This is a genomic window from Micrococcus sp. FDAARGOS_333 (assembly GCF_002206575.2).
Classification (GTDB): domain Bacteria; phylum Actinomycetota; class Actinomycetes; order Actinomycetales; family Micrococcaceae; genus Micrococcus; species Micrococcus lylae.
Genome location: NZ_NJFJ02000001.1, coordinates 2,335,292 through 2,560,380 on the forward strand (window position 1 = coordinate 2,335,292; position 225,089 = coordinate 2,560,380).

Sequence of the window (225,089 nt, forward strand, 5' to 3'; positions counted from 1 at the left end):
CGGCTCGGCCACCCCGTGCAGGCCCGGTTGGAGGTGCAGCTCGGCGCCGCCCTGCTGCACGAGCCGGACGCCTTCGAGGCGACGGTGCTCGCCGGCGTGGTGGAGGACGAGCGCGCCCGCCTCCGCAGTGCGGGGGCCACCGCCGACACGGTGCTTCCCGAGGCGCTCACGGCCCTGGCGGTGGCACGCACCCAGGACGGCGACCACGCCGGCGCCCTGCAGCTCGTGGACGAGGCCATCGCTCACATGCGCCGCATCAAGGTGGCCGGCGACGTGCTGCCCTGGGGCTCGCTGGCCTCCGCCCAGCTGCTGCGCGGCCGCCTCTGCCTCTGGACCTCGGACCCGGACGGGGCACAGGACGCCGCCTGCGATGTGCTGGCCCGCCCCTGCGGCCGTGCTGTGCGGGCCTCCGCGCTGCTGGTCCGGGCCCTGGCCTGCCACGCCCTGCAGAAACTGGACGATGCGGCGGACTGGGGCATCGCGGCCCTGGAGCTGATGCAGCGGGCCGGCCTGCGCCGCGGCGCCGCCTCCGCCGCGGCCCTGGTGGCCCGGGTGCTGGGGGCCTCCGCCGCCCCGAGCCGCGCGGCGCTGCTGGCGTGGGAGATCGCCGCGGTGAACGCCGAGCGCGCCGAGTCCCCCGACGCCGCGACGCTGACCTACTGGTGGGGCCACCAGCTGATCATGCACGGCCGTGCCGAAGATGCCGTGGACGTGCTGGGCCCCGTGGTCCGCCGGGCCCGGACCACCGGAACGGCGGCGGACGAGGCGCGCGCCCTCGTCGACCTCGGCCACGCCCACCATGAGCTGGACCGCACCGATTCCGCCCTCGAGGCCTGGGGGCGCGCCGCAGACCTGTTCGAAGACTGTGGCCGCGCCGACGACGCCGCCCGCACCCTGCTCGCCGCCGGCGCCCTGCTCAACCGCCAGGACGAGGCGCAGCGGCCCCGAGCACAGGCCCTGTTCGAGCGCGCCGTGCAGCTGGCCCGGCAGGTCCGGGATGAGGACCCCACGGTCCTGCCGATCGCCCTGCACTCGTTGGGCTACGTCACCTGCGAGCTCGGAGACCCCTCCGGCCTGACGATGCTGGACGAGGCCCTCGCCCTGGTCCGCGAATCGGCCGCCCGTTGGCAGGAGGCCGACTACCTGGACACCCGTGCCCGCTCTCTCTGGGCCCTGCGCCGCGGCGACGAGGCCGTCTCCACCGCCCTGCAGGCCGCCGACCTGTTCGTGGACGCCGACGACCCCGGCGGAGCACGGCAGGCGGAGCTGTTCGCCGCCTTCGTGGCCGCCGAGGACGGTGCCCCGGACACCGGGGTCACGCTGTTCTCCCTGCTGGCCGACGACGCACAGGCCCCGCACCTGGTGCGCCTGGCCGCCCTGACCGGCCTCGAGCAGTGCCACGTGCGGCTCGGGGACGAGACCTCGGCCGCCCGCGTCCACGCGCGGCTGCTTCAGCTGCAGGAGGAGGCGGACGCCCCGGCCGGGCACCGGGCGGTCGGGAACCGGGCGGCGGAGGACGACGTCCCCTGAGGTGAGGCCTCTCATCATGGCCTCATCCCGGACCCGGAGCATGGAGCCATGTTCACGAAGAGAGCCATCGGCGTCGGGCTGGCCGTGCTCATCGCCCTGATCGCCGTCGTCGCCGCCGTCGCCATCGCGATGCCGTCCCTGCGTCCGTCGGAGACGGAGCTGGGCCCTCAGATCCACCTCGGCACGTCGAGCCAAGACGCCTCGCACACCGCGTCCGAGCGCGGGCGCGACGGCGACGACGATGCCCCGTCGGCAGCCGACGCCTCCCGCTCGGCCGCCTCCTCGAACGCCTCGTCGTCGGCCGCCTCGATCTCACGGACACCCGGGCGTCCCGACGCCCCGGCCGCCTCTGCGAAGACCTCGTCCGCCCCGGGCCAGGAGCCGACCTCCGCCTCGGCGCCTGCCCCGAACCCGAAGCCGGTCACACCGCCGGCCCCGAGACCGAAGCCGACCACGCCTTCGGCCGCTGCGCCCACCTTCTCCCGCGTTCCCGCCGCTCCGCCGACCGTCCTCGACGACGAAGACGACGATGACGACGAATGGGAAGATGACGACGACGAAGACGACGAGGACGAAGACGAGGACGACGATGACGACGACTGGGACGACGACTGACCGGTCACCCCGCCGCCACTTGTGGTCCGGCGCGCCCGTCCGCGTCCGCCTGACCGTCCTGTTCGTCCTGATGACGATCGCGGCGCTCATCCTCTCCGGCGTCACGGCCTACCTGCTGCAGCGGGCCTCGGTGCACGAGCGCATCGAGAACGCCCTGGGCCGCACGGTCACGGAGCTGAACCTGCTGTCCCAGAACGGCGTCGTCCCGGACACCGGCAAGCCGATCTCCTCGGCGTCCGAGCTCATCGAGGTCGCCATGGTCCGCACCCTCCCCGTCCGCAACGAGGGCCTGCTCGGCCTGGAGAACGGCCGAGCCACCCTCGGCGCGGCCGACGCGGTCGAGCTGCGTCTCGAGGACGATCCCGAGCTCGTCGCCTGGGCCCTGGAGCGCGAGGACTCGGACGTCGTGCGCATCTCCACACTGACCACCCGTCAGACGACCTACCGGGCCGCCGTCGTCCCGGTGGGCGGCACCGCCGCCGAGGACCGCGGTGCACTGCTGGTGGCCTTCGACGTGGAGGCCGAGATCGACGAACTGCAGGAGACGTACTCCGGCTATGCGCTCGCCGCCCTGCTGTCCACCCTGGTGGTCGTCCTGCTGGCCTGGATCCTCCTACGCCGGGTCTTCACCCCCCTGGACCAGCTCAGCGCCACGGTCCGCACGATCACCGAGCGCGACCTCGCCCGCCGTGTGCCGGTGACCGGACACGACGACGTCGCCAAACTCAGCACGGGCTTCAACGAGATGCTGGAGCGACTCGAGGCGGCGTTCTCCTCGCAGCGCCAGCTCCTGGACGACGTGGGCCACGAGCTGCGCACCCCCATCACCATCGTGCAGGGCAACCTCGAGGTGATGGACCCCGAGGACCCCGAGGACGTCCGCGAGTCCATGGACATCTCCCTGGACGAGCTGCAGCGCATGCGCCGGCTCGTCGACGACCTGGTCCTGCTCGCCAAGACCGCACGCCCGGACTTCGTGACCCCCGAGGCCGTGGACGTGGCCGCCCTGACCTCCGCCGTGCTGGAGAAGGCCGCGCAGCTGGGCGAGCGGGAGTGGCTCCTGGAGTCGGCTGCCGAGACCACCGCGATGCTGGACGTGCAGCGCATCACCCAGGCGTGGCTCCAGCTCGCCTCCAACGCCGTCCGCTACTCGGAGGACGGGACGCGCGTGCAGCTCGGCACGGCCGTCGCCGGGGACACCCTGCGCCTGTGGGTCCGTGACCAGGGCATCGGCGTGGCGCAGGAGGACCGTGAGCGCATCTTCGAGCGCTTCGGACGCGGCGCCAGCACCCGGCAGGAGGGCTCCGGCCTGGGCCTGACCATCGTCTCCGCGATCGCCGCCGCGCACGGCGGTCACGTGAGCCTCGAGTCCGTGGAGGGCACCGGGTCGGTGTTCGCCATGGAGATCCCCCTGCGCACTCCACCGAAGGACCGAGCCCCGGAGGCACCGACACCATGACGCCGATCCTGCTCATCGAAGACGAGGAGCGCATCGCCCGCTTCGTCACCAAGGGCCTGAAGGCGGAGGGCTTCTCCGTCACCGTCGCGGACACCGGTCAGGAGGGGCTCGGCCTCGCCCTGACGGGCTCGTTCGCACTCATCATCCTCGACCTGGGGCTGCCGGACATCGACGGCTTCGACGTCCTGCGCCGGCTGCGGGTCCATGACGAGGACGTCCCCGTGATCATCCTGACCGCGCGCTCTTCCGCCCAGGACACGGTCTCCGGGCTCACCGGCGGCGCAGACGACTACATGCCGAAGCCCTTCCGTTTCGCCGAGCTGGTCGCCCGTGTCCGGCTGCGCCTGCGCGTCACCGGCGGCGGTGCCCCGGCGGCACCGGAGGACCCGGTCCTGCGCCACGCCGACCTCGAGCTCGACCCGGTGGCCCATGACGTGCGCATCGGCGGCAGGAGCGTAGACCTGTCCGCCCGCGAGTTCGCCCTGGCGGAGGAGTTCCTGCGCCATCCGGGCCAGGCCCTCAGCCGTGAGCAGCTGCTGGACAGCGTCTGGGGCTACGACTTCGACCCGGGCTCCAACGTGGTGGACGTGTACGTGCGCTACCTGCGCGGCAAGATCGGCGCCGAGCGCATCGTCACCGTCCGCGGCGTCGGATATCGCCTCGCCCATGAGGACGACTACCCGCCGGCCTCCTGACGGACTGGGCCCGGGCGCAGACGCGGAACGGCCCGCCTCCTCGGCGATGAGGAGGCGGGCCGTTCTGCGTCAGGTGCGGTGACGGGTGCCGGAGGCCGTGAGCGGCCTGCGGACGATCAGGAGGCGCGGCGGCGGGCCAGCACCGAGTCGAGGTCGAGTGCCGGGGTGGCCTGGTCCCGCAGGCGACGGCGCTGCAGCTCGGAGACGCCTTCGGCCAGGCGCACGTCGCCGGAGGGCACCTTCTCGGCGGTCTCGATGCGAGCAGGGGCGGAGCGCTGCATCTCCGGAGCGTCGAGGTAGGTCGGGCGGGGCACGGTCGGCAGCACCACGGTGCGGGGCTTCTGTGCCTCCTCCACCCGGACCGGCAGCGCCTGCTCCGCGACCGAGGCCTCGGTCTGTGCCGCCTGCGCGGCGGCAGGACGGACGTCCACGGACGGTGCAGCCTTCTCCGCCGGCGCCGCAGCAACCGGTGCGGCGGTCCCGGTCCTCTCCACCGCCGGCTCGGCGGTGCGGCCGGCGGACCGAGCGACGTGCACGCCGCGGGCGATGTGGGCCGGTGCCCGGTGGGCCTCGGCCCGGGCGGCGCGGGCGGCACGACGGGCCTTCCGCTCGCGGACGGCCAGGACGCGCAGGGTGGCGACGGCGGCGAGGGCTCCGAGCAGGGACCATCCCGCGACGGTCACGGTCTCCGCGCCGAAGGCGGCGGCGACACCGGTCACGAGGAAGGTCACGGCCAGCGCGACCGCAGCCAGGAACAGGGCCGTGCGGCCCCAACGCACACGGAAGCCGCCGGCCGGAGCCGCGCGGCGGGTGTCGAAGGAGGGGCGGCGGACGGCGGGAAGGCGGAAGGTGCGGCGCTTGGGCGCCGGCGCGGACGCGCTGGTCATGGGTGTCCCCTCCTGAGGCGAGGTCGTCGAAGCGGAGTCTACGGCCGCGTCAGCGGCAGGGGAAGCAGCGGCCTCGGCGGCGTGTGCCTCACGGGCGTCGGCGCGTCTGCGCTCGGCCGTGACCACATTCCATCCGAGCCAGAGGATGAGGGCGAGGATCACCAACGACGCGCTGACGCGCAGGTCGGAGAACACGCCGAGGACGGCGTTGAGCTCCGCCGCAAGGGTGTTGATCTCATCCATGCCTCCAGCGTAGCGGCTGGAATCACACGGTTGTCATTCACCGCGGCGTGTCGTCTCGAACACGCCGGCAGTCGCCGGATTCAGGCCGCGGTCAGCCCCCCGGCGAGTCCTGTCCGGCGGCTCTCCAACCACCCGGCGAGCACCCCGTCCGGGACCTCCTCGACGGTGAGGGCGTAGCTGATGTGGTCGCACCAACGGCCCGCCACGTGCAGGTAGCGCTCACGCAGCCCCTCCCGACGGAAGCCGAGCTTCTCCGGCACGCGCAGGCTGCGGGCGTTCTCCGGGCGGACGTTGATCTCCACCCGGTGCAGGCCGAGCCCGTGGAAGGCCCAATCCGTCACCATGGCCACCGCGGTGGGAGTCAGCCCGCGGCCGGCCTGGCGACGGTCGATCCAGTAGCCGACCGCACCGGAACGCACCGAACCGCCCTGGATGCCTCCGAGGCTGATCAGCCCCACCAGGCGGTCTCGACCCGGAGCGTCCTCGTCCAGCGCCATCGCCCAGGTGTAGGACAGCCCCTGCCGCGCCGAGCGGCGGTACCACCGCACCATCTGCGCAAAGGTCGTCGGACCGCTCCCCGGCTCCGGGCTGGTGGCATCCCAGGGAGTCAGCCACTCCTCGTTGGCGGAGCGCTGCTCCTCCCAGTCCCGCCGGTCGCCGCGCACCAGGGGGCGCACGGTCAGAGTGTCGTGCCGCAGCACGGCGGGCCAGGGGTCGGTCAGCCAGGACATGCCCCCGATCCTAGGTGTACTCGGCCATCACGTTGATGACACTCGTTGAGCGGGAGTCTTGCCTCCAAGCGCGGTGTGGCCACGCTCAGTGTTGTACTCATGGAGCCACCGGGCAAGGGCATCCGTGCGTTCAGTATTCGAGGCCCAGACCTGGCTGTAGGCCCATTCCTGCGCCAGCGTCCGGTTGTACCGCTCGACCTTGCCGTTCTGCCACGGGCAGTGCGGCCGGATGAACTTCTGCCGTGCACCCAAAGCTGAGACCGCTTCCTTGAACGCCTGCGAGTTCTTGTACGCCAAGGCGTTGTCCGTCATGACCCGTTCGATCCTGTCGATGCCGTGCTCAGCGAAGTACACCGCGGCCCGGGCCAGGAACCCGGCGCACGTGGGCCCGGTCTCATCCGGCAAGGCCTCGCTGTACGAGAGCCGGGAGCAGTCGTCGACCATCGAGTGCACATAGTCGTACCCGATCTTGGGTCGACGTCCTTTGAGCGGAGCGGTAGCCGCCCTGCCATGCGCACGCCACCCGCCCCCGTCCGGGATCTTCCCGATCTTCTTCACGTCTACGTGCACCAACTGGCCAGGACGGTCTTTCTCATACCGGTGAGTGGTGGCCTTCGAAGAACGGATCACTTCCCCGGTCACCGGATCAAGACAGGCCAGGGCAGGCATCTGGTGACGGGCCAGGATCCGGTTCACCGTCCTGGCCGGGACCCCGACTCTGGTGCTGATCCAGTCCTGACCCCGCCGGTGCGTGCTGCGGGCCTGAAGGACTTGCTGTTCGGTCTGGGCGCTGGTTCTGCTCGGACAGTGGTGAGGCCTGCTGGAACGATCCTGCAGCCCGTGTTCGCCCTCGGTGCGGTAACGGGAGACCCACCGGTGCGCGCACTGACGCGAGATGCCCATCAAGGCCGCGGCGTGGGCCACGGGCATGCCCTCTTCCAGAACCCGGTGGACCAGTAGCGTCCTTCCATACAGGGTCAACCGGGCGTTAGCGTGGGACATGAGAACCTCCGTGGTGATTGGGATGCCGTTGACAAGCCCCACTTCACCCGGAGGTTCTCTTCATCGTCAACGGACTATCTGTCACCAACGTCATGGCCGAGTACACCTAGGCGGCACAATGAGGGACATGGACACCCCTGATACCTGCGCCGAGGCCAAGGCGCGGCTGCGCACTCAGGTGCGCAGCCGCCGTCGGGCACGGGACGCCGCCGAGCGCGCCCGACTGTCCGAGGCGGCGGTGGGACACCTGTGGTCCTGGCTCGGGCCGCGGATCGCCGAGCGTGCCGCGGCCGGCGCGGACACCACGGTCGCGACCGTCCTGCCGATGCCCACGGAGCCGGACACCGCGTCCCTGCGCACCCGCCTCCACGCCGCCGACGCCCGGGTCCTCGTCCCCGTCACGGCCGAGGGTAGGCGGATGCACTGGACGGCGTGGACACCCGGCGTGGCCACGGCCCGGTCCGCCCATGCCCCGGTGGAGGAGCCGGTCGGCGAGCGCCTGCCGACGTCGGCGCTGCACACGGCCGCGGCGCTGATCATGCCCGGTCTCGCGGTGGACTCGGCGGGCATGCGGCTGGGCCAGGGCGGCGGCTACTACGACCGTGCCCTCGCCGCGTTGCCGGACCGGCTGCCCCGGGTCGCGCTCCTGTTCCCGGACGAGGTGCTGCCGGCCGGTCAGGTGCCGACCGAGGCGACCGACCGGCCCGTGCACGGCGTCGCCACCGCGGGCGGACTCGTGTGGTTCTGCCCGCCTTTCGCCGACGCGGACCCCACCGACGCAGGCCGTGCCGGGGAGCGGGACTAGGATTCTGCATCGAGCCGGGCCCGCACGGGCGCGACCGGCACCGATGCGCCGCTCCCCCACGGAGGAACCCATGCCCACCTATGCCTACCGCTGCAAGGACTGCGACCACGCCTTCGACATCGTCCAGTCCTTCACCGACGACTCCCTCACCGAGTGCCCCGAGTGCGGCGGCACGCTGCGCAAGCAGTACGGCTCCGTGGGTGTGACGTTCAAGGGCGGTGGGTTCTACCGGACCGATTCGCGGAGCTCGGGCGGGTCGTCCTCCCCCTCGGAGCCCTCGGGCTCGGGATCGGGATCGGGATCGCGATCTTCCTCGTCGTCGTCCTCGTCCTCGTCGTCTTCGGACTGAGCCGAGGCTTGCGGAAGCCCTCGTTCCGCTCTAGAGCATGCCTCTCATGCTCCGGATCGGAACGAGGGCATCGTCGTCGGGTGCCGACGCCCGGTTCGGCGCCCCGTTCAGCCCCAGTGCCGCCCCGTTCAGCCCCAGTGGGGCGGACGCTGGTCGAGGATCCACCGTCCGCGCGCGTCCGTCTCGGCGGGGCCACCGGTCCCCGGGACGACGGCGTCGCTCGCCTCCGCGTTGAGCCCCACGATGCGCGGCTCGGCACCGTCCGCTCCCGCCGGTCCCGTGCCGGGCGCCGAGGCGCGGCGCGGGCCACGGCGAGGCTCGGCCGGCTGCGCCACCGCAGGCCGGCGGTCCGCACCGGTCATCGCGCTGTCCCTCTCAGCGCCGACCGACCCCGACCGCTCCGGCCCCTCCGGCGCCGGGTCCCCGCTCACTGCTGTGCGTCCCCGTCCTCACCGGTCCAGCCCGGGTGCGCGGCGTCGGCGTCCACGCCGAGACGGTCGGCGTAGCGGTCCGCCAGCACCTCCGGGTCCGCGAACACGTCGATGGTCCACTGGGTGACCGGGTCCCAGCCACGGGCCTCGAGGGCCTCCGGCAGCAGGCGGGACCGTTCGCGCACGGTCAACGCCGTGTAGGTGTCCGCGCCGTCCGAGGCGAGTGCCAGCGGCGCGGACTCGCCCTGCGGGTCCCACACGGCCATGTCCATGACGGACCCGAACAGCGGCCACACCTTCGCCCCGTGTTCGCCGAGGCGCCGGATGAGGTCCTGGTTGAGCGGGTTCGGCACGCCGACGCCCGGCGCCTGCTGCTCCTTGCCGAAGTAGGCCTGGAGGATCCGGTAGAAGTCCAGGGCGCCGCCGGAGAGGCGGTCCTCCTCGAGGTCCTCGGCACGCAGGGCGGAGACGAGGTGCATGCGCTCCCGGGCGCGGGTGAAGGCGAGGGCCACCATGCGGGCGCCGTCCGGGTCGGAGAAGGCACCGAAGTGGTGGACCACGCGGCCGTGCGGGGTGCGGCCGTAGCCGTGGGTGAACACGACCTCGTCGCGGACGATGCCGGCGGCGCGCACGACCGGGGCGATCACGAACGGCTCGCGGGCGTCGTCGTCACCGCGGCCGCGGGACAGGAAGTCCAGGGCCCACTGGTTCTTCGCGGCGGTGGCGCGCACCGCGGCGGCGACCTTCCGGGCGTGCTGCTCGGAGACCGTGATGACGGCCAGGGACTTCTCCGGGCGGGTGCGGATGTGCTCGAACACCAGCTCGACCGTGCGGGTCACGTCCGCGACGGTGGATACGACGGCGTCACCGCCGGTCAGCGGGATGCCGGTGCCGTCCTCGAGATAGTGGGCCACCACGGGGCGGTCGCGGCCGGTGAGCTCGCCGGCGTGCGGGACGGCGTCCAGGGCGCCCTCGTAATCCGCGGCGGACAGGATGCGCACGAGGGTGCGTTCAAGGCCGCGGTGCATGGTGCGCAGCGGCACGCTCGGCAGGACCTGCTCGAGGGCGCTGTGCGCGGAGGTGAGCGGACGCAGCGGGCCGGCGGTGGCCGTGGGGTCCACCGAGACCTGGAACGGCTGCGGGCGGCCGAGCACCGGGTCTCCGAAGGCGATGACCTGCTTCGCACGGGTCAGGGCGCCCATGGCGGAGGCCAGCGAGGTCGCCGCGGACTCGAGCAGGATCACCGCGTCAGCCTCCCACTCGTCGCCGAACTCCGTGAGGGCCATCGGCGAGGTGGTGACCACCGGCACCAGCGGCTGAAGCAGCTCGGGGGCGAGGGTGGTCAGCCCGGAAACGGTGACGCTGCCCTGCTTGAGCATGGTGCGCAGCACGGAGGCGTCGGCGCGGAAGCGGCCGAGGGCCTCCTTCCACTGCGTGCCGAGGTGATGGCGCAGGCGGGCGGCGCCGGAATCCAGGTGGGCCCGGTCCAGCTCGCGGTAGCGGCGCTCGACGCCGGTGAGGGCCGGGCCGTCCATCATGGCCAGGAAGTCGTCGCCGGAGATCATCGCCTCAAGGGCGGACTGCCACCAGGCGAGCTCGAGCTCGCTGGTGAGGCCGGCCGTCGGCACCTCGCGACGGTGCAGGTCCTGGAGCAGCTCGTCCAGGCCGTGGTCCCGGAGCTGGTCCAGCACGAGGGTGCGCTCCGGCAGGGAGGCGAGGGTGTCGCGGTCTGCGACGAGGCCGTCCACCAGCGCGGCGAGCTCGTCCACGTCCCGGTCCACGAGCTGCACGTCCTCGGTCTGCTCGGCGGCGAGGACCTCCTGCAGGCGGTCGAGACGGTCCACGACGTCCGCGACGGCGTCCAGGGCGCGGTCGGTGATGCCCGGAGCGGTGGGGGTGGACGGCCCTCCGGCGAAGCGGGCCCAGACGGCCTGCTGCTCCTCGACCTGGACGAGGGCGGCGTGCAGGTCCTCCGGGTGGATGCCCGGACGCACGACGTCCTTGGCGGCGCGGCGCAGGCGGGCGCGGGTCACCGAGGACATCTCCACCATGTGGCCGCGGCGCCACGAGCTCGAGGCGGTGGCGGCCACCATGGCGGGCACATCCTGCGCGTAGACCTCCGGGGTGAAGGTCTGCAGGGACCGGCGGACGGCGTGGTAGAGCTCGACCTGCTCAGCCCAGCCGGCCACGGTGTCCGCCGGGCGCAGGCCGGCCTCGCCGGCGGCGGACTCGACGGCGCGGCGGGCGATCGCCAGGCGCGCGGCCAGCTCCTCCGCCAGCTCGGTGGCCGCCTCGGTCTCCTGGACGTTGCGCACGCGCGCACCGAACCAGCGGGACTGCGTGGAGGCGGCGGAGAACGCGCCGAGTTCGCCGGCGCGGACCAGCTGTTCGGCCACGGCCTGGCGGTTCACGGTGGAGTCCAGCACGGAGCGGTTCAGGCGCACAGTGGTGGACGGGGAGGTCGGCAGGGAGGTCAGCGCGGCGAGGGCCTGCATGGCCTGGTACGGCGAGCAGCCCCACCGCGGACGCACGTGGTGCAGCGAGGAGACGTGCTCGGACAGGCGGGCATGGTGCGCGGCGAGCTCCTGCTGGAGCGGGCCGGTCTCCGGGTCCGGCGCCCGCTCGGCCCGCAGCACGGCCTGGACGAGCTGCCGACGCAGCGGCTCGGCCTCCGGGTGGGCCGGTACGTCCAGCACGATGTCCCGCAGTCCCACGGAGTCCAGGCGGTCCTGGAAGTCCTCGAGGGCCGCGGAGCGCTCGGCCACCACGAGCACGCGCTTGCCGTCCCACGCCAGCTGGGCGGCCAGGTTCGCGGCGGTCTGGGTCTGGCCGGTGCCGGGGGCGGCCTGGACGAGGAACGACTCCCCCGCGAGCGCATGGTCCAGCACACGCTGCTGGGACGGGTCCGCGTCCAGCACGTGGCGCTCGTCCGCGGCGCGGCGCTGGGCCACCGGGAGCAGGCCGGTGTCCTCGAGGCTCCGGCGGCGCGGGACCATGCCGGTGCCGGCGTCGTACAGGGCCTGCACCACGGGGCGGTGCTCCAGGGACTCGGGCACACGGGCCGTGTCCCCCAGGTCCGCGAACGTGGAGATGAGCAGGCGGTGCTCGACCTCGAAGTCGGTGAGGTGGCCGGCCTTCTCCTGCAGCAGGTGCAGCGCCGGGGCCGGCTCGAGGCGGGCCATGGCGTAGGCGGCGTGCCGGAACTGCTCCGGGTCCAGCTCGATGCCGTGGTGACGGCGCAGATTGCGCACGAGCGCCGGGTTGAGCTCGGCGTGCTCGATGATCTGCACCTCCATCTCGTCCCGGCCACGGGCACCACGGCGCATGGCGGTGGCCACCCGGGCGAGCAGCACGGGGGCGGAGCGTCGCTCCCGGCGACCGTCCTCCACCGCGGTCCAGGACGCGACGCCCACGGCGAGGGCGCCGACGTCGATGCCGCGCTCCTCGGACAGCTCCCGGACCTTGGCGCGCAGGGCCAGGGAGACGCTGCGGGCCTGCTCGCGCTCCTCCTCGGACCGCAGCAGCGTGGACAGGCGGGTGCGGCGGCCGAGCATCAGCTGGGACAGGCCGGAGCTGTTGCCCTGCGTGACGTCGATGCTGTTCTGCGCCGACGGGGCGAACCGCAGCATCGTGTCATTCTCGGCCCCGGAGCCCAGCGAGGAGACCCAGGTGGCCGGGTCCGGGCGCTGCTCGTCGCCCGCGGTCTCGCCGGAGGCGGCGGCGCGGGCCCGGTTCAGGCGCGGGAACTGGTGCTCGGTCACGGTCGGTGCGGTCCTTCCTGGTCCACGCGGGGACGGTGCGCGGGATGCGAGGTCGTCGGGCGGTGTCGGACGGGGCGGGAACGGCGGTGCGACCGCCGCGGGCAAGGACCCTCAGGGCCCGAGTCCATGGCGGTCGCCCCGGCCGCTCACTCCCACTCGATGGTGCCCGGCGGCTTGCTGGTGATGTCGAGGACCACGCGGTTGACCCCGTCGACCTCGTTGGTGATGCGGTTGGAGATCCGAGCGAGCACGTCCTCGGGGATGCGCGCCCAGTCCGCGGTCATGGCGTCCTCGGAGGTGACCGGGCGCAGCACGATCGGGTGGCCGTAGGTGCGGCCGTCGCCCTGGACGCCCACGGACCGGACGTCCGCCAGGAGTACCACCGGGCACTGCCAGATGTGACGGTCCAGGCCGGCGGCGGTCATCTCGGTGCGCACGATCGCGTCCGCGGCGCGCAGCAGGTCCAGGCGCTCGGCGGTGACCTCGCCGATGATGCGGATGCCCAGGCCCGGGCCCGGGAACGGCTGGCGCCAGACGATCTCGTCCGGCAGGCCCAGCTCGGAGCCGACGGCACGGACCTCGTCCTTGAACAGGGCGCGCAGCGGCTCGCAGAGCTCGAACTCGATGTCCTCCGGCAGGCCGCCCACGTTGTGGTGCGACTTGATGTTCGCCGTGCCGTCGCCGCCGCCCGACTCGACGACGTCCGGGTACAGGGTGCCCTGCACCAGGAACTTCACGTCCGGGGCGTGCGGGTCGTCCGCGGACTCCCGGACGATGTCCGCCTGGGCCTTCTCGAAGGTGCGGATGAACCGCTCGCCGATGATCTTGCGCTTCTGCTCGGGATCCGTGACGCCGGCGAGGGCGCTCAGGAAGTCCTCGCGGGCATCGACCATGATCAGGCGGGCGCCGCCGGTGGACTCGCCGAAGGCCTTCTCGATCTGTGCGGACTCGTCCTGTCGCATGAGGCCGTGGTCCACGTAGACACAGGTGAGGCGGTCGCCGATGGCGCGCTGCACCAGGGCGGCGGCCACGGCGGAGTCCACGCCGCCGGAGAGGGCGCAGATCGCGCGGGCGTCGCCGATCTGCTCCTGGATCAGGGCGACCTGCTCGTCGATCACGTTCGTGGCGGTCCAGTCCGAGCCCAGGCCGGCGCCCTCGTGCAGGAAGCGGGAGATGACCTCCTGGCCGCGCGAGGAGTGGCCGACCTCCGGGTGCCACTGCACGCCGAAGATGCGGCGCTCGCGGTCCTCGAACGCCGCGACCGGCGCACCGGAGGTGGTGGCGGTGACGGCGAAGCCCTCCGGGGCCGCGGTGACGGCGTCGCCGTGGGACATCCAGACCACCTGGTCGTCGTCCTGGCCGGCGAAGAGCACGGAGTCGGACTCCACGGTCTCCAGGCGCGTCGAGCCGTACTCGCGGGTGCCGGTCCTCGCCACGGTGCCGCCCAGCGCATGCGCGATGGACTGGAAGCCGTAGCAGAGGCCGAGCACGGGCACGCCGGCCTCCAGCAGCGCCGGATCGAGCTGGGGGGCGCCCTCCTCGTAGACCGAGGACGGGCCGCCCGAGAGCACCAGCGCCGCAGGCTTGCGGGCCAGGATCTGCTCGGCGGGGGTCGAGGCCGGGACGACCTCGGAGTAGACGTTGGCCTCGCGTACGCGGCGGGCGATCAGCTGGGCGTACTGTGCGCCGAAGTCCAGCACCAGGACGGTCGGCATCACCTCGGCCAGCTCGGTGGCGTTCTCCTCAAGGGGTGCGTTCTCAGTCACCCGTCCAGGATAGTCGAGCCACCGGAGGCGGGGGGACGACGACGGCCGCGCGCCCGGCTCTGGTGAGCCGACGCCGTCGTGGGCAAGTCTCGGGCGCCCCGCCGGGGCGCCGGGGGCGGGTCAGTAGCGGAGGGCGGCGTCCGGGAAGCGGTGCAGCTCGGCCTCGACGTCCCGGTCGATCTTCTTCTCCACGATGAAGGACAGGAACGGGACCACGCCGCCGCCGGCCATGAGGAACAGCCGCAGCGGGTTCCAGCGCATGAAGTTCCACACGCGGAAGCCGGCGAACAGGTAGACCACGTACATCCAGCCGTGGGCGATCAGGATGGCGCTGGAGAGGTTCACTCCCCCGGTGACCGAGTCCTCCGGGTGGAAGCCGACGGTGTTCTCCACGCCGTCCGCGGTGACCCCGCCGGCGAAGATCTCGTTGCCGAAGCCGTACTTCGCGATCATCTCCGCCACGAGCAGCAGCAGCATGACGCCGGTGATCCACGCACAGACCTTGTAGAAGGTCTTGGCCCCACGGATCTCCTGGCGGGTGCCGGCGAAGCGGCGGCGCGTCTGGGGGCGGGCGGGGGCGGGGCCGAGGTCGTCCTCGGTGATGTCCTCCGGGTCCGGCAGGGTGTCCGGGTCGATCGGCTCGTGGCGGGGGTCCGGGGTCGGGTGGTCCTGGCTCATGCTCACTCCTGGGGTGCGTCGGGGCGTCCGGCCCCGGGGCTGCGGTCTGCGGGGGTCTGGTCTGCGGGGGTCGCCGCGTCGAGGCCGTGGTAGGCGGCGTAGGCGCGGCGGGCCTCCTCCTTGGCCCGGGCCGCCTCGGAACGGCGTCGCTCGAGCTCCTCGGCGCGCCAGGTCCGTTCCCACTCGGCGTCGAGCTCGGCCTCGCGCAGTTCGCGGGCGTGGTCGTCACGGACGAAGCGCCACCACAGGTACAGGGCGAAGCCGGCGAAGATGATCCACTCGACGGCGTAGAAGACGTTGAGCCACACGATGGTGGTCTCGTCCGGCTGCGGCGCGACCCACACCGGCTCCAGGCCGCCCTCGGCGGCGCCGACGCCCACGTCCGCGCCGGCGGCGTCCACGACCTCGAAGGCCGCGACGAACGCGGCGTAGGAGGGCACGTCCCAGAAGTTCGTCAGCTGGGCCGCCGAGAGGCTGTCCACGAGGATGCGGCCGCCGGTGTCCGGCCCGTCCTTCACCCGCGGCAGCGGCCCCTCGGGCGGCAGCAGGCGGCCGGTGACGGTCACCTCGCCCTCCGGGGCGGGGTCGGCCGCGGTGGGGTCCGCGGACCAGCCGCGCACGACCGGCATGACGATGCCCTCGGGGGCGCCCTCCGGCGCCTCGTCCGGGCGGAAGGCGGAGACCACCCAGTAGCCGTCCTCTCCCCGCAGGAGGCGGTTGTCCACCACGACGTCCGTGTCCGGCAGGAAGGTGCCGGAGAACTCGAGCACCTGGTCCGCCTGGGAGGCCAGCAGCGGCTCGGCGGGGCTGATGTGGCCCACGAGCGGGACCGCGTTCTCCGTCTGCTCGCGCGGCGGCGGCGCAGCGGTCTCGGCGCTCTCGAACTGCCACTTGGACAGGTAGACGAACACGCCGGACACCACGATCGTCAGCACGAGCATCAGCAGCCAGAACGGCTTCAGGGCGGTGCGCAGCACGCGGTTCAGCTCCGAAAGGGGGTCGGGGACGGTGGCGGGTGCCGGAGGGGCGGCTCCGGAGGCCCCTGCCGGGCAGGGGCCGGTGCGGGGCTCAGGCGCCGACGGCCGGGTTCACGATGACCTCGACCTTCTGGAAATCCTTGAGCTCGGTGTAGCCGGAGGTCGCCATGGCCGCCTTGAGGGCGCCCATGAGGTTCGTGGTGCCGTCGGTCTGGCGCCCCGGGCCCCAGAGCAGCTCCTCGAGCGGAGCCGCCTGGCCGACGCGGGTGCGGTGGCCGCGCGGAAGCACCGGGTGGGCTGCCTCGCCGCCCCAGTGCCATCCGCCGCCCGGGGCGTCCGTGGCGCGGGCCAGGGTGGCGCCGAGCATGACGGCGTCGGCGCCCATGGCGATCGCCTTGACGATGTCGCCGGAGGTGCCCAGACCGCCGTCGGCGATCACGTGTACGTAGCGGCCGCCGGACTCGTCCATGTAGTCGCGGCGGGCCTCGGCGATGTCCGAGACGGCGGTGGCCATCGGCACGCGGATGCCCAGTGCGCGGCGGGTCGTGGAGGACGCGCCGCCGCCGAAGCCGACGAGCACGCCGGCCGCGCCGGTGCGCATCAGGTGCAGCGCCGGTGTGTAGCCGGCGGCGCCGCCGACGATCACCGGGACGTCGAGCTCGTAGATGAACTTCTTCAGATCCAGCGGCTCCTTGGCGGTCGAGACGTGCTCGGCCGAGACGGTGGTGCCGCGGATGACGAACAGGTCGACGCCGGCCTCGACGACCGTGCGGTAGAACTCCTGCGTGCGCTGCGGGGTGAGCGAGCCGGCCACGACGACGCCGGACTCGCGGATCCGGTTCAGACGCTCGGTGATCAGCTCGGCACGGATCGGCGCGGAGTAGATCTCCTGGAGGCGGCGGGTGACCTCCGGGCTGCCCGGCTCGTCCGGCAGGGAGGCGATCTCCTCCAGCAGGGAGGTCGGGTCCTCGTGACGGGTCCACAGCCCCTCGAGGTTGAGGACGCCGAGGCCGCCGAGCCGGCCCAGGGCGATGGCCGTGTCCGGGGACATCACGGAGTCCATCGGGGCGCCGATCACCGGCATGTCGAACGTGAAGGCGTCGATCTGCCAGGACAGGTTCACGTCCTCGGGGTCACGCGTGCGACGCGCCGGGACCACCGACACGTCGTCCAGGGAGAAGGCCCGACGGCCACGCTTGCCACGTCCGATCTCGATCTCGTTGCTCACCCCTCCAGGGTAGTCGAGAGCCGCGCCGGTGCAGACATGCGACGAGGGGCGGGACCGGTGCGGTCCCACCCCTCGCGGCGGCGCTTTCGGCCGGTGCGGCCGGCCGGTGTCAGTGGCCTCGGTAGTTCGGCGCCTCGACGGTCATCATGATGTCGTGCGGGTGGGACTCCTTCAGCCCCGCGGCGGTGATGCGCACGAAGCGGCCCTGCTCCTTGAGCTGGGGCACGGTCTCCGAGCCGGTGTAGAACATGGTCTGGCGCAGGCCGCCCACCAGCTGGTGGACCACGGCGCCCACCGGGCCGCGGTAGGGAACCTGGCCCTCGATGCCCTCGGGGATCAGCTTGTCCTCGCTCGGCACGTCGGCCTGGAAGTAGCGGTCCTTGGAGAAGGAGCGCTGGCCGTTGCGGGTCTGCATGGCGCCCAGGGAGCCCATGCCGCGGTAGGCCTTGAACTGCTTGCCCTGGTAGAAGACCAGGTCGCCCGGGGACTCTGCGGTGCCGGCGAGCAGGGAGCCGAGCATCACGGAGTCGGCGCCGGCCACGAGGGCCTTGCCGATGTCCCCGGAGTGCTGCAGGCCGCCGTCGGCGATCAGCGGCACGCCGGCCGGGATCGCGGCCTTGGCGGCCTCGTAGATGGCGGTGATCTGCGGGACGCCGACGCCGGCGACCACGCGGGTGGTGCAGATGGAGCCCGGGCCCACGCCGACCTTCACGGCGTCCGCCCCGGCGTCCACGATGGCCTTGGCCCCGGCGTAGGTCGCGGCCTGGCCGCCGATGACGTCCACGTGCCGGGCGGACTTCTCCTTCTTCAGGCGGGCGATCATGTCCAGCACACCGTGGGTGTGGCCGTTCGCGGTGTCCACCACGAGCACGTCCACGCCCGCCTCGACGAGCGCCATGGCGCGCTCCCAGCCGTCGCCGAAGAAGCCGACGGCGCCGCCGACGCGCAGGCGGCCCTCCTCGTCCTTCGCGGCGTCCGGGTACTTCAGTGCCTTGTCGAAGTCCTTGATGGTGATCAGGCCGGTGAGGCGGTCCTTGCGGTCCACCAGCGGCAGCTTCTCCACCCGGTTGTGCGAGAAGAGCTCGAGCACCTCCTCGCGGGAGATGCCCTCACGGGCCGTGACCAGCGGCATGCGGGTCATGGCGGTCTCGACCGTGCGGGTCTGCCACTCTTCCTGCGGGATGAAGCGGGTGTCCCGGTTGGTGATGATGCCCAGCAGGGTGCGGTCCTCGGCCACCACCGGCAGGCCGGAGACGCGGTACCGGGCGCACAGCTCGTCCAGCTCGGCGAGGGAGGCGTCCGGGCCGATGGTCACCGGGTCGGTGATCATGCCGGACTCGGAGCGCTTCACGCGGTCCACGTGGGAGGCCTGGTCCTCGATGGACAGGTTGCGGTGGATGATGCCCATGCCGCCCTGGCGCGCCATGGCGATGGCCAGCGGCGCCTCGGTCACGGTGTCCATCGCCGCAGAGATGATGGGGATGTTGAGGCTGATCCGCCGGGTCAGGCGCGTCGAGGTGTCGGCGTCGGCCGGGATGACGTCCGTGGCGTTCGGCAGCAGCAGGACGTCGTCGTAGGTGAGGCCGAAGAACCCGAACGGGTCGGCGGCGGTGGCGACGGGATCCGGCGACGGACCAGAGGACGTGACGTTCACGGGCGCAGAACCTTTCGAGCGGGAGACGGCATCAGGCATCGGCGCGCAGCACCGGTGCCTGACAGTCTACGACCGCGCACACACGGGGCGGCCGCGGGGTGGGGAAGCTCACCTGCCGCCGTCGGCCCGCCCGACGGCCCGAGCACGTCGCCTGGTGTCCACGATCACGACTGTTGCCCTGGATGACCCCCGGGCCGCCCCCTGCCCCGCACCCGGCCTATCGTCGCCCGATGACTTCGCAGAACGCCTCCCCCACGCCCCCGCGCTCGGACGCCGCCGAGCAGACGGCCGCGCGTGCCTCCGACCGCCCCCGACCCTCCGCCTGGTACACGCGCTTCGGCCCGCAGATCCTCATCGCCTTGGTGGTGGGCCTGGCCCTGGGCCTGCTCGCCCGCGCCACCGGCCACACCGAGGACACCCCCACGTGGCTGGGCGAGGGCCTGGCCACCCTGGGCTCGTCCTACATCTCCCTGCTGCGCGCCACCGTGGTGCCGCTCGTGTTCTTCGCGGTGGTCGCCTCGATCGCCAACCTGGCGCAGGTGACCAACGCCGCCCGCCTGGCGGCGAAGACCCTGCTCTGGTTCGCCCTGACCTCGCTGGTCTCCGTGCTGATCGGCATCGCCGTCGGCGCCGTGGTGCAGCCGGGCGTCGGCACCGGACAGCAGGCCCCCACCGACTACACCGCCCGCGAGGTCGGCTGGCTCGACTTCCTCAAGGGCCTGATCCCGGCGAACTTCCTCGGTCTGGAGGCCTCCGCGTCCGTGGCCGAGTCCGGTGCCGTCTCCGTCTCGCCGAGCTTCAACGTGCTGCAGGTGCTGGTCGTCTCCATCGCCGTCGGCGTGGCAGCGCTCAAGGTCGGCGCGCAGGCCGAGCCGTTCCTGTCCTTCTCCCGCTCCGTGCTGGCCGTGATCCAGAAGGTCCTGTGGTGGATCATCCGTCTGGCCCCGTTGGGGACCGTGGGCCTGCTCGGCAACGCGGTGGCCTCCTACGGCTGGACCACCATGGGCACGCTGGTGAAGTTCGTGGTCGCGATCTACCTCGGCCTCGCCCTGGTGCTCTTCGTGCTCTACCCGGCCCTGGCGAAGCTGCACGGCCTCTCGGTGCGCCAGTACTTCTCCGGCGTGTGGCCGGCGGTGCAGCTCGGGTTCGTGTCCCGCTCCTCCATCGGCACCCTGCCGGTGACCCAGCGCGTGGCCGAGCGGAACTTCGGCGTCCCCACCGGCTACGCCTCCTTCGCCGTGCCGCTGGGCGCCACCACCAAGATGGACGGCTGCGCCTCGATCTACCCGGCGATCGCCGCCCTGTTCGTGGCGCAGTTCTTCGGCATCGACCTCTCGCTGGGCCAGTACGCGCTGATCGTCCTGGTCTCCGTCCTGGGCTCGGCCGCCACCGCGGGCACCACCGGCGCCACCGTGATGCTCACGCTGACCCTGTCCACCGCGGGGCTGCCGCTCGAGGGCATGGCCCTGCTGCTGGCCGTGGACCCGATCGTGGACATGGGCCGCACCGCCACCAACGTGGCCGGCCAGGCGCTCATCCCGGCACTCGTGGCCAAGCAGGAGCACATCCTCGACCTGGACCGCTACAACGCCGAGCGCGCGGACATCATGGAGGACGAGGAGGAGATCGTGGACGCCCGCCGCCACGATGACACTCGTCCCACTGAGCACTCGCGACCGCTGAGCACTCGCGCCCGCTGAGCATCCACCTCGACGGCGACGCCCCCGCACCCTCTGCCGAGGGTGCGGGGGCGTCGCCATGCCTGACGGAAGGGGCGTCAGTGCTGGTGGTCGTCCTCGTCGTCCTCCGGCTTGTCCGCCACGAGGGTCTCGGTGGTGAGCACCAGGGCGGCGATGGAGGCGGCGTTGGCCAGGGCCGAACGGGTCACCTTCACCGGGTCGATCACGCCGTCGGCGATCAGGTCTCCGTACCCGCCGGTCTTGGCGTTGAAGCCCTGGTTGGGCTCCATCTCCGCGACCTTGGAGACGACCACGTAGCCGTCCTCACCGGCGTTCTGGGCGATCCAGCGCAGCGGCTGCTTCAGGGCCTTGCGGACGATGTCCACACCCACGAGCCCGTCGTCGGTCAGGCTCTGGACAGCTTCGTCCTCGTCCAGGACAGCCAGGGCGTTGATGAGGGCGGTGCCGCCGCCGGCGACGATGCCCTCCTCCAGGGCCGCACGGGTGGAGGACACGGCGTCCTCGATGCGGTGCTTGCGCTCCTTGAGCTCCACCTCGGTGGCGGCGCCCACGCGGATCACGCCGACGCCGCCGGCGAGCTTGGCCAGGCGCTCCTGGAGCTTCTCCCGGTCCCAGTCGGAGTCGGTGGCGGCGGCCTCGGCCTTGATCTGGGCCACACGGGCCTCCACCTCGTCGGCGGCACCGCCGCCGTCCACGATGGTGGTGGAGTCCTTGGTGACGGTGACGCGGCGGGCGGTGCCCAGCACGTCCAGGTCGGCCTGCTCCAGCTTCATGCCCAGGTCCGGGGAGACCACCTGGGCGCCGGTGAGGATCGCGATGTCCTGCATCATGGCCTTGCGGCGGTCGCCGAAGCCCGGAGCCTTCACAGCCACCACGTTCAGGGTGCCGCGGATCTTGTTGACCACCAGGGTGGACAGGGCCTCGCCCTCCACGTCCTCGGCGATCACGAACAGCGGCTTGTTGGACTGCAGGACCTTCTCCAGCAGGGGCAGCAGCTCCTGCACATTGGAGATCTTGCCGGAGTTGATGAGCACGTAGGCGTCCTCGAGGACGGCCTCCTGGCGCTCGGCGTCGGTCACCATGTACGGGGACAGGAAGCCCTTGTCGAACTGCATGCCCTCGGTCACGTCCAGCTCGGTGGAGGTCGTGGAGGACTCCTCGATGGTGATGACGCCGTCGGTGCCGACGGTGTCGAAGGCCTGCGCCAGCAGCTCGCCGACCTCGTCGTTCTGGGCGGAGATGGCGGCCACGTGGGCCACCTCCTTGCCCTCGACCGGACGGGCGTTCTCGAGCAGGCGGCGCTCGACGGCGTCCACGGCGGCCGCGATGCCCTTCTTGACCTCGTTCGGGGCGGCACCGGCGGCCACCTGGCGCATGCCCTCGTTGACCAGGGCCTGGGCCAGGACGGTGGCGGTGGTGGTGCCGTCGCCGGCGATGTCGTTGGTCTTGGTCGCGACCTCCTTGGCGAGCTGGGCGCCCATGTTCTCGTAGGGGTCGTCCAGCTCCACCTCACGGGCGATGGTCACGCCGTCGTTGGTGATGGTGGGCGCGCCCCAGGCCTTGTCCAGGACGACGTTGCGGCCCTTGGGGCCGAGGGTGACCTTGACGGTGTCGGCGAGCTTGTCGATGCCGGCCTGGAGGGCGCGGCGTGCGTCGTCGTTGAAAGCCAGCTGCTTGGCCATGACGGACGCTCCTTTCATTCAGGGAGTCAGAGGGTGCGAAGACGCGAGGGGCCCGGGGCGCGCGCACCGGTGCGGTGCGCGCCGCTCGCCGGGCCCGTCGCGGCGGGTCACTTGGTGACGACAGCCAGCACGTCACGGGCGGAGAGCACCAGGTACTCCTCGCCGTTCACCTTCACCTCGGTGCCGCCGTACTTGGAGTACAGGACGACGTCGCCCTCGGCGACGTCCACCGGCACGCGGTTGCCGTTCTCGGCGACGCGGCCCGGGCCGACCGCCACGACCTGGCCCTCCTGCGGCTTCTCCTTGGCGGTGTCCGGGATCACGAGGCCGGACGCGGTGGTCTGCTCGGCCTCGAGCGGGCGGACAACGATGCGGTCCTCGAGGGGCTTGATGGAGACAGACATGCTGCACACTCCTTCTTCTTCGACTCGTCACTGCCGAACCGTCGTCGCGGGTGCCGGATGGCAGAGGTGTTCTGGATTCTTGGCACCCGGAGGGCCCGAGTGCCAACATCCATGACTCTAGGAACCCGCCTGGCACTCGGTCAAGGCGAGTGCCAGCTGTCCGCTGTGGGCGTGCACGCGCGTCTGCCTGCGGCCTCGCCGGGGCACGACGACGACCCCTCAGCTCCGCCCGTCCCCGCGCCGGGGCGGGGGCACCGGAGGGGAGGGGGCCGTCGTCGCCGACGCAGTGCTCAATAGTAGACGGCGAGCGGACCGGCGGGGCCGTCCACGACCTCGAAGGGCGTGTGGAAGATGCCCTGGAGCACATCCGGGCGCATGATCTCGGCCGGGGTGCCGACCGTGGAGACACGACCGTCGTTCATGGCGACGATCTGGTCCGCGTAGGCGGCGGCGAAGTTGATGTCGTGCATGACGATCACCACGGTGCGGCCAAGGACGTCCGCCGTGCGGCGCAGCTGCTTCATCATCTGCACCGAGTGCTGCATGTCCAGGTTGTTCAACGGCTCGTCCAACAGCACGTAGTCCGTGTCCTGTGCCAGCACCATGGCCACGTAGGCACGCTGGCGCTGACCGCCGGAGAGCTGGTCCAGGTATCGATTCTCATACGCGGTGAGGTTGAGGAAGTCGATGGCCTCGGAGATGTACTTCTCATCCTCAACCGTGATGCGGCCCCTGGAGTACGGATAGCGGCCGAAGCCCACCAGCTGGCGGACCGTGAGGCGGGTGATGAAGTGATTCTCCTGGCGCAGGATCGCCAGGGTCTTCGCCAGCTCCCGGGACGGGGTGCCGGTGATGTCCCTGCCGTTCACCGTGATGGTGCCGGAGTCCGCCTCCTGGAGACGACCCATCATGGTGAGCACGGTGGACTTGCCGGCGCCGTTGGGGCCGACCAGGGCGGTCACGCCGCCGGCGGGGATCTCGAAGGACACCGGGCCGATGGTCGTCTCGGCGCCGTAGGTCTTGGAGACGTTCTCGAGGGTGATCACAGACGGCCCTTCCGCATGATGACGAACAGGAAGACGAGTCCGCCCACGAGCTCGATGATCACCGTCACCGCGCCCTGGGCGTAGAAGACGTGCCGCAGCACGAAGTAGGCGGTGGAAAGGATCGCATAGCCGATGAGGAACGCGACCGGCAGCACCAGCCGATGGTCGTAGGTGTCCGTGGCCGAGTAGGCCAGGGTGGCCACGAGGAACCCGAGGAAGGTCATCGGACCGATCAGGGACGTGGTCATGGACATGAGCACGGACACCAGGAAGAGCGAGACCATGACCTCCCGCTTGTGGTTCAGCCCCAGGTTGTTGGTCACGTCTGCACCGAGCGCCACCAGGTTCATGCGGCGTGCCCGCAGCCAGATCACCAGGCCGGTCACCGCGACGATCGGGATGACGTACTTCAAGTTGGCCGTGTCCGCGTTGCCGATGTTGCCGAACAGCCGGGCGGTGAGCAGGTCGAACTCGTTGGGGTCCATGATGCGCTGCATGAAGGAGGACAGCGAGCCGAGGCCGCCGCCGATCACGACGCCCACCAGCAGCATGATGTGGATCGATCCGAGCCGGCCGGAGAGCAGCCACGTGTAGAGCGCCGTGGCGAACAGGACCATGGCGCCGGCCTGGAGGAAGAACTGCGATCCCCCGGCGAAGAGCGTCAGGCCCGCGGCACCCAGGAAGAAGACGGTGGCGGTCTGGATGACCGTGTACAGGGCCTCGAAGCCCATGATCGAGGGCGTGATGATCCGGTTGCCCGTGGCGGTCTGGAAGGAGACCGTGGCGAAGGCCTGGCAGAACGCGACGACGGCGATCACCACCAGCGCGTCCATGCGCATGCCGACGATCAGCTCGAAGGCACGGGTGCCCGGGGCGGCCTTGTTGTCCCAGAGCAGGATGCCGAGGGTGGAGCCGGCCGAGACCAGAACGAGCACCGCGACCAGCAGGATGTACCGGGTGCGGTGGCGGGAGTCGGTGAACGGCCCGGACTGGCGCGGCCTGTCCGCCGAGGTGGCGGGGGCCTGCGCGGAGTCCGGTCCGGCACTGGTGGTCTTGAGCACGTCAGGCACCGCGGCGCCTCCTCACGAGCAGGAACACGAACACGCCGGCGCCGACGATGCCCAGGATGAGGGACACGGGCACCTCGAACGGGGCGATGACCACGCGGGCGAGGATGTCGCAGACGCCCACGATCCACACGCCGACCATGCACACCCACGGCAGGTTCGACCGCAGGTCGTCGCCGCGGACCATGGACACCAGGTTCGGCACCACGAGCCCGAGGAACGGCAGGGAGCCGATGACCACGGTGGTCACACCGGTCACCAGCGCCACCATGGTGACGCCGGTGAAGACCACCGCCGTGTAATTGAGGCCGACGTTCGTGGCGATGTCCTTGCCGAGGCCCGCCACGGTGAAGCGGTCGGCGATCACGAACACGGCCACGAGGACCACGAGGGTGGCCCACATCGGCAGGTAGCGGCTGCCGACGATGGACGTGAAGGAACCGTTGAACCACTGCCCCACCTGCTGGAGCATGTCCGTCTCCAGGGCCAGGAACGTGGAGGCCGCCCCCACGACGGCGCCGAGCATGATGCCCACGATCGGCACGATCAGCGAGGACTTCAGGGTCACCCGCCGCAGGAAGAGGAAGAACACGAGCGTGCCCGCCAGCGCGAACACGATGGCGCCGACCATGCGGACCATCAGCGGGGCACCCGGGAACAGGATCAGCGTGACGAGCAGGCCCAGCCCGGCCCATTCGGTGGTGCCCGTGGTGGTGGGCTCCACGAACCTGTTCTGCGTCATCAACTGCATCACCAGGCCGGCCATCGCCATCGCGGACCCGGCGAGCACCAGGGAGACCGTGCGCGGCACGCGGGTGGTCTGGAACATCGCCCAGCCGCCCTCGGCGTTGACCACGTCATAGACGCCCACGAAGAGGGACGTCAGCACCACCGCCAGGGTGATCAGTCCACCGACCAGTAGGGGCCATGTCCGCTGCCACCGGGTCTTCGGCTGCCGTGCCGGCACCGGGGGGACCCAGCAGAAGCGGTCGTCACCGTCCGCGGCGCGGGCCATGGGGTCACGGCGAAGCGCCGGGTCCGTGGCCCGACCCGGCGCCTGCGTGCTCGTGTGAGCGGAAGTCATGCCTTGTTCTCGAACGCGTCGGCGATCTCGTTCATGAGGATCGTGTAGTTCTGGATGTCCTCAGTGAGGTAGAAGTTGTTCGGCAGGTAGATGATCTGATCCTTCTTCACTGCCGTGACGTCCTTCAGGGCCGGGGACTGCTTGATGAGCTCCTCCGCGGTGGAGTAGTCGGCCTCCTTCGAGGCGCTCGTGGCCGCGTCGCGATCCATCACGATGATCCAGTCCGGGTTCGACTGTGCAATGGCCTCGACCGAGATGTCGTCTCCCATGTGGTTGGTCGAGCCGTCCTGCTCCAGGGACGGGGTCAGGCCGAGGATGTCGAACACCGGGCCGACCGCACGACCGGTGCTGGGAGCCGCGTAGGCGAGGTTGCCGCCGGAGGCGATCAGGCCCATGACGGTATCGTCCTTGTCATAGGCGTCCTTGGCGCGCTCGATGGAGGAGTCGAAGTCCTCGATCAGCTTCTTCGCGTCGTCCTGGTGGCCGAAGACGTCGCCGAGCAGGGTGGTGTGCTGCTTCAGGGCCTCGTCCGTCTGGAAGTCCTCGGCCTCGGTGTCGATGTCGGTGTCCACGAGGGCGGCCTCCGGAGCCAGGCCCTTGATGTCCTCCTTCATGCCGGAGAACCGCTGGCCGTTGATGATCAGGTCCGGCTCGGCGGTGACGAAGCCCTCCATGTCCGGCTCGCGATGGGAGCCGAGGTCGTAGACGTCGTCGTCTTCCTCATAGGAGACCCCCGTGCCGTTCATCAACGCACGGGGCGCGGCGGAGAGCTCGATGCCCCAGTCGTCCAGGGTGCGGAAGGAACGGTTGTCCGTGGCGATGACGCTCTGAGGGTCCTCGGGCAGCGTGATCTCCTCACCGGCCATGTCCGTGACGGTGGCGGCGGGGGTGCCCTGCTCTGCCTGCGAGGCGGAGGCGGAGGAGCCGGTGCTCGTGGAGGAGGAGGAGGAGGAGGAGGAGTCGCCTCCTGCACAGGCGGACAGCACCAGGAGGGCGGCGGCGGAGAGGGCGAGAGCGCCGGTGGCGCGCTGGCGGAAGAAGGCCATGGAAGTGGTCCCTTTGCATGACAGGCCGGATTCAAGGTCCGGCGGTCGGTGTGTGTGATGGCGAGGCCCTTAGGTCAGGCATGCCTTACCTCGCCCGATTAGCGTACATGACTGTTTCGTATTGACCCAAGTGCTTTGCTGCAGATCACAGCAGCCCCTTCTGACCTGGCCCTTCTCTGAGGCAACAGCGCTCGACGGCTCAGCGCGGCACGCCTCATTTCAGAGCGGCGTCACCTCGAGGGCCACCTTGGCCTCGCCCACTCGGGCCAGCACCAGCGTCGCGTGCCGCCCCTCGGCCCGTCCCGACGACGGCCCCGCCGCTGTCCTGGACCGGGCCGCCTTCTTCTTTCCCCCGCCTCCCAGCAGCTGGGCGCGCAGCTGCTCCGGGGTGACCGAGACGCCGCGCTTCTTCACGTCCAGACGGGTCACTGCGGTCTCTCGGGCCCACCGCTTGAGGTACTTGATGTTCAGCGGGTGGACGGCCTCGATGCGGTAGCCGTCGGCGAGGTCGGTCCGCAGCGCGTCGTCGGCGACGAGGTACGCGAGGTGGGCGTCGAGCATCCGAGTGCGGTGACCGCCGTCGTGCCAGCGGGCGCCGAGGTCCGAGACGAGCCCGGCACGGATGACCGCACCGTCCGGTTCGTAGAGGACGGCATCGGGCAGCGCGGCCAGCCCCGCCTCGCCGACCTCGTCGAGCGAAGGCGAGCCGTCCCGGTCCACGGCGCTGACGATCTCCGCCGAGGTGCCGGCGCGCTCTCCGCGCGTGCGCAGCACCAGGGCGGCCCGGCGGACGCCGGGGCGTGCCAGCGAGCCGGTGTAGAGGCAGACCTCGGTGACCTCGCCGTCCGCGGAGACCCACTGCGCCTCCGCACCGGCGGGAATGGCCCCGTGGGGCAGGCCGGGGCCGAGCTTCACGGCCAGACGGTGACCGGCCTCCGCGAGCACGAAGACGTCGGTCAGAGTCGGCGAGAAGGCCTCCGGATCGAACACACGCACGGCGGATGCGGCGCCGGTGACCTGACGCCGGGCCGGGTCGAGCCAGAGGGCGTCGACCTGCTCGGCATGGGCCGCGGCCCAGGCGATGCCGTCGGCGTGGAGGACCTCGGCTCGGGGGCTGCCCGCGAGGTTCGCGGCGGCGGCCGCGGCCACCGTGGCGTCCCGTTCCACAGCGGTGACGCGCAGGCCTACGCGGGCGAAGGCGAGGGCGTCCGCCCCGATGCCGCAGCCCAGGTCCGCCACATGCTGCACCCCTGCTGCGGCCAGGCGGGCGGCGTGGTGCTCTGCCACGACCAGGCGGGTGGCCTGCTCGAGTCCGTCACGGGTGAGCAGCAGCTCCCATGCGTGCGGGCCCAACTTGGCGGCGGCCTTCGCCCGCAGGGACAGCTGAGTGAGCACGGCGGCCACCGTCTCGGCGGAGTGGCCGGCCGCCCGCAGGCGGGAGGAGGTCGCCAGCGGGTCCGCGGCGTCCTCGGCCCGCAGCGAGTCCAGCAGAGCCCGCCCGTCCGGGGCGAGGACGGGGGCGAGCGCCGTGACGTCCGGGACCGAGTCCGCGGCGGCGGCGCGAGAGGTCGACACGCTCATGGAACCCACTCTACGGACCCGTTCGGCAAGGGCCGACGGCGGGCCGAACCCGGCGCACCGACGCCTCAACCGCCACCCGTGTGGCCGCCCTCCAGGCACAGGCCCCGCTGTCCCCCCAGGTCACAGGCGCCACCGGGGCGGCCGGGCCGACCGTAGGATGTCCGCATGACTCTGGACTTCGCACACTCCGACCAGTCCACCCTCGGCATCGAGTGGGAACTGGCCCTCGTGGACGCGGCCGCCGGAGACCTGCGCGCCGAGGCGCCCCAGGTGATCGAGGCCATGGCCCGGGCCGCCGGCCTCGCGGACGCAGAGGACAACCCGCATGTCACCGCCGAGCTGTTGGAGAACACGGTGGAGCTCGTGACCGGCGTGCACCGCACCGTGGGCTCGGCCGTCACAGAGCTCGGCGCGATCGCCGGGGACGTGTTGTCCGCCGCCGAGGCCCGCGGCCTGCACCTGTACTGCCAGGGCTCGCATCCTTTCGCTGAGCCCTACATGCAGAAGGTGACGGACAAGGAGCGCTACGGGCGCATGGTCGAACTGACGCAGTACTGGGGTCGGCAGATGCTCATCTTCGGCGTGCACGTGCACGTCGGCCTGGACGACGTCTCCAAGGCCATGCCCGTCGTCAACGGCCTGGTGAACCGCTTCCCGCACCTTCTGGCACTGTCCGCCTCCTCCCCCTTCTGGGCCGGCCTGGACACCGGCTACCAGTCCCAGCGCACGCTGGTGTTCCAGCAGCTGCCCACCGCGGGCCTGCCGTTCCAGTTCGAGGAGTACGACGAGTTCGTCGCGTGCGTGGAGGACATGGTCTCCTCCGGGATGATCGAGGACCCCACGGAATGCCGCTGGGACGTCCGCGCGGTGCCGCGCCTGGGCACCGTGGAGATGCGTGTCTGCGACGGCATGGCGACCCTCGAGGAGATCGGCGCGGTCACCGCCCTGACCCAGTGCCTGGTCCACGACCTCGCAGCGTCCCTGGACAAGGGGGCGACCGTTCCGGTGCTGCCCCCGTGGTACTCGCAGGAGAACAAGTGGCGCGCCGCCCGGTACGGCATGGATGCGAAGGTCATCATCGCCCCTGACGGCACCAAGGCGCCGGTGGGCGAACACCTGTCCGACGAGCTGGACCGCCTGGCCCCGGTGGCCCGTGAGCTCGGCTGTGAAGAACAGCTCGCCCATGTGCACACCATGATGGCGGAGAACGCCGCCCACCGGCAGCGCCGCATCGAGCAGGAGGCCGGCGCCGTCCCGCCGGTCGAGGGACAGGACCAGGACGATCACGTCGCCCCGCTGCGCGCCGTGGTACGCGACGCCGCGGCCCGTACCCGCCGGTCACTGCACGCCGCGCAGGGCCGGGCAGACTGAGCCTCAGACGCTGACGACCTGGACCGGAAGCCCCGGGTCCGCGCCGAGGTCGGCCGGGGACGGCTCCACGCCGTCCATGACCAGCCGGGCACCGAGCGCCGCGACCATGGCGCCGTTGTCCGTGCAGAGGTTCACCGGCGGGACGGTCAGCTCGATGCCGGCGGAGCGGCAGCGGTCCCCCAGCAGTCCGCGCAGGCGGGAGTTGGCGGCCACGCCGCCGCCGAGCAGCAGGTGCCGGATGCCGTGCTCGCGGCAGGCACGCACCGCCTTGGCGGTGATGACGTCCGCCACGGCCTCCTGGAAGGACGCGGCGATGTCCGCGGCGGGCACCTCCATGCCCCGGGCCTCGAACTGCTCCACTGCGCGGGAGACGGCGGTCTTCAGGCCGGAGAAGGACCAGTCGTGCCGGTGCTTCCCCGGCTCCTGTGCCGAGCCGACGAACTTGCCGGCGGTGAGCCCGCGCGGGAAGCGGAAGGACGTGGGATCGCCCTCCTTCGCCATCCGATCGATGACCGGGCCGCCGGGGTAGCCGGCCCCGATGAGTCGGGCGACCTTGTCATAGGCCTCGCCGGCGGCGTCGTCGATGGTGGAGCCCAGCAGGGTGACGTCCGTGCTGAGGGAGTCCACCTTGAGGATCTCGGTGTGACCGCCGGAGACCAGCAGCGCGCCGAGGTCCTCGGGCAGGGCATCGCCCCACGCCTCGGGGCGGACCCCGTCGATCAGGCCGACGCCCACGTGGGCCACGAGGTGGTTGATGCCGTAGAGCGGCTTGCCGGCGGCGGCGGCCAGGGCCTTGGCACCGGAGACGCCGACCATGAGGGCGCCGGCCAGGCCCGGCCCGGCGGTCACGGCGATCGCGTCCAGCTCGTCCAGGGTGACGTCGGCGGCCTCGAGGGCACGGCGGATGGTCGGGATGAGCGCCTGCAGGTGCGCGCGGGCCGCGATCTCCGGGATGACGCCACCGAAGCGGACGTGCTCCTCTACAGAGGAGGCGACCTCATGGGCCAGCAGCTGCGTGCCGCGCACGATGCCCACGCCGGTCTCGTCGCAGGAGGTCTCGATGCCGAGCACGAGCGGGGAGCAGGAGGTGGTGGACATGGCTGTCATCCTACGTCCGTCCCCTCTGCGGTCCTGTGCGCATGCGCGGCCGCCGCCCGGTCCTCGGAAGTGAGCTCCCGGCGCATGATCAGGGCGTCCTCGCCGCCCGGGTAGTACCGCCTGCGCGTGTGGATGTGAGCGAACCGGTGCCGCTGGTAGAGACGGCGGGCAGGCTCGTTGGAGGCACGGACCTCGAGCATGAGCGCCTCGGCGCCCCGGTGGGCGGCCTCGGCGACCATCCAGGCCAGCTGTGCGGTGCCCAGGCCGCGGCCCTGTGCCTCGGGGACGGTGCCGATGGTCTGCACATCCGCGATGTCCCCGGCGACCATGATGCCGCCGTAGCCGACGATGTCCCCAGGATGCTGGCCGGCCTCTGTGTCCGCGGTCTCGTCCCGGACGACCACACGGTAGTCACGGGTGGTGGGGCGCCCGGCCAGGTCCTCCGCCCCGTGGGGTCCGGACTGCGCGAGCTCAGCCTGGTAGAACTCCGGCGGCCAGGCGTCCAGCGGGAAGAGGACCTGCTCGTGCTGCAGCACCTCGGGGACGTCCCAGACGGTCATCGGGCGGATCAGGAAACCGGAGGGCACGACGGCGGCCGCCTCGCCGCCGTCGTGCGAGCGGCCCAGGAGCGCCGTCGGCGGCGGCGCGGGCGACGGATCCTCTGGCCCTTGCCCGACGCGGCGGACGTTCTCGCCTGCAAGCTGCTTCTCCCCCGTCACGCGGTGGCCCGCTTGCGGGGACCGGGGACCTTCGCATCCGACTCGCGCAGGTAGAGCGGGGTGAGCGGGCGCAGGCCGCGGCCGCGGCGCAGGGCCAACGCGGCGACCTCGCCGACGGCGGCTGCCTCAGGGACGGCATCCTCCCAGCCGGGGACGGCACGCACCTGGTCCGGGTAGAGGCCGGCGCCGGCGCCGTAGACGGGCAGGTCCGTGACCTCGGCGGCGCCGGTGACGAAGGGCCCGTGCAGGGTGGTGGCCTGGCCGCCGACCTGCACGTGGTGGGACCAGTAGATCTCCCGGCGGCGGGCGTCGATGGCCACCACGTACTCCTCCAGCCCCACGGAGAAGGCGTGGACGGCCGCGCGGTGGGCCAGGGCGTCCAGGCTGCAGACGCCGTGGACGGGCACGTCCCAGCCGAAGCCGAGGGCCTCGGCCGTGGCCAGGCCGGCGCGCAGACCGGTGAAGGGGCCGGGCCCCACCCCCACGGCGATGCCGTCCAGGTCCTTGCCGTCCACACCGGCCTCGGCGAGGACCTGCTGCACGGCCGGCGTCAGGGCCTCGGCGTGGGAGGTGGTGTCCGCCGCCGTCCAGCAGGAGCGGGTCTGACCGTCGGCCACGAGGGCGACCGAGGCGGCGGCGGAGGTGTCCAGGGCGAGCAGGGTGGGCATGCCGGCCAGTCTATGCCGGTCCCCTGCCGCCGGCTCCGCCGGCCAGGGCGGCGAGGTCCGCGTCGGCCCAGCGGGGGCCGTAGGCGCGGAGCACCACGGTGCGGGTCTCGTCGTCCCCGTCGCCGTCCTCGTCCGAGAAGTCGGTGACGATGCCGCCGGAGGCGAGCGGGCCGTCGTCGTGGTCCTCTTCCAGGTCCGAGCCGGTGGCGCGGAGAAGGTGCAGGTCCAGCCAGGAGGCGTCCGGGTCCGCGGGGAACCCGGCGAGGGACTCGGCCAGGCCGCGGCCCCACTCGACCACAGTGACCGAGTGCGGCACGGACTCCTCCAGGTCCAGGTCCGTCAGCTCGGCGGCCGAGCGCAGGCGGTAGGCGTCCACATGGACCAGATCCGGGCCCCCGTGCTCGGCCGGGTGGATGCGGGAGAGCACGAAGGTCGGCGAGATGATCCCCTCGCGCACACCGAGTCCGCGGCCCAGGCCCTGGGTGAACGTCGTCTTGCCGGCCCCGAGGTCGCCGGTGAGGACGAGGACGTCTCCGGCACGCAGCAGGCCGGCCAGCGCGGCCGCCACGTCCCGGGTGGCCTCCGCACCGGGCAGCGGCAGCTCCACAGTCTGCACCGGCTCCGGGGCGCCGCGCAGCAGCGAGTCCACCTCGGCCGAGGGGTGCGCCGGTGCCGGGTGGGAGGCGGCGGTGGGCTTGTGCGGGTGCTCGGTCACGGACGGCCCTCCGTGACGGCGGGCAGGTCGGCGGCGAGGGCCGGCGTGCCGTGGACGTGGATGCGCGTCAGGCGGGCTCCGAGACGGGTGACGAGCTCGTAGTTGATGGAGCCGGCGGCCGCGGCCCAGGCGTCGGCGGGGATGCCGGAGGCAGGGCCGAACAGCTCGACCGGGGTCCCGACGCGTTCACCGGTCCGGGAGGCGTCCGCCGCGGGGCCGAGGTCCACGACCATCTGGTCCATGGCCACGCGGCCGACGACCTCGAGACGGCGTCCGCCCACCTGCACGGGGGCGTGCGTCGCCACGCGGGGGACGCCGTCCGCGTAGCCCAGCGGGATCAGGCCGAGGCGGGTGGGACCGGCGGTGCGGTAGAGGTAGCCGTAGGAGACGCCCTGGTCCGCGGGGACCTCCTTGAGGTTGGCCAGGGACGTGCGCACGGACATGGCCGGACGCAGGCCGAGCTGCTCGGCCGAGGTGCCCTCGAACGGGGAGAGCCCGTAGAGCCCGAGGCCGATGCGGACCATGTCCAGGTGGACGTCGTCTCGAGTCAGCGCCGCCGGGGTGTTCGCCAGGTGCCGGATCACGGGTCGGTCCTCGCCGAGGCCGGCGGCCAGCAGCCGCTGGAACCCGGCGTGGAAGGCGGCCAGCTGGGCGTCGGTCTCGGCGGCCCGTGCAGGCTCGTCCGCCACGGCCAGGTGAGAGAACATGCCCTCCACGGACAGCACGCCCTCGGCCTGCAGGGCGGCGGCCCGGTCCACGAGCTGCGGCCACTGCGCAGCGGTGGCGCCGTTGCGGCCCAGGCCGGTGTCCAGCTTCAGATGCACGCGAGCGGTGCGGCCGACCGTGCGGGCGGCGTCTGCGACGGCCTCCAGGTCCCAGCCGGAGACGCCCAGGGTGACGTCCGCGGCCACGGCGGCGGCGAAGTCCGTGTGGACGGTGTGCAACCAGGCGAGGATCTCGCCGTCCACCCCGGCGGCGCGCAGGGCCAGGGCCTCGGAGACGTGGGCCACGCCGAGCCGGTCCGCCCCGGCGGCGAGCGCGGCCCGGGCCACCGGGGTGGCGCCGTGGCCGTAGGCGTCGGCCTTCACCACGGCCGTGAGCAGGGCACGGGTGCCGTCCGGGCGGGTGAGACGCTCGCGCAGGGTGCGCACGTTGTGGGCGATCGCGTCCAGGTCCACCAGCGCGGCGCGCTCGGCGGGGAGCCCGGCGGAGCCCTCCGCTGTGGGCGCGGTGACGGCGCCGACAGGGTCGGCGGCGGTGGGGTTCTCGCTCATGGAGGCCTTCCAGGTGGTCACGGGCGCAGCGCCGGCGGACGGCCGGGGCGCTGCGCGGCGGTGTCGATGCGGGTCGATGTCGATTCAAACAGGCCGGCGGCGGGCGGCCCGGTGCGCCGCGCGGTGAGGGCCGGACGCCACATCCGGCCCAGGAGAGCGGCGACGGCCTCGTGCAGCTGGCAGGCGCGCACCAGGGTCTGCTGCTGCAGACCGGCGGCGCCGGCGGCGTGCAGCCAGGCGCCGGCGGCGGCGAGGGCGGCGGCCCGGTCCCCGTCCACCGGGGCGGTGTCCGGCCCCGAGGCGCCCTCGGAGCTCGGCCCGGACGATGTCTCGGCGGCCCGTTCCGCCCGTGCCACGGCCGCCGCCAGCACGGCGCCGAGGATGCCGGAGAGCACGTCCCCGCTGCCGGCGACGGCCAGCTCCGGCCCGCCCTCGCGCACGCACCACAGCGCACCGGACGGGGAGGCCACCAGCGTCTGCGGACCCTTGAGCAGGACCACCGCGCCGGTGGCCTCGGCGAAGTCCCGCAGGTCCAGCCCCGGACCCCGACGACGGCCGCTCGCCTCCGCTGCGCAGGACGCCTGGGTCTGCCGGCCCAGACGGCTGCTCAGGCGCGCCCACTCCCCCGCGTGCGGAGTCAGGACGGCCTGCACGCCGGCCGCACGCAGGCGGCGCAGGTCCTCGGCGGTGACGAGCTCGAGGGCGGAGGCGTCCAGGACCACGGCGCCCCCGCAGCGCTGCACGGCCGCATCGAGGACCGCGTCGAGGCGCGAACCGGCGGCGGCGTCCGTGTCCAGGCCGGGGCCGACGACCCAGGCATGGGTGCGCTCGGCGGCCGAGGGCTCAGTCCCGCCGACGGCCTCGGGCCAGACGGTGAGGCACGCGGCGCGGACGGCGTCCGGGGCGGCCAGGTGCACCATCCCGGCGCCGGCGGCCAGGGCGCCGCCGACGCACAGCAGCGCGGCCCCCGGGTAGCGCGGGGAGCCTGCGGCCACGCAGGCCAGGCCACGGCGGTACTTGTGGGCGTCCGCCGCCGGGGCCGGCACCAGGGCGGCGGCCCGCGGGGCGTCCATGAGCTCCAGCCGTTCGCGGGGCCCGGTGGGCAGGTGCGGGCCGAGGCCGATGTCCGTGACGTGCACGTCCCCGGAGGCGGCGGCACCAGGCCCGACGAGCAGGCCGTTCTTCAGGGCGCCGAAGGTGACGGTGGAGGAGGCGGCGAGGACCTCGCCGGCCACGTCGCCGGTGTCCGCGTCCACCCCCGTGGGCACGTCGCAGGCGACGACGGCGGCGCCGGCCGGGACGGCGCGGGCCGGACCCGGAAGGACGACCTCGCCGGTGGCACCGGTGCCGAGGATGCCGTCGACCACCACGTCCGCGTCGGCGGGCAGGGCGTCGGCGAACCGGCCGCCTGCCGCGCGCAGGGCCGCCGCACCGGCCGCGTGGAGCCGCGGGGATCCGTGCTCGTCCCGGGACGTGGGGACCGCCGTGCAGGCCACCCCGCGGCGGCGCAGGAAGGCCAGGGCCCACAGGGCGTCGCCGCCGTTGTTGCCCGAGCCGACCAGGGCGGCGGCCACCGTGCCGGCCACCCGCCCCGTACGCTCGCGCAGCACGTCGAGCACATGCCCGGCCAGCGCCCAGGCGGCGCGGCGCATCAGCTCGTCGCCGCGGCCGGCCTCCAGCAGCGGGCGCTCGGCCGCGCGCACGGCGGCACCGGAGACGGCGAAGGAGTCGAGAGCGGTCATGGGCGGGCCTCGGCGATGCAGTAGGCGACGGCCACCGGACCGTCGTGGCTGAGGGTCAGGTGCCAGTCGGTCACGCCGAGCCGGTCCGCGCACTCCTGCACGGTGCCGGACAGGCGCACCTCCGGGCGGCCGTCCCCATGTTTCGGGCGCGGGACCTCACAGTGCCGCCACTGCATCCCGGCGGGGGCACCGAGGGCCTTGGCGATCGCCTCCTTGGCCGCGAAGCGCGCGGCGAGGGAGGCCGTCGGAAGGTCACGCTCGGCCGGGGTGAACAGGCGCTCGCGCAGGGCCGGTGCGCGCTCCAGCTGGCGCTCGAAGCGGGCCACGTCCACGACGTCCACCCCGATGCCCACGATCATCCGTCAGTCCTTCCGCGTCGCGACGCCCGGGACGGACGTCTGTGCCGCCCAGTCTGCCGGATCGACCGTCCTGGCCGCCGGAGACGACGCACCGACCTGCTTGAGCCGGTCCACCGACCACTGGAGCCAGTCCGAGTGCTGGTCGCAGCCCGGGGTGACCGCCACCTTCAGGAACGCGCCGGTCCCGTAGAGCGTCTGCTGCACCTGTGTGCCCAGGCCCTCCTGCCGGTGGTACTGGTACATGGCCACGGACTCGCCGGGACCGGACCAGCAGCGTTCGGCCAGGATGCGCGAGCGCTCAAGGTGCCGGCCATGGGTGAGCACGCCGAGCCTGTGCAGCCCCAGGGCCTCCATGCGCTCGGTGGCGAAGACGACCTCTCCCTGGGTGGTCACCGGGTCCGGGGAGAAGCACTCCACCGTCACACCGTCCAGGCGGGGATCCTCCTCTGCGGGCGGGCCGCAGAGCCTCTCGGACCCGTCCGGGCGCAGGTACCCGGAGACGAACAGGCGGTCCGTGACCCCCTCGCCCGCAAGCTCGAGGGCGGCGTCGTAGACGGCCGGGTCCGTGTAGAGCACCAGCACGGCGTCCACGTGCGCCGGCTCGTCCGGGGACGGGTTCGTGGTCAGCCAGAACCCCCATCCGAGGACCGTCGCCACCGCCAGGGCGAGGACCGCCGCCACGGCGGCCACCGCCCGCCTCAGGATGCGGTGCCGGCGCACCCCGTCCAGGTCCAGCGCGCCCATGAGTCAGACCTGACGCAGGACCACGGTCGAGCGGGGCGGCAGGTCCAGGACCTGGCCTGCGGTCACATGCGGGCCGTGCTCCGCGCCGCCGCGCAGGCCCTCCGGGTCGAAGGCTCCGGAGGTGTCCACCACGACTTCCCACTCCCCCGGGAAGAACGGACCGGGCAGGGTATACGGCACCGGCTCCCACCACGCGTTCATGAGGATGTAGAAGTCCTTCTCCGCCACGCTCGGCTCCTGGTCCGCCTCCGGCACAGCGTGGCCGTTGAGGTAGAACGCGATCGAGCGGGCGCCTTCCTCCCAGTCGTCCTCGGTCTTGGCGGCGGCGTCCGGTTGCAGCCACACGATGTCCGGCAGCGGAGCGTGGACGTCACGGGAGGCGGGGCGTCCGTCGAAGTGGCGGTGGCGGCGGAACACCGTGTGGTCCTTGCGCAGGCGCACCACCGCGGCGGTGAAGTCCAGCAGGTCCTCGTCCACCTCGTCCCAGTGGATCCAGGACAGCTCCGAGTCCTGGCAGTAGACGTTGTTGTTGCCGTGCTGGGTGCGGCCGAGCTCGTCGCCGTGGGAGATCATCGGGACCCCCTGGGACACCATGAGCGTGGCCAAGAAGTTACGCTGCTGGCGTGCGCGCAGGGCGTTGACCTCCGCGTCGTCCGTCTCCCCTTCGACGCCGCAGTTCCAGGAACGGTTGTGGGAGTCGCCGTCGTTGTTGTCCTCACCGTTGGCGTGGTTGTGTTTCTCGTTGTAGGAGACCAGGTCCCGCAGCGTGAAGCCGTCGTGGGCGGTCACGAAGTTGACCGAGGCGCCCGGAGTGCGGCCGTCGCCCTCGTAGAGGTCCGCCGAGCCGGTCAGGCGGGTGGCGAACTCGGAGAGGGTGCCCGGCTCGCCACGCCAGAAGTCGCGCACGGTGTCCCGGTACATGCCGTTCCACTCGGACCAGATGCCCGGGAAGTTGCCGACCTGGTAGCCGCCCCAGCCCACGTCCCACGGCTCGGCGATCAGCTTCACCGTCCGCAGCACCGGGTCCTGGCGGACCACGTCGAAGAAGCCGGAGAGCATGTCCGGCCCCTGTTCGCCCTCCACCCGGGTGAGCGTGGTGGCCAGGTCGAAGCGGAACCCGTCCACGTGCATCTCGGTGACCCAGTGGCGCAACGAGTCCATGACCAGCTGCAGCGACTTCGGGGAAGACAGGTCCACCGAGTTCCCGGTGCCCGTGTAGTCCATGTAGTGGCGCTCGTCGCCCTCGACGAGGTGGTAGTAGCCCTGGTTGTCGACGCCTCGGAAGGACAGGGTCGGCCCCCTATGGTTGCCCTCGGCGGTGTGGTTGTAGACCACGTCCAGGATGACCTCGAGCCCGGCGGCGTGCAGGTCCTTCACCATCTGCTTGAACTCGCGGACCTGACCGCCGAGCTCGTCTGTGGCGGCGTACGCGCGGTGCGGGGCGAAATAGCCCAGCGTGTTGTAGCCCCAGTAGTTGGACAGCCCCTTGTCCTGGAGCGTGGAGTCGTTGACGAACTGGTGCACCGGCATCAGCTCGACGGCAGTCACACCGAGGCGGTGGAAGTGCTCGATCACCGACGGGTGCGCCATGCCGGCATAGGTGCCGCGCAGCTGTTCCGGCAGGTCCGGGTGCAGGGCGGTCATGCCCTTCACATGGGTCTCGTAGACGACGGTGTCCGAGAGCTCGGTCTCCGGGCGCGCGTCGTCGCCCCAGTCGAAGTCGTCCTCCACCACCACTCCGAGCATGACGGCGCCCAGCCCGTCCGTGGTGTCCATGGCGTCCTCGTCCCCGAAGACGTAGGCGAACTGCTCCTGGCCCCAGCGGTGCTCGCCGTCCAACGCCTGGGCATAGGGGTCCACGAGCAGCTTGTGCGGGTTGAACCAGAGTCCCTGCGCCGGAGCCCAAGGGCCGTGGACCCGGTAGCCGTAACGCTGACCGTGGCCGACGTCGGAGACATAGGCGTGCCAGGTGGTGTCGTGGCGGTGGGTGACCTCGAGGCGTTCCTCGGAGCCGTCGTCGTGGACGAGGCACAGCTCGACGCGCTCGGCCTCACGGCCGACGGCGAGCGCGAAGTTGGTGCCCTGCTCGTCCGGGGTGGCGCCGAGGGGGTAGGGGCGGCCGGGCTCGATGGTGCGCATGGGTCTCCGTGGGGACGGTGGGCTGGGGTCTCGCGGACGGTCCGAGATCTGTGACGGACACGACCGGGTCCGGGCGCCTCGGCGCTCGGACGGGACTCATCGTAGTGCGCGCTGCCCGAGGTTCCCTGGACGGCAGGCGGCTGAGTCGCCCGGCGACGGGCGGCAGGACGGACACGCAGAGTTCAGGCGGCGTTGCCCCCTGGTCCACCTCTCATCACCGTCCTCTCATCCGGTGTTCTTAGCGTGTGTGCCGTCGCCGGGGATCCCGGCGGAATGCAGATGGACAGGACACTGCCGCCAGCAGGCAGAGGAAGGCGGAGGCATCGTGCGCATCTCCGTGATCGGCACCGGCTACCTGGGCGCCACGCACGCCGCGTGCATGGCCGAGCTCGGCTTCGACGTGATCGGCGTGGACATCGACCCCGCCAAGATCGAGCGCCTGGCCCGCGGTGAGCTCCCTTTCCACGAGCCCGGTCTGCCGGAGCTGATCGTCAAGCACGTGGACTCCGGCCGGCTGCGCTTCACCACGGACTATGCGGAGGTCGGCGGCTGGGCGGACGTACACTTCATCGGCGTCGGCACCCCACAGCGCAGCGGCGAGCACGCCGCGGACATGCGCTACGTGGACGCGGCCGTGACTTCCCTGGCCGAGTCGATCTCCAAGGATGCCCTGATCGTGGGCAAGTCCACCGTGCCCGTGGGCACCGCGGACCGCCTCGCCGGACTGCTGGCACAGCTGCGTGCGGCCAACGGCCTGCCCGGCACCGTGGAGCTGGCCTGGAATCCGGAGTTCCTGCGCGAGGGCTTCGCGGTGAAGGACACCCTGACCCCGGACCGGATCGTGGTGGGGGTGGCTTCCGAGCACGCCGAGCAGGTGCTGCGCGAGGTCTACGCAGCTCCCCTGGCGGCAGACACCCCGTGGATCTCCACCGACTTCCCCACCGCCGAGCTGGTGAAGGTCGCCGCCAACGCCTTCCTGGCCACGAAGATCAGCTTCATCAACGCCTTCTCCGAGATCACCGAGGCGGTGGGCGGCGACATCCGCACCCTCGCCGACGCCATCGGCCATGACGCCCGCATCGGCCGCCGCTTCCTCAACGCCGGCGTGGGCTTCGGGGGCGGCTGCCTGCCGAAGGACATCCGCGCCCTGCAGGCGCGGGCGGCCGAGCTGGGCCTGACCTCCACCATGCGCTTCTTGTCCGAGATGGACGCCATCAACCTGCGCCGCCGCGAGCGCGTGGTGGACCTCGCCGTGGACGTGCTCGCCGCGGACGCCGGCCACCGCAGGGCCGCCCCGGTCCAGGCGCTGCAGGGTGCCCGCATCGCGATCCTCGGCGTCGCCTTCAAGCCGGACTCGGACGACGTGCGCGACTCCCCCGCCCTGGACGTCGCCAACCGCCTCTACACGCTCGGCGCGGACACCGCTGTCTACGACCCTGAGGCCAATGCCAACGCCGCCGCCCGCTTCCCGCGCCTGGACTACGTGGACTCGGTCGAGGAGGCCCTGCGGGACGCCGACCTGGCGATCCTGCTCACCGAGTGGCGCGAGTTCCGGGAGCTGGACCCCGCCCGCGTGACCGAGCTCATGGCCACCCCTCGCCTGATCGACGGCCGCAACGTCCTCGACCGGGACGCCTGGGCGGCGGCCGGCGTCCCGGTGGTGGGCATGGGGCAGAAGGTGGTGCACGGCGCCTCCGCCTGAGCCTGACCGAAGCCCACGGCGAGGGTCCTTCCCGACGACGGCGGCCCGGGCGGCCGTCCCGCCGGACGCTGCCGCAGACAGCGCACAACGACGACGCCCCGCCCTGTCACCCGGATAGGGTGCCCTCGCACTGTGCCTGCGGTGCGTTCAGACGAGGCGGGCGCCGCGGGCACCGATCTCGGCCACGGCGCGGCGACCGGCCGCTGCGTTGCCGCGCACCAGGCGGTCGCGGGACGCCGGCGCCCCGGCGGCGTTGACGACGAACGCGGTGCGCATCAGGTCCAACTCCTTGGCGAACACCTGGTCCCAGCCGGCCTGCCAGTACGGGCGGCCGATGTAGGTGAACGCGAAGGCGCGCTCGCCGTCACGCGAACACAGTGCGAGGGAGACGGAGCCGAAGCCTGCGCCGTCGTGGCCGACGAGGACCTCGTCGGCGTACTCCGGGGCTGGGTCCGGCACGAGGAACAGCCCGTAGCCGTAGCCGGCCTGGACGGCCGGGCCGACGGGGGTGACCATGAGGTCCACGGTCTGCTGCGAGACCAGCTCGCCCCGCATGAGGGCCTGATAGAAGCGGGTGACGTCCGCGGCGGTGGTGTTCACCGCGGCGGCGGAGGCGAAGATCGACTGATCGATGGTCTCGAGGGCCTTGGCCTCGTGCGGACGCACGGCGGCGTCCTGCATCTCGGCGCCGCGGACGAGGGTGCCGTGCTCGAGGCGGGTGCGGTGCATGCCGGCCGGGCGGAAGACGCGGTCCCGGATGAGCTCAGGCATCCGGCGGCCGGTGACGGCCTCGACCATCATCTCCACCACCACGTAGCCCGTGTTGGAGTAGCCGTAGTCGGCGCCGGGCTCGAACCACCAGTCGGCCTGCTTCGCCAACTCGACGAGCTCACGCTGGCCGTAGTGGCGGGAGACGACCTCAGCGAGCTCGTCGAGATCCAGGTCGAAGAGGGACTGGCCGCGCATGATCACCCAGATGGCGTCCGGCATGCCGGAGGTGTGGTTCAGGAGCATCGAGAGGGTGACCTCATCCTCGTGCTCCGGCCACAGGCCGGGCAGGACCTCGCCGAGCGTGGAGTCCAGGGACAGGGTGCCGCGCTCGACCTCCTGCATGGCGACGGTGGCGACCATCCCCTTGGTGACCGAGGCGATGCGTGCCACCGAGTTCGCCCGCGCCGGGGCGTTGGCGTGCAGGCCGCGGGTGCCGGAGGCGGTGTCGAAGCGGCCCGCCGGACCCACCACGGAGCAGACGGCGCCGACGGCAGGCCACTGCACCACCGCGTCGAGGGCGTCCTGGATCGCCCGTTCATCCAGGCCGCGTCCGGAGTTCGGGTTCGGGCCCTTCGGAACGGCGGAGGCAGAGGAGGAAACGGTGGCAGGCAGCACCAGTCCGGCGAGGCCGGCGGTCATCCCCTGGGCGAACTGACGGCGGGTGGGGCTCATAGATGCGTCCTTTCACGGCGTGTGATCCCGATCACTCTGGCGGGTCCGGTCACACTCTACCCCTGCCCTCCCTTCAGCCCGGGGCTGCGCTGTGCGCGGCCCACGCCGAGGACACCATCTGAGCGAGCGAGTGGCGCATGGCCCAGCCCAGGTCGGCCGCGGCCGCCGAGCCGTCCGCCACGATGCGCGCGGGGTCGCCGGGACGCCGCGGATGGACCTCCGGGAGCACGTCCGCACCGGTCTGGGCCACGATCGCCTCGACGATCTGCCGCACGGAGGTGCCCGTGCCGGAGCCGAGGTTGTAGACGGGCCGCAGCCTTCGGCCCGCGGCCAGCCGACGTGCGGCCGTCACGTGGGCGGCGGCAAGGTCTGCCACGTGCACGTAGTCGCGCACGCACGTGCCGTCCTCGGTCGGGTAGTCGTCGCCGTTGATGCGCGGGACGCGACCCTCGGCGAGCGCGGTGAACACCAGCGGGAAGAGGTTGTGCGGGCTGGTGTCCGGCAGTTCGGGCGCACCGGAGCCCACGACGTTGAAGTAGCGCAGGGACGTGTGCCGGATGCCGCGGGCCCTGCCCTGGTCCGCGAGCAGCCACTCGCCGATGAGCTTGGACTCGCCGTAGGGCGACTCGGGTGCGGTGGGCGTGTCCTCGGTGACCGTGTCCACGTCCGGGGTGCCGTAGACCGCGGCCGAGGAGGAGAAGACGATCGCCTCCACCCCGGCGACCTCCATGGCCTGAAGCACCGCTGCGGTGCCCGCCACGTTGGTGCGGTAGGTCCGCAGCGGCTCGGAGACGGAGACCCCCGCATACTTGAATCCGGCCACATGGACCACGCCGGCCACGGACTGCTCGGCCATGAAGGCGGCGAGCGCCTCGACGTCGTTGACGTCGGCCTCCAGGAAGGGGACGCGCTCCGGGACGAACCTCCGGTGCCCGGTGGAGAGGTCGTCCACCACGGCGACGTCCATCCCCTCCGCCAGGAACGCGCGCACCACGTGCGCGCCGATGTAGCCGGCGCCTCCGGTGACGAGCCAGGTCATGGTTCCCTCCTCCCGTCCCGGCCTCGGTGCGGGAGCGGGCGCTCCCCGGCGGGACGACACCACCCTGCCTGCCGGGGATGAGGCCGCGGTGAGAGCGTCCGCGAGCTCGGCGCTCGGCGCGGCCGCGACGGCGGCGGGGAGCAGCCGACCCGGCGGTCACGAGCCCGTGGCACAGGCCCCGGAACGGCGACGGCGCCCGACCCCACGGAGGGGACGGACGCCGTCGTTCTCAGGCCGGGGGCGTCACTCGACGGTGACGGACTTGGCGAGGTTGCGCGGCTGGTCCACGTCGTAGCCCTTGGCGGAGGAGAGCTCCAGCGCGAAGATCTGCAGCGGGACGGTGGTCAGCAGTGGCATGAGCATCGGCTGGGTCTCCGGAACCTCGAACACGTTCTCGGCGTAGGCCTCCACGGCGGTGTCGCCGCGCTCGGCCACCACGAAGGTGCGGGCGCCGCGGGCGCGGACCTCCTGGATGTTGGAGACGACCTTGGCGTGCAGCGAGTGACGGTCCATCGGGGACGGCATCACCACGAACACCGGCTGGCCATCGTCGATCAGGGCGATCGGGCCGTGCTTGAGCTCGCCGGCCGCGAAGCCCTCGGCGTGGATGTAGGCCAGCTCCTTGAGCTTGAGCGCGCCCTCCATGGCCACCGGGTAGCCGACGTTGCGGCCGAGGAACAGCACCGAGGTGTCGTCCTTCATGGCGCGCGCGAGCTGCTTCACCTGGTCCTTGCGCTCGAGGATGTCCTCGATCTTGGCCGGGATGGCGGCGAGGTCGGCCAGGATGTCCTTGATCTGTCCGCTGAACAGGTTCTTGTTCAGCTGCGCCAGGTACAGGCCCAGCACGTAGGCGGCGGTGATCTGCGCCAGGAAGGCCTTGGTGGAGGCCACGGCGATCTCCGGGCCGGCGTGGGTGTAGAGCACGGCGTCCGACTCGCGCGGGATGGTGGAGCCGTTGGTGTTGCAGATGGACACCGTGCGGGCGCCCTGCTCCTTGGCGTAGCGCACCGCCATGAGGGTGTCCATGGTCTCGCCGGACTGGGAGATGGACACTACGAGGGTCGTGTCGTCGATGATCGGGTCCCGGTAGCGGAACTCGTGCGAGAGCTCGACCTCCACCGGGATGCGGCACCAGTGCTCGATCGCGTACTTCGCCACCGTGCCGGCGTAGGCGGAGGTGCCGCAGGCCAGGACGATGATCTTGTTGACGGCCTTGAGCTCCTCTTCGTCGATGCGCAGCTCGTCCAGCACCATGCGGCCGGCGGCGTCGGTGCGGCCCAGGAGGGTGTCCGCGACGGCCTGCGGCTGATCGTGGATCTCCTTCTCCATGAAGGTCTCGAAGCCGCCCTTCTCGGCCGCCGAGGCGTCCCAGTCGACGGTGAACTCCTTGCCCTGGGCCGGCTCGCCCTGGAAGTCGGTGATCTCCACGCCGTCTGCGGTGATGGTCACGACCTGGTCCTGATCCAGCTCGATGGCCCGCTTGGTGAAGTCGATGAAGCCGGAGACGTCCGAGCCCAGGAAGTTCTCTCCCTCGCCGAGGCCCACCACGAGCGGGGAGTTGCGGCGGGAGGCCACCACGCGGTCCGGGGAGTTAGTGTGCACGGCCAGCAGGGTGAAGGCGCCCTCGAAGCGGCGGGAGGCCAGCTGCATGGACTTCGTGAGGTCCTGCTCGCCCTCGTGGCGGTAGATGTGGCCGAGGACGGCGGCGGCGACCTCGGTGTCCGTCTCGGAGAGGAACTCGACGCCGGCGGCGACCATCTCCTCCTTGAGCTCCGCGAAGTTCTCGATGATGCCGTTGTGGATCATGGCGAGGCGTCCCCCGTCCGCGAGTTGCGGGTGGGCGTTCTCGTCGCTGGGGCCACCGTGGGTGGCCCAGCGGGTGTGCCCGATCCCGACCAGCGCCTCCGGCACCGGACGCTCCTCGAGCTCGGCCGCGAGGTTGGCCAGCTTGCCGGCCTTCTTGCGGTGGTACAGCTCGCCGTCGGCCACCAGGGCCACGCCGGCCGAGTCGTAGCCGCGGTATTCCAGACGACGCAGGCCCTCCATCAGGACGTCGAGAGCCGAGTGCTCACGCTCCTGCGAGGGGCTGCCGATGTATCCGACGATTCCACACATGGTCGGAACTCTACCGTGACTGCGCCGTCCGTCACCCCTCCGCCGGGCGCGTCTGCATGCCGGGTGCCCAGGGTCACATGCGGTGCCGCGCACCCCGTCGCGGACGACGGGCCGTGACCGCACCGGCTCCGTGGCAGGATGGACAGGTGGACACCGACAACACCGACGACCATCCGGCGCCGCGCTCGTCGCGCCCGCAGGAGCATCACAGCTCCCCGTTCGTGGAGTTGGAACGTCAGACCTGGGCCCGCCTGGCCTCCGAGATGGCGCAGCCGTTCGACCAGGACGACGTCGAGCGCCTGCGCGGCCTCGGCGACGCCCTCTCCCTGAAGGAGGTCGCAGAGGTCTACCTCCCGCTGTCCCGCCTGCTGAGCATCAAGGTGGAGGCCGCCGCCTCCCTGCGCCGCGCCACGGACGAGTTCCTCGGCGAACACACCCGCCGCACCCCTTTCGTGATCGGTGTGGCCGGCTCGGTGGCCGTCGGCAAGTCCACCACAGCCCGCGTGCTGAAGGAGATGCTGCGCCGGTGGCCGAACACCCCGCGGGTGCAGCTGATCACCACGGACGGCTTCCTCTACCCCAACGCGGTGCTCCAGGAGCGGGGCCTCATGACGCGGAAGGGCTTTCCCGAGTCCTACGACCGCCGGGCACTGCTGCGCTTCGTGTCCGAGGTGAAGTCCGGCACCGAAGAGGTCACCGCGCCGGTGTACTCCCACTTCTCCTATGACATCGTCCCCGATCGCGTGGAGGTCGTCCGTCGGCCGGACGTGCTGATCGTGGAGGGGCTGAACGTCCTGGCACCGCCGCGGGTGCGCGCCGACGGCACGACCGGCCTGTCCGTGTCCGACTTCTTCGACTTCTCCGTGTACGTGGACGCCCGCTCGGACTGGATCCGTGGCTGGTACCTCTCCCGGTTCCGGGACCTGCGCAAGGGCGCCTTCACGGACCCGCGCAGCTACTTCCACCGCTACGCGCAGATCCCGGAGGAGGAGGCGATGGGCATCGCGGAGAACCTCTGGGACACCATCAACGGCCCGAATCTGCAGCAGAACGTGCTGCCCACGCGCGGCCGCGCCGGACTGGTGCTGACCAAGAACCGGGACCACCAGGTCTCCCGAGTGCTCCTGAGGAAGGTCTGAGCATGCCGCGGATGAGGACCACGACGGCGGCGCTCGTGCTGGCCGTGCTGCTCGCCGGGTGCTCCGGCCCGGAGGGCGCCCCGGCGCCCTCGTCGCCGCCCTCGTCCCGCCCGGCCTCCCCCAGCGCTGCCGGCGACTCCTCCTCGGCCCCGTCCCCCGGGTCGTCCGCGCCCCTGTCGTCCTCGCCCGGGGCGTCCTCGCCCGCGACGACGGCCCCCTCCGCTGCCACATCGTCGCGCCCCTCCGGGTCGCCGACGCCCGCCCCGTCCTCGTCTGCAGCGAAGCAGTCGGAGCCCTCGGGGCCCTCGGAGCCGAGCCGCACGGCACGGGACGTGGACAGCGCGGACTCGCCGACCGTCGTCGTGAACAAGGCCCGACCGCTCGATCCCGTGGACTACGCGCCGGGCTCCCTGGAATCCGTGGACGGGGTGCCGCTGCGCCCCGAGGCCGCAGCGGCGCTCGAGGCCCTGCGGGCCGAGGCCGCAGCGGCCGGCCATCACCTCACCGTCCTCAGCGGCTACCGCTCCTACGGCAGGCAGCAGCAGGTCTACGCCGGCTGGGTCAGCCACCACGGCAGCGCCGAGGCCGCGGACCGGATCTCCGCGCGCCCGGGTCACTCCGAGCACCAGACCGGCCTCGCCGTGGACCTCGGCGACGCCGCCTCACCCGACTGCGATCTCGACGCCTGCTTCGGCACGACGCCCGCAGGCCGCTGGGTCGCCGCCCACGCCCACGAGCACGGCTTCGTCGTCCGCTTTCCGGAGGGCGCGGAGCAGGTCACCGGCTTCTCCGCCGAACCCTGGCACCTGCGCTGGCTCGGGGCGGAGGCCGCCGCGCAGGTCCATGCCGGCGGCGGCGTCGTGGAGACCGTCTTCGGCCTGCCGGACGCCCCCGGCTACCGCGGCTGACAACCACGGACACAGTCCTGATTCGTCCCGGCCGGACCCGGGGAGATGCCGAGCCCCGAGATCGGTGTGACGAACGTCAACACCCCCTGGGGCCGACTGTGTCCAGAACCACCTGTTTCCGCCTGCCTGCGAGGTCTGGGGCGCCCTATGATTCTTCTCATGCTTCAGGGTTTCAAGGACTTCATCATGAAGGGCAACGTCATCGACCTTGCCGTGGCCGTCGTCATGGGCGGTGCCTTCGGCGCCGTCGTGAACGCTCTCGTCGAGGCGGTCCTCATGCCGCTCATCGCCGCGCTCGTCGGCTCCCCGAACTTCGACGACTTCGCCGTTCTCGACATCAACGGTGTGGCCGTCAAGTTCGGCGTGCTTCTCACCGCGATCGTCAACTTCTTGCTCATCGCCGCCGCCATCTACTTCGTCGTCGTCATGCCGATGAACAAGATGATCGAGCGCCGCAACCGCAGGCTGGGCATCGACCCGGAGGTCGAGGAGCTGACCCCGGACCAGGCCCTGCTGACCGAGATCCGCGACCTGCTGTCCACCCAGCGCGGCGGATCCGTCAACGGCGAGCCGCGTTCCTGACGCGCCTCCTTCCCCCAGACCGCGGGGCCCGGTCGATCCGCACGGATCGACCGGGCCCCTTTTCTCTGCTGTGACAGTGCGGAGCCTCCGACGCGCCGACGGCCGGTCATCTCCACACGGGAGGTGACCGGCCGTCGTCGGGGTCGTCCGCCCCTCAGGGACCGTCAGGGCGCCGAGTCCGGGTCCTTGCCGCGCGGCTGGTCGCCCCGGTCCAGGCAGGGCGCCCAGGAGATCCGCGGCGTCTCCCCGCACTGGGGCAGCTTCGTCACGGCGAAGGCCGCGACGAGCAGGGCGGCCACCAGCAGGGTGAGGCTGACCAGCAGGGCCCAGCGGTGCGGCGGCCCGTCCGGGACCACCGGCACCTGATCGTCGCGGAGCTGCTCCGAAGCCACGTCAGTGGTGCAGGGCGAGCTCGCGCTTGACGACCTCGGCCAGCTCCTCCGCCTCGCGGCGCGCGACGTCTTCGTCCGGGGCCTCCACCATCACGCGGACGACCGGCTCGGTGCCGGAGGGACGGAGCAGGACGCGGCCCTCGGAGCCGAGGCGCGCCATGGCGGTGGAGACGGCCGCCTGAACCTCCGGGTCCTCGGCCGTGCGGGACTTGTCCACGCCGGAGACGTTGATGAGCACCTGCGGCAGGTGCTCCATGACCGTGGCGAGCTCGGACAGACGCTTGCCGGTGCCCGCCACTCGGGCCGCGATCTGCAGACCGGTCAGGACGCCGTCGCCGGTCGTGGCGTAGTCGGAGAAGATCACGTGGCCGGACTGCTCGCCGCCCAGGGAGTACGTGCCGTGCTTCATGCCCGCCAGCACGTAGCGGTCCCCCACACGGGTCTCCACGACGCGCACGCCGGCCTCACGCATGGCCAGCTTCAGGCCGAGGTTGGACATGACGGTGACGACGAGGGTGTTGTCCTTGAGCGCACCGCGGTCCTTGAGCGCGAGCGCCATCATGCCCATGATCTGGTCGCCGTCGACGACCTCGCCGTTCTCGTCCACGGCCAGGCAGCGGTCTGCGTCGCCGTCGTGGGCGATGCCGAGGTCCGCGCCGTGCTCCTTCACCGCGGCCCGCAGGGATTCCAGGTGAGTGGAGCCGCAGCCGTCGTTGATGTTCACACCGTCCGGGTCGGCGCCGATCACGATCACCTCGGCACCGGCGCCCTTGAAGGCCTCCGGCGAACAGCCCGAGGCGGCACCGTGGGCGCAGTCGAGGACGACCTTCAGGCCGTCGAGACGGTTCGGCAGCGACTTGAGCAGGTGGAGGACGTAGCGGTCCTCCGCGTCGGAGAAGCGGCGCACACGGCCGACCTCGGCGCCGGTGGGGCGGAGGGGCTCCTCCTGTTCCAGCCGCTGCTGGATGGCGTCCTCCTGCTCGTCCGAGAGCTTCTCGCCGCCACGGGCCAGGAACTTGATGCCGTTGTCCGGGGCAGGGTTGTGGGAGGCGGAGATCATCACGCCGAAGTCCGCGCCCAGGTCCGCCACGAGGAAGGCCGCGGCCGGGGTCGGCAGCACGCCGGCGTCCCAGACGTCCACGCCCGAAGAGGCCAGACCTGCCACGACGGCGGCGTTGATGAATTCACCGCTGATCCGGGGGTCGCGTGCCACGACGGCGATGGGGCGCCGCCCACCCTCGAACGCGTCGCCGCCGAGCACGGGGGCTGCGGCCTGGGCCAGGCGCATGGACAGTTCCACAGTGAGGGTCTCGTTGGCCAGGCCACGGACGCCGTCGGTTCCGAACAATCTAGTCATGATGCACGCCAGTCTACGTCCCCCGTGCCCGCGCGGAAGGTCTGCACGGCGCATCCGAACCTCCCGCCGCCCGCCTCCGGCCTCGGTACCAGAACGTCGCGCACCTCACGATCCGGGTCCGCCCGGAACCCCGGCGCTGCCGGAGCGGACGCGGTACCATGGGCGGTTGAATCAGGTCGTCGTCGGCGGTGGGCTTGCCCTTTCCGTCCGCGTGCGGCCCGTCCCGACCCCCTTTCGGAAGGCACCGACACATGGCGGAGGACCGCGAGAGCACCACCGAGCGCCCCTGGCCGCGGAGGACGGTGCTCGGCACCACCGGACTCGCCCTGGCCGGCACGCTCGCCGCGTGCACCGACGGCGACAGCGGCAGTGAGACCGGTGGCGAGGCACGGCCTGCCGGCGAGTCCGTCATGACGGACCCCACCGAGGAGCGTCGGAAGCTGCCGCAGCCGACCATCATCTCGACGGCGGAGTGGGGCGCCACCCAGCCGCGCTCCCACCTTCAGACCATCAACGAGCACCCCTCATACCTGGTCATCCACCACACGACCACCCCGAACGTCACCGACGGCTCGCGCGACGCTGCGATCGACCTCGCCCGTCGCGTGCAGAACGGCCACGTGGGCCAGGGCTGGGGCGACTCCGGCCAGCACTTCACGATGTCCCGCGGCGGCCACATCCTCGAGGCCCGCCACGGTTCGAAGAACGCCCTCGAGACCGGCGAGACCTTCATGCTCGGCATCCACGCCCTGGGCTTCAACGCCTATGCGCTCGGCATCGAGTGCGAGGGCATCTACATGGTGAACCCGCCGCCGCAGAGCCTGTACGAGGGCCTCGTCCACCTATGCGCGTTCATCTGCCAGCAGTACGACCTGCCCCCGAAGCGCATCATCGGTCACCGCGACCTGGTGAAGACCAGCTGCTGCGGCGATGCCTTCTACGCGAAGCTGCCGATCCTGCGCGACGACGTCCGCCGGTCTCTCGAGGCCGGCGAATACCACGTGTCCGAGGGCTTCGGCGCGGACAATCTCCTGGACGACACCCACGTCAACCAGGAATACCTCGACAGCCTCTGAGCCTGCTCCGGCAGGACGCACGACGGCGCCCCCCCCCCCCGCAGCTGCTGCGGGGGAGGGGCGCCGTCGTGGTTGCGAAGCACCTCCGGGACGTTCCGCCGGCGTTCAGCTCAGCGCACGCGCGGGAACGCGCCGTGACCGGTGTCCTCGTTCACCTCGGACAGCTCGGTGGCCGAGGCGCAGATCAGCGGATCCGGAGTCCGCACGATCGACTCGTCCTTGTTCGGGTACGGGAGGGTGTTGAGCACGTGGCGGATGGCCTCGAGGCGGGCCCGCTTCTTGTCGTTCGACTTCACGACCGTCCACGGCGCGTCGGCCGTGTGGGTGTAGAAGAACATGGCCTCCTTCGCCATGGTGTAGTCGTCCCACTTGTCCAGGGAGGCCAGATCGGTCGGGGACAGCTTCCAGCGGCGGACCGGGTCGGTCTCACGGGTGGCGAAGCGGTTCAGCTGCTCGTTGCGGGACACAGAGAACCAGAACTTGATGATGTGGATGCCGGAGTTCACCAGCATCCGCTCCAGCTCCGGGGTCTCCCGCATGAACTCCAGGTACTGCTGAGCGGTGCAGTAGCCCATCACCCGCTCCACTCCGGCGCGGTTGTACCAGGAACGGTCCATCATGACGATCTCGCCGCCTGAGGGCAGGTGCTGGATGTAGCGCTGGAAGTACCACTGCGAGGCCTCCTCCTCCGTGGGCTTCTCCAGCGCCACCGTGCGCGCACCGCGCGGGTTGAGGTGCTCGTTGAAGCGCTTGATGGCACCGCCCTTGCCGGCGGCGTCGCGGCCCTCGAAGATGATCAGGACCTTCTGGCCGGTCTCCTTGACCCACAGCTGCATCTTCAGCAGCTCGATCTGGAGCTGACGCTTGCGCCTCTCATAGGTCTTGCGGTCGAGCTTCTTGTCATAGGGGTAGCCCTCGCGCCACGCGTTCTTGTCCAGCTGCGGCAGGGCGGCGCTCGGGTCGAGCTTGCGCCCGAGCTCGGCGAGCTCATCGAGCTCGGCGGCGTAGTCCTCGGTGACGGCGAAGGCCTTCTGGTCCTGCCCGGACTCCATCTGGTGGCCGCCGGCGACGACGTCCTTGTTCTCGGCATCGCCCTTCTCGGACGACTTCGGGGTGGGCGTGCTGTTCTCGGCCACGGGCGGCTCCTCGGTGCTCCGGTCGGCAGGGCTCGCGTCGACTCCACGCACTGGCCTGTGCGGACGGTCCGGACGCGCTCATCCCGTCACGGCGCCTCTGCCGCGACGGCCGTCATTTTACTCTTCCTCTCCTGGACATGTGGGGTTTCTGTGTCCTCCACCACCAACCGGCTAGCATGGCACGACCGTCCTCCCCCGTGCCCACGCGGAGGTCGACGGCCATCGCCCCGACATGAGGAGACCCATGGTCACGCACCGTCAACGTCCATCCCCCCGGCGACGTCCTGCCGCGCCCCTCGTCCTGCTCGGCGTCCTCCTCGCCCTGTTCCTCTCGGCCTGCACCGCCGGCGGGGACACCGACTCCGGCGGAGCCGCGGACGGCCCCACCTACACGATCGGCACCGACTCCACTTTCGCACCCTTCGAGTTCCGAGGGCCGGACGGCGAGCTGACCGGCATCGACGTCGACCTCATGGAGGCGATCGCCGAGAAGCAGGGCTTCCAGGTCGAATGGGAGTCCATCGGGTTCAACGCCGCGCTGCAGGCACTGTCCTCCGACCAGGTCGACGGTGTGATCGCCGGCATGGGCATCACCGATGAGCGTGCACAGGTCTACGACTTCTCCGACCCCTACTTCACGTCCGAGCTGCAGCTCGCCGTGCCGGAGGGCAACGACGAGATCACGTCGTGGGAGGACCTCGAGGGCAAGACCGTTGCGGTGAAGACCGGATCCCTCTCCGAGGACGAGGCCAAGAAGAAGCAGGAGGAGATCGACTTCGAGCTCACCTCCCTGGACCAGAGCACCACGATGGTGCAGACCGTGAAGACCGGAAACGCGGACGCCCTCATGGACGACCGTCCCGTGCTGGCGTACGGGGTCACCCAGGGCTCCGGCCTGAAGCTGGTCGCCGAGCCCATCAATACGGGCAACTACGGATTCGCCGTCAACAAGGGGATGAACGAGCAGCTCCTCGCCGACTTCAACGCCGGTCTGGCCGAGCTGAAGGAGTCCGGCGAGTACGACGAGATCGTCGCCGAATATCTCGGCGACGCGGCCGGCGACGGCACCCCTGAGCCGCCGTCGTTCTTCGAGATGCTCACGCAGATCATGCCTGCCCTGCTCAAGGGCCTCCAGAACACCCTGCTGGTCACGGGCATCGCCTTCCTCTCCGCCATGGCCCTCGGCCTGCTCTTCGGCTTCATGAAGGTCTCCGGCAACGTCCTGCTGCGCGGCATCGCCAACATCTTCATCAACGTCTTCCGAGGCACGCCGCTGCTGGTGTGGGCCTTCTTCTTCTACTTCGGGCTCCCCGGCATCATCGGCGTCCCCGTGAACATCTGGGTCGCCGGCGTGCTGACACTCGCACTCAACGGAGCCGCCTACATCGCCGAGATCGTCCGCGGAGGAATCCAGTCCGTGGACGCGGGCCAGGCCGAGGCGGCACGCTCCCTCGGCCTGGGATACGGCAAGACCATGCGCCGCGTGGTCCTCCCCCAGGCGTTCACCATCATGACGCCGTCCCTGATCAACCAGCTGATCATCATGCTGAAGGACTCCTCGCTGCTGCTGGCCATCGGCTTCGCCGAGCTGCTGTACCAGGCCCAGCAGGTGTACGCGTCCAACTTCCGTGTGACCGAGGTGCTGTTCATCGTGGCCGCGATCTACTTCGTGGCCATCTGGCTCCTCACACAGCTGGCGAACTTCGTGGAGAGGAAGATCAACAAGTGAAGGCTCCCGTGAACGACACCCGACCCCGCCCGGAGGCAGAGTCCGCCGCCCCCAAGATCGTGGTGGAGGACCTGCACAAGCACTTCGGCGACAACGAGGTCCTCAAGGGCATCGACGCGACCGTGGCGGAGGGAGAGGTCGTCTGTGTGATCGGCCCCTCGGGCTCCGGCAAGTCGACGTTCTTGCGCTGCCTGAACCGGCTGGAGGACCTCACCTCCGGGCGCGTGCTGATCGGGGACGACGACCTCTCGGACGCCTCCGTGGACATCGACGAGGTCCGTCGACGCATCGGCATGGTGTTCCAGCACTTCAACCTCTTCCCCCACCTCAGCGTCGAGGAGAACATCACACTGGCCCCCGTCGAGCTCGGGCTGGCGACGAAGCAGGAGGCTCGCGCCACCGCTCAGCGGCTCCTGGAGCGCGTCGGGCTCGGGGACAAGGCCCAGGCACGCCCCCGATCACTCTCGGGCGGGCAGAAGCAGCGCGTCGCGATCGCCCGCGCACTGGCCATGAGCCCGGAGGTCATGCTCTTCGACGAGGCGACCTCCGCCCTCGACCCGGAGATGGTGGGCGAAGTGCTGCAGGTCATCCGTGACCTGGCCGACGAGGGCATGACGATGGTGCTGGTGACGCACGAGATGGGCTTCGCCCGCGAGGTCGCCGATCGCGTCATGTTCATGGCGGACGGACGGATCATGGAGCAGGACGTGCCCGAGCGCATCTTCGATGCGCCGCAGACCCCACGGCTCCAGGAGTTCCTTGCCAAGGTGCTCTGAAGGCACCCTGCGGCGGACGGCGGAGGCCCCCATCGGGGGTCGCCGCCGCAGGCCCCGGACACGGCCGTGGCCGGCCACCCCACACGGGGTGACCGGCCACGGTCTGCTGTGCCGGCGAAGCGGCCGGTCCGTCGCGGAGAGCCGGACCTGCCCCTCGCGGCGGCGAGGATCAGCGCTTCGAGTACTGCGGGGCCTTGCGGGCCTTCTTCAGGCCGGCCTTCTTGCGCTCGATGATGCGGGCGTCGCGGGTCAGGAAGCCGGCCTTCTTCAGGGCCGGGCGGTTGTGCTCGCGATCGATCTCGTTCAGCGCGCGGGAGATGCCCAGGCGCAGCGCACCGGCCTGGCCGGACGGGCCGCCGCCGTGGATGCGGGCGATGACGTCGTAGGCGCCCTCGACCTCCAGCAGGGTGAAGGGGTCGTTGACCTCCTGCTGGTGCAGCTTGTTCGGGAAGTAGCTGTCCAGGGTGCGGCCGTTGATGGTCCACTGGCCGGAGCCCGGGACGACGCGGACGCGGGCCACGGCCTCCTTGCGGCGGCCCACGGCGGAGCCGGCGACGGTGAGGGCCGGGCGCTCGGTGGCGGCCGGGGCGTCGGAGGTCTGAGCGGACTCGGAGGTGTAGCTGGTCAGCTCCACGCCCTCGTTCTCATTGATGGTCATGGGGTCTCCTTGAAAAGGTCTCGAAGGGCGGGCGCCGATTACTGGGCGACCTGGCCGATCTCGAAGGTCTTGGGCTGCTGGGCGGCGTGCGGATGCTCGGCACCGCGGTACACCTTCAGCTTGGACAGCTGCTGGGCGGCCAGGGAGTTCTTGGGGAGCATGCCCTTGACGGCCTTCTCCACGGCGCGCACCGGGTTCTTCTCCAGGAGCTCCTCGTAGGAGACGGACTTGAGGCCGCCCGGGTAGCCGGAGTGGCGGTAGGCGCGCTTCTTCTCGAGCTTGGCGCCGGTCAGGGCCACCTTCTCGGCGTTGATGATGATGACGTGATCGCCCATGTCCATGTGGGGGGCGAAAGTCGGCTTGTGCTTGCCGCGCAGCAGGATCGCGGTCTGGGAGGCCAGGCGGCCGAGCACCACATCGGTGGCGTCGATGACGTGCCACTGACGGTCGGCGTCACCGGGCTTGGGAGTGTACGTACGCACGTTGTCTGCCTTCATGGTCGGTAGTTCGGTCACAGCCGTGCCGGGCCGGGCGTGAGTCAGGCCTGACGCGGCTGTCAGTTCTCCGCGCGCACCGGGCGCCAGGTGAGGACTGGCGAGCATCCGGGCCCTGAACATCCGATGGGCGCCGGCGAGAACACGGCCATGCAACTGAGCCTCTCGCGGCGCGCCTGAATCCGGATGCGGACATGCGCAACGACATCACATCATATCGGTTCGCCACCCCGATTGCCACCGGGGGCGCTGTCGCCTTCCGCACGCGTCCTCAGGCATCCCCGTCGATCCGCGTGGCGTCGCGACGGGCCCGGGTGCCCTCCGCCCGGGAGGCGAGGGAGCCGTCGTCGGGGTATTCGACGTGGTCCAGGACCAGGGCATGCGGCGGGGCGAGACGGGACAGGGAGTCGCGGGCCTGCGCCTGAAGACGCTCGGCCATCCACCCCGGCTCCTGACGCCCCTCCCCCACAGCCACGGCCGCGGCGACGAGGGCGCGCACCATGTGGTGACAGAAGGCGTCCGCGCGCAGGCGGCACTCGAGCACCCCGTCCGAGCCGCGTTCCACGGTGAAGGACTGCAGCTCCCGGATGGTGGTCCCCTCCGGCCTCGGCCTGCAGTAGCTCAGGAAGTCGTGGAGCCCGACGACGGAACGCGCCTCCGCCTGCATCCTCGCCTCGTCCAGGGGCTCGCGATGCCAGTAGGTGTCCCGCCGGCGGAGGGGATCGCGGGTGTCCGGCCGGTCGCTGATGCGATAGCGATAGGAACGCCAGAGGGCCGAGAAGCGGGCGTCGAAGCCCTCGGGGGCGCGGACGGCCGAGCGGATGACGACCGCGTCCGATGCACGGCGGAGCACCCCGTGCAGACGCCGGACGAGGGTCTCCCCCGGCTCCAGGCCAGCGCGGCCGCGGACCAGGCCCTCCCACTCGGTCTCGCTGAGGTCGAGGTGGACGACCTGGTGGGCCGCGTGGACGCCCGCGTCCGTGCGACCGGCCACGACGGTGCGCACCGGTCGGCGCAGGATGGTCTCCAACGCGTCCTCGAGGGAGCCCTGCACGGTGCTCAGGCCAGGCTGGGCGGCCCAGCCGCGGAAGTCGGTGCCGTCGTAGGCGAGGTCCAGGCGCACCCGGACCAGACGCGGCTCCTCGCCGGTGGCCGACGTTGCGGCGGTGACGGCGGTCATCACACCAGCCCCGAGGCCAGCAGGAAGAGCGCGCCGCCGTGGGCGATGGTCGAGCCGAGCACGCCGTGGCGGATCGCGATCGCAGCGCAGACGAGCCCCTCGACGAGGGTGAAGGCCAGGATCGGCCAGCCGACCTCGGTCACGGTGGAGGCCAGGAAGACGTGGCAGGCGGCGAAGACCGCCGCCGAGGCCAGAGCCGAGCGCGCCACGGTGGTGTGGTGCTCCAGTTCGGACTGCAGCAGACCGCGGAACAGGACCTCCACGAGCAGGCCGGCGCAGAAGGCGAACACCAGCAGCGGGACGAGGATGCCGGCCGCCACGCCACCGCCACGGGCGTCGAGCGGGACGTCGCCGAACCCGAGTCCCGCCGAGAGGGCGGGCACCGAGCCGTAGAGGACCGCGAAGGGAAGGACGATCACAGCCGCACCGAGAAGTCCGACCGGGCCGGAGAGCCAAGCGCGGTCCGCCGTCCACCGCATCCCACGGGAGCGCTGCCGGAAGGCCGCCACCAGGCCGGCGACCGCCGCCAGAGCGAGCACGGACAGGCTGATCAGCTGGATCGGGTCCGAGGTGAAGCGCAGCCACAGGACGGCCCGATCCCCCGCCGTGCCGAACGTGAACAGACCGTGCCCGACCATGGCGTCGCGCAGCAGCACGACGCCGAGGATCGCCACGAGGACACGGGCGGCGACCATGCGCCCGGGCACGACCGCCAGGGCTGCGACCACCAGCAGCAGGCCCGGGGCCACGTCGATCAGGTAGGCCGCCAGGCTGTCGAGAGAGGGGTCGCCGAACACCCTGGCAGTGTACCGAGCGGAGACGGCGGGCACGGCGAAGGGGCCGCCCCCTCCACAACGGAGGGGACGACCCCTGGCGCGGTGCCGGCGTCAGCGCACCGGCGCGAAGATCACTCGGAGACCTTCTGGGCGGCCTCGCCGCCGGCCGGGGCGTAGCCCGCGGCCTTGGCGTCCTCGACGGAGGCGAACCAGACCTCGGCGGTGGTCTGGTCGTACCAGCGGGAGCCGGGCACGTGGTACTTCATGGAGTCCGCGTTGCCCTTGATGTCGGCGCCCTCCGGCGCCGAGCCGTCCTCGTTGGCCGGGATCGGGCCGTTACCGGTCGCGGCGGACTCGGTCGCGGCGGTCTCCTCGGCCGGAGCCTCGGCGACGGCCTGGGCCTCGTCCACCTGCGGCTCCGCCGGGGCGGCATCCGCCGGGGCCGCGGCGGTGGCCTGCTCGGCCTCCTTCACGACGGCCTGCTTGGCGGACACCGGGTCCATGACCAGCTCGATGACGGCCATCGGGGCGTTGTCGCCGTTGCGGTTGCCGATCTTGGTGATGCGGGTGTAGCCGCCGTCGCGCTCGGCCATGGCCGGGGCGATCACGGTGAACAGCTCGTGCACCACGGTCTTGTTCGTACGGTTCTTCGCGGCGATGATGCCCTGGACCTTGCGACGGGCCGGCAGGTCACCCTTCTTGGCGAAGGTGATGAGGCGCTCGGCGAACGGGCGCAGACGCTTGGCACGGGTGAGCGTCGTGGTGATCGACTTGTGCTCGAACAGCTGGGCCGACATGTTGGCCAGCATGATGCGCTCGTGGGCCGGGCTGCCGCCCAGGCGCGGACCCTTGGTGGGGGTAGGCATGGTGTTTCTCCTCAGGTGATCCCCGACCCCTCACGGGATCGGCGGACAGGTTTGGTGGTGCGTCGAGCTCAGTACTCGGAGAACGGATCGTCGTCCATCTGCTCGGCGTGGGCCTGCGGGTCGTAGCCGGCGGGCGAGTCCTTGAGGGACAGACCGAGCTCGTAGAGCTTCTCCTTGACCTCGTCGATGGACTTCGCGCCGAAGTTCCGGATGTCCATCAGGTCGGCCTCGGAGCGGGCCACGAGCTCACCCACGGAGTGGATGCCCTCGCGCTTGAGGCAGTTGTAGGAGCGCACGGTGAGCTCCAGCTCCTCGATCGGCTGTGCCAGGTCCGCGGAGACGGCGGCGTCGGCCGGGGCCTCGCCCAGGTCGATGCCCTCGGCCTCGACGTTGAGCTCGTGGGCCAGGCCGAACAGCTCGACCAGCGTGGAGCCTGCGGAGGCCACGGCGTCACGCGGGAGCATGGACTCCTTGGTCTCCACGTCCAGGATCAGACGGTCGAAGTCCGTGCGCTGCTCCACACGGGTGGCCTCCACCTTGAAGGTGACCTTCAGCACCGGCGAGTAGATGGAGTCGATCGGCATGCGACCGATCTCGGAGTCGGCCAGCTTGTTCTGGGCCGCGGTCACGTAGCCGCGGCCGCGCTCGATGGTCAGCTCCATCTCGAACTTGCCCTTCGCGTTCAGCGTCGCGATGTGCAGGTCCGGGTTGTGGATCTCCACGCCGGCCGGCGCGGTGATGTCAGCGGCGGTGACGACGCCCGAACCCTGCTTGCGCAGGTAGGCGACGACCGGCTCGTCGTTCTCCGAGGAGACCGAGAGCTTCTTGATGTTGAGGATGACCTCGGTGACATCCTCCTTGGCACCGCTGATGGTGCTGAACTCGTGCAGCACACCGTCCACGCGGATGCTGGTCACGGCAGCACCGGGGATGGAGGACAGCAGAGTGCGGCGCAGGGAGTTGCCGAGGGTGTAGCCGAAGCCGGGCTCCAGAGGCTCGATGACGAACCGGGAACGACGATCGGAGACAACCTCTTCGGTCAGCGTGGGGCGCTGTGCAATGAGCACGGACATTTCCTTTCGGCGGGCGTCCGCCATATGACGCACGCAGGGGGTGGAAACGAGTTCTATGGGTGGGCAGGTCCGAGGACCTGTCCCCGCGCCCCTCAGGCGAGGGCCACGGGGACTCGACAGGTGTCAGACGCGACGGCGCTTGGCCGGGCGGGCGCCGTTGTGCGCCATCGGGGTGACGTCCTGGATGGAGCCCACCTCGAGGCCTGCGGCCTGCAGGGAGCGGATCGCGGTCTCGCGACCGGAGCCCGGTCCCTTCACGAACACATCGACCTTGCGCATGCCGTGCTCCTGCGCACGCTTGGCGGCCTGCTCGGCGGCCATCTGCGCGGCGTAGGGGGTGGACTTGCGGGAGCCCTTGAAGCCGACCTCGCCGGAGGAGGCCCAGGCGATCACGGCGCCGGTGGTGTCGGTGATGGACACGATGGTGTTGTTGAACGTGCTCTTGATGTGGGCCTGGCCCACGGTGATGTTCTTGTTTGCCTTGCGACGCGGCTTGCGAACCGCTGCGCGAGTCTTCGGGGGCATGGATATCTCCTACGGGAAAGCTGGGGTGGATCTACCTGCAGCGCCTCGACCCGTCCTGTGCGGCGGGGGCCGTGGCGCCGGGGATCACTTCTTCTTGCCGGCGACCGTCTTCTTCGGACCCTTGCGGGTACGGGCGTTGGTCTTGGTGCGCTGGCCGCGCACGGGCAGGCCGCGACGGTGACGCAGGCCCTCGTAGGAGCCGATCTCGACCTTGCGGCGGATGTCGGCGGCGACCTCGCGGCGGAGGTCGCCCTCGACCTTGTAGGTGCCCTCGATGTGGTCGCGCAGCTTCACCAGCTGCTCGTCCGAGAGGTCCTTCACGCGGATGTTCGGGTCGACGCCCGTTGCCGCCAGGGTCTCCTCGGCGCGGGTCCTGCCCACACCGTAGATGTACGTGAGTGCGATGATCACGCGCTTCTCGCGCGGGATGTCAACGCCTGCAAGACGAGCCATATGGCCGCCCTCCTGTTCCTTCTGCAGCAGGGGTCTGCACCAGTGACGTCCCGCCCACGTGGCCTGGTGGCCTGCGCGGCCCGTTGCACGGCACCGGGGAAGTGTTCCGGTGTGGATCCGTGCCGGCGGCCCCGCCGCGAGCGGTCTCCGGCCCCTGCGACCGGAGGTTGCGTCCGCGCTCCGCCCGCAGGCGGTGGACGCTGTCCTGATGTCTCGGCCCTGATGGCCGATGTGAATATGGGTGATGTGCACTCAGGCGGCGCCGCCCCGAACCGGGGCGGACGCTCAGCCCTGGCGCTGCTTGTGGCGCGGGTTCGAGCAGATCACCAGCACGCGGCCCTGACGGCGCACGACCTGGCAGTTGTCGCAAATCCGCTTCACGCTCGGCTGAACCTTCACGGTTCCTCCTCTTGCGCTCGCTTGTCGGACGGTTTACTTGTAGCGGTACACGATGCGACCCCGGTTGAGGTCGTACGGGCTAAGCTCGACCACGACCCGGTCCTCGGGGAGGATGCGGATGTAGTGCTGACGCATCTTGCCGGAGATCGTCGCGAGCACGATGTGCTCGTTCTGCAGGCGGACCCGGAACATTGCATTCGGCAATGCCTCGGTCACCGTGCCCTCGACCTCGATGACACCTTCCTTCTTAGCCATGTCCTCCACAATCGTTGGGCCCCGCCTCGCCAGGGCACAGGCCCTCGCGCGATGGGACAGGAATGGGTTCGACCCACCTCCGCCTGGACAGGCAGAGGCACAGTCAGCGCCCCAGCTTACCCCAACTCAGCATTGATTCCAACCGCCGACGGCGTCGCGGAGCGCTGCGGAGGTCGTCACCTGCCACTGCCCCGGTGAACCGGTGACGACGGTCGCTCGCCCTGCGAAGGCGAGGGGCCGTCGTCGGGGTCTGGACCAGCACCTCCCCGCAGGCCGAGCGCCGGCCGCGGATGCCGGGATCACTCCCCCGGCGGCACCGGGGTGACGCCGAAGCGCGCGAGCTCGGAGGCGCCACCGTCCGGCGCGGTGAGCACCCACACTCCCCCGCGATGCCGGCAGACGCTGTGCTCCCACTGGCTGGCCCGCCCGCCGTCCGTGGTGACGACCGTCCAGTCGTCCTCCAGGGTGACGGTCTCGATGCCGCCGCGCACGAGCATCGGCTCGATCGCCAAGGCCATGCCCGGCTGCACCTTGGGGCCGCGGTGCCCGGTGCGGTAGTTGAAGACGTCCGGCGGCATGTGCATCTTCGAACCGATGCCGTGGCCGACGTAGTCCTCGAGGATGCCCAGCGGGGGCCCCGGCTGCTGGCTGACGAAGTCATCGATCGCGTCACCGACCTCGCCCACGTTGCTCGCCGTCGCCAGGGCGGCGATGCCCACCCACAGGGCCTCACGGGTGATCTCGGACAGCCGCTCGTCCTCCGGGTCCGCCGTGCCGGCCTCCGAGGAGCCGAGGATCACCGTGCGCGCGGAGTCGGCGTGCCAGCCGCCCACGATCGCGCCGCCGTCGATCTTCACCACGTCGCCGGACTGCAGCACGCGCTCGCCCGGGATCCCGTGGACGACCTCTTCGTTCACCGACGTGCAGATCGTCGCCGGGAACCCGTGGTAGCCGAGGAAGTTGGACGTGGCGCCGTGCTCGTCCAGCACGGCACGGAACACCTGGTCCAGCTCTGCGGTGGTCACCCCGGGGGCCGCCGCGCCGACGGCGGCGTCGAGGGCGCGCGAGAGGACCACCCCCGCGCGCTGCATGGTCTGCAGCTCGGAGGTGGTCTTCAGCTCGAGGGAACGACGCGCGAACACCCGATCAGGCCTCCTCGGAGCCCTGGTCCACCACCGGCAGGGTGCCGGTGGCCGCACGCACGGAGTAGACGGCCTGCAGCAGGCGCTCGGTGACGTCGTCCACCTGGCCGGTGCCGTCCACACGGGTGACGATGCCGCGGTCCTGGTAGCTCTCGATGACCGCCGCGGTCTCCTGGTGGTACAGGTCGAGACGGTGGGTGATGACGTCCTCGGTGTCGTCGGGGCGGCCCTCGATCTCAGCGCGCTTGAGCAGGCGAGCGACGAGCTCTTCGTCCGGGACGGTCAGCTCGACCACGACGGAGAGGGCGTGGCCCGAGTCCTTGAGCATGGAGTCCAGCGCCTCCACCTGTCCGGCGGTGCGCGGGTAGCCGTCCAGCAGGAAGCCGGAGGACGCGTCCGGCTGCGCGATGCGGTCGGCGACCATGCGGTTGGTCACCTCGTCCGGGACGAAGTCGCCGTTGTCGATGTACCGCTTGGCCTCCACGCCGAGCGGGGTCATCTCCTTCACGTTGTGGCGGAAGATGTCACCCGTGGAGATCGCCACGATCCCCAGCTTGTCGGCGATCCGGGCGGCCTGGGTGCCCTTGCCGGAGCCGGGAGGGCCCATGATCAGCATGCGAGTCATTTCTTGTTCCTCACTGTCGGGATCGGTGGAGGGGGTCGTGGGTCCGGTTCAGCGCAGCAGGCCCTCGTAGTGACGCTGCTCCATCTGGGCGTTGATCTGCTTCACGGTCTGCAGGCCGACGCCCACCATGATCAGGATCGAGGTGCCGCCGAACGGGAAGTTCTGGTTGGCGTTGATCAGCACGAAGGCGATCAGCGGGATCATCGCGACCACGCCCAGGTACAGGGCGCCCGGGAAGGTGATGCGGCTGATCACGTACTCAAGGTACCGCTCCGTGGGGCGGCCCGCACGGACGCCCGGGATGAAGCCGCCATAGCGCTTCATGTTGTCCGAGATCTCCTTCGGGTTGAAGGTGATGGACACGTAGAAGTACGTGAAGCCCACGATCATCAGCAGGTACAGGGCCATGTAGACCGGGTGGTCGCCGCCGGTGAAGTACTCGGCCAGGAACGTCACCCAGGCCGGCGGGTTCGAGCCGTCCTGCGGGGTGTTGAACTGGACCAGGATGCCTGGGAGCGTCAGCACGGAGGACGCGAAGATCACGGGGATCACTCCGGCCATGTTCACCTTGATCGGGATGAACGTCGAGTGGCCGGAGAGGGTGCGGGAGCCGATCTGCCGCTTGGCGTACTGGACCGGGACGCGACGCTGGGACTCCTCCACGAAGACGACCGCGAGCATGGTCAGCAGACCGATGACCATGACGATCAGGAACGTGCGGACGCCCTGGGTCTGCCACACCTGGCCGATGCCGGACGGGAAGCCGGCGGCGATGGAGGCGAAGATCAGCAGGGACATGCCGTTGCCGACGCCGCGCTCCGTGATCTGCTCGCCCATCCACATCACGAGGACAGTGCCCGTGGTGAGGACCAGGACGACCATGAGGACCGTGACGATGGAGTCGTTCACGAGCAGCGGCAGCTGGCAGCCCAGCAGCGCGCCGGTGCGGGCCAGCGACGCCATGGTGGTCGACTGCAACAGGGCCAGCGCCAGGGTCAGGTAGCGCGTGTACTGGGTCAGCTTCGCCTGGCCCTGCGGGCCTTCCTGGTGAAGCTGCTCGAAGCGCGGGATCACCACGCGCAGCAGCTGCACGATGATCGACGCGGTGATGTAGGGCATGATGCCCAGCGCGAAGATGGAGACCTGCAGCAGCGCGCCGCCGGAGAACATGTTCACGAACGAGTACAGGCCACCGGAGGCGTTGCCCGCTGCCAGACACATCTGCACGTTCCCGTAGTCCACACCCGGCGACGGGATGAAGGCGCCCAGCCGGTAGATGGCGATGATGCCGAGCGTGAACCAGATCTTGCGCTGCAGGTCTGGCGTCCGGAAGATCCGGCCGATGGCCTTGAACACGCGTCCTCCTGTGTGCGGTCGGTGTGGTGGTCCCCGCCTCTCGACGCGACGGGCTGTGGCACCGCCCACGCGGACCACCAGGGCAGTCTACACGGCGATGCAAGAGGCCCCCGGCCCCCAGGCGGACCTGGGGATCGGGGGCCTCTGTGCGACCGCGGGGGGTCAGAGGGTCTCGGTGGACCCGCCCGCGGCAGCGATCTTCTCCACGGCCGAGGCGGAGAAGGCGTGGGCCTTCACCTGCACGGCGACGGAGATCTCACCGGAGCCGAGCACCTTGACGGGGTGGTTCTTGCGGACCAGACCCTTCTCGACGAGGGCCTCGACCGAGACCTCGCCGCCCTCCGGGAAGGCGGTGTTCAGCTTGTCCAGGTTCACGACCTGGTACTCGGTGCGGAACGGGTTCTTGAAGCCGCGCAGCTTCGGCAGACGCATCTGCAGCGGAAGCTGGCCGCCCTCGAAGCCCGGACGCACCTGGTAACGGGCCTTGGTGCCCTTGGTGCCACGGCCGGCGGTCTTGCCCTTGGAGGCCTCACCGCGGCCCACGCGGGTCTTCGCGGTCTTGGCGCCCGGGGCCGGACGCAGGTCGTGGATCCGGATGGCGTCGTTCTCAGCCATTGCTGACCTCCTCCACGGACACCAGGTGCGGCACGGTGTTCACCATGCCGACGGTCGCCGCGTCGGCCTTGCGGGTGACCTGGTGGCCGATCCGCTTCAGGCCCAGCGAGCGCAGGGTGTCGCGCTGGTTCTGCTTCACGCCCGAGACGCCGCGGGTCTGGGTGATGACCAGGGTGGCGTCCGAGGGCTGGATGTTCTTACGGGTGGGCTCAAACATGGCTCAGGCACCTGCCTTCTCGGTGCTCTTCTGGGCGCGGTCGGCCTCCATGGTGCGCAGCATGGCGTGGGGGGCGATCTCGTCCAGGGCCTTGCCGCGGCGGGCGGCCACGGCCTGGGGCTCCTCGAGCTTCTTGAGGGCGTCCACGGTGCCGCGAACGATGTTGATGACGTTCACGGAGCCCATGGACTTGGACAGCACGTCGTGGATGCCGGCGCACTCCAGCACGGCGCGCACCGGGCCGCCGGCGATCACACCGGTACCCGGGGAGGCCGGACGGAGCAGCACGACGCCGGCGGCGTCCTCACCCTGCACGAGGTGCGGGATGGTGGAGCCGACGCGCGGGACACGGAAGAACGACTTCTTGGCCTCCTCCACGCCCTTCTGGATCGCGGCGGGGACCTCCTTCGCCTTGCCGTAGCCCACACCGACCATGCCGTTGCCGTCGCCGACGACGACCAGGGCGGTGAAGCTGAAGCGACGGCCGCCCTTGACGACCTTCGCCACGCGGTTGATGGCGACGACGCGCTCGAGGAACGCGTCCTTGTCCTCGTCCTGGGCGCCACGACGGTTGCGGTCGTCGCGACGGCCGCCGCGGCGATCGTCGCGGCCGCCGCGGCCGTTGTCACGACCACCACGGCCGCCGGAACGCTCGGTGGACTGGCCGGCCGAGCCGGCAGCGGTCTCGGCGACAGCGGTCTCGGTGTTCTCGGTCACCTGGGTGTCCTTCTGGTTGTTGGTCTCGGTCACAGCTGCAGCCCACCCTCTCGGGCGCCGTCGGCGACGGCGGCCACACGGCCGTGGTACTTGTTGCCACCGCGGTCGAACACGACGGATTCGATCCCCGCAGCCTTCGCACGCTCGGCGACGAGCTCGCCCACGCGCTTGGCCTTGGCGGTCTTGTCGCCCTCGAATGCACGCAGGTCCGCCTCCATGGTGGAGGCCGAGGCCAGAGTGCGGCTCTGGGTGTCGTCGACGACCTGCACGAACATGTGGCGTGCAGAGCGGTTCACGACCAGGCGCGGACGGGCGGTGGTGCCGGAGATCCGCTTGCGGACACGGAGGTGGCGGCGGGTACGGGCGTTGAACTTGCCCTTGCCCTTCACCTTCAGAGTAGACATCACTTACCTGCCTTTCCGGCCTTGCGGCGGATCTGTTCGCCCGCGTAGCGGACGCCCTTGCCCTTGTACGGGTCCGGGCGGCGCAGCTTGCGGATGTTGGCGGCGGTCTCGCCGACCTTCTGCTTGTCGATACCGGAGACGGTGACCTTGTTGCCCTCGACGGCGAAGGAGATGCCCTCCGGGCACTTCACCGGAACCGGGTGGGAGTAGCCCAGGGCAAACTCCAGGTCCTGGCCCTTGGCCAGCACGCGGTAGCCGGTGCCGATGACCTCGAGCTGCTTGGAGAAGCCCTCCGTCACGCCCAGGATCATGTTGTTGATCAGGGTGCGGGACAGGCCGTGCAGGGAACGGGACTCACGCTCGTCGTCCGGACGGGCCACGGTGACCTGTCCGTCCTCGAGGGTGGCCGTGATCGGGGAGGGCAGGGTGTGCTCCAGCTGGCCCTTCGGGCCCTTCACGGTGACGCGGGCGCCGTCGATGGTCACATCGACGCCGCTGGGAACGGTGATCGGCAGACGTCCGATTCGCGACATGTCAATACAGCCTTTCTTCGGTCTCGTCCGTCACCAGACGTAGGCGACGACTTCGCCGCCGACGCCCTTCTTGGCGGCCTGCCGGTCGGTCAGCAGACCGGAGGAGGTGGACAGGATGGCGATGCCCAGACCACCCAGCACGTGCGGGAGGTTGGTGGACTTCGCGTACACGCGCAGACCCGGCTTGGAGATGCGGCGCAGGCCGGCGATGGCACGCTCGCGCTGCGGTCCGAACTTCAGGTCGATGATCAGCTTCTTGCCGACCTCGACCTCCTCCTCGCGCCAGTCGGCGATGTAGCCCTCGGCCTTGAGGATGTCGGCCACGCGGGTCTTCAGCTTGGACGACGGCATGGACACGGTGTCGTGGTAGGCCGAGTTCGCATTGCGCAGACGCGTCAGCATGTCTGCGACGGGATCGGTCATGGTCATGTGGGCTTCACGCCCTTTCTCGCCGCGGTTTCCCGCTCCGGTTCACCGGCACGGGACCTGTGGCGTAGAGGTCTTACTTTTCGGTCTTGAACGGGAAGCCCAGCGCCTTCAGCAGCGCGCGGCCCTCGTCGTCGTTCTTGGCAGAGGTCACCACGGTGATGTCCATGCCGCGCACGCGGTCGATCTTGTCCTGATCGATCTCGTGGAACACGGTCTGCTCGGACAGGCCGAAGGTGTAGTTGCCGTTGCCGTCGAACTGGCGGTCGGACAGGCCCCGGAAGTCACGGATGCGCGGGAGCGCGAAGGTGACGAGGCGGTCCAGGAACTCCCACATGCGGTCGCCACGGAGGGTGGCGTGCGTGCCGATCGGCATGCCCTCACGCAGCTTGAACTGCGCGATGGACTTGCGGGCCTTGGTGATCATCGGCTTCTGACCGGTGATCAGAGTCAGGTCGGCCACGGCGCCGTCGATGATCTTCGAGTCCTTGGCGGCCTCACCGACACCCATGTTGACGACGACCTTGACGATGCCCGGCACCTGCATGACGTTGCCGTAGGAGAACTCCTCCTGCAGGGAGGCGCGGATCTCCTCGCGGTACTTGGTCTTCAGACGCGGGGTGACCTTGGTGGTCTGCTGAACCTCGGTCATCACAGCTCCTTCCCCGAGGCCTTGGCGAAGCGGACCTTCACGGTCGTGCTCACGCCGTCCTTCTCGACGGTCTCGAAGCGGTAGCCCACGCGGGTCGGCTTCTTGGTCTCCGGGTCCACCACGGCCACGTTCGAGATGTGGATCGGGGCCTCGACGACCTGCAGGCCGCCCTCGGTGGAGCCGTTGTTGTTCTGGCCGGCACGCAGGTGCTTGGTCACGCGGTTGACGCCCTCGACCAGCACGCGGTCGGTGGACGGGAACACGCGCAGGACCTTGCCCTGCATGCCCTTGTCCTTGCCGGCGATGACCTGGACCAGGTCATCCTTCTTGATCTTCGCCATGGGTCAGATCACCTCCGGAGCGAGCGACACGATCTTCATGAAGCGCTTGTCGCGCAGCTCACGGCCCACGGGGCCGAAGATACGAGTGCCGCGCGGCTCGTTCTCGTTCTTGAGGATGACGGCCGCGTTCTCGTCGAAGCGGATGTACGAGCCGTCCGGACGGCGAGACTGCTTGCGAGCCCGCACGACCACAGCCTTGACGACATCGCCCTTCTTGACGTTGCCGCCGGGGATGGCGTCCTTCACGGTGGCGACGATGGTGTCGCCGATGCCTGCGTAGCGGCGTCCCGAGCCACCGAGAACACGGATGGTCAGGATCTCCTTCGCACCGGTGTTGTCGGCGACCTTCAGCCGCGACTCCTGCTGAATCACTTATCTCTCCTAGCGTCGCGCCGGTTCTCACCCCCGGTGGGCGAGCCTTGCGGAACGGTCAAGCGGTGATCCCGGCGTGCTTACCCCTGCCCCTCTCGCGTTCGGGCCCACACCTCTCCCCCACCGCATCTTCAGACAGCGGCGCGGTTCGGGGCAGGCTGCGGAACGCAGGGCAAGGCCGAGGCGGTTCCGGGATCGGCGTGCGACTCCCTCGGCACGCAGGATGGATGGTCCTGCCAACAAAGGGCGCACGAACATGGAAGTCTACAGCAAAGGCCCGCCCCTGCCAACGGCAGCGGACGGGCCTTCGCCTGTCATTCGGCTCACGCCGAACGCGTCACTTGGCGCGCTCGACGATCTCCGCGAGACGGAAATGCTTCGACGCCGACAGCGGTCGGGTCTCGGCGAGGCGAACGCGGTCGCCGACACCGGCGGCGTTCTCCTCATCGTGCGCCTTCACACGCTTGGTGGTGCGCATGACCTTGCCGTACAGCGCGTGCTTCTTGCGGTCCTCGACCTCGACCACGATGGTCTTGTCCATCTTGTCCGAGACGACGATGCCGCGGACGGACTTGCGGTAGCCGCGCTCCTCGGAGGCGGCGGCGGTCTGCTCGCTCACTTGGCAGCCTCCTCGTTCTTCTCGTCAGCCTTGCCCGGCGCGACGACGTCCTCGCGGATGCCGAGCTCGCGCTCACGCAGGATGGTGTAGATGCGGGCGATGTCACGCTTGACGGCCTTCAGTCGGCTGGAGTTGTCCAGCTGACCGGTGGCGGCCTGGAAGCGCAGGTTGAACAGCTCCTCCTTGGAGGACTTCAGGGCCTCCTGGAGACGGCCGTTGTCCATGCCGTCCAGGGACTCGACGTTCAGATCCTTGGTTCCGATGGCCATGGGATCACTCACCACCCTCTCGACGGATGATTCGGGCCTTCAGCGGCAGCTTGTGGATCGCGAGGCGCAGCGCCTCACGGGCGACGTCCTCGGACACACCGGACAGCTCGAACAGCACGCGGCCCGGCTTCACGTTGGCCACCCACCACTCGGGCGAGCCCTTGCCGGAGCCCATACGGGTCTCGGCGGGCTTCTTGGTCAGCGGGCGGTCCGGGTAGATGTTGATCCACACCTTGCCGCCACGCTTGATGTAACGGGTCATGGCGATACGCGCGGCCTCGATCTGACGGTTCGTCACATAGGCCGGCGTGAGCGCCTGGATGCCCCACTCACCGAAGGTCACGGCCGTGCCGCCCTTGGCGGTGCCGGTGCGCTTGGGGTGGTGCTGCTTGCGGTGCTTGACGCGACGGGGAATCAGCATCAGGCGTTTCCTCCTTCAGCGGGAGCGGCGGCCGGCGCGGTGTTCTCGCGGCGCGGAGCACGCTCAGCACGATCGTTGCGACGGCGACGCTCGCCACCGCGACGGTCGCCGCGGCCACGGCCGGACGGCTGAGCGGCCTCCTTGGCGGCCAGCTCCTTCGCGGTGAGATCGCCCTTGTAGATCCAGACCTTCACGCCGATGCGACCGAAGGTGGTCCGGGCCTCGAACTTGCCGTAGTCCACGTTCGCGCGGAGGGTGTGCAGCGGCACGCGGCCCTCGCGGTAGAACTCGGAACGGCTCATCTCGGCGCCGCCGAGGCGGCCGGAGCACTGGATCTTGATGCCCTTGGCGCCGGCACGCATGGCCGACTGGATGGCCTTCTTCATCGCGCGGCGGAAGGCCACGCGGGAAGCCAGCTGCTCCGCCACGCCCTGGGCGACCAGCTGGGCATCGGTCTCGGGGTTCTTGACCTCGAGGATGTTCAGCTGGATCTGCTTGCCGGTGAGCTTCTCGAGCTCCCCGCGGATGCGGTCGGCCTCAGCGCCGCGGCGACCGATCACGATGCCCGGACGAGCGGTGTGGATGTCCACCCGCACGCGGTCACGGGTGCGCTCGATCTCCACCTTGGAGATGCCGGCGCGCTCCATGCCGTTGGTCATCAGCTCGCGGATCTTGACGTCCTCCTTGAGGAAGTCCTTGTAGCGCTGACCGTCCTTGTGGGAGTCAGCGAACCAGTGCGAGACGTGGTCGGTGGTGACGCCGAGACGGAAACCGTTCGGGTTGATCTTGTTGCCCATTTACTCAGTTCCCACCCTTCTCGTCCTTGGTGGCGACCACCACGGTCACGTGGCTGGTGCGCTTGTCGATGCGGTAGGCGCGGCCCTGGGCACGCGGCTGGAACCGCTTCATGGTCGGGCCCTCGTCCACGTAGGCCTCGCTGATGTACAGCGAGTCCTCGTCGAACGCGAGGCCCTCACGGTCGGCCTTCACACGGGCGTTGGCCACGGCGGAGGCGACGATCTTGTAGACCGGCTCCGAAGCGCCCTGACGGGCGAACTTCAGGATGGCCAGGGCCTCCACGGTGTCCTTGCCACGGACCAGGTCGACGACGCGCCGGGCCTTCATCGGCGTCACGCGCAGGTGGCGCGCCATTGCCTTGGCTTCCATTGCTTCTCTCTTTCGAATCTCTCGAAGGTCAAGCTCCACGAACCGTCAGGCTCAGCGGCGCTTGCCCTTCTTGTCGTCCTTCACGTGACCGCGGAACGTCCGCGTGGGGGCGAACTCTCCGAGCTTGTGGCCCACCATGGACTCGGTGACGAACACCGGGATGTGCTTGCGGCCGTCGTGCACCGCGATGGTGTGGCCGAGCATGTCCGGGATGATCATCGACCGGCGAGACCAGGTCTTGATGACGTTCTTGGTGCCCTTCTCGTTCTCCGCCAGAACCTTCAGGTAGAGGTGCTGATCGACGAAGGGGCCCTTCTTCAGGCTGCGAGGCATGTCTTCTCAGCTCCCTTATCGCTTGTTCTTGCCGGAACGGCGACGACGCACGATGTACTTGTCGCTTTCCTTGTTGGGACGGCGGGTGCGGCCCTCGGGCTTGCCGTTCGGGTTGACCGGGTGACGGCCGCCGGAGGTCTTGCCCTCGCCACCGCCGTGCGGGTGGTCGACCGGGTTCATCACGACACCGCGGACGGTCGGGCGAACGCCCTTCCAGCGCATGCGGCCGGCCTTGCCCCAGCTGATGTTGGACTGCTCGGCGTTGCCCACCTCGCCGACGGTGGCGCGGCAGCGTACGTCGACGTTGCGGATCTCACCGGAGGGCAGGCGCAGCTGGGCGTACTTGCCCTCACGGGCGACCAGCTGGATCGCGGCGCCGGCCGAGCGGGCCAGCTTCGCACCGCCGCCCGGACGCAGCTCCACGGCGTGGATCATGGTGCCCAGCGGGATGTTGCGCAGCGGGAGGTTGTTGCCCGCCTTGATGTCGGCGTTCGGGCCGGCCTCGACCACGGCGCCCTGCCGCAGGTTGGCCGGGGCCAGGATGTAGCGCTTGGTGCCGTCGGCGTAGTGCAGCAGCGCGATGCGCGCGGTGCGGTTCGGGTCGTACTCGATGTGAGCGACCTTCGCCGGCACACCGTCCTTGTCGTGACGACGGAAGTCGATCAGACGGTACTGCCGCTTGTGGCCACCGCCCTTGTGACGGGTGGTGATGCGGCCGGTGTTGTTGCGTCCACCGGTCTTGTGCAGCGGACGGACAAGGGACTTCTCCGGCGTGGACCGGGTGATCTCTGCGAAGTCGGCCACCGACGAGCCACGCTGGCCCGGGGTGGTCGGCTTGTACTTACGGATAGCCATGTACCTGTTCCTCGATTAAGTGGTCTCCGCGGCGCCTCAGGAGGCGAGCGGACCTCCGAAGATGTCGATCGTTCCGTCCTTCAGCGTGACGATGGCACGCTTGGTGGACTTGCGCTGGCCCCAGCCGAAGCGGGTCCGACGGCGCTTGCCCGGACGGTTCAGGGTGTTCACCGAGGCGACGGACACGTCGAAGATGCGCTCGACGGCCTGCTTGATCTCGGTCTTGTTGGAGCGCGGGTCCACGAGGAAGGTGTACTTGCCCTCGTCGATCAGACCGTAGCTCTTCTCCGACACGACGGGAGCGATGATCACGTCGCGGGGATCCTTGTTGATGGAGCCGCTCACTGGGCATCCTCCTTCTTGGCACCGGTGGCGCGCGCCACGAACGCCTCGTAGGCGGCCTGCGTGAACACGACGTCGTCGGAGACGAGCACGTCGTAGGTGTTCAGCTGGTCGGCGTACAGGGTGTGCACGGCGGGCAGGTTGCGGACGGACAGGGCGGCGACGTCGTCGGCGCGGTCGATGACGACCAGCACGTTCTTGCGGCCGGTGTTCAGGGACTCCAGGCCGGCCTTCGCCGCCTTGGTGGACGGGGTCTCGCCGGTGACGAGGGCCTCGATCACGTGGATGCGACCGTGGCGGGCCCGGTCGGACAGGGCGCCGCGGAGCGCGGCGGCCTTCATCTTCTTGGGGGTCCGCTGCGAGTAGTCACGCGGGGTCGGGCCGTGGACGATGCCACCGCCGGTCATGTGCGGAGCGCGGATGGAGCCCTGGCGCGCGCGGCCGGTGCCCTTCTGCTTGAACGGCTTGCGACCGGCGCCCGACACCTCACCGCGGTCCTTCGCCTTGTGGGTGCCCTGGCGGGCGGCGGCGAGCTGGGCCACGACGACCTGGTGCATCAGCGGGACGTTCGCCTGCACGTCGAAGATCTCGGCGGGCAGGTCGACCTTGACGGTCTTCACAGAGTTGGCCATGGGTCTCAGGCTCCCTTCGCGGCGCTGCGCACGAGCACGACCTGGCCCTTGGGGCCGGGGACAGCGCCCTTGATCAGCAGCAGGTTGTTGTCCACGTCGATGCCGTGGAGCGTGAGGTTGTGGGTGGTCTGGCGGACAGCGCCCAGGCGGCCCGGCATGCGCATGCCCTTGAACACACGGCCCGGAGTGGCGGCGCCGCCGACGGAGCCCGGCTTGCGGTGGTTCTTGTGCTGACCGTGGGAGGCGCCCACACCGGCGAAGCCGTGACGCTTCATGGCGCCGGCGAAGCCCTTGCCCTTGGTGGTGCCCACGACGTCCACCTTCTGGCCGGCCTCGAAGACCTCGACGGACAGGTCCTGGCCGAGCTCGTACTCAGCGGCGTCGGCGGTGCGCAGCTCCACCAGGTGGCGGCGCGGAGTCACGCCTGCCTTCTCGAAGTGACCGGCCAGCGGCTTGGTCACGCGGCGGGGGTCGATCTGGCCGTAGGCGATCTGGACGGCGGTGTAGCCGTCGGTCTCCTCGTTGCGCAGCTGGGTGACCACGTTGGACTCGGACTGGACCACGGTGACGGGGATGAGCTTGCCGTTCTCGTCCCAGACCTGGGTCATGCCGAGCTTCGTGCCCAGCAGGCCCTTGACGTTACGGGTGTTGGTCATAGTCTCTCAGCACCTCCCTCTCAGAGCTTGATCTCGATGTTGACGTCCGCGGGCAGGTCCAGTCGCATGAGCGAGTCGACGGCCTTCGGAGTCGGGTCGATGATGTCGATCAGCCGCTTGTGGGTGCGCATCTCGAAGTGCTCACGGCTGTCCTTGTACTTGTGCGGAGAACGGATAACGCAGTACACGTTCTTCTCCGTCGGCAGCGGCACGGGGCCGACCACCGTTGCGCCTGCGCGCGTGACCGTGTCAACGATCTTGCGGGCCGAGACGTCGATGACCTCGTGGTCGTACGACTTCAGCCGGATGCGGATCTTCTGTCCCGCCATGGCGTCACGCCTCTCTCGTCGAGTAGCTGTTCCTGTCCCTGTGCGCAGGACACGTCCGTCCTGCATCTTGTCCTCGACCCATCCGGGGTGAATCCGGCTTTGCCGGGTTCCTCACCCTCGTCGGGCTCCGGTCCACGCGGTCGGGCGTGTCGCTCTCTCCGGGAGAGCAGACGCGCCGGCGTCGGACTGGAGGGAATGTGCATCTGGGCTCCGCAGCCGGCCACGAGACACATGGGCGGCGGCGCCTGGAGCGCTTGAGCAACTTATCCAGTATGACAGAGAACGGCACCGTCCGCCAACCGGCGCATCGGTGCCGTCCTGTGATCCTGGACGCGCCGGCCCAGCACGCAGGTGCGGGCAGTCAGTTCCCCCATTCGGTGGGCGGACCCGCCGTCAACAGCGCCACGAACACCACGGCCACCACGACGAGGGCGATCAGCACGCTCACGACCGGCCTGGCGAGCACGGCGCGCAGCAGCCGGTCCGCAGCGGAGTCCCGCCCGGGCTCATCGAGCACACGCCAGCGGTCCGCCGGCTCGCCCCGCCGCCCCATCGCGCGTTCGAAGGGCACGGTCATGAAGGGAACGACCGCCGAGCCCAGCGCCACCAGTCCTCGCCCGGCAGACCAACGCGAATCGATCCAGACGGCGACCACCACCACCACATAGCAGAGGAAGACGAAGCCGTGGACGCCGCCGCCCACGGGCATGAGCGCCTCGGTGACGCCGGTGTACTTGAGGGTCATCGCCAGGATCAGCAGCGCCCAGGTGACCATCTCCGCCGTGGCGGTGATCCCGAACAGTCGACGAGGAGCGGCGGGGGTCACCGCTCGATCTCCCCTCCGCGGTTCGCACGACGGATGCGCCTGGCGCGCTCGATCTCCGGCTTGAAGTGTCGGTAGAGGCCGACGCCGACGGCCACGACCGCCGCGAGGACCAGCAGGGTGATGAGGAATTCCATGCCCACCAGCGTACCGGTGCACATCGCCGCCCCGAGCACACGAGAAGGCCCCTCGCCTCCGAAGAGGCGAGGGGCCGTCGTCGCTGCGATCGGCTCACGGAACCGACCGGCTGCGATCAGAAGATCACTTGGTGATCTTGGTCACGCGGCCGGAGCCCACGGTGCGGCCACCCTCACGGATGGCGAAGCCGAGGCCCTCCTCCATGGCGATCGGCTGGATGAGCTCGACCGACATCTCGGTGGTGTCGCCCGGCATGACCATCTCGGTGCCCTCCGGCAGGGTGATGACGCCGGTGACATCGGTGGTGCGGAAGTAGAACTGCGGGCGGTAGTTCGAGTAGAACGGGTTGTGGCGGCCGCCCTCATCCTTGGACAGGATGTAGACGTTGGCCTCGAAGTTGGTGTGCGGGGTGATCGAGCCCGGGGCCACGACGACCTGGCCGCGCTCGACGTCGTCACGCTTCAGGCCGCGCAGCAGCAGACCGCAGTTCTCGCCGGCCCAGGCCTCGTCGAGCTGCTTGTGGAACATCTCGATGCCGGTGACGGTGGTCTTCTGCAGGTCGCGGATGCCCACGATCTCGACCTCGGAGTTGATGGCGAGGGTGCCGCGCTCGGCACGGCCGGTCACCACGGTGCCGCGGCCGGTGATGGTGAAGACGTCCTCGATCGGCATCAGGAACGGCTTGTCGCGGTCGCGGACCGGATCCGGGATGTACTCGTCGACGGCGGCCATCAGGTCCTGCACGGACTTGACCCACTTCTCGTCGCCCTCCAGGGCCTTGAGAGCGGACACGCGCACGACCGGAGCCTCGTCGCCGTCGAAGTCCTGGGAGGACAGCAGCTCACGGACCTCCATCTCGACGAGCTCGAGGAGCTCCTCGTCCTCGACCATGTCGGACTTGTTCAGGGCCACGAGCAGAGCCGGCACACCGACCTGGCGGGCCAGGAGGACGTGCTCACGGGTCTGGGCCATCGGGCCGTCGGTGGCGGCGACCACGAGGATGGCACCGTCCATCTGGGCAGCGCCGGTGATCATGTTCTTGATGTAGTCGGCGTGGCCCGGGGCGTCCACGTGGGCGTAGTGACGCTTCTCGGTCTGGTACTCCACGTGGGAGATGTTGATGGTGATGCCGCGCTGGCGCTCCTCCGGAGCGGAGTCGATGGTGGCGAAGTCACGGGCCTCGTTCAGGTCCGGGTACTGGTCGTACAGAACCTTCGAGATCGCCGCGGTCAGGGTGGTCTTGCCGTGGTCGACGTGGCCGATGGTGCCGATGTTGACGTGCGGCTTCGTGCGCTCGAACTTTGCCTTTGCCACAGTTCCTCCTAGAACGTGTTCATCATCGCGAAGACTTGAAGATTTCATGCAGCGTCGCAGGGCGTGCTGACAACTCTCCCGAGTCTACGCGTCGATGTGGTGTTGGGAAAATCCCGGCGGATGTGAGGACCAGTCCGGTTCCAGGCCAGCAGTGCCGCCTGAAGCGGACCGGACCTGACCCGTCCTGTGCGGGAGCCGCGCCGCCGGGGTGGTGCGGCTCCCGTGCTTCCCCGCGGCCGCAGCGTGTGCGGCCGCGGGGAGCAAGTCGGTTTCCGACGTGTGACCTGGGGTCACTCGCCCTGGGACTTCTCGATGATCTCGTCGGCGACGGCCTTCGGGACCTCGGAGTAGGAGTGGAAGGTCATCGAGAAGACCGCGCGACCCTGGGTGCGGGAGCGCAGATCGCCGATGTAGCCGAACATCTCCGACAGCGGCACGAGGGCCTTGACGACCTTCACGCCGGTGGCGTCCTCCATGGACTGGATCTGGCCACGGCGGGAGTTCAGGTCGCCGATGACGTCACCCATGAACTCCTCCGGAGTGCGGACCTCAACGGCCATCAGCGGCTCGAGGAGGACCGGGTTCGCCTTGTGCACGCCCTCCTTGAAGGCCTGCGAGCCGGCGATCTTGAACGCCATCTCCGAGGAGTCGACGTCGTGGTAGGCGCCGTCGAGGAGGGTCGCCTTCACGCCCACCATCGGGTAGCCGGCCAGCACGCCGAACTGCATGGCGTCCTGGATGCCCGCGTCCACCGACGGGATGTACTCGCGCGGCACACGGCCGCCGGTCACGGCGTTCTCGAACTCGTAGACCTCGCCCTCGGCGGTGTCCAGGGGCTCGAACTTGAGCTGGACCTTCGCGAACTGGCCGGAGCCGCCGGTCTGCTTCTTGTGGGTGTAGTCGACCTTCTCGACGGTGCGCTTGATGGTCTCGCGGTACGCGACCTGCGGCTTGCCCACGTTGGCCTCGACCTTGAACTCGCGCTTCATGCGGTCCACGAACACGTCGAGGTGCAGCTCGCCCATGCCGCCGATCTCGGTCTGGCCGGTCTCCTCGTTGAGGTTGACGCGGAAGGTCGGATCCTCGGCGACGAGCTTCTGGATGGCGGCGGAGAGCTTCTCCTGGTCGCCCTTCGACTTCGGCTCGATGGCCACGGCGATCACCGGCTCCGGGAACGACATGGACTCGAGGATGATCGGGTGGTCCGGGTTGCAGAGGGTGTCACCGGTGGTGGTGTCCTTCAGGCCGATCACTGCGTAGATGTGGCCGGCGACGACCTCCTCCACCGGGTTCTCCTTGTTGGCGTGCATCTGGAAGAGCTTGCCGATGCGCTCCTTCTTGCCCTTGGTGGCGTTGAGGATCTGCGCACCGGTCGCCAGACGGCCGGAGTACACGCGGATGAAGGTGAGGGTGCCGAAGAACGGGTGCGAGGCGATCTTGAAGGCCAGGGCCGAGAACGGCTCCTCCTTGGACGGCTCGCGGGTGAGCTCCTCGTCCTCGTCGTTGACGGCGTGGCCCTTCACGGCACCGGCGTCGAGCGGGTTCGGCAGGTAGGCGACCACGGCGTCGAGCATCGGCTGCACGCCACGGTTCTTGAACGCGGAGCCGCAGAACACCGGGTAGGCCTCGGCGTTCACGGTGAGCTTGCGCACGCCGGCGACGATCTCCTCTTCGGTGAGCTCCTCGCCCTCGAGGTACTTCTCCATGAGCTCCTCGTCGGCCTCGGCGACGGCCTCGAGCAGCTGGTTGCGGTACTCCTCGGCCTTGTCCTGCAGGTCGGCCGGGATCTCCTCGGTCACGTACTCGGCACCCATGGTGACGTCGCCCTTGGCGTCGCCCGGCCACACGAAGGCCTTCATGGTGATCAGGTCGACCACGCCGACGAAGTCGTTCTCGGCGCCGATCGGCAGCTGCATCACGAGCGGCTTGGCACCGAGGCGGGACACGATGGTGTCCACGGTGAAGTAGAAGTCGGCACCCAGCTTGTCCATCTTGTTGACGAAGCAGATGCGCGGCACTTCGTACTTGTCGGCCTGGCGCCACACGGTCTCGGACTGCGGCTCCACGCCCTCCTTGGCGTCGAACACGGCGACGGCGCCGTCGAGCACGCGCAGGGAGCGCTCCACCTCGACGGTGAAGTCCACGTGGCCGGGGGTGTCGATGATGTTGATCTGGGTGTTCTTCCAGAAGCAGGTCACCGCGGCGGAGGTGATGGTGATGCCGCGCTCCTTCTCCTGCTCCATCCAGTCGGTGGTCGACGCACCGTCGTGGGTCTCGCCGAGCTTGTGGTTCACACCCGTGTAGAAGAGGATGCGCTCGGTGGTGGTGGTCTTGCCGGCATCGATGTGCGCCATGATGCCGATGTTGCGGACCTTGTTCAGGTCGGTCAGCACGTCCTGTGCCACGGTGTCTCCCTTGTGTCGGGTGGGGTGGGGGCTCGTCAGAGTGGTACGGAGAAGGCCGCGGGGATCACTCCCCGGCGGCGGAGGGCCCGGAGCGCGGAGGACACCTCCCCGCCCCGGGCCGACGACGTCACCAGCGGTAGTGGGCGAAGGCCTTGTTGGCCTCGGCCATCTTGTGGCTGTCCTCACGGCGCTTCACGGCGCCGCCGAGGCCGTTCGACGCATCGAGGATCTCATTCATCAGCCGCTCGGTCATGGTCTTCTCGCGGCGGGCCTTGGAGAAGCCGACCAGCCAGCGCAGGGCCAGGGCGGTGGAACGGCCCGGCTTGACCTCGACCGGGACCTGGTACGTGGCACCGCCGACGCGGCGGGAGCGCACCTCCAAGGCCGGCTTGATGTTGTCCATGGCCTTCTTCAGGGTGGCCACCGGATCGTTGCCGGTCTTCTGACGGGTGCCCTCGAGGGCACCGTAGACGATGCGCTCGGCGGTGGACTTCTTGCCGTCGACCAGCACCTTGTTGATCAGCTGGGTGACCAGCGGGGAGCCGTAGACGGGATCGACGACGAGGGGGCGCTTCGGCGCGGGACCCTTACGAGGCATTACTTCTTCTCCTTCTTGGCGCCGTAACGGGAGCGGGCCTGACCGCGGTTCTTGACGCCCTGGGTGTCGAGCGCGCCGCGGACGATCTTGTAGCGCACGCCGGGCAGGTCCTTCACGCGACCGCCGCGGACGAGCACGATCGAGTGCTCCTGCAGGTTGTGGCCCTCGCCCGGGATGTACGCGGTGACCTCGATGCCGCCGCTGAGGCGGACACGGGCGACCTTGCGCAGCGCCGAGTTCGGCTTCTTCGGGGTCGTGGTGTACACGCGGGTGCACACTCCACGACGCATGGGGTTGCCCTGCAGAGCAGGGGCCTTCGTATTGACGATCTTCGGTGAGCGGCCCTTGCGGACCAGCTGCTGAATCGTAGGCACTCTTCAGCCTTCCTGTGTTTCGGTGATCGCTGACGTGATCTGCCGAGCCGGCAGGCCAGAGGGCCTCGGGTTCGGCGGCTGCTCGTTCCTCGTTCTGCCTCTCCTGTGGGGCTCCGTGAGCAAACGTCCGCAGGCGTGCAAAAGTGTGGCATTCGTTGCGCAACTTCCCCGCAACCCGGACCGCGTCCACACTGCCACACGAAAAACAATCGGATTGAGAATACCATGCGCGCCCATACGCGCCAACACGGGGTGGGAGAGGACACATCGGCCGGCCCGCGATCCCGGGCGCTCCCCGCACCCCGCCGTAGACTGGCCGCGTGACACCCGAACCTGATGCAGCACAGACGACCCCGTCCGCCCCGTCCGGTCCTTTGACCGTGCGCGGCATCGACGAGGCTCAGCACACCGCCTTCCTCGCCCGCCACCCGGAGGCCTCCTTCCTCCAGAACCCGCGCTGGGCCCAGGTGAAGACGGACTGGCGCGGCCAGTCCGTGGGCATCTTCCGCGGCACCGAGCTCGTGGGCGCGGCCCTCGTGCTCGCCCGCCGCCTGCCGGTGCCAGCCCGCGTGCCCGTGCTGGGCAAGGCCTTCCTCGCCTACATCGCCGAGGGACCGGTCCTCGACGAGGGCGTACGCCTCGTGGACGCGCTCACCCCGCTGGTGCAGCTGCTGAAGTCCCAGGGCGCCTTCCTGGTCCGCGTGGGCCCGCCCGGCGTGGTCCGCACCTGGGAGGCGGACACCGTCCGCAAGTCCCTCACGGACCCGCAGTACACGGTGCTCACCGACCTGCCCTGCGAGGTCACTCCCGGCGCCCTCGAGCTGCAGGACGAGCTCCGTGCCGCCGGCTGGCAGGCCCCCGAGGTCCTCGAGGGCTTCTCCGCGGGCCAGCCGATGTTCCAGGCCCGCATCCCGCTGAAGGACCTGGACGTGGACGGCGTGCTCGCCCGCATGTCCGGCTCCTCCCGCAAGCGCACCCGCCGCTCCACCCGCAACGACCTGGACGTCGTCACCGCCGGCGTCGAGCGTCTCGGCGAGTGGGAGGCCCTGCAGGACGAGACCGCCGAGCGCGACAAGTTCACCGGCCGTCCCAAGGAGTACTTCCAGCGCGTGATCGAGCAGCTGGGCGGCTCTGAGATCGCCGACGTCACCTACTACATCGCCGAGTACGAAGGGGAGCCGGTCGCCGCGGCCTTCCACTTCCGCCAGGGCCACATCTGCTACCGCCCCTACTCCGCCTCCTCCCAGAAGGAGCGCAAGCGGGACGCCCCCCGCCTGCTGCAGCTCACCCAGATCGAGGCCGGCATCGCCGACGGCTGCCACTGGCTGGACCTGGGCGGCGTGCCCGGCTCCGTGGACCACGAGAACCGGATCACCGGCCTCACCGAGTTCAAGACGACGCAGGGCGCCAACATCGTGCAGACCCACGGAGAGTGGGACTTCCCGGTCAACAGGCTCCTCGCCAAGGCGTTCACCCTGTACATGTCGCGTCGCTGACGCGTCCGCTCCCGGGAGCCCACGGCCCGGCGCCCTCCGCACGGAGGGGCCGGGCCGTCGTCGTTCCCTATGCCGTCCCGGCGCGTCACGACGACGGCACCCGCCTCCGCCCGCCGGTCCGCCCCGTCCCCGGCGGGCACGGCGGAGGGCCCGCCCCTCCCCCGCCATGCGGGAGCGGGACGGGCCCTCAGCGCAGCCGACCGGAACCGACGGATCCGGACCGGGTCAGGCGCGGAAGTCGCCGCCGCGGCCGTAGTCGTCCAGGGTCATGGCGTGGAAGTCGCCGCCCATGGACTGGTCCAGGCCCGGGTAGTCGAAGTCCGCGAAGCCGGAGGGCGAGGTGAACAGGTTCGCCTTCGCCTCCTCGGTCGGCTCCACCACGGTCTGGGTGTACCGGTCCAGGCCGGTGCCGGCCGGGATCAGCTTGCCGATGATCACGTTCTCCTTCAGGCCCAGCAGCGGGTCCTCCTTGCCCTCCATGGCCGCCTGCGTGAGCACGCGGGTCGTCTCCTGGAAGGACGCGGCGGACAGCCACGAGTCGGTCGCCAGCGAGGCCTTGGTGATGCCCATGAGCTCGTCACGGCCGGAGGCCGGCTGACGACCCTCGGACACGGCGGCGCGGTTGGCGGCCACGAAGCGGACGCGGTCGGTCAGCTCGCCCGGCAGCAGGTCGGTCTCACCGGACTCGATCACGGTGATGCGACGCAGCATCTGGCGGACGATGACCTCCACGTGCTTGTCGTGGATGCCCACACCCTGGGACTGGTACACGTTCTGCACCTCGTCCACGAGGAAGCGCTGGGCGGCTCGCGGGCCGAGCACGCGCAGCACCTGCTTCGGATCCACCGCACCGGCCACCAGCTGGGTGCCCACGGCCACGTGCTCGCCGTCCTCCACCAGCAGGCGCGCACGGCGCAGCACCGGGTAGGCGATGTCCTCGGAGCCGTCGTCCGGAGTCAGGATCAGGCGGATCGAGGTCTCGTCGTCCTCGACGGTCACACGACCGGCGACCTCGGAGATCGGGGCCATGCCCTTCGGCGTGCGGGCCTCGAACAGCTCCTGGATACGCGGCAGACCCTGCGTGATGTCGTCCGCGGACGCCACACCGCCGGTGTGGAAGGTACGCATGGTCAGCTGGGTGCCCGGCTCACCGATCGACTGGGCGGCGATGATGCCCACCGCCTCGCCGATGTCCACCATCTGGCCGGTGGCCATGGAGCGGCCGTAGCACTTCGCGCAGGTGCCCACGGCGGACTCGCAGGTGAGCACGGAGCGCACCTTGATCTCGGTCACGCCGGCGGCCACGAGCTCGCCGATCAGGACGTCGCCCACGTCGGCGCCGCCCTTCGCCACCACCGTGCCGTCGACCTCCACATCGGTCGCCAGGGTGCGGGCGAACGCCGAGTTCTCCACCGTCTCGTGCTGCCGCAGCTCGCCGTTGGCGTCGGCCAGGGCGATGGTCACGGCCAGACCGCGCTCGGTGCCGCAGTCCTCCTCGCGGACGATCACGTCCTGGGAGACGTCCACGAGACGTCGGGTCAGGTACCCCGAGTTCGCGGTCTTCAGCGCGGTGTCCGCGAGGCCCTTGCGGGCGCCGTGGGTCGCGATGAAGTACTCGAGCACGGACAGGCCCTCACGGTAGGAGGACTTGATCGGACGCGGGATGATCTCGCCCTGCGGGTTCGCCACCAGGCCGCGGATGCCCGCGATCTGGCGCACCTGGAGCCAGTTGCCTCGTGCACCGGAGGTCACCATCCGGTTGATGGTGTTCAGCGTCGGCAGGCCGGCACGCATGGCCTCGGCGACCTCGTCGGTCGCCTTGTTCCAGATGTCGATCAGCTCGGAGCGACGCTCGTCGTCCGCGATGAGGCCCTTGTCGTACTGGGCCTGCACACGACGGGCCTGCTCCTCGTAGCCCTCCATGATGGCGGCCTTGTCCATGTCCGAGGTGATGTCGGAGATGGCCACGGTGACTCCCGACCAGGTGCCCCAGTAGAAGCCGGCGTCCTTGAGGTTGTCCAGCGTCTGGGCGGTGACGGCCATCGGGTAGCGCTCGGCCAGGTCGTTGACCAGCTTGCCGAGGGTGCCCTTGGTGGCCTGGGTGTCCAGCCACGGGTAGTCGGCCGGCAGCAGGTCGTTGAAGATGACCTTGCCCAGGGTCGTCTCGATCAGGGCGGGCTCACCCTCGTTCCACTCCTCGGGAGCGGACACGGCGGCCGAGGGCACGAAGCCCTCCACCGCGATCGTGGCCGGGGCGTTCAGGTGCAGCTCGCCGGCGTCGAAGGCCATGATGGCCTCGGCGACCGAGGAGAACTCGCGGCCGGCGCCGACCTCGTCCTCGCGGACGGTGGTCAGGTGGTTCAGGCCGATGATCATGTCCTGTGCGGGGACGGCCACAGCGCGGCCGTCCGACGGCTTCAGGATGTTGTGGCTCGAGAGCATGAGCAGTCGGGCCTCGGCCTGGGCCTCCGGCGACAGCGGCAGGTGGACCGCCATCTGGTCGCCGTCGAAGTCCGCGTTGAACGCCGAGCAGACCAGCGGGTGCAGCTGGAGTGCCTTGCCCTCGACGAGCTGCGGTTCGAAGGCCTGGATGCCCAGACGGTGCAGGGTGGGTGCGCGGTTCAGCAGCACCGGGTGCTCGGTGATGACCTCTTCGAGCACGTCCCACACCTGGGGGCGGAAGCGCTCCACCATGCGCTTGGCGGACTTGATGTTCTGCGCGTGGTTCAGGTCCACGAGGCGCTTCATCACGAACGGCTTGAACAGCTCCAGCGCCATCTGCTTCGGCAGGCCGCACTGGTGCAGCTTCAGCTGCGGGCCGACCACGATGACCGAACGGCCCGAGTAGTCGACGCGCTTGCCGAGCAGGTTCTGGCGGAAGCGGCCCTGCTTGCCCTTGAGCATGTCGGAGAGCGACTTCAGCGGGCGGTTGCCCGGGCCGGTGACCGGGCGGCCGCGACGGCCGTTGTCGAACAGGGAGTCCACGGACTCCTGGAGCATGCGCTTCTCGTTGTTCACGATGATCTCGGGGGCACCGAGGTCGAGCAGGCGCTTCAGGCGGTTGTTGCGGTTGATCACGCGACGGTAGAGGTCGTTGAGGTCGGAGGTCGCGAAGCGGCCGCCGTCCAGCTGGACCATCGGGCGCAGCTCCGGCGGGATCACCGGGACCGCGTCGAGGACCATGCCCTCCGGGGAGTTGTCCGTGGTCAGGAACGCGTTGACGACCTTCAGACGCTTCAGGGCGCGGGTCTTGCGCTGGCCCTTGCCGGTCTTGATGGTCTCGCGCAGCATCTCGGCCTCGGCCTCGAGGTCGAAGGTCTCCAGGCGCTTCTGGATGGCCTCCGCGCCCATGGCACCGGTGAAGTACTGGCCGTACTTGTCGCGCATGGCGCGGTAGAGACCCTCATCGCCCTCGAGGTCGGCGACCTTGAGGTTCTTGAAGCGGTCCCAGACCTGCTCCTTGCGGTCCAGCTCCGCGTCCGCACGCTTGCGGATCTGCGCCATGGTCTTGTCCGCGGCGTCGCGGGCCTTCTTCTTCTCCGCGGCCTTGGCGCCCTCGGACTCCAGCTTGGCCAGGTCCTTCTCCAGGTCACCGGCGATCGCGGCGATGTCCGCGTCGCGCTGCTCGGCCAGGACACGGGTCTCCTGGTCGTGCTCGGCCTGCAGGTTCGGCAGGTCCTTGTGGCGGGCCTCCTCGTCCACAGAGGTGATCATGTAGGCCGCGAAGTAGATGACCTTCTCGAGGTCCTTCGGGGCCAGGTCCAGCAGGTAGCCCAGGCGCGAGGGCACGCCCTTGAAGTACCAGATGTGGGTCACGGGGGCTGCGAGCTCGATGTGGCCCATGCGGTCGCGGCGCACCTTGGAGCGGGTCACCTCGACGCCGCAGCGCTCGCAGACGATGCCCTTGAAGCGCACTCGCTTGTACTTGCCGCAGGCGCACTCCCAGTCACGGGTGGGGCCGAAGATGCGCTCGCAGAAGAGCCCGTCCTTCTCCGGCTTGAGGGTGCGGTAGTTGATGGTCTCCGGCTTCTTCACCTCGCCGTAGGACCAGCGGCGGATGTCCTCCGCCGTGGCCAGGCCAATGCGCATCAGGCCGAAAGAGTTGTCAGTGGACATGCTGTGAACGGTCATGTTCCGGTGAACTCCTCAGTTCAGTGGTTCTCAGGTGACGTCTTGTGGGTGCGGGAGCGAGGGGCTCAGACCTCCTCGACCGAGCTCGGCTCGGCGTGGGACAGGTCGATGCCCAGCTCCTCGGCGGCCCGGAAGCTCTCGTCATCCGAGTCACGCATCTCGACGGTCTGCCCGTCCGCGGAGAGGACCTCCACGTTGAGGCACAGGGACTGCATCTCCTTGATGAGGACCTTGAAGGACTCCGGAACGCCCGGCTCCGGGATGTTCTCGCCCTTCACGATGGCCTCGTACACCTTCACGCGCCCGTGGATGTCGTCGGACTTGATGGTCAGCAGCTCCTGGAGGGTGAAGGCGGCGCCGTACGCCTCGAGCGCCCACACCTCCATCTCGCCGAAGCGCTGGCCACCGAACTGGGCCTTTCCGCCGAGCGGCTGCTGGGTGATCATCGAGTACGGGCCGGTGGAGCGCGCGTGGATCTTGTCGTCCACGAGGTGGTGCAGCTTCAGCATGTACATGTAGCCGACGGAGATCGGGTCCGGGAACGGCTCGCCGGTGCGGCCGTCGAACAGCCGGGCCTTGCCGTCGGTGCCCATCAGGCGCTCGCCGTCGGGGGTCACGTTGACATGGCCCAGCAGGCCCTCGATCTCGTAGGCCTCGGCACCGTCGAACACCGGGGTGGCGACGTTGACCGGTCCGGACTGCCGCGGGAAGTTCGGCAGGTCCTTGATCCACTCGGGCTCACCCTGGATGTCCCAGCCGCGGGAGGCGGCCCAGCCCAGGTGCAGCTCCATGACCTGGCCGAGGTTCATTCGGCCCGGCACGCCGAGCGGGTTCAGGATGACGTCCACCGGGGTGCCGTCGGCGAGGAACGGCATGTCCTCGACCGGCAGGATCTTGGAGATGACGCCCTTGTTGCCGTGACGGCCGGCCATCTTGTCTCCGTCGGTGATCTTGCGCTTCTGCGCGACGTAGACGCGGACCAGCTGGTTCACGCCCGGAGGCAGGTCGTCGTCCTCGTCGCGGTCGAAGATGCGCACGCCGATGACGGTGCCGGACTCGCCGTGGGGCACCTTCAGCGAGGTGTCGCGCACCTCGCGGGACTTCTCGCCGAAGATGGCGCGCAGCAGGCGCTCCTCCGGGGTCAGCTCGGTCTCGCCCTTCGGGGTGACGCGGCCGACGAGGATGTCGCCGGCCTCCACCTCGGCGCCGATGTGGATGATGCCGCGCTCGTCGAGCTGGGACAGCACCTCGTCGGACACGTTCGGGATGTCGCGGGTGATCTCCTCGGCGCCCAGCTTGGTGTCACGGGCGTCGACCTCGTACTCCTCGATGTGGATCGAGGTCAGCACGTCGTCGGAGACCATGCGCTGGGACAGGATGATGGCGTCCTCGTAGTTGAGGCCCTCCCACGGCATGAACGCCACGAGCAGGTTCTTGCCCAGGGCGAGCTCGCCGTTGTCGGTGGCGGGGCCGTCGGCGATGATGCTCAGCGGCTCCACGCGGTCGCCCTCGGACACACGCACGCGCTGGTTGTACGCGTTGCCCTGGTTCGAGCGGGCGAACTTCATGATCGGGTAGTGCGTGGTGGTGCCGTCGTCGTTCATGACGGTCACCAGGTCGGCGGCCACCTCGGTCACGACGCCGGCCGCGGTGGCCGTCACGGAGTCGCCGGCGTCCACGGCCACGTACTTCTCCATGCCGGTGCCCACGTACGGGGCCTCAGACTGCAGCAGCGGCACGGCCTGGCGCTGCATGTTGGCGCCCATGAGCGCGCGGTTGGCGTCGTCGTGCTCGAGGAAGGGGATGAGGGCGGTCGCGGCCGACACCATCTGGCGCGGGGAGACGTCCATGTAGTCGATGTCGTCCACAGCGGACAGCACCGGCTCGCCGCCGCCGCCGCGCTGACGGCAGAGGACCAGGTCCTCGGTGAAGCGGCCGTCCTCGCCCACCGGCGCGTTCGCCTGCGCGATCTGGCAGCCGAGCTCGTCGTCCGCGGTCAGGTAGTCGACCTTGTCGGTGACCTTGCCGTCCTCGACGCGACGGTACGGGGTCTCGATGAAGCCGAAGGAGTTGATGCGACCGAAGGTCGCGAGCGAGCCGATGAGGCCGATGTTCGGTCCCTCAGGGGTCTCGATCGGGCACATGCGGCCGTAGTGCGACGGGTGGACGTCGCGGACCTCCATGCCGGCACGGTCGCGCGAGAGGCCGCCCGGGCCGAGCGCGGACAGGCGACGCTTGTGCGTCAGGCCCGCCAGCGGGTTGTTCTGGTCCATGAACTGGGACAGCTGGGAGGTGCCGAAGAACTCCTTGATCGACGCCACGACCGGGCGGATGTTGATCAGGGTCTGCGGGGTGATCGCCTCGACGTCCTGGGTGGTCATGCGCTCACGCACGACGCGCTCCATGCGGGACAGGCCGGTGCGGATCTGGTTCTCGATCAGCTCGCCCACGGCGCGGATGCGGCGGTTGCCGAAGTGGTCGATGTCGTCGATCTCGACGCGCACGTCCACGTCCTCGCCGTCGTGGGTGCCCTTGATGGTGGACTCGCCGGCGTGCAGAGCGCAGATGAAGTGCACCATCTGGGCCACGTCGTCCTCGGTCAGCACGGTGGAGTGCGGATCAGACAGCGGCACGTCCACGCCCAACTTGCGGTTGAGCTTGTAGCGGCCCACCTTCGCCAGGTCGTAGCGCTTCGGGGTGAAGTACAGGTTGTTCAGCAGGGTCTGGGCGGCATCCACGGCGGCCGGCTCTCCCGGGCGCAGCTTGCGGTAGATGTCGAGCAGGGCCTCGTCCTGGTCCGCGGTGCCGTCCTTCTCCAGGGTGGCGCGGATGGAGTCGTACTGGCCGAACTCCTCGAGGATGCGGGACTCGGTCCAGCCCATGGCCTTGAGCAGCACGGTCACCGGCTGCTTGCGCTTGCGGTCCAGGCGGACGCCCACCTGGTCGCGCTTGTCCACCTCGAGCTCGAACCAGGCGCCGCGCGAGGGGATGATCTTGGCGGAGAAGATCTCCTTGTCCGAGGTCTTGTCCGGGGTGCGCTCGAAGTAGGCGCCCGGGGAGCGGACCAGCTGGGACACGACGACGCGCTCGGTGCCGTTGATGATGAAGGTGCCGTTCTTGGTCATGAGCGGGAAGTCGCCCATGAAGACGGTCTGCTGCTTGATCTCGCCGGTCGTGTTGTTCATGAACTCGGCCTTGACGTACAGCGGCGCGGCGTAGGTGGCGTCGCGCTCCTTGCACTCCTCCTCCGGCATCTTCGCGTCCGCGAACTCCGGCTCGGAGAACGACAGGGACATGGTCTCCTGGAAGTCCTCGATCGGGGAGATCTCCTCGAAGATGTCCGTGAGGCCGGAGATCACCGGCACGGAGTGGTCGCCGGCGGCCTGGGCCTGGTCGGCGCGCGCGGCCCAGCGCTCGTTGCCGACGAGGCGGTCGAAGGAGTCGGTCTGCAGCGCCAGCAGATCGGGCACGTCCAGCGGCTCGGCGATCTTGGCGAAGGAGATGCGACCGGCGGAGGCGCCGGAACGCGGGGAGACGGAAGCGGTTTCGTTGGAGGTGCTCGAGGCGACCACGTAGGATCCTTCCACAGGCTTTCGGGGGTCCGTGTTCGGCTCTCCCAGGACGGCCCAGATGCCGCGTGCGGGCCCACCGCCATATGAAGGCCACGCTCGTCCGCGCCGTCGGCCCTGAATCGACGGTCTGTCGTCAGGGCGCGCGGAAGCAGGGAGATGCAAAGATCTAGAGTATCGCCCCATACCACGATTGTCCACCGGGCCCGCGTCACCTCCGATCCGCGTGGCGGGCAGGAAGCCTGCCCGCCTCCCCGCGGCCCTTCCCGACGACGGATGCTCGCCTTCCCCGGGGCCGTCGTCGACCGACCTCGGACACGACGCGACCCCCGTTCCGCAGCGGCGGAACGGGGGTCGGGTGCGAAGCTCAGATGCGGCGCGAGGCCGCGATCATCACTTGAGGGTGACGGTGGCGCCGGCGCCCTCGAGCTGCTCCTTGGCCTTGTCGGCGGTCTCCTTGTTGACGCCCTCGAGGACCGGCTTCGGGGCGCCGTCCACCAGGTCCTTGGCCTCCTTCAGGCCGAGGGAGGTGAGGGCGCGCACCTCCTTGATGACGCCGATCTTCTTGTCGCCGGCGGCCTCGAGGATGACGTCGAACTCGTCCTTCTCCTCGGCGGCGGCGGCCTCTCCGTCGGCAGCGGCACCGCCGGCGGCGGCAACGGCGACCGGGGCGGCAGCGGTGACGTCGAACTTCTCCTCGAAAGCCTTGATGAACTCGGAGAGCTCGATGAGGGTCAGCTCCTCGAAGGCGGCGAGCAGCTCGTCGGTGGTCAGCTTGGCCATGATGGCTCCTTTACGTGTTTGCTACGTGAAGTAGGTGTGGATGAGGGCCGCGCGGCCCATCGGGTGGGTAGGACGCTCAGGCGTCCTGCTTGGCGCGCAGCGCCTCGACCGTGCGGACGGACTTCGACAGCGGGGCCTGGAACAGGGCGGCGGCCTTGTTCATGGAGCCCTTCATGGCGCCGGCGAACTTGGACAGCAGCACCTCGCGGGACTCGAGGTCCGCGATCTTCTTGATGCCGGCCTCGTCCAGAGGCTGGCCGTCCATGTAGCCGCCCTTGAGCACGAGCTTGTCGTTGTCCTTGGCGAAGTCACGCAGAGCCTTCGCGACGTTGACCGGGTCACCGGTCACGAAGGCGATCGCGGTCGGACCGGACAGGTGGGACTCGAGTCCCTCCACGCCGGCCTCCTTGGCCGCGATCTCAGTGAGCGTGTTCTTCGCCACGGCGTAGGTCGCGTCCTGACGGAGGGCGTCGCGAAGCTGCTTGAGCTCGCCCACCGTCAGGCCACGGTAATCCGTCAGCACAGCGGCGCTGGACTCACGGAACAGGTCCGCGAGCTCGGCCACCGCCGTCTTCTTTGCAGACGTCGCCATGGCACTCCTCTCAATGGGATCTTCATTCGGAACCGCGCGATCCCCACAAAGAGAAACGCCCCGTGCAGGTGCACGGGGCGCGGCGGGACGGCGGGCTCCACAAAGGAGTCCATGTGTCAGCGCGTGGCTCACGTTTCACCTGCGCAGGTCGCCTCCGCTCGGAGGACCTTCGGCGGCTCTCCTGCCCGAGGGCATAGAGCACCGCAACCGGCGGTCTTCGGTTGAATCATCGTATCCCATGCGGGCCCCGCGCGCCAAACCGCCTGCGCACGCCGCGCGCCGAACCAGAAGAATCGGCCCCTTCCCCGCGCGGCGAAGCAGCCGTTCCTTCTGGTTCGGCGCACAGGGTCCCGTGCATGGTTCGGCGCACAGGATCTCGTGCGTCGTTCGGGGCACAGGGTCCCGCGGACACGGCAACGGCCGGCCCCTCCGAGCAGGAGGCGACCGGCCGTCGTCGTGGACGGTCAGGCGACCGTCGTCTCAGGCGAGGATCAGCCCTCGGCCTCGGCCTTGGTGGCGCTCGGGTCCATCGGGACGCCCGGGCCGAAGGTGGTGGCCACGGTCGCCTTGGTGATGTAGCGGCCCTTGGAGGAAGCCGGCTTCAGACGGAGGATCTCCTCCAGGGCTGCGGCGTAGTTCTCGGTCAGCGCCTTCGCGTCGAACGAGGTCTTGCCGATGATGAAGTGCAGGTTCGAGTGCTTGTCGACGCGGAAGTCGATCTTGCCGCCCTTGATGTCGGTCACGGCCTTGGCCACGTCCGGGGTCACGGTGCCGGTCTTCGGGTTCGGCATCAGGTTGCGCGGACCCAGGACCTTGCCGAGACGGCCGACCTTGCCCATGAGCTCCGGGGAGGCCACGGCGGCGTCGAAGTCGACCCAGCCGCCCTGGACCTTGGCGATGAGGTCGTCGTCGCCGACGAAGTCGGCGCCGGCCGCACGGGCGGCCTCGGCGCGCTCACCGGTGGCGAACACGACCACGCGGGCGGTCTTGCCGGTGCCGTTCGGCAGCGACACCGAGCCGCGCACCATCTGGTCGGCCTTGCGCGGGTCGACCGAGAGGCGCATGGCGACCTCGACGGTGGCGTCGGTCTTCGACGGGTTGGTCTCCTTGGCCAGGGCGATCGCCTCGGCCGGGGAGTACAGGCGATCCTCGATCGCGGCCTTGGCGGCCTTGTATGCCTTGCTGCGCTGTGCCATCTGCGTTTTCTCCTTGTGCAGTTGTGGTCTGCGGACCGCGCTCGGTCCTGCCACGTGGAAAGAGTGGGGTGGACGCCCGTCAGGACGTCCCGTGGAGGTGTCAGCCCTCGACGGTGATGCCCATGGAACGGGCGGTGCCGGCGATGATCTTCGCGGCGGCCTGGACGTCGTTGGCGTTCAGGTCCGCCATCTTGGTCTGCGCGATCTCCTCGCACTGGGCCTGGGTCAGCTTGCCCACCTTGTCGGTGTGCGGGGTGCCGGAGCCCTTGGAGACGCCCGCGGCCTTCTTGATCAGCTCGGCGGCCGGCGGGGTCTTGGTTATGAAGGTGAAGGAGCGGTCCTCGTAGACCGTGATCTCCACCGGGACCACGTTGCCGCGCTGCGACTCGGTGGCGGCGTTGTAGGCCTTGCAGAACTCCATGATGTTCACGCCGTGCTGGCCGAGGGCCGGGCCGATCGGCGGGGCCGGGTTGGCAGCACCGGCCTGGATCTGGAGCTTGATCAGGCCGGCGACCTTCTTCTTGGGAGCCATGTGTCGGATCCTTCTCTCACTGGTGGACCCGCAGCACAGGAGCGTACTGCGGGCGGTGGCCGCCGTGGCGCGGCGGCCGGTTCCCTGACGCCACCGGCAGGCGGCCGGCGGCGAGGGGACGACTGTGTTGTCTGCCCGTCAGAGGATCTTGGTGACCTGGCTGAAGGACAGGGTGACCGGGGTCTCGCGCTCGAAGATGGAGACGAGGACGACCAGCTGCTGGGCCTCCGGCTTGATCTCGGAGATCGTGGCCGGGAGGGTCTCGAACGGACCGTCGTTGACGGTGACCGACTCGCCGACCTCGAAGTCGACGTGGACGGCCTGGGCCTCAGCGCCGGACTCCCCAGCGGCGGCGGGGGCCGGGCGGCCCTCCTTCTCCGCGGCCTTGGCCGCCTCCTGGATGACCGACGGGGCCAGCATGTCGAAGACCTCGTCGAGGGACAGCGGCTGCGGGTGGTACGCGTCGTTGCCCACGAAGCCGGTGACGCCCGGGGTGTGGCGGACGACGCCCCACGAGGCGTCGGTCAGGTCCATGCGGACGAGCACGTAGCCCGGAATGCGCACACGGGAGACGATCTTCCGCGTGGTGTTCTTGATCTCCACGACCTCCTCCATGGGGACCTCGATCTCGTAGATCAGGTCCTCCATGTCCTGGGTCTGGATGCGGGTCTCGAGGTTGGTCTTGACGCGCTTCTCGTAGCCCGCGTAGGTGTGCACCACGTACCAGTCGCCGGGCTGGCGGCGCAGACGGGTGCGGAGCTCCTCGGCCGGGTCGACCTCGGGCTCGTCCTCCTCGGCGGGGGCCTGCTGGGCCTCCGCCTCCTGGGCCGGCGCGGCGGCCTCCTCAGCAGCGGGCGCCTCGGTCTCGGCGGTCTCCGCGGTCACGTCCGCGGTGATCTCCTCAGCCTGGGCGGGCGCCTCGGAGGCGGCGGCGTCCTCGGTGGCCTGGGGATCGAGTTCCTGCTCGGACACGGGTTCCTGCTTTCTGCTCACGGGGTACAGAGGCTGCGGACGGTGGAACGCAGCGGCGGCCTCTCCGACTCGGCCGCTCCCTCGGGTCAGAAGCCGCCGAAGGTGAAGCGTGCCGCCGTGCCGAAGAGCCAGTCCAGCCCCATGACCAGGAGGATCATGATCGCCACGAAGGCGAGCACGACGCCGGTCATGCGCAGAAGCTCCTCCCGGGTGGGGGTGACCACCTTGCGGAGCTCATCCATCACCTGGCGCAGGAAGAGGCCGATGCGAGCGAAGAGGCCACGCTTCTTGCGGGCGTCTGCGGGGCGGCTGCCGCCGCCGCTCACTGCCGTCTCAGACACGTGGCCTCACTCAGTCGGATCGCCGTTACGTTCTTGCCGTCATCTCGAGCAGCCGGAACGGCTGCGTCGATGCGCAGGGCAGACAGGACTCGAACCTGCAACCTGCGGTTTTGGAGACCGCTGCGCTACCAATTGCGCCACTACCCTAGGGACCGATCCGGGTTCTCCGGCCGCTCGCCGGAGGACCGCGTCGCGGTGCCGAGTGAACAGCGTACGCCATAGAGGCCCTGGAAGTCGAACCAGCCGGCCCTCCGGACTAGTCTGGAGGCGGGTCGCGCGCCCGACGCGGGACCCGCCCGGCCGCCCGCACTCCCGAGAGTCAAGAGGAAACCATGGCACCCGCACCCGCCCGCCGCGTCTCAGAGCGCATCGGTTCGATCGCCCCGTCCGCCACCCTGGCCGTCGATGCCCGCGCGAAGGAGCTCAGGGCCGCCGGCCGCCCCGTGATCGGCTTCGGCGCCGGCGAGCCGGACTTCCCTACCCCGGGCTACATCGTCGAGGCCGCCGTGGCCGCCGCGCAGAACCCGAAGAACCACCGCTACACCGCAGCCGCGGGCCTGCCCGAGCTGCGTGAGGCCGTGGCCGCCAAGACCGCCCGCGACTCCGGCGTGGCCCTGGACTCCCAGCACGTGCTGATCACCAACGGCGGCAAGCAGGCCGTGTACAACACCTTCGCCTCCCTGCTGGACCCGGGAGACGAGGTCATCATCCCCGCCCCGTTCTGGACCACCTATCCGGAGGCCATCCGCCTGGCCGGCGGCGTCCCCGTGGAGGTCTTCGCCGGCCCGGAGCAGGGCTACAAGATCACCGTGGACCAGCTCGAGGAGGCCGTCACCGCCAAGACCAAGGTCCTGCTCTTCGTCTCCCCGTCCAACCCGACCGGCGCCGTCTACTCCCCCGAGGAAACCGAGGCCGTGGGCCGCTGGGCGCTGGATCGCGGCCTGTGGGTCGTCACGGACGAGATCTACGAGCACCTCACCTACGACGGCGTGCCGTTCACCTCGATCGTGAAGGCCGTCCCGGAGCTCGCCGAGCAGGCCGTGATCCTCAACGGCGTGGCCAAGACCTACGCGATGACCGGCTGGCGCGTCGGCTGGATGGCCGGCCCGCTGGACGTCATCAAGGCCGCCACCAACCTGCAGTCCCACGCGACCTCGAACGTCTCCAACGTCTCGCAGCGCGCCGCCCTGGCCGCCGTCTCCGGCCCACTGGACGCCGTCGATGAGATGAAGGTCGCCTTCGACCGCCGCCGCAAGGCCATGGTGCAGGCCATGAACGCCGTCCCGGGCTTCGAGTGCCCGACCCCGGAGGGCGCCTTCTACGCCTACGTGGACGTCCGCGACGCCCTCGGCCGCGAGATCCGCGGCGTCACCCCCGCGACCTCCGCCGAGCTGGCCGCCCTGATCCTCAACGAGGCCGAGGTGGCCGTGGTCCCGGGCGAGGCGTTCGGTCCCTCCGGCTACCTGCGCCTGTCCTACGCGCTGGGCGACGACGACCTCGCCGAGGGTGCCGAACGCATCCGCGCCCTGCTCTCCGAGTGAGCCCCGCGCCCGGTCAGGGCGCATGCAGGAGGCGACCGGCCGTCGTCGTGGAGGAGATCCCCTCGACGACGACGGCCGGTCGCCTTCCGTCTGCCCGGCCCCTCCCAGACGGGGCCGGCTCACGCGTAGCCGCGGCGGGCGGCCCAGCGGGTGAGCTCGTGGCGGTTGGACAGCTGCAGCTTGCGGAGCACGGAGGAGACGTGGGACTCCACCGTGCGGTCCGAGATGAACAGCTCCGCGCCCGCCTCCCGATACGTGAAGCCCCGGGCGATCAGGCGCATGACGTCGCGCTCGCGGGCCGAGAGCCGGTCCAGCTCCTCGTCCTGCGCGTCCCGGTCCGTCGGGACCGGGGAGGCGTCCGGGGCACCGGAGGGGCGGACCGCCGTCGTGTCCGGGGCCGCCGCGCCGCGGAAGGCGTCCAGGACGAAGCCGGCCAGGCGCGGGGAGAACACGGCGTCCCCCTCGGCCACGCGGACGGCGGCGTCCACCACGTCGGCCCCGGAGGCGGACTTGGTGATGTAGCCGCGGGCGCCGGCGCGGATGACGGCCACGACGTCCTCGGCGGCGTCGGACACGGACAGGGCCAGCAGACGCCGCTCCGGGTCCCGTTCGAGGACGCGACGGGCGACCTCCGCTCCCCCGCCGCCGGCGCCGCCGGGCAGGTGCACGTCCAACAGCACCACGTCCGGGGCCGTCTCCAGCACGACGGCCACGGCCTGGTCGACGTCCCCGGCCTCGCCGACGATCTCGACGCGGGCCGGGTCCAGGTCCGCGCGCAGGCCGGCACGGAAGATGGCGTGATCGTCCACGATCACGGCGGTCACCGGTTCACTCATGCGCCCTCCTCTCGCGGGTCGGTGCCTCTGACGCCGCCCTCCGGACGGACGACGGCCGGGGCATCGAGGTGCAGGTGGACCTCGGTGCCGCCGGCAGAGGAGCGTATGCGCACCGTTCCCCCGGCCCGTTCCATCCTGCCCCGCAGGGACTCGCGGACGCCGTGGCGGTCAGCCGGCAGCTGATCCGGGTCGAAGCCGGGGCCACGGTCCCGGACGAACACGTCCACGCCCTCGATCGCCCCCTGGTCGTCCTCGAGGACCTCGGCGTACACCTGGGCGTCCCCGGCGTGGCGGGCGGCGTTGGCCATGGCCTCGCGGGAGGCCGCCACGAGCGGGTCCAGCCACTCGCCCTCAGTCTCGCCCACGGCGACGACCTCGATGCGGCGGCCGTGGGCGTCCTCGACCTCCCCGGCCACCCGGCGCAGCGCCTCGGAGAGCGCGTCCGGCGCCTGGGAGGGGTCGTCGAAGAGGTAGGAGCGCAGCTCGCGCTCCTGGGCCCGGGCCACGCGGGCGACCGTCTCCGGGTCGGAGGCGCGGCGCTGGATCAGGGCCAGGGACTGCAGCACGGAGTCGTGCAGGTGGGCGGCGATCTCCGCACGCTCGGTCTGCACGGCGAGCGCGGTGCGCTCCCGCTCCCGGCGGGCGACCAGGCCGAGCACGAAGGGCGCCGCCACGAGGGCCAGGCCGGCGAGCAGGGCGACGGCCAGCAGCAGCCCGAGCCACAGCGTGCCCGGGCCTGCCGTGTCCACGGCGAGCGCCAGGACGGAGACGAGCACCAGGGCGGTGCCGAGGGCGATGCGCAGCCAGGTGCCGCGGCTGCGACCCGGGGATGCGGCGGTGTCCGCCTGCATCCAGGCCACGCCGAGGCCGATCACCAGGATGCCGACCGGGGCCGCGGTCTGCCAGTCCACGTCGGCCCCCAAGGCCTGCACCACCACCAGGACGGCCACGCAGACGACGGCGGCGCCGAGGACCGCGGGCCAGCCGACCTCGCGGACGCGGGCGAGGCCGGTCTCGAGGCGGCGGCGCAGCTCGGGGTCGTCGTCCGCCGTCCCGTCCGCTCGCTCCTGCGGGAGGAACAGCCAGAGCCAGGTGTACAGGGCCAGGCCCACGCCGCCGGTCAGGGCCAGGACCACCATGCCCAGGCGCACCCAGGCCACGGGCAGCTCGAGGTGCCGGGCCAGGCCTGCGCAGACACCGGCCACGGGGTGGTCGCCGTGGTGCCGCAGCAGCGGCGGGCGCACACGCGGCGCGGGGCCGCCCTGCGGCGGGGTGGGGTGCTGCATGCCCCCATCCTGCCCGCTGGGCCCCGGAGCGCACATCCGGGACGGGTTCCGGGATTCCCCGGATGTGTCCGGCCCCGCCCCGCGGGAGGATGGAGCCATGTCCTCCCACCAGCACTTCCACGCCGATCCGACCGCAGACCCGTCCGCCGCAGGCGCGGGCGCCGATACCGGCCCCGCCGACGGCCTGGCCGCCCTGCCTTCCTGGCTGCGCGGCCCGGTGCGCTCCTGGGGCGTGAGCCGGTCCGAGGAGTCCTGGGTCTCCGGCGCCCTCGGCGGCGTCGCGGCCCGGTACGGTCTGGACCCGCTGCTGGTGCGCGGCGTCTTCGCGGCCGTCTGCCTGCTCTCGGCCGGCCTGGCGCTGCTGGCCTATGCCGTGGCGTGGACGGTGCTGCCGGGACCGGACGGACGTGTGCTCTGGGCACAGCTGCGCCGCGGCGACTTCTCCGGCCCGGGCGTGGGCGTGGCCGTGGTGGGCGGCGTCGGCCTGGTGTCCCTGGTCTCCGGTGCCGGCCTCACGGCCACGCTCGTCTTCAGCGGTGGCCTGGCGGGGCTGACGGTCCTGGCCGGCACGGCGCTGCTCGTCTGGTGGCTCCTCACCCGCTGCTGGGAGCCGAAGACGCCCGGCGCGTCCGAACGTCAGCGCTTCACCGGCCGCGACGGCCGCCCCTCGGCAGGGTCCCGGGCCGCGGACGCCGCAGGCGCGCCGTCCTCCCCCAGCTGGTACATGGACGCCCGCCGCCGGTCCGGGCAGGAGGAGTCCGCCCCGGACGAGGCCGGCTTCCGCTCCTCGTGGATCAACCCGGAGACCGGCCAGTGGCGGGACCGCCCGCACTCCCGCGATCTGCGCGCCGCCGAACGCGTCGCCGAGATGGAGCGCCAGGCCGCCGCGGAGCGTGCCTCCGCCGGCCGCGGCGCAGCGGCCGCCCGTGCCGAGCGTCCGGCGCTGGGCGCGATCGCCCAGACCGTGACGCTCGTGGCCGCCGGCGTCGTCTGCCTGGCCGCGCTGGTCGGCTCCGTGGTGTTCGGCTTCTCCGGCGTCGGCACGGTGCTCGGGCCGGCCGGTGCCACGATCGTCGGCGGCGCCGCCGCCCTCGTGGTCCTCGCCCCGGTGCTGCTGCTCGCCGCCCTGCGCGGACGCCGCGGCGGCCTCGTGTCCGCCGCCAGCGTCTTCGCCGTCGGCATGGTCGTCATCGGCGTCGTCGCCAACCTGAGCATCGTCCTGCCCTGACCGGTCCGCCGGCCACCCGGTGCCAGCGCTCTCATCTCCGGCACCGCCGGTGGACCGCTGACAGCACCCGGCACGGCGTCGATAGTCTGGAGCCGCAGGCCGCGGATCCCCTCCGCAGGGGGCGCCGCCGGACCTGCGGCTTCCGTCATGTCCCCCTTCCTGCCGTCGAAAGGACTCCTCCATGCGCGTCGGACTGCTCACCTCCGGTGGCGACTGCCCTGGCCTGAACGCCGTCATCCGTGCCGCTGTGCTCAACGGCATCAAGACCTACGACTTCGAGATGGTCGGCATCCGCAACGGCTGGGCCGGCCTGATCGACAAGGACGTGGTGGAGCTGCCCCGCCAGGCGGTCCGGGGCCTGTCCGGCACCGGCGGCACCATCATCGGCACCTCCCGCACCCACCCGTACGACACGGCCGGCGGCGGTCCGGAGAACATGAAGCGGAACCTGGAGGAGATGGGCATCGACGCGGTCGTGGCCATCGGCGGCGAGGGCACCCTGGCAGGCGCCAACCGCCTGGCGAAGGACGGCCTGCCGATCGTCGGGGTGCCGAAGACCATCGACAACGACCTGATGGCCACGGACTACACGTTCGGCTTCGACACCGCGGTGCAGATCGCCACGGACGCCATGGACCGCCTGCGCACCACCGGCGAGTCCCACCACCGCTGCATGGTGGCCGAGGTCATGGGCCGCCACGTCGGCTGGATCGCCCTGCACTCGGGCATGGCCTCCGGTGCGCACGCGATCCTCATCCCGGAGGTCCGCACCCCGATGTCCCAGGTGGCCGAGTGGGTGAAGCAGGTGCATGACAAGGGCCGCTCCCCGCTCGTGGTGGTGGCCGAGGGCTTCGTGCCGGAGGGTCAGGACGACCCGCTGGCCGCCGCCGGCAACGCGAAGGACGGCCGTCCGCGCCTGGGCGGCATCGGCGACTGGGTGGCCCGCGAGCTCGAGGAGGCCACCGGTGTGGAGTCCCGCGCCACCGTCCTCGGCCACATCCAGCGCGGCGGCGACCCGTCCGCCACGGACCGTGTGCTCTCCACCCGCTTCGGCATGCAGGCCATGAAGCTCGTGGCCGAGCGCCGCTGGGGCCAGATGGTGGCCGCCAACGGCACCGAGATCATCTCCGTGCCCATGTCCGCCGCCCTGTCCGGCCTGAAGAAGGTGCCGCTCGCCCGCTACGAGGAGGCCAGGGTCCTCTTCGGCCGCTGAGCGGATCCATGGCACTGCAGGAGCACACCCTCGCCCTGGTCGGCCTCGCCTGGGCCCGTGCCCTCGGGCTTCCCGAGGACGGGCTCGGCACCCTGGGCGCCTCGCCCGCCACCGGTGCGGCCTCGCCAGGCCCGGCCTCGGGCGTCCCGTCCGCCGCCCCCTCGGCACGGGCGGCGGGGGCGCCGGGCTGCGCCCGGCGCGTGGAGGTCGTCCTCGACGACGGGGCCGTGCTGCCCGGCCAGGGCGAACGCGTGGCGACCGTCCTCCGCCTGGGCGAGGCGGCCGTCGTCGTCGGCCCGCAGTGGTTCGTGACGGCCTGCCGGGACCTGGACGACGAGGTGCTGGCGCTCGAGTCCACACTGCTGCGGATCGGCGCGGCGCACGGGGTGCGTTCGTGCGGCGAGCACACCCTCTACTACGCGGACGAGGCGCCGGAGGTGGACCCCGCGCAGTCGATCGCGGTGTCCTTCGACTCCGCCCACGCTCTGGAGGTCGGGGCGCTCTGCCCTGCCGACGACGTCACGGCCGCCGCGCTGCCGCAGTGGGACCACACGGCCGCCCTCGTCCCGGTCGTCGAGGACGGCCGGAGCGGCGGTGCGGCCTGCGCGGCCGCCGGCTACGACGTGTTCTCCGGGATCGTGGCGCGCCTGGGCGTGCTCACCGTGCCGCACCTGCGCGGCAGGGGGCTGGGCACCTATGCCGCCGCGTCGGCGATGGAGTCGGCCTGGCTGGACGGGCTGGTGCCCTCGGCGCGGGTGCCGGAGGGACACACCATGGCCCACCACATCGCCGTGGCGGTGGGCATGGAGCCGCTGGGGACGCAGACGTCCGTCACCTGGGGGCCGGGCGCCTGACGCGCGGCGCCTGAGCCTGTGGTCGGCGCGGCACAGCCGGAACACCATGCCGGCCTCCCGGCCTGCGGTCAGCGGCGGCGCACGTCAGGACGGCCGACGACCTGCCCGGCGTCCGGGGCCACGAGGACCTCCTGCAACGCGGCGACGTGCCCGGCGCCGCCCTCGGAGTCGTCGCGGACGATCAGCTGGGCGTCCACCGGAACCGAGCGCTTCACCAGGGCCAGGCCGAGGTGGCCGGCCTCGTGGTGCTGGCCCACGGAGGTCAGCACGCCCACCGGGCGGGCGGCGGCGCGGGCCTCCTCGGTGTCCGGCTCGGGCCGCACGATCACCGGCGCCCCGGGGGCCGGGAAGGCATGGCCGGAGCCGTCCATCAGCAGCTGCACGAGACGGCGCGGCGGACGCCCGAGGTTGTGCACCCGGGCAATGGTCTCCTGACCGCGGTAGCACCCCTTCTCCAGGTGCACGGCCGTGCGCAGCAGGTCCAGCTCGTGCGGCAGCGCCTTGGCGTCCGCGTCCACGGACGGGCGGGGGCGGCCTGCGGCGATGCGCAGGGCCTCGGCGGCCGACGTGCCGGCCAGGGACCAGCCTGCCAGCTCCCCCTCGCCGAGGCGGGCGGCGGTGGCGAGGAGGTCGTCCCGGGTCACGAGGTACTCGCGCCAGGACCAGTCCTCGCCGGGATGGTCGGGGCCGGAGTAGGCCCAGCCGCCCGGGGCGACCTCGGGCCACGGGTCGATCCACACGGTGCGGTCCTCCCAGCCCGGGACGGCCGCGGTGGCGCCCACGACGGCGACGGTGCCGGTGTGGCGGCGCAGCGTGACCTCGTGGGCGAAGCGCATGCGCGTCAGCCAGTCCAGCAGCGCCTGCTCGTCCGCCCTGTCCAGGGTGAGCCAGCAGGCGGCGCCGTCCTCGAGCAGGTGGACGCCGTGCTCGATGCGGCCGTTGGCGTCCAGGAAGAGGGCCTCCGTGCTGGTGCCGGGCCGCGCCTGGGACAGGTGCTGGGTGGTCAGGGTGTGCAGCCACTCCAGCCGGTCGGGCCCGGAGACGGACAGGACGGCGCGGTGGGACAGGTCCACCAGTGCCCTGCCGCGGTCCAGCGCGCGCTGTTCGCGCAGCGGGGCGCCGTAGTGCGCGGCGACGCCGGCGTCGGGCCTCTCGCCCTCGACGGCACCGGCGGCGGGGCCCTCCGCCGCGGACAGCGGAGGCTGCAGGAGCGGGCTGCGATACGCGGCGGCGGACATCAGCGTGGACGCTTCGCGTGCGGGGACAGGCGACCCTCGGAGCGGTCCGGCATGCGGTCGAGGATCGCGGAGGCGTGGGCCTCGAGGTCGTGCTCCTCGGCGGCCGCGGTGTCCCAGCGCCAGAAGAGCTGGTTGTTCACGAGGCCCGCCATGCGGGTGGCACGGTGGTAGTCGCCGGCGGCCGAGCCGCGCAGCACCGCGTCCGTGGCGAGCTGCAGCTGCGGGCCCTTGATGCGGCCGTAGTACAGCTCGGACATGGAGCCGGGGTGCGTGATGGTGGCGGTCAGGCCGAAGGCCTCGTCCTCGCCGCGCAGGGACTCGACGTCCTCGGCGGAACGGTAGGCGGGGACCACGTCGGCCGGGACCATGCCGGGGCCGACGTCGCCGTCGCGGCGGGGGCGGTCCACCTGCCAGAACCCGGACTCGACGGTCAGCGGGCGCAGCAGGGTGCCGTCCTCCTCGCAGATCCAGGACTCGGCGCGGTACTCCAAGAACGGCAGGCCGTACTCCGTGAAGTCGACGCGCTGGTAGAAGATCTCGGTCCCGTCGGCGCCGTCGCCGAGGCGCCCCTGCCCCTCCCAGGAGCCGATGAGCCAGGAGAGCGGAGCGAGTTCGGGGGTGAGGTCGTACGGGAGCTCGGTGGCCATGGAGACGTCGGTCTCGCGTTCAGGTCACCGTGCGGCCGGATCCCGGCCGCACGGGGACCTCAGCGCTGGCCCTTGAAGAGGCCGCCGATGACCAGGGCGGCCACGCCGGCCATGCCCAGGGAGGCGAGGCCCACCAGGCCCAGGAAGAAGATCTCGAGTGCAAGAAGGTTGTCCATGGCGGCCAGTCTAGCCGCCCTCCTCGCCTCGATCAGCCCAGGAGCGCGAGGATGACGTGGCCGATGACGCCGGCAGCGCCGACGGGTGCCATCGCCAGGGCGAAGCCGGCCCGCCGCGGACGCAGGGTGGTGGCCACGGGACGGTCCTCGGGACGCGGCTTCGCAGACGGCGCGGTGGCCGCGGTGAGCGCGACCAGGGTGCTGGAGGCCAGTGCCGCGACGGCCGCGATCGCAAGCTTGCGCGGCTCGGCGTCCAGGACCAGGCCCGACGCCACGGCGATCAGCACGGACAGCGGGATGAGCACGGCCGCCAGGGTGCCCGGACGGCCCTGCATCCAGGGTGTCAGGCCGAGCAGGGACACCAGGGCGACGGTGGCGCCGATGCTGAGCAGCAGGATGGGGGCGAGCGGCAGGGCGTTCCACTGGGCCAGCGCGGCCCAGCCGGAGGTCATCACCACGATCATGACGCCGCCCATGGTGGCCACGGTGGACTCGAGGCGCAGCGGCCGTCCGGTCCCGCGGAAGAGCTGGACCATGAACGCCGCGATCACGCCCCAGCCCGCCACGACGGCCATCGGCTGGAAGAGGCCGAGCGCGCCCTTCTCCGGCTCGCCGAGGCCGACGTGGCCCCAGAGCAGGGTGAGGCCCAGGCTCACGAGGCCGACGACCGCCAAGGTGACGGACAGGGAGATCCGGGCCGGGGACCCGAGCTGACGGGGCCATCCCCAGGCGATCACGAGGATCACCACGATGGCGACGGCGGAGACCGCGAGGGGTCCCACGAACGCGGCCGCGCTGAGCACGACCGCCGCGAGGGCGGCGGCCAGGGCCATCGACAGTCTCATCACAGCCCCCATCCTGCCAGGTCGCGGGGCCACCGCCGAGCGTCACGCCAGTGGACACGGTGGGCACCGCCGCTGCGGGCGGACGTACAGTGTCACCGGACATTCGGCATGCGGTGTCCGCGAACCGGTGTCCAGGAGCGAAGGGAGTGCGGCCGTGGCGCATGTGGTGCTGCTCACCGATGCGGAAGACGGACTCGGCGACCTCACCGAGCACCTGGACCTGCTCGGCCACACCGTCACCGCGCGTCCCCGCCGCGCCTCGGCCGCCGCAGGCGTCCCCGCGGCGGACGCCGTCTTCGTGGACGCCCGTACGGACCTGTCCGGCGCCCGCACCGTCTGCACGGACCTCGCGGCGCTGGCCGCCCACCTGCCCGTGGTGGCCGTGTTCCACGACGCCGGCCTGAGCGCCGTCTCCGCCCGCTGGCAGGTCGCCGACATCCTGCTCACCACCGCCGGCCCGGCGGAGGTGGAGGCACGCCTGCGCCTGGCCACGGCGCGCAGCGGGCCGCAGGGAGGGCACGAGCCGGACGAGATCCGCGCCGCGGACCTGGTGGTGGACGCCGCCGGCTACACCGCCCGCGTCCACGGGCAGCCGCTGAACCTCACCTACAAGGAGTTCGAGCTGCTGAAGTTCCTGGCCCAGCATCCGGGCCGCGTCTTCAGCCGCGAGCAGCTGCTGCAGGAGGTCTGGGGCTACGACTACTTCGGCGGCACCCGCACCGTGGACGTGCACGTCCGCCGCCTGCGCGCCAAGCTCGGCCCGGACCACGAGCAACTGATCAGCACAGTGCGCAACGTCGGCTACCGCTTCGACGCCCGCACCGCCTGAACCGCACGTAGTGTGGAGGGCATGACCGACCCCTCCGTGCCCGACGTCCGTGTCCTGACCGACCCCGGCCACGTGCCCGCCGCCGCGGTGCTCGCCCTGGCCGACGCGGCCCGCGCCGCCGACGGGCATCCCCCGCTGTCCGACCAGACCCGCGTGCACGTGCAGCGCGGCACCGCGCTGGCCGTGCTCCTGACCGGACCCGACGAGGCACCGGACGGCGCCGCCGTCCTGGCCCCCGAAGGCGAGGGCGCGGTCCTGGAGCTGGTCGTGCACCCCGACGCCCGCCGCCGCGGCGTGGCGACGGCGCTGGCCGGGGAGGCGGCCGTCGTCGTGGAGCAGAGGGGACTGCAGGAGGCGGTGAGCGTCTGGGCCCACGGGATGCTGCCGGGGGCGGCCGAGCTGGCCGCCGCCCACGGGCTGACTCCGGTGCGCGAGCTGCGCCGGATGGCCGTGGACTCGTCCGTCCTCGCTCCGCTGACCGCCCCGGAGCTGCCGGAGGGCGTGCGGCTGCGCCCCTACGTCCCCGGCACGGACGACGCCGCCTGGCTCGAGCTCAACGCCGCCGCCTTCGCGGACCATCCGGAGCAGGGCTCGCTGACGCAGGCCGACCTGGAGGACCGCCGCAGCGAGGACTGGTTCGACGCCGCCGGCTTCCTGCTGGCCGAGCGCGAGGCGGACGGCACCCTGCTCGGCTACCACTGGACCAAGGCCGAGGGCGACGGCACGGTCGGCGAGGTCTACGCCGTCGGCGTCTCCCCGGACGCGCAGGGCCTGGGCCTGGGCCGCGCACTCACCGTGGCGGGCCTGGTCCACATGCGGGACGGCGGCGCCCGGCGCGTGGACCTCTACGTGGACGCGGACAACACCGCCGCCGTCCGCCTCTACGAGAAGCTCGGCTTCGTGCTCGACGCCGCGGACGCGCAGTACCGGCGCGTCTGAGCGCCTCTCGCCACTATCCTTGAGCCGACGGTTCCGTGGCCCAGGCCGTCGTAGGATTCCACGCCCGGGACCGCCCGCAGACCGAACGGAGCACCATGCCGACGTCGCAGACCGCCCTCACCGCCGCGCGCGCCACCGTGGGACACCACGTTCCCGCGCCCCGGGCCGAGGTGCTGGCCGCCGGTGTCCTGCCCTGGCGGACCGGCCCGAGCGGCCTCGAGGTCATGGTCATCCACCGCCCCCGCTACGACGACTGGTCCTGGCCGAAGGGCAAGCTCGACCCCGGGGAGACGCTGCCGGAGTGCGCCGTCCGCGAGGTCCGAGAGGAGACCGGCCTGCGCGTGGCCCTGGGCATCCCGCTGGCCGTGACCCGCTACGAGGTCAAGAACCGCGGCGGCAAGCCCGGAACCCGCCCCAAGGAGGTCTGGTACTGGGCCGCCGAAGCCGGCCGGCAGAAGGGCCAGGCCGACGGAGACGAGGTGGACGAGCTGCGCTGGGTCTCCCCTGCAGCCGCGCGCCGTCTGCTCACCAACGCCACGGACCGTCAGCCGCTGGACGCCCTCGAGGCAGCCTACGGCGAGCGCCGCCTGCGCACCGTCCCCCTGGTGCTGCTCCGGCATGCCAAGGCCAAGCCCCGCTCCTCCTGGTCCCGCGCCGAGGAGGACCGGCCGCTCGCCGCCACCGGCCGCCGTCAGGCGCTGGCCGACCGGCGGCTCCTGACCGCCTGGGCCCCGGAGAAGCTGTTCTCCTCCCCGTGGCGCCGCTGCGTGGAGACGCTCGCACCGCTGGTGAAGGACACCCGCCTGCCCGTGAAGTACAAGGCCTCCCTCACGGAGGCCGGCGCCAAGGACAACCCGAAGAAGACCCGGCGCGTGATGCGTGGCCTGCTGGAGAAGCGCCGCGCCCTGGTGGTGTGCTCCCACCGACCCGTGCTGCCGGAGCTGCTGCAGGAGATCGAGGCGATCACCGCGCACCCGGACGTACTCAAGGCCCTGCCCGCCGAGGACCCGTACCTGCGCCCCGGCGGCGTGCTGGTGGCGCACCAGGGCCTGAACCAGGGCGGCCGCGTGGTGGCACTGGAGTGCTACGACCCGGCGGACGGTTGACGGGACACCGTCCGGCGTGGTGGCCGCCGGCGGACGGTTGACGGGGCCGCGGCGCCTCCGGGCGGCCCGGCGTGGTGGCCGCCGGCGTGCCGCCGACCGTTGAGTCGCGCGTCACAGGCGGTCTAGTCTTCACGCATGGACACCGTGAACCGCCCCGAACTGATCGTCCACGACCGCCTGAAGCTGACACGCGACCCGGACCGCGGCCGCTTCGAGCTGCGCCAGGACGACACCTTCATCGGCTTCGAGGGCTACACCGTGGACGAGATCCCCGCCGAAGACGACGCCCAGGGCCAGGCCCGCACCGTGGTGCGCCTGCAGCACACGATCATCGACGAGGCCTACGGCCGGAAGGGCTACGCCCGCGCCCTGGTGACGATGGTCCTGCAACGGCTGGCCGCCGAGGGCGAACAGATCGTCCCGGAGTGCACCTACGTGCAGCAGTACCTGGCGCGCTACCCGGAGTTCCGCGAGCTCGTCTACGAGGGCTGAGTCCTCGGCTGCCTCCGCGACGACGGCCGCGCACCTTGGCTGTGTGCGCGGCCATCGTCGTGTCCGGACCGTGACGCCCCGCCCCCTTCCGCATGTATCAATGTGTTGATACATTGATACATAACAAGGTGGCGTCGACGGGGCGCCGCAGACCGGAGGGAGTGACCGACCATGCAGCTGTTCCTGCTGACCTCGCTGTTCGGGGTCGCCGTGTCGATCGCCGTCGTCTACGCGGTGATCCGCCTGTTCACCAACAGCGCGCAGCGCGACCCGCTCCAGGCCGCCCGCTCCCACGGCATGGTGACGGCGCTCATCGCCCTGTTCGCCGCCACCGGCTCAGGACTGACGAGCCTGGTGTTCGTCGAGGATCCGCCCTGGGCCGCGGGAGCATCCGACGCCCCTGCCGGCCCAGGCGCCTTCCCGGTGTCCGCGGTGCCGTTCGACGTCGGCTTCAACGCCCTGGCCCCCGTCCTCTGGCTGCCAGTGGTCTACTGGATCGCCCAGCGCACCTGGCCGACCCCGGTCGCCCCCACCCGCAGCGCACGCCTCACCGCTCGGTCCTGGCGGGAGTACCTCCCACCCCGTCTGACGATCGTCACCGGCGTGGTCGCACTGGTCTCCGTGGCCGCCGCCCTGATGCTCCTGCCCACCGACGGCCGGCCGCTGACGACGGCCGACACGGGCGTCAGCGGCCCGGACGGGATGTCCGAGACCTTCGTGCGGGACCCGGGTGTGCGCAGCGGCGCGCTGGTGACCCCGTGGCTGCTCGGATTCGTGCTCCTGGCCTGCCTCTGCTGCGCACTGGCGGTCGCCGCCGTCGTCCGCCGGCGCTCCCTCTCAGGGCTCACCCCGGCCCAGGACGACGCCGTCCGGCACGTGGCCGTCAACCGCATCCTGCGCACTCTGACCGTCGTCCTTCTCTCCGTGCCCGTCGCCGTGGACAACGCCTTCGGGTCCCAGGAGCCGAACCGGATGGGGCCCTTCACCGTCTGGTCGCTGGCCGCGGTCTTCGCTGTGGCCCTGGCGATGCTCGTGTGGACCTCGCCCCAGGTGAGGGTGCTCCGTCAGGACGCGGCGCACCACGTGTACGAGGACGCCACCGGGGAATGGGTGGAGGTCCCCCGCGGCCCCGGCACCCTGAGCGATGTCATCCAGCTGCGCCACACGGCCGCCGCGGTCGTCCTCCCGCTCGCCGCGCTGACGACGGTGGCGATGTTCGTGCTGCCGATGCAGGCCTCCCTGGAGGGCTCCGCCGTCGGGTCGCCCGCCCTCTTTGTGCTGGCGGCGTTCGCCCCCCTGTCCGTGCTCTGGGTCGGCTACCTGCTGGCCGAGTTCGTGCTGCGCATGAAACACACCGACCGCACCGCCACCGCCCGCACCCACGGCGTCCGCGCCTCCACCTGGCGCGTCGTGCTCTTCGGCGTCGTCGCCACGGCCGGCCTCGTGGCCGCCGGCTGGGCCGTCCGGCAGGAGCGCGCCCTCGCCCGCGTCGGCGTCGACGCAGTCCCGCTGGCCGTCGCCGTGCTGTCCGCCCTCCTGGTGATCGGGGTACTCACCGCGATCGGCGTGCGGGTCTGCCTCCGCCGCCACCCGCTGACCCGCACCTCCGCGCTCATGGACCGCCGCATGCGCCGCCGCACCGCGGACCGCATGGTCGGCATCGGCACCACCGGCATGCTGATGGTCTTCGCCACCGCCGTCGGCCAGCTGGTGATGTCCAAGTCCGTCGCCCCGCTGCTGTACCTCCTCGCCGTCATCCCCGCCCTGCTCCCCAGCACCTCCCTGCTCCGTCCGATCGGCGACGCCCAGGACCCGGCCGACGGCTCGGACGGACCAGAGGACGGAGGCCACCGGCCGTCGTCGGGAAGGCCCGAGGCGACCGGAGGGCCGGTGGCCGCGGGAGCGGAGGCGCGCCGATGAGCCACCCCGTCTCCCCACAGCCGCCGGCCGGCCCGGCCGAGATCGCCATCGACCTGGAGTCCGCGACGCCGCCCTACGAGCAGGTGCGTCGGCAGATCTCGGTGGCCGCCTCCTCCGGGGCACTGCCGCCGGGCACCCGGCTGCCCTCGGTGCGCGCCCTGGCCGCGGACCTGGGCATCGCCCCCGGCACCGTGGCCCGCGCCTACAAAGAGCTCGAGGCCGCCGGCGTGGTGGTCACCGCAGGACGCCGCGGCACCGTGATCGCCGAGGACGCGCCCGCCACCGAGGCGGCGGCCGTGGTGGCCGCGCTGCGCCAGGCCTCCGCCCTGGCCCGCGGCGCCGGCTGGGACCGGAGCCGCTGGGAGCGGGAGGCCGGGCGCGCCTGGGGCTGAAGGCCTCCAGGGTTCCCGGAACCGCCGGAATCAGCCGATTCTGCGGACTCGCTACGATGGACCGGTGACCATTCCGACCCCCTACGAGGACCTGCTCGCCGAGGTGCTGGCAGACGGCTCCGTCAAGGGCGACCGCACCGGCACCGGCACGCACAGCGTGTTCGGCCGGCAGCTGCGCTTCGACCTGGCCGACTCCTTCCCGCTGATCACCACCAAGCGCGTCCACTTCAAGTCCGTGGCGCTCGAGCTGCTGTGGTTCCTCCGCGGCGACTCCAACGTCCGTTGGCTGCAGGAGCGCGGCGTGCGGATCTGGAACGAGTGGGCGGACGAGAACGGTGACCTCGGCCCGGTCTACGGCGTCCAGTGGCGCTCCTGGCCCACGCCGGACGGTGGGAGCATCGACCAGATCGCGAAGGTCGTGGAGTCACTGCGGACGAACCCGGACTCACGCCGGCACATCGTCACCGCCTGGAACCCCGCCGAGGTGGAGGACATGGCCCTGCCCCCGTGCCACGCGCTCTTCCAGTTCTACGTGGAGCCGGCGCAGGACGGCGGCCCCGGACGGCTGTCCTGCCAGCTCTACCAGCGCTCGGCGGACCTCTTCCTCGGGGTCCCGTTCAACATCGCCTCCTACGCCCTGCTCACCGTGATGATGGCGGAGCAGACCGGCCTGCGCCCCGGCGAGTTCGTGTGGACCGGAGGCGACTGCCATATCTACGCCAACCATGTGGACCAGGTCCGCGAGCAGCTGAGCCGCGAGCCCTACCCGTACCCGCGGCTGCGCCTGACCCGCCGCCCCGAGTCGATCTTCGACTACGCCTACGAGGACATCGAGCTCGTCGACTACCGCCACCACCCGACCATCACGGCGCCGATCGCCGTCTGAGCCGCCCTCCCCGAGACCCGCAGGACCACAGGAGCATCCGCAGCACCGTGAACGACGCCGCCCACCACCGCACCTCCCCCGCCGGCAGCCCCAGCCGCATCGGCATGATCTGGGCCCAGAGCCCGGACCGCGTCATCGGCCTCGACGGGGGCATGCCGTGGCACCTGCCGGAGGACCTGAAGCACTTCAAGGACCGCACCCTGGGCCACCCCGTGGTCATGGGCCGCCGCACCTGGGAGTCCTTCCCGGAGCGCTTCCGGCCGCTGCCGGACCGCACGAACATCGTGGTCTCCCGCACCCTGGACGCGGACGAGGCCGCCGGGGACGCCGTGCGCGCCACCGGCGCCGTGGTGGCCGCAGACTTCGGGGCGGGTCTGCACGCGGCCTCCGAGGCCGACGGCCTGGACCTGGTCTGGGTCATCGGCGGCGCCACCCTGTACGAACAGGCCCTGGACGTGGCCACCCTCGCCGAGGTCACCGTGATCGACACGGACGTCTCCGGCGATGCCCATGCCCCCGCCCTGGACGCCCGCTGGAGACTCACGCAGGCCGACCCGTCCCCGGACGGCTGGCACACCTCCGCCGAGGGCCTGCGCTACCGCTTCGAGCGCTGGGAGCGCCCGGCCTGAGCCGGACGTCACGTCTGCTCTCCGCATTCCGTCCGTGCACCCCGTCGAGAAGGAGCATCCATGAGCCCCACCCCGACCTCCCAGAACGACCCCAAGCCGTTCTTCGACAAGGACATGCTGTCCTTCCTCGCGCTGATCGCCTTCCCGATCCTGGCGCTCGTCTCCGCCGTCTTCGGCCTGATCCTCGTGGTCCAGGGCCACATCCTCGGCGGCCTGGTTTTCCTGCTGGTCCTCACCCAGGCCTTCGCCATCGGCGGTCTTATCGTGTGGACGCGCCGACGCCGCCCGCGGGACTGACGGATACGGTGGAGGCATGACCGTCCACGCACAGACCGCCGCAGCCCCCGCCGATGCCGCCGCCCTGCCCGCCGTGGGCCTGGTGGGCTGGCGCGGCATGGTGGGATCCGTCCTCATGCAACGCATGGCCGAGGAGGGCGACTTCGCCCGCATCCACCCGGTGTTCTTCTCCACGTCGAACGCCGGCGGCACCGCCCCGGCCTTCGCCGGCATGGACGGGGACCCCGGCACCCTCAAGGATGCCTATGACGTCGAGGCGCTCAAGGCCCTGCCGATCATCGTCAGCACCCAGGGCGGCGACTACACCAAGGCCGTGCACGGCACGCTCCGCGCCGCCGGCTGGGACGGCCTCTGGATCGACGCGGCCTCCACCCTCCGCATGGAGGACGACGCGGTGATCGTCCTGGACCCGGTGAACCGTTCCGTGGTCGACGCCGCCCTGGAGGCGGGCACCAAGGACTTCGTGGGCGGCAACTGCACCGTCTCCTGCATGCTCATGGGCCTGGGCGGCCTGTTCACCGCCGGCCTCGTGGAGTGGGGCACGGCCATGACCTACCAGGCGGCCTCCGGCGGGGGCGCCCGCCACATGCGCGAGCTGCTGAACCAGTTCGGCGCCCTGCACGGCGAGGTCGCCGGAGAGCTGGAGGACCCGGCCTCCGCGATCCTCGAGATCGACCGGAAGGTGATCGAGCTGCAGCGCTCCGGCCGCCTGGACGCCAGCCAGTTCGGTGTCCCGCTCGGCGGCTCGCTCATTCCCTGGATCGACTCGGACCTGGGCAACGGCACCTCCCGCGAGGAGCTCAAGGCCTACGACGAGACCAACAAGGTCCTCGGCCGCACCGGCGCGGATCGCATCCCCTTCGACTCCCTCTGCGTGCGCGTGGGCGCCATGCGCTCGCACTCCCAGGCCCTCACCCTGAAGCTCACGAAGGACGTCCCGCTGGACGAGGTCGAGCAGATCATCGCCGAGGGCACCGAGTGGGCCAGCGTCGTCCCGAACGACAAGGAGTCCACCGTGGCCGAGCTGACCCCGGTCGCGGCCACCGGCACGCTCCGGATCCCCGTGGGACGCCTCCGCAAGCTCACCATGGGCCCCGAGTACCTGTCCGCCTTCACCGTGGGCGACCAGCTCCTGTGGGGTGCCGCCGAGCCGCTGCGCCGCATGCTGATGATCGCCACCGGCAACCTCTGACGCTCCCCGCACCGGAGCGTCCATCCGAAGGGACGACGACGGCCGGTCACCTTCCGCGGAAGGCGACCGGCCGTCGTCGCGGGTACGCCGTGGGCGCCGAACCCTCTGGCTCGCCGAACCAGAGACTCTGGCCCCTTCAGGCGACGCTGAACCCACCAAACCCTCTGGCTCGCCGAACCAGAGACTCTGGCCCCTTCGGGCGCGCTCGAAGCAGCCGAACCCTCTGGCTCGCCGAACCAGAGACTCTGGCCCCTTCAGGCACGGTCGAAGCAGCCGAAGCTTCTGGTTCGGCGCAGGGCGGGGGTTCAGAGGGAGGTGCCGATGATCATCGGTTCGGCGTGCAGCTCGACGCCGAAGCGCTCCTTCACACCGTCCCGAACGGTGCGGGCGATCGTGAGGATGTCCTCGGTGGAGGCGTCCCCGCGGTTGGTGATCGCCAGGGTGTGCTTCGTGGACAGGGAGGCACGGCCGCCGGCCAGGCCCCGCCCGTCCGCGCCGCGGCCGTCCACCTCGCCCTCGCCGGGGACGACGTCCGGCAGGCCGAAGCCCTTCTTGAATCCGGCGTGGTCGATCAGCCAGGCGGCGGAGAGCTTGACCAGTTCGGTGCCGTCCTCGGCGTGGCCGACGCCGAACGCCGGGGCTCCCTCCGGCAGGCGAGCGCGCACGGAGGCCGGGACGATCGGATTGGTGAAGTAGGAACCGGTGGACCAGGTGTCCCGGTCCGCGGGGTCGGACACCATGCCCTTGGAGCCGCGCAGTGCCAGCACGTTCTCGCGCACGGTCGCCAGCGGGGCGTGGGTGCCCTCCTCCACGTCCAGGGCCTTGGCGAGCTGGCCGTAGCGGACCGGGGCCGTGGCCTCGGCGCCGTGGGCGGCACGCAGCAGCTCCAGGTCGATGGACAGCACGATCCAGCGCGGGGACGGGGCGCCGCCGGCGGTCATGGAGCGCTTGATGATGGAGTCGCGGTAGCCGAAGCGCAGGTCCTCGGCGCCGAGCTCCACGACCTGCCCGGACTCGCGGTCCAGGGCCCGGACGGAGCGCAGCACCTGGGAGATGTCCGCGCCGTAGGCGCCGACGTTCTGCACCGGGGTGGCGCCGGCCGATCCCGGGATGCCGGACAGGGCCTCGATGCCCGCCAGCTCGTGCTGCACGGACCAGGCGACGGCGTCATCCCACACGTGGCCCGCGGCGATGCGCACGACCACGGCGGTGCCCTCGGCACCGGCATCCGCGTCCCCGGAGAGGACCTCGATGCCGGTGAAGGCCATCTGCACCACGGTGCCGTCGAAGCCGGCGTCCGCCATCAGGGTGTTGGAGCCTCCGCCCAGGACGAACAGGGCCTCCCCCGCGGCGTCCGCGGCGGTGATGGCCTGGACGGCCTGCGCCTCGGTCTCGGCGCGGACCCAGTTCCTGGCCGCACCGCCGACGCCGGTGGTGGTGTGGTCCGCCAGGCGGCGGCTGGTGGTCGGCTCGCTCACGCGGCCTCTCCCTTCGGCAGGGCGACGACGGCCTGCGCCTTGGTGAGCGCGCGGGCGTCGTCGCTGCTGGTGACGGTGACCGCCAGGTCGATGCGGGCGGTCCCGGCCTCCGGGTCGACCTTGCCGACCTTGCCGGTGACCTGCAGGACGGCGCCGGGGACGCAGGAACCGTCCTCCGCGAGCCGACCGGTGGTGTCCTCGACCGGGACCATGGCGGTGAAACGGGTCTGGTAGTCCACCACCCGGGCCGGGTCGCCGACCCAGTCGGTGACCAGCTGCACCGCGGTGCCCATGGTGAGCATGCCGTGGGCGATCACGCCCGGCAGGCCCACGGACGTGGCGAAGGACTCGGACCAGTGGATCGGGTTCAGGTCTCCGGACGCGCCGGCGTAGCGGACCAGGTCCGCGCGGGTCAGGTGCACAGTGCGGGTGCCGATCACGGCGCCCTTCTCCAGGCCCTCGAGCTGCGGGGCCGGGACGGCCTGGGCGTGCGCAGCGGTGTTCTCGGTGCTCATGCGTCGGCCTCCTCGTCGTCCGCACGGACCAGCAGGGTGGAGGTCACGGTGCTCAGCGGGGCACCGGCACCGTCCACGATCTCGGTGACGGTGGTGACCATGGAATTGCCGCCGAGCTGCTTCACGGAGGCGATGGACACCGTGGCGGTGACCTCGTCCCCCGCGGTCAGCGGACGGGTGTGGGTGAAGCGCTCCTCAGCGTGGACCACACGGGAGAAGTCGATGCCGACCTCCGGATCCTCCACCACCGCGGCCTCCGCGCGCTGGGCGACGACCACGGCGAAGGTCGGCGGGGCCACCAGGTCCGCGTGGCCGAGGGCGCGGGCGGCCTCGACGTCGTGGTGGGCCGGGTGCGTGGCCTGCACGGCGGCGGCGAATCCGCGGATCACCTCACGGGACACCTGGTAGGGCTCGGCCGGCGGGTACTGCCGGCCGGCGGCCTCGGGGTTGACGCTCATGCGCTCCTCCTCGTCTGACGGTTCGCGGGCGCTGATTCAGCCTACCGGCGGGAACCGCGCGCGCCACCGTTCCGTGCGACGTCGCGGGCCGCACGGTTGCGGGCGGCGTCCCGGAACCGCACCGTCTGCGCGGTGAGGTGGCAGAGGACGCCCGCACCGAGGATCGCCAGCGCGGTCCAGGACAGCGGCAGCCGCTCGGTCAGGGCGCCGACGACCGCCAGGACGATGCCCACGAGGAACAGGGCCGAGCCGGTCAGGACAAGGCGGCGGTAGAGGTGCGAGCCGTTGTCCCACATGCCGGCCATGCCGGTGGACTGCGGACGGTGCTGCTGGGAAGAGGGCATGCCCACGAGTCTACGAGGCACCGGCCGGCGCGGCAGGGCGACCGGCGCTGCGCCCGGGGTGCCGCCGCGGCAGGACGTCCGGGAGCGCGACCGGGGGGTGCCCGGGCGGGTGCCTCAGCACCGGAACCGGCCCCAAGACGCTCGTAGACCACGAAAGCCCGGGCCACCGCGAGAGGCCCCGAGACGACGAGAGGGCCCGGCCTGTCGGCCGGACCCTCTCCGATGCGGTAGCGGCGGGGGGACTCGATCCCCCGACCTCACGATTATGAGTCGTGCGCTCTAACCAGCTGAGCTACGCCGCCACGACATGAGAACGCCCGTGCTTCCAGCGGATATGTGCCGAAAGAACGGGCTCCCATGTCAGAGCCCCGACCGGGAATCGATCCCGGGACCTCCATCTTACCAAGATGGCGCTCTACCACTGAGCTATCGGGGCAACGAGATGAAACTCTATCAGCGCGCTGCGCAGAGTTCCAAATCGCCTGCGGCGTCCCGGCGGACGGTCCTGACGGCCCCGCCCGGCCGGATTCCGATCAACGCACGATCAGCGCTGCGGGCGGCGGCCGAAGCGCTTCGGACCGGAGCCGCGTCCACCCTTGCTGCCGCCGAATCCACCGCGTCCGCCCTTGTCAGAGCCGAACCTGCCGCGGCTTCCACCGCGCTTGCCGTGGTCGGCTCCGCCGCGGCGGCCGCCGTCGCGACCCCACGAGTCATCGCCGCGGCCGCGGCCGTCCCGGCCGTCGCCGGCACCCCGCTCGCGGCGCCGGTCCGCACTCCAGCGGGGCTTCTTCCCGGTGTGATTGTCCTCACGGTTCCTGCGGGCTGAAGGGTGACGGCCGTCGTCGCTCCCCTCCTCGCGCTCGCCGCGACCCCGGCGCTCGTCGCGTTCGGCACGATCGACGCGTCCGCCGCGGTCACCGCGGTCGAACCGGTCCTGGCGGCCACGGCCGCCACGGGGACCGCCGTGGCGGCGGCGCGGGCCGTCGTCGTGCCTTTCCGCGCGCTCGGCGCGGGTCGGACGGCCGGTGTCCAGGCGCAGGCCCAGGGGCCGGCCGTTGACCTCGGCCCGGGCGCCGGCCTCCAGCTGCTCCGGGGTGAGGTCCTTCGGCAGCTCGACGAGCGCGTGGTTGCCGCGCAGGTCGATGGCGCCGATGGCGTTGCCGGGCAGGCCGACCTCGTTGGCCAGGGCGCCCACGAGGTGGCCCGGCTTCACGCGGTCGTTGTGGCCCACGCCCACCCAGTAGGTCGCGTTGCCGGCCGCCGGCTCGCGGAGCGGGCCGCGGGAGCCTCGGCCGTCGCGCTCGCCGCGCTCCGGACGGTCTCCGCGGTCCCGGTCACGGCGGCCCTTGCCCCCGAACGGCGGCAGGTCCGGCTCCTCGGCCAGCAGCGGGCGGCCGTCCTGGACCATCATCGCGATGGCGGCGGCCACACGGTCCGGCTCGGCCTCGTTCCGCTCCACGTAGTCCACCACCATGTCCCGGAACACCGCGAGGTCCTCGTCCGCGGCGGTCTCGAGGGTGGCGGTGATGCGGTCGGCGAAGCGGGCCTTGCGGGCCTCGTTCACCTGGGCGATCGAGGGCAGCTGCATCTCCTCCACCGGCTTGCGGGTGGTCTTCTCGATCGAGCGCAGCAGGTAGCGCTCGCGCGGCGTGATGAACAGGACGGCGTCGCCGGAGCGGCCCGCGCGGCCGGTGCGGCCGATGCGGTGCACATAGGACTCGGAGTCGTGCGGGACGTCGTAGTTGACCACCAGGGAGATGCGCTCCACGTCCAGACCGCGGGCGGCCACGTCGGTGGCCACGAGGATGTCCACGCGGCCGGCCTTGAGGTCCTCCACGGTCTTCTCGCGCTGCTTCTGCGCGATGTCGCCGGAGATGGCCACCGCCTTGAAGCCGCGCTCGTTCAGGCGGCGGGTGAGGTCCTCGGTGCCGGCACGGGTGCGGACGAACGCGATGACGCCGTCGTACTCCTCGGTCTCCAGGATCCGGGTGAACGCCTCGAGCTTCCACTGGTGGCCCACGATGAGGCAGCGCTGGCGGATGGTCGCGGAGGTGGTGGCCTGACGGGCCACCGCCACCTCCTGCGGGTCGTTCAGGTACTGCGCGGAGATGCGGCGAATGGCCGGCGGCATGGTGGCGGAGAACAGGGCGGTCTGCTTCGTCTCCGGAGTGGAGGCGAGGATGCGGTCCACCTCCTCGGCGAAGCCCATGCGCAGCATCTCGTCCGCCTCGTCCAGCACGAGGGTCTGCAGCTGGGACAGGTCCAGGGAGCCGCGCTCGAGGTGGTCGATCACGCGGCCCGGGGTGCCGACGACCACCTGGGCGCCGCGGCGCAGGCCGGCCAGCTGCGGGCCGTACGGGGAGCCGCCGTAGACGGCGAGCACGGAGACGTCGTCGATCTGCTGGGCGTAGGTGTCGAAGGCGTCGGCTACCTGGAGGGCCAGCTCGCGGGTCGGGGCGAGCACGAGCACCTGCGGGGCGTCGGCGCGGCCGTTCACGTCGGCGGACTCGGCCAGGCGGGACAGCACCGGCAGGGCGAAGGCACCGGTCTTGCCGGTGCCGGTCTGTGCCAGGCCGACCACGTCTCGGCCCTCCAGGATCAGCGGGATGGTCTGCTCCTGGATCGGGGACGGGGCGGTGTAGCCCAGCTCCTCGATCGCGGAGAGCACACGGGCGTCCAGGCCGAGGTCGATGAAGGACGTGCCCTCCGGCTCATCGGCCGGGACGGCCTCGGCAGCGGCATCCGCTGCGCCGGAGTCCTCGACGGTTTCGGCGGCGGTCTGGTCCGGGCGGACCTCGTCGTCGAGCGGGGTGTTCGGGGTGTGCGTCATGGCGGTCTCCTCTGTGTGGGGACGCGCAGGCGGACGCCGCGCACGCTCCGGTCGCGTCTCGGAGTCGGTGCGGCGCTGCGCTGCTGGGGTGGAAACAAGGTCGGCCGGTCAGATCGGCACGTACCCCCACGGCGACGACGTTCGTCGCCTCTCAACACATCTGCGCCCTTATCAGCGCACACCGGCGTGGCATCACGCGTCCACGCTCACTCATCACAGGGGGAGAGTCCGGAACCGGAGTCCCCAGTCTATGCGCCCGCACCGGACCGGACACCCGTTAGGCTCGATTCCGTGGCAGAGAACACCAACGACCACCGTTTCGCCCGCGCCGCCGGACGCGCCGCCCGCGCCTTCCGTGAGCAGCAGCGGGCAGACAACGAGCGCCTCGCCGAGCGCCGCGTGCAGGAGCGTCAGGCGGACGAGACGCGCCTGGCCGAACGCCATGCGGCCAAGGAGCGCGCCCTGGACGAGCGCGACGAGCTCGAGGCCGGCCGCGTCCATCCGCTGCTGGGCCTGGCTCGCAAGTGGTGGACGGCGGCCACGCTCATCATCTTCGGCCTGGCCGCGGTGTTCCTGTTCAACGGCCTGCGCGCCCAGCGCGAGGGCGGCCCGGTCGTGGACCTCACCACGGGCATCGAGTCCGTCGGCGTGCTCGGCGGCGCCACGGGCCAGTTCGCCCTGGCCGGATTCGTCGCCGTGATCGGCCTGTTCACCCTGTGGGGCACCATCGCCCTCTACCGCCGGCGGGCGTCCGCCGTGAACACGCTCACCACCCTGGCCGTGCTGGTGGGCGTGCCGTCCCTGGTGCGCGGCAACGCACTGCTGCTGATCATGACGGCCCTGTTCATCATCGGCGCCGTGCTCGTCTGGCTGCCGCCGGTCAAGTCCCGTCTGCGCAAGGGCAAGACGGCCCGGGCCGCCGAACGCGCTGCCGACCGCGTCGTCCGCTGACCTCTCCCCCACGCACGGACGAAGGGCGGGGTCGCCGTATTGGCGGCGGACCCCGCCCTGCGTCTGCACCTGCTTTCCGACGACGGCACCGCACCCTGGGTGCGTCCGTCGCCGGGGCCGGTGAGGACCCGTCGCCGACGGCAGGGCGAGGCGGAGCCGGCTCAGTCGAGCGGGGGACGGGCCGCGGCGATCTGCGGGGCGTGCGTGACGTCGTCGTACTCCATGACCTGACGGCCGCCGATCCACACCCGACGGGCGCGCTGCATGACGTCCAGCGGGTCACCGGACCACAGGACCAGATCCGCGTCCTTGCCCTCGGCCAGTGACCCGAGGCGCTCGTCCAGGCCGAGGACCTTCGCCGGGTTGATGGTGATCGAACGCAGCGCGGTCTCCCGGTCCAGGCCCTCCTTCACGGCCAGGGCGGCCTGGTAGACGAGGAAGTCGATCGGGATGACCGGGTGGTCGGTGATGATGCTGATCTCCACGCCCGCGCGGGCCAGACGGCCCGGGTTGCGCAGGGAGCGGCCGCGCAGCTCCGGCTTGGACTTGGTGGTGAACAGCGGGCCGATCAGCACGGGGATGTTCCGCTCGGCGAGGGTGTCGGCGATCGGGTGGGCCTCGGTGCCGTGGTCCAGGACGAGGTCGTAGCCGAACTCGTCGGCCAGGCGCAGGGCGGTGGCCACGTCGTCGGTGCGGTGGCAGTGCTGGCGCCACGGGATCTTCTTCTCCAGCACCAGGGCGAGGGCCTCCATGTGGGGGTCCTTGGCGAACGGCTTGCCGGACTCCTCGGCCTCGGCGCGGCGGGCCATGTAGCCCTGGGCCTCCATGAAGGCCTTGCGGATGACGTAGGCGGTGCCCAGGCGGGTGGAGGGGGTGCGGTTCTTCTCCTTGTAGACGTTCTTCGGGTTCTCGCCGAGGGCGGACTTCACCCCGGCGGGGCTGCGCAGGACCATCTCGTCCACGGTGCGGCCGTGGGTGTGCATGGCCACGGCCTGCCCGCCGATCGGGTTGCCGGAGCCCGGGTTGACGTTCACGGTGGTGACGCCGCCGGCGAGCGCGTCCCGGAAGCCGGGCTCGTTGGGGTCCACGGCGTCGAGGGCGCGGACGCCGGCCATCACCGGGTCGGTCATCTCATTCACGTCCGCGGTGGAGCCGACCTCCCCCTCGGCATGCATGCCCAGGTGCACGTGGGCGTCCACGAAGCCGGGCAGCAGCCACTGGCCCTGGCAGTCGACGGTCTCGGCGCCGGCCGGGACCGGCACGTCCGGGCCGAGCGCGGTGATCTTCCCGTCCTCGACCACGAGGGTGCCGTCGAACGGCTCGGTCTCGATCGGGACGATGTGTGCATTGGTGAAGGCGAGGGTGCTCATGCCCTCCACCGTAGCGAGGAAGGATGATTCCCGAGCGCTCGACCCGATCCCCCAGCGCTCGTTCCGATCCCCCAGCGCTCGATCCGATCCGGAGCACGCGAGGCATGCTCCGGATCGGATCGAGGCGTCGGTGGTCCCGGCGTTCCGAACGGGGCGCAGGCAGCCCGGGCGAAGGGCGCAGGCAGCCCGGGCGAAGGGCGCCGGCAGCCCGGGCAGCCCGGACAGAGTGCCCGGGCAGCCCAGGGAGAGTGGCCGGACAGCCCGGTCAGAGTGCGGAGATGGCCCGGTCCAGGTCGTCGATCAGGTCGGCGGCGTCCTCGATGCCCACGGACAGGCGCACGAGGTTGTCCGGGACGGCCAGCTCGGTGCCGGCCACGGAGGCGTGTGTCATCTCTGCCGGGTAGTTCATCAGGGACTCAATGCCGCCGAGCGACTCGGCCAGCTGGAACAGGCGGGTGGACTCGGCCACCTGCTTGGCCGCGGCCGCGCCGCCGGTGAACTGCACGGACACCATGCCTCCGAAGCCGCGCATCTGGCGGGCGGCCAGCTCGTGGCCGGGGTGGTCGGCCAGGCCCGGGTAGAGCACGCGTTCCACGCCGGGGCGGCCCTCCAGCCATTCGGCCACGGCCTGGGCGTTGGCGGCGTGGCGGTCCATGCGCACGCCCAGGGTCTTCAGGCCGCGGGTGGTCAGGTAGGCGTCCCACGGGCCGTTGACGGCGCCGGCGGCGAACTGCTGGAACTTCACGCGCTCGGCGAGCTCCGCGTCCGGGATCACCAGGGCGCCGCCGATGACGTCCGAATGGCCGCCGATGTACTTGGTGGTGGAGTGCACCACCACGTCCGCGCCGAGGGCCAGCGGGGTCTGCAGATACGGCGTGGCGAAGGTGTTGTCCACCACCAGCAGGGCGCCGGCGGCGTGGGCCACGTCGGCGATCGCGCCGATGTCCGAGACCTTCATCATCGGGTTGGAGGGGGTCTCCAGCCACACCAGCACCGGACCCTCGGCCTTCGCGGCGTCCACGGCCGCGGCGACCGTGGCCGCGTCCCCCATGTCCACCACGGCGTGCTTGACGCCCCACTTGGCCAGGACCTTGGTGATCAGGCGGTAGGAGCCGCCGTACACGTCGTTGCCCATCACGATCGTGGTGCCCGGCTCGGCCGCGCCCATGATCAGCGCGGTCTCGGCGGCCAGGCCGGAGGCGAAGGTCAGGGCGGTGGCCTGCGGCGCACCGTGCTCGTCCACGCCTGCCTCGAGCGCGGCCAGCTGCTCCTGCAGGGCGTCGCGGGTCGGGTTGGTGCCGCGGCCGTAGTCGTAGCCGCGGCGCAGCTGGCCGATCTTCACCGGCGCGTAGGTGCTGGACAGGTGCACCGGCGGCACCACGGCGCCGAAGACCTCGTCCAGGTGCTGTCCTGCGTGGACGGCGCGGGTGCCGAAGCCCTGCTCGCGGGCGGAGTCCTTCTGGGTGTTCTCGCTCATGTGCTCCATCCTCTCTCGGTCTCAGGCGGTGACGTAGGCCAGCAGGTCGTGCAGCGTCACGATCCCGGCCACCACTCCCCCGCGGGTCACCAGGAGGGTGTCCTCACACTGGAGGCGCTCGGCCACCTGACGCACGGTCGCGTGCGCGCCGACGATCGGCAGCATCGGACCCATCAGCGCCTCCACGGGGTCCCCGGCGGCCATGCGGCCGGACGCGAGCGCCGCGGAGAGCGCGCCGACGGTCACGGTGCCGCGGACCTCGCCGATGCGCAGGTCGTGGCGCGGCTCGGCCACCACGGGCAGGGCGTCCACGCCGTAGCGGTTCATGGTCGCGATCGCCTCGGCCACGGTGGTGGTCGGCGCGGCGGTCACCAGGGTCGGCACGGAGCCGGGGAACAGGTCCTCCTTGTCCGCGACGACGGCCCCCACCTCGTCCTCCCAGCGGGGGTCCGCCTGTGCACCGTCGCCGGCACCGCCGTCCGCACCGCCTGCAGCGGCCGACGACGTGACGGCGGACGCGGCGGAGGCGGCGTCGTCGTCCTTCGCCGCGGAACGGGAGCGGCCCTGCGCCCATTCCGGGAGGATCGTCTCCTGACGGGCGTAGGACAGGCCGCGCTCGTCCATCCAGGGGTCGTTGAAGATCTTGCCGAGGTAGCCGCGGCCGGAGTCCGGAAGCACGATCACCATGACGTCGTCCGGGCCCAGGTCCTTCGCGGCACGCAGACCGGCCACCACGGCCAGGCCGGAGGAGCCGCCCACCAGCAGGCCCTCCTCGGCGGCGAGGCGGCGGGTCATGGCGAAGGCGGCGTCGTCGTCCACGGCGATGACCTCGTCCGGCACGGACGCGTCATAGTTGCCGGGCCACATGTCCTCGCCGACGCCTTCGACGAAGTAGGGGCGGCCGGTGCCGCCGGAGTACACGGAGCCCTCCGGGTCTGCGCCGATCACGCGCACGGGGCCGCCGGGACGGTCCGCGGAGACCTCCTTGAGGAAGCGGCCGGTGCCGGTGATGGTGCCGCCGGTGCCGGCGCCGATCACCACGTGGGTGACGCGGTGGGCGGTGTCCTCCCAGATCTCCGGGCCGGTCGTCTCGTAGTGGGACTCGGGCGCGGCCGGGTTGAAGAACTGGTTCGGCTGGAATGCGCCCTCGATGTCCTTCTCCAGGAGGTTCGCCACACCGTAGTAGGACTCGTCCGAGTGCGGGTCCACGGAGGTGGGGGTGACCACGAGCTCGGCGCCGTAGGCGGCGAGGACGTCACGCTTCTCCTGGCCGACCTTGTCCGGGGTGACGAACACGGTGCGGTAGCCCTTCTGCTGGGCCACGATCGCCAGGCCGACGCCGGTGTTGCCGGAGGTCGGCTCCACCACGGTGCCTCCCGGGGCCAGCTTCCCCTCGGCCTCGGCGGCCTCGATCATCTTCAGCGCGATGCGGTCCTTCACCGAGCCGCCCGGGTTCAGGTACTCCACCTTCACCAGGACGGTCGCCTCGATCCCCTCGGTGACGCTGTTCAGCCTCACCAGCGGTGTGTGGCCGATCAGGCCGAGGACGTTCTCGGCGTAGCGCATGGGGGTCTCGTTCTGGGGTGCTCGGTTCTCAGTCACGGCGCCCACGGTACTTGCCCGTCCGGCGCCGCCGTTACCCTGGCGGTCATGTCAGGTCCCAATGCGTCACGCACGCTGCACCCCGCCGTCCCGGTGGACGTGACGCTGACCCTCGGCGTGCTCCAGAGAGGCCACGCGGATCCGTGCGTGCGCGTGGCCCCGGAGGGCATGTGGCTCACCCGCCGGGTGGATGCGGAGGGGGCGGCGGCCCCGGCGAGCCTGCTGGTGCGCCGGGCGCCCTCCGCGGAGCGGCCGTCCCCGATCCGCGTGGAGGCCTGGGGTCCGGGAGCGCAGGCGGCAGTCGCGGAGGCGGAGACCCTCCTCGGGCTTCACGACGACGGCTGGGCAGCCTTCGAGGACCTCCTCACCTCCGGCGGGCAGCGGCTTCCCCACCACGTGGCGTCTGCCCGGCGGACCCGGCCCGGCCTGCGCCTGCCGGCGCACGGCCGCCTGGCCGAGCAGCTGGTCACCGTGGTGCTGGAGCAGAAGGTCACCCATGATCAGGCCCGCCACGGGTGGCGGCAGCTGGTCCGGGCGGTCTCGGAGCCGGCGCCGGGGCCTGGGCCACGCGGAATGCTGCTGCCGCCGGACCCCAGGGCGGTGCTGCGGGTGCCCAGCTGGGACTGGCATCGGTTCTGGGTGCAGCCGGCGCAGACGAAGGCGATCCTGCAGGTGGCCGAGCGTGCCGAGGCCGTCGACCGGCTGGGCCGGCAGGTGCGGCCCGGAGACGTGGCGGCGACGGCGGAGCTGGCTCGGCGGCTGCAGTCCCTGCCCGGGATCGGGGCCTGGACCGTGGCCGAGGCGCTGCAGCGCAGCCACGGGGCGGCGGACCTGGTGGCGGTCGGGGACTTCCACCTGGCCCATCATGTGGGGCAGGTGCTCACCGGCCGCCGTGTGGACGACGCGGGGATGCTGCGGCTGCTCGAGCCCTGGGCCGGGCACCGGCAGCGGCTGGTACGGATGATCGGGCTCTCCGGCGAGCGCCGGGAGCGCTTCGGTCCGCGGCTGGCCCCGGAAGACCACCGCGGGCGGTGAGGGGCACGGGGCCGCCGCGGCGGACCGTGGCCCGGTGGGTAGGTCTCCGCCCAGGATCCGGCGGTTGCCTCCTGCACAGGCGACCGGCCGTCGTCGTTCTCCACAGACGCACCGTGCTGCGGGCCGACGGGCCGACGGCGAGGCCGGCCACCCTGCCAACGTGGGTGTCGGAGACGCCGGAGGGGCGCTCCCCGGGCGGCGACGGGCCGCCCGGTCCACGCGAAGGAGGGGCCAGATGTTCCAGGAGCACCGGGACAGGGACGAGGACCAGGTCGAGGCGTACGGGCGGGACTGGGACGCCGGGGACGGCCGGGGCGGCGCTGACGGCGGGCAGGACCTGCACCCACACACCGGCGAGCTCGCGGAGGTGGGTGCGCTGATCGAGGAGGACCCGCTGACCGCGTTGCTTGCCGCGCCGCGGCGCAGGAAGACACCCGCGGAGGCGGCCGCCGCCGGTATCCGCGGCCCCGGCACGCCCGGGACCATGCAACCGGGCGAGCGGGCGTCCGTGATGATCGTGGCGCAGTCCTCAGGTCCGGAGGACGGCATCGAGGAGGCCCTCGACTGGATCGAGGCGTTCGAGCGGGACTGCGGCCTGCTGCTGGACACCGAGGCGACCGCCTCGTTCGCCGTGGCCAGCGCGGACGTGCTGCAGGACGGATTGTGTCCCCCACGCACGGAGTCCCCGGCCGAGCTGGTCGAGTTCATCCTCTTCGAGGGCGTCTGGTACCACCGCGGCAACGTGCCGGCCGCTCCCCCGGACGACAACGGCGTCTCGGCCTGGGGCTGGATGTACCACCGGGCGATCAGCAGCGCCCGCCCGGACGCCCTCTGCTCGATCTGGGACGTCTACCCGCTCCCCTGTCCCGGGCAGGGGTGAGGGCGGGGCGGGTCGTCATCGTCTCGGCGACGCCGCGGAGCCGCCCTCCCCTGAGAGGGCGGGCCGATGCCGGGCTCAGCCGCGGGCGGCCTTCTGCGCCTCGACCATCTTGGTGCCCTCGGCGCGCAGCTCGACCTTGCGGACCTTGCCGGAGACGGTCATGGGGAACGCGTCCATCACCTGCACGTAGGCCGGGATCTTGTAGTGCGCGATCTTGCCGGTCGCATACTCCTCCAGATCCGAGGCGGTGAGGGGGGAGGCACCCTCCCGCATGATCAGGCAGGCCATGAGCTGCTCGCCGTACTTCTCATCCGGCACGCCGACCACCTGGACGTCCTGGATGTCCGGGTGGGAGTAGAAGAACTCCTCCACCTCGCGCGGGGAGATGTTCTCACCGCCGCGGATGATGAGGTCCTTGATGCGGCCCTCGATGCGGGCGTAGCCGTCCTCGTCCATGGAGGCGAGGTCTCCGGTGTGCATCCAGCCGTCCTCGTCCAGGACGGCGGCGGTGCGCTCGGCATCGTCCCAGTAGCCGGACATCACGGAGTAGCCGCGGGTGCACAGCTCGCCGGTGGCGCCGCGCGGGACGAGCTCTCCGGAGGCCGGGTCGATGATCTTGGTCTCCACGTGCGGCATGGAGCGGCCCACGGTCTCGGTGCGGCGCTCGAGGGAGTCGTCGCGGCGGGTCATGGTGGACACCGGGGCGGTCTCGGTCATGCCGTAGCAGATGGCCACCTCGGACATGTTGAGCTTGTCGATCACACGGCGCATGACCTCCACCGGACAGGTGGAGCCGGCCATCACGCCGGTGCGCAGGGTGGACAGGTCCAGCTGCTCCACCTCGCGGCGGGCGAGCATGGCGATGAACATGGTGGGCACGCCGTAGAGCGAGGTGGCTCTGGTGTCCGCTGCTGCGTGCAGGGCGGCCATCGGTTCGAAGCCGCGGGATGGGATCACGGACAGGGTCCCGTGCGAGACCGCGGCGATGGTGCCGATGACCATGCCGAAGCAGTGGAAGAACGGCACCGGGATCACGAGCACGTCCTGCTCGGTGTAGCCGAGCAGCTCGCCGATGTGGAAGCCGTTGTTCAGGATGTTCAGGTGGGACAGGGTCACCCCCTTGGGGAAGCCCGTGGTGCCCGAGGTGTACTGCAGGTTCACCGGGTCCTCGGCGGACACCTCCTTCTCGCGGGCGGCCAGCTGCTCGTCCGAGACCAGTTCCGCGCCGGCGAGGAACTCGGTCCACGTGGTCTCCGTCACGGGCGTCTGGGCCACACGAGCCGGGACCTCACCGGGACGCGCGTGCGGGTAGGAGTCCTCGGTGGGCTCGCCCGGGGTGGGGAGCATGATCAGCTGGCGCAGCTCAGGCGCGGAGCCGGCGGCCACCTCGCGGGCGGTACGCGGCGGGTTCATGCGGTCGTCCGGGCAGGCCACCACCAGGCCGCGCATGGTGCACTGCTCCACCACGTAGGTGAGCTCATGGGTGCGGTAGGCCGGGTTCAGGTTCACCAGGATCACGCCGGCGCGGGCGGCGCCGTAGAGCAGGGTGGTCCACTCGGCGACGTTCGGGCTCCACATGCCGATGCGGTCGCCGTTCTCGTAGCCGGCGGCGATGAGCGCCTTGGCCACGGTGCGGGAGTCCTCCTGCAGCTGCGCGAAGGTCCAGGACCGGCCCGTAGAGGTCTCGAGCAGGGCGGGGCGGTCCGGATGCGCAGCGCAGATCCCGTCCAGGTTCTGCGCGAGCGTCTGCTCCAGCAGCTCCACGTCGGTGGGGCCCGCCGTGTAGGACATCTCGGCGGTGGGCTGCGGCTCGGTCATTCGGGTCCCTCCTGGCGTCGTCTAGGTCGACGGATCCGGCCGCGCCGCAGCGCAACGATGTTGTGGGCCGAGGACACCACACATCCACTGTGATGCGGAGCACAGGCATGCCGTCGCAGTGGAGCGTACCCCGGATCGCCGCGGTGACGCGAGGTCCTTCTCAGGGCGCCCCCCGGGTCGGGGCGGGCGGCCCCGGCACCGGCACCGGCACCGGACCACCGCGCCTGAAAAACGGTGAGAGGCTCAAGACAGGCGAAAGGCCCGGAACCGAGAATCGGTTCCGGGCCTTCCGACACGGTGGCAGATGAGGGATTCGAACCCCCGTAGGCAATGCCAGCTGATTTACAGTCAGCCCCCTTTGGCCGCTCGGGTAATCTGCCGCGCGGCCCGCGACTCAGCGCTGCTCGGCACTTCGCAACGGGCGAGAGAAAACTCTACAGCAATGTGCGGCGCCCGGCCAATCGGCACGGGCCAGACCCGCTCCCGTCCCGGTAGGCTGGGCGCAGATGCGGCCGCGCGCCGCCGTCCACGCCCGTGCAAGCACCGTGTCCCACGGCTGCGCAGGACGGTTCGGCGACCAGCCCGGACAAGACAAACACCTCAAGACAAAGGAGCACCCGTGGCCAGCGATTCCACGTTCGACGTCGTCAGCAAGGTGGACAAGCAGGAGGTGTCCAACGCCCTGAACCAGGCGCAGAAGGAGATCGCCCACCGCTACGACTTCAAGGGCGTCGGGGCAGAGATCGACTTCTCCGGCGAGAAGATCCTCATGAAAGCGAACTCCGAGGACCGCGTGAAGGCCGTCAAGGACGTCTTCGCGTCCAAGCTGATCAAGCGCGGCATCTCCCTGAAGTCCCTCGACGCCGGCGAGCCCTATGCCTCCGGCAAGGAGTACCGCCTCGAGGCCGGCATCAAGGAGGGCATCGACCAGCCCACCGCGAAGAAGATCACCAAGCTGATCCGGGACGAGGGCCCGAAGTCCGTGAAGGCCTCCATCCAGGGCGATGAGCTGCGCGTCTCCTCCAAGTCCCGCGACGATCTGCAGGCGACCATCGCCATACTCAAGGACTTCGAGGACGTCGACCTGCAGTTCATCAACTTCCGCTGACGCGGTCCCAGACGAGGAGAGAGATGCTCTACCTGATCGACCCCCGCGGCCACGTGTACGAGGCCGAGACCACCTTCGGCGCCGCCCGTGCCCGCGAGCGCGTGGACGGCCGCCGGCTCGAGGACCAGGCCTGGCACAAGGCCGCGATGCTCCTGGGCTACGACGACTACCTGGACATCGCCCTGCGCCACGGTGTGACGTGCTCCAAGGGCCTGATGCTGGACGCCGGCTTCGTGAAGCACGCCTTGGCCCCGTCCCAGCTCAAGGCCTCCGGCCGCAACCAGGAGGCCGTGGCCGTGCAGGTGCAGGCCGTCGGTAGGGACACGGAGGACCGCCGCACCCGCCTGCATGAGCGCGCCATGATGGTGAAGAACGCCCTGTCCGGCCACAAGTCCCGTCTGTCCGAGGCCGAGGACAAGGCCCGCGAGATCCTGCAGGCAGACGTGAAGCAGGAGCTGGTCCGCCACTGGCAGTCCCTCGGCGGCATCCTCCCGGAGTCCACCTCCGCCGAGCTGCACGCGCAGCAGGACTGATATGTACGGGCTCCTGTCAAGCAGGCAGGGGTGAAGAGGGACACCCACTGGCCGGTGGGTGCCCCTCGTCGGCGTTCAGCTGCTGTGTCCTGTGCCGATCGCGTATCGGTGATCGACGCCTGGTCGGTCTGATATGCGCCGGATGGCTTCCGCAGGACGCTGGTTTCGGTGGGAGGATCATGGCTGCTCTGAAGTCGAGCGTGACCGCTGGACTTGTTCAGCCCGGTGACTGCTCACAGTCCTTGCGCCGGTGTCTTCCTCACACTGCACCGGCACCGGTGTCAGCAGTGAACGCAGTCTTCATACCGGCTCATGTATCCAAGGTCGCCATCGACCAGCACCAGCCAGCCATCTCTCGGGCCACCGCAGTCGTGCCACGGTGTACCGCCTCTTCGCCGCGGTGAGCATCATCCACTTCCGATGCAGACGCCGGTTGCCGGTGCGCGTGATCGTGCCCAGCGATCCAGAACCGCCCGAGGTGAAGCGCCCTGGGTTTCGTTCCGATCCAACTGAAGGAGAATCGGAACATGCCCAAGAAGTACAGGCCTTCAGCTGCGTGAGCGCGCCGTGCGGATGGTCCTCGAACGCCAAGCCACCCAGGGAGGGCCTCGCTCACACTCGATCCGGGCCATCGCCCCGCAAGTCGACGTCGTGGCCACGATGGGGTGGGTGCACTGGTGGAACACCTCCCGTCTTCACCAGGCCCTGGGCTATCGCACGCCCGCGGAGGTCGAGGCGGCCTACACTCACGACCAAGACGTAGCGCCCGTTGCGTCCTGACCTCGGAACGAAACCCAGGGCGCTTCAACTTGATCGATCGGGCATGGACATCGAGTCCGACGCTAGTCTCGCGCTTCTCGGCCCCATTGCGGGGACGCTGGCCCCGGTCTTCTGCTGTCTCGTGATGACGCTGAGCGGCATCCCCTGGGAGTACAACGTCGTGTTCAACCCGATGCTGGCCGAGGCTCGCACTGTGACGATGGCCATCCTGTTGCTTGCCGGCGCCTACCTGCACTGCAGGTACGGCCATCGCGAACCGATTCGTTCCTAGCCCGCGCTCAGGGCGTGGGTACGCGGCCGTCGTAGCGGAGGAAGCCCGGCTGGGCGCGCATCAACAGGCTGACCCCCACGATGCACAGCACGCCGCCAGCCACCAGGGTGAGCCCCTCCCCCAACGCCGCGGAGGCGCCGCCCTGGATCATCTCGCCCAGGCGGGGTCCGCCGGCCACGACCACCACGAACACGCCCTGCAGGCGGCCCCGAAGGCGGTCCGGGGTGGCGGACTGCAGGATGGTGGTGCGGAAGACCGCGGAGACGGAGTCGGCGGCGCCGGCCACGGCCATGCACACAACGGAGCCGGCCAGCGCCCAGGTGAGGCGGCCGTCGTCGGCGGGCAGGCAGGCACCCCACCAGACGACCACACCGAACGTGGCCACGGCGCCACCCCAGATGAGGATGCACACGTAGGTGCCCAGCCCGTGACGGTGCATGCGGGTGAAGGTGCCGGAGAACAGGCCGGCCAGGAACGACCCGGCGGCCATGGCGGCCAGCAGCAGACCCACGGCGGACTCGCCGCCGCCGAGGATGACCCCGCCGATCGCCGGCAGCAGCGCCCGGGGGAACGCGGTGGCCATGGCCACGATGTCCGCCAGGAACGTCATGCGCACGTTCGGCCGGGTGCCCAGGAACCGGAACCCCTCCACCACCGAGGAGATGCCGAGCCGCTGCGGCTGTTCTCCCTCCTCGCGCTGCGGCGGCAGGGACGGCAGCCGCCAGACCGCGTAGAGGGCGGCGAGGAAGGTGACCACGTCGATCGTGTAGGTCCATGCGTAGCCGATGGACGCCACCAGCACGCCGCCGAGCAGCGGACCGACCATCATGGCGATGGAGAACGTCATCATGTTCAGCGCGTTCGCCGCCGGCAGCAGCTTCACGCCCACCAGCGCCGGGATGATGGCGCCGCGGGTGGGCTGGTTGATGCCGGAGGCCGCTGAGTGCACGGCGGTCAACCCGTAGAGCAGGGCCACGGACTCGATGCCCAGCCAGGCGTGGGCGGCGATGCCCACGATGGTCAGCCACATCACCAGTGCGGACCAGAGGGCCACGGTGCGGCGGTCGTACCGGTCCGCCACCGCCCCGCCGTAGAGCCCGGCCACCACCAGCGGCACCAGCGCGGCCAGGCCCAGCATGCCCACCGCGAAAGACGACCCGGTGAGCGCGAAGACCTCCAGGGACACCGCCACCAGCGTCAGCTGCGTGCCGACGAAGGACAGGGTGTTGCCCAGCCACAGGCGCCTGTAGTCGGCGGAGACCCGCAGCGGGGTCAGGTCGGCCAGAAGCCGCGGCATCAGCTGTGGACGGCCTCGCGCATGATGCGGATCTGCTCGGCACGGTCCACGACCTTCACCCGCTCGCGCTCCACCGGACCGGCCTCGGTGGCCGCACGGCCCAGGGACCTCTCATGCTCGTCCAGGACATGCCAGCCGGCCCAGGTGGTGTACTCCACACCGCGGTCCTCGAGCAGGGTGATGATCGAGTCCTCGGCCGGATCCTGCGCGGTGTACAGGGAGTCCACGTCCTCGATGAGGTGGGTGATGGTCTCCAGGGCACAGCCCTTGGTGTGTCCGATCAGGCCGACCGGGCCGCGCTTGATCCAGCCGGAGGCGTACAGGCCCGGGACCGGAGTGCCGTCGGCGCCGAGCACGCGGCCCTCGGCGTTCGGGATGACGCCGCGGACGTCGTCGAACTCCACGCCGTCCAGCGGGGAGCCGAAGTAGCCCACCGCGCGGTACACGGCCTGCACCGGGTAGTCCACCGTCTCCTGCGTCGGACGGATGCCTCCCTCACCGTCCAGCTCCATGCGGCGCATGCGCAGGCCGTCCACGCGACCGTCGCCGTCGGCGTCCAGGAATTCCTCCGGGGCCTGCAGGAAGTGCAGGTGCAGGCGGCGCGAGGCGGAGGAGGTGCGGTCCTCCTGCTCCATCAGCCAGTTCGTCAGCGTGCCGACCATGGTGCGGGTCTGGTTGTTGGACTCGATCGCGGCCTCCGAGCCGGCGTCGAAGTCGAAGTCGTCCTCGTAGAGCACGATGTCCACGTCCCGGGAGTGGGCGAGCTCCCGCAGCTCCAGCGGCGTGAACTTCACCTGGGCCGGGCCTCGCCGGCCGAACACGTGCACGTCCGTGACGGGGGAGGCCTTGAGCGCCTGGTACACGTTGTCCGGGATCTCGGTGGTGAGCAGGTCGTCCGCGTGCTTGGACAGGATGCGGGCCACGTCCAGGGCCACGTTGCCGTTGCCGATGACCGCGATCTGCTGCGCGTCCAGGGTCCACTCGCGCGGCACGTCCGGGTGGCCGTCGTACCAGGAGGCGAAGTCCGCGCCGCCGAAGGAGCCCTCCAGCTCCACGCCCGGCACGTCGAGGGCGGCGTCCTTGACGGCGCCGGTGGCGAACACGATCGCGTCGTAGTGGCGGCGCAGGTCCTGAAGGGACAGGTCCGTGCCGTAGTCCACGTTGCCGAGGTAGCGGATGTCACCGCGGTCCATCACCTTGTGCAGGGCGTTGACGATGCCCTTGATGCGCGGGTGGTCCGGGGCCACGCCGTAGCGGATCAGGCCGAACGGGGCCGGGTAGCGGTCGAACAGGTCGATGGAGACCTGGAAGTCGCGCTCCTGTTTGGTGAGGATGTCGGCCGTGTAGACGCCGGCGGGGCCTGCTCCGACGATGGCGATGCGCAGCGGGCGGTCGGGACGCGTGGTCACGGCGTGGGTGTCCTTCCGGTGGAGGTGTTCGGCGGCGGTCCGCGGGAGCCGGGCGGAGCTCTGCGCCCAGGGCGGACCGACCGTCCATCCTACCGGCGCACCGCCGCTTTCCGCGGTGAGGCCGGTCACCATCAGCGCCGCCCCGGGGCACCACGACGACGGCCGCTCCCCGATGTGACGCACCCACCGCCCGCCCGTGGCCGGGCGGGTCTACAGTGGCCCGGTGACCACCCGATCCTCGTCCTCAGCACCGCCCCCCCGGCACCGCGGACAGCACCTCGTCCACTGCCGAGGCCTCCGGCCTGGCCGTCGGTGCCGGCGCCTATGCGATCTGGGGCGTGCTGCCGCTGTACATGGCGGCCACGGCACCGGCCTCCGCCATGGAGATCGTCATCATGCGGATCGGCTTCTCCCTGCTGTTCTGTCTGCTCCTGCTGGCCGTGCTGCGGCGCTTCGGGGACCTGCGGGCCGCCCTGGGGACGCACTGCCGGGTCGCCGGTGTGGTGCTGGCCGCGGTGGCCGTGGCGGTGAACTGGCTGCTCTACGCCGGATCGGTGACCTCCGGGCATGTGCTGCAGGCCTCCCTGGGGTACTTCATCAACCCACTGGTCAACGTGGCCCTGGGCGTGCTGCTGCTGGGCGAGCGCATGCGCCGCGCCCAGTGGGCGGCGGTGGCGATCGCCGCAGTGGCGGTACTGGTCATCACCGTGGACGCCGGGCAGGTGCCCTGGATCGGCCTGGGCCTGGCGTTCTCCTTCGGCCTCTACGGGCTGGCCAAGAAGCGCACGGGCGCCCCCGTGCACCCGGTGGCGTCCATGACGGCCGAGACCGTGGTGCTGCTGCCGGTGTTCGTGGGCGGCACGGTCTGGCTGGCCGCGACGGGCACGCTGACCACCGGCCTGCACGGCGCGGCACACTTCTGGATCATGGCGGCCTCCGGCGTGGTCACCGCGGTGCCGCTGATCATGTTCGCCACCGCGGCCCGGACCGTGCCGCTGTCTGTGCTGGGCATCCTGCAGTACATCGCGCCGATCGGACAGTTCCTCCTCGCGGTCACGGTGTTCGGTGAGCACATGCCCGCCGGCCGCTGGATCGGATTCGGCCTGATCTGGCTGGCGCTGATCGTGTTCACGGCGGACCATCTGGCCGCCGCCCGGGCACAGCGGCGGCTGATGCGCCGGGCCTAGACTGGCCGCATGCCTCCCAAGCCTCCCGCACCCGTGTACCTGCCCGGCTTCCAGAAGCTCGTCCCGGCCCTGCTCGGCGAGGACTGGGCGCACGACGACGGCCTGACCGGCGCCGAGGTCGACCGCCGCCTGGACGAGTCCCCGGCAGCCGAGCAGCTCGGCGAGGACCTGGTCCTGCCGGCCGCCCTCCGCGAGTTCTACCTCGCCCTCGGCAACTGCGGCGACCTGCTGGAGACTGCGCACTTCTTCTGGGACCCGGACGACCTCGAGGTCCGCGACGGCTTCCTGATGTTCTTGGAGGACGCCGAGGAGACCGTCGTCTGGGGCCTGCCCGTGGACAACCTGCCGCTGCCGGACCCGATCGTCTGGCGCCGCTCCTCCGGCGCCGATGACGAGGACGGCGAGTGGACCGACGAGGGCGGGACGTTCTCCGAGTTCGTCACCGACCTGCTCGCCTGGACCTTCGAGGACGAAGAGGAGGACCGCTGATGCCCTCCCAGACCCCGGGCTCCGCCGCCGGCTCCGCTCCGGAGGCCGGCCCTGCCCGCTCCCCTGATGCCCCGCGCGGCTCCGACATCCCCTCTCAGGCCCCGGAGGGCTACGTCTGCCCGTTCTGCGGCCTGGTGGCCGGCGACTGCTCGGACCCGGGCAACCGCTGCGAGCTCGAGGACGTCGTCTACCAGGACGAGGACCTCGTGGTGCTCATCGCCTGCGACGGCTTCGGCGACCACGAGGGCCACGCCATGATCATCCCGGCCCAGCACTATGAGAACCTCTACGAGATGCCGGACCGGGTGCTGCAGCGCACTGCGCTGATGGCCCGTCAGGTCGCCCTGGCGATCAAGCGGGCGTGGAACTCGGAGGGCACCTCCACCCGCCAGCACAACGAGAAGGCCGGCAACCAGCACGTCTGGCACTACCACCTGCATGTGTTCCCCCGGTACTCCGGGGACATGCTCTACCGCCAGCTGCGCCACGCCGTGGATCCGTCCGTCCGCGCCGTGAAAGCCAAGGAGCTGGCCGCCGCCCTGGACGTGGGGCCGACCCGGATCTGAGGCGGCCGTCCCGCCCCTGACGCGCAGGAGCCCCACCCGTTCGGGTGGAGCTCCTGCGCCTGTCTGCGGCGCGCCTCAGGAGGAGCGGTCCACCACGTAGTCGGCGAAGCCTGCGAGGGCGTCCTTCACCGCGGAGTCCGGCAACGGCGCCAGGATCTGCTTGGCCCTCGCGGCGTGCGCGCGGGTCATCTCCCACGCGCGCTCCATCACCGGATGGGCGGTCACGGCGGCGACGGCGGCGGCGAGCTGCTCATCCGTGTCCAGCGGGCCGTCCACGAGCTCGATGGCCTTCCGGGCGGACTGTGCCTCGGCGCCGGCGCCCACGGCCTCGCCGCGCAGCAGGATGGTGGTCAGGGTCGGCACGCCCTCGCGCAGGTCGGTGCCGGGTGCCTTGCCGAGCTGCTCCTCGGTGGAAGTCAGGTCGATCAGGTCGTCGGCCAGCTGGAACGCCAGGCCGACCTCCTCGCCGTAGGCGGCGAGGATCTGCACGGTCTCCTCGTCCGCTCCGCCCAGCAGCGCGCCGAGCATGCCGGAGGCGGCGATCAGCGAGCCGGTCTTGCCGCCGATGACCTGGAGGTAGTGCTCGAGGTGGTCCTCGCCGGCCTGCACGCCGCGGGTCTCCCACAGCTGGCCCAGGACGAGCCGCTCGAAGGTGTCGGACTGCATACGGACGGCACGCGGACCGAGCTCGGACATCAGCTGGGAGGCACGGGCGAACACGAGGTCGCCGGCCAGGATCGCGGCGGAGTTGCCCCACAGGCGGTGGGCGGTCTCCACACCGCGGCGCACGGGGGCCTCGTCCATGACGTCGTCGTGGTACAGGGTGGCCAGGTGGGTCAGCTCCATCACCACGGCGGCCTGACGGACCGCGGGGTTGACCGGGGCCACGTCCCCGGAGCCGAGCTCCGGGTCCGCGATGAGCGAGGCCATCACGGTGAGCACGGGGCGGATGCGCTTGCCGCCGGCGGTGAGCAGGTGGCGGGAGGAGGTCTCCGCGAAGACGTCGTCGCTCGTCAGAGCCTCGTGCAGCTGCGTCTCCACCGCGTCGAGGGCGTCGGTGACGGTGTCGAGCACGCGACCGTGCCCGGCCAGCGATTCGAAGCCGGCGGGCAGAGTGAAGCCGTCAGTGGAGGTGGTCACCGTGCAAGCCTACCCAACCCCGCGGCCCGGTCCCCCCACCGGCAGCGCGTCGGCCGTGGTCAGCGCGGGCGTGGCGGTCTCGAGCAGCCGCACCAGGCGGTCCACGGCGTCCCCGCCGCGCGGGTCCACGAGGTTGCCCATCATGCGCACGACGATGCGGAACAGCGGCGGCGTGGCCATGCCCAGGGCCAGGCCGGCGCGCATCACGGCCGGATTGCCGATCAGCTTCGCGAACTGGCGGCCGAGCTGGAAGTGGCGGCCCCAGAGGTGCTGGGTGAGCACCGGGTAGCGCTGCAGCACGGCGTCCGCGCCGCGCGCGGTGCCGGCGGCCAGGGCCTGCACGGCCAGGTCCGCGGCGTGGCGGGCGGCCTCCATGGCGAAGCCGATGCCCTCGCCGTTGAACGGGGAGACCATGCCGGCGGCGTCGCCCACCAGGAGCATGCCGGGCACATGCTGCGGGGTGCGGTTGAACGCCATGGGCAGGGCGGCGCCGAGGATCCGAGACTGCCGGGTGTCCTCACCGATGCCCCAGTCGGCCTCGAGGGCCCCGGTCCAGTCCTTCAGCAGCTGCCGGTAGTCCAGCTTCCCGAACTGCGGGGAGGTGTCCAGGATGCCGAGTCCGACGTTCACGGTGCCGTCGGCCAGGGGGAACAGCCAGCCGTAGCCCGGCAGCGGGTTGCCGTCCGCGTCCGGCAGGCGCAGCCAGGACTCCATCCACTCGGTGCGGTCGCCGGCCAGGGCCGGAACGGCGCCGTCCGGTCCGGGGGCACCGGCGGTGTAGTAGGCGCGCACGGCCACACCCATGGGGCGGTCCTCGCGGCGGTGGATGCCGGCGGACACGGCGGCGCGGGTGGAGTTGCCGTCGCAGGCGAGGGTGATCGGGGCCTGCACGTGCACGCGGCGGCCGGTCCTGCGGCCGCGCTCGTCCAGCTGTTCGGCGGCCAGCCCGACCACACGCCCGGCCTCGTCCCGCAGCACCGAGCGCACGACGTGGCGCTCACGCACGTCGGCGCCGGCGGTGCGGGCGTGCTCCACGAGCAGGCGGTCGAAGTCCTGGCGGGTGCGGGTCAGCGCGTAGTCCGGCCAGCTCTCGGTGGTCGGCCACGGCACGTCCACGCCCCTGAAGCCGGCGCGCAGGCGCAGGCCGCGGATGCGCTGCCAGCCGCCGTCGTCCCCGGCTTCGCCGCAGTGGGGAACGCCCAGCAGCTGCAGCTCCTTCACGGCCTGCGGGGTGAGGCCGTCTCCGCACACCTTCTCCCGCGGGTGCGCGGTCTTCTCCAGCACCACCACGTGCACGCCCGCCCGCGCCAGGTGCCAGGCGGCGGTGGCGCCGGCGGGTCCGCCTCCGGCGATCACGACGTCGGCACGCACCGCGTCGGGCACCTCGCCGGGCTCTGTGGACGGGTCGGGCACGGTGTGCCCGTCATGGGACCGGGGGTTCATGCGGTGACCTCCGTGGCGGTGGTGCCGGCGCCGTCGTCGGCGAAGGTGGCGCGGACGGCCTCGGCGAGCGCGGCGGCCACGCCGGGGCGGTCGGCGCGGTCGCAGCGGACCTCGATCAGGCGGCGTCCGCCGGTGTGGTCGGACAGGGCGTGGACGAGCTCGGCGGGAGTGGCGGCCGGCACGTGCTGCACGCCGTAGGCCCCGGCGAGGGCGGCGAAGTCCACGGAGTGCGGGGTGCCGAACAGGCGCTCGACGATCCCGCCCATGCCGGGGACCTGGGCGACCTGGCCGTGCTCGAGGCCGGCGAAGATCGCCCCGCCGGCGTCGTTGACCACCACGAGGTCCAGGTCGGGCTCGTCCTCGTCGGTGCCGGCGAGCAGGCCGCCGGCGTCGTGCAGGGCGGTGAGGTCGCCGAGCAGGGCCACGGTGCGGCGCTGGCTGGCCAGAGCCACGCCCGCGGCGGTGGAGACGGTGCCGTCGATGCCGGCCAGGCCGCGGTTGGCGTAGACCTCGTTGTACGGGGTGGCCGGCGGGCGCCACGTGAGGTCCACGTCCCGGATCACGGACGAGGATCCGAGCACCAGCGGCCCGTGCACCACGGAGGCACAGATCTGGGCGGTCTGCTGCGGGGTCAGCCCGGAGCGCGGCTGCACGCCGAGCAGCACGTCCTCCACGGCGGACTGGGCGCGCATGGAGGCGGCCTGCCAGGCGTGGAGCCAGCCGGCCTCGCCCTGGCCGGCGAAGTCGGCCAGGTCCTCCAGACAGGAGAAGATCTCCTCCCGGCGGCGACCGGCCTCGAACCACGGGGCCGGTTCCGGGACGTAGAGGGCGGTGTCCACGTCCGTGCGGCGCAGCAGGGCTGCCACGGGACGGGTGAGGGTGGGGCGGCCGAAGAGGACCACCCGGTCGATGCGCTCGGTCAGCGGGTGCCCGGCAGGGCCGTCGGCGGCGCCCGCTCCCGCGGCAGGGCCGAGCAGCAGCGGGTAGGCCGCGATCGCGTTCACGCTGAAGCGGGCGTTGGAGCTGGGCTCGGCCAGCAGCGGCAGGCCGAGGGCCATGGCGAAGGCGGCGGCCACGGGGCCGGCGTCGTGCCCGGCGAGCACCACGGTCCGGCGCTCGGCGCGCCCGGCGACCTGCAGCTCCGGGAAGCCGGACAGGTCCGTGCCGGCAGGACGCCACACCTGCACGGGCGCGGCCTTCTGCGCGGCGGCCAGGCAGCCGGAGAGGTCCGGCAGCGTGCCGGTCGACGGGTGCGCGTCCAGCACCTCGCCGCGGCCGGTCTCCGGCAGGACGTGCTCGGCGCCGCCCGGGGCGAGGGCCCCGATGCGGGCGGCCTCCGCGTCATCCGGGACCAGCGGCTCGGCGAAGTGCAGGTTCAGGTGCACCGGTCCGGACGGGGCGTCCTGGACGGTCACGGAGCCGCCGTCCTCCGAGGCGAGGAAGCCGTCGGCGGCCAGGAGGGCCGAACGGACGGCGGAGGCGACGCGTGTCAGGTGCGCTCCGCCGTCGTGCCCGCCCTCCGGTGAGGAGTGCAGGGAGGCGGCGAAGCGGACGTGGTGCGGGAAGACCCCCGGCTGCTCGGTGGTCTGATTGGCACCGGTGCCGACCATCTCGGCCGGACGGTCCGCCGTCAGCGCGACCACGCGCGTGCCGGCGTGGAAGGACTCCATCAGGGCCGGCAACAGGTTGCCGACGGCCGAGCCGGACGTGGTCACCACGCCGACCGGGCGGCCTGAGCCCAGGGACAGGCCGTGAGCGAGGAAGCCGGCGGAGCGCTCGTCGATGCGCACGTGCAGGCGGACCTCGCCCGCGCGCTCGCAGGCGGCCAGCGCATACACGAGAGGGGCCGAGCGGGAGCCGGGACAGATCACGACCTCCCGCATGCCGCCGTCGATCAGGGAGTGGACCACCGTGCGCGCCACGGCCAGGGAGTCGGCTGAAGTCATGGTGCCCACCAGTCTAGGCCGGTCCGCCCCCGGCGGACGGACCGGGCGGTGCGGGGCTGGGCCAGCACGCAACGGGCTCCACGCGGGCACGGCCGAGGCCCGGACACCAGGTGTCCGGGCCTCGGAAGGTGCCGGCGACGAGGGCTTGCAGTCCGCGTCGTCAGCGGTCAGCGGTCGACGGCGTCAGCAGTCCGCGTCGTCGGCGGTGAACTGACGGTCATCGTTCCAGGCGCCGTTCTTGTGCATGCCGGAACGGTGCTCCCAGGCGGTCTGGTCCTCGGCCAGCCACACCTGCACCACGGACGGGCGCGGAGCGCGCACCTTGTCCCCCACCTGGATCGGCCCGGAAGCCGGAAGGTGGTCGGGCCACAGGGAGGTGTGGGCACCCCACTCGCCGTCCTCACCCGGGTGCTGCACGTTGACGAACACCGAGTTGTCCAGGTCGTGGATGACCGGGCCGCAGGTCTCGGCGTCGCGCGGCACGGACAGGAACTGGGCCACGCGGCCCCGGTCCGGGCCCCGCAGGACGACCTTGTGGAGGGCGTCGCCGTAGCCGATGGTGCCGGGGGCACCGTCGGTGGAGATCCACAGGTTGCCGCGCGAGTCGAACGCGAGGTTGTCCGGGCAGGAGATCGGCGAGACCTTCTCCTTCGGGTAGCCCTGGAAGTACACGGAGGAGGACATGCGCGGGTCGCCTGCCAGCAGCAGGATGTTCCACACGAAGGAGGTGGCGGTGTGGTCTCCGCCGGCCTCCTCCATCTCCACCACGTGGCCGTCGCGGTTGCCGACCACCGGGTTGACCTCGTCCACCTCGGTGCGGTCCTTGTTGTTGGTCAGCGCCATGTAGACGCGGCCGTTCACCGGGTTGGTCTCCACGTCCTCCGGACGGTCCATCTTGGTCGCGCCGACCTTGTCCGCGGCCAGGCGGGTGTTGATGAGCACCTCGGCCACGGTGAACCCGGGGACGAAGGACTCGGTGTCCGAGGTCAGCGCGATCCACTCGCCACAGCCGTCGAAGCGACCGTCGGAGGGGAGGGTGCCCTTGCCGTCGATCTCCGCGGCCGGGGAGTCTCCGGTGAACTTCGCCACGTACAGGGTGCCGGCGGAGAGCAGGCCCATGTTGTGCTTCTTGTCGCCCTCCACGTAGGTGCCGGCGGAGACGAACTTGTACAGGTAGTCGTGGCGCTGGTCGTCGCCGGAGTAGACGACCACCTTGCCGTTGTCCGCGACGACGGCGGTGCCGGCCTCGTGCTTGAAGCGGCCGAGCATGGTGTGCTTCACCGGCGTGGAGGTCGGGTCCTCGGGGTCGATCTCCACGATCCAGCCGAAGCGGTTGCCCTCGTTGACGTAGCCCTCGTTGCGCAGGTCGAAGCGCGGGTGGAACTTCTCCCAGCCGCGGGCGGTCGGCTCGTCGGCGTAGCCGATGCGCTCCTGGGCCTCGTTGTTGGTCACCGGGCCGTTGAAGTAGCCGTCGAAGTTCTCCTCACCGGAGAGCACGGTGCCCCACGGGGTGAACCCGCCGGCGCAGTTGCCGAGGGTGCCGAGCACCTTGGTGCCGGTCGGGTCCTCCGCGGTCTTGAGCAGCTCGTGGCCGGCGGCCGGGCCGTCGACGGTGAACTCCGTCATGCCGGTGATGCGGCGGTTGCGGGCGCCGCCGCGGACATACTCCCACTTGCTGCCCACGGAGTCGCGGCGCAGCTCCACCACGGAGAGGCCGTGGGCGGCCAGGCCGATGTCGGCGACCTCCTGCGGGTTGGCCTCGATGAACTCCGGGGAGAACATGATGTTCTCGTTGGTGTACTCGTGGTTGGACACCAGCAGGCCGGTGAGGCCGGTCTCGTCGTCGGCCTGGACCGCGAGGAAGTCACAGTTGTACCCGAACTGCTTCGCCTGGGCGGCGGCGGTCTGGGCCTCGATCTGGAACTCCGGGGAGTCGGCGAAGAGCGGGTCGCCCCAGCGGAGGATGACCCCGTGGTCATAGCCGGCCGGGACCGTCATCTTGTCCACCACACGGGAGACCGGGTTGATGGCGGTGAACGGCAGGGTTCCGGCGCCGCTGGACCCGTTGGCCGGGGCCACGGCGAGCGCCTGGGCGGATTCGGGACGGGCGACGGAGGCGCCCACGACCACGGCGGCGGCCAGGCCTCCGCCCAGCGCCATGCGGCGCGAGATGGCCTTCTCCGCGACGTCGCGGAAGGTCTCGTTCTCGGAACGGTTCGGGACTGGCTTGGCGCAGGCGTTACCGCACTTGAGCTCGCAGGTGACGGCGGAGCGGTTGCCCCGGGTGTGGCCGGCCATCGGCAGGAGGCGCTTGAGCATGACGTTCCCTTCGGTGCATGGGGGGCGGCCCGTGTCCGGACCGCGGGGAGTGTCGGTGCGTCACGACGACGGCCGCTGCCGTACCCGTGCGCGACGCCCACTGCCACTGTGTGCGGCCGACGTCACGGTGGGCTGACACCTGGACGACCGGCAGGTGAACGTGTGCGAACAGTCACTTTTCGTCACGATGACCTGCCGTAATCCCGGTGCGGAGGGACCGGGCCCTCGCACTTCTCGGCGACGTCGGTACCGGACGGCCGATCCGCTCGGCCCGGCCTCAGTGCTGCGCGGCGAGCACGGCGTGCGCGCCGTGGACGCGGCGGGCCCACCGGTCGTGGCTCGCCGCGTCGGCGCGAACGGCATCGAGCAGGGCGGGGTCCGGCTCGGGCGCGCTCACGCCGGGGACGGGCAGCATGCCGCCGGACGGGGTCCAGGCCGGGTCGCAGACGTCCCGGGAGAACAGGGCGCCGGTGCCCAGCCCGCAGGCGAAGGGCAGTCGGGGCAGGTGCGCGGCGAGCGCCGCCGACCCGGCCAACCCGACGGAGGTGTCCAACGCGCTCGAGACCACGGCGTCCAGGCCGGCGGCCTCCACGATCGCCGCGGCCCGGCGCACCCCGCCCAGCGGCTGCACCTTCACCACGATCAGGTCGGCCGCATCGGCCTGCGCCACCGCGAGCGGGTCGGCCTCCTTGCGCACGGCCTCGTCCGCGGCGATCCGGGTGGGCACTCCGCGCTCGCGCAGCTCTCGGCGCACGGCGGCCAACGGCTCGATCCCGGGCACCGGCTGCTCGGCGTACTCCAGCCCCACGTCCTCGAGCTCGGTGAGCACGTCCACCGCCTGCTCGTGCGTCCAGCCCATGTTGGCGTCCACGCGCAGGGCGGCCTGCGGCAGCAGCTCCCGGACTCGACGCACGCGGGCCAGGTCCTCCTCCCGGGAGCCGGCCACGAGCCGCCCGTCCGGTCCGTGCTCGGCGACCTTCACCTTCACCGCGGTGATGCCGTCCCCGTACGTCGCCAGGACGCGTTCCACGTCCTCGGCGGCCACCGCCGGGACAGTCGCGTTCACGGGCACGGCGTCCCGCACAGGCTCCGGCCAGCCCTGCCAGCCTGCCTCGACCGCCGCGGCCAGCCAGCGCGAGGACTCCTCGTCCCCGTACTCCGGGAAGGGCGAGAACTCGGCCCAGCCGGCCGGTCCGCGCAGCAGCAGCGCCTCCCGCCGGGTGGTCCCGCGGAACCTCACGGTCATCGGCAGGGACACGGCCACGGCATGCTCGAGCAGCTCCTCCACGCTCGGCAGGGACGGCCCCGCAGGGGCACCGGGCAGCGGGGGCAGGACGGTGTCGGCGCTCATGCTCCCCAGTCTAGGAACGCCCCCCGGCCACAGGCCCGGGCGGGCCGGACGCGGACGGCGGACGGCCGTCGTCGGGACACCGCCGGGGCCGTCAGCGCGCGGCGAGGTACCCGAGCCTCCGGGCCACGGCCACCGCGCGCCCGTGCGAGCCCAGCACGCCCTCGAGCGCGCCGACCACCTGGCCGAGCACCTCCTCGGTCAGCCTCCAGTCCTCGGTGAACGGGTCGTCGGCGCCGGCCCACACACGCCCCACCGCGCACAGGGCCAGGGTCATCTCGGCCAGGTCCCGGAACACGGGCTCCGGCTCGTCCAGGCGGTCCTCCCAGCCCTCCTCGCCGGCCATGAGGACCGCGCCGGTGGAGGCCTCGTGGATGAACGGGTCGCCGCCCTGGAGCGCGACCACGGTCCAGTCGTCGTTCCAGTCGACCAGGCGGGCGCCCGTGCGGCGGGACCAGCGGAAGCCGGCCTGCTCGTCCCAGAGGCGCTCGAGCGGGAAGAACAGGAAGGGAAGCCCCAGGGTGTCCACCTCCACCCAGCCCGGCCCCACCTGGCGGTAGTAGGCGGCCAGCGCCGGGGCGAGCGGCTCTTCGGAGCCCCACTCGATCGGCTCCTGGCGGAAGACCGGCCCGTGCACGGCCAGGGCGTCCCGTGCGGCGGCGAGGGCGGCGGAGGACGGGGCGGGGGCGGAGGCTGCGGGCTGCATGCCGTCAGGCTCACACGCCCCGGCGAACCCTGCCCCCAGGTGAGGGGACGGGCCGGTGAGCATTCCGTGAAGGGAAGGTGGCGTGTTCCGTCACAGGGTTTCCCAGGCGGGACCGCCATGATGGAGACATGCACCCCGACCCGTTCGAGTCCGCGCACCCGGCTCCGGCCGGCCCCCGCCCCACCCGCTGGTGGCTGTGGCTGCTCGGAGCGCTGCTGTGTGCCCTCGCGGTGGTCGCCGTGTTCCAGACGTTCGTGAGATCGAGCACCGGCCAGGTCCTCGAGTACCGCGCGTTCCAGGCCGTGGAGCCGGCGCCCGGCGACGCGTTCGGTCCGTCCCCGGCCACCACCGCCCTCACGTACGCCCCGTACGTGGCCCTGGGCTGCGCGGCGCTGGGCGTCGCGGTGCAGCTGTCCCGCCGCCGCTGGCAGTCCGCCGTGGCCGTGGTGGCCGCGGCGGTCGGCGCGAACGTCACCACCCAGGTCCTCAAGCACGGCCTGGAACGCCCCTACTTCGACAACGGCGTCCCCTATGTGGTGGGCAACTCTCTGCCGTCCGGGCACACGACCCTGGCCGCCACCGCCGCCGCGGTCCTCCTGCTGACCGCCCCCGTGCGCTGGCGTCCGCTCGCCGCGCTCGTCGGCGCCGTGCTGACCGGGGTGATCTCCTCCGCGGCGTTCCTGGAGGCCTGGCACCGCCCGTCGGACATGGTCGCGGCCATCGCGGTGGCCGCAGGCTGGGCCTTCCTCGCCGCCCCGTTCGTCCAGCGCGAGGACGGGATCGACCGCGGCCAGACGGCCTCCCCCACCACCTGCGAGGTGGTCCTGTGGGCCGCCGGCATCCTGGGCGTGGCCGCCTCGGCCGTGCTGCTGGGCATGGCCGTGTCCACGGCGGACCCCAGCCCCTCCCCCGGCCCGATCGCCCTCACCGCCGGCGTGGTCATCTGCGTGACCCCGGCCCCGCTCGCCTGGGCCGCGCTGGTCACGTCGCTGCGCCATGAGCGCCGCTGGCAGCGCCGCCGCACCCGCCGGCGTCCGCGCCCGTACGCGCGCGCCTTCTGAGCCCCTCCTCGTCCCCTCCCGACGACGGCACCGCCCTCCGGCGACGGCCCTCGCCGTCCTCGTCCCACTGCGCAGGTACGACGACGGGCCCGGGAGGCGACCGGTGAAGGTCGCCTCCCGGGCCCGCCCGCCCTGGAAGGGTGCCCCGCCCCCGCAGGCGGGGTCCGATCAGATCTCGGCCAGGGCCGCGGTCGGATCGTTCAGGCAGCCGGCCACGAACGTGAGGAACGCGGAGGCCGTGGCGCCGTCGGTGACGCGGTGGTCGAAGGTCACGGTCATCTCGGTGACCTTGCGGACCTGGATCTGCCCGTCCACGACCCACGGGCGGTCGATGATGCGGCCGATGCCCAGCATGCCCACCTCGGGGATGTTGAGGATCGGAGTCGCGCCGTCGGTGCCCAGCGGACCGTAGTTGTTCAGGGTGAAGGTGCCGCGGGTCAGCTCGGCCGGGGAGGCCTTGCCCTCGCGGGCCCGGCCCACGGTCTCGGCGATCGCGGCGTTCAGCTCCGCGGCACAGAGACGTTCGGCGTGCTCGATGGACGGGACCATCAGGCCGCGGTCGGTCTGCACGGCGAGGCCGAGGTTGACGCCCTCGAACTCGACGATCTCCTCCCTGCCGTCCGCACCGGTCTCGATGCGGGCGTTCATCACCGGGTACTTGCGCAGGCCGGCGACGGTGAAGCGGGCGATCAGGCCGAGCAGCGACGGGGCGTTCTCCGGATCCTTCGCCTTGAGCGCCTGACGGAGCTCCAGCAGGCCGGTGACGTCCACGTCCATCCACGCGGTGACCTCGGGGACCTCGCGGCGGGACCGGGCCATCTGGTCCGCGATCGCCTTGCGCACGCCGGTGATGGGGGTGCGCTCACGGATGCGCAGGCCCGAGCGCGAGTCCTGCTCGCCCACGGCGCCGGAGGCGGCCGGGGCGGAGGATGCCGCCGGGGCGGCCTGGGCCGGGGCGGAGGCGCCGCCGGAGATCGCACCCATCACATCGGCGCGGGTGATCAGCCCCTCGGGGCCGGTGCCGGTGAGGGTCGCGACGTCCACACCGTTGTCCCGGGCGAGCTTGCGCACGATCGGTGACACCACGCGCGGGGCCTGCCCCGAGCCGGAGGCGGCCGGCGAGGACGAGGCGGGGACCGTCGTCGCCCTGCCCCGGCCGCGCTTGCGCTTGGACGGGCGGGTGCGGCCCTTGGCGCCGTGGCCGGAGGTGCCGTAGCCGATCAGGACGTTGCCGGAGGCCTCCTCGTCCGAGCCGGCGACGTCGCCGTCGCCGCCCCGGGCCCTGTCCGGGGCGGGCTGGCCCGTGCCGGGCTCCATGACGCCCGCGCGCTCCTCCTCGCGGTAGGACAGCGCGCCGGGCCGCTCGTCCGCGGCGGGGCCGGCATCGGCGCCGCCGTCGGTCTCCCCGGCCTCGCCGACGGTGATCAGCGGCAGGCCGACCTCCATGGTCTCGCCCTCGGAGCCGTGCAGGGTGAGGACGGTGCCCTCGAACGGGCACGGCACCTCCACGAGCGCCTTGGCGGTCTCCACCTCGGCGATCGGCTGGTCCACGGCGACCTCGTCGCCCTCGGCCACGAGCCAGCGGACCAGGTCCGCCTCGGTCAGGCCCTCGCCCAGGTCGGGCAGGTTGAAGGTCTTGCTCATGCGTCGGCCTCCTCAGAGTCCAGGTCCCAGTTCAGGTCGTCGATGGCATCGAGGATGCGGTCGACGTTCGGCAGGTGGTGCTCCTCGAGCTTCGGCGCCGGGTACGGGATGTCCCAGCCGGTCACGCGCAGCACCGGGGCGGCCAGTGAGTGGAAGCACTCCTTCTGGATCCGGGCCACCAGCTCGGAGGCCACGGAGGCGAAGCCCTGCGGCTCGGCCACGACGACGGCGCGGCCGGTCTTGGTCACCGACCTCACGATGGTCGCCTCGTCCAGCGGGTTGATGGTGCGCAGGTCCACGACCTCCACCGAGCAGCCCTCCTCCTCGGCGGCCTTGGCCGCGGCCACACAGGTGGGCACGGACGGGCCGTAGGACACCAGGGTGACGTCGGTGCCGGTGCGGGCCACGGCGGCGCGCGCCCAGCCCTCGGCGTCGGTCTCGGCCTTCTCGGCCTCGGCCCAGCGGGCCTCGAACTCGGCGCGCAGCTCGTCCAGGTCCAGGTCGGCCTTGGACCAGTAGAGCTTCTTCGGCTCCATGAAGACGACCGGGTCGTCCGAGCGGACCGCCCAGCGCAGCATCAGGTAGGCGTCGGCCACGGTGGCCGGGGTGTAGACCTTCAGCCCCGGGGTGTGGGCGTAGTAGGACTCGGAGGAGTCGCAGTGGTGCTCCACGCCGCCGATGCCGCCGCCGTAGGGGATGCGGATGGTGATCGGCATGGGCGTGGCGCCCATGGTGCGGTTGCGCATCTTGGCCACGTGCGAGGCGATCTGCTCGAAGGCCGGATACGCGAACGCGTCGAACTGCATCTCGATCACCGGGCGGGCGCCGCCGAGGGCCATGCCCACGGCCATGCCGGCGATGCCGGACTCGGCCAGCGGGGTGTCGAAGCAGCGGTCGTCGCCGAAGCGCTGGGTGAGGCCGTCGGTGATGCGGAAGACGCCGCCGAGGGTGCCCACGTCCTCACCGAAGACGACCACCAAGTCGTCCGCGGCCATCTCATCGGCCAGGGCCGCGTTCAGCGCGGCCGCGAAGGTCAGGTTCGCCATGCTCAGGCCTCCTTGGTCTCGGAACGGGACAGCTCCTCCGCCAGCTGGGCGCGCTGAGCGGCCAGCTGCGGGGTCTGCACGGTGTAGACGTGGTCGAACAGCTCCAGCGGGTCGAGCTCGACGTCGGTGTTCATCGCATCACGCAGCGAGGCGGCGACCTGCTCCGCGTCCGCGGTGATGGACTCGGCGACCTCGTCGGTCAGCACGCCGCGGTCGGTGAGGAACGCGGACATCCGACGCAGCGGATCGCGGGCCTCCCACTCCTTCACCTCGGCGTCCTCGCGGTAGCGGGTGGCGTCGTCCGCGTTGGTGTGGGACTGCATGCGGTAGGTGTCCGCCTCGACCAGGAAGGGGCCGCCGCCGTTGTGGCACAGCTCCACGGCACGGCCGAGCACGGCCAGCAGGGCGGCCAGGTCGTTGCCGTCCACGCGCTCGCCGGCGAGGCCGTAGCCCACGGCCTTGTGGGCCAGGGACGGGGCGGCGGACTGGCGGGCCAGCGGCACGGAGATCGCGTACTTGTTGTTCTGCACGAAGAAGATCACCGGCAGCTTGAACACGGCGGCGAAGTTGAGGGCCTCATGGAAGTCGCCCTCGGAGGTGCCGCCGTCGCCGACCATGGCAAGCACGGTCACGTCCTCACCGCGCAGGCGGGCGGCCTTGGCCAGGCCCACGGCGTGCAGCAGCTGGGTGGTCAGCGGGGTGGACTGCACGGAGACCTTGTACTCCTGCGGGTCGTAGCCCTGGTGCCAGGTGCCCTGGTAGGCGACCATCACCTCGGTGGCGGGGACGCCGCGGGACATCACGGCCACGGTGTCGCGGTAGGTCGGGAAGAGCCAGTCGTCCTTGCGCAGGCAGACGGCGGCGGCGACCTCGGAGGCCTCCTGGCCGTGGGAGGACGGGTAGACGGCCATGCGACCCTGACGCACGAGGGCGTAGGCCTGGTCGTTCACGCGGCGGCCGATCACCAGGTGACGGTAGGCCTCCAGCAGGGCCTCGTCGGACGGCATCGGGTACTCGTGGCCGGGCTCGACGTCCTGCTCCTCGGGGGACAGCGCGGTGCCGTCCTCGGCGACGAGCTGGATGCGACGGGTCGCCGGCAGCAGGTACTCCTCCAGCGTGATGCCGAACGAGTCATGCGGCGCAGACGCGGTGTTGTGGCTCATGGGCACTCCTTTCCAGAATCGCCTCATTCTGACCTGAACGGGCCAATCTGTTCACCGGAGAGGCATGACTTGCATACAGTTCGCTTGATTCATGGACCCTGGATGGACATTCCGTTAGAGTGGCGTACGGCACACGCACAGATGTCCGCCGTTCTCCGCTGCGGGAGACGGCGTCTGGGCAGGATCTGAGGAGAGAGTGCACACCATGGAACTGGACGCCACGGACCGCGCGATCATCGCCGAGCTCAGCCGGGACGGACGGCTCTCCGTCGCCGCCCTCGCCGAGCGCGTCCACGTCTCCCGCGCGCACTGCTACTCCCGTCTGAACCGGCTGCAGGACGCCGGCGCCATCACAGGCTTCACGGTCACGGTGGACCCGGAACGTCTCGGCTTCGGCGCCTCCGCGCACGTGGCCCTGAAGCTGCGCCAGCACAACTGGCGCGAGCTGCGCGCCCAGCTGCTGGCCATCCCGGAGGTCAGCCAGGTGTCCCTGGTCGGCGGCAACATGGACGTGATGATCATGGTGCGGGCCCGGAACATCGCGGACCTGCGCCGGGTGGTGTTCGAGCACCTGCAGGCACTGCCCGGCGTGGTGGACACTCAGACGTACATGATCTTCGAGGACCACACCTCCGCCCGATACCTGGAGGACCGCCCCGAGCGGAGCTGAGTCCCGGGACCGTGCCCCGGGACCGGGCCTCAGAAGCGGCCGGCGAGCGGGGCGTCGTCGCCCTCGACCCAGGCGCCCATCGGCGGCGCCCACGGCCGGACGTCCACGGTGGCCACCAGGCCTTCCTTCTGGAAGGGGTCCTCCGCGAGGGCGATGCGGGCGTCGTCCGCGGAGTCGGCGCGGAGCACCAGCAGCGCGGCGGGCTGGACGCCCTCCTGCTCCGGGTACGCGCCGGCGAGCAGCACGACCCCGTCCGCGGCCAGCGAGCGCAGGAAGGCCCGGTGATCGGCGCGGTGGGCGTCGCGGCCGGCGGAGTCGTCGGTGTAGGTGTAGTGCACGGCGAAGACGGTCATGGCGTCAGTGTGGCACGTCACGCCCGCCGTCGGGACTCCGTGCCGCCCTGCGGACGGTACACCGACCCGGGGCCGCCCGGCAGCAGCACCCGGAAGCCGACCGACCCGGCCGCCGCCAGCCCGGCGAGCGCGAGGATGCCGCCGGCCAGGCCGACCACGCCGGTCACCGCGGACAGCAGCAGCGGACCGGTGACCATGCCGGTGTCCGAGACGATGCGCCAGATACCCAGGAACTGCGCCCGGCCGTGGGCCGGCGAGTAGTCGGCGCCGAGGGTCATCACGATGCCGGCGCCGAAGCCGTTGCCCAGGCCGACCAGCAGCGACGCGCAGAGCAGGGTGACGAACGAGTCGCTCAGCGGGATCAGCGCGAAGCCCACGGCCATCACGCCCAGGCAGGGCACGGCCACGGCACGGCGTCCGAAGCGGTCCATGAGCCAGCCGGACGGGTAGAACATGAGCACGTCCACAAGGGCGGAGAGGCCGAAGATCAGGGACGTGGTGGCCGGGTCGATCTCCAGGTGCGCCGCCCACAGCGGCACCACCGCGGCACGGCAGACGCGGGTGGCGGACAGCGTCATCACGCACAGGCCCACGGTGGACAGCAGCTTCACGTGCGTGGCGGCCATGTGCCGTAGGGTCTCGGCCGGCAGCGGGATGCCCTGGGTGTCCAGGGCCTGCTCCTCCTCCTCGAGCTCGTCGATGAAGAAGCTCATGCCCACGCCCACGGCCATGGCCACGGCGGCGGCCGCGAACGCACCGGGCAGGCCCATCCAGGACTGCAGGCCGGCGCCGAGGAAGGGGCCCACGAGGGTGCCGATGCGGATGGTGCCGCCGAGCAGGGACATCGCCCGCGCCCGGTACGTCACCGGGACCGCGGCCGCCAGATAGGACTGCCGGGCCAGGTTGAACCCGGAGCCGGCCGCCCCGACCATGAACACCCCCGCCAGCAGCAGCGGCAGACCCCACTGCTGGGGCAGGCCGGCCGCCTCGTGCCAGCGGGACGTGGTCCCCCAGGCCAGCAGCGCGGCGGCGGCACCGAGGAACGCGGACGCGATGATCGTCCGCCGCTCCCCCACCCGGGAGACCAGCAGCGCGGCCGGGCCGTTCATCAGCAGGCCGCCGACGCCGATCAGCACCACCACCGCGGCCGCCAACGCGGGCGCCGCACCGAAGTCGAGGGCCGCCGTGGCCACCGCCGGCATCATCGCACCCAGGCCGATCGCATAGACGGTGGAGGGCGCGTAGATCTGGAAGGCCCCCGCCAGGGGGCCGCCGCGCGGGGAGGGGGCGGAGCCGTCGTCGTGGTGCCGGGAAGTCATCAAGGGGCGAGCCTACTCCCCGCGGCGTCACGGCTCGCAGGCACGTCCACGCGCCTCACTACGATGGGCCCATGCCTCGCATGCCCTCCTCCGCAGCCCCCGCCGGAACCGCCTCCGGCCGCGGCGCCCTCGACCGCTACTTCCGCCTCACCGAGCGCGGCTCCACCCTCGGGCAGGAGTTCCGCGGCGGCCTCGCCACCTTCCTGGCGATGAGCTACATCATCGTGCTGAACCCGCTCGTGCTGTCCGGGACGGATTCGGCCGGCGGCGAGCTCGGCATCCCCCGCGTCGCCGCCGTCACCGCACTGGCGGCCGGCATCTTCACCATCGTCATGGGCCTGTGGGCACGGCACCCGTTCGCGCTCGCCGCGGGCCTGGGCATCAACGCGTTCCTGTCCATCACGATCGCCACCACGCCGGGCCTGACCTGGCCGTCCATCATGGGCCTGGTGGTGCTCGCCGGCCTGATCATGGCCGTGCTCGTGGCCACCGGATTCCGCCGTGCGGTGTTCGACGCGGTGCCGCCGGCTTTGAAGACGGGCATCGTGGTGGGCATCGGCCTGTTCATCGCCCTGATCGGCCTGGTCAACGCCGGCTTCGTGCGCCGCCTCCCGGACGCCGCCGGCACCACCGTCCCCGTCGGCCTGGGCACCGGCGGCGAGCTCGAGGGCTGGCCGGTCCTCGTGTTCATCGTGGGCCTCGCGCTGACCGCAGTCCTGGTGATCCGGAAGGTGCGCGGCGCCATCCTCATCGGCATCGTGGCCGCCACCGTGCTGGCCAACGTCCTGGAGGCCGTCTTCCACATCGGCCCGTCCGTGGACGACGCCGGCAACGCCAACCCCACCGGCTGGTCCCTGGTGGCCCCGTCCATGCCGGAGTGGACCGCCCCGGACCTGTCCCTGCTCGGCCAGGTCAGCCTGTTCGGCGCGTTCCAGGAGGTCGGCGGGCTCATGGCCGCGCTGCTGGTGTTCGCCATCCTGCTGTCCGTGTTCTTCGATGCCATGGGCACCTCGGTGGGCCTGGCCCGCGAGGCCGGCACCGTGAATCCGGACGGCTCCATCCCGGATCTGAACCGCGTGCTCATGGTGGACGCCCTGGCCGTGGCCGGAGGCGGCGGCGCCTCGGGTTCGGCCAACCAGATCTTCGTGGAGTCCGGCACCGGCATCGGCGAGGGCGCCCGCACCGGCATCGCCTCCGTGGTGACGGGCGTGCTGTTCCTGCTCGCCATGTTCCTCACCCCGCTGATCCACCTGGTGCCGTTCGAGGCCGTGGCCCCTGCGCTCGTGGTGGTCGGCTTCATGATGGCCTCCCAGGCTGTGGACATCGACTGGAACGACTGGGGCGCCGCCTTCCCGGCCTTCCTCACCTTCATCCTCATGCCGTTCACCTACTCGATCGCCAACGGCATCGGCGCCGGCATGATCGCCTACGCCGTGATCCGCACCGGCCAGGGCCGGGCGAAGGAGGTCCACCCGCTGCTGTGGCTCGTGGCCCTCGCCTTCGTCTTCTACTTCGGCATGGGCGTTTTCCGCGGAGTCCTCGGGCTAGGCTGAGTGTGACCGGAACCACCGACCCCCACTGACCACGGAGGACATCCATGCAGTTCAAGGACCGCACGTTCATCGTCACCGGAGGCGCCTCGGGCCTCGGCGCCGCCACCGCCCAGGCCCTGCTGGCCGAGGGCGCGAAGGTGGTCGTCGTGGACCTCAAGGGCCAGGCCCCGGAGGGCGCCGTGATGGTCGAGACGGACGTGACGAACGAGGAGCAGGTGGCGAACGCCGTCAAGGTCGCCACCGAGCAGGGCGCGCCGCTGGCCGGCGTGGTCAACTGCGCCGGCATCGCCACCGCCGAGAAGACCCTCGGCCGCGAGGGCGTGCTGCCGCTGGAGAACTTCACGCGCACCATCAACATCAACCTCATCGGCACCTTCAACGTGATCCGCCTGGCCGCCGAGGCCATGGCGCAGAACGAGCCGGGCGAGGACGGCGAGCGCGGCGTCATCATCAACACCGCGTCCGTGGCCGCCTTCGACGGCCAGATCGGCCAGGCCGCCTACTCGGCCTCCAAGGGCGGCGTGGCCGCGATGACCCTGCCGCTGGCCCGCGAGTTCGCCCGCAACGGCATCCGCGTCGTGACCATCGCCCCGGGCATCTTCTGGACCCCGATGATGGCCGGACTCCCGGAGAAGGCGCAGGCCTCCCTGGCCGAGCAGATCCCGTTCCCCTCCCGCCTGGGCACCCCGGAGGAGTACGCGGCCCTGGCCAAGCACATCATCGAGAACCGCATGCTCAACGGTGAGGTCATCCGCCTCGACGGCGCGGTGCGCATGGCCCCGCGCTGACCGGCACCGCCCGGGGCCCGTGCCCCGCAGGCAGGCACGACGACGGCCGCCCGCCTTCCGTTCGGAAGGCGGGCGGCCGTTCGTGTGACCGTCGGGTCAGGCCCAGCAGTGGGCCGAGGGCAGCCGCGGGTAGGTGCCCCACTCCTCGTAGAGCTCCACCGCCGCGGCGTCCTGCACGTGCTCCGGGGCGGCGTCGGCTGAGGCGTAGCCGGTGCCGGCGTCCGTGGACTGCCAGACCATGTCCAGGAACTGGTAGGCGCCCGAGGCCGAGGAGGTCGGGTTGTGGGCGGTGTAGTCGCCACCGGACTCGCACTGCTTGATCTCCTCCAGCACCGGGATGCCGGTGTCCGCGGCCTGGGCCGGGGCGGCTCCCACGAGGGCCGCGGCGGCGGCCGAGGCGGCGCCCAGGGCCGCCGGGCGGCGCAGGCGGGACAGCGCACCGGTGGTGCGGGGCGAGGTCTTCTCGTGCGCGGTCGTCACAGTCGGATGCTCCTTCTGTTCGGGTCCAGGGTCGGGTTCTCGTCGCGGCCGGCGACGAAGCCCTCCACGATGCCTCCCGCGATTGAGCGCGGACTTTCCCTGGACTCCACCGCCGGTCAGAGTCCTCTGGACATGCGCTGGACCGCGGTGACGTGCGCCACCGCAGGGGCCGTGTGATGGGATGGCAGGCATGACCGAGACCACTCAGCAGCCCGTCTGCGGCGCCGGCGCCCCGGCCGACCGCCCTGCCCCCTCTGACCGTCCCGCCCCGCCGGTCGCCGTCACGAGGCCGGTGACCCGCACCCACCACGGGGACTCCTTCACCGACGACTTCGAATGGATGCGCGCGAAGACCTCGCCCGAGGTCCTGGAGCACCTGCAGGCGGAGAACGCCTACACCGAGGCCGTCACCGCGGACCAGGAGCAGCTGCGCGATGCGATCTACGGGGAGATCAAGGCGCACACCGTGGAGACCGACCAGTCCGTGCCGGTCCGCCGCGACGGCTGGTGGTACTTCGCCCGCACCGAGGAGGGCAGGCAGTACGCCGTGCAGTGCCGCGTGCCCGCGCAGGACACCGGCGACCGCCTCTCGGACTGGACCCCGCCGACCATCGAGGCCGGCGTGCCGCTGGCCGGCGAGCAGGTCCTGCTGGACGGCAACGCCGAGGCCGAGGGCAAGCCCTTCTTCTCCCTGGGCGGCATGCACGTCTCCCCGGACGGGAACCTGCTGGCCTACGCGGTGGACAACGCGGGCGACGAGCGCTTCACCCTGCGGGTGCGCGACCTGCGCACCGGGCAGGAGCTGGACGACGTGGTGGAGGACATCGCCCACGACGTCCGCTTCGACCGCACCGGCACCCGCGTCTTCTACACGCTGTGGGACTCCTCCTGGCGCCCCTACCGCGTCATGGTCCACACCCTCGGCCAGGACCCCGCCCAGGACCGCCTGCTCTTCGAGGAGAAGGACCCGGGCATGTGGACCGGCTTCGAGGGCGTGGCGGACCGGTCCCAGCTGCTGATCGGCGTCGGCAACTCCGAGGTCTCCGAGACCTGGGTCATCGACCTGCCCGAAGACGCCGGCGCCGAGGTCCCGTCCCCGCGGCTGCTGATCCCGCGCACGGACGCGATGCTGGCCTCCGTGGAGCCGTTCGACCTGGACGGCCGCCGCCACCTGCTGATCGTGCACGACCGGGACGCCGAGGGTGCCGCGGCGCCGAACGGGATCCTGTCCCTGGTACCCGAGGACGAGGTGGCCGACCGCACCGCCTGGAGGACCGTGCTCCCCCACCGCGCCGAGGTCAAGGTGGACGGCGCCATGGTCACCTCCACCCATGTGGCCGTCTCCGTCCGGCGCGAGACCACCCCGCGGGTGCTCGTCGGCCGACTCGAGGACCTGGCCTGCGGCACCGGCATGGCCTTCGCCGAGCCGGAGTTCGACGAGGAGCTCTACGCCTGCCATCTGGCCTGGGCCTCCTGGGAGTCCCCGTTCCTGCGCCTGGCGTACACCTCCTGGATCACCCCGGCCCGCGTGCTGGACGTGGAGACGGAGACCGGCGAGGTGCACCTGCGCCGCGAGGTGGAGGTCCCCGGCCACGACCCGGCCGACTACGTCGTGGAGCGCCAGTGGGCGACCTCCTCGGCCCCCGGCCCGGACGGCGAGCCCGTGCAGATCCCGCTCACGGTGATCCGCCGCCGGGACCTGCAGCAGGACGGGACGAACCCGTGCCTGGTCTACGGCTACGGCTCCTACGAGATGTCCATGGACCCGATCCTCGGCGTGGCCCGCCTGTCCCTGCTGGACCGCGGCCTCGTCTACGCGGTGGCCCACGTGCGCGGCGGCGGCGAGCTCGGCCGCGGCTGGTACGAGGACGGCAAGAAGCTGGCCAAGGCCCACTCCTTCACCGACTTCGTGGACGCCACGCGCCACCTGGTGGGCTCCGGCTGGGTGGACCCGGACCGCATCGCCTGCCACGGCGGCTCCGCCGGCGGCCTGCTCATGGGTGCCGTGGTGAACCTGGCCCCGGAGCTGTACCGCGCCTGCCTGGCCGTGGTGCCGTTCGTGGACGCCCTCACCTCCATCCTCGACCCGGACCTGCCGCTGTCCGCCCTGGAGTGGGAGGAGTGGGGCAACCCGATCGAGGACCGGACGGTCTACGAGTACATGAAGGCCTACACGCCGTATCAGAACGTGCGCGAGACCGCGTACCCGGCGATCGCCGCGGTGACCAGCCTCAACGACACCCGCGTGCTCTACGTGGAGCCGGCCAAGTGGGTGGCGCAGCTGCGCCGCACCGTCACCAGCGACCAGTCCACTGCCCTGGCCGAGGGCGGCTCCCCGATCCTGCTGCGCACCGAGATGGACGGCGGCCACGGCGGCGCATCGGGCCGGTACCAGGGATGGAAGGACACCGCGTGGGAGTACGCGTTCGTCCTCACCGCCCTGGGGGCCACCCGGCGCCTCGACGGCTGAGGGCGGACCTGCCCTACCGCGGCAGGAGCGCCCGCACCCGCTCGGCGGGCCAGGCGTCGAGGACCTCGTCCAGGGCCGCGAGCCGCTCGGCGAGGTGGTCCTCCCAGTCCTGCGGCGGGACGTACCGCTCGTAGGGATGCGGGACCACGGCGGTGCGGCGGTAGTCGTTGATCCCGCGGACCCCGGCGGTGTAGACGGCGTGCTGCTCCGCGCGGTCCGCGGCGCCTCCGGGCAGCTCGGGCAGCTGCAGCAGCAGGGCGGTGAGCAGGCCGGTGCGGTCCCGTCCCGCAGAGCAGTGCAGCACCGCTCCGCCGGCCTGCATCGCCGCCAGCGTGCGGGCAAGGGCGGCGCCGATGCGCTCCGGGTAGCGCTCCAGCAGGGCCGGGTAGTGGGCCGGGTGGTTCGGGTACGGGTCGACGCGTGCCCGGAACACGTGGTCCTCGGCGTCCTCGATCGGGTGGTTCTCCCACACGATCCCGTCCGGCAGGCCGGAGTGCTCCGGGTCATGCTCACGCCGCTTGACCTCCTGCGGCATGCGCAGGTCGATCACGGCGGAGACCCCCGCCTCCGCGAGCTCCGCCCAGCCCCGGCCGGTCAGCCACTCGGCGCGGCCCATGCGGTGCAGCCCCGGACGGACGGTCCAGGCGTTGACGGCGCCGTCCCAGTGGACGGGAACAGGAGGGCTCTGCATGCCTGCCACGGTATCCGGCGGGACCCTGCCGGGGACCCTGCCGGAAGGGTCATGTCGGAAGGGACCCGGCCGGGGGGGCATGTCGGACGGGTCCCGCCGAGAGGATTCCCCCGCGGGCCGGTCGGAGCGGGCCCGCGGGGGAAACCCTCGGCTCGGGCCCGCCCCTCACCCTCCGACTCAGGCCCGGCGCTCCCGGGCCGGCATCCGGCCGGGCACCAGCAGCCAGGCGAGCGCGGCGGCCAGCACCGGCCCGCCGAGCAGGACCACGGCCAGCTGGGGCCACGGCATCCACGTGTACCCGGTGGTCAGCCAGGTGCCCATGGACAGTGCCGGCAGGGCGCCGACCACCAGGCCGAGCGCCGCACCGAGCCCCGCGGCCACACCGGCCTGGGCGGCCGCCTGCCTCCGGCGGGTGCCCGGGGCGGCGCCGACGGCGTCCATGATCTGGCCGTCCCGGCGCGAGTCGGTCAGGGCCAGGCCCGTGGTGATGCCCGAGACCGTGACCAGCACCAGGGCGGCCACCAGGGCGATCCCCCAGAGGATCCTGTCCACGTCCAGGCCGGCCGCGGCGGACTGGTGTCCGCTCGTCAGCAGGCCCTCCTTGCCGAGGGCCTCGTTGAGGTCCTCCCACTGGGCCACCGTCGGCGCCTCGGCGAAGGTCACGGCCAGGCCCCAGGTGCCGGCCTCGTGGCCGAGCTCGGACAGCAGGTGCTGCGGCACCACGGCCCGCCAGCCGACGGCGGACGCCGCCGGGGCCACGTGGGCCTTCGGGCGGATGCTCTGCTCGGGCTCCCACAGGGCGGTGCCGGCGGGGGCGTTCACGAGCATGCCGAAGGCCGCGTCCTGGCCGGTGTCCGGCTGACCGTCCAGGTAGGTGCCGGCGCTCGGGTCCCAGGCCATCGCCTGCGCGTTGCCCTCGTCCACGATGCCCTCGGCCCGGGCGACGTCCTCGGTGTAGGAGCCGAGGTCCACGGTGCCGTCCTCGCCCACATACTCCGGGTCGTAGACCACCACCCTGCCGCCGGTGAGGGCGCGGCGGGCGTCGTCGTCCGCGAGCAGTGCCCGCGGCATGGTCTCGGGACGGTCCGGGTCCACCACGAGGATGTCCTGGCCGGTGTCGATGCTGTTGCCGGAGGAGCCGGGGCTCGCGGAGAACGGGTCATGGCCCCAGGCGCAGGCGCGGGCCTGCTGCAGGTCGGCCTCGGAGGTGACGCGGTAGAGCTCGTCCATGCGTTCGACGGCATGCTCCTGGCCCGGGGTCGGCAGATGGCAGTGCGAGGACGCCGGGTAGGTGAGGCCGAGGGACTCGCAGTCGGCGGAGCCGGGGACCTCGCAGTCCGGGACGGCGCCGAGGACCTCGTCCACGGCGGTGACCGGGGGCATCTCGGTCTCCTGGGCCGCCCGGCGCAGGACCTCGGCGGCACGGTCCGGGCCGCCGGTGAACCCGAGCCACTCCTGGTCGATGTCCGGGTTCTCCTCCCGCAGCCGCTCCAGCTCGGCCTCCACCTGCTCCGGGTCCGGGACGGCCATCAGGGCCACGGTGTCCGGCAGGGCGTCACCGCTGCCGGAGAAGGGCTTCATGGTGACGGCCGTCAGGGACAGGGCGAGCACGGCGATCGCCGCGGCGGCGCCCATCGCGGCCGTGACCGGCACGGTGCGGCCGCGGTTGCGGTCCGCGTCGCGGGCGGCCAGGCGCAGGCTCTGTTGCAAAGATTGGCGGCAGTCAGAGGTAGGCTGTCGCTCTGCGCCGATCAGGCGGCTGCTGCGAAATGGTGGTTGAGCATGCCCATGGCCTCCGTCAGCGCCGAGGGCCCAATGCCAAAAGCTCTCTCCACAAGGCGCACCTCGCCCCTGATGCCGGGCTGCAGGCACCAGGGGCGAGCCTGTCCTTTGCGCAGGGCTCGCATGACTTCGAATCCCTTGATCGTGGCATAGGCCGTGGGGATCGATTTGAAACCGCGCACCGGCTTGATCAGTATCTTGAGCTTTCCGTGATCGGCCTCGATCACGTTATTGAGATACTTCACCTGCCGGTGGGCCGTCTCCCGGTCCAGCTTTCCTTCGCGCTTCAATTCGGTGATCGCTGCACCATAGCTCGGCGCTTTGTCGGTATTGAGCGTGGCAGGCTTTTCCCAGTGCTTCAGGCCTCGCAGGGCCTTGCCCAGGAACCGCTTCGCTGCCTTGGCGCTGCGGGTCGGCGACAGGTAGAAATCGATCGTGTCGCCCCGCTTGTCGACTGCCCGGTACAGGTAGGTCCACTTGCCCCGCACCTTGACGTAGGTTTCATCCAGGCGCCAGCTCGGATCAAAGCCACGCCGCCAGAACCAGCGCAGCCGCTTCTCCATCTCCGGGGCGTAGCACTGGACCCAGCGATAGATCGTCGTATGGTCGACCGAAATGCCGCGTTCCGCCAGCATTTCCTCAAGGTCGCGATAGCTGATCGGATAGCGACAATACCAGCGCACCGCCCACAGGATCACATCACCCTGGAAATGGCGCCACTTGAAATCCGTCATCGTTCCGTCCGTCCAATCTCCGCCAAGCATGCTCAAGCTTCACGATTTTTGCAACAGAGCCGTCCTGACCGAGGACGTCGGAGAGACGGAGCCGGGGCTGGCCGACGTGCTCAGCGAGTACACGCCCGACACCATCGCAGACGTCATCGTGCCGGGAATCTGGGAAGGGCTCGACGTCGTGCCGACGACGGGGGAGACGCTCGGTGTGGTGCGCGATCAGCTCGTGGTCGCTGGAGCCGCCCGTGAGGGACGGCTGAGCCGTGCCCTGGAGGCTGTGCGCGGCGACTACGACCTCATCCTGATCGACTGTGGCCCGAACCTCGACCAGCTCGTCATCAACGCGCTCACGGCCGCTGACGGCGCGCTCGTCGTCACGCAGACGAAGCTCTGGAGCGCCAACGGGCTCGCGAAGCTGCTCGACACCATCACGCAGGTACAGCAGAGCTACAACCCCCGGCTGCGCGTCGCCGGCGTCGTGCTCAACCAGCACGAGTCTCGAACGGTCGGCGGCGGCCACTGGGCCGGCGAAATCGAGGCGGCCGCCGAGGCGCGCGGCCTCCCGCTGCTCACCCCGCCCGTGCCGAAGCGCCAGGCGATCGCAGACGCCACCGAAGAATCGATCGGGCTCGACGAAGGCGACGCTGATGCGCGCGAGCTCGCAGCGATCTACGACGGATACCTCACGCAGCTCACCGGAAGGAATTAAGCACATGGCCGCGAAGCGAACCGAGCGCCGCACGTCCGCGCTCAGCGGGCAGACGCCCGTCAACACCCAGGCAGTGCCGGCGGCACAGCCGACTCCGGCGCCGGCTGCAGTCGCACCCGCAGCACCCGCCCCGACGCCGACGAAGGCCGGGGGAGTAGCAGCGAAGAAGCCGACGCGCACGAAGATGAACTACTACGCGGACAGCGACCAGGACGGCCGCATCCGCGCCGCGTTCTACGCCGGTCGCGACAAGTACCGCTGGCGGAACATGACCGACATGCAGCTGCACGGCGTGATGGGCCTCGTCGAGTCGCTGGAGCGTGAATTCAACGACGGCGAGCACTTCGAGCCGATGCCTCCCGGCACCGGTCCCGTGGGCCGGCCCCTGGAATGAAGCGTGCCGCGGCCGCGGTCGCGGCCGCCGTGGCGATCATCCTCACCGGCTGTGCCGCCGACGTCGACGAGCTGCGCGTGACCATCGACGGTGTGACGATCACCGCCGAACAAGCAACGAGCACCGACGCGCAGCGCGAAGGGCTCAGCGGGCGGGACAGCGTGCCGGACGGCACCGGCATGTGGTTCCCGCTCGAGCCCGCACAGCGCACAGAGGTCTGGATGCAGGACACCCGCGTACCGCTCGACGTCGTATGGATCCGCGACGGGCGCGTGACGGGCGTTGTGACGCTCCAGCCGTGCTCCACGGACCCATGCCCCCGAGAACCATCCCCAGGGATCGTAGATGCGATCCTCGAAGCCCCCGCCGGCACTTTCGCGCAGACGACAGTGGGCGCCGCAGTAGAACGAAGGAGCACCGATGAGTGAGAATCTGATCGACCCCGCAGACCCGGAGTACGAGCTGAAAGTAGCCGAGGCGTTCCAGCGCACGGTCAACGGGGCTCACGAGGGCGATGACCTCCCGGTGCAGATCACCGTGCGCCAGGCAATGAAGATCGCGGCAATCATGGGAGCTGTCGCCCGCGGCCACTCCGGCTACACCGACGCGCTGCGCGATGCCTCCTGGTTCCTTGACGCCGTGGTGGCTGAGAGCCGGCCCGACATGATCGTTTCGCGATCGTCGGCCGAGCTGTGGGCCGTCGTCGACGCCTGGCCCTGGCCCCGACCCGGCAAGCCGAAGGACAACGCTGAGTAGGCCCCCTCAGCGTCCGATGTTCCCGGGACGATGTCTCAGTGGGAACGAACAAGCGCTACCCGCACCTGGCGGCGCAGAGGGGCGAAGAGCGCGAGCTGCGCGAGGCGCGCAAGCGTGGGCCGCTGCGCACCCTCGATCGCGTCCAGCTGCGATTGCATGCGCAGCCCCTCACGATCGTTCCCGAGCAGCTGACGATATGGGGGCATGCGTGGCTCCAGTTCGGGGACACCAACGTGCGGTGCGTCGTCCAGGTGAAGCGCTGGACAGCCGACGCCGTGGGCGTGCAAGTGACGATCGACGGTGAGACGTTGCGGTGCTGGATATGGCAGGGAGCATGCCAGCGCATCTCCGACCCGACCGACGTCTGGTGACCTTGCCGCGAAGGTTCCCCGCAAGTTGCTTTCGGCAGACGGTTTCGCTGTCCATCGCGCTAGACGTGGGGATGTCCGCCTCGCCGGGTTAGTGGACGGCTCCGAGTTCAATGCAGAGAACGCCGCCGACGATGAGGACGATGCCGAGGCCCATCAGCCAGGTGAAGGGCTCTTTGAAGAGGAACTTGCTGAGGATGGCGGTGAGTGCGACGCCGGATGCGGCCCAGATGCCGTAGGCGACGCCGAGTGCCATGCCGCCGGCGAGGGCGAGGCTGAGCATGGTGAATGCGAGGACGTAGCCCACAGCTACGCCGACATACCAGCGCTTCTTGTCGACGGCCATACGCAGGGAGAGCGTGCCGACGACCTCGAAGACGATTGCGCCGATGAGGAACAGCCAGACCATCACGCGACCTCTGCCTTCTTCTTGTGACCGGCCTGTGCGCCGAGTTCGACGCACAGCACTCCGGCGATGACGACGACGATACCGATGCCCATCAAGAGCGTGAGCGGTTCGCCGAAGATGATGAGGGAGAGAAGTGCCGTGAGCGCGACCCCGGATGCTCCCCAAATGCCGTAGGCGACGCCGAGGGCCATGCCGGTGCGAAGCACGAGGCTGAGGAACACGAACGCGCCGATGTAGCCGGCTGCGACGAGTGCATAGAGGGCGGGTGCGTCGAGCGCACCTTTGAGGGATAGTGAGCCGGTGACCTCGGCGGCGATCGCGCCGATGAGGAACAGCCAGCCTTTGGCTTTGTTGGTCACTGGGGGTCTCCTTCATTCACGAGTTGCAGGGCGATCGCGCGTAGGACGGATCGTTCGTCGTCGCGGACGGTGGGGATGCCGAGCGCGGCGTTGAACCACGCGCCGTCGGCCAGCAGGCGGGCGGCGCGAAGTGATGCGCGGCTCGCCGGGTCAGTGTCGATGTTGCTGCCGAGCCACGGGGTTAGGCGTTCCGCCCACAGAGCAGACAACCGCTCGCGCAGGTTCACGTCCGCGAGCAGGGCGAGATCGCTGGAGTCGAAGTCGCCGTTGAGTGCGTAGTCGACGTACGCGCGCAGCTTGTCGATCGGCTCGGCATCCGTCGAGGCCCGAGTATGCAGATCCGCTTCCCAGCGGTCGATGATGCGGTTCACGACTGCGACAGTGAGAACTTCTTTCGTGCCGAAATGGTGGACCACCCCGGGCTTCGTCAACCCCGCCTCGCGAGCGACTGCATCGAGGGTGAGGGCATCGCCGCGGCGAAGGACTTCAACTGCGTGATCGAGAAGTCCGATTTTGGTTGGCACAGTTCGAATATACGTACCATACGTATGGTAAGTCAACCCGATTGCGGGCTCAGCCGTAAACGATCGTTTTCGGGCAGCCGTGCCGGACGGCCCGCCGAGGCAGCGACACGCCGTTATCTGACCGACCGAAACCTATGACCGAAACCAACCCCGACCCGAAACCCGACCTATACCGTTTGCGGGCAGGCCGGTAAAATCAGGAGTACACCAGGAGGTGCAGCATTATGTCGCAACCATCATTTGACGTAGAGGCCCGCTGGCCCGAGCTGTTCGACCAGCTCGACGCTGACCAGCGCCGAGCCGTTGTGCGCTCGCTCGCGGCAGGCTGGCATGAGGGATGGGAGCCGAACCGCGAAGACGTGGCCGACCTCATCGACTACACGCGCGGCGCGCTGACGTTCGAGGACTACGAGGCGCGCACCGCCGCTAAGGCGGCGCGCATCGCCGGAGCGGCCGCTACGCTCTGATGCCGCACCAGTTCGATTCGTGGGAGTCATACTTTTACCCGGAGACGTACAACGCGCAGACCCGCAATGGCGTGCTGCGCAACATACCGCAGGCGCAGGCTCAGGGGCAGCCGTCCGGCCGCCCGGCCGAGCAGGTGGACGGCCATGGGGATCAGCAGGAGCGCCCCGACGAGCAGGACCACTACGGACACCATGAGCACCATGCCGAAGACGGGGAAGAACTCGTTGACCTCCGGGAGGGTGCGCAGGCTGCGCAGCCACACGGTCGCCGCCGCAGTGGCACCGAACGCCACCGCCACCAGCACCAGGGCGTAGCCGGCGCGGGCCTTCGACGGGGCCGGCGGGGCGGTGTTGGCGGTGCGCACGGCGGCCCAGGCGTTCTGGCGGGCGATCGCCCGGGCCGGAACCCATGCCGCCGCGAGTGCGCTGACCACGCCGATCGCCATGGCGGCCACCACCAGCGCCCAGGGCACCCCGGCCGGCGGCAGCATGACACCGCGCGCCGAGGCGGAGAGCACGATCCCCAACGCCGCCGCCACGCCGAGCAGACCGCCGCCCACGGCACCGATCAGGCCGCAGAGCACGCCCTGCCAGCGGAGCATCGAGGCCACGGTGCCGGACTCGGCGCCGACCACGGAGAGCAGCGCTCCCACCCGACGGCTGCGGCGGGCTCCCACCGCGAACGCGGCGCCGGCGAGCAGGCCGGTCTCCACCAGCGCCAACGCCCCCAGGAACAGCAGGGGCAGCATCAGGACGTCGTCCAGCGTCTGCCTGCCGCTGTCCCAGAAGACGGAGTCGACGAGCTGCGTGCCCGGGTTCTCCGGCTGGTGCAGCAGCGGCAGGAACTGGGCGCGGTCGCCGGCGCGGGCGAAGGCGAGGACGTCCAGGTAGTCGTCCGACACCGGCCCGTCCAGGTAGTCGACCACCGAGCCGGACCCGGTCAGCGCCCGGCCCAGGACGGACTCGGAGGAGACCACGAGGGTGCCCTGCACCATCCGCTGCGGATCGTCGAGCCCGGGCACCGGCAGCAGGTCCGCCCACCGCCAGTCATCGGTCGCCCGGTCCACCACGGTGCCGGAGACCGGCACGTCGAAGGAGGCGTCCGAGCCGAGGGGTCCGCCGCGGACGGTGAGGGTGTCCCCTTCGCCCACGAGCCTGCTGAGCTCGCGGTTGACCAGGGCGCCGTCGTCCTCCAGTCCGCCGGAACGGACGTCGAAGCGGGAGTCCGGACCGAAGAGGGCGGTGTCCGCGGGGTCCACCACGCGCACCTGTCCGAGGACGGCCTCCTCCCCGACGACGACCTCCACGCCCGCCTCCAGCACCCGGTGGGTGGTGACGCCCGCGGGCAGCTCGGTCGTGCGGCCCTCGGACCGCTGCCACAGCTCCCGGGCCTGCTGGACCGTCTCCTCCGGGACGCCGGAGGTGGCGAAGAGGAACCAGGCGTCCACGTCCGTGTACCTGCCCTCGGTGTCCGGGAAGTACATGGCGGCGTCCTCCGGGCTCACACCCGGGATGAGGTCCTCCGCCGGCGGCCTGTCCGCCAGTGTGCCCCGCTCGATCACGCCGTCGAAGCCTGCGTAGCGGCGTTCGGCCTGCCACTGCTGGGCGGCCGTGGTGCTCAGCTGCAGGGTGCCGGCCAGGGACACGCCGAACACCGGCAGCCCGATCAGCAGGATGACCAGCAGCATCCGCCACGGCTGGGCCTTGGCGTCGCGCAGCGCGATCCGTCGGGCCACGCGGCGGGAGCCTGCCCGGTCCCCGGCGCTCTTCCCGACGGCGGCACGCGCCTCGGGAGCGTCGCCCGCCCGACCCTGTGGTCGGGATCCGCCCGGCGTGGACGCCGGGGCCGCCGGCCGACGGCGGCTCATCGGGCACCGCCGGAGGGTGCGGTGCCCTCGGAGGGCGAGGGGCCGTCGTCGTTCCTCTGGCCGGGGCCGGAGGCGCCGGGGACGGCGAAGAGGGAGTCGACCGAGTCCACGGAGGACTCGTCCACGATCCGGCCGTCCCGCAGGAAGACGACACGGTCGGCCCAGCCGGCGTGGCGGGCCTCGTGGGTGACGAGGACGACGCCGGCGCCGTCGTCGGCGAGGTCGCGCAGCACACCCATGACCTCCTCGCCGGAGACGGAGTCGAGCGCGCCCGTGGGCTCGTCGGCGAGGACGAGGGAGCGGGAGCCGACGATCGCGCGGGCGATGGCCACGCGCTGCTGCTGGCCGCCGGAGAGCTGGTCCATGAAGCGGCCGGCGAGCTCGCCGATGCCGACCTGCTCCAGCGCCTCCTCGGCGCGGGCCCGCGCCTCGGCGGGGCGGGTGCCGTCGAGCTCGAGCGGCAGGGCGACGTTCTCGGCGGCGGTGAGCGTGGGGACGAGGTTGAAGTCCTGGAACACGTAGCCGACCACACGGCGGCGCAGGCGGGCGCGCTGGGCCAGGGACAGGCGGGACATCGGGGTGCCGGAGACGAAGACCTCGCCGGCGGCGGGCTGGTCCAGGCCGCCGGCCACGGCCAGCAGCGAGGACTTGCCGGAGCCGGAGGGGCCCATGACGGCCACGAACTCGCCGGAGTGGACGCCGAGGGTGACCTGGCGGAGGGCGGCCACGGCGGTGGGGCCGGTGCCGTAGACCATGTCCACGCGGTCCAGCTCGAGGACCTGGCGGGGACCGGAGGCGTTCCGCTCGGAGGCGGTGGTGAGGCCGGTGACCAGCGACGCGTCGTCGCGGCGGGCGCTCATCGGAGGTCCCCGTCGGTGCGGGAGGCGGAGATGTCGGCGGAGGAGGTGCCGCGGGCGGAGCCCGGCGCGCCGGTCGGGGCGGCGCCGCCGCGGGCGGTGGCGAAGGCGTCGGCCACGACGCCCCGGACGGCGTCCGGGCCTGCCGCGCGGCGCTCGGCGCGCTCCCAGGCCCGCCGGGAGCGGTTGCGGGAGGCGCGGACCACGGCGGCCTCGCAGTGGTCCAGCCAGCGGGCCTCGGCCTCGGCGGTGAAGATCAGGGACTCCAGGACGAGCAGCCCGGCGAGGTCGGCGCCGGCGGCGTCCGCGGGGACGGCACGCTTGGCGCGGGTGTACTCCTGCAGGTTGCGCAGGGTGGCGGTGCGCTGGGCCTGGATGACCTCGCGGACGTCCACGCCCTCGGTGGTCACGGCGACGGCGAGCTTGATGGCCAGCTCGTTGCGCGGCGGCGTGGTGGGGGCCAGCGGGGTGCGGAACCAGGTGGTGACTTCGGCGCGGCCGGCGTCGGTGAGGGCGTAGATGCGGTGGCCCTCGCCGTCGTCGCCGCGGTCCTCGACCAGGCCGTCCCGGGTGAGGCGGTCCAAGGTGGTGTAGACCTGCCCGATGTTCAGGAGCCAGGTGCCGCCGGTGGTCTCCTCGAAGTCCGCGCGCAGCTGATAGCCGTACTGCGGCCCGTGGGTGAGCAGGGCGAGAAGGGAGTGCTTGACGGACATGCGGTCCTCCGGATCGAGCGAGGGGATTCCGAGTATGCATACCCGGTATGAGCAAGTGTGCATACCCGGAATCCCAGCGTCAATCCCCCGGCCGGATCCGTTTTCGCTCGCGAAGCGGGAGGCGGACGCCTCCCGCTTCGCGAACGAAAACGCCGGGGCCTTCGCCAGAGAAATCGCCCGGGGCCGTGGTCAGCGAAGACGCCCGGAGCCCGCCGCTCACTAGACTCGGCACCATGACCGAGCAGAACGCCGCCCGTTACCCCGTCCCCGAGAAGGTCTCCGACATCTTCGACCCGCAGCGCTGGCGCGTGGTCGAGGGCTTCGACTTCCAGGACATGACGTACCACCGCCAGGTGGAACGGGACGCCGAGGGCAACTGGGTCCGGGACCTGCCCACGGTCCGCATCGCGTTCGACCGCCCGGAGGTCCGCAACGCCTTCCGCCCGGGCACCGTGGACGAGCTGTACCGCGCCATGGACCACGCCCGCATGACCCCGGACGTGGGCACGGTGCTGCTCACCGGCAACGGCCCCTCCCCCAAGGACGGCGGCCACGCGTTCTGCTCCGGCGGGGACCAGCGCATCCGCGGCCGCGACGGCTACCGCTACGCCGAGGGCGATACCGCCGAGACCATCGACCCGGCCCGCGCCGGCCGCCTGCACATCCTCGAGGTCCAGCGCCTGATGCGCACCGCCCCCAAGGCGATCATCGCCGTCGTGAACGGCTGGGCTGCCGGCGGCGGCCACTCGCTGCACGTGGTCTCGGACCTCACGCTCGCCTCGCGCCAGCACGGCAAGTTCAAGCAGACCGACGCGACGGTCGGCTCCTTCGACGCCGGCTACGGTTCCGCCCTGCTCGCCCGCCAGGTGGGCCAGAAGCGCGCCCGCGAGATCTTCTTCACCGCCCGCGAGTACTCGGCCGAGGACATGGTGGCCATGGGCGCCGTGAACGAGGCCGTGGACCACGAGCGCCTCGAGGAGGTCGCCCTGGAGTACGCCGCGGACATCAACCGCCAGTCCCCGCAGGCGCTGCGCATGCTGAAGTTCGCGTTCAACCTCCCGGACGACGGCATGAACGGCCAGCAGGTCTTCGCCGGCGAGGCCACGCGCATGGCCTACATGACGGACGAGGCCGTCGAGGGCCGCGACGCCTTCCTGCAGAAGCGCGACCCGGACTGGTCCCGGTACCCGTACTACTTCTGACCGACCACCACGGCAGGACGGAGACCCGCCCGTGCTCGAACTGCTCAGCGACCAGCCCATTCTCGTCCTCATGGCCACCGTCGCCCTGGGCGCCGCCGTCGGCACCATCCCCCTGGGCAAGATCCGCCTCGGCGCCTCCGGAGCCCTGTTCGTGGGCCTGCTCGTCGGGGCGGTGCTGCCCGACGTCGGCGACCAGCTGGCCCTGTTCCAGAGCTTCGGCCTGGCCCTGTTCGCCTACCTGATCGGTCTCGGCGCCGGCAAGGTGTTCTTCCGGGACCTGCGCCGCAACCTGCCCCTGATGCTGGCCGCCGTCCTCGTGGTGATCATCACCGCCTTCACGGTGCACCCGCTGGCCGCGCTGGTCGACCTGGACCTGCCGACGGCGATCGGCGTGTGGACGGGGTCGCTCACCGCGACGCCGGCGATGGCGCTGGCGAACCAGCTCACCGGCGGGCAGGCCCCGGCCGTGGGCTACGGGCTGTCCTACCTGGTGGGCGTGGTCGGCACCATCATCGCGATCACCCTGCTCGCCGCCCGCCCGTGGAGCAGCTCCCCGCGAGATCCGGCGCCGGTGACCGACGGCAAGCTGCGCTTCACCGTCGCGACCGCCACCTCCGCCATCGCCCTGCGGGAGATCCCGGGGATCTCCGAGGGGCTGGTGCGCGTGGTGGCGCTGCGCCACGGCGGCGTGGCCCGGATCGCCGGCTCCGCCGCCCGGATCGAGCCCGGGGACCAGGTCGTCCTGGACGGCACGGAGAAGAACATCGAGGAGGCCATGCAGCCCTTCGGCCGCCTCACCGATGCCGACCCGGCTCAGGTGATGAACCCGCTGCAGACCTCCATGGTCATCGTCACGGCCCGTGCCCTGGCCGACCGCCGCCTGGGCACGCTGTCCCTGCGCGAGCGCTTCGGCACCGACGTCGCCCGGCTGCGGCGCGACGACGTCGAGTCGCTGGCCACCCCTCAGACCGAGCTCAAGGTCGGCGACCGGGTGCTCATCGTGACCACCGCGCCGCGGATGGAGGCGGTGCGCGACTTCTTCGGCAACTCCACGCGGGGGCTCTCGAACCTGGACTGGATCTCCCTGGGCACGGGCATGGCGCTGGGCTACCTGCTGGGCATGGTGACGATCCCGCTTCCGGGCGGGGCCTCCTTCTCCCTCGGCCCGGCGGCCGGGTGCATCCTCGTCGGCCTCGCCCTCGGCGCGATCGGCCGGACGGGACCCACGGTGTGGGAACCGTCCACGGAGATCGCGCTGACGCTGCGGCAGTTCGGCCTCATGCTCTTCCTGGGCGTGGTGGGCCTGGCCGCCGGCCCGGCGTTCATCGAGACGGTGTTCACCCGGGTCGGCGGGCTGGCCATCCTGATGTCCGCCGTGCTCACCGCGCTCACCGCGGCCATGCTCATCGCCGCGGCACGGCTGCTGGGGCAGTCCGTGGATCGCACCTATGGGGCGCTGGCGGGCATCACGGGCCAGCCGGCGATCCTGGACTACGCGCTCTCCCGCTCCACCGACGCCCGCGTGACCGAGGGGTACGCCCAGCTGTTCGCCCTGATCATGGTGGTCAAGATCGCCACCGTGCCGTTCATGCTCTGACCGGCCGGCCGGTCCGCCCAGACCACCGCCGCCCGACCTCCGGCCGGCCGGTCCGCCCGGACCGCCGCCGCCCGACCTCTGTCCGCCGCCCGACCTCTGTCCGCCGCCCGACCTCTGTCCGCCGTCCGCCTCTGTCAGGAGTCCCGCCATGGCCGTCACCGCAGACCAGCTCGCCGCCGCCCGCGCGGCCCTCGCCGCCGCCTTGGAGGGCACCGGCGACCCGGTGGAGCTGACCGAGGACGGCCGTGTCCTGCCCCGCCCCGAGGCCAAGGATCCCGCCCGCTGCGGCCATCCGGACGCCGCCGCCGTCGTCCGGACGTCCGGCTCCACGGGTGCCCCCAAGCAGATCGTGCTCACCGCCTCCGCCCTGCGCGCCTCGGCCGCCGCCACCGCCTCGCGCCTCGGCGGCAGCGGCCCCGGCTCCCCCACTGCCATCACCCCCACCGCCGGCACCGCCCCCGGCTCCCTCACCGCCGGCACCGGCCACTGGCTCCTCGCGGTCTCGCTGCACTACGTCGCCGGCCTGGCGGTCCTCTCCCGCGCGATCGACGCCGGCACCGACGTCGTGCCCCTGCCCGCCGGCCCCTTCACCGCCACCGCCTTCGCGCAGGCCTCCGCACAGCTGCCGGACGACGGCCGGCCGCGGCTCGTCTCCCTCGTGCCCACCCAGGTCTCCCGTCTGCTCGCCGAGGACGCGGACCCGGCCGGACGGGAGGCGTTGGGCGGCTTCGACCACGTGCTCGTCGGCGGGGCCCGCCTGGCCGGTCCCCTGCGCGCCGCCGCCGAGGCCGCCGGGATCCGGCTCACCGCCACCTACGGCATGGCCGAGACCTGCGGCGGCTGCGTCTACGACGGTCTGCCCCTGCCCGGCGTCGCCCCCGAGATCCTCGACCCGGACGAGGAGGGCGTCGGCCGCATCCGCCTCGCCGGCCCCATGGTCGCCGCCGGCTACCTGGACGACCCCGCCCGCACCGCCGCCTGCTTCGACCACCCGGACGATTCCTTTCCTGCCCGTTTCCTCACCGAGGACCTCGGCCGCCTGATCCACGACGACGGCCCCCGCCTGGCCGTGACCGGCCGCGCAGACGACGTGGTCATCACCGGCGGCGTGAAGGTCTCCGCCGCCGCGGTGCAGGCCGTGCTCGAGGCGGATCCGGACGTCGCGGACGTCTTCGTCGGCGCCGTGGAGGACCCGGAGTGGGGCCAGCGGCTCTGCGCGGCGGTCGTCCCCGCGCAGGGGGCACACGCCTGGCGCGAGGACACGCAGAGGCGACTGGCCGTCGTCGTGAAGGATGCACTCGGCGGGCCTGCGACGCCCAAGACGTGGCTGGCCCTGGACGCCCTGCCGCTGCTGTCCACGGGGAAGCCGGACCGGCGCGCGCTCACGGCACAGTTCGCCGCCGCCTAGGCTCAGCGGCCGTACCTGCTGCCCCGCCCCGTGACCTGACCCGCCCCGACCTCCTCACCGCCGCGGCCCTGCTCGCCAGCGCCTTCGACCAGGCGGCGTCTCGCAGGCGACGATGCAGCGGCCGGTGCACGCAGTCCGCTGAGCGCAACTCCTCCGTAGGCTGGTCCCATGAGCTCCCCCCACCTGCGCGACGCGACCGCCGCCGACCTCGACGCCCTCGCGGCCGTCGCCGCCGAGGCCCTGTCCACGCTGCCGCTGTGGACCGAGCTGATCCCGGACCGGGGCGAACGCCGGGCCGTCATGGCCGCCCTGTACCGCGGCATGTTCGCCGACGCCCTGGCCCGCGGTGGCCGTGTCCGGCTCGCTGAGGACGAGCACGGCGTGACCGCCGCCGCCTTCTGGTCCTCCCCCGGCAACTGGCGGCCCTCCACCCTCCGCGGTCTCCAGGCGCTGCCCGGCATGGTCCGCGCCCTGGGCCTGCGCGGCACCGTGCGCCTGATGACGGTCAGCGGGCGCGGCTCTGCCGTCGCCGTGAAGTCCCACCCGTCCGAGCCGCACTGGTACCTCGCCGTGGTCGCCACAGCCGACCGGTCCCGCGGCCGGGGCCTCGGCACCCTGCTCCTGGAGGACGGCCTGGCCCACGTGGACGCGCGGGGCATGCCTGCCTACCTGGAGTGCGAGCCGCACCTGGAGGGCTGGTACCGCCGCTTCGGGTTCGGGGTCCGACAGGTCCTCGAGATCCCGGAGGGCATCGTGGACGGGGCCGTGCTCGATCACCAGCTGGGCATGTGGAGGATCCCCTCCCACGCCTGACGCCGCCGGGCCCGCCCGCCGTCGACTCGCGTGGGACAATGACCGGTGGCCGACTCGCACCGCGGCCGCCCTGCACGGAACCAGGAGGTCCACCGCACCCATGGCCACGATGTCCCAGTGGGTCGCCGCCGCTCGCCTGCGCACGCTGCCGATGGCAGTGGTGCCCGTGGTGACCGGCTCGGCCGCCGCACACACCCTGGACGGCTTCCACCTCGGCCGCGGGCTGCTGGCGATGGTCGTCGCCCTGGCCCTGCAGGTGGGTGTGAACTACGCCAACGACTACTCGGACGGCATCCGCGGCACCGACGACGACCGCGTCGGCCCCTTCCGCCTCACCGCCTCCCAGCAGACCGCGGCGAAGAACGTGAAGAACGCGGCGTTCGCCTGCTTCGGCGTGGCCATGCTCGCCGGATTCTTCCTGGTGGCCCTGTCCGGCACCTGGTGGTTCCTGCTGGTCGGTGCCGCCGCCGTGGCCGCCGCCTGGTTCTACACCGGCGGCTCCAAGCCCTACGGCTACCTGGGCCTGGGCGAGGTGTTCGTGTTCGTGTTCTTCGGCCTCGTGGCCGGCCTCGGCACCACCTACACGCAGGCCCTCGAGCTGAACGCGGCCGCCTGGGTCGCCGCCGTCTCCTCCGGCCTGTTCTCCACGGCCCTGCTGATGGCCAACAACATCCGGGACATCCCCACGGACCGCGAGGTCGGCAAGATGACCCTCGCCGCCCGCGTGGGCGACCGACCGGCCCGCTACGGCTACATCGGCATGATGGCCGTGGCCACCCTGCTTCCCCTGGTCCTGCTCGGCGCCTCCGGCTGGTTCGCGCTGACCGTGCTCTCCGCGGCCCTGGCGTGGATCCCGTCCCGCACCGTCCTGAAGGCGGACCACCCGCGCAGGCTCATCCCCGTCCTGAAGGCCACCTCCACGGTCGGGATCTTCTGGGCGATCCTGTTCGTCATCGCCTGCCTCACCGTCTGAGCCGCTCCCCCGGCCAGACGGCCGCAGACAACGACGACGGCCGCCCACCGGCGCAGGTGGGCGGCCGTTCTCGTGGGGTCGGGTCGTCCCGGCCGAGCCGGGCGGAGGCCACGGCGAACGTGCGGATGGAAGGCGCGTGCCGTCGTCGGGAAACAGGGGGTGCCCCTCGACAACTGGTGAGGACTCACCGTCATCAGGGCCCGGAGTCCCGGCTCAGAGGGCGTGTCCTCACCAGTTGACGGCAGGGAACCGGGTGGCTCAGCTGCGGAAACGGCCCTCGGTGTAGGCGTCCTCGGCCTCGGCATCGGCCTGCTCGGTCCTGCCGCGGCGGTTCCGGGACACGCCCCGACGCCAGGCCGCCATGTCCTCGGTGGCGCCGTCACGCAGCCGGCGCAGGCCCAGGTAGCCGACCGCGAAGGACAGGATCAACGCCACCAGCACGGACAGCACCATGCCGAGGTCCATCGCCATGCAGAGGTACCAGACGCCGACGAACACGACGATGCGGATGAGGCCGTAGAGGAGGAAACGCACCCCGCCATTCTAGGCCCGGCCGGTGAGGACTGCCTGGGCGGACGACGCCCCGCCCGATTCCTAGAATGGTCCCCATGCCCCGTTTCCTCATCCCCGCGATCATCGTCATCGTGGCCCTGACGCTCTACTGCCTCTTCGAGCTGCTGCTGACGCCGAAGCACCAGGTCCGTTCGATGCCGAAGGCGGTGTGGTTCCTGGTGGTCCTGCTGCTGCCGCTGGTCGGTCCCCTGCTCTGGCTGATCCTGGGCCGGGCCCGCACGGCCTCCGCCGCGCACGCCGAGCCGCGCATGTCCGCCCCGGACGACGACGAGGAGTTCCTGCGCAACCTCCGCGTCCAGCGCCGCCAGGACCAGCGCGAGGCGGACCTGGAACGCCGTGCGAAGCAGCTCGACGAGCGGGAGCGCCGCCTGCGCGAGCGGTCCGGCTCCGAGGGCCGCTCGGGCGACGGCGGGGCAGACGACCACCGCGGCAGCGGCCGCCCGGACGGCGAGGACGGTGCGGGCCGCACAGACGGCGAGGACGGCCCGGAGGAGACCGGCACGGACTCCCCGACCGGCCGCTGAGGGCAGGCCCGCTGCCCGCTGAGACAGACGCGCCGCCGCCCGCTGAGGGCAGGAGCGCCGCTGGCCGCTGAGGGCAGGAGCACCGCAGCCCGTTGAGGCAGGAGCGCCGCCGGCCGATCGCAGACACACGTGGGGCCCCGGACCGATGCGGTCCGGGGCCCCACGTCCGTGTTCAGGACGTCTCAGCGGTCGTCCCGGCTCACTCCGGGACGCCGGCGTAGGAGTGCAGGCCCGGGAAGTACATGTTCACGATCGTGTAGTTGAACACGATGCAGGCGAAGCCGATGATCGACAGCCAGGCCGAGCGGTTGCCGGTCCAGCCGCGGGTGGCGCGGGCGTGCAGGTAGGCGGCGTAGACCACCCAGATCACGAAGGTCCACACCTCCTTGGTGTCCCAGTTCCAGTAGCGGCCCCAGGCGGCCTCGGCCCAGATGGCGCCGGCGATCAGGGTGAAGGACCACATCACGAAGCCCACGGCGTTGATGCGGTAGGACCAGTTCTCCAGGGCGCCGGCGGTCGGCACGAGGCGCAGGAAGGACCAGGTGCCCTTGCCCTGCATCATGCGGCTCTGGGCGTTGGACTGGACCAGCTGGAGGATGGACATCGCGGCGGTCAGGGTGAACAGCGCGGTGGACAGCACGGCGATGGACACGTGGATCACGAGCCACGGGGACTGCAGCGGCGGCTGCAGGTGGCCAACCGGGGTCGGGAAGCCCATGGTGGCGGCGCACATCATGGCCACCACGAGTCCGGTGACGAAGGTGCCCACGAAGCGCAGGTCCTTGCGGAACAGGAAGATCAGGTAGACGGTCGTGACCAGCAGGGCGCCCGTGGTCATGAACTCGTAGAGGTTGCCCCACGGCACACGGTGGGAGGCCAGGCCGCGGGCCACCACGGCGAAGGCGTGCAGGGCCCAGCCGATGCCGAGCACGGCCACCGCCACGTTGGCGATCGGACGCCGGCCCCGGCCGGTGTAGTCCATGTCCTCGTCCACCAGGTCGGACTCGGCACCGTCCCCGGTGCGGTCCAGCGCAGCGGAGTCGGCCGGATCACGGTCCAGCAGGGCGGTGGAGCCGCCGCCGCGGCCGCCCACGGAGACGGCGGAGCGCTGTGCGTGGCGGGCCAGGTCGCGCTCGGTTGCCAGCTCCTCTTCGAGGCGCTTGATGGTGGTCGAGGCCACCGCCATGTCGACGGCGAACACGATGAACGAGGCCGCGTAGACGAGGGCGGCGATGAGCATGAACAGATCGCTGTACAGGGCGAGCTGCTCGTTGACGGGGGCCGTCGGGTTGAACACGGTCAGACTCCTGATCCAGGGGTGTGGCGAGGCGCAGGGTCACCCTCGCCTTCAGGTCCATTGTCGCTCTCCGGAGCGGTCACCGGCCACATCTTCTCCATGGCCGAGCGCAGCGCGACGTTCTCCGCGCGCAGGCCGGTGGCCTCGCCACGGGCGAGCAGGGCGTACTCCACCCTGGTGCGGCCTGCCTCGTCCGTGTCCGCCCGCACCCAGACGCGGCGGCGACGCACGAACAGGCTCACGGCCAGGCCGATCAGGGCGGTGGCGGCGAAGACGCCCACGCCCCACTTGCCCGGGTCGTAGTGCAGGTCCAGGCCGACGTAGCGGCGGACGCCGTCGAAGCTGATGGAGCCCTTGCCGTCCGGCAGCTCGTAGGTCTGTCCCTCGTCCAGGGTGATGCCGCCGTTCGAGTTCGTGCGGCTGTTGAGCTCGGTGAGGTTCTCCGTGTCCAGGACGTACACGTTCTGCGGGACGCCGGCGTCCAGGCCGAGGTCGCCGTAGTAGGAGTTCAGGATCAGCTGCGGCTTGAGCAGCTCCGGGTCCACCGAGACCGCGACGCCGTCCTCGCCCTCCACGGCGGCGGGGAGGAACAGGCCGACGAAGCCGAGCTGGTCCGGCGTGGCGTCGGGGGCCTTGATGACCGCCAGGGAGGTGTACATCTGGTCCTGGACCCGGGTCACCACCGGGCCCTGGAAGGCGATGTCCCCCTCACCGTCGCGGATGGTCACCACGGGGGCATAGCCGTTGCCGACGAGGTACACGCGGACACCGTGCACGTCCAGGGGGCTGTTGACCTTGAGGATCTCCTCCGCGGGTTCTGCGCCGGGGCCCTCGCGGACCTCCATGCGCGCGGTGTAGTCGATCGGCTGGCCGTAGTGGGTCTCGGACTGGCGCTCGAACACGGCGTCGAAGGACTCGAGCTTGAGGGAGAAGGGCTTCAGCTGGTCTGCGTTGAAGTACGTGCCCGGAGTGAAGGAGTCGTAGGCCACCAGGTTGTTGGCGAAACCCTCCCCCTCCACGAGGATCTTCTGGCCGGTGTACTTCGTCATGCCGCCGTAGGCCATGAACACGAGCACGCCGATCAGCGAGAAGTGGAAGACGATGTTGCCGATCTCGCGGAGGTAGCCGCGCTCGGCGGAGACGGACGGCCCGCGCTCGTCGGAGTGGTCCGCCACGCGGTACCCGCGCTTCTTCAGCCAGGCCTTGGCCTGCGCCACCGCCTGCTCCGGTGCCGGGCCCTCCTCCTCCAGCACCACGGTGCCGGACTCCGGGAGGCGGGACAGCCGGCGAGGCGTGCGCGGCGGCGGGGACTTCATGACCTTCACGTGCTTGATCGCACGCGGCACCACGCAGCCCACCAGGGACACGAAGAGCAGCAGGTAGATCGCGGAGAACCACACGGACGTGTACACGTCGAAGAACTGCAGGAAGTCCAGGATCGGGCCCCAGAACGGGTTGTCCTCGATCCACTGGTCCACGATCTCCGGGCCGGCCCGGCGCTGCGGCACCAGGGAGCCGGGCACGGCGGCCACGGCGAGCAGGAGCAGCAGCATCAGCGCGGTGCGCATGCTGGTGAGCTGGGTCCAGGCCCAGCGCGCCATCTCCTTCGCGCCGAGCGTCGGCAGCGCCGCCTCGGCCTTCTTCGCTCGGGTGCTCACAGGGGAAGACTCACCTCGTTCTGGAACCAGGTCTGCAGCTGGAGGGTCCACGTGCTCCACAGGCCGGTCACCATGACCAGGCCGAGGACGATCAGCAGGACGCCGCCGAACACCTGCACGGCGCGGCGGTGGCGGCGGAAGAAGGCGAGGGCGCTCATCCCGCGCTCCACGCCGAGGGCGATGAGGATGAACGGCAGGCCCAGGCCCAGGCAGTAGACGAAGGCCAGCAGGGCCCCGCGGCCGGCCGCCCCGTCCGCCCCGGCGGCGGCCATGGCCAGGACCGCGGCGAGGGTCGGGCCGATGCAGGGGGCCCAGCCGAGGCCGAAGGTCATGCCGAGCAGCGGTGCACCCACGAGTCCGGCCGCGGGCTTCAGGTGCAGGCGGCGCTCGGTCTGGAGCCGATCGAACCGGCCGAGGAAGACGATGCCGAGCAGGATCACCGCCACGCCCAGCAGGCGGGTCACCCACTCTCCGTCCCGCTGCAGCCAGAACGCGATCTGCGCGAACATCACGCCGGCCAGCACGAACACCGCGGAGAAGCCGAGCACGAACAGCACGGCGCCGAGCACCAGGCGGCTGCGTCGGCGGTCCTCGAGGCGTTCTCCCCCGAGGCCAGTCACATAGCCGAGGTAGCCGGGCACGAGCGGCAGCACGCACGGGGACAGGAAGGACACGATGCCGGCCAGCAGCGCGATGGGCCCGGCGACCAGCAGCGATCCGTCCAGGACCGCCTCGGCGAAGGGGTTGTTCTGCATCGGCGCTGAGGTCACTGCCCCTGCTCGTCCACCACGGTCGTGAGCAGGGCGCGCAGGGTGCCCTCCTCGACCGCGCCGAGCACACGGGCCGAGACCCGGCCCTCGGCGTCCAGCACGAGGGTGGAGGGCACGGCCTGCGGAGGCACGAAGTCGGAGAGGGCGAGCAGCACGTCCCCGGAGAGGTCCTCCATGGAGGGGTACGGGATCTCGAAGGTGCGCTCGAAGGCCCGGGCCGTGGTGGCGGTGTCCCGGACATTCACGCCGAGGAACGTCACGCCCTCAGACGCGAACTGCCCGTGGAGGGAGACCAGGTGCGGGGCCTCGATGCGGCACGGCGCGCAGGCGGCGTACCAGAAGTTCAGCACAGCGGGGGCGCCGCGCAGGGACTCGGCGGACACCTCGGTGCCGTCGAAGAGGGCGCCGGAGAACTCCACCGGCTCCGAGCGCTCTGCCTGTGCGTACTCGGCCACGGAGCCGTCTCCGGCGATGTAGTTCTTGCCGTCCGCGTTGCCGGCCTGGCCGGCCAGGACGTCGTCTCCTCCCCCGCACGCCACGAGCAGCGGGGCGGCCGCGCCGAAGCCCAGTCCCGCCAGCAGACGTCGACGGGTCAGACGGGACACGGGCATGGAGGTACCTCCTCGTCACAGGCGCGGAAAACAGCCTCAGGGATTCTGACCAGTCTAGTCTGCCCGCCCATCCTGACCGGAACCTTGAAGACGGACTCCACGACGACGGCCCCGCACCTGCGTCCGTCCCCTCGCCCCGGGCGGGGCGAGGCAGGCGTGAAGGCGAGGGGCCGTCGTCGGGGAGGGGGCGCGGAGCGTCTCAGGCGCCGGGCAGGTTGGCGGCCTGGGCGAGCAGGTGCGCATTGGGTTCGTGGTACTCCACGCGCGGCCGCTCGCGGCCGTCCTCGAAGACCAGGGAGGTCACGGAGGTGAGGGTGCACTCGCGCCGGCGCGGGTCGTGCATGAGCGGACGCCCCTCGGTGGCCAGGCGGGTCACCCAGATCGGCAGCTGGTGTGAGACGAGGATGGCCTCGGCGCCCGGGCCCAGGGTGTCCACCGCGACGTCGCGGGAGCGCTGGACGACCTCCACCATGCGCTGCACCTGCTGGATGTACGGCTCGCCCCAGGAGGGGCGTGCGGGGTTGCGCAGCTTCGGCCACAGGCTCGGGGTGGACTTCAGGGTGGCGGCCACGTTGGACATGCCCTCGAAGGCGTTCTCCGCCTCGACCAGGTTCGGCTCGGTCTCCAGCTTCTTGCCGAACGCCGCGGCGATGGGGGCCGCGGTCTGCTTCGCGCGCTGCAGCGGGGAAGCGGCCACGATGGCCGGCTGGCGCTGAATGCGGTTCGCCCGCTCCACGAACCACTCGGCCACACCGTCGGCCATCTGCAGGCCGAGGTCGGACAGGCCGAACCCCGGCAGGCGCCCGTAGAGGACGCGGTCCGGGTTGAAGACTTCACCGTGACGGACGAGATGCACCGTGGCCAGAACGCTCATGTCCCCAGTCTGTCAGAGACGCGGAGAGCCGACAGGCACTAGCGTGGGAGGCCACAGGCCGCGCGACCGCGCAGACCGACCGACGCCGACGGAAGGACACCGCCGTGAGCGAGAACCAGGACCGCCCCAGCTACGGACAGGAGTACGGCGGTGCGAACGCAGGCTCCTACGGCTCGGGCGGGGGCGGGCAGGAGTACCGCGCCGGCTCCGAGTACGGGCAGAACCCCTACGGCCAGGACCCGTACGGCGGACCGCAGGGGCAGCCCGGCGCTCCCGGACAGCAGCCGCAGCAGTGGCAGCAGCCGCAGCAGGGCGACTTTCCCCCGCCGCCGGGCGGGCCGGGCTGGAACGGCTCGGGAGGGCAGCAGTGGGGCCCTCAGCAGCAGTGGGGGCAGCCCGGACAGCAGTGGGGGCAGCCCGGCCAGCAGTGGGGCGGCCCGGTGCAGGAGCCGGTGCGGCCCACGTCCATCACCGTGGCGTTCTGGCTGATCATCGCGGCCGCGGTCGTCATGGTCGGCTCCACGCTCGCCGGTGCCTTCGCGCTCACGACCCCGGAGGGCAAGGCCATCGTCGAGGACGTCACCCGCCAGCAGGTGGAGGCCTCCGGCCTCACCGGCACCGAGGCCGAGCAGATGATGCAGACGACCGTGGACATGATGCCCGGGTTCATGACCGCCTTCGCCCTGGTGGCGTTGGTGCTGTACCTGCTGGTCGCCTTCAAGATCCGCTCCGGCTCCCGCCCCGCACGCATCGTCGGCACCGTGCTGGCAGCGCTCTCGCTGCTGATGATGCTCACCAGCCTGCTCGGCGGCATGCCGGGCCTGGAGATCGTGTGGGTCCTGCTGGGCGTGGGCGGCATCGTGATGGCCTACCGCCCAGACTCCACCGAGTACATGCGTCAGCGGGCCTGGGCGAAGTCGATGCGCGTGAAGTGATCAGGCGGCGGTGAGCATCCGCTCCAGCCGCGCCGGGTCCACGCGCCAGAAGTCGCGCTGGACGCCGTCCACGAACAGCACCGGGATCTCCTCCGCATGCCGCTCGGCCAGCTCCGGGTGCTCGGCGCCGTCGAGGAGCTCGTAGGCCTCCCCCAGCCGGCCACAGACCTCCGCGACCGTCTCCACGGCGGCCGCACACAGGTGGCACCCCTCCTTGACCAGCAGCTGGACGCGAGGGCGAATGGCGGAGGCGGCGGCCGCCGTCGTGGTGTCAGAGTCCATGCACACCACCCTACGGGCACCGCGGGCAACGACCGCCGGGCGCAGCGTCACGAGGCCCGGCAGGACCCCGCGCAGGCTCAGCGCACACCGCACGGCCCTCGGAACAGAGCGAGGCCGCCGTCCCGAACGGGACGGCGGCCTCGCATCTGCTCTCCGGAGCAGGCGTCACTTCTTGTTGCGACGCTGGTGCCGGGTCTTGCGAAGCAGCTTGCGGTGCTTCTTCTTCGACATGCGCTTGCGGCGCTTCTTGATCACAGAACCCATGGGGTCTCCTCATGTCGGGGGCGACGGTCGGCGGGGTCACTCGGACCGCACCGAGCTGACTGGACAGCCGGGCCGACCCGCATTCCACCGGATGTGGAACGCTTGTAAAACGTTCCCCGCCACAATACCGGGCGCGCCTGCAGCGCGCGAATCCACGCGGATCCGCGGACGCCGGCGCGGCAGGCCTCAGTCGAACCAGGGGTCCAGGCCGTGGTACGGGAAGAGCTCCTTGCGGGTGGCCATGATGGCCTGGTCCACCGGGTCGGACGGGTCGTAGCCGACCTCCCACGAGCGCCACCACACGTCCGCCCCCTCTCCCATGGTGGTGGGGATGCGGCCCTCCTCGTCCTCCGGCGCCGAGGACATGTCTCCGGTGAGCTCGTCCGCGGTGAGGGACGTCACGTGGTCCACCCACGCCTGCGGGATCTCGGCCCTGATCGGGATCGGGGCGTCCAGCACGATCGCCGTGAGATGGGCCCAGGCGCGCGGCACCACCTTCAGCGGGTTGTAGCCGCCGCCGCCCGTGGCGATCCACCGGCCCTGGCAGAACTGGTCCGCCCAGTCCGCCAGGTCGAAGGCGAGCTGACGCTGACCGTCCACGGACAGGCGCAGGTCCGCCAGCGGGTCGGCGTGATGGGAGTCGCAGCCGTGCTGCGTGACGAGCACCTGCGGGGCGAAGGCGCGCAGCAGCTGGGGGACGGTGGCGTGGGTGGCCCGCAGGAAGCCGGCGTCACCGGTGCGGGCCGGGACGGCGACGTTCGCGGCCGAGCCGAGCGCCTCCGGTCCGCCCACCTCGTTGGCGAACCCGGTGCCGGGGAACAGGGCGAACCCGGTCTCATGGATGGAGATCGTCAGCACGCGGGGGTCGTTGTAGAAGATCGACTGGGTGCCGTCGCCGTGATGGGCGTCCACGTCCACGTAGGCGATGCGCTCGGCGCCCAGGTCCAGCAGACGCTGGATGGCCACGGCGCAGTCGTTGTAGATGCAGAACCCGGAGGCCGCCTTGCGGGAGGCGTGGTGCATGCCACCGGAGAAGTTCACTGCGCGCCTGACCTCGCCGGACCAGACGGCCTCGGCAGCGGCCAGCGTGCCGCCGGCGATGCGCGCGGCGGACTCGTGCAGGTCCGGGAAGATCGGGCAGTCCTCGGAGCCGAGGCCGTGCTCCTCGTCCTCCGTGCCGCCCGAGGAGGCGGCCTTCACCGCGGCGATGTACTCCGGGGCGTGGGCGAGCTGGAGCTGCTCGTCCGTGGCCACCGGCGGTTCGATGATCCGCACGTTCTCGCCCGAGAGCAGGTCGAAGGACTCGATCAGACGGTGGGTGAGATCGAGTCGGAGCGGGGCCATCGGGTGCTCGGCGCTGAATCGGTACTTGAGCAGGTCCGAGTGCCAGACGACCGCTGCCGGCTGGGAATCACTGGGTGAAGACGTGGCACTCATCACTCACAGCCTACGACTGTGCGCCCCCTCACGCCTGTCGAGGGCCTTTCATGACGGACAGGTGACGCGCCCCGCATGACGGACGGGTGACGCCCCCGCGTGCGCACCACACGTGGTGCGGCCGCGGAAGCGCGCCCGCGTACACGAGGCCGGTCCACGGGTAGCCTGTCGACCCATGGCCCCTGCCCGTCCACGCCGCCTGCCTCCCGCGGTGCACCGATCGGTGCCGCGCCCCCGCCCGGTGAGGCGACGCCGTCCCCAGCCGTGGAACTCCTCCTCACTGGAGTCCGGCCGCGGCGTCCGCGCGGCGGTCCGCCGCACCTCGCACACGGTCAAGCACCTGGCCGGGTCCTCGCCCGCCCGCTCCGCGCTGACGGCGTTCGCCCTGGTCTCGGCGGTCTTCACCGCCCTGCTGTCCCTGCCGTTCGCGGCACGGGACGGCCACCCCACGCCGCTGCACGACGCGATGTTCACCGCCGTCTCCGCCGTCTCGGTGACGGGCCTGACCACGGTGGACACGGCAGAGCACTGGTCCACGCTCGGCCACGTGATCATCCTGGTGGCGGTCCAGATCGGCGGCCTGGGCATCCTGTCCATGGCGTCCCTGCTGACGCTGGCCGTCTCCCGTCACCTCGGCGTCCGGTCCAAGCTGCTCACCCAGGAGGGCGGCATGACCACGGGCCACGTGGGCGAGGTCGGCACGCTGCTGCGCGTGGTGGTGGTGACGGTGCTGTCCGCGGAGCTGGTCCTCACCGCACTGATGGCGCCGCGGTTCATCGCGGAGGCCGGCTCGGTGGGGGCCGGGCTCTGGCACGCCGTCTTCTATGCGGTGAGCGCCTTCAACAACGCCGGCTTCAGTCTGCACCCCAACGGCCTGAGCGACTTCGCCCACGAGCCCTACCTGCTCACGCTGATCGGCCTCGGCGTCTTCGTGGGCGCCCTGGGCTTCCCGGTGGTGCTCGTGCTGATGCAGAAGGGCTGGCGCTACAGGCAGTGGAACCTGCACACGAAGCTGACCGTGGAGGTCACCCTCATCCTGCTGGTGCTGGGCGCGGTCTTCATCTGGCTCTTCGAGCACACCAACCCGGACACCCTCGCCGGCATGGGCGGGCCGGAGCAGATCGGCCAGTCCCTGTTCGCCTCCGTGATGACCCGCTCCGGCGGCTTCTCGGTGATCGACGTGAACGCCCAGACCGCGGAGACCCTGCTGCTGACGGACGCGCTGATGTTCGTGGGCGGAGGCTCGGCCTCCACCGCCGGCGGCATCAAGGTCACCACGCTGGCCGTGATGTTCCTGGCGATCGTGGCCGAGGCCCGCGGTGACAAGGAGGTCACCGTCCACGGGCGCACCATCGCCTCGGAGACCCTGCGCGTGGCCATCTCGGTGCTGGCCCTCGGCGCCACCCTGGTGCTCACGGCCACCCTGACGGTGCTCGCCATGACGGAGGAGCAGCTGCAGCGGGCGCTGTTCGAGGCGATCTCCGCGTTCGCCACCTGCGGGCTGTCCACCGGCCTGTCCGCGGAGCTGCCGCCGGCCGGCGTCTACGTGCTGACGGGCCTGATGTTCGCCGGCCGCGTCGGTACAATCACGTTCGCCGCGGCCCTGGCCCTGCGCCAGCGCCGTGTGCTCTACCGCTACCCCGTCGAGAGGCCGATCCTTGGCTGACCAGAAGCGCATCGACCCCCATGCCCCCGTCCTCGTGATCGGCCTGGGCCGCTTCGGCGCGGCCACCGCCCAGGAGCTCGTGGCCCAGGGACGTGAGGTGCTGGCAGTCGAGAAGGACCCGGTGCTGGTGCAGAAGTGGGCGTCCACGCTGACCCATGTGGTGGAGGCGGACGCCACGGACGCCGAGGCGCTGCGCCAGCTCGGCGCGGAGGACTTCTCCGCCGCGGTGGTGGGCGTGGGCACGTCCATCGAGTCCTCGGTGCTGATCACCGTGAACCTCGTGGACCTGGAGATCCCGCACCTCTGGGTCAAGGCCATCACCGCCGCGCACGGCAAGATCCTGCGCCGCATCGGCGCCAACCACATCATCTTCCCGGAGTTCGACGCCGGCGTGCGCGCCGCACACCTGGTCAACGGGCGCATGCTGGACTTCATCGAGTTCGACGACGACTTCGCGATCGTGAAGATGCACCCGCCGACGGAGACCGTGGGCTTCACCCTGTCCGAGTCGGACGTGCGCAAGAAGTACGGCGTGACGATCGTGGGCGTGAAGACCCCGGGCGAGGAGTTCACCTACGCCCAGCCGGACACCAAGGTCGGCCCGCGGGACACGCTGATCGTCTCCGGCCACACAGACCTGATCGAGCGCTTCGCCGCGCGGCCCTGAGAGGTCCCGGCGCGCCGACCGCTTCGCCCTCCGCACTCAGGAGGCGCCTGGAGTGCCGCGGCGGCGGGCTCGGCGCCGCGGAGGCCCACCGTGCCGCTTCCCGACGACGGCCGCTCACCCATGGCTCCCTCCACCCCCATTATTGCTAACTGCTCGCATTAGCACTACTGTATGGCCGTCATCGTCGCGCTGAGAATGAGATGAGGAATGCGATGCACATCAGCGGCAAAGAACCGCGCGTCCTGACCACCGGCCTGACGGCCACCGCACTGCTGTTGGCCGGGCTCACGGCGGCGCCGGCCGCATCCGCGGCCGAGGGACGCGTGGTCCTGGAACCCGGGCACATCGACGCCCCGAAGGTGTTCTGGGAGGACGGCGGCTTCGCCCTCAAGGCCTCCGCTGGCGAGGTCCACCGCCTGCACGACGCGGTCAGCTGGCTGCGCCCGAACGTCTATGCCTCCAGCTACTTCTTCGGCACGGAGCAGTACTACGCCCAGCACGTCGGCGAGGAAGCCCCCGCCCTCGACTTCCTGGGCGAGGGCACCACCTGGTGGGCCGCCCCGGCGAACTGCATCCTGTGCGGGCAGATCTGGCAGGGCTTCGCCGCGGACACCGGCGTCCCGCACACGCAGTTCCGGGACGGCGCCGGTCTGGACGCGGCGAACGCGGACGGCACCTTCTGGCTGGACCTCGTGGACGTGGACGGTCCGGGTCGTGTGGAGGTCTTCGCCGGCAGCCAGTCCGACTCGGACAAGTGGGGCACCGTCGAGCGCCTCTTCTCCAGCCAGGACGAGGACCTGCGCACCGCGGCCCTCAAGCCAGGCACGCACACCCACATCAGCACCCTGTTCTCCGCCCCGGGCGACTACACGCTCACCTGGCGCGCCACGGCCCGCACGGCAGACGGGAAGATCGTGAGCTCGAAGGTCACCGCCCAGGACTGGAGGGTGGGCGGCGCCCGCCCGGACACCGCCGAGCAGCCCTCGCTGGCCGAGCGGTACGCCGCCGCGCCTGCCGGGCCCACGGAGGGGTACGCCTTCTCCGTCGCTCCGGCGCAGGACGAGAAGGCCGGGCAGTTCGGCATCCCGCAGGCCGCCTGGTCCTTCACCGCGCCGGACGGCGCGGACGGCACCGCCCTCGTGTTCGTGGACGGCTACCCCATGACCGAGATCCCCGTGAAGGACGGCAAGGGCTCCTTCGCCCAGCTCCCGGCGGTCGGCGAGGCAGAGTACCAGGCCGTCTTCCTGCCGGAGGGGAAGGGCGCCCGCTGGTCCTCGGCCCCGGTGTCCTACGCCCCGGGCGGGGCGAAGGCCTCCACCTCCTCCGCCGCGGACCTGCCGACGCCGTCCCCGCGCCACGCCACCCCGGAGTACGCACCACAGGACACGGACCTGCCGGACGACCTCTCCGCGGACGTGACGCTCTCCCCCGGCCGCTTCGACACCACCTTCGGCGTGGACGTGGAGCTCTCGGACCCTCGCGCCGCCGGCCGTGTGCGCCTGGACTTCTTCGACCCCGCCGACGACGCCTTCCCGTGGGCCACCTTCGAGGGCACCCTGCGGGACGGCCGCTGGCAGGACCAGATCGAGGACGTGGACACCACGAAGGGCCTCCAGGCCCGCGTGACCTACCTGCCGCACGCCTCCATGGACAACGTCCACATCAGCACCGGTGTGGCCGCAGAGAAGTTCGACCCCAAGGCCACCACCACCTCCACCCTGCAGCTGGGCTCCGAGGCGCCTGGGACCGATCCGGCCCCGATCGAGGACCCCGCCCCGGCCGACGGCGAGATCGAGACCGATCCCGTCACCCTGGACCGAGGCCACGTGGACCTCGGACCGGCCATCGTGGGCAAGGACCTGGACTTCGTGGTCGGCGACGACACCGCCCTCCATCATCCCACCCGCGTGAACCGCACCACCGACTCCGTGACCCTGAAGGTGAACCGCTCTGCCTTCACCCGGCGCACCGAGGGCATGGACCTGAGCCCGTACAAGGGCCTCGGGGACATCTTCTACCTGCTGCCGCAGACTCAGAAGAGCTCGCTGGTGTGGCCCGGCTTCTCCACCGAGCACCTGGACCGCACCCGCTTCCCGGAGGGCCTGGACGTGGAGCTGCAGACCGTCTCCGCCCCGGCCGGCGGCAAGTGGTGGGCCAGCGTCACCTCGGGCCTGGGCAAGACCGCGGTGATCGCCTCGCACGACGCCGGTGTCTCCCGCCTCGACCTGCCCGGCCCGGTGCACATGCACAACAACTGGGTCTTCAGCACCCCCGGCCGCTACGTGATCCGCTTGCGTGCCGTGGGCGAGGACGCCTCCGGCACCGCCGTGCAGACGCCGTGGCGGGACGTGACCTTCCAGGTGGAGGCCGACCCGGAGCGCACCCCCGACTTCGCGGACAACAAGCCCGGCTCCTACGCCTACGAGCCGATCCGCTGGATGCAGCTGCAGGGCATGTCCGCCGGCTACTCGGACGGAACCTTCCGCAAGAACCGGGACATCAGCCGCGGCGAGTCCCTCGCCCTGATCCACCGCTACCTCCACCCGAAGCAGGAGCCCCTGACCACGCCGCCCTTCAAGGACGTCCCGCTGACCAGCCCGTTCGCCGCCGCCGCGGCGTGGGCCGCCGATGCCGGCGTGTCCACCGGGTACAAGGACGGCACCTTCCGCCCGGGCAGGGACGTCTCGCGCGGCGAGTTCGCCGCGTTCCTCTACCGCGCGGCCGGCGGCGGCTCCGCCCCGTCCGGCGGCAGCGGCTTCCGGGACGTCTCGGAGAAGAGCCCGTGGCGTGATGCGGTCGCGTGGATGAAGAAGACCGGACTGACCACCGGCTACGCGGACGGCACCTTCCGTCCGGACCGGCAGATCACCCGCGCGGAGGTGGCGATCATGCTCCACCGCCTGGACCAGTCCCGCAACGGCTGACCGAGGTTCCCCGGCCGCTCCGGGGCGTCACGACGACGGCCGCTCACCGGAAACGCCCCCGTCACCACATCCTGTGGTGACGGGGGCGTCGGTGTCTGGCGGCGCCTCCCGTTCCTTGAGCGAAAGCTCCGGGGGTCATGGACGACGGGGCCTCCCGCCTCCCATTTCACTGGCGAAAACGCCAGGGGGTGGCGAAAGTCAGGCGCGGAACTCCTCGGCCATTTCTGCGTCGCGCTTCGCGGCTGCGTCCATGGCGCGGTTCACGAGGTCCTCCATGCCGCCGTCGAGGAAGGCCTCAACGGCCTTCTCGGTGGTGCCGTTCGGGCTCATCACGGCCTTGCGCAGGTCCTCGGCCTTGGCGCCCTCCTGCTGGAGCATGATGCCGGCGCCCTTCACGGTGGCGGCGGCCATGGCCTCGGCGGCCTCGGCGTCCAGGCCCAGCTGCGCGCCGTGGGCGGCGATCAGCTCGGCGAGCAGGAACACATAGGCCGGGGCGGAGCCGGCGGTGGCCACCACGGCCGAGAGCTGCTCCTCCTCCACCGACACCACCAGGCCGGAGCCGGCGAACAGGGCACGCACGGCAGCGGACTGCGCGGCGGTGACGGTCGGCCCCTCGGCCACGCCGACCACGCCGGAGCCCACGGTCAGCGGGGTGTTCGGCATGGTGCGCACGATCGGCTGGCCCTCCGGCAGGACCGCAGCCAGGGTGGCGGAGGTGACGCCGGCGGCCACGGAGACCACCACCGTGTCCGGGCGCAGCGACGGCGCCAGGTCCTTCAGGGTGGCGACCATGTCCTTCGGCTTGACGCCGACGAGCACGATGTCCGCCTCGGCGACGGCGGCGTGGTTGGCCTGCGGGTCCTGCTCCTGACAGGTCACGGTCACCCCGTGCCGTGCGGCGGCCTTCTCGGCGGAGGCCGCGGAGCGGGTGGTGGCCACGACGTTCTCCGCGGGCACCCCCTGTTCCAGCATCCCGGCCAGGATGGCGCCGGTCATGGTACCCAGTCCGAGGATGGCGATGCGGGCGTCGGTGGGGGTCTGCGTCATGGGGTGGATCGTTCCTTCGACGGATCGGTGGTCTCGTTCAGGCGGCCGGCCCAGAGGCGGCGAGGTGCTCGCGGGCAAAGGCGAGGGATGCGGCGAGCTTCTCCTCGCGCTGCCCGGCGTACTCGACGCCGCGCGTGCCGACCTCCACACACACGGTACCGGCCAGACCCACTCGACCCAGATGGCGCAGGGACTCGGCGACGGGCTGGGTGCCCTCGCCGGGGATCAGGTGGTCGTCCTTGCCGGAGTCGTTGCCGTCGGTGAGGTGCACGTGCCGCAGCCGGGGCCCGAGCTCGCGGACGGCGTCGAGAGAATCCACGCGGGCGATGGCCGCGTGGGAGAAGTCCCAGCAGATGTGCTCGTACGGCTCGGGCAGCGGGTTCCAGTGCGGCAGATACATCTTGGCCTCCCGGCCGTAGGCCCGCCACGGGTACATGTTCTCCACCGCGATCACCACGCCGGTCTCCGCCATCAGCTCCTGGATCCCCTCGGCGAAGCGCACCGCGTACGTGCCCTGCCAGCGGAACGGCGGATGGGCCACCACGGTGGCTGCGCCCACGGCCTGCGCCAGCTCCACGGAGCGGCGGATCTTGGACCACGCGGAGCCCCACACCTGCTGGGTGAACAGCAGGGTCGGGGCATGGATCGAGTCGATCCGCTGGCCGTGGCGTTCGGAGAGCTTCACCAGACGGTCGGCATCACGGCTGAAGGCGTTGTGGGTGACCATCACCTCCACGCCGTCGTAGCCGAGGTCCTCGGCCGTGGCGAACACGTCCTGCGTGCCCAGGGGGAAGACCGAGGACGACGAGAGTGTCACCGGGATGTCCGCGCCGAAGCGCGGGGCCGGGGCCAGGTGGGCGGAGGAGTCCGGCATGGTCAGCGCACCCCCAGACTCAGTCCCGGAAGGAGGGTGTCCGTGTTGAGGTTCACGTGTCCGACTCCGGGCCGGCCGTCACGGGTGAGGTGCCCTTCGAGCATGAGCGCGTCGAGGCGGTTGAGGATCAGGCCCTCGCGCAGCGCCCACGGGCAGATCTCGAGCTGGGCGATGCCGAACGTGCGCATGGCCGCCAACGCGACGATCGCCCCGGCGAACACCTGGTGCGCGCGGACCTCTGAGACGCCGGGCAGCTCCGCCCGCTCGGCGATGGTCATCGCTGCGAGGCGGTTCACCCACAGGTGCAGGTCGTCCGCGCGCAGGTGGCGCTTCACGAAGGGGCCCGCTGCCGAGGGCGCCGCCCCGGTGATCCGGGCGAGCGAACGGAACGTCTTCGAGGTGGCGGTGACCACCACGGGGGACTCGATGCGAGGGAAGGCGGCGTGGGCCTCCTCGAGCCGCTTCTCCACGTGTTTGCGCAGCTTCTTCACCGCCTTGGGGCTGGGCGGGTCCTCCGGCATCCAGTCGCGGGTGAGACGGCCGGCGCCCAGCGGCAGGGACAGCGCGTGCGAGGGCAGCTCGTCCTGACCGTAGGCGATCTCGAAGGAGCCGCCGCCGATGTCGAAGTTCAGGATGGATCCGGCGTCCCAGCCCTGCCAGCGCCGCACGGCGAAGTAGGTCATGGCCGCCTCCTGGTCCCCCGTGAGCTCCGAGAGGTGCACGCGGGTCTCCGCCTGCACGCGGTCCAGCACGGCGGCGCCGTTGGCGGACTCGCGGATCGCGGAGGTGCAGAACGAGATCATGTCCTCGGCCCGGTGCTCCTCCGCGAAGGCGGCGGCCTCGCGGACGAATCCCACGAGCTCCTGCTGGCCCTCCTCCGTGATGGCGCCGTCGGCGTCCTGGTAGCGGATCAGCGGAAGGGAGCGCTTGTGCTCCGCGTAGGCGACGGGACGGGCCCCGGGGTGGGCGTCCACGAGCAGCAGGTGGACGGTGTTGGACCCGATGTCCAGGACGCCGAGGCGCATGGGGTTCAGGCCTTCTTCCGTGTGGTGGTCTTCTTGGCCGGTGCCCTGCGGGCCGCCGGCTTCTTGGCGCCGCCGCGGGTGGCCGGGCCCTTCGCGCGCTTGTCCGCCAGCAGCTGGTAGGCCTCCTCGGCTGTCAGCTGCGCCGGGTCCTTGCCGCGCGGGACGGTGATGTTGGTCTGGCCGTCCGTGACGTACGGGCCGAAGCGGCCGTCCTTGACCACGACCTTCTTGCCGGACACCGGGTCCTCGCCGAACTCGGCCAGCGGCGGCTTCGCGGCGCCGCGGCCGCGCTGCTTGGGCTGGGCGTAGATCTCGAGGGCCTCCTCCAGGGTGATGGAGAAGATCTGCTCCTCGGACTGCAGCGACCGGGAGTCCGTGCCCTTCTTCAGGTACGGGCCGAAGCGGCCGTTCTGGGCGGTGATCTGCTCGCCCTCGGCGTCCGCACCGACCACACGGGGCAGGGACATCAGCTGCAGCGCCTGCTCCAGGGTGACGGTGTCCAGGTCCATGGACTTGAACAGGGAGCCGGTGCGCGGCTTCTCCTTCTTCGGCTTCTTCTTCGGCTTGGGCCTGCCGTTCTTGTAGTACTCGGTGGGCTGGGCGTCCATCCAGGCCTGCACCTGCTCCTCGGTCATCTCCGGGATGACCTCGGTGACGTACGGCCCGTAGCGGCCGTCCTTGGCCACGATGTCCCGGCCGGTCTCCGGGTCCTGGCCGAGGAGGCGCTCGGACGGCTTGGCGGTGGCGAAGAGCTCCTCGGCCTTGGCGGCGGTGAGCTCGTCCGGGGCCAGGTCCTCCGGGACGTTGGCGCGCGGCGGGGTGGTGCCGGCCTCGGCGTCCGCGGGCAGCGGCTTCTCCAGGTAGGGGCCGTACTGGCCCACGCGGAGGGTGATCTCGTCCGTGATGGGCAGGGAGTTCACGGCCCGGGCGTCGATGTCCCCGAGGTTCTCCACGATGTTCCGCAGGCCCTCGTCGCCGTCCTCGGCGCCGAAGTAGAAGGTCTGCAGCCAGGCGTCGCGGGCCAGCTCGCCGGCGGCGATGCGGTCGAGGTCGTCCTCCATGCGGGCCGTGAAGTCGTAGTCCACGTACTGGCCGAAGTAGTCCTCGAGCAGACCGATCACGGAGAAGGCGGTCCAGGACGGGACCAGGGCGTTGCCGCGCTTGGTCACGTAGCCGCGGTCCATGATCGTGGAGATCGTGGGCGCGTAGGTGGACGGGCGGCCGATCTCGCGGCGCTCCAGCTCGGCCACGATCGAGGCCTCGGTGTAGCGGGCCGGCGGGGTGGTCTCGTGGCCGGTGGGCTCCACGGGGTCGCCGGTGAGGGTGTCGCCCTGGGACAGCTCCGGCAGGCGGCGGCCCATGGAGTCCTTGGACTCGTCCTCTGCGCCGGCGTCCTTGCCCTCCTCGTAGGCGTCCAGGAAGCCCTTGAAGGTGATCACGGTGCCGGAGGCGGAGAATCCGGCCACGCGGCCGTCGGCCGCGGCGGCGGAGAAGCGCAGGGTGGCGGTGTAGCCCTTGGCGTCGGCCATCTGGGAGGCCACGGTGCGCTTCCAGATCAGTTCGTAGAGGCGGAACTCGTCCGGGCGGAGCTCGTCCTTCACCTGCGCCGGGGTGCGGAAGGAGTCGCCGGCGGGACGGATCGCCTCGTGGGCCTCCTGCGCGGACTCGCTGCGCTTGGCGTAGGCGCGGGGCTTCTCGGGCACCGAGGCGGCACCGTAGAGCTCGGTGGCCTGCGTCCGGGCCGCGTTCACGGCCTCCTGGGACAGGTTCACCGAGTCGGTACGCATGTAGGTGATGTAGCCGTTCTCGTACAGACGCTGGGCGACCTGCATGGACACACGCGAGGACATCCGCAGCTTGCGGGAGGCCTCCTGCTGCAGCGTGGAGGTGGTGAACGGGGCGGCCGGGCGGCGGGTGTACGGCTTGTCCTCCACGGCGTCCACGGTGAAGGAGGCGCCGGTGAGGCCCTGCGCCAGCGAGCCGGCGGCGGCCTCGTCCAGGTGGGCGACCTTCTTGCCGGCGGAGGCCTTCAGCTGCCCGGCGTCGTCGAAGTCGCGGCCGGTGGCCACGCGGACGCCGTCCACGGTGGACAGGCGGGCGGTGAAGCTCGAGCCCACGGCGCCGGAGGAGACGGCGCCCTCGTTCACGGTGAAGGTGCCCTCCACACCCCAGTACCGGGCGGCCACGAACGCCATGCGCTCGCGCTCGCGCTCCACCACCAGGCGGGTGGCCACGGACTGCACGCGGCCGGCGGACAGGCCGCGGGAGACCTTGCGCCACAGCACCGGGGACAGCTCGTAGCCGAACAGGCGGTCCAGGATGCGGCGGGTCTCCTGGGCGTCCACGAGGGCGGTGTCCAGCTCGCGGATGTTCTCCAGGCCGCGGGCGATGCCCTCCTTGGTGATCTCGCCGAAGGTCATGCGGTATACGGGGACCTTGGGCTTGAGGGTCTGCAGCAGGTGCCACGCGATGGCCTCGCCCTCGCGGTCGGCATCGGTGGCGAGGTAGAGCGCGTCCGCGTCCTTGAGCGCGCGCTTGAGCTCGGTGACCTTCTTCTTCTTGTCCGGGTACACCACGTAGTACGGCTCGAAGCCGTGCTCCGTGTCCACGGCGAACTTGCCGAACGGGCCCTTCTTCATGTCCGCCGGCAGGTCCGAGGGCTTGGGGAGGTCACGGATGTGCCCCACGGACGAGTCCACCACCCAGCCGTCGCCGAGGTACTTGGCGATCGACTTGCTCTTGGCGGGCGACTCCACGATGACGAGCTTCTTGCCCTCGGGCACGGTGCTGGTCACGGAAGCGGATGACGTGGACAAGGGGGTCCTCCTCGGACGGGGAAGGCGGTGGTCCCGGGCCGGTGCACGGCGCGCGCCGGCATCGGGCGGGCGTCCCCACATCGTAGGGGCACGCGGTGCCCACGATAACGCCCGGAGCCGGACAGGCCCCAGCACGGGTCTGTCCGCCGGAGGCGGACACAGGTCCTCTCGCCCGGCTCCGGGCGGGTGGGCCGTGGCAGCCCCACGGCCCCGCCCGCTCAGCCCACCTCCACCAGGAACCCGTCCTCGTACAGCTCACGAACGGCGACCAGCAGAGCGGTCTGCGCCCTCTCGTCCAGCTCCAGCAGCGCGCCGAGCGCCCCGACGATCTGCCCGACCGTCAGCTCCCCGTCGCTGGCCGCGAGCAGCCCGGCGGTGGCGGTGTCCAGGCGGGCGGTGCGGCGGAATCCGGCCCCCTGCCGGGCCAGGATGACCTCCGGGTGCTCGGCGCCGAAGCGCTGGTGGCGCTCCTCGGTCACGTCCGCGGCCACCGTGAGGTGCAGCGAGCGCAGGGTCGCCAGGGCCGGGTCCGTCCCGGCCCCCTTCCCGACGACGGCCCCCTCGCCTCCGACGGGCCGCCCACCGTGGTCCGTGGCCTCGACGTGGTCCGGGGCCGCACCGTGGTCCGTGCCCCGGCCCGCGGCGAGCCGGTCCCGACGGGCGACCGCGGCGGCCCAGGCACCGCCGATCGCGTCGTCGATCGGCTGCGTCAGCTCCTCGGTGTGGGTCCACGCTCCTGCCTGGGAGCCATCGGCGGCGGGGCGGCGCAGCCACACGTGGCCGAAGCCGACGCCCCTGACGCCGCGGGCGGCGAAGTCCGCCAGATACTGGACGTAGCGGCGCTGGTACTGCTCCGGGTCCAGCTCCAGCGAGGAGTCCTGCAGCCAGGTCTCGGCGTAGCCGGCGGCGTCCTGCAGGTCGCGCTGGATGATCCACGCCTGCACCGGCACGTCGCGGCCCTCGGCCGCGGAGACGGCGGCCGCCCCCTCGGCGACCCAGCGCCGGGGACGGGCGTCCCAGGACTCGGCGGAGGAAGCACCCGCCGAGGTGGACGAGGCACCCTCCGCGGCGGAGGCGAGCGGGCCGTCGTCGGCGCCTGACTCCGCCGCGGGGATCTCCCAGTTGGCGAGCATCTGCGCGGTACCGCCGGGGTTCAGGTGCGCCGGGATCGCGCTGATGAACTCGGCCACCAGCCGGTCCCCCTCGCGTCCGCCGTCCCGGTAGACCATCACCGGGGCGTCCGGGTCCGTGCGCGGGGTGATCACGAACGGCGGGTTGGAGACGACCATGTCGAAGCGGCGGCCGGCCACCGGGGTGAGCATGTCCCCGGTGAGCAGCTCCACGCGCTCGCCCGGGTTCTCCCGGTCCAGGCCCAGCACGTCCGCGTTGAGCAACAGGTTGAACCGGGTGTAGTCCAGGCAGCGCGGCGCCAGGTCCGTGGCGGTGACGTGGCGGGCGTGGGCGAGCAGGTGCAGGGTCTGGATACCGCAGCCGGTGCCGAGGTCCAAGGCGGTGTCCACCTCGCGGCGCTGGACGGCCCCGGCCAGGGTGAGCGAGGCGCGGCCGACGCCGAGGACGTGCTCAGCCGGCAGCGGGCCGCGCCGCTGCAGGGCGGTCTGGTCCGAGGCGACCCACATCGGACCCGGCTCGTCCGCGTCATAGGGAGAGAGGTCGCAGGCGGCACGGACAGTGCCCTCCGGGTCGCCCGGGTGGGCGTCCATGAGCAGTCCGGCCTCGCGCAGACCGTCCAGGCCGAGGGCGGGGACGGCGGCGGCGAGGTCCGCGGCGGGGACCGGGTCTCCGAGCATGAAGGCGCCGACCATCGCGGCCAGCGGCCGGTCCGTCTCCGAGACGCCGGCGGCCAGGACGGCGCGGGCCGCCTCAGCGTGCTCGCGGTCCAGGGCGGACACGGCCATGGCGCCCAGCAGGGCCTCCACGGCCCCGGTGGTGTAGGGCAGGGCGGCGAGGTCGGCGGCCAGCCTGGCGGCCGTCGTCGGGGTGAGGCGCGGTGCCGGCGGGACGGCCCCGGACGGGGCGGCGCCGTGCGAGCCGATGCCGGACGAGGCGGCGGGGACGGGAGAGGCGGTGCTCATGCAGTGCTCCGGGCGGTGCAGGCGGGACAGGTCCAGGCGGTGTCCTGGGCGCAGTCCGCGCAGCGGACGGTGAGGGTCGTGCAGGCGGGGTCGGCGCAGTTGCGCAGGTCCGAGGTGGGGGCCTGGCAGCCGTGGCAGCGGCCGATGGTCTCCGCGTCCTCGGTGAACCGGGTGGACAGGCGGCGGTCGAAGACGGCGAGCTCGCCGTGCCAGAGCCCGGAGTCCCCGAAGGCCTCCCCGTAGCGGACGATGCCGCCGTCGATCTGGTAGACCTCCTCGAACCCGCGCTGACGCAGCAGGGCGGAGAGGATCTCGCAGCGCACCCCGCCGGTGCAGTAGGAGACCACCGGGGAGTGCTTGAGGTGGTCCAGGGCGCCGGAGTCCACGGCAGCCAGCAGGTCCCGGGTGGTCTGCGCCTCGGGCACCACGGCCCCTTCGAAGCGCCCGATCTGGGCCTCCACGGTGTTGCGCCCGTCCAGGAACACCACCGGGCGGTCCGTGTCGGCGCGCTCGGCCACGAGCTCGTTGACCCGCTGCGGGCTCAGGTGTTCGCCGGTGCCGACCACGCCGTGCTCGTCCACCTCGATGCGCTCCGGGGCGCCGAACGCCACGAGCTCCGGCTTCACCTTCACGGACAGCCGCGGGAAGTCCTCGGCCGAACCGTCCGACCACTTCACGTCGAGGTCCCGGAAGGCCGGGTGCTCGCGGGTCTGCTTCACGTACTGCTTCACCGCGTCCACCGGCCCGCCGACCGTGCCGTTGATGCCCTGCGGGGAGACGATGATCCGCCCGGTCAGGCCCAGCTGGCGGCACAGGGCGCGCTGCCACAGGCGCACGGCCTCCGGGTCGGACAGCGGGGCGAAGCGGTAGTAGAGGGCGATGCGGGAGACGGTCGAGGGGCTCATCGGCGATCAGCCTAGTGCGGGACGAAAGGTACCGATCCGGTCACACGGCGTGGCCGACCTCACAACGGCAGGATAGTGTCGGAGCCATGACGGATTTCAAGGACGACGCACTGGTGGACACCTGGTTCGAGGCCTGGTCGCGTTCCCGCGGCTACGAGACCCGCCAGGACGGACGGACCCGCTCCGCGCTGCGCACCTCGCGCCCGGCGGGCATGATCCCGGGCGGCTCGGGGCGCGCCACGATGGACGTCCCCGCGGCGTGGGAGTACGTGCTCGTGGCCCCGACGCAGGCCGAGCTCGGCCCCATCCTCAAGGATCTCGACGAGCACCCGGAACGCATGGTGACCGTCTTCGGCGAGGCCGAGGCGGACCTGCCCGGCGCCGGGCTGAAGCAGGCCGTGGACTCCGAACGCCTCATGTCCGTGGAGATGGACCTCGAGGTCCAGGACGTGGAGCCCCCGCTGATGCCGGACGGCTACGAGGCGCACGTGGACGAGCCCGTCACCGGCAGCCGCCGCCTGCGGATCATGGCGACCGGCGCCTCCACCGCCCCCGAGGGCGAGGACGAGCTGGCCGCCATGGGCTGGGTGACCTTCTCCGACTCGACCGCGGTGTACGACCGCATCTGGACCTCCCCGCAGCACCGCCGCAAGGGCCTCGGTTCCCTGGTGATGCGCTATCTGACCAGCGAGGCGATGAGCCGGGGCGACATCTCCGAGGGCCTGCTCGTGGCCTCCCCGGACGGGCAGATGCTCTACGGCCACCTCGGCTGGAACGACCTCGCCCCGGTCTCCATCTGGGTCCGCGGCGACGGCGAGTCCATCCCGAGCCCGGAGCACACTGGCACGATGAGCAGGTGACCGACTCCTCCTCCACCCCGGATCCGTGGGGCTCCCCCGCGTCTGGACCCGTCCCCGACGACGGCCCCACGCCTTCCGGCGGTGAGCATGCGGCGTCGATCTGCGCGGCCCTCGGCCGCCGTCGCCTTCCGGAGCAGGTCAGGCACATCCGTCACCTTCCTGCCCGGCCGGCCCGACCGGTCGACTGGCCCGCACGCACCCCCGAGGGGTTCGTGCGGGCCCTCCGTGCGCTCGGGGTCGAACGGCCCTGGTCCAACCAGGTCCAGGCCGCGCAGGCCGCTCTGGACGGCCGCCACGTGGTGGTGGCCACCGGCACCGCCTCCGGCAAGTCGCTGGCCTACCAGCTGGCCGTGGCGTCCACGCTGGCCGAGGATCCGCGGGCGACCGTGCTCTACCTGTCCCCCACCAAGGCCCTGGGCGCGGACCAGCTGGCCTCCTGGACGCGCATCGCGGCCCAGGGGATGCCGGAGCTGCAGGTGGCCCCCTACGACGGGGACACCGACCCGGCCGAACGTGTGTGGGCCCGGCAGCACGCCTCGGTGATCCTGACCAACCCGGACATGCTGCACGTGGGGATCCTGCCCCACCACGAGCGCTGGGCGGACTTCTTCCGGCGCCTGGCCTATGTGGTGGTGGACGAGTCACACACCTACCGCGGCGTCTTCGGCTCCCAGGTGGCGATCCTGCTGCGGCGGCTGCGGCGGATCGCCGCGCACTACCGGAGGGACCGGGGCGAGACGGTGTTCATGGGCGCCTCGGCGACCTCGGCGGCGCCGGCCGAGCACTTCTCCCGGCTGATCGGCGCCGAGGCGGTGCAGGTGTCCGAGGACGGCTCCCCGCATGGCGCGGTGACGGTGGCGTTCTGGGAGCCGGAGCTGACCGACCGCCGCGGCGAGCACGGGGCGCCGGTGCGCCGCTCGGCCACCGCCACGGCGGCGGACCTGGTGACGGACCTGGCGCTGCAGGGCGTGCGGACGCTGGCGTTCATCAGGTCCCGGCGCGGGGCGGAGTCCATCTCCTCGATCGCCCGCAGTCAGCTCGATGAGGTGGAGCCGGGGCTGGGCGGCCGGATCGCCGCGTACCGCTCCGGGTATCTGCCGGAGGAGCGGCGCGAGCTGGAGGCGAGGCTGCGCTCCGGCGAGCTGCTCGGCATGGCCTCGACGCCGGCCCTGGAGATGGGCATCGACATCGCCGGCCTGGACGCCGTGGTGGTGGCCGGCTGGCCCGGCACACGCGCCTCGTTCTTCCAGCAGATCGGCCGGGCCGGGCGCTCCGGCGGCGAGTCCCTGGCGTTCTTCGTGGCCTCGGACGACCCGCTGGACACCTTCCTGGTGGAGCACCCGGAGGCCGTGTTCGACCTCGGTGTGGAGGACACCGTGGTGGACCCGCAGAACCCCCATCTGCTGGGGGCGCAGCTGTGCGCGGCGGCCGCGGAGATGCCGCTGACGCCGGAGGACCTGCCGCGGTTCGGGCAACCGGGCGCGGTGCGGGCACTGGTGGAGCGGCTCTGCGAGCAGGGGCTGCTGCGCCGACGTCCGGCCGGCTGGTTCTGGACCCACCCGGAGCATGCGGCGGGCATGGTGTCCCTGCGGGACGACGGCGGCGGGCCCGTGCAGATCATCGAGGCCGAGTCCGGGGCACTGCTGGGCACCATGGACTCCCCGCAGACCCACTACCAGGCCCACCCGGGCGCGGTGTACATCCATCAGAACCGGACGTACCTGGTGCTGGAGCTGGACGAGGACGCGCACGCGGTGATCGTGCAGCGGGCGTGGCCGGACTACTTCACCACCGCCCGGGACGTCACCGAGATCGAGATCCAGGGCATCGTCCGCCAGGTGGCGTCGGCCGGGTCCTCGGTGCGCTGGTCCGTGGGCGACGTCCGCGTGACCACCCAGGTGGTGTCCTTCCAGCGCAAGGCGCTGATCTCCGGTGAGGTCCTCGGCGAGGAGCCGCTCGAGCTGCCGGCGAGGGACCTGTTCACGCAGGCGGTCTGGTACCAGGCGACGTCTCAGGAGCTGGTGGCCGCCGGACTGACCACGGACCGGCTGCCGGGCGCCCTGCACGCGGCCGAGCACGCGATGATCGGCATGATGCCGCTCGTGGCCTCGAACGACCGCTGGGACATCGGCGGTGTCTCCATGGTCCTGCACCCGGACACCGGCGTGCCCACCGTGTTCGTCTACGACGGCCGCCCCGGCGGCGCCGGCTTCGCCGAGCGCGGGTTCGCGCAGGCGCGCCGCTGGGTGGAGGCGACCGCGGCCGCCGTGGCGACCTGCGAGTGCGAGGACGGCTGCCCCTCCTGCGTGCAGTCCCCCAAGTGCGGCAACCGCAACTCGCCTCTGGACAAGGGCGGCGCCCTCACCGTGCTGGCGCTGCTGTCCCGGACGTTCGACGACCTGGCTGAAGTGCCCGCCGAACAGGTCCTGCCGGCCGAGTTCGCGCCGACGGCGGCCGCGGACGGCGAGGCCTGAATCACGGCGGGCCCGCCTTGGCGGTGGCCTCCGCGTCGGCACCGAAGGCCTGCTCCACGGCGACGGTGACCGTGACGGTGGACTGGTCGCCGGGCTCGCAGGAGACCAGCCGGGCACCGTTGCGCTCGGCCGTCGTCTCGGCGAGGGCGCAGGCGTCCGTGCCGGTGGGGTCGATCCCGCGCAGGGCATCCGCGGCGGCGAGCGCCGCCAGGTCCGCCGCGCCGCTGGCCACGGCCGCGGTGTGGGCTCCCTGGCCCACGCCGGCGACCAGCACGCAGAGCCCCAGTCCCAGCGAGGCCGTCCCGAGGGCGGTGAGCGTGCCGCTCATGGCCCCTCGCCCTCCTCGGCGTCGGGTGTCGGCTCGGACGACGGCGCCGGCTCCGGCGCCGGAGCATCCCCGTCGGCCGGTGGGTTCGCCGGTGCGGGACCGGTCTGCGCCCTCTGGTTCGGTGCCGAGGCCTCCGCCTTCACCTGCAGGTCGGGGAACCAGCCGAGGGGCCCGGGGGCACCCCGGGCGACGGTCACGGAGACCCAGGTGCCGTCGTCGTGGTGGTCGAGCGAGGCGCCGTCCCCGGCCATCCGGGTGACCGCCTGGGCCGCCTGCTCCGGGGAGTCGCCGCGGGCGATGATGCGAGCCGCGGCCCCGGCGGCGTCCTGGTTGCGGACCTGCTGCAGGCCGACCCCGCCCGTGGCGACCACGGCGGCGATGACCAGCACCGCCACCGGCAGCAGCGCCGCGTACTCGGCGGTGACGGCACCGCGGTCCGCGCGCAGGCAGGCGGTGGCCCGGGCGTGGGGGCGCCGCGGGCGGTCGGCCCCGGGCCGGGCGACGGTCTGGCGCCCGGCCCGGAGCAGATCGGTGTGGACGTCAGCCACGGTTCAGCGCCTCGCCCACGAGCTCGGCGAGCATGCCCTGCACGTCGCCGCTGGAGAGCACCAGGGCGAGGACGCCGGCGAAGCCCACCGCAGCGAGCGTGAGGATGGCGTATTCGGCGGTGGTGGCGCCCGTGTCGTCCTGGAGCCGGGCGGACCAGGACGCCGCGCGGCGGGCGCCGAGGGCCTTGACGGCGGCGAGCTGGACGGCCTCCGCCGCGGCCTCGGAGGCCGCGGCGACGGCGCGGGCGTTCTCGGTGTCCTGGGCGGTGTGGTTCATGATGTTTCCCTCCATCGGTGTGACGGTCCGCGTCGGTGCGGACCTGCCGGGCCGGATGCCCGATGTCTCCAGGCTTCTGCATTCCGTGGTGCCGCTGCCGGGCCGCTCGGGCGCGCCGTGGACAGGCACGGCGTGTCGGTCGGCTGTGGAGGACGGGACGGGCCGGTTCGGGGCTGCGCCGGCGGACTTTCGCCCCCGGCGTGCCGCTTGCCGCTCCCTCATCACGGTCCGCGCAGCATCATCAGCAGCAGGGGCAGCACGCCGAGGCAGACGAAGGCCGGCAGGTGGCACAGACCGAGCGGGACCACCAGGCGTACGGCCAGCTGTTCGGCGGCCAGCTCGGCGGTGCGGCGCCGCTCCTGTCGGACGGCCCTGGCCGCCTGGGTGAGGCCGGCGGCCCCGGCCATGCCCGAGGTGTGCAGCGGCTGCAGGCGCCGGCCCAGCTCCGCCAGCTCCTCATCCGCCAGGTCCTCCCACGCCTCGTCCCAGTCGGCACCCCAGCGCAGCCGGGCCAGCACCGGCCGCAGTCGCTGCCCACCCGGCAGGGCCACGGCGGCCCGCTCGAGCGCCCCGACCAGCGAGGCCCCCGAGCGCAGCAGCGCCGCGGTGACGTCCAACCAGGCGGCGGCGTCCACCTCACGCCCGGGGCCGGCGGCAGTGCGCAGCAGGCTCTGCGCCCAGACGTGCCCGACCGCGGCGAACAGCACCCCGGCGGTGAGGACCAACCAGCCGAGCCGGTCGCTGAGCAGGGAATCCGGCCCCGCCCCGAGCAGCCAGGCGATCCCCAGCCCGCCCAGCGGCATCCAGCGCAGAAGCGTCACGGTGGACTTCGGTCCGGCCGCCGCGGCGCGTCGGGCCCGTTCGGCGTCCAGCTCGGCGGCGGAGGCGTCCGCGAACCGCTCGGCCGTCTCCGCCGGCGCCGCACCCGAGGCCCGGCAGACCTGAAGCAGCGCCAGCAGCGTCTGCCATTCGACCACTCCGCTCGGTCCGGGCACCCGCCGCGGGTCTGCCCCGAGCTCCACGGCGGCTGCCAGGCCGCGCAGGCTGTGGCCGAGGCAGCACCCCGGCTCAGGGCGCACGCAGACGTCCTCCCGGTCAGCCACCAGCCTCCATGCCTGTCCCTCACCCGAACCGGTGCGCAGCAGCGCGGCCCAGCGGCGCACGGCCTCGACGAACCGCAGCCGCTGCCGGTCCGCGGCACCGGTCCGCACGGCCGTCCACCGGCGCCACCTCGCCCCGACTCGGCTGGGCCGCCAGCTGGGCAGCCGGCCGGGCAGCCGGCTGGGCAGCCGGCCGGGAAGCCGCGCCCTCACGGGGCCCGCCCTTTCAGCCGGGCCGCGAGCACGTCCCATCCGGGGCCGCGCACCGCCCGGCCGTCCACGTCCGTGAGCACCGGCAGCATGCGCAGCCCCGCCCCGTGCTCCTCAACCACGGGCACGGCCAGGGACACCGGGTGCCGCCCGGCCGCGTCCCTGCGCAGGTGGAGCACCGCGTCCACGCCGGCGTGCACCTGGGCGGTCAGCGCCTCGGCGGACCATCCGGCCAGCGCGCCCATGGCGGTCAGGCGTGCGGGCACGTCGTCGGCGGAGTTGGCGTGCAGGGTCCCCCACGCGCCCTGGTGGCCGGTGTTCAGGGCGGTGAGCATCTCGGCCACCTCCGCGCCACGGCACTCGCCCACCACCAGCCGGTCCGGCCGCATGCGCAGCGCCTGCCGGATCAGCTCGGCCAGCCCGACTTCTCCGGCTCCCTCGGCGTTGGCCGACCGCGCCTGGAGGCAGACCACATGCGGATGCGCCGGAGCCGCTTCCAGGGTGTCCTCCACGGTGATGATCCGCTCCGCCGGGTCCGCCTCCCCCAACGCGGCGGACAGCAGCGTCGTCTTGCCGGTGCCGGTCGCCCCGGAGACCAGCACGGTCGCGTGCGCGGCCACCAGGTGCCGCACCGCCGCCTGCCACCGTTCGCCGTCCGGCCAGCCCTCGGCGAGCACGGCCAGGCTCGGTCTGCGCCGTGACGGCACGCGCAGGCTCAGCAGCGGCCCCGCCCCGGACAGCGGCGGCAGCACGGCGTGCACGCGGATCCCGTCCACGCGGGCGTCGGCCAGCGGCACGGCGGCGTCGAGGCGTCGGCCGGCCCGGTGCAGCAGGCGCACCGCCAGCTGCCGCGCCCGCTCGGGCGGCAGGATCGTCCCGGTCTGCCGCAGCCCGTCCGCGCCGTCGGTCCACACCCTCCCGTTCCCGTCCACGAGCACATCGGTCACCCCGTCCGCCCGCACCAGCGGTGCCAGCGGGCCGAACCCGGACAGCTCATCGGTCAGCAGCCGGGCCCGCTCGGCCGCCCCACCTGCCGTCAGCACGAGGCCGTCCTGCTCCGCCACGGCCTCCACGGCCGCGCGGCAGGCCTGCTCGGTCGGCTCACCGCCGGTCCCGACGGCGGCCGCCTCGCCGTCGTCGTCGCCCCTCGCCTGACGTTCGGCCAGCCAGGACCGGGCCCGGTCCAGCCACGCCGGCGGCGTCATCGCCTGGTCGACGGCAGGCGATGACACGTTCCCGGCGACGGCGCAGGCAGGGGCGAGGGAGCCGTCGTCGGGACGTAGCTGCGCAGCGGGCTCGGGCTCACGGGCCCTGCGGAGCCGGCCGATCAGGTCCGGGTGCCGCAGGCGGCGGCGAGGGCGGGCGATCACGGGAGGCTCGGGCACGAAGGGACGCATGTCCCCCAGTCCATCTCCCGGCGTCCGCGCCGGGGACGCCTCGGGCCGATCTGTGGACACAGGGCCGCCCGCGGGCACCCTGTGCAGGAGAGGTCAGCCGGCGACGGGGCGGCGGGTCTCGGCGTCGAGCACCACGGACTTGTCCCAGGCGGTGTCCCAGTCCAGCAGGTGGAGGATGCGGTCCAGGATGGCGGCGGTGACGCCCCAGACGAAGCGGTCCTGGACCCCGAACCCGGGGGTGATGCCCGTCCGGCCACCCGGGCGGGCGACCACGAAGCGGTTCTCCGGTGCCACCAGATCAGCCACGGGCACGCGGAACACGGCGGCCGCCTCCTGGCGGTCCACCACGGCCACACGGGAAGGCTCCCGCCACCAGCCGATGACCGGATGGATGACGTAGCCGGACACGGACACCGGCACCGGCGGGAGGACGCCGAGCACCTCCACGCCGGCGGGGTCCAGGCCGGTCTCCTCCTCGGCCTCACGCAGGGCGGTGGCCACCACGTCCTCGTCGTCCGGGTCCACGCGGCCTCCCGGGAACGCGACCTGTCCGGCGTGCGTGCGCAGGGTGGCCGCGCGCTGGGTCAGCAGCACGTCCACCTCCGGGTGCACGGCAGCGGAGGCGTGCTGCGCCGGGACGTCGTCCAGGGAGCCGAACAGCACCAGCACCGCCGAGGCGCGGGCGTCCGGCGTGGACGGCCAGCGGAAGCCCCAGGTGCGGGCCGAGGCCGCCGGGACCCGGGTCAGCGATGCAGGTTCCCGGCCGGACGCGTTCTCCGGCGCCCCGTGCGCGGCCACGAGGTCCTGCAGGGCGCGGTGCGCGTCGTCGAGGCTCGGGCGGGCGGAGGCGGCGGAGGTCATCCCACCACCGTAGTGCCCGGCCCGGCTACGCTCACCCCATGGACACCGGCTCCGCACCCCGCACCGAGCCGTCCGCGGACGGGACTGCTCTCGACGAGCCGCTGGACGTCGCGGTGGTCGGCGCCGGCCAGTCCGGGCTGGCGTGCGGGTACTTCCTGCGGCGCTGGGCCCAGGACGTCGAGCGCGGCCGCTCCCCGGGCCCGGCCCCGCGGTTCGCCCTGTTCGACGCCTCTTCCGAGCCCGGCGGCTCCTGGCCCCGCCACTGGCCCTCGCTGCGCCTGTTCTCCCCTGCCGAGCACTCGTCCCTGCCCGGCCGGCGGATGCCCGGCTCCGGCGAGGACAACCCGGACGCCGCGCACGTGGTGGACTACCTGGCCGACTACGAATCCCGCTACGACCTGCCCGTCCGCCGAGGCGTCCGCGTCGCCTCCGTCTCCCGGCAGGACGGGCGCTTCGCGCTGAGGGACGACGACGGCCGCCTCCTCGCCCTGTCCCGCACCGTGGTCTCGGCGACCGGCTCCTTCACCCGCCCCTTCGTGCCCGCCCTGCCCGGCACCGCGGACTTCACCGGACGGCAGCGGCACTCCTCGGCCTACACCGGTCCGCAGGGGTACGCCGGCCGCCGCGTGCTGGTGGTGGGCGGAGGGAACTCGGGAGCACAGATCGCCGCGGACCTGCACGGCTCCGCCGCCGCTGTCACCTGGGCGACCCAGCGCCCGCCCCGGTTCATGCCGGACGACGTGGACGGCCGCGTCCTGTTCCGCCTGGCCTCCGCCCGCGTGCTGGACCGACGGACGGAGCAGGTCGGCACGCCGGGCGAGGACCTCGGGGACATCGTAGCCGTGCCGCCGGTCCGTGCGGCCCGGGACGCCGGAGCGATGGACGCCGTCCCCGCCCCGTCCCGGCTCACCGCGCACGGCGCCGCCTGGGACACGGACGCCGGCCGCCGCCACGGCTGGCCCTCCGGCGCCGGCGCACCCGCGGCAGCGGCGGTCCGCGGCACCGAACAGCGGTTCGACGACGTCCTGTGGTGCACCGGATTCCGCCCGGAGCTGCGCCACCTGCGCGGCCTGCTGCAGGAGCCCACCCGGTCCGGGCGTCCGCGCATGCACGAGCATCTGCGCACAGCCAGCGCCGACGTGGACGGCCTCTACCTGCTCGGCTACGGCGACTGGTGCGGCCCGGCCTCGGCCACGCTGACCGGCGTGGGCCTGTTCGCCCGTGCCACGGTCGCGGACATCGAGGCGCGGCTGCGCGACGACCACTGAGTCGACGGCTCCGTCTCACGACCCGCCCCGCACGAGGCGAGCCGCCAGGCGGCGGCGAGCGGCCGTCGTCGTCACGCCGGGCGCGGGCCGGCGGCGGTCAGGCCTCCAAGCCGTAGCCCATCGCCCGCAGCTCGCGACGGGTCTTGCCTTCGAGCATGAGGCGGTGCAGCTGCTCACGGCCGGGCTTGAGCTCGTAGGAGAGCAGCTGCTGCGCCTTCTGAGGGTCGGTCTCCCCCTCGCCGTAGGACGGGCACCACTGCGCCACCGGGCAGGCGCCGCACGCCGGCCTCTTCGCATGGCAGATGCGCCGGCCGTGGAAGACGAGGCGGTTGGACAGGGAGGTCCAGTCCCGCTTCTCGAACAGCGCGGCGACCTCGTGTTCCACCTTCACCGGGTCGATCTGCTCGGTCATGCCCAGGCGGCGGGCGAGCCGGCCGAAGTGGGTGTCCACCGTGATGCCGGGCTGGCCGAAGGCGTTGCCGAGCACCACGAACGCCGTCTTGCGGCCCACCCCCGGCAAGGTGACGAGGTCCTCGAGGCGCCCGGGCACCTCACCGTCGAAGCGCTCGACCAGTTCGCGGGAGAGCTTGAGGACGGCGGCCGCCTTGTTCCGGTAGAAGCCGGTGGGGCGCACCAGCTCCTGCAGCTCCACCTCGTCCGCGGCCGCCATGGCCGTGGCGTCCGGGAACCGCGCGAACAGGGCCGGGGTGACCGCATTGACCCGCACGTCCGTGGTCTGCGCGGACAGCACCGTGGCCACCAGCAGCTCGAACGGCGTGGTGAAGTCCAGCTCTGCCACGGCATACGGATACGTCTGCCCCAGCACGCGGTGCACCTTGCGCACGCGGCGCTTCAGTCCCAGCAGGGTCTCCCCCGTCGGGGTCGCGACGGCGGCTCGGTCGCCTGGGTCTGTCCGGCTCACGGGTCCTGTGCTCCTGTTCGGCGGGGGCGGGGTCCGGTGACCCACTCTAGGCGCGCGTCACACAACGGCATGTACTTGTCTCGACCCCCGCCGTGGCGGCATTCTTGCGACAGGCAATGATGTGGCCCGCATCACAGGCATGTGGTGGCGGGTGACCGTGCACCCTCCCCGAAAGGAGAACCATGTCCGAGGACGTCACCGTCTACCCGCCCAGCGAGGAGTTCGCGAAGAACGCCGTGGCCGGCGCGGAGCTGTACGAGGAGGCCGAGGCGGACCGCCTGGCCTACTGGGCCCGCCGCGCCCGCGAGCAGCTGCACTGGGAGCAGGACTTCACCGAGGTCCTCGACTGGTCCGACGCCCCGTTCGCCAAGTGGTTCGCGGACGGCACCACGAACGCCGCCTACAACGCCCTGGACCGCCATGTGGAGGCCGGCCACGGCGACCGCGTGGCCATCCACTTCGAGGGTGAGCCGGGCGACACCCGCACCTACACCTACGCGGAGCTGGCCGCCGAGGTCCGCAAGGCGGCCAACGCCTTCGAGTCCCTCGGCGTGGCCAAGGGCGACCGCGTGGCCGTGTACCTGCCGATGATCCCCGAGGCCGTCATCACGATGCTCGCCTGCGCCCGCATCGGCGCCGTGCACTCCGTGGTGTTCGGCGGGTTCTCCTCGGACGCCCTGCGCTCCCGTGTGGACGACGCCGAGGCCACGCTGGTGGTGACCTGCGACGGCTCCTACCGCCGGGGGAAGGCCTCCGCTCTGAAGCCCGCCGTGGACCAGGCGCTCAAGGAGCCCGGCCACACCGTGGACCACGTGCTCGTGGTGCGCCGCAACGGGATCGAGACCGAGATGGTCGAGGGCCGTGACGTCTGGTGGCACGACGTGGTGGACACCGCCTCCGACGAGCACGAGATCGTGTGGCACGACGCCGAGCACCCGCTGTTCATCCTCTACACCTCCGGCACCACGGGAAAGCCCAAGGGCATCCTCCACACCACCGGCGGCTACCTGGTGCAGGCCTCGGCCACGCACCGGGACACCTTTGACCTGCACCCGGAGACCGACGTCTTCTGGTGCACCGCAGACGTCGGCTGGGTGACCGGCCACTCCTACGTCGCCTACGGTCCGCTCGTGAACGGCGCCACCCAGGTGATCTACGAGGGCACCCCGGACACCCCGCACCAGGGACGCTGGTGGGAGATCGTCCAGAAGTACGGCGTGACGATCTTCTACACCGCCCCCACCGCCATCCGCACCTGCATGAAGTGGGGCCGCCAGATCCCGGACGAGTACGACCTGTCCAGCCTGCGCGTGCTCGGCACCGTGGGTGAGGCCATCAACCCGGAGGCGTGGCGCTGGTTCCATGAGGTCATCGGCGGGGAACGCTGCCCGATCGTGGACACCTGGTGGCAGACCGAGACCGGCGCGCACATGCTCACCCCGCTGCCGGGTGTGACCGCCCTGAAGCCGGGCTCGGCCCAGCGGCCCGTCCCCGGCGTGGATCTGTGTGTGGTGGACGAGACCGGCGCACCCATGGAGGGCACCGGCGCCGGGTTCCTCGTGGCCCGCGAGCCGTGGCCGTCCATGCTCCGCGGCATCTGGGGCGACCCGCAGCGCTTCAAGGAGACCTACTGGAGCCGCTTCCTCGGCATGTACTTCGCCGGCGACGGCGCCCGATACGACGAGGACGGCGACATCTGGCTGCTCGGCCGCGTGGACGACGTCATGAACGTCTCCGGCCATCGCCTCTCCACCACAGAGATCGAGTCCTCGCTGGTGGCCCATGAGGCCGTGGCCGAGGCCGCCGTGGTCGGCGCCGCGGACGACACCACCGGCGAGGCCGTGTACGCGTTCGTCCTCCTCACCGAGGAGGCCGCTGCGAAGGACCCGGACACCGCCGAGATGGAGGAGCAGCTGCGCCTGCATGTGGGCCAGGACATCGGGCCGATCGCCAAGCCCAAGCGCGTGCTCGTGGTCCCGGAGCTGCCGAAGACCCGGTCCGGCAAGATCATGCGTCGCCTGCTCAAGGACGTGGCCGAGGGCCGCGATCCGGGTGACGCGTCCACCCTCGCGGACCCGACGGTCATGCAGAAGATCGTCGGCGCCATGGGCTCCAAGGGCTGAGGCCGGCGCACCCGGGCGGCGGACGCCGCAGCGACGAGGACCCCGCCTCCTGATGCAGGAGGCGGGGTCCTTTCGGCGCGGTGCGGACCTGTTCAGTCCTCGCCGGTGCGCACGTAGCGGGGGTCGCCGGGCTCGGGCTCGGTCCCCAGCACGCCGGACGTCTCGTCCGGGTGCTTCATCAGGTGCAGCAGGGAGGCCAGCAGGCCGCCCCAGATCAGACCGCACATGACGATCATCATGACGATGGCGATGGGATCCATGTCAGGCCTCCTTCGTGGACACGGTGGGGATGGCACCGGTCTGGATGGACTCGTTCTCGTTGCGCTCCGAGTGCAGGGCGGACTTCTTCGACCACGGGACGAGGGACAGCACCACCGCCAGGACGAGGCCGGAGGCCACCATGCCCCAGCCGAAGATGGCCAGGAAGTCCAGCGGGTAGCCCTCGTACGGGGTGGTGGCCTTGTTGATGATGTCCGACATCCACAGATAGGCCAGCACCAGCGGGATGACCACGGTGACCAGGACCTTGAAGATGGTGCCCACCCGGAACGAGGAGATCGCGTTGAGGTGGTCCACCAGAACCGGCAGCTTGCGCAGGACGATCGCCACGGTGACGCAGGCGATCAGCGCGGCGCCCACGATGCCCAGGTTGTTGATGAAGGCATCCGAGGTGTCCAGCAGCTGCAGGCCGGAGGTGGTGGAGAACAGCACGATTGAGATGACCGCACAGCCGCCGACCACGATGAGCACCGCGGCCCAGCGGCCGAGACCCAGCTTGTCCTTCACGGCGGCCACCACGACCTCCAGGATCGAGATCAGGGAGGTGAGACCGGCGACCACCAGGGAACCGAAGAACAGGACGCCGATCAGGGCACCCATCGGGGCCTGGGAGATCAGCGTCGGGAACGCGATGAAGGCCAGGCCGATGCCGCCGGTGACGACGTCGCTCACCTGGATGCCGGAGGCCTGGGCCATGAAGCCGAGGGCGGAGAACACGCCGATGCCGGCGAGGACCTCGAAGCCGGAGTTGGAGAAGCCCACCACCAGGCCGGAGCCGGTGAGGTTGGTGCGGCGCTTCAGGTAGGACGAGTAGGTGATCATGATGCCGAAGCCCACGGACAGGGAGAAGAAGATCTGGCCGTAGGCGGCGATCCAGACGCCCGGCTCGAGCAGCGCGGACCAGTTCGGGGTGAAGAAGGCGTTCAGCCCCACGGCCGCGCCCGGCAGGGTCAGGGCGACCACGACGAGCACGATGAACATGACGATGAGCAGCGGCATGCCGACCATGGAGACGGCGGCGATGCCCTTGCGGACGCCGAAGCCCATGCAGAGGATGCAGATGACCCAGACGATCAGCATCGGCCAGAAGACGGCCGAGACGAAGTCAAAGGACGGCATCGGGTTCTCGGACATCTGCAGGTGGGTGCCGAAGAAGAAGCCCTCCGGGTCCTCGCCCCACGCGTGATCCGTGGAGAACCACGTGTACATGATCGCCCAGGCGATGATGGCGGCGTAGTAGACGGCGATCACGAAGCAGATGAAGACCTGGAACCAGCCGATCCACTCGGCGCCGCGGTGCAGGCGGCGGAAGGCCAGGGGCGGGGCGCCGCGGAAGCGGTGGCCGATCGCGTAGTCGAAGAACAGGATCGGGATGCCTGCGGTGAGCAGCGCGACCAGGTAGGGGATGACGAAGGCGCCGCCACCGTTCTCATAGGCGACGTAGGGGAAACGCCAGATGTTGCCGAGTCCGACGGCGGAGCCGATCGCCGCGAGGATGAACGCCCAGCGTCCGCCGAACTCCTCACGAGAGCGCTTCGGCACCGCGCCGGCCGCAGTGGTTGCGGTGGTCATGGAGTACCTCCGAAGAAACGAGTGCGAATGATGGACGTGTCTGCCCCCATCGGAGGACAGCATGGCACATCATAGTGACCTGCATCACCCTACGGGGTCAGGCGGGCACTCGGCGGGTCATCCTCCGGGGATGCACTCCCCGGTCTGGACGGGAACCTCCAGGTTCTCGACGTCCTCCAGGAGCCGCTCGAACTCGTCGCCGGCGATCGCATACCCGATGGTCGAGGATCCCGGGGCCCGGGCGAACACCAGTCCTGCCACCGTGCCGTCCTCGGTCACGAGCGGACCTCCGGAGTTGCCCGGCTCGATGTCCGCGTTCAGCTGGTAGATGTCCACGGTCGAGTCCTCCCGCCCGTAGATGTCGCTGATGAGCAGCTCTCCCCGGGCCTGCACCTGGGCGGGGGTGGCCTCGTAGGGGCCGCCGGCCGGGAAGCCGAGGGCGAGGGCGGCCGCACCGTCCTCCAGGTCGGCACCGTGGCGGGCGACCGGCAGGTCCGCACCGTCCACGGCCACCACGGCGAGGTCTCGGGCCGGATCGATGTGCACCACCCGACCCGGGAACACCTGGCGGTCCTGCGTCTCGACGATCGGCTCCTCCACGCCGGCCACCACATGCGCGTTGGTCAGGATCCGATCCTTGGCCACGACCACGCCCGTGCCGTTCTGGGTCTGGGCGCACTGCTCGGCGAAGCCGGACAGCCGCACCACGGAGTCCTGGACCTGCGCGTCCTCCGTCTCCGGCACCTCGAGGGTCGCGGACGGCGCGGCTTCCGGCTCGTCGGCGACCTCCTTCACGGGAGTGTCGATCTCCGGGATCACGCCGAGGCCCGCAATGGCCGCACGGGACTCGGCCAGGAAGCGCTGACTGCCGTCCGGCATGACCCGGTCCGTGACGGTGAGGACGGCGGAGCGGTTGATCTCCTTCGTCACCGGCGCCATGCCGAGCGAGTTCAGGGACAGGGAGATCAGACCGAGGATCAGCACCGTGACCGCCAGGGCGGCGACGGAGCCGAGGACCCGGTCCGCGCGCCGCAGCGCAGGGAGGTTCACGTGCAGGCGCACTCTGCGCCCGACGGCGACTCCGATGTGCTGGCCCGCCCAGATCAGCAGGACGGTGGCCACCACCAGCACGACCACACGGAGCGTCGGCTCGGAGACCCATCGGGCGACGAACGGGATCAGGTAGAACCCGCCGATCGCCCCCGCCACCGTGCCCAGCATCGTGCCCAGCACGACCCACAGGCCGCGGTGGTAGCCCTTGACGAGGGCCACGATCAGCAGGACGACCAGGACCATGTCGAGCCAGGTCACTCCGAAGAGCATGCAGTCGTTTCCTTTCCGGCTCACCAGGCCGAGGGACGGGACGGACAGGGCAGGAGCGGCGGTCTGCGAGCCGTCACGGGGGACGGCGGGGAACAGATCGGCCACCGACGCGCGGGGCGCCACTTGCCCTGGCTGTCAGGGTAACGGCAGGATCGTGTGTGATGCGGCACAATGGTGCCCAGCCCGAACACGACCGGTCCACCCTCGCCTCAGGGGGTGATCACTGAGAGGACTCACCGTACGATGGATCTTGAGGTTCTTCGCAAGGCCCCCCTGTTCGCGCACCTGGACGACGAGGTGTTCGCAACCCTGACCTCTGAGCTGACGGAGGTGGAGCTCTCCCGCGGCGCCTCCGCTTTCCACGAGGGCGACCAGGGCGATCAGCTGTACGTGATCATGTCCGGCAAGATCAAGCTCGGCCGCACCGCCTCGGACGGCCGCGAGAACCTGGTGGCCGTCCTCGGCCCCGGCGAGATCTTCGGCGAGATGGCCCTGTTCAACCCGGCCCCGCGCTCGGCCACCGCCACCGCGGTGTCCGCCACCCGCCTGGCCGGCCTGCGCCACGAGAACCTGCGCCGCGCGATCGCTTCCTCCCCGGACGTGTCCCTGCAGCTGCTGCAGGCCCTCGCCCAGCGCCTGTCCAAGACCAACGAGTCCCTCGCGGACCTCGTGTTCTCCGACGTCCCGGGCCGTGTGGCCAAGGCCCTGCTGGACCTGGCCGACCGCTTCGGCCGCCCGGCCGCCGACGGCCTGCTCGTGGCCCACGACCTCACCCAGGAGGAGCTGGCCCAGCTGGTCGGCGCCTCCCGCGAGACGGTGAACAAGGCCCTCGCCGAGTTCGTGCACCGCGGCTGGATCCGCCTGGAGAACCGCGCGGTGGTCGTCCTCGACCTCCAGCGCCTGCGCCAGCGTTCACGCTGACGCACCCCTGACCCTCGACGACGGGCCGCTCACCTGACTGGGTGAGCGGCCCGTCGTCGTCTCGGCCTCGTGCCGCACGGGGGACGGACCCGGCACCGGCCCGAGCTCAGTCCGTGGTGGGGCGCATCCAGAGGCGGCCGGCGTCCTCCCCGGCGGGAGCCATGCGCCAACGCGGCAGGGGCCGGTCCGCCGCCCCGTCGGCGAGGCCGAGCAGGAACGCGACCGCGGAGCCGGCCTCCGCGAGCCGGTGGGCGAGCATCAGGGTCGGCGGCGCGGTGACCTCGCAGGCCTCCACGACGCCCGACTCGCCCAGCCACCCCGGCGGCCCGGGCAGGGCCACGGGGCCCTCGATCAGGGACGCCGCAGGCACCCAGGCGTGCAGCCCGGCGGCCTCCTCGCGCCGCCCCCTCGCGGGTCGGACGGTGGCCTGCTGTCCCGCCGGGACGGCGGCGGCGAAGACCACCGCATCGAAGCGGCGGTGACGGAAGTCCGGGGAGATCCAGCGGCCCACGGGGCGCAGCAGGTCGGTGCGCAGCCCCAGCCCGCGCCGCTGGAGCTGGGCGGGCAGGCCGAACCCCTCGGACTCCAGAGACGTGCGGGCCTCCTCCCACAGCGGGGTGGCCGGGTCCATGACCACGTCTCCCTCACGCTCCCCCACCAGCAGCAGGCCGGTCTCCTCGAAGAGCTCCCGGACGGCAGCCACCACGTGCTGCCGCGCACTGCGCAGGTCGGCCATGCCGAGTCGACGGGCCCACGCCCGGGGCGAGGGCCCGTACCAGGTGCAGGCCTCCGCGTCCTGGTCGGTCAGTGACCCGCCGGGCAGCCCGACGACGCCCAGCGGCGTCTGGCCCGGACGATGACGCAGCAGCAGCTCCGGGCCCTGCGGCCCATCCCTGACCACCGCGACGGCGGCGGCCCGACGAGCAGGACGCACGTGACGGTGGTCCTGGGCCGCCCACTGCCGGGCCGCCTCCTCCTCGCTCCGCGGCACCGGGATGCGCGCGGGCGCGGCCCGCCGCTGCGGGGCCGGACGCACGTGGCCGACCGGGGCGGCCGGGCGGCGGTTCGCGGGATGGGCGCGCAGGGACGCGGCGCGGGCCGCCACCTGCGCCGCCTCCCCGGGGCCGGAGGACGCCGTGGCGGACACGGAGACCGGGGGCGGGACGGCGGCGCCGTCAGCGGACACGGACGGTGATCTCCACCTCGACGGGGGCATCGAGCGGCAGCACGGCCACGCCCACGGCGGAGCGGGCGTGGCGGCCGGCCTCTCCGAAGATCTCGGCGAGCACGTCCGAGGCGCCGTTGACCACGGCCGGCTGCGCGGTGAAGTCCGGGGCCGAGGACACGAAGCCGGTGACCTTCACCACGCGCTCGACGCGGTCCAAGTCCCCGACGAGCGCATGCACGGCGGCGACGGCGTTGATCGCGGCGGTGCGGGCCAGGGCGTTCGCGGTGCCCGGGTCCACCTCCGCACCGACCTTGCCGGTGGTCTCGAAGGAGCCGGAGACGAAGGGCAGCTGCCCGGAGGTCATGACGAGGTCGCCGTCCTGCAGTGCGGGCAGGTAGCTGCCCACCGCCGAGGCGACGTCCGGACGCTCGATCCCCAGCTCGGCCAGGCGGGAGGCGACAGCTCCCTCGCCCCAGCCGGAGGCCTGTGCGGCGGCCACGGGTCAGGCCCCCTTCGGACGCTTGAGGTAGGCCACCGGATTCGAGCCCTCGGGGCCCGGGATCACGGTGACCAGCTCCCAGCCGTCCTCGCCCCACTGGTCGAGGATCTGCTTGGTCGCGTGGATCAGGAGGGGGACGGTGGCGTATTCCCAACGAGTCTGCTCGGTCATGGGGCCACCCTACCCACGGCGACCGCCTCCTGCCCTCCCCTTCCAGGCGGCCCCGGTACACTTCCGGGCATGGCGCCGCGCAAGTCCCCCTCCTCTGACTCCGTCACGCCCGTCGGCCGCATGCTGAGGTTCCTCGGCCTCTCCGCCCTGGCGGGCCTGATCGTGGCCGGCCTGTTGCTGCCCGGAGCCGCGTTCGTGGGCGCCGGCGCCAACGCCGGCGCCGCGATGCTGAACGACCTGCCGGACGAGCTGCCGGACGAGCCGGTCGCGGTGCCGTCCAAGATCGTGACCGCGGACGGCAAGCTCATCGCCAACTTCTACGAGGAGAACCGCACGCCGGTCCCGTTCGACGAGATCGCCCAGTCCATGAAGGACGCGATCGTGTCCATCGAGGACGAGCGCTTCTACTCGCACGACGGCGTGGACGCCCGCGGCCTCGCCCGCGCCATGGTCAACAACGCGACCTCGGACTCCACGCAGGGCGCCTCCACCCTGACGCAGCAGTACGTCAACAACATGCTCATCAACGCGCAGGTCCTGCGCGGCGACTCGCGCCTCACCCTGTCCGGCAAGAAGAAGGTCTCGGACAAGGTCAAGGAGATGAAGCTCGCGATCGCGGTCGAGGAGCAGATGACCAAGGACGAGATCCTCAACGGCTACCTCAACCTCGTCCTCTTCTCTGGCCGCGCCTACGGTGTCGAGGCCGCCGCCCAGTACGTCTTCGGCAAGTCCGCGAAGGACCTGGAGATCTGGGAGTCTGCGACCCTCGCCGGCATGGTGCAGTCCCCCACCGGCTACCACCCCGTCCGCAATCCGGAGGGCACCAAGAAGCGTCGAGACACCGTGCTCCGTGCCATGCTGCGCAACGACAAGATCACCCAGGAGGAGTACGACCACGCCGTCGAGCAGCCCCTCGACGTGGTGATGGAGGCCCCGCCGACCGGATGCCTGGCCGCCGACTTCGGCAAGTACTTCTGCGACTACGTCGAGCGCCAGGTCCTGGCCAACCCGGCCTTCGGTCCGGACGTGAAGTCCCGTCAGGCCCTGCTGGACCGCGGCGGCCTCACCATTCGCACCACCATGGACTCCAAGCTCCAGGAGGAGGCCCAGAAATCCATCGCCGGACAGGTCCCCAACGACGAGTCCGACGGCGTCGGCGCCTCCCTGCTCTCCCTCGAGCCGGGCACCGGCGACATCAAGGTCATGGCCCAGAACACCGACTACTCCCTGCAGGAGAACGAGAAGGGCAAGACCATCCTGAACTTCAACGTGGACAAGGAATGGGGCGGCGGTGAGGGCTTCCAGAGCGGCTCGACCCTGAAGCCGTTCGTGGCCCTCACCTGGATGCGCAACGGCGGCAAGATGATCGACACCGTGGACGCCAGCGTGGACGCCTACCCGACCGGCACCCGCTTCGCCGCCTCCTGCCGCGACGGCGGCTACGTGGTGCAGAACGGCTCCACCTGGGACATCAACAACGTGATCGGCGGGCTCAAGAAGCGCGACCGCATCGACGAGGGCCTGTTCTGGTCCGTCAACACCCCGACCGTCGCCGCCGCCTACCATCTGGACCTCTGCGACATCACCTCGCTGATGACCGAGCTCGGCCTGCGCCGCGCCGTGGACAGCCTCCCCGTCTCCCCGGACAACCCCTCCTTCGTGCTCGGCGCGGACTCCATGGCCCCGATGTCCCTGGCCCGCGCCTACAACGCGATCGCCGCCGAGGGCCTGTACTGCGAGCCGCGCGCCCTGCTCGAGGTCACGGACACCGCCGGCAACGAGTACCCGGTGCCGGAACCGGACTGCAAGCAGGTCCTGGACAAGGACGACGTGCACCAGATCTCGCCGATCCTGCAGGCCATCACGGACAAGAACATCTTCTCGGACGAAGACCGGCCCTTCCCGGCCGCCGGCAAGACCGGCACCAACAACAACATGTCCTCGACCTGGTTCGTGGGCTACACGGACAAGCTGACCACCGCCTCGTGGGTGGGCCGCTGGACCAACCAGAAGACCCTCGCCGGCGAGACCATCAACGGCATCAAGCGCAACAACTTCTACGGCACCGAGATCTCGGGCCCCATGTGGCTGGACTACATGGAGCAGGCCAACGAACACAGCGAGTACGAGGCCGGGAAGCTGCCGGAATGGGACGGCCCGCGGTTCTCCGACTACGGCACCGAGGGCAGCCACCCGCACGGCAAGGACTTCTACTTCGAGGACATCGACCGCCCGGGTCCGCAGCCCTACTCGTCGGAGGACTGAGCCGATGGCCCCGTCCCGTCCCGTGCGCGCCGCCCTGACGGCCGCCGCGGCCGCGGCCGGCCTGGGTGCGGCGGGCGCGGCCTGGGGCCTGGCCGAGGCCAGCGCCTACCGGATCAGCCGCCACACCGTCCCCGCCCTGCCGGCGGACGCGGCGCCCCTGCGGGTGCTGCACCTGTCCGACATCCACCTGCTGCCGTTCCACCGGCGCAAGCTGGCCTGGCTGCAGACACTCGCGGACCTCGAACCGGACCTCGTGGTCAACACGGGAGACAACATCGCCTCCGACCACTCGATCGCGCCGCTGCTCGACGCCCTCGGCCGGCTGCTGGACGTCCCCGGCGTCTTCGTGCCCGGCTCCAACGACTACTTCGCCCCGAAGCCGGCCAACCCGTTCCGCTACTTCGCCGGACCGTCGAAGCCGCTGAAGCACCAGCCCCGCCGCCTGCAGACCGAGGACCTGTTCCGGGCGTTCCGGTCCCGCGGCTGGGTGGACCTGACCAACCGCTCGGCGACCCTCACTGCCGGAGGCGACCGCGCCGCCGTCGAGATCCTGGCCGGCGGCACCGACGACCCGCACCTGGGCTTCGACGACTGGCGCGGCTTCACCACCCCCACGCGAGCACCGCGCGAGCAGGTCCTCACCCTCGGCGTCACCCACGCCCCCTACCGCCGTGTCCTGGACGCGATGGTGGCCGACGGCGCCGACCTCGTCCTGGCAGGCCACACCCACGGCGGCCAGGTGTGCCTGCCGTTCTACGGGGCACTGGTGACGAACTGCGACCTGCCGCGCGCGCAGGCCTCCGGGCTGTCCTCCTGGACGGCCGCCGGCCGCACCGTCCCGCTCGAGGTCTCCGCCGGCATCGGCGCGGCCCCGGCCATGCCGGTCCGGGTGGCCTGCCGCCCCGAGGCCGTCGTCCTGGACCTGGTCCCCCGCGCCTGAGGCGCGCGGACAGGCGGCGGTGCGCGGCCGTCGTCGGGACGCAGGCCATCCGTCGGGCGCCGTCCCGTAGACTTCTCGGGTGTCTCCCAGCGCCGCCCCCACCCCCCGCACACTGCGGGAGTCCGTGCAGGGCCTGCGGCCGTACCTCGACGGCGTCCTCTGGCGCTGGGTGTTCGGGCTGCTGGCCGCCCTGCTCTCCGGGCTCGCCGCCCTCGCCATCCCCCAGGTCATCCAGGTCCTGGTGAACAACGTGTTCTCCGCCGACGGCTCGGGCGGGCGTTCCTCCGTGGTGTGGGCCGGCGTGGTCCTGCTCGTCCTCGGCCTGGCCGAGGCGCTGTTCGTGTGGCTGCGCCGCGTGTTCATCCTCCCGCCGGCCTCGGACGTGGAGAACCGGGCACGCATCGGCCTCTACCGCCGTCTGCAGCGCCTGCCCGTCGCCTTCCACGACGCCTGGCCCTCCGGCCAGCTGCTCTCCCGCGCGCAGGCGGACCTGGGCCTGGTGCGCCGCTGGATCGCGTTCGGCTCGGTGATGTTCGTGGTGGACTCGCTGGTGATCGTGGTGGGCGTGGCCCTGCTCTTCACGCTCTCCTGGCAGCTCGCGCTCCTGTACCTGGTGGCGGCCGTGCCGATCATCATCCGGTCCTTCTCCTTCCGCAACGACTTCCGCACCGTCTCCCGCCTGTCCCAGGACCAGGCCGGCGACCTCGCCACCACCGTGGAGGAGTCCGTCCACGGCATCCGCATCCTGAAGGCCTTCGGCCGCGGGGCCACCGCCCTGGAGGGCTTCCGCACCCAGGCGTCCACCCTGCAGGACACCGAGGTCCGCAAGGCCGGCCTGCTCGCCTCCTTCGTGGCGATGGTGGTGGCCCTGCCCGAGGTCGTCCTGGGCGTCGGCCTGGCCTGGGGCGTGTACCTGGTGGCCACCGGACAGATGATGGTCGGCGCCCTCGCCGCCTTCTTCGCGACGACCGCCGTGCTCGCCCGCCCCGTGGAGTCCGTGGGCCAGCTGCTCGGCATGACCCTGTCCGCCAAGACCGCGATCGACCGTCACCTCGACGTCATCTCCGTGCGTCCCGCGATCACCTCCCCCGCCGGCACGGACCCGGAGGAGGCCGCCTCCCTCGGTGCCACCCGCCTGGACGACGACGCGGACGAGATGGCCCCGCCCTCCGGCGCCCTCCCCGCGCTGCCCCCGTCCGCCGGAGGCTTGGCCTTCCGTGACGTGGAGTTCCGCTACCCGGACGCCGCGGAGGGCACCGCGCCCCTGCTGCGCGGCGTGGACCTCGAACTCATCCCCGGCGAGACCATGGCGCTGGTGGGCACCACCGGCTCCGGGAAGTCGACCCTGCTGCAGCTGGCCCCCCGCCTCTACGAGGCCACCTCCGGCCGCGTGGAGGTGGACGGCGCGGACGTCCGCGACTTCCCGCTCGAGGAGCTGCGCCGCCGCGTGGCCGTGGCCTTCGAGGAGCCCACGCTCTTCTCGGACACCGTCCGCAACAACGTGCTGCTGGGCGCCCCCGCAGACGTGCTCGCCGACGAGGAGAAGGCCCAGCAGCTGCTGGACATGTCCCTGGACACCGCCCAGGCCGGCTTCGCCCGTGCCCTGCCCGACGGCCTGGACACGGAGATCGGTGAGGAGGGCCTGTCCCTCTCCGGCGGCCAGCGCCAGCGTCTGGCCCTGGCCCGTGCGATCGCCGCGCAGCCCAAGGTGCTCGTGCTGGACGACCCGCTGTCCGCGCTCGACGTGCGCACCGAGGAGGCCGTCACCCAACGCCTCCGCGAGGTCCTCGCGGACACCACCACGCTGGTGGTGGCCCACCGCCCCTCCACCGTGGCCCTGGCGGACCGCGTGGCCGTGATGGCGGACGGGCGGATCGTGGACGTGGGCACCCACCTGGAGCTGCTCGCACGCTCTGCCGCCTACCGGGACATCATCAGCAACGCCGAGGCCGAGGAGGCGCGCGCATGAGCATCCGGAGACGCTCCGCGCAGGAGCGCACCCCGAAGCACGCCGCGCAGGGCCCGGCCGTGCAGGATCCGTCCGCCGGCGAGGCCGGAGCGTCGGCAGGCACGGCCGGCGTGTCCGCAGGCGGCACCGGCGCGTCGGCAGACGGCGCTGGCGCGTCGGTGGCGGACCGCGTCCGCGGCGTCCGTGCCGAGGACATCCTCGAGTACTCGGCGGAGGAGCGCCGCCACGTCCGCCGCCGTTCGTGGAGGCTGCTGCGCGAGCTCGCCGGCCCGGTGAAGGGCCAGCTGGCGCTCGTGATGGTGCTGGTGATCGTGTCCAACGCCGCCCGTGCGGCGCTGCCGCTGATCATCGCCTGGGCCATCGACTGGGGTCTGCCGCAGGTGGTCGGCGCCGTGGAGGCCGAGCAGTCCCCGCTGCCGACCGTGCTGCTGGTCGGCGGCGCCTACGTGGGCGCCGCCCTGCTGGCCGGCGGCCTGCTCGGCGGCTACCTGTGGCTGACTGCCCGGGCGTCCCAGCAGATGCTGCTGAACCTGCGCCTGCGCGTGTTCCGGCACACCCAGCGCCTGTCCCTGTCCTTCCACGAGAAGTACACCTCGGGCCGCGTGATCTCCCGCCAGACCTCGGACCTGGAGACCCTGCGCGAGCTGTTGGACCAGGGCGTCGCCTCGCTGGTCTCCGGCACGGTGTTCATGGTGTTCACGGCCGTCTCGATCCTCATCCTGGACCCGATCGGCTTCCTCATCCTCTGCATCGCGTTCGTCCCGGTGCTGGTCCTGGTGCGCTGGTACCAGAGGGCCTCGGAGGACGTGTACCGCCGCTCCCGCGTGAGCTCGGCGAAGTCGATCGTGCACTTCGTGGAGACCATGACCGGCATGCGCGCCGTGCAGGCCTTCCGCCGCCAGCGCGCCAACGACGCCACGTACACACGCCTGGCCACGGACTACCGCAATGACATGGTCGAGTCCCTGAACTACTTCGGCATCCTGCAGACCGCCCTGGTGGCGATCGGCAACATGACCGTGGTGGCCATGCTGATCGTGGGCGGCTTCCGCGTGCTGGACGGGCAGCTGGCCGTGGGCGTGCTGGTGGCGCTGCTGCTGGCCGGCCGCCGCGTGTTCCAGCCCATGGAGATGCTGGCGATGTTCTACTCCTCGCTGCAGTCCGCCACGGCCGCCCTGGAGAAGGTCTCCGGCCTGCTCGAGGAGGAGCCCACCGTGGTGGAGGCCGCAGAGCCCGCCCTGCTGCCGGGCGCTGCGAAGGCCGGCGAGGGCGTGGCCTCCGGCCGCATCGAGTTCTCGGACGCGGTCTTCGGCTACGGCCCGGAGAAGACGGTGCTGAGCCGCTTCGACCTGACGGTGCCCGCCGGACAGACGGTGGCCGTCGTCGGGCAGACCGGGGCGGGCAAGTCCACGCTGGTGAAGCTGATCGCCCGGTTCTACGACCTCTCCTCCGGCTCCCTGACCCTGGACGGGGTGGAGCTCAGTCAGCTGTCCCAGCAGGACCTGCGCCGCAACGTGGTGATGGTGACGCAGGAGGCGTTCCTGTTCTCCGGGAGCATCGCGGAGAACATCGCCCTGGGCCGTCCGGACGCCAGCCTGGAGGAGATCCAGGCCGCGGCCCGCGCGGTGGGTGCGCACGAGTTCATCCTGGAGCTGCCGGAGGGGTATGACACAGATGTGTCCAAGCGCGGCGGCCGGCTCTCGGCGGGCCAGCGTCAGCTGGTGTCCTTCGCCCGCGCGTTCCTGGCGGACCCGGCGGTGCTGATCCTGGACGAGGCCACCAGCTCCCTGGACCTGCCCTCCGAGCGGCTGGTGCAGCAGGGCCTGGAGCGGCTGCTGGGCAACAGGACGGCGCTGATCATCGCGCACCGCCTGTCCACCGTGGACATCGCGGACCGCGTGCTCGTGGTCCACGACGGGCAGATCGTGGAGGACGGCACCCCCGCCGAGCTCATCGCCGCCGGTGGCCGCTTCGCGGCGCTGCACCAAGCCTGGGAGGACTCGCTCGTCTCCGAGGAGGACTGAGGGCCCGGCGCCGGGCCCAGCGTGCAGGCGGGCGGGAGCGGGAGCGGGGGCATTTTCGTTCGGGAAACCGTCGCGTTGCGAGGCGCTTTCGTTCGGGAAAGGGTCGGGTTGCTCGGCACTTTCGTTCGGAAGAATGTCGCGTCCCGCCGCCCGCCTGACCTCCACGACGACGGCCCGGTCACCGTGACCTTCCCTCTCACCGTGCCGTGCCTTCGACGCCTCCGGACGTGGTCCGGACGGACGGCCGAAGCCGGAACGGAGAAGATCCCTGTAGACGGCAGCGCGGACCCGGCCCCTTCCGGGTCCGAGCCCGCGCTGCCGTGGACGGGTATCTGGCCTTGCCGTACAGCAGCTCAGACTGGGCGCCGGACTCGCGCTGTGGCTGACGGGTACAGCGCGGCCTGCTCGAGACATGGTCGTCCCCGCCTGGAACGCGACCGTTTCCCGAACGAAAGCACCCCGCAACGCGACCGTTTCCCGAACGAAAGCACCCCAAGACTCGACCGTTTCCCGAACGAAAACGCCAGGGGTCAGGCGTCGAAGCGGCGGCCGGTGAGCCGCTCGTAGGCCTCCACGTAGCGGACCCGGGTCTTGGCCACCACGTCCTCCGGCAACGCCGGCGGCTGCTCGCCCGAGGACTTGTCCCAGCCGGACTCTGCCGACGTGAGCCAGTCGCGGACGAACTGCTTGTCGAAGCTGGCCTGGGGGCGGCCGGGCTCGTAGTCCTCAGCGTCCCAGAAGCGGGAGGAGTCCGGGGTGAGCACCTCGTCGCCCAGCACGATCGCCCCGCTCACCGGGTCCGTGCCGAACTCCACCTTGGTGTCCGCCAGGATGATCCCGGCCTCCCGGGCGATCTGCTCGGCCCTCGTGTAGACGTCCAGGGTGAGGTCCCGCAACGCCGCGGCGGCCTCGGCGCCCACGCGTTCGGTCATCTGCGCGAACGTGATGTTCTCGTCGTGCTCGCCCACCTCGGCCTTCGCCGAGGGGGTGAAGATCGCCGGCTCCAACTTCGATCCGTCCACGAGGCCCTCCGGCAGCGGCAGCCCCGTCACGGTCCCGGACTCCCGGTACTCCGCCAGGCCGGAGCCGGTCAGATACCCGCGGGCGATGCACTCGACCGGGAACATGTCCAGCCGCTTGACCACCATGGCCCGCCCGGCCACCTGCTCCGGCACGTCCGTGGAGACCACGTGGTTCTCCACGGCGCCGGCGAGCTGCTCGAACCACCACAGGCTCAGCTGGGTCAGGACGGCGCCCTTGTCCGGGATCGGCGGCTCGAGGATGACGTCGTAGGCACTGATGCGGTCCGAGGCCACCACCAGCAGCGTCTCCGACTCGCCCGGCGCCGCATCCTTCGGCTCGTACAGATCCCGCACCTTGCCGGAGTACACGTGCCGCCAGCCCGGCAGCTGAAGGGCCTCGGCCCCGGCGAATCCGATGCGCTCGCTCACGCCTGGCCCTCCTTCTCCGTACCCGCCGCGCCGGCGCCCGGCACCGCGATCTGCCCGCGCTCGGCCTTGAGCGCGATGTCCGTGCGCCACTGGGCACCCTCGAAGTCGATGGCGTCCACGCCGGCGTAGGCCCGCGCCCTCGCCTCGGCCAGGTCCTTTCCGCGCCCGACGACGGCCAGCACCCGGCCACCGGCCGTCACCACCGCGTCCGGGGCGTCGCCCACGCCCGTGCCGGCGTGCAGCACGTCCACGCCGTCCAGCGCCCGGGCCGCCTCGACACCGGTGATGATGTCCCCCGTGGAGGAGGAGGCCGGGTAGCCGGCGGAGGCCATGACCACATCCACGGCCACGTCCTCGGACCACTCGAGAGTCCGGTCCGCGCCGAGCTCGCCGTTCGCGGCATCCAGCAGCAGCCGGCCGAGCGGGGTATGGAGGCGGGCGAGCACGGCCTGGGTCTCCGGGTCGCCGAAGCGGACGTTGAACTCGATGACCTGCACACCCTGGGCCGTCACGGCCAGGCCGCAGTAGAGCACGCCGGAGAACGGGGTGCCGCGCCTGGTCATCTCGGCCAGCACCGGGCGGGCCACCGACTCCATGACCTCGTCCACGAAGCCCTCGGGCAGCCAGGGCAGCGGGGTGTAGGCGCCCATGCCGCCGGTGTTGGGGCCCTCGTCCCCGTCGAAGATGCGCTTGAAGTCCTGGGCCGGGGTCAGCGGCACCGCGTTCTCGCCGTCACAGAGCACGAACAGGGAGACCTCGGGACCGTCCAGGTACTCCTCGATCACCACGGAGCCGCCGGCGGCGAAGCAGGACTCGGCGTGGGCCAGGGCCTCGGCGCGGTCGGCGGTGACCACCACGCCCTTGCCGGCGGCCAGGCCGTCGTCCTTCACCACGTGCGGGGCGCCGAACTCGTCCAGCGCGGCGGCGGCCTCCTCGGCATGCGTGCAGACGCGGGAGCCGGCGGTGGGCACGGAGGCGGCGGCCATGACCTCCTTGGCGAAGGCCTTGGAGGCCTCCAGCTGCGCGGCGGCGCGGGAGGGGCCGAACACGGCGAACCCGGCCTCGCGCAACGCGTCGGAGACGCCGGCGGCCAGCGGGGCCTCGGGGCCGACCACCACGAGATCGGCCTTCACCTGGCCGGCGAGCGCCACCACGGCGGCGCCGTCCGAGGCGTCCACACAGTGCAGCGTGGCCTGGTCCGCCATCCCGACGTTGCCGGGCGCAACGTGCAGCTGCGTCACCTCCGGGTCACGGGCCAGGGTGCGGATCAGGGCATGTTCGCGGCCGCCGTTGCCAAGCACGAGGATCTTCACGTCCCCCAGACTACGTGGCGCCGCACACCCGCGCCCGCCGTCCGCCCGCCCCGGACGTCTTCCCCCCCCCCCCCCGGCCGGGCGGGGCACCCGTAGGGTGGTGGACATGACGATGCCCGGCCTGCCCCACGACGACGACCGCTCCGGCGACCCGCGTCGCCCGACCCGCCCGACCGCCCAGGCCGGCCCCGGCCTGCGCACGGCGTACACGTTCATGATGGTGTGGTTCGTGTGCGCCCTGATCGGCGCCTTCTCGCTGCGCCTGTTCGGCATCGGCCGCGGGGACGTGGGCGTCGGCGGCGTCACCGCGCTGCTCGGCGCCGCGTTCGTGGCCGCCGCCGTGATCACCTGGGCGGTCCGACGCCGCCGCTGACGCAGCCGGTTCCCGACGACGGCCCCGCCCCTTCCCCGGGCCGCTCGCCGCTCGTTCCCGGGCGGGTGCCTCCCGACGACGGCTGCTCAGCCCCGGATGATCCGTCGCCTCCGTGCCTCGGCCACCGCCTCGGTCCGCGAGCCGACGCCGAGCTTCTGGAACACGTGCACCAGGTGGGTCTTCACGGTGGCCTCGGAGATGAACAGCTCCTTGGCCGCGGCCTTGTTGCTCACGCCCCGGGCGATGAGCTCGAGCAGCTCGATCTCGCGCGCCGTGAGCACCTCGGTGCCTCCGGCCATGCGTCCCATGAGCCGCTCGGCCACCCCGGGTGCCAGCGCCCGCTGGCCCGCGGCGGCCCGGCGGACGGCGGCGGCGATCTCCTCCGAGCTCGCGTCCTTGAGCAGGTAGCCGGCGGCTCCTGCATCCAGGGCGGCGAGGATGTCCGCCTCGGTGTCGAAGGTCGTCAGGATCAGCACCGGCAGCCCCGGGTGGGCGGCCCGCACCGCGCGGGTGGCGGCCACGCCGTCCATGCCTTCGCCCATCTGCAGGTCCATGAGCACCACGTCCGGCAGCCCGCCGGCGCCCAG

Annotated in this window: 217 protein-coding genes, 4 tRNA genes and 2 pseudogenes (2 of these 223 running past the window's edge); 71 read left to right on the plus strand and 152 right to left on the minus strand. The window is 71.6% G+C overall.

The annotated features are described in order from the left end of the window. The 4 genes in view from CEQ11_RS10325 to CEQ11_RS10340 are tightly spaced (at most 48 nt apart) and all read left to right on the plus strand, a layout consistent with a single transcriptional unit that may run on beyond the window. Window positions 1–1,530: the 3' portion of a hypothetical protein gene (locus tag CEQ11_RS10325; protein ID WP_088478551.1), read on the plus strand. It extends 399 nt beyond the left edge of the window; the window shows 1,530 of its 1,929 coding nt (coding positions 400–1,929); its start codon lies off the left edge, out of view; it ends in the stop codon at window positions 1,528–1,530. Window positions 1,531–1,578: 48 nt separating this feature from the next. Further along, the gene (locus CEQ11_RS12950; protein ID WP_102957523.1) at window positions 1,579–2,145 is read left to right on the plus strand and encodes a hypothetical protein; all 567 of its coding nucleotides are present in this window, start codon (window positions 1,579–1,581) and stop codon (window positions 2,143–2,145) included. Beyond that, a complete protein-coding gene (locus CEQ11_RS10335; RefSeq protein ID WP_102957524.1) occupies window positions 2,120–3,604 on the plus strand; it encodes a cell wall metabolism sensor histidine kinase WalK in 1,485 nt (494 codons plus the stop codon). The genes CEQ11_RS12950 and CEQ11_RS10335 overlap by 26 nt, the downstream gene beginning before the upstream one ends. Beyond that, entirely contained in the window at window positions 3,601–4,299 is a 699-nt protein-coding gene (locus tag CEQ11_RS10340; RefSeq protein ID WP_088478552.1) for a response regulator transcription factor, read from the plus strand. Before CEQ11_RS10335 ends, CEQ11_RS10340 begins: the two co-directional genes overlap by 4 nt. 116 nt (window positions 4,300–4,415) lie before the next feature. Here the strand turns inward: CEQ11_RS10340 and CEQ11_RS10345 are convergent, their stop codons facing one another. The 3 genes from CEQ11_RS10345 to CEQ11_RS10355 form a co-directional block, all read right to left on the minus strand. Next, window positions 4,416–5,429: a hypothetical protein gene (locus tag CEQ11_RS10345; RefSeq protein ID WP_088478553.1), complete on the minus strand. Its 1,014-nt coding sequence runs from the start codon at window positions 5,427–5,429 to the stop codon at window positions 4,416–4,418. An 80-nt stretch (window positions 5,430–5,509) separates the two neighbouring features. After that, window positions 5,510–6,160 carry a GNAT family N-acetyltransferase gene (locus tag CEQ11_RS10350; RefSeq protein ID WP_088478554.1) on the minus strand — a complete coding sequence of 217 codons (651 nt, stop codon included), beginning with the start codon at window positions 6,158–6,160 and terminating at the stop codon, window positions 5,510–5,512. A gap of 27 nt (window positions 6,161–6,187) precedes the next feature. Further along, window positions 6,188–7,162 (minus strand): IS481 family transposase, encoded by a 975-nt coding sequence (locus CEQ11_RS10355; protein WP_088478831.1) that lies wholly within the window; start codon window positions 7,160–7,162, stop codon window positions 6,188–6,190. A 127-nt stretch (window positions 7,163–7,289) separates the two neighbouring features. On the opposite strand from CEQ11_RS10355, the gene CEQ11_RS10360 reads away from it, so the two are divergent. After that, window positions 7,290–7,967 (plus strand): 5-formyltetrahydrofolate cyclo-ligase, encoded by a 678-nt coding sequence (locus CEQ11_RS10360; protein ID WP_227718845.1) that lies wholly within the window; start codon window positions 7,290–7,292, stop codon window positions 7,965–7,967. Window positions 7,968–8,037: 70 nt separating this feature from the next. Beyond that, entirely contained in the window at window positions 8,038–8,316 is a 279-nt protein-coding gene (locus CEQ11_RS10365) for an FmdB family zinc ribbon protein (RefSeq protein WP_088478556.1), read from the plus strand. Between the two features lie 128 nt (window positions 8,317–8,444). On the opposite strand, the gene CEQ11_RS10370 is transcribed toward CEQ11_RS10365, so the two are convergent. The 7 genes from CEQ11_RS10370 to guaB form a co-directional block, all read right to left on the minus strand. Continuing rightward, window positions 8,445–8,678 carry a hypothetical protein gene (locus CEQ11_RS10370; protein WP_088479016.1) on the minus strand — a complete coding sequence of 78 codons (234 nt, stop codon included), beginning with the start codon at window positions 8,676–8,678 and terminating at the stop codon, window positions 8,445–8,447. 65 nt (window positions 8,679–8,743) lie between these two features. Continuing rightward, window positions 8,744–12,508 carry a hypothetical protein gene (locus tag CEQ11_RS10375; RefSeq protein WP_088478557.1) on the minus strand — a complete coding sequence of 1,255 codons (3,765 nt, stop codon included), beginning with the start codon at window positions 12,506–12,508 and terminating at the stop codon, window positions 8,744–8,746. Window positions 12,509–12,654: 146 nt separating this feature from the next. Further along, complete coding sequence (gene guaA / locus CEQ11_RS10380; protein WP_088479017.1) at window positions 12,655–14,223, minus strand: glutamine-hydrolyzing GMP synthase; 1,569 nt, start codon at window positions 14,221–14,223, stop codon at window positions 12,655–12,657. Between the two features lie 171 nt (window positions 14,224–14,394). Beyond that, entirely contained in the window at window positions 14,395–14,952 is a 558-nt protein-coding gene (locus CEQ11_RS10385; protein WP_102957525.1) for a DUF3817 domain-containing protein, read from the minus strand. A 2-nt stretch (window positions 14,953–14,954) separates the two neighbouring features. Further along, a complete protein-coding gene (locus CEQ11_RS10390) occupies window positions 14,955–15,929 on the minus strand; it encodes an SURF1 family protein (protein ID WP_102212855.1) in 975 nt (324 codons plus the stop codon). Window positions 15,930–16,020: 91 nt separating this feature from the next. Then, window positions 16,021–17,157: a GuaB3 family IMP dehydrogenase-related protein gene (locus CEQ11_RS10395; RefSeq protein WP_067191937.1), complete on the minus strand. Its 1,137-nt coding sequence runs from the start codon at window positions 17,155–17,157 to the stop codon at window positions 16,021–16,023. Between the two features lie 109 nt (window positions 17,158–17,266). Continuing rightward, window positions 17,267–18,811 carry an IMP dehydrogenase gene (gene guaB / locus CEQ11_RS10400; protein WP_067191936.1) on the minus strand — a complete coding sequence of 515 codons (1,545 nt, stop codon included), beginning with the start codon at window positions 18,809–18,811 and terminating at the stop codon, window positions 17,267–17,269. 230 nt (window positions 18,812–19,041) lie between these two features. Here guaB and CEQ11_RS10405 point away from each other — a divergent pair, with 230 nt between their 5' ends. After that, window positions 19,042–20,511 carry a dicarboxylate/amino acid:cation symporter gene (locus CEQ11_RS10405; RefSeq protein WP_088478559.1) on the plus strand — a complete coding sequence of 490 codons (1,470 nt, stop codon included), beginning with the start codon at window positions 19,042–19,044 and terminating at the stop codon, window positions 20,509–20,511. 77 nt (window positions 20,512–20,588) lie between these two features. Here CEQ11_RS10405 and groL read toward each other — a convergent pair whose 3' ends face one another. The 7 genes from groL to CEQ11_RS10440 all read right to left on the minus strand — a co-directional run bounded on the left by groL (window position 20,589) and on the right by CEQ11_RS10440 (window position 28,421). Beyond that, the gene (gene groL, locus CEQ11_RS10410) at window positions 20,589–22,193 is read right to left on the minus strand and encodes a chaperonin GroEL (RefSeq protein WP_088478560.1); all 1,605 of its coding nucleotides are present in this window, start codon (window positions 22,191–22,193) and stop codon (window positions 20,589–20,591) included. 107 nt (window positions 22,194–22,300) lie between these two features. Next, a complete protein-coding gene (groES, locus tag CEQ11_RS10415; protein ID WP_067191682.1) occupies window positions 22,301–22,597 on the minus strand; it encodes a co-chaperone GroES in 297 nt (98 codons plus the stop codon). 290 nt (window positions 22,598–22,887) lie between these two features. Next, a complete protein-coding gene (locus CEQ11_RS10420; RefSeq protein WP_088478561.1) occupies window positions 22,888–23,643 on the minus strand; it encodes an ABC transporter ATP-binding protein in 756 nt (251 codons plus the stop codon). Next, the gene (locus CEQ11_RS10425; protein WP_088478562.1) at window positions 23,640–24,713 is read right to left on the minus strand and encodes an iron chelate uptake ABC transporter family permease subunit; all 1,074 of its coding nucleotides are present in this window, start codon (window positions 24,711–24,713) and stop codon (window positions 23,640–23,642) included. Before CEQ11_RS10425 ends, CEQ11_RS10420 begins: the two co-directional genes overlap by 4 nt. Then, window positions 24,706–25,725 carry an ABC transporter permease gene (locus CEQ11_RS10430; protein WP_102957526.1) on the minus strand — a complete coding sequence of 340 codons (1,020 nt, stop codon included), beginning with the start codon at window positions 25,723–25,725 and terminating at the stop codon, window positions 24,706–24,708. Before CEQ11_RS10430 ends, CEQ11_RS10425 begins: the two co-directional genes overlap by 8 nt. Window positions 25,726–25,790: 65 nt before the next feature. Then, window positions 25,791–26,840: a siderophore ABC transporter substrate-binding protein gene (locus CEQ11_RS10435; RefSeq protein ID WP_088478564.1), complete on the minus strand. Its 1,050-nt coding sequence runs from the start codon at window positions 26,838–26,840 to the stop codon at window positions 25,791–25,793. 219 nt (window positions 26,841–27,059) lie between these two features. After that, on the minus strand, window positions 27,060–28,421 hold the full coding sequence (locus tag CEQ11_RS10440; RefSeq protein ID WP_088478565.1) for a class I SAM-dependent methyltransferase: 1,362 nt from the start codon (window positions 28,419–28,421) through the stop codon (window positions 27,060–27,062). Between the two features lie 165 nt (window positions 28,422–28,586). Here CEQ11_RS10440 and CEQ11_RS10445 point away from each other — a divergent pair, with 165 nt between their 5' ends. Beyond that, the gene (locus tag CEQ11_RS10445; protein WP_088478566.1) at window positions 28,587–29,792 is read left to right on the plus strand and encodes a glutamate--cysteine ligase; all 1,206 of its coding nucleotides are present in this window, start codon (window positions 28,587–28,589) and stop codon (window positions 29,790–29,792) included. A gap of 3 nt (window positions 29,793–29,795) precedes the next feature. Here CEQ11_RS10445 and tsaD read toward each other — a convergent pair whose 3' ends face one another. The 9 genes from tsaD to glgX form a co-directional block, all read right to left on the minus strand. Next, a complete protein-coding gene (gene tsaD / locus CEQ11_RS10450; protein WP_369804925.1) occupies window positions 29,796–30,899 on the minus strand; it encodes a tRNA (adenosine(37)-N6)-threonylcarbamoyltransferase complex transferase subunit TsaD in 1,104 nt (367 codons plus the stop codon). Continuing rightward, window positions 30,896–31,477: a GNAT family N-acetyltransferase gene (locus CEQ11_RS10455; RefSeq protein ID WP_369804926.1), complete on the minus strand. Its 582-nt coding sequence runs from the start codon at window positions 31,475–31,477 to the stop codon at window positions 30,896–30,898. Before CEQ11_RS10455 ends, tsaD begins: the two co-directional genes overlap by 4 nt. A gap of 128 nt (window positions 31,478–31,605) precedes the next feature. After that, window positions 31,606–32,277 (minus strand): tRNA (adenosine(37)-N6)-threonylcarbamoyltransferase complex dimerization subunit type 1 TsaB, encoded by a 672-nt coding sequence (gene tsaB / locus CEQ11_RS10460; protein ID WP_088478568.1) that lies wholly within the window; start codon window positions 32,275–32,277, stop codon window positions 31,606–31,608. A gap of 10 nt (window positions 32,278–32,287) precedes the next feature. Then, a complete protein-coding gene (gene tsaE, locus CEQ11_RS10465; RefSeq protein ID WP_088479019.1) occupies window positions 32,288–32,878 on the minus strand; it encodes a tRNA (adenosine(37)-N6)-threonylcarbamoyltransferase complex ATPase subunit type 1 TsaE in 591 nt (196 codons plus the stop codon). A 110-nt stretch (window positions 32,879–32,988) separates the two neighbouring features. Continuing rightward, entirely contained in the window at window positions 32,989–34,266 is a 1,278-nt protein-coding gene (alr, locus tag CEQ11_RS10470) for an alanine racemase (protein WP_088478569.1), read from the minus strand. A 17-nt stretch (window positions 34,267–34,283) separates the two neighbouring features. Next, on the minus strand, window positions 34,284–36,008 hold the full coding sequence (locus CEQ11_RS10475) for a bifunctional ADP-dependent NAD(P)H-hydrate dehydratase/NAD(P)H-hydrate epimerase (RefSeq protein WP_088478570.1): 1,725 nt from the start codon (window positions 36,006–36,008) through the stop codon (window positions 34,284–34,286). Further along, window positions 36,005–36,367 carry a holo-ACP synthase gene (locus tag CEQ11_RS10480; protein ID WP_088478571.1) on the minus strand — a complete coding sequence of 121 codons (363 nt, stop codon included), beginning with the start codon at window positions 36,365–36,367 and terminating at the stop codon, window positions 36,005–36,007. Before CEQ11_RS10480 ends, CEQ11_RS10475 begins: the two co-directional genes overlap by 4 nt. 3 nt (window positions 36,368–36,370) lie before the next feature. Further along, window positions 36,371–37,111, minus strand: coding sequence for a hypothetical protein (locus CEQ11_RS10485; protein WP_088478572.1), 741 nt, complete (start codon window positions 37,109–37,111; stop codon window positions 36,371–36,373). Window positions 37,112–37,114: 3 nt separating this feature from the next. After that, a complete protein-coding gene (gene glgX / locus CEQ11_RS10490; RefSeq protein WP_088478573.1) occupies window positions 37,115–39,250 on the minus strand; it encodes a glycogen debranching protein GlgX in 2,136 nt (711 codons plus the stop codon). 325 nt (window positions 39,251–39,575) lie between these two features. Here glgX and CEQ11_RS10495 point away from each other — a divergent pair, with 325 nt between their 5' ends. After that, the gene (locus CEQ11_RS10495; protein WP_227718846.1) at window positions 39,576–40,952 is read left to right on the plus strand and encodes a UDP-glucose/GDP-mannose dehydrogenase family protein; all 1,377 of its coding nucleotides are present in this window, start codon (window positions 39,576–39,578) and stop codon (window positions 40,950–40,952) included. 147 nt (window positions 40,953–41,099) lie between these two features. Here the strand turns inward: CEQ11_RS10495 and CEQ11_RS10500 are convergent, their stop codons facing one another. The 3 genes from CEQ11_RS10500 to glmS form a co-directional block, all read right to left on the minus strand. Next, on the minus strand, window positions 41,100–42,395 hold the full coding sequence (locus tag CEQ11_RS10500) for a serine hydrolase (protein ID WP_070637581.1): 1,296 nt from the start codon (window positions 42,393–42,395) through the stop codon (window positions 41,100–41,102). 73 nt (window positions 42,396–42,468) lie between these two features. After that, on the minus strand, window positions 42,469–43,434 hold the full coding sequence (galE, locus tag CEQ11_RS10505; protein ID WP_087133602.1) for a UDP-glucose 4-epimerase GalE: 966 nt from the start codon (window positions 43,432–43,434) through the stop codon (window positions 42,469–42,471). Window positions 43,435–43,677: 243 nt separating this feature from the next. Then, window positions 43,678–45,549 (minus strand): glutamine--fructose-6-phosphate transaminase (isomerizing), encoded by a 1,872-nt coding sequence (gene glmS, locus CEQ11_RS10510; RefSeq protein ID WP_088478575.1) that lies wholly within the window; start codon window positions 45,547–45,549, stop codon window positions 43,678–43,680. A 146-nt stretch (window positions 45,550–45,695) separates the two neighbouring features. Between glmS and coaA the strand changes: the two genes are divergently transcribed. The 3 genes from coaA (at window position 45,696) to mscL (ending at window position 48,178) form a co-directional block, all read left to right on the plus strand. Beyond that, window positions 45,696–46,688, plus strand: coding sequence for a type I pantothenate kinase (coaA, locus tag CEQ11_RS10515; protein ID WP_070637575.1), 993 nt, complete (start codon window positions 45,696–45,698; stop codon window positions 46,686–46,688). A gap of 11 nt (window positions 46,689–46,699) precedes the next feature. Next, window positions 46,700–47,596 carry a M15 family metallopeptidase gene (locus tag CEQ11_RS10520; RefSeq protein WP_088479020.1) on the plus strand — a complete coding sequence of 299 codons (897 nt, stop codon included), beginning with the start codon at window positions 46,700–46,702 and terminating at the stop codon, window positions 47,594–47,596. A 159-nt stretch (window positions 47,597–47,755) separates the two neighbouring features. Then, window positions 47,756–48,178, plus strand: a complete 423-nt coding sequence (gene mscL / locus CEQ11_RS10525; RefSeq protein WP_088478576.1) for a large conductance mechanosensitive channel protein MscL — start codon at window positions 47,756–47,758, stop codon at window positions 48,176–48,178. A gap of 164 nt (window positions 48,179–48,342) precedes the next feature. On the opposite strand, the gene CEQ11_RS10530 is transcribed toward mscL, so the two are convergent. Beyond that, the gene (locus tag CEQ11_RS10530) at window positions 48,343–48,570 is read right to left on the minus strand and encodes a hypothetical protein (protein ID WP_067188367.1); all 228 of its coding nucleotides are present in this window, start codon (window positions 48,568–48,570) and stop codon (window positions 48,343–48,345) included. Window position 48,571: 1 nt separating this feature from the next. Then, complete coding sequence (gene glmM / locus CEQ11_RS10535; RefSeq protein WP_193763020.1) at window positions 48,572–49,927, minus strand: phosphoglucosamine mutase; 1,356 nt, start codon at window positions 49,925–49,927, stop codon at window positions 48,572–48,574. A 251-nt stretch (window positions 49,928–50,178) separates the two neighbouring features. Between glmM and CEQ11_RS10540 the strand changes: the two genes are divergently transcribed. Continuing rightward, on the plus strand, window positions 50,179–51,003 hold the full coding sequence (locus CEQ11_RS10540) for a peptidoglycan recognition family protein (RefSeq protein WP_088478578.1): 825 nt from the start codon (window positions 50,179–50,181) through the stop codon (window positions 51,001–51,003). 110 nt (window positions 51,004–51,113) lie between these two features. Here the strand turns inward: CEQ11_RS10540 and ppk2 are convergent, their stop codons facing one another. Next, the gene (ppk2, locus tag CEQ11_RS10545; protein ID WP_088479021.1) at window positions 51,114–52,055 is read right to left on the minus strand and encodes a polyphosphate kinase 2; all 942 of its coding nucleotides are present in this window, start codon (window positions 52,053–52,055) and stop codon (window positions 51,114–51,116) included. Window positions 52,056–52,383: 328 nt separating this feature from the next. Between ppk2 and CEQ11_RS10550 the strand changes: the two genes are divergently transcribed. Next, window positions 52,384–53,868 carry an amino acid ABC transporter substrate-binding protein/permease gene (locus CEQ11_RS10550; protein ID WP_087133605.1) on the plus strand — a complete coding sequence of 495 codons (1,485 nt, stop codon included), beginning with the start codon at window positions 52,384–52,386 and terminating at the stop codon, window positions 53,866–53,868. Between the two features lie 8 nt (window positions 53,869–53,876). Further along, complete coding sequence (locus CEQ11_RS10555; protein WP_088479022.1) at window positions 53,877–54,644, plus strand: amino acid ABC transporter ATP-binding protein; 768 nt, start codon at window positions 53,877–53,879, stop codon at window positions 54,642–54,644. A 169-nt stretch (window positions 54,645–54,813) separates the two neighbouring features. Here the strand turns inward: CEQ11_RS10555 and rpsI are convergent, their stop codons facing one another. The 39 genes from rpsI to rpsL form a co-directional block, all read right to left on the minus strand. Next, complete coding sequence (gene rpsI / locus CEQ11_RS10560; RefSeq protein ID WP_088478579.1) at window positions 54,814–55,302, minus strand: 30S ribosomal protein S9; 489 nt, start codon at window positions 55,300–55,302, stop codon at window positions 54,814–54,816. A gap of 38 nt (window positions 55,303–55,340) precedes the next feature. Continuing rightward, the gene (gene rplM / locus CEQ11_RS10565; RefSeq protein WP_067188578.1) at window positions 55,341–55,784 is read right to left on the minus strand and encodes a 50S ribosomal protein L13; all 444 of its coding nucleotides are present in this window, start codon (window positions 55,782–55,784) and stop codon (window positions 55,341–55,343) included. 283 nt (window positions 55,785–56,067) lie between these two features. Further along, window positions 56,068–56,976: a tRNA pseudouridine(38-40) synthase TruA gene (gene truA, locus CEQ11_RS10570; RefSeq protein ID WP_088478580.1), complete on the minus strand. Its 909-nt coding sequence runs from the start codon at window positions 56,974–56,976 to the stop codon at window positions 56,068–56,070. Continuing rightward, a complete protein-coding gene (locus tag CEQ11_RS10575; RefSeq protein ID WP_227718847.1) occupies window positions 56,976–57,773 on the minus strand; it encodes a type II CAAX prenyl endopeptidase Rce1 family protein in 798 nt (265 codons plus the stop codon). The genes truA and CEQ11_RS10575 overlap by 1 nt, the downstream gene beginning before the upstream one ends. Window positions 57,774–57,883: 110 nt before the next feature. Next, window positions 57,884–58,618 (minus strand): 50S ribosomal protein L17, encoded by a 735-nt coding sequence (gene rplQ / locus CEQ11_RS10580; protein WP_088478581.1) that lies wholly within the window; start codon window positions 58,616–58,618, stop codon window positions 57,884–57,886. Between the two features lie 68 nt (window positions 58,619–58,686). Further along, a complete protein-coding gene (locus tag CEQ11_RS10585; RefSeq protein ID WP_088479024.1) occupies window positions 58,687–59,685 on the minus strand; it encodes a DNA-directed RNA polymerase subunit alpha in 999 nt (332 codons plus the stop codon). Between the two features lie 129 nt (window positions 59,686–59,814). Next, window positions 59,815–60,216 carry a 30S ribosomal protein S11 gene (gene rpsK / locus CEQ11_RS10590; protein ID WP_067188395.1) on the minus strand — a complete coding sequence of 134 codons (402 nt, stop codon included), beginning with the start codon at window positions 60,214–60,216 and terminating at the stop codon, window positions 59,815–59,817. Between the two features lie 84 nt (window positions 60,217–60,300). Further along, a complete protein-coding gene (gene rpsM / locus CEQ11_RS10595) occupies window positions 60,301–60,669 on the minus strand; it encodes a 30S ribosomal protein S13 (protein ID WP_067188400.1) in 369 nt (122 codons plus the stop codon). Between the two features lie 285 nt (window positions 60,670–60,954). After that, window positions 60,955–61,068 carry a 50S ribosomal protein L36 gene (rpmJ, locus tag CEQ11_RS10600; RefSeq protein ID WP_088478582.1) on the minus strand — a complete coding sequence of 38 codons (114 nt, stop codon included), beginning with the start codon at window positions 61,066–61,068 and terminating at the stop codon, window positions 60,955–60,957. A gap of 33 nt (window positions 61,069–61,101) precedes the next feature. Further along, window positions 61,102–61,323, minus strand: coding sequence for a translation initiation factor IF-1 (infA, locus tag CEQ11_RS10605; RefSeq protein WP_067188402.1), 222 nt, complete (start codon window positions 61,321–61,323; stop codon window positions 61,102–61,104). Window positions 61,324–61,622: 299 nt separating this feature from the next. Continuing rightward, a complete protein-coding gene (gene map, locus CEQ11_RS10610) occupies window positions 61,623–62,465 on the minus strand; it encodes a type I methionyl aminopeptidase (protein ID WP_088478583.1) in 843 nt (280 codons plus the stop codon). A gap of 4 nt (window positions 62,466–62,469) precedes the next feature. Next, entirely contained in the window at window positions 62,470–63,090 is a 621-nt protein-coding gene (locus tag CEQ11_RS10615; protein WP_088478584.1) for an adenylate kinase, read from the minus strand. Between the two features lie 48 nt (window positions 63,091–63,138). Further along, window positions 63,139–64,446 carry a preprotein translocase subunit SecY gene (secY, locus tag CEQ11_RS10620; RefSeq protein WP_088478585.1) on the minus strand — a complete coding sequence of 436 codons (1,308 nt, stop codon included), beginning with the start codon at window positions 64,444–64,446 and terminating at the stop codon, window positions 63,139–63,141. Window positions 64,447–64,608: 162 nt separating this feature from the next. Beyond that, entirely contained in the window at window positions 64,609–65,061 is a 453-nt protein-coding gene (gene rplO, locus CEQ11_RS10625) for a 50S ribosomal protein L15 (protein ID WP_088478586.1), read from the minus strand. Then, window positions 65,054–65,278 (minus strand): 50S ribosomal protein L30, encoded by a 225-nt coding sequence (rpmD, locus tag CEQ11_RS10630; protein WP_067188411.1) that lies wholly within the window; start codon window positions 65,276–65,278, stop codon window positions 65,054–65,056. Before rpmD ends, rplO begins: the two co-directional genes overlap by 8 nt. 3 nt (window positions 65,279–65,281) lie before the next feature. Further along, window positions 65,282–66,028 carry a 30S ribosomal protein S5 gene (rpsE, locus tag CEQ11_RS10635; protein WP_088478587.1) on the minus strand — a complete coding sequence of 249 codons (747 nt, stop codon included), beginning with the start codon at window positions 66,026–66,028 and terminating at the stop codon, window positions 65,282–65,284. Continuing rightward, a complete protein-coding gene (rplR, locus tag CEQ11_RS10640; protein WP_088478588.1) occupies window positions 66,025–66,399 on the minus strand; it encodes a 50S ribosomal protein L18 in 375 nt (124 codons plus the stop codon). Before rplR ends, rpsE begins: the two co-directional genes overlap by 4 nt. Next, the gene (gene rplF / locus CEQ11_RS10645) at window positions 66,399–66,932 is read right to left on the minus strand and encodes a 50S ribosomal protein L6 (protein WP_067188415.1); all 534 of its coding nucleotides are present in this window, start codon (window positions 66,930–66,932) and stop codon (window positions 66,399–66,401) included. The genes rplR and rplF overlap by 1 nt, the downstream gene beginning before the upstream one ends. A gap of 30 nt (window positions 66,933–66,962) precedes the next feature. Continuing rightward, window positions 66,963–67,361 (minus strand): 30S ribosomal protein S8, encoded by a 399-nt coding sequence (gene rpsH, locus CEQ11_RS10650; protein WP_088478589.1) that lies wholly within the window; start codon window positions 67,359–67,361, stop codon window positions 66,963–66,965. A 73-nt stretch (window positions 67,362–67,434) separates the two neighbouring features. Beyond that, window positions 67,435–68,010 (minus strand): 50S ribosomal protein L5, encoded by a 576-nt coding sequence (rplE, locus tag CEQ11_RS10655; protein ID WP_088478590.1) that lies wholly within the window; start codon window positions 68,008–68,010, stop codon window positions 67,435–67,437. Further along, on the minus strand, window positions 68,010–68,351 hold the full coding sequence (gene rplX / locus CEQ11_RS10660; RefSeq protein ID WP_067188427.1) for a 50S ribosomal protein L24: 342 nt from the start codon (window positions 68,349–68,351) through the stop codon (window positions 68,010–68,012). Before rplX ends, rplE begins: the two co-directional genes overlap by 1 nt. 3 nt (window positions 68,352–68,354) lie before the next feature. Beyond that, on the minus strand, window positions 68,355–68,723 hold the full coding sequence (rplN, locus tag CEQ11_RS10665; RefSeq protein WP_067188429.1) for a 50S ribosomal protein L14: 369 nt from the start codon (window positions 68,721–68,723) through the stop codon (window positions 68,355–68,357). A gap of 337 nt (window positions 68,724–69,060) precedes the next feature. Next, entirely contained in the window at window positions 69,061–69,342 is a 282-nt protein-coding gene (gene rpsQ / locus CEQ11_RS10670; protein ID WP_067188431.1) for a 30S ribosomal protein S17, read from the minus strand. Further along, window positions 69,339–69,611, minus strand: a complete 273-nt coding sequence (gene rpmC, locus CEQ11_RS10675) for a 50S ribosomal protein L29 (RefSeq protein WP_067188433.1) — start codon at window positions 69,609–69,611, stop codon at window positions 69,339–69,341. The genes rpsQ and rpmC overlap by 4 nt, the downstream gene beginning before the upstream one ends. 4 nt (window positions 69,612–69,615) lie before the next feature. Next, window positions 69,616–70,032 (minus strand): 50S ribosomal protein L16, encoded by a 417-nt coding sequence (gene rplP, locus CEQ11_RS10680; RefSeq protein ID WP_067188434.1) that lies wholly within the window; start codon window positions 70,030–70,032, stop codon window positions 69,616–69,618. Next, complete coding sequence (gene rpsC / locus CEQ11_RS10685) at window positions 70,032–70,829, minus strand: 30S ribosomal protein S3 (protein WP_088478591.1); 798 nt, start codon at window positions 70,827–70,829, stop codon at window positions 70,032–70,034. Before rpsC ends, rplP begins: the two co-directional genes overlap by 1 nt. 4 nt (window positions 70,830–70,833) lie before the next feature. After that, window positions 70,834–71,199, minus strand: a complete 366-nt coding sequence (gene rplV, locus CEQ11_RS10690) for a 50S ribosomal protein L22 (protein ID WP_067188438.1) — start codon at window positions 71,197–71,199, stop codon at window positions 70,834–70,836. A 51-nt stretch (window positions 71,200–71,250) separates the two neighbouring features. After that, a complete protein-coding gene (gene rpsS / locus CEQ11_RS10695; protein WP_067188440.1) occupies window positions 71,251–71,532 on the minus strand; it encodes a 30S ribosomal protein S19 in 282 nt (93 codons plus the stop codon). 15 nt (window positions 71,533–71,547) lie between these two features. Beyond that, a complete protein-coding gene (rplB, locus tag CEQ11_RS10700; protein ID WP_088478592.1) occupies window positions 71,548–72,387 on the minus strand; it encodes a 50S ribosomal protein L2 in 840 nt (279 codons plus the stop codon). A 36-nt stretch (window positions 72,388–72,423) separates the two neighbouring features. Beyond that, window positions 72,424–72,732, minus strand: a complete 309-nt coding sequence (gene rplW / locus CEQ11_RS10705; RefSeq protein ID WP_067188443.1) for a 50S ribosomal protein L23 — start codon at window positions 72,730–72,732, stop codon at window positions 72,424–72,426. Further along, a complete protein-coding gene (gene rplD / locus CEQ11_RS10710; protein ID WP_088478593.1) occupies window positions 72,729–73,361 on the minus strand; it encodes a 50S ribosomal protein L4 in 633 nt (210 codons plus the stop codon). Before rplD ends, rplW begins: the two co-directional genes overlap by 4 nt. A gap of 5 nt (window positions 73,362–73,366) precedes the next feature. Further along, a complete protein-coding gene (gene rplC, locus CEQ11_RS10715; RefSeq protein ID WP_067188447.1) occupies window positions 73,367–74,017 on the minus strand; it encodes a 50S ribosomal protein L3 in 651 nt (216 codons plus the stop codon). Window positions 74,018–74,037: 20 nt separating this feature from the next. Continuing rightward, the gene (rpsJ, locus tag CEQ11_RS10720; RefSeq protein WP_002857463.1) at window positions 74,038–74,346 is read right to left on the minus strand and encodes a 30S ribosomal protein S10; all 309 of its coding nucleotides are present in this window, start codon (window positions 74,344–74,346) and stop codon (window positions 74,038–74,040) included. A 361-nt stretch (window positions 74,347–74,707) separates the two neighbouring features. After that, entirely contained in the window at window positions 74,708–75,172 is a 465-nt protein-coding gene (locus CEQ11_RS10725; protein ID WP_088478594.1) for a DUF3817 domain-containing protein, read from the minus strand. Further along, window positions 75,169–75,306, minus strand: coding sequence for a hypothetical protein (locus CEQ11_RS12955; RefSeq protein WP_193763021.1), 138 nt, complete (start codon window positions 75,304–75,306; stop codon window positions 75,169–75,171). Before CEQ11_RS12955 ends, CEQ11_RS10725 begins: the two co-directional genes overlap by 4 nt. 124 nt (window positions 75,307–75,430) lie before the next feature. Beyond that, window positions 75,431–76,621, minus strand: coding sequence for an elongation factor Tu (gene tuf, locus CEQ11_RS10730; protein WP_088478595.1), 1,191 nt, complete (start codon window positions 76,619–76,621; stop codon window positions 75,431–75,433). Window positions 76,622–76,911: 290 nt separating this feature from the next. After that, window positions 76,912–79,026: an elongation factor G gene (gene fusA / locus CEQ11_RS10735; RefSeq protein ID WP_088478596.1), complete on the minus strand. Its 2,115-nt coding sequence runs from the start codon at window positions 79,024–79,026 to the stop codon at window positions 76,912–76,914. 127 nt (window positions 79,027–79,153) lie between these two features. Then, window positions 79,154–79,624 carry a 30S ribosomal protein S7 gene (gene rpsG / locus CEQ11_RS10740; RefSeq protein WP_067188458.1) on the minus strand — a complete coding sequence of 157 codons (471 nt, stop codon included), beginning with the start codon at window positions 79,622–79,624 and terminating at the stop codon, window positions 79,154–79,156. Beyond that, entirely contained in the window at window positions 79,624–79,998 is a 375-nt protein-coding gene (gene rpsL, locus CEQ11_RS10745; RefSeq protein ID WP_067188459.1) for a 30S ribosomal protein S12, read from the minus strand. Before rpsL ends, rpsG begins: the two co-directional genes overlap by 1 nt. A 320-nt stretch (window positions 79,999–80,318) precedes the next feature. On the opposite strand from rpsL, the gene CEQ11_RS10750 reads away from it, so the two are divergent. Then, window positions 80,319–81,494: a peptidoglycan bridge formation glycyltransferase FemA/FemB family protein gene (locus CEQ11_RS10750; protein ID WP_227718848.1), complete on the plus strand. Its 1,176-nt coding sequence runs from the start codon at window positions 80,319–80,321 to the stop codon at window positions 81,492–81,494. A 225-nt stretch (window positions 81,495–81,719) separates the two neighbouring features. Here the strand turns inward: CEQ11_RS10750 and CEQ11_RS10755 are convergent, their stop codons facing one another. The 9 genes from CEQ11_RS10755 to CEQ11_RS10795 all read right to left on the minus strand — a co-directional run bounded on the left by CEQ11_RS10755 (window position 81,720) and on the right by CEQ11_RS10795 (window position 93,757). After that, a complete protein-coding gene (locus CEQ11_RS10755; RefSeq protein WP_088478598.1) occupies window positions 81,720–85,610 on the minus strand; it encodes a DNA-directed RNA polymerase subunit beta' in 3,891 nt (1,296 codons plus the stop codon). 80 nt (window positions 85,611–85,690) lie between these two features. Beyond that, window positions 85,691–89,197 carry a DNA-directed RNA polymerase subunit beta gene (gene rpoB / locus CEQ11_RS10760; RefSeq protein WP_088478599.1) on the minus strand — a complete coding sequence of 1,169 codons (3,507 nt, stop codon included), beginning with the start codon at window positions 89,195–89,197 and terminating at the stop codon, window positions 85,691–85,693. A 390-nt stretch (window positions 89,198–89,587) separates the two neighbouring features. After that, a complete protein-coding gene (gene rplL, locus CEQ11_RS10765; RefSeq protein WP_088478600.1) occupies window positions 89,588–89,977 on the minus strand; it encodes a 50S ribosomal protein L7/L12 in 390 nt (129 codons plus the stop codon). A gap of 76 nt (window positions 89,978–90,053) precedes the next feature. After that, window positions 90,054–90,569, minus strand: a complete 516-nt coding sequence (gene rplJ, locus CEQ11_RS10770; protein WP_088478601.1) for a 50S ribosomal protein L10 — start codon at window positions 90,567–90,569, stop codon at window positions 90,054–90,056. Window positions 90,570–91,060: 491 nt separating this feature from the next. After that, window positions 91,061–91,765, minus strand: a complete 705-nt coding sequence (rplA, locus tag CEQ11_RS10775) for a 50S ribosomal protein L1 (RefSeq protein WP_067188471.1) — start codon at window positions 91,763–91,765, stop codon at window positions 91,061–91,063. A 100-nt stretch (window positions 91,766–91,865) separates the two neighbouring features. Continuing rightward, the gene (gene rplK / locus CEQ11_RS10780; RefSeq protein ID WP_067188473.1) at window positions 91,866–92,297 is read right to left on the minus strand and encodes a 50S ribosomal protein L11; all 432 of its coding nucleotides are present in this window, start codon (window positions 92,295–92,297) and stop codon (window positions 91,866–91,868) included. Window positions 92,298–92,435: 138 nt separating this feature from the next. Continuing rightward, window positions 92,436–93,269 (minus strand): transcription termination/antitermination protein NusG, encoded by an 834-nt coding sequence (gene nusG / locus CEQ11_RS10785; protein WP_088478602.1) that lies wholly within the window; start codon window positions 93,267–93,269, stop codon window positions 92,436–92,438. 86 nt (window positions 93,270–93,355) lie between these two features. Next, window positions 93,356–93,610: a preprotein translocase subunit SecE gene (gene secE, locus CEQ11_RS10790; protein WP_067188476.1), complete on the minus strand. Its 255-nt coding sequence runs from the start codon at window positions 93,608–93,610 to the stop codon at window positions 93,356–93,358. Window positions 93,611–93,684: 74 nt separating this feature from the next. After that, window positions 93,685–93,757: transfer RNA gene (locus tag CEQ11_RS10795), tRNA-Trp, on the minus strand. 185 nt (window positions 93,758–93,942) lie between these two features. On the opposite strand from CEQ11_RS10795, the gene CEQ11_RS10800 reads away from it, so the two are divergent. Next, window positions 93,943–95,151 (plus strand): pyridoxal phosphate-dependent aminotransferase, encoded by a 1,209-nt coding sequence (locus CEQ11_RS10800; protein WP_088478603.1) that lies wholly within the window; start codon window positions 93,943–93,945, stop codon window positions 95,149–95,151. 119 nt (window positions 95,152–95,270) lie between these two features. Here the strand turns inward: CEQ11_RS10800 and CEQ11_RS10805 are convergent, their stop codons facing one another. Further along, on the minus strand, window positions 95,271–95,987 hold the full coding sequence (locus CEQ11_RS10805) for a response regulator transcription factor (RefSeq protein WP_088478604.1): 717 nt from the start codon (window positions 95,985–95,987) through the stop codon (window positions 95,271–95,273). Then, window positions 95,984–97,273 (minus strand): ATP-binding protein, encoded by a 1,290-nt coding sequence (locus CEQ11_RS10810; RefSeq protein WP_088478605.1) that lies wholly within the window; start codon window positions 97,271–97,273, stop codon window positions 95,984–95,986. Before CEQ11_RS10810 ends, CEQ11_RS10805 begins: the two co-directional genes overlap by 4 nt. Window positions 97,274–97,370: 97 nt before the next feature. Between CEQ11_RS10810 and CEQ11_RS10815 the strand changes: the two genes are divergently transcribed. The 3 genes from CEQ11_RS10815 (at window position 97,371) to CEQ11_RS10825 (ending at window position 100,568) form a co-directional block, all read left to right on the plus strand. Then, window positions 97,371–98,501, plus strand: a complete 1,131-nt coding sequence (locus CEQ11_RS10815) for a PspC domain-containing protein (RefSeq protein ID WP_088478606.1) — start codon at window positions 97,371–97,373, stop codon at window positions 98,499–98,501. A 181-nt stretch (window positions 98,502–98,682) separates the two neighbouring features. Next, complete coding sequence (locus tag CEQ11_RS10820; RefSeq protein WP_088478607.1) at window positions 98,683–99,714, plus strand: 6-phosphofructokinase; 1,032 nt, start codon at window positions 98,683–98,685, stop codon at window positions 99,712–99,714. 8 nt (window positions 99,715–99,722) lie between these two features. Then, on the plus strand, window positions 99,723–100,568 hold the full coding sequence (locus CEQ11_RS10825; RefSeq protein WP_088478608.1) for a hypothetical protein: 846 nt from the start codon (window positions 99,723–99,725) through the stop codon (window positions 100,566–100,568). Window positions 100,569–100,636: 68 nt separating this feature from the next. Here CEQ11_RS10825 and CEQ11_RS10830 read toward each other — a convergent pair whose 3' ends face one another. The 3 genes from CEQ11_RS10830 to CEQ11_RS10840 form a co-directional block, all read right to left on the minus strand. Next, a complete protein-coding gene (locus tag CEQ11_RS10830; protein WP_087133803.1) occupies window positions 100,637–101,806 on the minus strand; it encodes a folate-binding protein YgfZ in 1,170 nt (389 codons plus the stop codon). After that, complete coding sequence (locus CEQ11_RS10835) at window positions 101,806–102,453, minus strand: FABP family protein (protein WP_088478609.1); 648 nt, start codon at window positions 102,451–102,453, stop codon at window positions 101,806–101,808. Before CEQ11_RS10835 ends, CEQ11_RS10830 begins: the two co-directional genes overlap by 1 nt. Window positions 102,454–102,661: 208 nt before the next feature. Further along, window positions 102,662–103,474: a hypothetical protein gene (locus CEQ11_RS10840; protein WP_227718849.1), complete on the minus strand. Its 813-nt coding sequence runs from the start codon at window positions 103,472–103,474 to the stop codon at window positions 102,662–102,664. Between the two features lie 154 nt (window positions 103,475–103,628). On the opposite strand from CEQ11_RS10840, the gene CEQ11_RS13360 reads away from it, so the two are divergent. The 10 genes from CEQ11_RS13360 to asd all read left to right on the plus strand — a co-directional run bounded on the left by CEQ11_RS13360 (window position 103,629) and on the right by asd (window position 112,156). Further along, window positions 103,629–104,303 (plus strand): winged helix-turn-helix domain-containing protein, encoded by a 675-nt coding sequence (locus CEQ11_RS13360; protein ID WP_281251967.1) that lies wholly within the window; start codon window positions 103,629–103,631, stop codon window positions 104,301–104,303. A 21-nt stretch (window positions 104,304–104,324) separates the two neighbouring features. Beyond that, window positions 104,325–105,242, plus strand: a complete 918-nt coding sequence (mshD, locus tag CEQ11_RS10850; RefSeq protein WP_067188490.1) for a mycothiol synthase — start codon at window positions 104,325–104,327, stop codon at window positions 105,240–105,242. Window positions 105,243–105,337: 95 nt separating this feature from the next. Next, entirely contained in the window at window positions 105,338–106,348 is a 1,011-nt protein-coding gene (locus CEQ11_RS10855) for an NUDIX hydrolase (RefSeq protein ID WP_070637537.1), read from the plus strand. A 135-nt stretch (window positions 106,349–106,483) separates the two neighbouring features. After that, window positions 106,484–106,840, plus strand: a complete 357-nt coding sequence (locus tag CEQ11_RS10860; protein ID WP_067188497.1) for a GNAT family N-acetyltransferase — start codon at window positions 106,484–106,486, stop codon at window positions 106,838–106,840. Window positions 106,841–107,011: 171 nt separating this feature from the next. Beyond that, window positions 107,012–108,760, plus strand: coding sequence for a hypothetical protein (locus CEQ11_RS10865; RefSeq protein WP_088478610.1), 1,749 nt, complete (start codon window positions 107,012–107,014; stop codon window positions 108,758–108,760). Next, window positions 108,757–109,152, plus strand: coding sequence for a GntR family transcriptional regulator (locus CEQ11_RS10870; protein ID WP_067188501.1), 396 nt, complete (start codon window positions 108,757–108,759; stop codon window positions 109,150–109,152). Before CEQ11_RS10865 ends, CEQ11_RS10870 begins: the two co-directional genes overlap by 4 nt. 64 nt (window positions 109,153–109,216) lie before the next feature. Beyond that, on the plus strand, window positions 109,217–110,038 hold the full coding sequence (locus tag CEQ11_RS10875; protein WP_088478611.1) for a thymidylate synthase: 822 nt from the start codon (window positions 109,217–109,219) through the stop codon (window positions 110,036–110,038). 104 nt (window positions 110,039–110,142) lie between these two features. Then, window positions 110,143–110,667 (plus strand): dihydrofolate reductase, encoded by a 525-nt coding sequence (locus CEQ11_RS10880; protein WP_083315176.1) that lies wholly within the window; start codon window positions 110,143–110,145, stop codon window positions 110,665–110,667. A gap of 60 nt (window positions 110,668–110,727) precedes the next feature. Beyond that, window positions 110,728–110,964, plus strand: coding sequence for an NF038396 family protein (locus tag CEQ11_RS10885; RefSeq protein WP_067188506.1), 237 nt, complete (start codon window positions 110,728–110,730; stop codon window positions 110,962–110,964). A gap of 16 nt (window positions 110,965–110,980) precedes the next feature. Further along, window positions 110,981–112,156 (plus strand): aspartate-semialdehyde dehydrogenase, encoded by a 1,176-nt coding sequence (asd, locus tag CEQ11_RS10890; protein WP_067188508.1) that lies wholly within the window; start codon window positions 110,981–110,983, stop codon window positions 112,154–112,156. Between the two features lie 305 nt (window positions 112,157–112,461). Here the strand turns inward: asd and CEQ11_RS10895 are convergent, their stop codons facing one another. The 7 genes from CEQ11_RS10895 to CEQ11_RS10925 all read right to left on the minus strand — a co-directional run bounded on the left by CEQ11_RS10895 (window position 112,462) and on the right by CEQ11_RS10925 (window position 117,781). Further along, window positions 112,462–113,634, minus strand: a complete 1,173-nt coding sequence (locus CEQ11_RS10895) for a UDP-N-acetylmuramate dehydrogenase (RefSeq protein ID WP_067188510.1) — start codon at window positions 113,632–113,634, stop codon at window positions 112,462–112,464. After that, window positions 113,631–114,149: a MaoC/PaaZ C-terminal domain-containing protein gene (locus CEQ11_RS10900; RefSeq protein ID WP_087133812.1), complete on the minus strand. Its 519-nt coding sequence runs from the start codon at window positions 114,147–114,149 to the stop codon at window positions 113,631–113,633. The genes CEQ11_RS10895 and CEQ11_RS10900 overlap by 4 nt, the downstream gene beginning before the upstream one ends. Beyond that, entirely contained in the window at window positions 114,146–114,607 is a 462-nt protein-coding gene (locus CEQ11_RS10905; RefSeq protein ID WP_067188515.1) for a MaoC family dehydratase N-terminal domain-containing protein, read from the minus strand. Before CEQ11_RS10905 ends, CEQ11_RS10900 begins: the two co-directional genes overlap by 4 nt. Before the next feature lie 41 nt (window positions 114,608–114,648). Further along, window positions 114,649–114,951, minus strand: a complete 303-nt coding sequence (locus CEQ11_RS10910; RefSeq protein ID WP_087133813.1) for a hypothetical protein — start codon at window positions 114,949–114,951, stop codon at window positions 114,649–114,651. Between the two features lie 228 nt (window positions 114,952–115,179). After that, window positions 115,180–115,253, minus strand: a tRNA-Met gene (locus CEQ11_RS10915). Window positions 115,254–115,315: 62 nt separating this feature from the next. Continuing rightward, window positions 115,316–115,387: transfer RNA gene (locus CEQ11_RS10920), tRNA-Thr, on the minus strand. A gap of 108 nt (window positions 115,388–115,495) precedes the next feature. Then, window positions 115,496–117,781, minus strand: a complete 2,286-nt coding sequence (locus CEQ11_RS10925) for a DEAD/DEAH box helicase (protein ID WP_088478612.1) — start codon at window positions 117,779–117,781, stop codon at window positions 115,496–115,498. A gap of 291 nt (window positions 117,782–118,072) precedes the next feature. Between CEQ11_RS10925 and CEQ11_RS10930 the strand changes: the two genes are divergently transcribed. Continuing rightward, window positions 118,073–118,732, plus strand: coding sequence for a hypothetical protein (locus CEQ11_RS10930; protein WP_067188520.1), 660 nt, complete (start codon window positions 118,073–118,075; stop codon window positions 118,730–118,732). 161 nt (window positions 118,733–118,893) lie between these two features. On the opposite strand, the gene CEQ11_RS10935 is transcribed toward CEQ11_RS10930, so the two are convergent. From CEQ11_RS10935 to CEQ11_RS10945, 3 genes are all read right to left on the minus strand, one after another. Next, on the minus strand, window positions 118,894–120,102 hold the full coding sequence (locus tag CEQ11_RS10935; protein WP_070638564.1) for an amidohydrolase: 1,209 nt from the start codon (window positions 120,100–120,102) through the stop codon (window positions 118,894–118,896). Window positions 120,103–120,367: 265 nt separating this feature from the next. After that, a complete protein-coding gene (locus tag CEQ11_RS10940) occupies window positions 120,368–121,579 on the minus strand; it encodes a cystathionine gamma-synthase (RefSeq protein ID WP_067188524.1) in 1,212 nt (403 codons plus the stop codon). A gap of 21 nt (window positions 121,580–121,600) precedes the next feature. Next, window positions 121,601–123,145 carry a pyridoxal-phosphate dependent enzyme gene (locus CEQ11_RS10945; protein WP_088478613.1) on the minus strand — a complete coding sequence of 515 codons (1,545 nt, stop codon included), beginning with the start codon at window positions 123,143–123,145 and terminating at the stop codon, window positions 121,601–121,603. A gap of 84 nt (window positions 123,146–123,229) precedes the next feature. Between CEQ11_RS10945 and CEQ11_RS10950 the strand changes: the two genes are divergently transcribed. Continuing rightward, a complete protein-coding gene (locus CEQ11_RS10950; protein ID WP_088478614.1) occupies window positions 123,230–124,216 on the plus strand; it encodes a DNA-3-methyladenine glycosylase in 987 nt (328 codons plus the stop codon). A 235-nt stretch (window positions 124,217–124,451) separates the two neighbouring features. Further along, entirely contained in the window at window positions 124,452–125,096 is a 645-nt protein-coding gene (locus CEQ11_RS10955; protein WP_088478615.1) for a hypothetical protein, read from the plus strand. A 75-nt stretch (window positions 125,097–125,171) separates the two neighbouring features. Here the strand turns inward: CEQ11_RS10955 and CEQ11_RS10960 are convergent, their stop codons facing one another. Both CEQ11_RS10960 and CEQ11_RS10965 read right to left on the minus strand, forming a co-directional pair. After that, window positions 125,172–126,914, minus strand: a complete 1,743-nt coding sequence (locus CEQ11_RS10960) for an AMP-binding protein (RefSeq protein ID WP_088478616.1) — start codon at window positions 126,912–126,914, stop codon at window positions 125,172–125,174. Window positions 126,915–127,212: 298 nt separating this feature from the next. Continuing rightward, window positions 127,213–127,294, minus strand: a tRNA-Tyr gene (locus tag CEQ11_RS10965). Window positions 127,295–127,533: 239 nt separating this feature from the next. Here CEQ11_RS10965 and CEQ11_RS10970 point away from each other — a divergent pair. From CEQ11_RS10970 to CEQ11_RS10985, 4 genes and pseudogenes are all read left to right on the plus strand, one after another. After that, window positions 127,534–128,022 (plus strand): YajQ family cyclic di-GMP-binding protein, encoded by a 489-nt coding sequence (locus CEQ11_RS10970; protein WP_088478617.1) that lies wholly within the window; start codon window positions 127,534–127,536, stop codon window positions 128,020–128,022. Between the two features lie 23 nt (window positions 128,023–128,045). Next, a complete protein-coding gene (locus CEQ11_RS10975; protein WP_088478618.1) occupies window positions 128,046–128,555 on the plus strand; it encodes a hypothetical protein in 510 nt (169 codons plus the stop codon). Window positions 128,556–129,206: 651 nt separating this feature from the next. After that, window positions 129,207–129,335, plus strand: a pseudogene (locus tag CEQ11_RS13500) (IS3 family transposase); the annotation flags it as partial. A gap of 43 nt (window positions 129,336–129,378) precedes the next feature. Next, a complete protein-coding gene (locus CEQ11_RS10985) occupies window positions 129,379–129,606 on the plus strand; it encodes a hypothetical protein (RefSeq protein ID WP_088478620.1) in 228 nt (75 codons plus the stop codon). A gap of 7 nt (window positions 129,607–129,613) precedes the next feature. Here the strand turns inward: CEQ11_RS10985 and CEQ11_RS10990 are convergent, their stop codons facing one another. Together CEQ11_RS10990 and CEQ11_RS10995 are read right to left on the minus strand one after the other, a co-directional pair. Then, a complete protein-coding gene (locus CEQ11_RS10990; RefSeq protein ID WP_088478621.1) occupies window positions 129,614–130,903 on the minus strand; it encodes an MFS transporter in 1,290 nt (429 codons plus the stop codon). After that, entirely contained in the window at window positions 130,903–132,312 is a 1,410-nt protein-coding gene (locus tag CEQ11_RS10995; RefSeq protein WP_227718850.1) for an FAD-dependent oxidoreductase, read from the minus strand. Before CEQ11_RS10995 ends, CEQ11_RS10990 begins: the two co-directional genes overlap by 1 nt. Window positions 132,313–132,614: 302 nt before the next feature. Between CEQ11_RS10995 and rarD the strand changes: the two genes are divergently transcribed. From rarD to CEQ11_RS11010, 3 genes are read left to right on the plus strand one after another with little or no spacing between them, the layout of a single operon-like run. Then, window positions 132,615–133,499, plus strand: a complete 885-nt coding sequence (gene rarD / locus CEQ11_RS11000; RefSeq protein ID WP_088478623.1) for an EamA family transporter RarD — start codon at window positions 132,615–132,617, stop codon at window positions 133,497–133,499. 9 nt (window positions 133,500–133,508) lie between these two features. Further along, a complete protein-coding gene (locus tag CEQ11_RS11005; RefSeq protein WP_070638388.1) occupies window positions 133,509–133,988 on the plus strand; it encodes a hypothetical protein in 480 nt (159 codons plus the stop codon). Then, window positions 133,988–134,554, plus strand: a complete 567-nt coding sequence (locus CEQ11_RS11010) for an HIT family protein (protein WP_088478624.1) — start codon at window positions 133,988–133,990, stop codon at window positions 134,552–134,554. The genes CEQ11_RS11005 and CEQ11_RS11010 overlap by 1 nt, the downstream gene beginning before the upstream one ends. Before the next feature lie 75 nt (window positions 134,555–134,629). Here CEQ11_RS11010 and CEQ11_RS11015 read toward each other — a convergent pair whose 3' ends face one another. From CEQ11_RS11015 to CEQ11_RS11040, 6 genes are all read right to left on the minus strand, one after another. After that, window positions 134,630–135,694 carry a polyprenyl synthetase family protein gene (locus CEQ11_RS11015; RefSeq protein WP_088478625.1) on the minus strand — a complete coding sequence of 355 codons (1,065 nt, stop codon included), beginning with the start codon at window positions 135,692–135,694 and terminating at the stop codon, window positions 134,630–134,632. Between the two features lie 9 nt (window positions 135,695–135,703). Next, window positions 135,704–137,137, minus strand: coding sequence for a geranylgeranyl reductase family protein (locus CEQ11_RS11020; protein ID WP_088478626.1), 1,434 nt, complete (start codon window positions 137,135–137,137; stop codon window positions 135,704–135,706). Beyond that, entirely contained in the window at window positions 137,134–139,083 is a 1,950-nt protein-coding gene (gene menD / locus CEQ11_RS11025; RefSeq protein WP_088479025.1) for a 2-succinyl-5-enolpyruvyl-6-hydroxy-3-cyclohexene-1-carboxylic-acid synthase, read from the minus strand. Before menD ends, CEQ11_RS11020 begins: the two co-directional genes overlap by 4 nt. A 183-nt stretch (window positions 139,084–139,266) precedes the next feature. Then, a complete protein-coding gene (locus tag CEQ11_RS11030) occupies window positions 139,267–141,402 on the minus strand; it encodes a PhoX family phosphatase (protein ID WP_088478627.1) in 2,136 nt (711 codons plus the stop codon). A 277-nt stretch (window positions 141,403–141,679) separates the two neighbouring features. Next, window positions 141,680–142,753: an o-succinylbenzoate synthase gene (locus CEQ11_RS11035; protein WP_088478628.1), complete on the minus strand. Its 1,074-nt coding sequence runs from the start codon at window positions 142,751–142,753 to the stop codon at window positions 141,680–141,682. 91 nt (window positions 142,754–142,844) lie between these two features. Beyond that, on the minus strand, window positions 142,845–143,456 hold the full coding sequence (locus CEQ11_RS11040; RefSeq protein WP_088478629.1) for a hypothetical protein: 612 nt from the start codon (window positions 143,454–143,456) through the stop codon (window positions 142,845–142,847). A 128-nt stretch (window positions 143,457–143,584) separates the two neighbouring features. Between CEQ11_RS11040 and CEQ11_RS11045 the strand changes: the two genes are divergently transcribed. Further along, on the plus strand, window positions 143,585–144,517 hold the full coding sequence (locus CEQ11_RS11045) for a phosphatase PAP2 family protein (RefSeq protein ID WP_067188560.1): 933 nt from the start codon (window positions 143,585–143,587) through the stop codon (window positions 144,515–144,517). A 168-nt stretch (window positions 144,518–144,685) separates the two neighbouring features. Here CEQ11_RS11045 and CEQ11_RS11050 read toward each other — a convergent pair whose 3' ends face one another. Genes CEQ11_RS11050 through CEQ11_RS11060 form a run of 3 tightly spaced genes read right to left on the minus strand, consistent with a single transcriptional unit; the run spans window position 144,686 to window position 148,370 of the window. Next, the gene (locus CEQ11_RS11050) at window positions 144,686–146,161 is read right to left on the minus strand and encodes a dihydrolipoamide acetyltransferase family protein (RefSeq protein WP_088478630.1); all 1,476 of its coding nucleotides are present in this window, start codon (window positions 146,159–146,161) and stop codon (window positions 144,686–144,688) included. Further along, window positions 146,158–147,207 carry an alpha-ketoacid dehydrogenase subunit beta gene (locus tag CEQ11_RS11055; RefSeq protein WP_088478631.1) on the minus strand — a complete coding sequence of 350 codons (1,050 nt, stop codon included), beginning with the start codon at window positions 147,205–147,207 and terminating at the stop codon, window positions 146,158–146,160. The genes CEQ11_RS11050 and CEQ11_RS11055 overlap by 4 nt, the downstream gene beginning before the upstream one ends. A 2-nt stretch (window positions 147,208–147,209) precedes the next feature. After that, window positions 147,210–148,370 carry a thiamine pyrophosphate-dependent enzyme gene (locus CEQ11_RS11060; protein ID WP_227718851.1) on the minus strand — a complete coding sequence of 387 codons (1,161 nt, stop codon included), beginning with the start codon at window positions 148,368–148,370 and terminating at the stop codon, window positions 147,210–147,212. 205 nt (window positions 148,371–148,575) lie between these two features. Here CEQ11_RS11060 and CEQ11_RS11065 point away from each other — a divergent pair, with 205 nt between their 5' ends. Further along, window positions 148,576–149,040, plus strand: a complete 465-nt coding sequence (locus tag CEQ11_RS11065) for an Lrp/AsnC family transcriptional regulator (protein WP_088479026.1) — start codon at window positions 148,576–148,578, stop codon at window positions 149,038–149,040. Between the two features lie 29 nt (window positions 149,041–149,069). Here CEQ11_RS11065 and CEQ11_RS11070 read toward each other — a convergent pair whose 3' ends face one another. Next, entirely contained in the window at window positions 149,070–149,393 is a 324-nt protein-coding gene (locus tag CEQ11_RS11070; RefSeq protein ID WP_067188566.1) for a YciI family protein, read from the minus strand. A gap of 17 nt (window positions 149,394–149,410) precedes the next feature. Beyond that, entirely contained in the window at window positions 149,411–150,712 is a 1,302-nt protein-coding gene (locus CEQ11_RS11075; RefSeq protein WP_088478632.1) for an MFS transporter, read from the minus strand. 80 nt (window positions 150,713–150,792) lie between these two features. On the opposite strand from CEQ11_RS11075, the gene CEQ11_RS11080 reads away from it, so the two are divergent. Both CEQ11_RS11080 and CEQ11_RS11085 read left to right on the plus strand, forming a co-directional pair. Then, entirely contained in the window at window positions 150,793–152,265 is a 1,473-nt protein-coding gene (locus CEQ11_RS11080; RefSeq protein ID WP_067188569.1) for an NCS2 family permease, read from the plus strand. Between the two features lie 44 nt (window positions 152,266–152,309). Next, window positions 152,310–153,053, plus strand: coding sequence for a 3-hydroxyacyl-CoA dehydrogenase (locus CEQ11_RS11085; protein ID WP_088478633.1), 744 nt, complete (start codon window positions 152,310–152,312; stop codon window positions 153,051–153,053). Window positions 153,054–153,149: 96 nt separating this feature from the next. Here CEQ11_RS11085 and CEQ11_RS11090 read toward each other — a convergent pair whose 3' ends face one another. After that, complete coding sequence (locus CEQ11_RS11090) at window positions 153,150–153,533, minus strand: transglycosylase family protein (protein ID WP_227718853.1); 384 nt, start codon at window positions 153,531–153,533, stop codon at window positions 153,150–153,152. 190 nt (window positions 153,534–153,723) lie between these two features. Here CEQ11_RS11090 and CEQ11_RS11095 point away from each other — a divergent pair, with 190 nt between their 5' ends. Next, window positions 153,724–156,003, plus strand: a complete 2,280-nt coding sequence (locus CEQ11_RS11095; RefSeq protein ID WP_088478634.1) for a S9 family peptidase — start codon at window positions 153,724–153,726, stop codon at window positions 156,001–156,003. Window positions 156,004–156,016: 13 nt separating this feature from the next. Here the strand turns inward: CEQ11_RS11095 and CEQ11_RS11100 are convergent, their stop codons facing one another. The 3 genes from CEQ11_RS11100 to CEQ11_RS11115 form a co-directional block, all read right to left on the minus strand. Next, window positions 156,017–156,694, minus strand: coding sequence for a tyrosine-protein phosphatase (locus CEQ11_RS11100; protein ID WP_193763023.1), 678 nt, complete (start codon window positions 156,692–156,694; stop codon window positions 156,017–156,019). 177 nt (window positions 156,695–156,871) lie between these two features. Then, the gene (locus tag CEQ11_RS11105) at window positions 156,872–158,404 is read right to left on the minus strand and encodes a hypothetical protein (RefSeq protein ID WP_193763024.1); all 1,533 of its coding nucleotides are present in this window, start codon (window positions 158,402–158,404) and stop codon (window positions 156,872–156,874) included. Window positions 158,405–158,445: 41 nt separating this feature from the next. Beyond that, the gene (locus CEQ11_RS11115; protein ID WP_001389365.1) at window positions 158,446–159,210 is read right to left on the minus strand and encodes an IS6-like element IS6100 family transposase; all 765 of its coding nucleotides are present in this window, start codon (window positions 159,208–159,210) and stop codon (window positions 158,446–158,448) included. Between the two features lie 28 nt (window positions 159,211–159,238). Here CEQ11_RS11115 and CEQ11_RS11120 point away from each other — a divergent pair, with 28 nt between their 5' ends. Genes CEQ11_RS11120 through CEQ11_RS11140 form a run of 5 tightly spaced genes read left to right on the plus strand, consistent with a single transcriptional unit; the run spans window position 159,239 to window position 161,437 of the window. Continuing rightward, on the plus strand, window positions 159,239–159,916 hold the full coding sequence (locus tag CEQ11_RS11120) for a ParA family protein (RefSeq protein WP_088478637.1): 678 nt from the start codon (window positions 159,239–159,241) through the stop codon (window positions 159,914–159,916). A gap of 4 nt (window positions 159,917–159,920) precedes the next feature. Further along, window positions 159,921–160,310, plus strand: a complete 390-nt coding sequence (locus CEQ11_RS12780) for a hypothetical protein (RefSeq protein WP_127913491.1) — start codon at window positions 159,921–159,923, stop codon at window positions 160,308–160,310. Between the two features lie 29 nt (window positions 160,311–160,339). Further along, window positions 160,340–160,738, plus strand: a complete 399-nt coding sequence (locus CEQ11_RS11130) for a DUF192 domain-containing protein (RefSeq protein ID WP_227718854.1) — start codon at window positions 160,340–160,342, stop codon at window positions 160,736–160,738. Next, the gene (locus CEQ11_RS11135) at window positions 160,731–161,066 is read left to right on the plus strand and encodes a hypothetical protein (protein WP_088478640.1); all 336 of its coding nucleotides are present in this window, start codon (window positions 160,731–160,733) and stop codon (window positions 161,064–161,066) included. The genes CEQ11_RS11130 and CEQ11_RS11135 overlap by 8 nt, the downstream gene beginning before the upstream one ends. Before the next feature lie 38 nt (window positions 161,067–161,104). After that, window positions 161,105–161,437 (plus strand): hypothetical protein, encoded by a 333-nt coding sequence (locus CEQ11_RS11140; RefSeq protein WP_088478641.1) that lies wholly within the window; start codon window positions 161,105–161,107, stop codon window positions 161,435–161,437. Window positions 161,438–161,525: 88 nt separating this feature from the next. On the opposite strand, the gene CEQ11_RS11145 is transcribed toward CEQ11_RS11140, so the two are convergent. The 4 genes and pseudogenes from CEQ11_RS11145 to CEQ11_RS13200 form a co-directional block, all read right to left on the minus strand. Continuing rightward, window positions 161,526–161,843 (minus strand): multidrug efflux SMR transporter, encoded by a 318-nt coding sequence (locus CEQ11_RS11145; protein ID WP_088478642.1) that lies wholly within the window; start codon window positions 161,841–161,843, stop codon window positions 161,526–161,528. Next, complete coding sequence (locus tag CEQ11_RS11150) at window positions 161,843–162,202, minus strand: multidrug efflux SMR transporter (RefSeq protein ID WP_046746592.1); 360 nt, start codon at window positions 162,200–162,202, stop codon at window positions 161,843–161,845. Before CEQ11_RS11150 ends, CEQ11_RS11145 begins: the two co-directional genes overlap by 1 nt. Beyond that, window positions 162,199–162,573 (minus strand): TetR/AcrR family transcriptional regulator, encoded by a 375-nt coding sequence (locus CEQ11_RS11155; RefSeq protein WP_227718921.1) that lies wholly within the window; start codon window positions 162,571–162,573, stop codon window positions 162,199–162,201. The genes CEQ11_RS11150 and CEQ11_RS11155 overlap by 4 nt, the downstream gene beginning before the upstream one ends. Window positions 162,574–162,588: 15 nt before the next feature. After that, window positions 162,589–162,726: pseudogene (locus CEQ11_RS13200) on the minus strand (helix-turn-helix domain-containing protein); the annotation flags it as partial. A 224-nt stretch (window positions 162,727–162,950) separates the two neighbouring features. Here CEQ11_RS13200 and CEQ11_RS11160 point away from each other — a divergent pair. Next, the gene (locus tag CEQ11_RS11160) at window positions 162,951–163,193 is read left to right on the plus strand and encodes an antitoxin VbhA family protein (RefSeq protein ID WP_019174038.1); all 243 of its coding nucleotides are present in this window, start codon (window positions 162,951–162,953) and stop codon (window positions 163,191–163,193) included. Window positions 163,194–163,219: 26 nt separating this feature from the next. Here CEQ11_RS11160 and CEQ11_RS11165 read toward each other — a convergent pair whose 3' ends face one another. From CEQ11_RS11165 to CEQ11_RS11175, 3 genes are all read right to left on the minus strand, one after another. Continuing rightward, the gene (locus tag CEQ11_RS11165) at window positions 163,220–164,929 is read right to left on the minus strand and encodes an FtsX-like permease family protein (RefSeq protein WP_102957528.1); all 1,710 of its coding nucleotides are present in this window, start codon (window positions 164,927–164,929) and stop codon (window positions 163,220–163,222) included. A gap of 128 nt (window positions 164,930–165,057) precedes the next feature. Then, window positions 165,058–165,816 (minus strand): ABC transporter ATP-binding protein, encoded by a 759-nt coding sequence (locus tag CEQ11_RS11170; RefSeq protein ID WP_227718922.1) that lies wholly within the window; start codon window positions 165,814–165,816, stop codon window positions 165,058–165,060. A gap of 101 nt (window positions 165,817–165,917) precedes the next feature. Beyond that, window positions 165,918–166,631, minus strand: a complete 714-nt coding sequence (locus tag CEQ11_RS11175) for a PadR family transcriptional regulator (protein ID WP_088478646.1) — start codon at window positions 166,629–166,631, stop codon at window positions 165,918–165,920. A gap of 233 nt (window positions 166,632–166,864) precedes the next feature. Here CEQ11_RS11175 and CEQ11_RS11180 point away from each other — a divergent pair, with 233 nt between their 5' ends. The 5 genes from CEQ11_RS11180 to CEQ11_RS11200 all read left to right on the plus strand — a co-directional run bounded on the left by CEQ11_RS11180 (window position 166,865) and on the right by CEQ11_RS11200 (window position 172,624). Continuing rightward, window positions 166,865–167,833, plus strand: a complete 969-nt coding sequence (locus CEQ11_RS11180; RefSeq protein ID WP_088478647.1) for a 1,4-dihydroxy-2-naphthoyl-CoA synthase — start codon at window positions 166,865–166,867, stop codon at window positions 167,831–167,833. 70 nt (window positions 167,834–167,903) lie between these two features. After that, window positions 167,904–169,430 carry a TrkA C-terminal domain-containing protein gene (locus CEQ11_RS11185; protein ID WP_227718855.1) on the plus strand — a complete coding sequence of 509 codons (1,527 nt, stop codon included), beginning with the start codon at window positions 167,904–167,906 and terminating at the stop codon, window positions 169,428–169,430. Between the two features lie 148 nt (window positions 169,431–169,578). Next, window positions 169,579–170,838, plus strand: a complete 1,260-nt coding sequence (locus CEQ11_RS11190; RefSeq protein WP_088478649.1) for an AMP-binding protein — start codon at window positions 169,579–169,581, stop codon at window positions 170,836–170,838. 168 nt (window positions 170,839–171,006) lie between these two features. Next, window positions 171,007–171,651, plus strand: coding sequence for a GNAT family N-acetyltransferase (locus CEQ11_RS11195; protein WP_088478650.1), 645 nt, complete (start codon window positions 171,007–171,009; stop codon window positions 171,649–171,651). 100 nt (window positions 171,652–171,751) lie between these two features. Next, window positions 171,752–172,624, plus strand: coding sequence for a 1,4-dihydroxy-2-naphthoate polyprenyltransferase (locus tag CEQ11_RS11200; protein ID WP_067191485.1), 873 nt, complete (start codon window positions 171,752–171,754; stop codon window positions 172,622–172,624). 258 nt (window positions 172,625–172,882) lie between these two features. Here CEQ11_RS11200 and CEQ11_RS11205 read toward each other — a convergent pair whose 3' ends face one another. Continuing rightward, window positions 172,883–173,158: a DUF4229 domain-containing protein gene (locus tag CEQ11_RS11205; protein WP_087133848.1), complete on the minus strand. Its 276-nt coding sequence runs from the start codon at window positions 173,156–173,158 to the stop codon at window positions 172,883–172,885. Window positions 173,159–173,232: 74 nt separating this feature from the next. On the opposite strand from CEQ11_RS11205, the gene CEQ11_RS11210 reads away from it, so the two are divergent. Beyond that, window positions 173,233–173,721: a PLDc N-terminal domain-containing protein gene (locus CEQ11_RS11210; protein WP_088478651.1), complete on the plus strand. Its 489-nt coding sequence runs from the start codon at window positions 173,233–173,235 to the stop codon at window positions 173,719–173,721. A 199-nt stretch (window positions 173,722–173,920) separates the two neighbouring features. Here CEQ11_RS11210 and ccsB read toward each other — a convergent pair whose 3' ends face one another. From ccsB to CEQ11_RS11235, 5 genes are all read right to left on the minus strand, one after another. Further along, on the minus strand, window positions 173,921–175,018 hold the full coding sequence (gene ccsB, locus CEQ11_RS11215; protein ID WP_088478652.1) for a c-type cytochrome biogenesis protein CcsB: 1,098 nt from the start codon (window positions 175,016–175,018) through the stop codon (window positions 173,921–173,923). A gap of 2 nt (window positions 175,019–175,020) precedes the next feature. Beyond that, entirely contained in the window at window positions 175,021–176,676 is a 1,656-nt protein-coding gene (locus CEQ11_RS11220; RefSeq protein WP_070638926.1) for a cytochrome c biogenesis protein ResB, read from the minus strand. Continuing rightward, window positions 176,673–177,431 (minus strand): cytochrome c biogenesis CcdA family protein, encoded by a 759-nt coding sequence (locus tag CEQ11_RS11225; RefSeq protein ID WP_102957529.1) that lies wholly within the window; start codon window positions 177,429–177,431, stop codon window positions 176,673–176,675. The genes CEQ11_RS11220 and CEQ11_RS11225 overlap by 4 nt, the downstream gene beginning before the upstream one ends. A gap of 11 nt (window positions 177,432–177,442) precedes the next feature. Then, entirely contained in the window at window positions 177,443–178,057 is a 615-nt protein-coding gene (locus CEQ11_RS11230; protein WP_088478653.1) for a TlpA disulfide reductase family protein, read from the minus strand. Window positions 178,058–178,256: 199 nt separating this feature from the next. Next, entirely contained in the window at window positions 178,257–178,931 is a 675-nt protein-coding gene (locus CEQ11_RS11235) for a histidine phosphatase family protein (protein ID WP_088478654.1), read from the minus strand. A 104-nt stretch (window positions 178,932–179,035) separates the two neighbouring features. Here CEQ11_RS11235 and CEQ11_RS11240 point away from each other — a divergent pair, with 104 nt between their 5' ends. Further along, window positions 179,036–179,866, plus strand: a complete 831-nt coding sequence (locus CEQ11_RS11240) for a hypothetical protein (protein WP_088478655.1) — start codon at window positions 179,036–179,038, stop codon at window positions 179,864–179,866. Here CEQ11_RS11240 and CEQ11_RS11245 read toward each other — a convergent pair whose 3' ends face one another. From CEQ11_RS11245 to CEQ11_RS11255, 3 genes are all read right to left on the minus strand, one after another. Further along, on the minus strand, window positions 179,867–180,148 hold the full coding sequence (locus CEQ11_RS11245) for a glutaredoxin family protein (protein WP_088478656.1): 282 nt from the start codon (window positions 180,146–180,148) through the stop codon (window positions 179,867–179,869). It abuts the gene before it with no gap. A gap of 165 nt (window positions 180,149–180,313) precedes the next feature. Beyond that, a complete protein-coding gene (locus CEQ11_RS11250) occupies window positions 180,314–180,412 on the minus strand; it encodes a 30S ribosomal protein bS22 (RefSeq protein WP_005504750.1) in 99 nt (32 codons plus the stop codon). Between the two features lie 186 nt (window positions 180,413–180,598). Next, a complete protein-coding gene (locus CEQ11_RS11255; RefSeq protein ID WP_070640260.1) occupies window positions 180,599–181,849 on the minus strand; it encodes an acetoin utilization protein AcuC in 1,251 nt (416 codons plus the stop codon). Between the two features lie 175 nt (window positions 181,850–182,024). Here CEQ11_RS11255 and CEQ11_RS11260 point away from each other — a divergent pair, with 175 nt between their 5' ends. The 3 genes from CEQ11_RS11260 (at window position 182,025) to CEQ11_RS11270 (ending at window position 187,106) form a co-directional block, all read left to right on the plus strand. Further along, entirely contained in the window at window positions 182,025–183,515 is a 1,491-nt protein-coding gene (locus CEQ11_RS11260; protein WP_088478657.1) for a TrkH family potassium uptake protein, read from the plus strand. Continuing rightward, window positions 183,508–184,182, plus strand: a complete 675-nt coding sequence (locus tag CEQ11_RS11265) for a TrkA family potassium uptake protein (RefSeq protein ID WP_087134499.1) — start codon at window positions 183,508–183,510, stop codon at window positions 184,180–184,182. Before CEQ11_RS11260 ends, CEQ11_RS11265 begins: the two co-directional genes overlap by 8 nt. 212 nt (window positions 184,183–184,394) lie before the next feature. After that, complete coding sequence (locus CEQ11_RS11270; protein ID WP_193763025.1) at window positions 184,395–187,106, plus strand: choice-of-anchor M domain-containing protein; 2,712 nt, start codon at window positions 184,395–184,397, stop codon at window positions 187,104–187,106. 198 nt (window positions 187,107–187,304) lie between these two features. Here CEQ11_RS11270 and proC read toward each other — a convergent pair whose 3' ends face one another. The 6 genes from proC to CEQ11_RS11300 all read right to left on the minus strand — a co-directional run bounded on the left by proC (window position 187,305) and on the right by CEQ11_RS11300 (window position 195,866). Next, on the minus strand, window positions 187,305–188,153 hold the full coding sequence (gene proC / locus CEQ11_RS11275) for a pyrroline-5-carboxylate reductase (protein ID WP_088478659.1): 849 nt from the start codon (window positions 188,151–188,153) through the stop codon (window positions 187,305–187,307). Between the two features lie 37 nt (window positions 188,154–188,190). Beyond that, window positions 188,191–189,027 (minus strand): sugar phosphate isomerase/epimerase, encoded by an 837-nt coding sequence (locus CEQ11_RS11280; RefSeq protein WP_088478660.1) that lies wholly within the window; start codon window positions 189,025–189,027, stop codon window positions 188,191–188,193. Window positions 189,028–189,029: 2 nt separating this feature from the next. Continuing rightward, on the minus strand, window positions 189,030–190,052 hold the full coding sequence (locus CEQ11_RS11285; RefSeq protein ID WP_088478661.1) for an exopolyphosphatase: 1,023 nt from the start codon (window positions 190,050–190,052) through the stop codon (window positions 189,030–189,032). Between the two features lie 5 nt (window positions 190,053–190,057). Further along, window positions 190,058–192,847 carry a type I DNA topoisomerase gene (topA, locus tag CEQ11_RS11290; protein ID WP_369804941.1) on the minus strand — a complete coding sequence of 930 codons (2,790 nt, stop codon included), beginning with the start codon at window positions 192,845–192,847 and terminating at the stop codon, window positions 190,058–190,060. 239 nt (window positions 192,848–193,086) lie between these two features. After that, on the minus strand, window positions 193,087–194,961 hold the full coding sequence (locus tag CEQ11_RS11295) for a methyltransferase (RefSeq protein ID WP_088478663.1): 1,875 nt from the start codon (window positions 194,959–194,961) through the stop codon (window positions 193,087–193,089). Beyond that, window positions 194,958–195,866, minus strand: a complete 909-nt coding sequence (locus CEQ11_RS11300) for a rhodanese-related sulfurtransferase (protein WP_087134494.1) — start codon at window positions 195,864–195,866, stop codon at window positions 194,958–194,960. Before CEQ11_RS11300 ends, CEQ11_RS11295 begins: the two co-directional genes overlap by 4 nt. 86 nt (window positions 195,867–195,952) lie before the next feature. Here CEQ11_RS11300 and CEQ11_RS11305 point away from each other — a divergent pair, with 86 nt between their 5' ends. Then, window positions 195,953–196,726, plus strand: a complete 774-nt coding sequence (locus tag CEQ11_RS11305) for a GNAT family N-acetyltransferase (protein WP_088478664.1) — start codon at window positions 195,953–195,955, stop codon at window positions 196,724–196,726. Then, entirely contained in the window at window positions 196,723–199,200 is a 2,478-nt protein-coding gene (locus CEQ11_RS11310) for a DEAD/DEAH box helicase (RefSeq protein WP_369804927.1), read from the plus strand. Before CEQ11_RS11305 ends, CEQ11_RS11310 begins: the two co-directional genes overlap by 4 nt. A 1-nt stretch (window position 199,201) precedes the next feature. Here CEQ11_RS11310 and CEQ11_RS11315 read toward each other — a convergent pair whose 3' ends face one another. The 6 genes from CEQ11_RS11315 to CEQ11_RS11340 all read right to left on the minus strand — a co-directional run bounded on the left by CEQ11_RS11315 (window position 199,202) and on the right by CEQ11_RS11340 (window position 203,921). Further along, window positions 199,202–199,528 (minus strand): Rv3654c family TadE-like protein, encoded by a 327-nt coding sequence (locus tag CEQ11_RS11315; RefSeq protein ID WP_067191080.1) that lies wholly within the window; start codon window positions 199,526–199,528, stop codon window positions 199,202–199,204. After that, a complete protein-coding gene (locus CEQ11_RS11320) occupies window positions 199,525–200,076 on the minus strand; it encodes a TadE family type IV pilus minor pilin (RefSeq protein WP_088478665.1) in 552 nt (183 codons plus the stop codon). Before CEQ11_RS11320 ends, CEQ11_RS11315 begins: the two co-directional genes overlap by 4 nt. Next, window positions 200,069–200,353, minus strand: coding sequence for a DUF4244 domain-containing protein (locus tag CEQ11_RS11325; RefSeq protein WP_088479029.1), 285 nt, complete (start codon window positions 200,351–200,353; stop codon window positions 200,069–200,071). The genes CEQ11_RS11320 and CEQ11_RS11325 overlap by 8 nt, the downstream gene beginning before the upstream one ends. A gap of 221 nt (window positions 200,354–200,574) precedes the next feature. Beyond that, window positions 200,575–201,564 (minus strand): type II secretion system F family protein, encoded by a 990-nt coding sequence (locus CEQ11_RS11330; RefSeq protein WP_227718856.1) that lies wholly within the window; start codon window positions 201,562–201,564, stop codon window positions 200,575–200,577. A 98-nt stretch (window positions 201,565–201,662) separates the two neighbouring features. After that, the gene (locus tag CEQ11_RS11335; protein WP_088478667.1) at window positions 201,663–203,060 is read right to left on the minus strand and encodes a TadA family conjugal transfer-associated ATPase; all 1,398 of its coding nucleotides are present in this window, start codon (window positions 203,058–203,060) and stop codon (window positions 201,663–201,665) included. A 93-nt stretch (window positions 203,061–203,153) separates the two neighbouring features. Then, window positions 203,154–203,921, minus strand: a complete 768-nt coding sequence (locus CEQ11_RS11340) for a CoA pyrophosphatase (protein WP_088478668.1) — start codon at window positions 203,919–203,921, stop codon at window positions 203,154–203,156. Window positions 203,922–203,959: 38 nt separating this feature from the next. Between CEQ11_RS11340 and CEQ11_RS11345 the strand changes: the two genes are divergently transcribed. Further along, window positions 203,960–205,189, plus strand: coding sequence for an NAD(P)-binding domain-containing protein (locus CEQ11_RS11345; protein ID WP_088478669.1), 1,230 nt, complete (start codon window positions 203,960–203,962; stop codon window positions 205,187–205,189). A gap of 97 nt (window positions 205,190–205,286) precedes the next feature. Here the strand turns inward: CEQ11_RS11345 and nth are convergent, their stop codons facing one another. Further along, window positions 205,287–206,111 carry an endonuclease III gene (nth, locus tag CEQ11_RS11350; RefSeq protein WP_067191067.1) on the minus strand — a complete coding sequence of 275 codons (825 nt, stop codon included), beginning with the start codon at window positions 206,109–206,111 and terminating at the stop codon, window positions 205,287–205,289. 182 nt (window positions 206,112–206,293) lie between these two features. Between nth and acs the strand changes: the two genes are divergently transcribed. Continuing rightward, entirely contained in the window at window positions 206,294–208,234 is a 1,941-nt protein-coding gene (gene acs / locus CEQ11_RS11355) for an acetate--CoA ligase (protein ID WP_067191065.1), read from the plus strand. A 92-nt stretch (window positions 208,235–208,326) separates the two neighbouring features. On the opposite strand, the gene CEQ11_RS11360 is transcribed toward acs, so the two are convergent. The 3 genes from CEQ11_RS11360 to CEQ11_RS11370 all read right to left on the minus strand — a co-directional run bounded on the left by CEQ11_RS11360 (window position 208,327) and on the right by CEQ11_RS11370 (window position 211,408). Further along, entirely contained in the window at window positions 208,327–208,494 is a 168-nt protein-coding gene (locus tag CEQ11_RS11360) for a methionine/alanine import family NSS transporter small subunit (RefSeq protein ID WP_083315398.1), read from the minus strand. 1 nt (window position 208,495) lies between these two features. Then, complete coding sequence (locus tag CEQ11_RS11365) at window positions 208,496–210,085, minus strand: sodium-dependent transporter (protein WP_088478670.1); 1,590 nt, start codon at window positions 210,083–210,085, stop codon at window positions 208,496–208,498. Between the two features lie 117 nt (window positions 210,086–210,202). After that, complete coding sequence (locus CEQ11_RS11370) at window positions 210,203–211,408, minus strand: MarP family serine protease (RefSeq protein WP_088478671.1); 1,206 nt, start codon at window positions 211,406–211,408, stop codon at window positions 210,203–210,205. Between the two features lie 243 nt (window positions 211,409–211,651). Between CEQ11_RS11370 and CEQ11_RS11375 the strand changes: the two genes are divergently transcribed. Then, the gene (locus tag CEQ11_RS11375) at window positions 211,652–212,329 is read left to right on the plus strand and encodes a Crp/Fnr family transcriptional regulator (RefSeq protein WP_067191720.1); all 678 of its coding nucleotides are present in this window, start codon (window positions 211,652–211,654) and stop codon (window positions 212,327–212,329) included. 106 nt (window positions 212,330–212,435) lie between these two features. Here CEQ11_RS11375 and CEQ11_RS11380 read toward each other — a convergent pair whose 3' ends face one another. Genes CEQ11_RS11380 through CEQ11_RS11390 form a run of 3 tightly spaced genes read right to left on the minus strand, consistent with a single transcriptional unit; the run spans window position 212,436 to window position 214,167 of the window. Then, window positions 212,436–213,515 (minus strand): NUDIX hydrolase, encoded by a 1,080-nt coding sequence (locus CEQ11_RS11380; RefSeq protein ID WP_227718857.1) that lies wholly within the window; start codon window positions 213,513–213,515, stop codon window positions 212,436–212,438. After that, complete coding sequence (locus tag CEQ11_RS11385) at window positions 213,505–213,996, minus strand: RidA family protein (RefSeq protein WP_088478672.1); 492 nt, start codon at window positions 213,994–213,996, stop codon at window positions 213,505–213,507. The genes CEQ11_RS11380 and CEQ11_RS11385 overlap by 11 nt, the downstream gene beginning before the upstream one ends. A gap of 3 nt (window positions 213,997–213,999) precedes the next feature. Then, window positions 214,000–214,167 (minus strand): DUF4177 domain-containing protein, encoded by a 168-nt coding sequence (locus CEQ11_RS11390; RefSeq protein ID WP_088478673.1) that lies wholly within the window; start codon window positions 214,165–214,167, stop codon window positions 214,000–214,002. Window positions 214,168–214,236: 69 nt separating this feature from the next. Here CEQ11_RS11390 and CEQ11_RS11395 point away from each other — a divergent pair, with 69 nt between their 5' ends. From CEQ11_RS11395 to CEQ11_RS11410, 4 genes are all read left to right on the plus strand, one after another. Further along, window positions 214,237–216,432, plus strand: coding sequence for a transglycosylase domain-containing protein (locus CEQ11_RS11395; RefSeq protein WP_088478674.1), 2,196 nt, complete (start codon window positions 214,237–214,239; stop codon window positions 216,430–216,432). Between the two features lie 4 nt (window positions 216,433–216,436). Next, window positions 216,437–217,372 (plus strand): metallophosphoesterase, encoded by a 936-nt coding sequence (locus CEQ11_RS11400; RefSeq protein ID WP_088478675.1) that lies wholly within the window; start codon window positions 216,437–216,439, stop codon window positions 217,370–217,372. 79 nt (window positions 217,373–217,451) lie between these two features. Further along, window positions 217,452–219,341, plus strand: a complete 1,890-nt coding sequence (locus CEQ11_RS11405; RefSeq protein WP_088478676.1) for an ABC transporter ATP-binding protein — start codon at window positions 217,452–217,454, stop codon at window positions 219,339–219,341. Beyond that, window positions 219,338–221,365 (plus strand): ABC transporter ATP-binding protein, encoded by a 2,028-nt coding sequence (locus tag CEQ11_RS11410; protein WP_088478677.1) that lies wholly within the window; start codon window positions 219,338–219,340, stop codon window positions 221,363–221,365. The genes CEQ11_RS11405 and CEQ11_RS11410 overlap by 4 nt, the downstream gene beginning before the upstream one ends. Before the next feature lie 530 nt (window positions 221,366–221,895). Here the strand turns inward: CEQ11_RS11410 and CEQ11_RS11415 are convergent. Both CEQ11_RS11415 and purD read right to left on the minus strand, forming a co-directional pair. Further along, a complete protein-coding gene (locus tag CEQ11_RS11415) occupies window positions 221,896–222,816 on the minus strand; it encodes a phosphoribosylaminoimidazolesuccinocarboxamide synthase (RefSeq protein ID WP_088478678.1) in 921 nt (306 codons plus the stop codon). Then, the gene (gene purD, locus CEQ11_RS11420; RefSeq protein WP_088478679.1) at window positions 222,813–224,129 is read right to left on the minus strand and encodes a phosphoribosylamine--glycine ligase; all 1,317 of its coding nucleotides are present in this window, start codon (window positions 224,127–224,129) and stop codon (window positions 222,813–222,815) included. Before purD ends, CEQ11_RS11415 begins: the two co-directional genes overlap by 4 nt. 106 nt (window positions 224,130–224,235) lie before the next feature. Between purD and CEQ11_RS11425 the strand changes: the two genes are divergently transcribed. After that, a complete protein-coding gene (locus CEQ11_RS11425) occupies window positions 224,236–224,502 on the plus strand; it encodes a hypothetical protein (RefSeq protein ID WP_088478680.1) in 267 nt (88 codons plus the stop codon). Between the two features lie 86 nt (window positions 224,503–224,588). Here CEQ11_RS11425 and CEQ11_RS11430 read toward each other — a convergent pair whose 3' ends face one another. Next, window positions 224,589–225,089, minus strand: partial view of a response regulator transcription factor gene (locus tag CEQ11_RS11430; RefSeq protein ID WP_088478681.1) — the 3' portion only. Its footprint extends 138 nt past the window's final position; only the last 501 of its 639 coding nucleotides appear in the window; its start codon lies beyond the right edge, outside the window; the stop codon is at window positions 224,589–224,591.

Bases quoted from the DNA above. Each gene is read 5' to 3' on its own strand.
- CEQ11_RS10945 (WP_088478613.1), bottom strand. From the start codon at position 123,145: ATGCGCTACGCCGAGAACGTCCTCGGCCTGATCGGCCACACACCGCTG.
- mscL (WP_088478576.1), top strand. From the start codon at position 47,756: ATGCTTCAGGGTTTCAAGGACTTCATCATGAAGGGCAACGTCATCGAC.
- CEQ11_RS11065 (WP_088479026.1), top strand. From the start codon at position 148,576: ATGGAACTGGACGCCACGGACCGCGCGATCATCGCCGAGCTCAGCCGG.
- CEQ11_RS11055 (WP_088478631.1), bottom strand. From the start codon at position 147,207: ATGGCGAACCTGACCTTCGCGGCCGCGCTGAACGCGGCCCTGGCCGAT.
- CEQ11_RS11300 (WP_087134494.1), bottom strand. From the start codon at position 195,866: ATGAGCCCCTCGACCGTCTCCCGCATCGCCCTCTACTACCGCTTCGCC.
- rplP (WP_067188434.1), bottom strand. From the start codon at position 70,032: ATGCTGATTCCCCGTCGCGTCAAGCACCGCAAGCAGCACCACCCCAAG.
- CEQ11_RS11425 (WP_088478680.1), top strand. From the start codon at position 224,236: ATGACGATGCCCGGCCTGCCCCACGACGACGACCGCTCCGGCGACCCG.
- rplE (WP_088478590.1), bottom strand. From the start codon at position 68,010: ATGACCGAGGTTCAGCAGACCACCAAGGTCACCCCGCGTCTGAAGACC.
- CEQ11_RS10825 (WP_088478608.1), top strand. From the start codon at position 99,723: ATGGCACTGCAGGAGCACACCCTCGCCCTGGTCGGCCTCGCCTGGGCC.
- rplB (WP_088478592.1), bottom strand. From the start codon at position 72,387: ATGGCTATCCGTAAGTACAAGCCGACCACCCCGGGCCAGCGTGGCTCG.
- guaA (WP_088479017.1), bottom strand. From the start codon at position 14,223: ATGCCGACCGTCCTGGTGCTGGACTTCGGCGCACAGTACGCCCAGCTG.
- CEQ11_RS10755 (WP_088478598.1), bottom strand. From the start codon at position 85,610: ATGTCCACTGACAACTCTTTCGGCCTGATGCGCATTGGCCTGGCCACG.
- CEQ11_RS11225 (WP_102957529.1), bottom strand. From the start codon at position 177,431: ATGCAGAACAACCCCTTCGCCGAGGCGGTCCTGGACGGATCGCTGCTG.
- rpsS (WP_067188440.1), bottom strand. From the start codon at position 71,532: ATGCCTCGCAGCCTGAAGAAGGGCCCCTTCGTCGATCAGCACCTCTAC.
- CEQ11_RS10475 (WP_088478570.1), bottom strand. From the start codon at position 36,008: ATGACCGCTCTCGACTCCTTCGCCGTCTCCGGTGCCGCCGTGCGCGCG.
- CEQ11_RS12780 (WP_127913491.1), top strand. From the start codon at position 159,921: ATGGCCGCGAAGCGAACCGAGCGCCGCACGTCCGCGCTCAGCGGGCAG.
- CEQ11_RS11060 (WP_227718851.1), bottom strand. From the start codon at position 148,370: ATGAGCCACAACACCGCGTCTGCGCCGCATGACTCGTTCGGCATCACG.
- CEQ11_RS11230 (WP_088478653.1), bottom strand. From the start codon at position 178,057: ATGCCCGTGTCCCGTCTGACCCGTCGACGTCTGCTGGCGGGACTGGGC.
- CEQ11_RS11325 (WP_088479029.1), bottom strand. From the start codon at position 200,353: ATGAACCACACCGCCCAGGACACCGAGAACGCCCGCGCCGTCGCCGCG.
- rplO (WP_088478586.1), bottom strand. From the start codon at position 65,061: ATGGCTGAGAACGACGCCATCCGGATCCACGACCTGCGTCCGGCCCCG.
- CEQ11_RS11010 (WP_088478624.1), top strand. From the start codon at position 133,988: ATGCCCTCCCAGACCCCGGGCTCCGCCGCCGGCTCCGCTCCGGAGGCC.
- proC (WP_088478659.1), bottom strand. From the start codon at position 188,153: ATGACGCAGACCCCCACCGACGCCCGCATCGCCATCCTCGGACTGGGT.
- galE (WP_087133602.1), bottom strand. From the start codon at position 43,434: ATGACCTGGCTCGTCACCGGAGGCGCCGGCTACATCGGCGCGCACGTG.
- CEQ11_RS11075 (WP_088478632.1), bottom strand. From the start codon at position 150,712: ATGACTTCCCGGCACCACGACGACGGCTCCGCCCCCTCCCCGCGCGGC.
- CEQ11_RS10365 (WP_088478556.1), top strand. From the start codon at position 8,038: ATGCCCACCTATGCCTACCGCTGCAAGGACTGCGACCACGCCTTCGAC.
- CEQ11_RS11080 (WP_067188569.1), top strand. From the start codon at position 150,793: ATGCCCTCCTCCGCAGCCCCCGCCGGAACCGCCTCCGGCCGCGGCGCC.
- CEQ11_RS10350 (WP_088478554.1), bottom strand. From the start codon at position 6,160: ATGTCCTGGCTGACCGACCCCTGGCCCGCCGTGCTGCGGCACGACACT.
- rplD (WP_088478593.1), bottom strand. From the start codon at position 73,361: ATGGCCAACTCTGTGAAGACCGTCAAGGTCGACCTGCCCGCCGAGATC.
- CEQ11_RS11030 (WP_088478627.1), bottom strand. From the start codon at position 141,402: ATGCTCAAGCGCCTCCTGCCGATGGCCGGCCACACCCGGGGCAACCGC.
- CEQ11_RS11335 (WP_088478667.1), bottom strand. From the start codon at position 203,060: ATGCGTCCCTTCGTGCCCGAGCCTCCCGTGATCGCCCGCCCTCGCCGC.
- CEQ11_RS11365 (WP_088478670.1), bottom strand. From the start codon at position 210,085: ATGACCACCGCAACCACTGCGGCCGGCGCGGTGCCGAAGCGCTCTCGT.
- CEQ11_RS10340 (WP_088478552.1), top strand. From the start codon at position 3,601: ATGACGCCGATCCTGCTCATCGAAGACGAGGAGCGCATCGCCCGCTTC.
- alr (WP_088478569.1), bottom strand. From the start codon at position 34,266: ATGAGCGAGAACCCCACCGCCGCCGACCCTGTCGGCGCCGTCACCGCG.
- CEQ11_RS11045 (WP_067188560.1), top strand. From the start codon at position 143,585: ATGCACCCCGACCCGTTCGAGTCCGCGCACCCGGCTCCGGCCGGCCCC.
- rpsC (WP_088478591.1), bottom strand. From the start codon at position 70,829: ATGGGCAACAAGATCAACCCGAACGGTTTCCGTCTCGGCGTCACCACC.
- CEQ11_RS11315 (WP_067191080.1), bottom strand. From the start codon at position 199,528: ATGAGCGGCACGCTCACCGCCCTCGGGACGGCCTCGCTGGGACTGGGG.
- CEQ11_RS11185 (WP_227718855.1), top strand. From the start codon at position 167,904: ATGGCCACCGTCGCCCTGGGCGCCGCCGTCGGCACCATCCCCCTGGGC.
- CEQ11_RS10925 (WP_088478612.1), bottom strand. From the start codon at position 117,781: ATGACGCACACCCCGAACACCCCGCTCGACGACGAGGTCCGCCCGGAC.
- CEQ11_RS11390 (WP_088478673.1), bottom strand. From the start codon at position 214,167: ATGACCGAGCAGACTCGTTGGGAATACGCCACCGTCCCCCTCCTGATC.
- CEQ11_RS10485 (WP_088478572.1), bottom strand. From the start codon at position 37,111: ATGGGCGCGCTGGACCTGGACGGGGTGCGCCGGCACCGCATCCTGAGG.
- CEQ11_RS10355 (WP_088478831.1), bottom strand. From the start codon at position 7,162: ATGTCCCACGCTAACGCCCGGTTGACCCTGTATGGAAGGACGCTACTG.
- CEQ11_RS11370 (WP_088478671.1), bottom strand. From the start codon at position 211,408: ATGCTCTTCGGAGTGACCTGGCTCGACATGGTCCTGGTCGTCCTGCTG.
- CEQ11_RS10440 (WP_088478565.1), bottom strand. From the start codon at position 28,421: ATGAGCGTGTCGACCTCTCGCGCCGCCGCCGCGGACTCGGTCCCGGAC.
- CEQ11_RS11235 (WP_088478654.1), bottom strand. From the start codon at position 178,931: ATGAGCGTTCTGGCCACGGTGCATCTCGTCCGTCACGGTGAAGTCTTC.
- CEQ11_RS11190 (WP_088478649.1), top strand. From the start codon at position 169,579: ATGGCCGTCACCGCAGACCAGCTCGCCGCCGCCCGCGCGGCCCTCGCC.
- acs (WP_067191065.1), top strand. From the start codon at position 206,294: ATGTCCGAGGACGTCACCGTCTACCCGCCCAGCGAGGAGTTCGCGAAG.
- CEQ11_RS10820 (WP_088478607.1), top strand. From the start codon at position 98,683: ATGCGCGTCGGACTGCTCACCTCCGGTGGCGACTGCCCTGGCCTGAAC.
- CEQ11_RS10855 (WP_070637537.1), top strand. From the start codon at position 105,338: ATGCCGACGTCGCAGACCGCCCTCACCGCCGCGCGCGCCACCGTGGGA.
- CEQ11_RS10975 (WP_088478618.1), top strand. From the start codon at position 128,046: ATGCTCTACCTGATCGACCCCCGCGGCCACGTGTACGAGGCCGAGACC.
- ppk2 (WP_088479021.1), bottom strand. From the start codon at position 52,055: ATGGAGTCCGGGCAGGACCAGAAGGCCTTCGCCGTCACCGAGGACTAC.
- glmM (WP_193763020.1), bottom strand. From the start codon at position 49,927: ATGACTAGATTGTTCGGAACCGACGGCGTCCGTGGCCTGGCCAACGAG.
- CEQ11_RS11005 (WP_070638388.1), top strand. From the start codon at position 133,509: ATGCCTCCCAAGCCTCCCGCACCCGTGTACCTGCCCGGCTTCCAGAAG.
- CEQ11_RS10445 (WP_088478566.1), top strand. From the start codon at position 28,587: ATGACTCTGGACTTCGCACACTCCGACCAGTCCACCCTCGGCATCGAG.
- CEQ11_RS11360 (WP_083315398.1), bottom strand. From the start codon at position 208,494: ATGGATCCCATCGCCATCGTCATGATGATCGTCATGTGCGGTCTGATC.
- CEQ11_RS10990 (WP_088478621.1), bottom strand. From the start codon at position 130,903: ATGCCGCGGCTTCTGGCCGACCTGACCCCGCTGCGGGTCTCCGCCGAC.
- CEQ11_RS10840 (WP_227718849.1), bottom strand. From the start codon at position 103,474: ATGAGACTGTCGATGGCCCTGGCCGCCGCCCTCGCGGCGGTCGTGCTC.
- CEQ11_RS11295 (WP_088478663.1), bottom strand. From the start codon at position 194,961: ATGAGCACCGCCTCTCCCGTCCCCGCCGCCTCGTCCGGCATCGGCTCG.
- CEQ11_RS11180 (WP_088478647.1), top strand. From the start codon at position 166,865: ATGACCGAGCAGAACGCCGCCCGTTACCCCGTCCCCGAGAAGGTCTCC.
- CEQ11_RS10940 (WP_067188524.1), bottom strand. From the start codon at position 121,579: ATGAGCGAGAACACCCAGAAGGACTCCGCCCGCGAGCAGGGCTTCGGC.
- CEQ11_RS11270 (WP_193763025.1), top strand. From the start codon at position 184,395: ATGCACATCAGCGGCAAAGAACCGCGCGTCCTGACCACCGGCCTGACG.
- rpsM (WP_067188400.1), bottom strand. From the start codon at position 60,669: ATGGCTCGTCTTGCAGGCGTTGACATCCCGCGCGAGAAGCGCGTGATC.
- CEQ11_RS10885 (WP_067188506.1), top strand. From the start codon at position 110,728: ATGAGCCCCACCCCGACCTCCCAGAACGACCCCAAGCCGTTCTTCGAC.
- rplJ (WP_088478601.1), bottom strand. From the start codon at position 90,569: ATGGCGACGTCTGCAAAGAAGACGGCGGTGGCCGAGCTCGCGGACCTG.
- CEQ11_RS11245 (WP_088478656.1), bottom strand. From the start codon at position 180,148: ATGGACTCTGACACCACGACGGCGGCCGCCGCCTCCGCCATTCGCCCT.
- CEQ11_RS10905 (WP_067188515.1), bottom strand. From the start codon at position 114,607: ATGAGCGTCAACCCCGAGGCCGCCGGCCGGCAGTACCCGCCGGCCGAG.
- rplX (WP_067188427.1), bottom strand. From the start codon at position 68,351: ATGGCGAAGATCAAGAAGGATGACCTGGTCCAGGTCATCGCCGGCAAG.
- rplV (WP_067188438.1), bottom strand. From the start codon at position 71,199: ATGGAAGCCAAGGCAATGGCGCGCCACCTGCGCGTGACGCCGATGAAG.
- groL (WP_088478560.1), bottom strand. From the start codon at position 22,193: ATGGCCAAGCAGCTGGCTTTCAACGACGACGCACGCCGCGCCCTCCAG.
- infA (WP_067188402.1), bottom strand. From the start codon at position 61,323: ATGGCTAAGAAGGAAGGTGTCATCGAGGTCGAGGGCACGGTGACCGAG.
- rplR (WP_088478588.1), bottom strand. From the start codon at position 66,399: ATGTCTACTCTGAAGGTGAAGGGCAAGGGCAAGTTCAACGCCCGTACC.
- CEQ11_RS10500 (WP_070637581.1), bottom strand. From the start codon at position 42,395: ATGAGCCCCACCCGCCGTCAGTTCGCCCAGGGGATGACCGCCGGCCTC.
- rplK (WP_067188473.1), bottom strand. From the start codon at position 92,297: ATGGCTCCCAAGAAGAAGGTCGCCGGCCTGATCAAGCTCCAGATCCAG.
- CEQ11_RS11145 (WP_088478642.1), bottom strand. From the start codon at position 161,843: ATGGTCTGGCTGTTCCTCATCGGCGCAATCGTCTTCGAGGTCGTCGGC.
- CEQ11_RS11135 (WP_088478640.1), top strand. From the start codon at position 160,731: ATGAGTGAGAATCTGATCGACCCCGCAGACCCGGAGTACGAGCTGAAA.
- rpmD (WP_067188411.1), bottom strand. From the start codon at position 65,278: ATGTTTGAGCCCACCCGTAAGAACATCCAGCCCTCGGACGCCACCCTG.
- mshD (WP_067188490.1), top strand. From the start codon at position 104,325: ATGACCGACCCCTCCGTGCCCGACGTCCGTGTCCTGACCGACCCCGGC.
- CEQ11_RS11345 (WP_088478669.1), top strand. From the start codon at position 203,960: ATGGACACCGGCTCCGCACCCCGCACCGAGCCGTCCGCGGACGGGACT.
- CEQ11_RS11375 (WP_067191720.1), top strand. From the start codon at position 211,652: ATGGATCTTGAGGTTCTTCGCAAGGCCCCCCTGTTCGCGCACCTGGAC.
- CEQ11_RS11050 (WP_088478630.1), bottom strand. From the start codon at position 146,161: ATGAGCAAGACCTTCAACCTGCCCGACCTGGGCGAGGGCCTGACCGAG.
- CEQ11_RS12955 (WP_193763021.1), bottom strand. From the start codon at position 75,306: ATGGAATTCCTCATCACCCTGCTGGTCCTCGCGGCGGTCGTGGCCGTC.
- CEQ11_RS11175 (WP_088478646.1), bottom strand. From the start codon at position 166,631: ATGTCCGTCAAGCACTCCCTTCTCGCCCTGCTCACCCACGGGCCGCAG.
- CEQ11_RS10950 (WP_088478614.1), top strand. From the start codon at position 123,230: ATGTCAGGTCCCAATGCGTCACGCACGCTGCACCCCGCCGTCCCGGTG.
- CEQ11_RS10550 (WP_087133605.1), top strand. From the start codon at position 52,384: ATGGTCACGCACCGTCAACGTCCATCCCCCCGGCGACGTCCTGCCGCG.
- rplQ (WP_088478581.1), bottom strand. From the start codon at position 58,618: ATGCCTACCCCCACCAAGGGTCCGCGCCTGGGCGGCAGCCCGGCCCAC.
- CEQ11_RS10835 (WP_088478609.1), bottom strand. From the start codon at position 102,453: ATGGCCACCGAGCTCCCGTACGACCTCACCCCCGAACTCGCTCCGCTC.
- tsaD (WP_369804925.1), bottom strand. From the start codon at position 30,899: ATGACAGCCATGTCCACCACCTCCTGCTCCCCGCTCGTGCTCGGCATC.
- tsaB (WP_088478568.1), bottom strand. From the start codon at position 32,277: ATGCCCACCCTGCTCGCCCTGGACACCTCCGCCGCCGCCTCGGTCGCC.
- CEQ11_RS11195 (WP_088478650.1), top strand. From the start codon at position 171,007: ATGAGCTCCCCCCACCTGCGCGACGCGACCGCCGCCGACCTCGACGCC.
- rpsI (WP_088478579.1), bottom strand. From the start codon at position 55,302: ATGACCATCAATGAGAACGAGGGCGTGGAGCTGACCAGCTACACCTCC.
- CEQ11_RS10935 (WP_070638564.1), bottom strand. From the start codon at position 120,102: ATGAGCACCCTCGCCTTCACCAATGCACACATCGTCCCGATCGAGACC.
- CEQ11_RS10910 (WP_087133813.1), bottom strand. From the start codon at position 114,951: ATGCCCTCTTCCCAGCAGCACCGTCCGCAGTCCACCGGCATGGCCGGC.
- CEQ11_RS10810 (WP_088478605.1), bottom strand. From the start codon at position 97,273: ATGCAGCACCCCACCCCGCCGCAGGGCGGCCCCGCGCCGCGTGTGCGC.
- CEQ11_RS10480 (WP_088478571.1), bottom strand. From the start codon at position 36,367: ATGATCGTGGGCATCGGGGTGGACGTCGTGGACGTGGCCCGCTTCGAG.
- CEQ11_RS11115 (WP_001389365.1), bottom strand. From the start codon at position 159,210: ATGACGGATTTCAAGTGGCGCCATTTCCAGGGTGATGTGATCCTGTGG.
- CEQ11_RS10360 (WP_227718845.1), top strand. From the start codon at position 7,290: ATGGACACCCCTGATACCTGCGCCGAGGCCAAGGCGCGGCTGCGCACT.
- glgX (WP_088478573.1), bottom strand. From the start codon at position 39,250: ATGCGCACCATCGAGCCCGGCCGCCCCTACCCCCTCGGCGCCACCCCG.
- CEQ11_RS10800 (WP_088478603.1), top strand. From the start codon at position 93,943: ATGGCACCCGCACCCGCCCGCCGCGTCTCAGAGCGCATCGGTTCGATC.
- rplF (WP_067188415.1), bottom strand. From the start codon at position 66,932: ATGTCGCGAATCGGACGTCTGCCGATCACCGTTCCCAGCGGCGTCGAT.
- CEQ11_RS10880 (WP_083315176.1), top strand. From the start codon at position 110,143: ATGATCTGGGCCCAGAGCCCGGACCGCGTCATCGGCCTCGACGGGGGC.
- glmS (WP_088478575.1), bottom strand. From the start codon at position 45,549: ATGTGTGGAATCGTCGGATACATCGGCAGCCCCTCGCAGGAGCGTGAG.
- CEQ11_RS10370 (WP_088479016.1), bottom strand. From the start codon at position 8,678: ATGACCGGTGCGGACCGCCGGCCTGCGGTGGCGCAGCCGGCCGAGCCT.
- rpsJ (WP_002857463.1), bottom strand. From the start codon at position 74,346: ATGGCGGGACAGAAGATCCGCATCCGGCTGAAGTCGTACGACCACGAG.
- CEQ11_RS11085 (WP_088478633.1), top strand. From the start codon at position 152,310: ATGCAGTTCAAGGACCGCACGTTCATCGTCACCGGAGGCGCCTCGGGC.
- CEQ11_RS10805 (WP_088478604.1), bottom strand. From the start codon at position 95,987: ATGAGTGAACCGGTGACCGCCGTGATCGTGGACGATCACGCCATCTTC.
- CEQ11_RS10865 (WP_088478610.1), top strand. From the start codon at position 107,012: ATGCAGCTGTTCCTGCTGACCTCGCTGTTCGGGGTCGCCGTGTCGATC.
- groES (WP_067191682.1), bottom strand. From the start codon at position 22,597: ATGTCTGTCTCCATCAAGCCCCTCGAGGACCGCATCGTTGTCCGCCCG.
- CEQ11_RS11200 (WP_067191485.1), top strand. From the start codon at position 171,752: ATGGCCACGATGTCCCAGTGGGTCGCCGCCGCTCGCCTGCGCACGCTG.
- CEQ11_RS11305 (WP_088478664.1), top strand. From the start codon at position 195,953: ATGACGGATTTCAAGGACGACGCACTGGTGGACACCTGGTTCGAGGCC.
- menD (WP_088479025.1), bottom strand. From the start codon at position 139,083: ATGACTTCAGCCGACTCCCTGGCCGTGGCGCGCACGGTGGTCCACTCC.
- asd (WP_067188508.1), top strand. From the start codon at position 110,981: ATGACCGTCCACGCACAGACCGCCGCAGCCCCCGCCGATGCCGCCGCC.
- rplC (WP_067188447.1), bottom strand. From the start codon at position 74,017: ATGACCAACACCCGTAACGTCAAGGGCCTGCTGGGCACGAAGCTCGGC.
- CEQ11_RS11160 (WP_019174038.1), top strand. From the start codon at position 162,951: ATGTCGCAACCATCATTTGACGTAGAGGCCCGCTGGCCCGAGCTGTTC.
- CEQ11_RS11410 (WP_088478677.1), top strand. From the start codon at position 219,338: ATGAGCATCCGGAGACGCTCCGCGCAGGAGCGCACCCCGAAGCACGCC.
- CEQ11_RS11100 (WP_193763023.1), bottom strand. From the start codon at position 156,694: ATGCAGAGCCCTCCTGTTCCCGTCCACTGGGACGGCGCCGTCAACGCC.
- CEQ11_RS11255 (WP_070640260.1), bottom strand. From the start codon at position 181,849: ATGAGTGCCACGTCTTCACCCAGTGATTCCCAGCCGGCAGCGGTCGTC.
- CEQ11_RS10385 (WP_102957525.1), bottom strand. From the start codon at position 14,952: ATGAGCCAGGACCACCCGACCCCGGACCCCCGCCACGAGCCGATCGAC.
- CEQ11_RS10335 (WP_102957524.1), top strand. From the start codon at position 2,120: ATGACGACGACTGGGACGACGACTGACCGGTCACCCCGCCGCCACTTG.
- CEQ11_RS10430 (WP_102957526.1), bottom strand. From the start codon at position 25,725: ATGGCCCGCGCCGCGGACGGTGACGACCGCTTCTGCTGGGTCCCCCCG.
- CEQ11_RS10405 (WP_088478559.1), top strand. From the start codon at position 19,042: ATGACTTCGCAGAACGCCTCCCCCACGCCCCCGCGCTCGGACGCCGCC.
- rpsH (WP_088478589.1), bottom strand. From the start codon at position 67,361: ATGACCATGACCGATCCCGTCGCAGACATGCTGACGCGTCTGCGCAAT.
- CEQ11_RS11040 (WP_088478629.1), bottom strand. From the start codon at position 143,456: ATGCAGCCCGCAGCCTCCGCCCCCGCCCCGTCCTCCGCCGCCCTCGCC.
- rpmC (WP_067188433.1), bottom strand. From the start codon at position 69,611: ATGGCCATCGGAACCAAGGATCTGAACGTCGAGTCCCTGGACGGCATG.
- CEQ11_RS10830 (WP_087133803.1), bottom strand. From the start codon at position 101,806: ATGTCCGCCGCCGCGTATCGCAGCCCGCTCCTGCAGCCTCCGCTGTCC.
- CEQ11_RS10960 (WP_088478616.1), bottom strand. From the start codon at position 126,914: ATGACCGAGCCGCAGCCCACCGCCGAGATGTCCTACACGGCGGGCCCC.
- CEQ11_RS11250 (WP_005504750.1), bottom strand. From the start codon at position 180,412: ATGGGTTCTGTGATCAAGAAGCGCCGCAAGCGCATGTCGAAGAAGAAG.
- CEQ11_RS11400 (WP_088478675.1), top strand. From the start codon at position 216,437: ATGGCCCCGTCCCGTCCCGTGCGCGCCGCCCTGACGGCCGCCGCGGCC.
- CEQ11_RS10520 (WP_088479020.1), top strand. From the start codon at position 46,700: ATGAGGACCACGACGGCGGCGCTCGTGCTGGCCGTGCTGCTCGCCGGG.
- CEQ11_RS11020 (WP_088478626.1), bottom strand. From the start codon at position 137,137: ATGAACCCCCGGTCCCATGACGGGCACACCGTGCCCGACCCGTCCACA.
- rplL (WP_088478600.1), bottom strand. From the start codon at position 89,977: ATGGCCAAGCTGACCACCGACGAGCTGCTCGCCGCCTTCGAGGAGCTG.
- CEQ11_RS10985 (WP_088478620.1), top strand. From the start codon at position 129,379: ATGGACATCGAGTCCGACGCTAGTCTCGCGCTTCTCGGCCCCATTGCG.
- truA (WP_088478580.1), bottom strand. From the start codon at position 56,976: ATGACCGCCGTCACCGCCGCAACGTCGGCCACCGGCGAGGAGCCGCGT.
- CEQ11_RS11260 (WP_088478657.1), top strand. From the start codon at position 182,025: ATGGCCCCTGCCCGTCCACGCCGCCTGCCTCCCGCGGTGCACCGATCG.
- CEQ11_RS11120 (WP_088478637.1), top strand. From the start codon at position 159,239: ATGCTCAAGCTTCACGATTTTTGCAACAGAGCCGTCCTGACCGAGGAC.
- CEQ11_RS10345 (WP_088478553.1), bottom strand. From the start codon at position 5,429: ATGGATGAGATCAACACCCTTGCGGCGGAGCTCAACGCCGTCCTCGGC.
- rplA (WP_067188471.1), bottom strand. From the start codon at position 91,765: ATGGCACAGCGCAGCAAGGCATACAAGGCCGCCAAGGCCGCGATCGAG.
- CEQ11_RS11395 (WP_088478674.1), top strand. From the start codon at position 214,237: ATGGCGCCGCGCAAGTCCCCCTCCTCTGACTCCGTCACGCCCGTCGGC.
- CEQ11_RS11095 (WP_088478634.1), top strand. From the start codon at position 153,724: ATGACCGAGACCACTCAGCAGCCCGTCTGCGGCGCCGGCGCCCCGGCC.
- CEQ11_RS11340 (WP_088478668.1), bottom strand. From the start codon at position 203,921: ATGACCTCCGCCGCCTCCGCCCGCCCGAGCCTCGACGACGCGCACCGC.
- rpsK (WP_067188395.1), bottom strand. From the start codon at position 60,216: ATGCCCCCGAAGACTCGCGCAGCGGTTCGCAAGCCGCGTCGCAAGGCA.
- CEQ11_RS10815 (WP_088478606.1), top strand. From the start codon at position 97,371: ATGTCCTCCCACCAGCACTTCCACGCCGATCCGACCGCAGACCCGTCC.
- CEQ11_RS10900 (WP_087133812.1), bottom strand. From the start codon at position 114,149: ATGAGCACCGAGAACACCGCTGCGCACGCCCAGGCCGTCCCGGCCCCG.
- CEQ11_RS11170 (WP_227718922.1), bottom strand. From the start codon at position 165,816: ATGGTCTACGGCACCGGCCCCACCGCCGTGGCCGCCCTCCGCCAGGTC.
- CEQ11_RS10540 (WP_088478578.1), top strand. From the start codon at position 50,179: ATGGCGGAGGACCGCGAGAGCACCACCGAGCGCCCCTGGCCGCGGAGG.
- CEQ11_RS12950 (WP_102957523.1), top strand. From the start codon at position 1,579: ATGTTCACGAAGAGAGCCATCGGCGTCGGGCTGGCCGTGCTCATCGCC.
- CEQ11_RS11070 (WP_067188566.1), bottom strand. From the start codon at position 149,393: ATGACCGTCTTCGCCGTGCACTACACCTACACCGACGACTCCGCCGGC.
- CEQ11_RS10435 (WP_088478564.1), bottom strand. From the start codon at position 26,840: ATGGCCTTCTTCCGCCAGCGCGCCACCGGCGCTCTCGCCCTCTCCGCC.
- CEQ11_RS10860 (WP_067188497.1), top strand. From the start codon at position 106,484: ATGGACACCGTGAACCGCCCCGAACTGATCGTCCACGACCGCCTGAAG.
- CEQ11_RS11035 (WP_088478628.1), bottom strand. From the start codon at position 142,753: ATGAGCGCCGACACCGTCCTGCCCCCGCTGCCCGGTGCCCCTGCGGGG.
- CEQ11_RS11210 (WP_088478651.1), top strand. From the start codon at position 173,233: ATGCCCCGTTTCCTCATCCCCGCGATCATCGTCATCGTGGCCCTGACG.
- CEQ11_RS11280 (WP_088478660.1), bottom strand. From the start codon at position 189,027: ATGCCGGACTCCTCCGCCCACCTGGCCCCGGCCCCGCGCTTCGGCGCG.
- rpsG (WP_067188458.1), bottom strand. From the start codon at position 79,624: ATGCCTCGTAAGGGTCCCGCGCCGAAGCGCCCCCTCGTCGTCGATCCC.
- CEQ11_RS11285 (WP_088478661.1), bottom strand. From the start codon at position 190,052: ATGCGCCTCGGCGTCCTGGACATCGGGTCCAACACCGTCCACCTGCTG.
- CEQ11_RS10955 (WP_088478615.1), top strand. From the start codon at position 124,452: ATGTTCCAGGAGCACCGGGACAGGGACGAGGACCAGGTCGAGGCGTAC.
- CEQ11_RS10870 (WP_067188501.1), top strand. From the start codon at position 108,757: ATGAGCCACCCCGTCTCCCCACAGCCGCCGGCCGGCCCGGCCGAGATC.
- CEQ11_RS10615 (WP_088478584.1), bottom strand. From the start codon at position 63,090: ATGACTCGCATGCTGATCATGGGCCCTCCCGGCTCCGGCAAGGGCACC.